A 230,686-nucleotide genomic window follows, 5' to 3' on the forward strand; every position below is an offset into this window, starting at 1 on the left:
TGGTCTGGGCGGGGGGTGACGAGCCGGCGACCGGCCGGCGAGCGGCACGTGGCGCGCTGCCGGGGCGGTCGGCTGCGGCGCGCGGCGGCCCACTCTACCGGCCGCCGCCCGGCACGGGTCGGCGCGAGTCACCGCAGAGCCCCGCGAGTCAGCGCACGTCCCACGAGTCAGCGCACGTCCCCGCGAGTCAGCGCAGGAGTGCGCGAGTCAGCGCACTCATGCCTCGGCCCCCGTGGTGAGCAGCTCCAGCAGACGGTCCACGAACGCCGCCTGGGCGGGGACGACCAGGCGCCGCGCCTCGTCGGGGTCGAGCCAGGCGTACCGGTCGATCTCCGGCACCTCGACCGTGCGGCCGGAGCGGGGCGGCCACGCGACCTCGACGGTGTTGCTCCGTGCGGCGGCCAGGTCCGGCCAGGGCGGCGGCCAGACCCGCGCCCAGGCGAGCACCCTCTTGCCCGACCGCTGCCGGACCTCGCCCAGGTCGACGTCGTCGGACGACGGCGGCAGCGGGAGCCCGAGCTCCTCGGAGGCCTCCCGCACGGCGGCGGCGTGGGGGTCCTCGCCGTCCTCGACCTCGCCCTTGAGCACCGTCCACGCGCCCGCGTCCTTGCGCGCCCAGAAGGGTCCACCCATGTGCCCGAGCAGCACCTCGACGCCGGTCCCGGGGTCGCGGTGGAGCAGCAGCCCCGCGCTGGTCCTCGCCATTGCCCCAGTGTGCGACCTGCCGACGGGGCGCGCAGAGGCGCCGCGCCCCCGCCCGTGCGCGGCTACCGCCGTCCGCGGAGCCGGTCGATGTCGCGTCGCTCGCGCTTCGTCGGCCGGCCGGCGCCACGGTCCCGCAGCCCGACCTCGGCCCGCTCCTCGCGGGTGGGTACGGGCGGGCTCTGGTCGTCGTAGGCCTTGACGGCGAGGGGTGCGCCGACCCGCTTGGGGATCAGCTCGCGGACGACGACGACCCGGTCGCGCAGGGGGTCGCGCCAGGTCACGCGGTCGCCGACCTGGACGGACGTGGCGGGTTTCGCCACGGTGCCGTTGACCCGGACCCGGCCGGAGCGCAGCGTCGTCGCCGCGACGGAACGGCTCTTGAAGAGCCGGACGGCCCAGAGCCAGATGTCGATCCGCATCCACCCACTCTGCCATGCGCCCTCGGGCACCCGGTCGGTCCCCTCCCCCGCGATTCAGCGCCGAGCGACGCGACCCAGCGCTGACTCGCGGGAGCCTGCGCTGACTCGCGTGGACGTGCGCTGACTCGCGGGAGCCTGCGCTGACTCGCGTGGACGTGCGCTGACTCGCGGGAGCCTGCGCTGACTCGCGGGAAACCGCGCTGACTCGCCGACGCCCACGCTGAGTCGCGGGAACGGGTCGGCCCGCCGGGTCGGTGCGTGAGGCACGGACCCGGCGGGCCGGACCTCCCGCCCGGGGCACGGGCGGGAGGTGCTGGGGTCAGTCGTGGGTGACGGTGACCCCGACGAGGCGCGGCTCGTCGCCGGTGAGCGCGTGGACGTCGCCGGTGAGGCGGACGACGGCACGCTCGGTGGCGCTGCCGGGCAGCTCGCGCTTGGCGGCGGCCTTGGCGTTGGAGATGGCGCCGCCGGTGGCGTCGTCGTGCTCCTGGGCGTCGCCGGCGACGGCGGCGACGTGGGAGCCGACCCACACCTCGAGGTCGCCGGGCTCGACGACGCGGACGCCGCGACGGTCGGTGAAGGCGAGGCGGGTGGCGGGGACGTCGAACGTGACGACGGCGGACTCGCCGGCGGCCAGCGGGACGCGCCGGTAGCCGAGGAGCTGCACGAGGGGTCGGGCCACGGACCCGACGACGTCGCGGCCGTAGAGCTGGACGGTGTCGGCGCCGTCGACGTCGCCGGTGTTGGTGACGCGGACGGACACGGTGATCCCGGCGTCGGTGCCCGCGGTGGGGGCGACGGCGAGGTCGGTGTACGCGTACTCGGTGTACGACAGGCCGAACCCGAAGGGGCGCAGCGGCGTGGAGTCGGCGGAGGTGACGTCGCTGGGTCCGCCGAGGGCGGGGTGCAGGTAGGAGTAGGGCTGCGCGCCGGCGGAGCGGGGCAGGGAGACGGGGAGCCGGCCGGAGGGGTTGACGGCACCGGTGAGGACGCCGGCGATCGCGGTGCCGCCCTCCTCGCCGGGGAAGAAGGCCTGCACGACGGCGCCGGGGCGCCGGTCGCCGTCGAGCGCCCAGTCGATGGCGTAGGGGCGTCCGGAGACGACGACCATGACGACGGGGGTGCCGGTGGCGACGATCTCCTCGACGAGCTGGCGCTGCACGCCGGGCAGGTCGAGGGTCTCGGTGTCGTTGCCCTCGCCGACGGAGCCGCGGCCGAAGAGGCCGGCCTGGTCGCCGACGACGACGACGGCGACGTCGGAGGACGTCGCGGCGGCGACGGCCTCGGCGAACCCGGAGGTGTCCTCGCCCTCGACCTCGCAGCCGCGGGCGTGCACGAGGGCGGGTCGGGCGGTGCCGGCGTCGGCGAACGCGCCGCCGAGGGCGTCGAGGACGGTGGGGATCTCGAAGCCGAGCTCGTGCTCGGGGTGGTGGGCGAGCACGTGGTTGGCGAACGAGTAGCAGCCCATCAGGGCGTCGGCGCGGTGGGCGTTGGGTCCGACGACGGCGACGCGCTGGGGGGTGGTGGGGCGTCCGGCGAGCGGCAGGATGCCGTCGTTGGACAGCAGGACGACGGACTCGGCGGCGAGGCGGCGCGCGATGGCCCGGTGCCGGGGGGTGTCGAGGTCGATCTGGGTGGGCGCGGGGCCGGCGAAGGCGTCGGCGTCGAGGAGGCCGAGCTCTTCCTTCTGCGCGAGGGCGCGCAGGACGGCGCGGTCGACGAGGGCTTCGTCGACGCGGCCGTCGCGGACGGCGGCGGCGAGGGGCGCGAGGAACGCGTCACCGGTGGGGAGCTCGATGTCGAGCCCGGCGGCGAGCGCTTGCCCGGCGGCGTCGGCGCGGTCGGCGGCGACGTGGTGCATCACCTCGAGGAACGCGACGCCGAAGTAGTCGGCGACGACGGTCCCGTCGAAGCCCCACTGCTCGCGCAGCAGGTCGGTGAGGTACTCGGACGACGCGTGCAGGGGGACGCCGTCGACGTCGACGTACGACGCCATGACGGAGCGCACGTGACCGTCCTTGACCGCCATCTCGAAGGGCGGCAGGTAGACGTCGGCGATCTCGCGGCGTCCGGCGGGCACGGGGGCGTGGTTGCGGCCGGCGCGGGAGCCGGAGTAGCCCACGAAGTGCTTGAGGGTGGCGTGCACGCCGGCGGACTGGAGGCCCTGCACGTACGCGGTGCCGACGGTGCCGACGAGGTAGGGGTCCTCGCCGATGCACTCGTCGACGCGGCCCCAGCGGGGGTCGCGCACGACGTCGAGCACGGGGGCGAGGCCCTGGTGGATGCCGAGCTCGCGCATGGACTCGCCGATGGCGGCGCCCATCTCGGCGACGAGCTCGGGGTCGAACGCGGCGCCCCAGGCCAGCGGGGTGGGGAACGTGGCGGCCTTCCACGCGGCGAGGCCGGTGAGGCACTCCTCGTGGACGAGCGCGGGGATGCCGAGGCGGGTCTCGGCCTTGAGCCGCTGCTGCTCGGTCCACAGCCAGGAGGCGCGCTCGGCGGGGTCGACGGGGCGGGTGCCGTACACGCGGGTGTAGTGGCCGATGCCGTGGCGGGTGATCTCGCCGAGCTTGTCGGAGCCGGCCTGCCCGGCGGCCATCTCGCCCTGCATGGGGGCGACGACCTCGCCGCCCTGGTCGAGCCAGTAGCCGACGATCTGCGCGAGCTTCTCCTCGAGGGTCATCTCGGCGTGGAGGGCGGCGACGCGGTCGGAGACCCGCGGCATCGCGGCGGGGTGCGTGGTGGGCATCAGGTTCTCTTTCTGCACGGTCATCCCTTGACCGCACCCTGGAGTCCGTTGACGATGCGCTTCTGCATGGCCAGGAAGAAGACGAGCGCGGGGATCATCGCGAGCGTGGTGAAGGCGAACACGCCGGCCGTGTCGGCGGAGTGCTCGGAGGAGAAGTCGGCGACGCCGAGGGGCAGCGTCTTCATGTCGCCCTGCAGCAGGAGCAGCGGCAGCAGGTAGGCGTTCCAGGAGCCGACGAACGCGAGGACGCCGACGGTGACCATGCCGGGTCCGGACAGCGGCAGGAGGATCCGCCAGAAGAACCCGATGCGGCTGGTGCCGTCGAGCTGGGCGGCCTCCTCGAGCTCCTTGGGCAGGGCCTGCAGGAACGGGCGCAGGATGACGACGGTCATGGGCAGCGCGAACGCGGCCTGCGGCAGCGCGACGCCCCACCAGCTGTTCCCCAGGCCGAAGTTCTGCGTGAGGAGGATGAACAGCGGGATGACGGCGACGGTGGCCGGGAAGAGCAGCCCGGCGACGAACACCATGAACAGCGCCTCGCGGCCCTTGAAGGTGTAGCGCGCCAGCGGGTACGCGGCCATGACGCCGAAGATCACGACGATCGCGGTGGTGATGACCGCGATGACCACCGAGTTGAGGGTGTACTGCCAGAAGGACGGGTTGGTGATGACGCCCGTGTAGTTGGTGAACACCCAGGGGTCCGGCAGCGCGGCGGGCGACTCGGTGAGCTGCCCGTTGGTGCGGAAGCCGCTGAGCACGCCGTACAGGACGGGACCGAGGGTCGCGCAGACGACGACGAAGGCCACGGCGTAGACGAGGGGGCTGCCGCCCTGGAAGCGGCGGGCGCCGCCGCGGCGGCGCGAGGTCGGCTGCGGCTCCGGCGCCGTGGTGGCGGGCGGTCGGGTCGTCGTGGCCATCACGCCACCCCCTTGTCACGGTTGAGGATGAGTCGCTGGTAGAGCACCGCCATGACGAGCGCGATCCCGAACAGGACCACGGAGGCGGCGCCGGCGATGCCGAAGTTGTTGCTCCGGGTGCCCTCGTTGACGAGGAAGATCGCCATGGTGCTGGTGGCGTTCGCGGGTCCGCCCTTGGTGAGGATCCAGACCATGTCGAACAGCTGGAGCGAACCGATCATGGACAGGAAGCCCCAGGTGCGGATGGTGGGGCCGAGCAGCGGGATGGTGATGCGCCGCTGGACCTGCCACCAGGAGGCGCCGTCGAGCTGCGCGGCCTCGTACAGCTCGTCGGGCACGCCCTGGAGGCCGGCGAGGAAGAGGATGACGGCGAGGCCGAGGTACTTCCAGGTGAGGATGACCAGGACGGTCCACAGCGCGAGGTCGGGGTCGCCGAGCCAGCCCTGGGGCGGCGGTTCGAGCCCGACGGCCTGCAAGAGGGTGTCGAGGACGCCGTAGTACGGCTGGAGGAGCTGGAACCAGATGACGCCGGCGACGACCTCCGCCAGGACGTACGGCACGAAGATGATCGTGCGCAGCATGCCCTGGCCCCACATCTTGCGGTTGAGGAGCAGCGCGATGGCGAGGCCGAGCGGGAGCTGGATCGCGATCGACGCGACGACGATCACGAGGTTGTTGACGAGGGAGCCGACGAACACGTCGTCGGTGAGGACCGACACGTAGTTCGCGAGCCCGACGAAGTCCACCATGGGACCTCGCCCGTTCCAGCGGTAGACGGACATCTGGACGGCCGTGATGACCGGCCAGACGACGAAGAGGACGAGCATCGCGAGGGCCGGGGTCACGAAGAACGCGATCTCCAGGCGCTTGCGGAGGTTCTTGTCGTTCGTCTGCCGACCTCCCGCCGGTCGCCCGGCCGCCGGACGACCCGTGCGGGTCGTGCCGGCGGCCGGGCGGGAGGAGGTGGCAGACGACTCGGAGGCCGTCGTGACGGCTGCGTCGTCTGCCATCTCGATCACCCCTGCGCCGCTGCGGCTTCTTCGATGGCGTCGACGACGTCCTGCGGGCCCGCCTCGCCGGCGAACATCAGGGCGATCGCGTCGTTCATCGCGCTGCCGACGGACTGCCCGAGCCGGGTGTCCAGGTAGAGCTGGGTCTCGCCGCCGCCGTCGCGGACGGGGATGAGCTGGGCGAGCGTCTCGTTGGACAGGGAGCCGGTCGCGGCCGGGTTGGTGGGCAGGCCCATGTCGAGCTCGGCGAATCCGGTCTGCACCTCGTCGCTCAGCAGGTACGCGGCGAAGTCGACCGCGGCGTCGGGGGCGTCCTGGGACACGGCCCAGGCGTCACCGCCACCCATCTGGTCGGACGGGTTGCCGGCCTGGCCGTCGAACGTCGGGAAGGCGAACCAGCCCAGCCAGTCGGGGACCTTCTGGTCCTCGCGCAGGCCGCCGACGACGCCGGGCTCCCAGTGGCCGGCGAGCTCCATGCCGACGCGCTCGGAGGCGAGCAGGCCGGAGGCGGACGTCGGGCCGGACTGCGCGGCGGTGCCGAGGAAGCCGGGGTTGAACGGCTCGGCGGCGATGATGTTCTCGACGTCCTCGCCGGCCTTGATGAAGCACTCGTCGGAGTAGTCGCCGGACTCGATGGCGGCCTCGACGGTGTCGAAGGCGCACTCGCGGACGACGCCGTAGTACCAGTAGTGGGCGGCGGGCCACTTGTCGCCGGCGCCGACGGAGATCGGGTCGATGCCCGCGGCCTCGAGCTTGTCGAGGTAGCCGTCGAACTCCTCGACGGTGGGGCTCTGCGAGACGTCGGAGATGCCGGCCTGCTCGAAGAGGTCCTTGTTGTACCAGAAGCCGACGATGCCCATGGAGAACGGCAGGGCGTAGACCTTGTCGTCGACCGTGTACTGCCCGGCGAACGACGAGATCTTCTCGATGGTGTCGGAGGCGTCGGTGGTGAGGTCGCGCAGGAGACCGGCGTCGACGTCGTTCTGCAGCTCGCCGCCGCCGCGGCTCATGAAGACGTCGGGGACGTCGGTTCCGGCCTGCATGGCGGCCTGCAGCTTGGTGACCATGTCCTCGTGCTGCATGGCCTCGACCTGGACGGTGACGCCCGGGTTGTCGGCCTCGAAGTCGGCGGCCACCTGGTCGTAGTACTCCTTGCCCTCACCGGTGTTGGAGTTGTGCCACCACTCGATGGTGACGTCGCCGCCGGCGCTGGCGGTCTCCTCGGTGTCCTGGTCAGCGGTGCCCTGGCCGGCGCATGCCGTGGCCAGGAGGGCGATGGTGGCGCCCATCGCGACCGCGCCTGCGCGTCGCATTGTCCTCGTCATCGTGAACCCCTTGGTCGTCGTCGACTCGTCGTACGAGATCTGCTGGTGCGGGGGTCCTCGTCCATGAGAGTTCCCGCGCAGAACTACCGTGGCAAACCCGCGCGACTCTTGTCAAACGTTTTCGATAACGGTTTCACAACACGCGGGCGCCCTCGTACGCCCCGACCCGGACAGGACTACGCTCCAGGGGTGAGCACAGCCGCCGAGCCATCCGCCCCGAGCACGGCCGCCCCCTCGTTCGCGGGCCGCGTGACCATCTCCGACGTCGCGCGCGTCGCCGGGGTGTCCGTCGCCACCGTGTCCAAGGTCGTCAACAACCGCTACGGCGTCGCCCCCGCGACCGCCGAGCGGGTGCTCGGCGTCGTCGCCGAGCTCGGCTACGAGTCCTCCCTCGTCGCCCGCAGCCTGCGGCGGCAGTCCACCAACGTCGTCGGCGTGCTCGTCGCCGAGTTCGAGCCGTACTCGACCGAGCTGCTCAAGGGGATCTCGTCCGCCGTCAGCGGCACCGGCTACGAGCTGCTCGCCTACTCCGGCGGGTCCGACGGCGGCACCGTCGCCGGATGGGAACGGCGCTCCCTGTCCCGGCTCGCCGGCACCCTCATCGACGCCGCGATCGTCGTCACGCCCACGATGGTGCTGTCCGAGGCCAACGGCATCCCCGTCGTCGCCATCGACCCGCACACCGGGCCCGAGGGCACCCACACCGTCGACTCCGACAACACCACCGGCGCCCGCGAGGCCGTCGAGCACCTCATCGCGCTCGGCCACCGCCGCATCGCCCACCTGGGGGGCCGCACCGACCTCGAGTCCGCCCGCCTGCGCGAGCTCGGCTACCGGCAGGCGCTGGACAACGCCGGGATCGGCGTCGACCCCACCCTCGTGCGGGTCGGCGGCTACCGGCCCGACACCGCCGACACCCCCGCCCGCGAGCTGCTCAGCCGCCGCGACGGCGAACGCCCCACGGCCGTGTTCGCGGCCAACGACCAGTCGGCCATCCACGTCATGGAGGTCGCCGCCGAGCTGGGCCTGCGCGTCCCCGAGGACCTGTCCGTCGTCGGCTTCGACAACGTGCCCGAGTCCGCGACCGTCACGCCCCCGCTCACCACCGTCGCCCAGCCGCTGCACCGCATGGGCGCCGAGGCGCTGCGCATGCTGCTCGACGTCCTCGAGGGCGCCCCGCGCGAGCAGCACCTGCGGCTCCCGACGTCGCTCGTCGTGCGCTCCAGCACGGGACCCGCGCCCGCCTGACGCCCCGCGGTCCGCCCACGGCGCCGGTCAGGCCGGGATGCCGGCGAACCAGCGCTCCACGGCGTCCAGCCGCAGCGACGTCTGCGCCGGCCAGTCGGCCTCCTGCACCCGGTGCGGGCCCGTCGCCAGCGACAGCAGGACGCCCGCCACCCGCGCGGTCAGCTCGGCCGGGTCGACGACGCCCGCGAAGCCGTGCGCGTACCCCACCGCCAGCGCGTGCAGCCGGTCGGTGTCCCAGCCGCGCAGCAGCGACAGGGTCTCGACGTGCGCGACGAGGCACGCCAGGTCGTCGGCGCGGCGGCCCGGCCCGGCCGAGTCGACGTCCAGCAGCCCGGTGATCCGGCCCTCGGTGAGCATGACCTGGGCCTCGTAGAGGTCGCCGTGGGTGGGGTCGTCGGCGGGCAGCCCGGCGATGCGCTGCTCGACGGCGGTCGCGAGCTGCGCGGCCCGGTCGGCCTCGGCGGGCAGGGCGGCGCCGATGACGGAGGCGTAGTGGGAGGCGTTCTCGCTCCACGACGTGCGCCGGGGCAGGTCGACGACGTCGCGCGGCAGCCGGTCGAGGAGCTCGACGACCTCGTCCGGTCCGGGGACGGGGCCGCCGTCGCGCACGGCACGTCGCATGGACTCCCCCGGCAGCGGCGCGATGACGAGCAGGCCGTCGTTGTTGCGGCCCAGCGGCTTGGGGACGGGCAGCCCGGCCCCCGCGAGCAGCGCGTGGCGGGCGTGCAGGTCGTCCACCTTGTCGGGGCGCACGACCTTGAGGAACACCCGCGCCCCGGGGGTGCTGGCCTCGATGACGGCGCGGCGGGTGGGCCGGTAGGCCCGCACCTTGAGGGTGACGGGGCCGCGTGCGACCTCGGGCACGCCGAGGTCCCCGAGCAGCGTCGCGACGGCGTGGGCGTCGAACGCGGTGGCGAGCGCCGGCAGCGCCGGGTCGCCGGGGAACCGCCAGATCGCGACGGAGTGCTCGCCGTCGTCGAGGGTGAGGACGCCGGGGACCTGCTGGTCGCCGGGCCGCCCGAGGGACGCGCCCAGGGTCTCGGTCCGCACCTGCGAGCCGTCGCCGGTGCTCGCCCAGCGCACGCGCGCCCGGTAGGCGACGGTCGTCGACCGGCCGGGCCGGTGGTCCACCTGGCGCACGGACCAGTCGACGAGCTCGCCCCCCGCCGTCGCCACGGCCGTCGCGAGGAGCTCGGTCGCGTCCTCGCCGGTCAGGAGGTCCAGGTCGTTCTGCGCCACGGAGTCATCCTCACCAGTTCCGGCCGGGTGCGCTCGTTCACCACGCCGACCCGCGCCGGCGCCCGGGCTCGCGGGGCGTCGGCGCCGGTCGTCGGTGCGCGGTCAGGCGCCGAACATCTCGCGGAGCTCGCGGGTCTCCGCGTCGGACATGTTGGAGCTGACGAGGGTCGCCTTGATCCCGTGCAGCCGCTCCCGGAACCGGTCGGGGTCGCCCTGCTCGGTGATGAGGAACAGGCCGGACGTGCCGGGCACGATCTCGGCCTTGATCCGCTCGAGGTCGTCCTTGGTGATCCCGACGTCGGAGAGCACGCGGCTGAGGCCGCCGATGGCGGCGCCCGCGACGGCCCCGATGACGGGGATGAAGAACAGCGCGCCGATGAGGAGGCCCCAGAGGGCTCCCCAGCCGCCGGACTTCGCGGCGTCGTCGTTGATCCCGTGGGTGGTGGGGTGGTCGTCGCCCTCGGGCCACTCGACGACGGCGTGGTCGACGAGGGTGATCAGGCCCTCCGACGCCGCGTCCTTGACGATGGCGACGGTGCGGGCGGCGCCCTCGGGGTCGTCGAACTTCCAGACGGTGAACATGGCCATGCGTGCGTCCTCCTCGAACGTCGACGTCCGGTGCGACGGCCCGTCCCGGACCGCCCGCCTCGATCCTGGCACCCGGCCCGGGAGGGCGCCACAGCAGCGGGAAAGCGCTCGCCCGCTGGGCGGACGACCGCGCGCCCGCTCCCGGGGGTCACTACCGTAGGCACCATGACGACCACCCCTGTCGACGCCACCACCACGCCGTCCTGGGCGGACCTCCAGCGCCACCACCGCGAGTTCCGCGGCGACCTGCGCGGCTGGTTCGCCACCGACCCGGGCCGCGCGGAGCGCCTCACCCGCACGGCGGGCGACCTGCTGGTCGACCTGTCCAAGAACCTCGTCACCGACGAGACGCTCGACCTGCTCGTGCGCCTCGCCCACGACGTCGACCTCCCGGCCCGCACCGAGGCGATGTTCACCGGCGAGCACATCAACGTCACCGAGGACCGCGCCGTCCTGCACACGGCCCTGCGCCGCGCACCCGGCACGCAGCCGCCGCTGGTCGTGGACGGCCAGGACGTCGACGCCGACGTCGCCCGCGAGCTCGACAAGCTCTCCGCGTTCGCCGACCAGGTGCGCTCGGGCGCGTGGACGGGGGTCACCGGCAAGCCGGTGCGGACCGTGGTCAACATCGGCATCGGCGGCTCCGACCTCGGGCCGGTCATGGTCTACGAGGCCCTCGCGCCGTACGGCGAGGGTGGCCCTGCGGCCCGGTTCGTCTCGAACATCGACCCCACCGACGTCGCGCAGAAGACCGCCGACCTCGACCCGGAGACCACGCTGTTCATCGTGGCCTCCAAGACGTTCGGCACCCTGGAGACGCTGACCAACGCGCGTCTGGCGCGGGCGTGGCTCTGGGAGCGCCTGGTGGCCGCCGGCGCCATCGAGGACACCGCCGAGGCCCGCCAGGCCGCCGTCGGCAAGCACTTCGTCGCCGTGTCCACCGCCCTGGACAAGGTCGCCGCGTTCGGCATCGACCCGGCCAACGCGTTCGGCTTCTGGGACTGGGTGGGCGGCCGCTACTCGGTGGACTCCGCCATCGGCACCTCGCTGGCGATCGCGTTCGGTCCCGACGTGTTCCGCGAGCTCCTCGCGGGGTTCCGCACGATGGACGAGCACTTCCGCACCACGCCGCTGGAGCGGAACGTCCCCGCGCTGATGGGCCTGCTCAACGTCTGGTACGTCAACTTCCTCGACGCCCACACGCACGCCGTGCTGCCCTACGCCCAGCAGCTCCACCGCTTCCCGGCCTACCTCCAGCAGCTCACCATGGAGTCGAACGGCAAGTCGGTGCGCGCCGACGGCTCCCCCGTCACGTCGCAGACCGGCGAGGTCTTCTGGGGCGAGCCCGGCACCAACGGCCAGCACGCCTTCTACCAGCTCATCCACCAGGGCACCCGGACGATCCCCGCGGACTTCATCGCGTTCGCGACGCCCGCCTACCCGCTCTCCGATGCCGAGGGTGACGGGGGTGCGGTGCAGCCGGGCGCCGACGTGCACGAGCTGTTCCTCGCGAACTTCTTCGCGCAGACCAAGGCGCTGGCGTTCGGCAAGACGGCCGACGAGGTCCGCGCGGAGGGCACGGCCGAGCACCTGGTGAGCGCTCGCACGTTCTCCGGGAACCGCCCGACGACGTCGATCATGGCACCCGCGCTCACCCCGTCGGTGCTCGGCCAGCTCGTCGCGCTCTACGAGCACGTCACGTTCGTGCAGGGTGTGGTGTGGGGCATCGACTCGTTCGACCAGTGGGGCGTGGAGCTCGGCAAGAAGCTCGCCCTGGAGGTCGCGCCCGCCGTGGCCGGCGACGACGCCGCGCTCGCCGCGCAGGACGCCTCGACGAAGGCGCTGGTCGAGTACTACCGGGCGCACCGTTCCTGAGGGTCCGCACGCCGCGCAGGGGTCCGCCGGGTCGTCCCGGCGGGCCCCTGCGGCGTGCCGGGCGACCCTCGCGGACCGGTGTCGCGGGACGCGACGGGGCGACGGGAGCGGCGGGCCCGCGACGGATGCGCACCGATGGTTGACCGCGTGCTGACCGTGCGCCGACCGTGCCCTGACGTTCATGTCCGTCCGCACCCGGCACCGCCGCACGTCACAGCCCCCACTTCCCGTCCAAGCGCTCCCGGCCCCTAGAATCGGCCCCGCGGCCGTTCAACCCCCCACCGGCCGGCGACCTCGAAGGAGCCCGTATGCCCGGCACCCCGCTGCACCAGATCCTCGCCGACCACGCCGACGCGGTCCGGGCCGCCTGGCTCGGCGCCGCCGCGGACGAGCTGCGAGGCCGCACGTCCCGCGGGGAGCTCGAGCGCGAGCAGTCCGACATCTTCGCCGCCCTGCTGGACGGGCTCGGGCAGGGGGCCGCGACGGTCGACGACCCGGCCTTCGACCAGCTCCGCGGCATCCTCTCCGACGTCTCCTCCGCCCGCGCCCGCCTCGGGTTCACCCCCCGGGAGACCGCGGTCGCCGTCCTCGCCCTCAAGGAGGGCCTGTACGTGCTGGACGCGGCGGTGCGCGACGACGTCACCCCGCTGTTCCGTCTCGTGGACGACCTCGGCCTGTTCACGTTCGAGGCGTTCGCCGCGGCCCGCGAGTCGATCATCGCCGAGCAGGCGGAGCAGCTCCTCGAGCTGTCGACGCCGGTGGTCAAGCTGTGGGACGGCGTCGTGGCCGTGCCGCTGGTGGGCACGCTGGACTCGGCCCGCACGCAGGTCGTCATGGAGAAGCTCCTCAACACGCTCGTCGAGACGGGCAGCGAGCACGCGATCATCGACATCACCGGCGTGCCGGCCGTCGACACGCAGGTCGCGCAGCACCTGCTCAAGACGGTCGTCGCGGCCCGCCTCATGGGCGCCGAGTGCACCATCAGCGGCATCCGCCCGCAGATCGCCCAGACGATCGTCGCGCTCGGGATCGAGTTCGGCGACATCCGCACCCGCGCCTCCCTCGCCGACGCCCTGGTCGACGCCCTGCGCAGCATGGGCCGCAACGACGCCGCGGTGTCCGCGTGAACGACGGCGTCCCGATTCTCAAGATCGGCTCCACCCTGCTGGTCTCCATCCAGGTCGACCTGCAGGACGACACCGCGCTGCGGCTCCAGGAGGACCTCGCCGACCGCATCACGCGCACGGGCGCCCGCGGCGTGATCATCGACATCTCCGGCCTGGAGATCGTCGACAGCTTCATCGGCCGGATGCTCGCCTCCGTGGCCGCGATCTCGCGGGTCCTCGACGCGAGCACGGTCGTCGTGGGGATGCGTCCCGCGGTCGCCATCACGATGGTGGAGCTCGGGCTGTCCCTCGGCGGCGTGAGGACCGCGCTCGACGTCGACCGCGGCCTCGCGCTGCTCGCCCCCGCCGGCGACACCGCCGCCGACGTGCTTCTCGCCGCCGCGGAACGCAGGTCTCGATGACGACCCTGCCCTCCACCGCCCAGCTCCCGACCGCCACCCGGCTGCCGGTCGGGACGGACTCGGACGTCGTGCGGGTCCGGCAGCTGGTGCGCACCGTGGCGCAGCAGGCGAGGCTGTCCCTCGTGGACCAGACCAAGCTCGTCACCGCGGCGAGCGAGCTCGCGCGCAACACCCTCATCCACGGTGGTGGGGGCGAGGCGGAGATCGAGCTCGTGTCCGACGGGCGCCGCGACGGGGTCCGCGCCGTGTTCAGCGACTCCGGCCCCGGCATCCCCGACCTCGACCTGGCCCTCACCGACGGCTGGACCAGCGGCAGCGGCCTCGGGCTCGGGCTGTCCGGCTCCCGTCGCCTCGTCGAGCACTTCGAGATCGACACCACCCCCGGTGTCGGCACGCGCGTGGTGATCACGGCCTGGTCCCGATGACGGGCGTCGTCGACCCCGAGTCCCCCCTCAGCGTCCTCGACAACGGCGCCTGGTACACGATCGACCACCCGTCGGCGGTGGGCGGCGTGCGCCGGGCCGCCGCGACGACGGCGCTCCACCTGGGGATGCCGGACTCCCGCGCCGCGGAGGTCGGCCTGGTCGTGTCCGAGCTGGCGACGAACCAGGTGCGGCACGCCGGCTCGGGGTCGGTGCTGCTGCGGGTGCGCCGCACCGGCATGGAGGCCGCGCTGGAGGTGCTCGCGATCGACGCGGGCCCGGGCATGCGGGACCTCGCCGGGGCGATGCTCGACGGCGTGTCGTCCCGCGGCACCCTCGGCATCGGGCTCGGCACCCTGGTGCGGCTCACCACCGCGTGGGACGCCTGGTCGGCGCCCGGCGCGGGCACGGTCGTCGCCGCGGTCTTCGCCACGTCCGGGGAGGCGCCCGCCGCGTCCGCCCCGACCGGCATCACCCGGGCGATGACGGGCCAGACGGTGTGCGGCGACGCGTGGGCGTCGCGCGAGGACGACGGCACGACGACGCTCCTCGTCGCCGACGGCCTCGGGCACGGTCCCCTCGCCGCCGTGGCGTCGCGCGCCGCGGTGCGCGCCTTCCACGACGCCCCCCTCGCCCGCCCGCGCGAGCTCGTCGACCAGGTGCACCGTGCGCTGCGCGGCACGCGCGGCGCCGCCGTGGCGATCGTCCAGCGCCGTGGCGACACGCTGCTCCACGCCGGCGTCGGGAACGTCGTCGGGAACCTGCACGGCGCGCGCTCGCGGTCCCTGCTCAGCAACCCCGGCATCGCCGGGTCGCACGTGTCGGCGCTCCAGGAGACGTCGTACCCGCTCGGGCCCGACGACGTCGTCACCCTGGCGAGCGACGGCCTGACCGACCGGATCGGCATGGCCCCCTACCCCGGCCTGGCCGGGCGCTCGCCCCTGGTGGTGGCAGGCGTGCTGCTGCGCGACTTCGGGGTCCGCCGCGACGACGCCTGCGTCGCCGTCCTGCCGCCGCGGGGCACCCCGTGACGACGGTCCTGCTCACGACACGGCTCCACGGGGACGGCGACCTGATCGCGCTGCGACGGTCCGGCCGGGAGGCGGCCCGCGCTCTCGGCCTGGACACGCACGCGCAGGTCCGGCTCGCCACCGCGCTGTCGGAGGTGGGTCGGGCCGCCCTGCCCGACGGCCCGGTCGACGTGCAGGTCGTGGTGGCCGCCCAGGGGACCGCGGCGTGGCTCCGGTCCGAGCTCGTGGCGTCCGCCCCGCTGACGACGGACGGCCCGGCCGCGACCGGCGGCGTCCCCGCCGCGCGGCGCCTGGTCGACCTGCTCGACGTCGAGGACGGCGGCCGTGCGGTCACGCTCGGCATGGAGCTGCCGGCGCGGTTCCACGCCGAGGACCTGGCCGACCTGGGGCGCTCCCTCGGGTTCGGGCACGACGAGAGCGCGATCGACGAGCTGCGGGCCCAGCACGCCGAGCTGCTGCGTGCGCACGACGAGCTGCGGGCGCAGCGCGAGGACCTGCGCCGCCGCAACGCCGCGCTGGCCCGGTCGCAGGCCGACGTGCAGGCGATGTACGCGCAGCTGTCGGCCGAGCTGGAGGAGACCAACTCGGGCGTCGTGGCCCTGTACGGCGAGCTGGACGAGCGCGGCCGGGAGCTCGCTGCCGCGAACGAGGCGAAGTCGCGGTTCCTGCGCAACGTCAGCCACGAGCTGCGCACGCCCGTGAACTCCATCCTCGGGCTGACGTCGCTGCTCGCCGAGTCACGCCTCGACCCGGTCCAGGCGGAGCAGGTCGGGTTCCTCAGCGACAGCGCCGGGACCCTGCTGACCCTCGTCGACGAGCTGCTGGAGCTCGCCCGGGCGGAGGCGGGCCACCTCGACGTGCAGCCCACCGTCATCGACCTCGCGGAGCTCTTCGAGGAGCTGCGCGGGACCACCGCCCCGCTGGTCCGCGACGGCGTGGCCCTCGTCGTCGACGACCCCACCGGGACCACGCTGGTGTCCGACCGGCGGCTCGTGGCACGGATCGTGCGGAACCTGCTGACCAACGCCGTGAAGTTCACCGAGCAGGGCTCGGTGCGGCTCACCGCGGCCGCCGCCGGCGACGACGTCGTGGTGACGGTCCGCGACTCCGGCGTGGGCATCCCGACGGAGCACCTGGAGAGCGTGTTCGAGGAGTTCGTGCAGGTGCCGAACCACCTCCAGCCGGGGGTGCGGGGCACCGGCCTCGGCCTGCCGTACGCGCGCCGGACGGCGGAGGCGCTCGGCGGCACGCTCGTCGCGACGTCGGAGCCCGGCCGGGGCAGCACGTTCACGCTCACGCTCCCCACGGGACCCGCGGGCCCCTCGACGGCGTCGGGGTCGGTGCCCGTCCTCGCACCGGGCGTGACGCTCGGCAACGTGCTCGTCGTCGACGACGACCGGGCGTTCGGTGCCGTCGTCGCCGGCCTGCTGCGCGACGTCGCGACCCAGGTCAGCCTGGCCCACGACGCGGACCACGCGCTCGCCCTGCTGCGCGACGACCACGCGGACGCCGTCGTGCTGGACGTCCGCATGCCGGGGATCGACGGCGTGACCCTGCTGACCCGGCTACGGGCCGAGGTCCCGCGGCTGCCCGCGGTCCTGATGTCGAGCGGACCGGCCCCGGACCTGCCGCCCGAGCTCGCCGGCACGCCCTTCGTGCCGAAGTCCGGTCTGGACCGGGCAGCACTGCTGGCGGTGCTCACCGAGAGGTCCGCCCGATGACGCCGACCGAGCCGACCCGACGCGTCGTCGTGGTCGACGACACCCCCGCCCACCGGTACGTCATGGCGACGTGGCTGCGCGGCGCCGGTTTCGACGTCGTCGAGGCGGGGACCGGTGCCGCGGCCCTGGAGCTCGTGACGGCCGAGACCGACGCCGTCGTCCTCGACGTCAACCTGCCCGACCTGTCCGGGGGCGAGGTGTGCCGCCGGATCAAGGCCTCGGAGGTCACCGAGCAGGTCCCCGTGCTGCACGTGTCGGCCACCGCGATCGACGCGGCCGCCCGCACCGCGGGCCTCCAGGGCGGTGCGGACGCCTACCTGCCGGAACCGCTGGACCGCGACGAGTTCCTCGCGACGGTCGACACGCTGTGCCGCGGCCACGACCAGGTGCGCGGCATCGGCCGCTCGGCCCGCCGCCTGGAGCTGCTCGGCGAGTCCCTCGTGCGCGTGCACCGCGCGGGAACGTACGCCGAGGCCGTGGACCGGCTCGCGACCGGTGCGGCGACGGTGCTCGACCGCGCCGTCCTCGCGATGGTCGTGGTCGACCCGACGACGGTCCTGCGCACCCTGTGCCGCGCGCCGGGCGCCGTGCTGGTGCGCGGCACCGGCACGTCACCGGTGCTTCCCCCCGGACCCGCCGGACCCACCCTGTTCCCCGCGGACGCGGTCCCGGACCCGTGGCACCGGCTCGCCGTGCAGGCGCGGCTCGACCCCGCCGCCTGGTGGACGATGTGGCTGTACGACGACGAGGACGTGCTCGTCGGCGGTCTCGCCCTGCGCGTCGACGACGAGTCCGACCTCACCGACGACGACCGCTCCGCCGTCGAACGGTTCGTCGGCGCGGCGTCGGTCGCGCTCGCGAACCTGCGCACGTACACCGAGGAGCACGGCATCGCGATGGCGCTCCAGCGCACGATGCTGCCGTCCCGCCTCGGCGAGCACCCCGGGCTCGACGTCGCGGCCTGCTACGAGGCGTCCGACGCCCGCCTCGACGTCGGCGGCGACTTCTACGACGTCTACGACCTGCCCGACGGCCGGGTGGCCGTCGTCATCGGCGACGTGCAGGGCCACTCGCTGCGCGCCGCCGCGGTCATGGCGGAGGTCCGCCTCACGCTGCGCGCCTACCTGCGCGAGGGGCACACCGCCGAGCGCGCCCTCGACCTGCTCAACGAGTCCCTCCGGGCCGACCACCCGGAGATGGCGACCATGTGCGTGTGCGTCGTGGACCCGGCCACCGGTTCCGCGGAGGTCACCGACGCCGGCCACCTCCCCGCGCTCCTCGTCCGGACCGACGGCACCGTGGAGACCGTCAAGCGGTCCTCCCGCCTGCTGGGCCTGCCCAGCCCCGACGGGCGGCCGCCCGCCCCCGTGACCCTGGGGCCGGGCGACCACCTGCTGCTCGTCACCGACGGGCTCGTCGAGCGCCGCGACAGCACGCTGCGCGAGGGCATCGCACGGCTCACCGACGCGGCGGCCGCCACCGCCGGGCGGGAGCCGGACGACGTCTGCCAGGACCTGCTCGGCCACTTCGACGACGCCCGCGACGACGACGTCGCCATCGTCGTGGTGCGCCGCTCCCCGACCGCTCAGGCGCCCGACGGCACCTCCGCGGCGACGTCCTCGTAGGGCCGCTCGTCCGGGGCCGTGGCCGTGCGGTAGATCAGCCGCACCGCACCCTTCGGCAGGGCGGTCGCGGACACGAGCTCGAACGCGCGCGACACGTCGTCGTCGGCGAACAGCCGCAGGCGCGACCCGCCGCCGGTGGCCGGGTGCAGGAACAGCCGCAGCTCGTCGAGCAGGCCGGCCGCCAGGAGCTGACGGACCACGCTGATCGATCCCGGGATCAGCACCTTGGACACCTCGCCCGCGTCCTTGAGCGCGCGGACCGTGGCCACGACGTCGTCCGTCGCCTCGACGTTGCGCCAGCCGAGGTCGCCGTCGTCGTGGGTGGCGACGATCTTGCGCAGGTCGCCCAGCGTCGCGGCGAACGGCGCGTCGTCGCCGCCCGCGGCCTCCCGGTCGGGCCACGCCCCGGCGAAGCTGTCGTAGGTGACCCGGCCGAGCAGGAGCACGTCGGTGCCGGCGTAGTCGTCGCCGACGGCGGCGCCCATCCGGTCGTCGAAGTACGGGAAGTGCCACACCTCGTCCGGCTCGACGACACCGTCGAGCGCGACGAACAGGGTGGAGACGACATCGGTCATGGTGGTTCCTCCTCAGGTCCTCGTTGCTCCTGGTGACCCTGCCGCGCCGACGAACTCATCGCACCTCGGCCGGCGCGCGCCGACGCCCCGTCGCCGCGGGCGGTCCCGCACCCCCGCCCCGCCGGTCGATAGGGTCGACGGCGTGCCGCCCCTCGATCCCCGCGCCGTGCTCGCCGGCCGACCCACGGCGCGCCCGTCGGTCGGCGTCGTCGTGACGGTCGCGCTGTCGTCGGTGTGCCTCGCCGTCGCGCTCGTCCTCCTGCTGCACGACGGGGCGTCCGGTGTCGCGGCGTCCGTCGTCCTCGCGCTGGCGCCGCTGCCCCTGCTGCTGGCCGGGGTGCTCGCGCTCGACCGGCTGGAGCCGGAGCCGCCCGACGCGCTCGTCACCGCCTTCGCGTGGGGCGCCGGGGTGTCGGTCCTGCTCGCCCTCCTCGTCAACACCGCGGGGCTCGAGCTGTGGACGCCGCTGCTCGGGGTGGAGGGCGGCACCTACGCCACCGTCTCCCTCGTCGCGCCCGTCGTGGAGGAGCTCGTCAAGGGCGCCGTCCTCGTGGGGCTGCTGTGGTTCCGCCGCAGCGAGCTCAACGGCCCGACCGACGGCATCATCTACGGCTCCATGGTGGGGCTCGGCTTCGCCACCGTGGAGAACATCAGCTACTACGCGTTCGCCGAGCCCGGCACCCTGGTGTGGACGTTCGTCGTGCGCGGCGTCGTGTCCCCGCTCCTGCACCCCCTGTGCACGTCCCTCATCGGCGTGGGGGTCGCGTCCGCCGCGCTGCGCGCCACCGGTCGGGTCCGTCCCGTCGTGGCCGGGTTCGCGGGCGCCATCGGGCTGCACGGCCTGTGGAACGCGTCGACCGGGTTCGGTCTCGGCGGTCTCGCCGTCGCCTACGCCGCGGGCGCCGCGGTGCTCGTCGTCCTCGGCGTCGTGCTGCACCGCGACCGGCTGCGCATCGTCGGCCTCGTGCGCACCTACCTCCCGCTGTACGAGCCCACCGGCGTCGTCACCCCGCACGACGTCCAGATGCTGTCGACGCTGCGCGCCCGCCGGTTCGCCCGCGAGCGCGTGCGGCAGCGCCTCGGCCGCGGGCCCGCGCGCGCCCTCGCCGACTACCAGCAGGCGGCGACCGAGCTCGCGATGCTGCACCGCCGTCACGCCCTCGGCCTGGTCGACCTGCCCGCGTTCACGGCCCGCCGCGACCCGCTGCTGACGCTCATGGCGCACGCGCGGGCCGTCTTCGCCCGCTGAGGGCCGCCACCCGCTCCCCGTCGAGCGTCTCTGGAAGTCCGCCGTGCGGCGTCGATGACGGACTTTCAGAGACGCTCGACGACGCGAGGCGGGCGGGTCAGACCCCGAGGAACTCCGCGACACGCTCCGACGACGGCGCGGACGTCAGCTCGTCCCGGGTTCCCACCTGGAGCAGCCGGCCGCCGTCCATGACGGCCACCCGGTCCGCGACCGTGAACGCCTCGTCGTGGTCGTGGGTGACGAACAGCGCGGTGGTGCCGGTGTCCTGCAGGGTGGCCCGCACGTCCAGCGCGAGCCGTTCGCGCAGCTGTCGGTCCAGCGCGGACAACGGCTCGTCGAGCAGCAGCAGCCGCGGCCGTGGCGCGAGCGACCGTGCCAGGGCGACGCGCTGCCGCTGCCCGCCCGACAGGGTCGTCACCGCGCGTCGCGCGTACCCCGCGAGCCCGACGGCGTCGAGCAGCTCGGAGACCCGCCCTTCCCGCTCGTCGCGGGCGAGGCCCTGGATCTCGAGCCCGTAGGCCACGTTCCGCCCGACGTCGCGGTGCGGGAACAGCTGCCCCTCCTGGAACAGCAGCCCGAACCCGCGGCGGTGCACCGGCACCCCGGCGAGGTCCTCGCCGTCGAACGCGACCGACCCCGCGGCGAGCGGCTCGAGCCCGGCCACCGCCCGCAGCAGGGACGACTTGCCGCAGCCGCTCGGCCCCAGCAGCGCGACCACCTCGCCGGCGTCGACCGCCAGCGAGACGCCGTCCACCGCCGTCGTGCCGCCACCGCGCCGGGACCCGGCGTACCGCACGACGACATCGCGCACCGTCAGGCCGCCCGTCGTGCCCGCCATCAGAACTCCCCTCCGCCGGCGTCCCCACGCAGACGCTCGGCCACCATCATGACGCCCGCGGTGAGCACGGCCAGCACCACGGACGCCGCGAGCGCCATCCCGTAGTTCTCCGCCCCCGGCAGGCCGATCAGCCGGTAGATGACGACGGGCAGCGTGGCGGTGTCCGGGCGGGCCAGGAACGACGTCGCCCCGAACTCGCCGAGGGACACCGCGAACGCGAACCCGACGGCCAGGCCCAGCGAGCGGGCGGCGAGCGGCACGTCGACGGTGCCGAGCACCCGGCCGGGAGGCGCCCCCAGGGTCGCGGCTGCCTCGCGCAGGCGCGGGTCGATCGCGCGCAGCACGGGCAGGACGGTCCGGACGACCAGCGGGACCGCCACGACGGCCTGCGCGATCGGGACCAGCAGCCCGGAGGTGCGCAGGTCGACGTCCAGCCCCAGCGGGCGGTCGAGCGTCAGCAGGAACCCGAACCCGACCGTCACCGCGGACACCCCCAGCGGCAGCATGAAGAGCGCGTCGAGCCCGCCGACGGCGCGCCGCAGCCCGGGCGACCGCGGCCGCCGGGACACGACCAGCGCCACCAGCCCGCCCACCACCACGGCGATCGCCGCGGCCAGCAGGGCGGTGCGCAGCGAGTGGCCGAGCGCCTCCCACACCGTCACCGACAGCGCGTTGCGACCCCCCGTGGTGCCGAGGGCGACGTAGTTGTCCACACCCCAGGACCCGTCGGGCCCGCGGAACGACCGTGCGACCAGCCCGGCCAGGGGCAGCACGATCAGGCCCGCGACGACCACCACCGTGACGAGCGTCGGGACGACGTCCGCGGCGGTGGCCCGCCAGCGGTGCGCCGCCGAGCGGTCGCTCGTCAGGTGCAGGGCCGCCTCCCGGCGGGCCCGCAGCCGCGAGCTCACCAGCAGCGCAGCCGACACGACGACCAGCTGCAGCACGCTGAGCACGGCCGCGGACCGCAGGTCGAGGAACTGGGTGGTGCGGATCCAGATCTCCGTCTCGATCGTCCCGTACCGCATCCCGCCCAGCACCAGCACGACGCCGAACGCCGTCGCGCAGAACAGGAACACCACGGCCGCGGCGGAGGCGACCGCGGGGCCCAGCGCCGGCAGCGTCACCGTGCGGAACGCCCGCCACGGCGTCGCGCCCAGCGCCCGCGCGGCCTCCTCGGCCCGCGGGTCCAGCCGCTCCCAGAGCCCGCCGACCGTCCGCACCACCACCGAGTAGTTGAAGAACACCAGCGCCGCCACGATCGCGACGAAGCTCTCCTCGAGCCCCAGGAACCCCAGCGGGCCCGTCGGGGCGAGCACCGCCCGGAAGGCGACGCCCACGACCACCGTGGGCAGCACGAACGGGACCGTCACCAGCCCCCGCACCAGCGCCCGCCCCGGGAACCGGCACCGGTACAGCACGTACGCGCCCGGCAGTCCCAGCAGGACGCTCAGCACGGTGCCCGCCGCCGCCTGCGCCAGCGTCTGCCCGACGACCCGCCAGGTGCGCTCCTGGGACAGCACCTCCGCGAAGCCCGACAGGTCCGGCGTCCGCCCGCCCGCGCCGTCGTCGACCAGGAAGCCCTGCCCCACCAGCGTCACCACCGGCCACGCGAAGAACACCCCGAGGAACAGCAACGGCAGGCCCGCCGCCAGGGCCCAGCCCAGCCACGCGCCCGCCCCCGGGCGGGGCAACCGCCCCGCCCGGGGGCTCCGGCTCAGACGGACCTCCATCGGACGACCCTGCGACTCAGCCGATGACCGCGGTCGTCCACTGCTGGATCCACTCGTCACGGTGCGCCGCGACGTCCGCCGGGGCGACGTCGAACGGCTCGTCCGCCTGCGGGGCGAACTGCGCCCACTCGGCCGGGAGCTCCACCGTCGCGTCCGCCGGGTACATGTACATGTTCGCCGGGACGTCCGCCTGGACGTCGGCGGACGCGAGGAAGTCCACCAGGGCCTTCGCGCCCTCCGGGTTGTCCGTCCCCGCGAGGACGCCCGCGAACTCGACCTGGCGGAAGCACGTGCCCAGCAGGGCGGCCGTCGTCGTCGCGTCCCCGTCCTCGGTCACCGTGAACGCCGGCGACGTCGCGTACGACAGCACGACCGGACGCTGCCCGCCCTCGCCCGCACCCGAGAAGTCGACGTAGTAGGCGTCCGACCAGCCTTCGGTCACCTTCAGGCCGTTGGCCCCCAGGTCCGTCCAGTACTGCTCGAAGCCGTCCTCCCCGAACGCCGCGACGGTCGCCAGGAGCATCGCGAAGCCGGGCGACGACGTCGCCGGGTTCGCCACGACCGTCAGGTCGCGGTAGGCCGGGTCGAGCAGGTCCTCGAACGTCGACGGCGGTTCCACGCCCTCCGCGTCGAACCACGCGGTGTCCACGTTGAGGCACACGTCGCCCTGGTCGATCGGCGTCAGCCCCTCCAGCCCCTCGCCGACCAGCGCCGTCACCGACGGGTCGAGGTCGGCCGGCGTGTACGGCTCGAACACGCCCGCCTCGACCGCACGGGACGCGAACGTGTTGTCGACGCCGAACACGACGTCGCCGAGCGGCGAGTCCGCGGTCAGCACGAGCTGGTTGACGAGCGTGCCCGCATCGCCGGCCGCCACCTGCTCGACCTCCAGGCCCGTCTCCTGCTCGAACGACTCCAGCAGGCCGTCGCTGAGCGCGAACGAGTCGTGCGTGACCAGCGTGACCGTGCCGGAGAGCGGCGCGTCCCCCGTCGGGCTCGACGACGTCGTCCCGGCCGGGGCGTCGTCCCCCGAGCAGGCGGCGAGCAGCGGCAGCAGCCCCACGGCGGCGGCGGCCGTGACGGCGCGGCGGTGACGGATGTTCATGTGTCCTCCTCAGACGTGCGGGAGGGGGTCCGTCGCCCGCCGGTCCGACGGACGACGGGTTCGAGAAGCCCGACTTCCTCCACCGGTGCTAACCGGATCAGGTTCGAGGGTCTGCGGTGGTCCGCACTCTCAGCGCCGCACGGCGCTCCCCTGTCGTTCCCTGAGAGCCTACCGCCCGCGCACGCTACGGTGGACCGGTCCGGCGGGACCGCCGCCGGACGACGTCGACCGAAGGAGAACCGTGGACCTCGATCACAACGAACCGTCCCTCGCGCTCAAGGTCGGGACGGTCGCGGCGACGTTCGCCGCCGGCTGGGTCGCGCAGAAGCTGATCAAGTTCGTGTGGGAGAAGGCCACGGGCAACGACGCGCCCATCGACCTCGACGCGGACGACATCCCCGTCGTCCAGGCGATCACGTTCGCCGCCGTCACCGGTGGCGTCGCCGTCCTCGCGCGCCGCCTCGCCCGCCAGGGCGTCGCCAAGGCCGTCGACCGTCGGGCGCAGAAGGTCTCGGTCGTCTGACCGCCGACGGGCCGGGGCCCGATGGTCAGGCGTCGTGCAGGCGACGCCGGGCCAGCTGGGCCTCGTGCCCCCGGGGTCGGTCGACCGCGTGCACCGTCGCCAGGGCGCTCTCGAGGCGCTCGGCCGGGTCCCCGGACGAGTGCTGCAGCGCCACCACCACCTGGGACGCCGCGACCTGCAACGGAACCCCGGCGCGTGCCGCGGCCTCGCCGAGCAGGTCGGCGGCGTCGGCCTCCGCCAGCCCGCGCGTCACCATGATCGCGCCCTTGACCTGCTCGACCGCCGCGGCCGAGACCAGGGCGCGGCCCACGGCCCGCTGCGCCTCCCGGTCGAGTGCCTCCCGTGTCACCGGGCTGACGTCCAGCACGTAGCCCACGACCTGCACGATCGTGCCGTCGTCCTCGTGCCTTCCCTGCCCGGTGACGACGACGGACCGGGACCTGCCGTGCGGGTCCACGATGCGGTGCGCGCTCGCGAAGGGGCGCCCGGCGTGCAGTGCGACCGCGGCGGTGCGGGACAGGCGGGACCTGTCGTCCGGGTGGGTGCGGGCGAGGATCACGTCGATGCTGGGTTCGATCTCCCCGGGTTCGTGACCGTGCAGCCGGTACGTCTCGTCCGACCACCACGTGTGCCCCGTGGCGACGTCGACGTGGTAGCGCCCGACGACGAGCTGTGTCCCCGTCGCCAGCGCCTCGGCGATGTCGCTCGTGCCGTTGCGGGACGTCCTGCGGGACGGCGGAGCGCCCATGGTCACCCACCCCCTGCTTCCCGCGGCCGCCCCTGGCCGCAGCCGGTTGCGGCCCACCGTACTCCGGTGCGCCCGGAGCGCCACCGGAGAGCCGGGGACCGCCCTGTCGGCGGTCCCCGGCTCGTCCCGGCCCGTTGCTGTCAGTGACGGGCGGCACCCGTGGCGGCCGGCGTGGTCGGCTCGGCCGGTCCCTCGACGACGGCCGCCTCCGCGGCGGCCTCCCGGCGCTGCACCAGGTGGGCGTTGATCGACCAGGCGACGGCCGCGGCCCAGACCGCCGCGATCGCCCAGAGCGCCGTCGACACCCAGACGTCGGCGACGTCGAACGCGAGCAGCAGGGTGCGGGTGTTCGTCAGGACGATGAGGCCGCCCACGGCCGACCCGAGGACGCGCGGCGGGACGATGCGCACCAGGTAGGCGGCGATCGGTGCGGCGATGAGACCACCCAGGAGCAGCGCCACGACCCACTGCGTGTCGATGCCGGCGGTGCCCAGCCCCACGAAGAAGCCGAGGCTCGCCGCGACCGCGACGAAGAACTCGCTGGTGTCGATCGAGCCGATGACCTTGCGGGGCTCCATGCGGCCGCTCGCGAGGATCGCCGGGGTGCCGACCGGCCCCCAGCCACCGCCGCCGGTGGCGTCGACGAAGCCGGCCACGAGGCCCAGCGGGGCCAGGAACCGCTTGCGCAGCGGGGTCCCGATCCGGTCGGTGCGCAGCCCGCGGAACGTGAAGCGCAGCAGCACGTACAGGCCGAGGGCGAGCAGGATGATCGAGATGAGGGGCTTGGCCAGGTCGACGGCGAGCCAGGACAGGAAGGTGGCGCCGATGAACGCGCCGACCGCGCCGGGGACGCCGATGCGGGCGACGACCTTCCAGTCGACGTTGCCGAACTTCCAGTGGGACAGGCCCGAGGCGAGCGTGGTGCCCACCTCGGCGAGGTGCACGGTGGCCGACGCCGCCGCGGGGTTGGTGCCGATGGCCAGGAGGAGCGTCGTCGACGTCACCCCGTACGCCATGCCGAGGCTCCCGTCGACGAGCTGTGCGCCCAGGCCGACGAGGGCGATCAGGATGAGAGTCTTCATCACTGCTCCATGTGAGTATTCCGATCGGACGTATAGGAATAGTAGGAGCAGCGGAGGGCGGTGTCCAGCACCGACGGACAACTGTCCGTCAGGCGGACATCAGGGGTTCTCCCACGCGCCCGAGTCGTCGAGCAGCGCCCGGATCTCCACCGGGATCGTGCCGTCGACGACGTCCGCGACCGTCACCTGCTCGAGCACCGCCCGGACGTTCGCCCGCAACGCCACCCACACGTGCAGCAGCGACAGCGCCGCACCGGTGTACTCCAGGTCCGACGGACGCTCGTCCCGCACGTAGACCAGCGGCCCGTCCACCGCACGCACCACGTCCGCGATCGTCACCTCTGCCGCAGGGCGAGCCATCACGTACCCGCCGCGCGACCCCCGCCGGCTCACCACGATCCCGTCCCGCCGCAGATCCCGCAGGATCGCCTCGAGGAAGCGGTGAGGAATCTGCTGCGCCGCCGCCAACGCCTCCGCCGACACCGGGTCCGAGCTGTCATGAGCGGCCAGCTCCACCGTCGCGCGCACCGCATAGTCGGCCTTCGCCGAGACCCTCACCGGACGTCCTTCCGTCGTACGTCGCCGGCTCCGGACCGGAGCAGCGTGCCGTCCCCCGCGTCAGCGGATCACCACCCGGCCATCCTAGGCGGCCGACGCCCTGACCTCCCGGAGGGCCGCCGGCCCCCTCCGCGGCCACCCGCACGAGACCGCAATCCCTCGTCGCGACTCAGCGCGGACCCACGCGACTCAGCGCGGACCCACGCGACTCAGCGCGGACCCATGCGACTCAGCGCAATGCCACGCGACTCAGCGCGGACCCATGCGACTCAGCGCAATGCCACGCGACTCAGCGCAATGCCACGCGACTCAGCGCGATCGTGGCCGCGTCAGCGCATACAGATACCACTCGGCGCCGGCGATGCCGGGCCTCCGCCTGGTCGTCCGGGTCGCCGCCAATGGCACGGCAGGCCGCCGACCGCTGTTGGGCACCGCGCTGCGGCCGCGGGGGCATGGCGTGGATCGTCGGCGAGCCCGATCTCTCCCGAGCGGTCCTCGCGCCACCCGATGGCGTGCAGTGCGTCCGAGCGTCGGTGCGCGGGTAGGTGCAGTGCGCCCGTGGACGTGATCGTCAGCCAGCCGGCCAGCCGGCCCAGACTCTTGCCTGGCGCCGTGGCGGGCTGGAACGGGCCTGTCCCGACCTGATCCCGGTCGGGTGACACCCGTCCGGGGCGACGATCGGTGGGACAAATGCAGCAGGCCCCCCAACCGGTGGTTGGGGGGGCTGCTGTGAAGGGTGTCCGGCGGCGTCCTACTCTCCCACCCCGTCTCCAGGGCAGTACCATCGGCGCTGTAGGGCTGAGCTTCCGGGTTCGGGATGGGACCGGGCGTTTCCCCTACGCTATGACCGCCGTAACGTTATCGAGTTGTCAGGGTCCCCCCAGTGTTGGCACCCGTGGTCGTGGGGTGTGGGGGGGTGGTGCCCGTTTCTCGGGAACCGCACAGTGGACGCGTGCATGCAAGTGAATGTGTGTGAAGTTGTCGGCTGATTAGTACCGGTCAGCTGCGACAGTCTTTGGTCCTGTCTTCCACTTCCGGCCTATCTACCCAGTGGTCTAGCTGGGTGCCTTCACAGAAACAAGTTCTGTTGGAAACCTCATCTTGAAGCAGGCTTCCCGCTTAGATGCTTTCAGCGGTTATCCCTTCCGAACGTAGCGAACCAGCGGTGCTCCTGGCGGAACAACTGGCATACCAGAGGTTCGTCCGTCCCGGTCCTCTCGTACTAGGGACAGCCCTTCTCAAGTTTCCTGCGCGCGCAGCGGATAGGGACCGAACTGTCTCACGACGTTCTAAACCCAGCTCGCGTGCCGCTTTAATGGGCGAACAGCCCAACCCTTGGGACCTACTCCAGCCCCAGGATGCGACGAGCCGACATCGAGGTGCCAAACCATCCCGTCGATATGGACTCTTGGGGAAGATCAGCCTGTTATCCCCGGGGTACCTTTTATCCGTTGAGCGACGGCGCTTCCACAAGCCACCGCCGGATCACTAGTTCCGACTTTCGTCCCTGCTCGACCTGTCGGTCTCACAGTCAAGCTCCCTTGTGCACTTGCACTCGACACCTGATTGCCAACCAGGCTGAGGGAACCTTTGAGCGCCTCCGTTACATTTTGGGAGGCAACCGCCCCAGTTAAACTACCCACCAGGCACTGTCCCTGGTCCGGATCACGGACCGAGGTTAGATGGTCGATGCGGTCAGAGTGGTATTTCAACGGCGACTCCACTCGCGCTGGCGCGCGGGTTTCATAGTCTCCCACCTATCCTACACAAACCGCACCGAACACCAATACCAAGCTATAGTAAAGGTCCCGGGGTCTTTCCGTCCTGCTGCGCGTAACGAGCATCTTTACTCGTAGTGCAATTTCGCCGAGTTCGCGGTTGAGACAGCGGAGAAGTCGTTACGCCATTCGTGCAGGTCGGAACTTACCCGACAAGGAATTTCGCTACCTTAGGATGGTTATAGTTACCACCGCCGTTTACTGGGGCTTAAATTCTGGGCTTCGCCGAAGCTGACCCGTCCTCTTAACCTTCCAGCACCGGGCAGGCGTCAGTCCGTATACATCGTCTTGCGACTTAGCACGGACCTGTGTTTTTAGTAAACAGTCGCTTCTCCCTGGTCTCTGCGGCCCTCACCGCGTCCCACCGCTAGGGTGTTGACGGATCAGGCCCCCCTTCTCCCGAAGTTACGGGGGCATTTTGCCGAGTTCCTTAACCACGATTATCTCGATCGCCTTAGTATTCTCTACCTGACCACCTGAGTCGGTTTGGGGTACGGGCGGCTAGAACCTCGCGTCGAGGCTTTTCTTGGCAGCATAGGATCACCCGTTTCCCGCATACGCGGTCACTGTCAGCTCTCACCCTGGTGCTTCGCGGATTTGCCTACGAAGCGGGCTACGGCCTTGGACGTGGTCTACCATCGCCACGCCGGGCTACCTTCCTGCGTCACCCCTGTTAATACGCTTACCTACTACCGGTTCGGGTCCCACGCCGCCGGCAGCGGTGTGGTCCGAAGACCACGGTGCTGCCCTTGGGGCGGTTAGCATCACCGGATTCGGTATGGGCGGTTCTTCGCCGGTAGGAGAATATCAACTCCTTGTCCATCGACTACGCCTGTCGGCCTCGCCTTAGGTCCCGACTTACCCAGGGCGGATTAACCTGGCCCTGGAACCCTTGGTCATTCGGCGGACGGGTTTCTCACCCGTCATTCGCTACTCATGCCTGCATTCTCACTCGTGTGGCCTCCACCGCTGGATCACTCCGCGGCTTCACTGCCCACACGACGCTCCCCTACCCACCCACACGCCTGAACACCGATCAAGTCGGTGCTGGGCAAAGTGTGAGTGCCACGGCTTCGGCGGTGTACTTGAGCCCCGCTACATTGTCGGCGCGGAATCACTTGACCAGTGAGCTATTACGCACTCTTTCAAGGGTGGCTGCTTCTAAGCCAACCTCCTGGTTGTCTGTGCAACTCCACATCCTTTCCCACTGAGCACACGCTTAGGGGCCTTAGCCGGTGGTCTGGGCTGTTTCCCTCTCGACTACGAAGCTTATCCCCCGCAGTCTCACTGCCACGCTCTGGCTTACCGGCATTCGGAGTTTGGCTGACGTCAGTAACCTGGTGGGGCCCATCGGCCATCCAGTAGCTCTACCTCCGGTAAGGAACGCGTGACGCTGCACCTAAATGCATTTCGGGGAGAACCAGCTATCACGAAGTTTGATTGGCCTTTCACCCCTAACCACAGGTCATCCCCTCAGTTTTCAACCTAAGTGGGTTCGGTCCTCCACGCCGTCTTACCGGCGCTTCAACCTGCCCATGGCTAGATCACTTCGCTTCGGGTCTAGACCCGGCGACTGAATCGCCCTATTCGGACTCGCTTTCGCTACGGCTTCCCCACACGGGTTAACCTCGCCACCGAGCACTAACTCGCAGGCTCATTCTTCAAAAGGCACGCCGTCACCCCTGCTAAGGAGGCTCCGACGGATTGTAGGCACACGGTTTCAGGTACTATTTCACTCCCCTCCCGGGGTACTTTTCACCTTTCCCTCACGGTACTGGTCCGCTATCGGTCACTAGGTAGTATTTAGGCTTAGCAAGTGGTCTTGCCAGATTCACACGAGATTTCTCGGGCCCCGTGCTACTTGGGATCCCCTCCACCAGGCCGCACCATTTCGTCTACGGGACTCACACCCTCTACGGTCCGCCTTTCAATGCGGTTCGACTATGACACGGCTTTCTTACTGGCTGAAGAACTGTCAGATTCTTCCAGAAGGTCCCACAACCCCGTACGCGCAACGCCTGACAGCTTGACACGCGCACGGTTTGGCCTCATCCGCTTTCGCTCGCCACTACTCACGGAATATCTCTTCCTGCCGGTACTGAGATGTTTCACTTCCCGGCGTTCCCTCCACTCGCCCTATATATTCAGGCGAGGGTGACCGCACATGACTGCGGCCGGGTTCCCCCATTCGGACACCCTCGGATCACAGTTCGTTTGCCAACTCCCCGAGGCTTATCGCAGGCTACCACGTCCTTCTTCGGCTCCTAGTGCCAAGGCATCCACCGTGTGCCCTTAAAAACTTCGACACACACTACAAATATGCTACAGAAATCCAAGAAAACACATCACCACCCCGCAAGGGGAAGATGATGAGCTTGAACATCTGGGATGCTCGCGTCCACTGTGCAGTTCTCAAGCAACGGACGAACCCGCCGGCACCGATGCCACCAACCCCACCCCCCGGCAGCGGACCCACACCCTAGAGCGTGCGCACCCCCACCAGGCAGCCAGGCGGTATGACACCCACCGACGACCCGCGTCATGAAACCCCCGACCCATGGCCGGTTGCCTCAGGACCCAACAGTGTGCTCACCGACCCCCCCACGACCGACCAGCGCGTTCCAGCCCCGCGAACGAGGCGTACTAGCACCAGCCACCCGCAGGCGACCGTAGTCAATGTTCCACCCAGAGCAGCCACCAGACGCACTGTCGGCGTCTCAAGCGGCCTGCATGGACCCCAGCTACGCGACCCGCCACCGACACCCACCCGAACGGGCGAGCCTTGCCGGCCACGAGCCACCAGGGCCACGTGCTCCTTAGAAAGGAGGTGATCCAGCCGCACCTTCCGGTACGGCTACCTTGTTACGACTTAGTCCCAATCGCCGGTCCCACCTTCGACCACTCCCCCCACAAGGGTTGGGCCATGGGCTTCGGGTGTTACCAACTTTCGTGACTTGACGGGCGGTGTGTACAAGGCCCGGGAACGTATTCACCGCAGCGTTGCTGATCTGCGATTACTAGCGACTCCGACTTCATGGGGTCGAGTTGCAGACCCCAATCCGAACTGAGACCGGCTTTTTGGGATTCGCTCCACCTTGCGGTATCGCAGCCCTCTGTACCGGCCATTGTAGCATGCGTGAAGCCCAAGACATAAGGGGCATGATGATTTGACGTCATCCCCGCCTTCCTCCGAGTTGACCCCGGCAGTCTCCTATGAGTCCCCGGCATAACCCGCTGGCAACATAGGACGAGGGTTGCGCTCGTTGCGGGACTTAACCCAACATCTCACGACACGAGCTGACGACAACCATGCACCACCTGTGCACCGACCTTACGGGGCACCCATCTCTGAGTGTTTCCGGTGCATGTCAAGCCTTGGTAAGGTTCTTCGCGTTGCATCGAATTAATCCGCATGCTCCGCCGCTTGTGCGGGCCCCCGTCAATTCCTTTGAGTTTTAGCCTTGCGGCCGTACTCCCCAGGCGGGGCACTTAATGCGTTAGCTGCGGCACGGAACTCGTGGAATGAGCCCCACACCTAGTGCCCAACGTTTACGGCATGGACTACCAGGGTATCTAATCCTGTTCGCTCCCCATGCTTTCGCTCCTCAGCGTCAGTTGCGGCCCAGAGACCTGCCTTCGCCATCGGTGTTCCTCCTGATATCTGCGCATTCCACCGCTACACCAGGAATTCCAGTCTCCCCTACCGCACTCTAGTCTGCCCGTACCCGATGCACGCCCCAGGTTGAGCCTGAGGTTTTCACACCAGACGCGACAAACCGCCTACGAGCTCTTTACGCCCAATAATTCCGGACAACGCTTGCGCCCTACGTATTACCGCGGCTGCTGGCACGTAGTTAGCCGGCGCTTCTTCTGCAGGTACCGTCACTTGCGCTTCTTCCCTGCTGAAAGAGGTTTACAACCCGAAGGCCGTCATCCCTCACGCGGCGTCGCTGCATCAGGCTTTCGCCCATTGTGCAATATTCCCCACTGCTGCCTCCCGTAGGAGTCTGGGCCGTGTCTCAGTCCCAGTGTGGCCGGTCGCCCTCTCAGGCCGGCTACCCGTCGACGCCTTGGTAGGCCATTACCCCACCAACAAGCTGATAGGCCGCGAGCCCATCCCCCACCGAAAAACTTTCCAACACCCGCCATGCAGCAGGCGCTCATATCCGGTATTAGACCCCGTTTCCAAGGCTTATCCCGAAGTGGAGGGCAGGTTGCTCACGTGTTACTCACCCGTTCGCCACTGATCCACCCAGCAAGCTGGGCTTCACCGTTCGACTTGCATGTGTTAAGCACGCCGCCAGCGTTCGTCCTGAGCCAGGATCAAACTCTCCGTGAAAGAGAGAAAAACACCACACACCCCAAGGGCGTGCGATGCCAATCGATACTGGCCAGACAGCTAGCAAAAATCTAGATGTCCGATCCAAAGGAACCAATGAAGGTTCAATAAATTTGGCATTGACTATCAAGCACACTGTTGAGTTCTCAAACAACCGACGCACACCATCCGAAGCCCGAACCCTCGTCCGAACCCCGCCCGGGGCAACCCCTCTAACTTAGCGCCCCCGCCATTCCCGCGCAAATCCGCCCCGCTCCGAAGAACGCCACGAAAAAACACACGAAAAACAACAGAAGACACCCCACCCAGAACCAGAGCGCACAAAACACCCCGACCCAGAAGGAAGATGGTTCCCAACCCCGGCCCGGCCACCGGTACCCAACCCTCAGGTTGTCTCCTCGGTGTCCGCCTCGCCCGGCGGGCTGAACTCCGAGAACATTACCCACCGGACCGCCCCACGTCAACGCGCCCCCACGTGGCCTGCACCACTCCGCGGTCGGCGTCCCTGGTCCCGCCGGCCCCGGTTGCCGCCGGGCGGAGCACCGCGGGGTGCTCGGAGCCGGTTCCCATCCTCCTGGCTCGTCCCACCGCCGGAGCCGGCCCCACCACACGGCCAGGTCACCCCCGACACCCGTGTCAGCCTCGCTCCGCACGATCACCGGCGCCGTCAGGGAGGTCGACCGAGTCTGGGCGGTTCGCCGACAGGTGCGCGGAGCGCCTCACCATGGGCGGAGGGCTCCCTGTGGCCGGCAGCGGCATCCTCGACGTCCCGCAACAGTCCCCTGGGCGACGTCCGCCCGATCTCCCGGCGACTGCTCCCCGCGCCTGTGCGACGTCCTGAGGCCGGCCGGCGGCACTCGCGGCGTCCGCGCCTCCGACGGTGCGCGCCTCCGACGCCCCTTCCTCCCGGAAGGCGCCACGACGGCCCGGCGGGCTCCCCGATGATCACCCGCCTCGCGTTCCCCGGAGCCGTCACGGTCGGTGAGGACGTGTTCGGTCACGCGAGTGCTGGACCGCACTCCGAGCTGAGCACCCGAGCACCCGAGCATCACCCACCTCGCGTTCCAGAGCCGTCACGGTCGGTGGGGACGTGTTCGGTCACGCAAGTGCTGGACCGCACTCCGAGCTGAGCACCCGAGCACCCGAGCACGTGAGACGGGGCGATTCACGTGTCGTCCGGCCGTCACGGGTCATGTCGGACGAACCCCGGGTCCTGCGAGCGTGGTCGTCCGGTGTGCCGCATGGCCGACGGAGGGCGGCGGCCCGGGCCGCGCCTCCCACACCGATCTCCCGGCGCATCCCACGCCGACCTCCCGGCGCGGCCCTCAGGGACGGACGCCTGCAGCAGCGCGGGCCGAACACCGTCCGACACCGCCGGATGCTCCGGTCTGAGTGCACGGAGCCGACACGGGACGCCGACCCGGCAGCCCGCGGGCGCGCACCGCCCATCGTTCGGCGGGATCGGCCCGTGCGCCGGCCCCGGTTCCCCGGGCGCCCCTTCCCCCACGCGCTCGGGCCGCGCGTGCCGTCGCGACAGCGGAGCTGGGCCGTCCGGGCGCACGCGATGCGACGACCGGGAGACGCGAAAAGAGCGGCGGCCCGATCCGTGAGGATCGGGCCGCCGCTCTGTCTGTGCGCCCGGAGGGATTCGAACCCCCAACCTTCTGATCCGTAGTCAGATGCTCTATCCGTTGAGCTACGGGCGCAGTCTGTCCGGCACTTCCGTGACCGGCCGTCGAGAACATTACCGCGCTCGGGCCGGATCCCCAAACCGGATCCGGCGATCGTGACCGAGGCCACGATCCGCCGCGTTCTCGACCGACAGAAAAGGCCCCGGGCGACGAGCACCGGAGCCTTCCTGGCGGAGACGGCGGGATTTGAACCCGCGAACGGGTTGCCCCGTTACCACCTTAGCAGGGTGGCGCACTAGACCAGACTATGCGACGTCTCCATGCGGCGAACCACAGAACGGGTCTGCCGCGGCGCCCAGACTAACCGCCAACAGCGGTCAGGGGCAAAGCGCGACGTCGGTGACGCCGCACGGTGCGGAGGGCGGGGGATTCGAACCCCCGGTGCGGGGTCACCGCACAACGGTTTTCAAGACCGTCACATTCGGCCGCTCTGTCAGCCCTCCCAGGCCCGGGCAGTCTAGCCGGGGCACGAGCACGGCCGCCGACGGCGCGACCGACCGAGGTCGGTGCGTGCCGTCGACGGCCGGGAGATCAGTTCGCGGTGCTGCCGGAGCGGAGCTGACGCATCGCGAGCTGGACCAGCGAGATGAGCGTCTGCTTGGTCGCGGCGCGGGAGCGGGCGTCGGTGTAGAGCATCGGCACGTGCGCGGGGATCTGGAGCGCCTCGCGGACGTCCTCGAGGCGGTGCTTGGCGACGCCGTCGAAGCAGTTCACGCCGACGACGAACGGCACGCCGCGCGACTCGAAGTAGTCGATGGCGGGGAAGCACTGCTCGAGGCGGTCGGTGTCGACGAGGACGACCGCGCCGATGGCGCCGCGCACCAGGTCGTCCCACATGAACAGGAAGCGGTCCTGGCCGGGGGTGCCGAACAGGTACAGCCACAGGTTCCCGGGCAGGGACACCCGACCGAAGTCCATCGCCACCGTGGTGGTGGTCTTGCGGTCGGTGACGCCACCGGCGTCGTCGACGCCCACCGAGTGCTCCGTCATCGCGGCCTCGGTGTTGAGGGGCTCGACGTCGGAGATCGACCCGATGAACGTCGTCTTGCCGACGGCGAACCCGCCGGCGACGACGATCTTCGTGACGGTCGGTGCGGCACCCTGACCGCCCCCGGTCGCCGCCGCAGGCGACGCGGGGCGTGCGCCGGGCTCCGGTGCGGCCGCGGCGGGCGCCTGGGCCGCCGGCGCCTGCACGGCGGGTGCCGGTGCCTGCGGGGCCGGCGACTCCTGCGTCGGGCCGGCCGGGGCGCCACCGAGCACGCTCTGCCGGACGGGCGTGGCCGGGGCCTCGTTCACCGGGGCAGGCTGGGCGGCCCACATGCCCGCGCCCGAGGGCTGCGAGACGGGGGCCCAGCTCGGCGAGAACCCACCGGCCGACGCGGACGCGCTGTCAGAGGGCGGAAATGCCATTGAGAACACTCTCCAAGACGCTCAGGGAAAGCCCCGAGTGGTTGCTGCCGTGACCCGTGTGGACGTTGACCGGGGCCGAGGTGTGCACGGTGATGTGACCCTCTTCCTGCATGTCCGCGACCAGGATGCGGACGACTCCCAGGGGGAGCTTGAGCAGGGCGGAGAGCTCGGCCACCGACACGTAGGTGTGCGCCGCGTGCTGCAGGATCGCGCGCTTCTCCGGGGTGAGGCCGAAGCTGCTCACCGCGCCCGGCATCACCTCGACCAGTGCTTCCAGGGGAAGGTCGGACATGGACGACCGGACGCGGCCACCGGTGACCGCGTAGGGACGCACCGTGGACGCCTCGTAGCTGTCCGCGGTGTGCGCGCCCAGTGAACCGAACGGTGCGTGCGACATGGCCTACCTCATCCCACCCGGGCGGAGCGCGTGGCGCCGTCGACCGGGAGGTTGCCGCGCATCTCGGAGATGAGCTGCGGGGTGAGGGTCGCCTCGGTCCGCGAGACCAGCAGCGCCATCTCGTAGCCGATGAGGCCGATGTCGCAGCTGGCGTCCGCCACGACGGCGAGCACGGAGCCGTTCGAGACGTTCATCAGGAAGAGGTAGCCGTTGTCCATCTCGATGACGGCCTGGCGGACGTTGCCGCCGTTGAGCTGCCGTGAGGCGCCGCGGGTGAGGCTCGACATGCCGGAGACGATCGCGGCGAGCTGGTCGCCGCTCGTGCGGTCGAGCTGGTCCGACATCGCCATGAGCAGACCGTCGGCCGAGACAACCAGGGTGTGGCGGCTGCCGGGGACGGTCCGGACGAAGTTGTCGAGAAGCCACCCGAAGTTGGTCGCTTCAGTACTGAGGGTCACGCTTCCTCCTCATCAGGTGCGCTGAGTGTGCGCAGGTCACCGCTGTGCGGGGATGATTCATGGACATCATTCACGGTCGAGCCCCATCCGTCGAGACCCCACCGGGGGTCGTCTCGGAACGACCACGGGCCGTCGCCGACTGGAAGGCCGACAATCGGGCCCGCAGCTGCTCCGGGTCACGTTCGATCTGCGCCGTGAACCGGTCGGTCCGGGCGGGCTGCTCGGTCGTACGGCTCCGCCGGACCAGGCCCGGTCCGGGGGCCGGCATCGACTGCGGCTGGTAGGACGGCTCCTGGTCGGTGGTCGTCACGTTCCCTTCCTGGAAGACACCCCGCTGGAGCAGGGTCGACATCTCCTCGTAGAGGACGGCCGAGGCCATCCACTCCGAGCGCGCCTCGACGGTGTCGGGCACGTAGTGGGGGTCGAGCGGGTCCTCGGCGCCGTGGCCCGTCGAACGCAGGGGCAGGACCGACTCGCCGTAGGCGGTCGGGGTCGGCCGTGCGTCGTCGCCCGCGGCGGGGCGGGGCTCGACGGGCGCGGCAGGTGCCGGCTGGTAGGGGACGTGGTCGACCTCGGGAGCACGGTAGGCCGCGGGCTGGGCCGGGGCCGGCGTGGACCGCTCCGTGGGTCCGGTCCACGGCGACGGTGCGACGGGTCCGGTGCGGAACGCGTCGGGCACGGAGGCCGTGGGCGCGGGCTCGTCGGACCGGGTCGCCGCCGGGGCGGGCTCGGCGACGAGGCGACCGGTCAGCGGGTCGGACGCCGGGGCGACCGACCGTTCCGGGGCCTCCGCGGGCTCGTCCGCGGCCGGCTTGCGGCCGAACAGACCGCGCTTGCGGTTGGCGGCGGCGTCCCCACGTCGGGTCGGGAGGTCGGACATGAGGTCCTCGAACGCGGGCAGCGCGGCGTAGTCCTGCTCCGCCTCGGCGCTCTCGGCGGAGGTCGCCGACGACGGGGTGACCTCGTCGGTCGCCCAGGGCGACCGGGACACGGGAGCGGCGGGCCTCTCGACGGCGGCCGGCGCGGTGGGGGCCGCGGCGGGCGCCGGCGCGGGAGTGTCGGCGCCGAAGCCGAGCGGCAGGTCCGCCGGGTCCTCGTTGATCGCGTCGAGCTGGAGGGCGGTGTCCTCCGGGCCGTCCCCCAGGCGGTCCATCGACCGGAAGTTGGAGAACAGGCCCGTGCGCTGCTCCACCTCGAGGGGGGCGGTCAGGCGCTCGGGCTCGGGCAGCGGCAGCGCCCCCGACACCGGGCCGGGCTCGGCCGGGTGCGTGGCACCGCGGTGTCGGCTGGGGAGCGAGCGCTCCGACGGGGCGACCTGCTGCGGGGGCGTCCACTGGGCGTCCTCGGCCTCGGGCGCCGACTCGTCGAGCGTGGGCGTGACGAGCGGCGGGAGCACGATGGCCTCGGTCGGGGCGTCACCCTCGGCGCGGCGACGTCGCGGCATGCCCGCGCGCGTCGTGCCGTCCGTCAGCGCGTCGATGTCGACGGGCTCGGCGACGGGGGCCTCGGGCTCGACGAGCCCCTGCCCGAACGATGCCGTCGGCACCGGGGCGGGCGCGGGAGCCGGGGCGGGCGCCGGCGCGGCGGGGGCCGGTGCCGGGGCGGGCTCGGCGGCGGGTGCCGACAGCGCGTGGTCCTCCCGGACGGGCACGGAGAGCTGCGCGGCGGACCGCTGCGTGGCGGCCTCCAGCGGGTCGGTCGGCTGCGGCAGCGGCAGCGCCTCGTCCGCGAGGAAGAGCTCGGCCGGCAGGACGACGGTGACCAGGGTGCCGCGCCCCTCGATGCCCGTGCCGAACACGACCTGGGCGCCGAGACGGTTCGCGAGCCGGCCGACGACGAAGAGGCCGAGGCGCTGGGCGCCGACGGCGTCGGTCGCGGCGGCGGAGGCCACCTTGACGTTGGCCTCGGCGATCTCGTCGGCCGACATGCCCAGACCGTGGTCGCGCACGGCGACGACGACGCCGCGGGCGTCGCGCGTCGTGGTGACCTCGACGGGGGTGTGCGGCTCGGAGAACATCGTCGCGTTCTCGAGGAGCTCGGCGAGGAGGTGCGCGGCCGTGAGCGCGTTGTGCCCGAGCATGTGCGGGTCGGACTGCAGGTTCAGCCGGACGCGGTCGTACAGCTCGATCTCGGAGGACGCGGTGCGGATGACGTCGGAGACGGGCATCGGCTGGCGGACTCGACGGCCGGAGTCGATGCCCGCGAGGACGAGCAGGGACTCGGCGTTGCGGCGCATACGGGTCGCGAGGTGGTCGAGCCGGAACAGGTTCGACAGCGTCGTCGGGTCCTCCTCGGACCGCTCGAGCTCGTCGAGGAACGCGAGCTGGCGGTTGAGGAGCACCTGGTCGCGGCGGGCGACGTTGACGAACATCTCGGCGATGGAGCCACGCAGGGCGGCCTGCTGCCGGGCGACGACCATCGTCGTCTCGTTGACCTCGTTGAACGCGTTCGCGAGGCGGCCGATCTCGTCGGAGGACTCGACGGGGACCTGCACGAGGTCGATGCCGGGGTTCTGACCCGGGACCGCCATCTGCTCGACCATCTGCGGGAGGCGGTCGCGCACGTCGGCGGTGGCCGCGGTGAGGCGGCGCAGCGGGTTCACGATGCGGCGCGCGATGACGACGGCGATGACGACCGAGAGCAGCACGATGCCGAAGGTCGCGAGCATGGTGCCGATGGCCTGGTTGCGGGCGTTGCCGGAGAGCTCGGACGCGTAGGTGACGGTCTCCTCGCGGACCTGGTCGCGCACGGGCTGGGTGGCGTCGACCCACTGCTGCGAGAGCTCGGCGGAGCGGGCGGCGACCTCGGGGTCGACACCGGACGGGTTGAGGTACTCGAGGTTGGTGCGGAGGGTGGTCAGACCCTCGTCCATCTCGGGGACCGTGAGGCCGAGGCCGAGGCGGTCCAGGGTGTCCTGGGCGCCGGAGCGGAGGTCGTCGGACTCGCTGATGGCGGCGGACATCTGCTGGGCGAGCTGCGCGAGCTCGGTGGTGTCGCGGGCGCTCAGGTCGTCCTGGCCGCGGGCGAGGCCCTGCTTGTACAGGCCGACGGAGATCAGGCCGCGCTCGTACGTGTTGGCCAGCATCGCCTCGTCCATCGCGATGTAGCCGTTGAGCCGCTGCACCAGACCCTCGTCGGTGGAGACGGCGGAGAGGGAGCGCGGCACGTCGAGGGCGCGCTCGATGACCTCGGTGTAGCGCTGGAGCGCCTGGGCGGCCGTGATCTGCTTCGAGGTGACGTCGCTCTGGAGGTCGTCGAGCACGATGCGGTCGTCGATGGTCTGCTGGACGGCGTCCTGCACGTTCACGCTGAGGGAGTCGAGGTCGAGGTCGCGGAGCGCGGCGTCGCGCAGGTCCAGCGTCTCGTCGGTCTGCTCCTGGGCGTCGACGAGCCTCTCCATCGCACCCGGGACCTCGTTGAGCGCGGCGAACGCGAGACCGCGCTCCGCCGCGACGGCACTGCCGGCGTCGTCCTGCACCTCGAGACTGTCGACCAGGGCGGAGGTCTGTCGCGCCTCGGCCGCCTGGTCCAGCGCGCCCCACGAGATGTACCCGGCGGCGAGGACGAGGACGAAGATCGGCACGGCGAGTGTCGCAAGGATCTTCCCGCGAACGCCCAACCTGCGGAGCATGAGGACCTCTCTCCATCACTGGTGGTGCGGCGGCAGGGGGTAGTCCGACCCCCGTGCCCCCGGTGAATCGCGACACCGTCGGGGACTCCCGACGCGCGGCGACACGCGCGGGTAGTGTGCATCGGTGTGCGAGCGGTCACGATAACGGTCCAGGGCGGGTCAGGGAAACTCACCACGAGCGTGACGAACCTCCCCGATCCGGACACGGGCGAGATCGTGGTCGATGTCGCAGCAAGCGGTGTGAACCGCGCTGACCTGCTGCAACGTGCCGGCGCGTACCCTCCGCCGCCCGACGCTCCCGAGTGGCCGGGACTCGAGGTGTCCGGTATTGTCCGCGCGCTCGGCCCTGGCGTGTCCTCCCGGCGTGTCGGTGATCGCGTGGTCGCGCTGCTCGGCGGCGGAGGCTACGCCGACCGGGTGGTGGTGCCCGCCGCGCAGACCTTGCCCGTCCCGGCGGGCGTCGACCTGGTGGACGCCGCGGGGCTCCCGGAGGCCGTGTGCACCGCGTGGACGAACCTCGTCGACACGGGCCGCCTCACCCGCGGGGAGACCCTGCTGGTGCACGGCGGGTCCGGCGGCGTGGGGAGCGTCGCGGTGCAGCTCGGCGTGGCACTCGGCGCGCGCGTCGTGACGACGGCGGGTGGTCCCGAGCGGGTCGCGCGCTGCCGGGAGCTCGGTGCGGACGTCGTCGTCGACCATCGGCGCGACGACGTCGTGGCCGCGGTGCGGGACGCGACCGACGGCCGCGGTGCCGACGTCGTGCTGGACGTGCTGGGCGGCGGGGCCCTGCCCGACAACGTGCGCGTCCTCGCGCCCGGCGGGCGCCTGGTCGTGATCGGCCTGCAGCAGGGGCGGCGCGGCGAGCTGGACCTCGCGGCGCTCATGGCGAAGCGGGCGACCGTGACGGGCACGACCCTGCGGTCGCGCAGCCCGCGCGAGAAGGCCGCGATCGTCGCCGCGGTGGGCGAGCACGTGTGGCCGATGGTGGCCGACGGCCGGCTTCGTCCCGTCGTGCACGAGCGGGTCCCCCTGGCCGACGCCGAGCGCGCACTGGCGATGCTCGAGGGCGGCGAGGCGTTCGGCAAGGTGCTGCTGGTGCCGTGAGGCGCCCCGGCCTGCTCAGCGGCGTCCGGTCGCCGTCATCGCGATCGCCCCGGTGACGAGCGCGAGCCCGACGACCTCCGGCCACGTGGGCAGCTGGCGCAGCACGACGGCGCCGACCACCGTCGCCGTGGCGGGCAGCATGGCGAGCAGCACGGAGAACGTGGCCGTGCCGACGCGCCGCAGCACCACCTGGTCGAGGACGTACGGCACCACGGACGAGCAGACCGCGACGACCAGCAGGAAGCCGAGCAGCGCCGGGTCGGCGACGACGTCCGGCACGGAGGCGCCGTAGAGCGGGGCGAACAGCAGCGCACCGGCCAGCATGCCGACGGCGAGCCCGTCGACGCCGGACCCGGCCCCGGCGACGCGCTTGCCGAGCACGATGTACCCGGCCCAGCACGCGGCGGCGGCGAGGACGGCGACCAGGCCGACGACGACGTCCTCGCGCGGCAGATCGCCGTCGAGGGTCACGCCGGCGAGCAGGACGACCCCTCCGGCGGCGACGACGATGGCGCCACGCTCGCGCCAGCCCCGCCCGGTGACGGCGGCCACCGCGATGGGTCCGGTGAACTCGATGGCGACGGCGACGCCGAGGGGCAGGTGGTCGATGCCGACGTAGAACACGATGTTCATCGCGGCCAGGGCGGCGCCGAACGCGGCGGCGACCAGGAGGTCGCGGCGTGTCCAGCGACGACGCCAGGGCCGACGCCAGGCGAGGAGGACGACGGCGGCCAGGACGATGCGCCACCAGCTCACCGTGGGCGCGCCGAGGGTGTCGAACAGACCGACGGCGACGGCGGCGCCGAGGTAGAGCGTCAGCCCGGACACGACGAACAGCGCGGGTGCGGGCACCCGCGCGAGCGGCCCGCCGGGGGCGGACGGCTGCGGTCCGTCGGGGGCGGGCGAGGTGGCGTCGGGCACCTGCGGAGCCTACGTCGCGACCCGGTCGGGGTCCTGGACGACATGTCTGGTTGTGAAGGAAACATGGGGAAATTCTGGACGCGGGACGCTCTCATCCCCTAGGTTCGCCGCGGTCGGTGCGAACGGTGCCGACGTCATCCGGGAGGAAAAACATGGGTTTCGGCGACGCCGTCAAGTCCGTCTTCGGCAACTACGCCACGTTCTCGGGCCGTGCCCGCCGCTCCGAGTTCTGGTTCTGGTACCTGTTCATGGCCATCGTCGGGGCCGTCGGCGGCACCGTGCTGGGCATCACGGCCGGCACGACCCTCGACATCGAGACCGGCACGGTCTCGGGCGGCTTCTGGGCCGTCTACGCGGTCTTCATGCTGGTCATGCTCGCCCTCGTGCTGCCGTCGATCGCCGTCTCCGTGCGTCGTCTCCACGACACCGACCGCTCCGGCTTCTGGTACTTCCTCGGCTTCGTGCCGTTCGGCGGCATCGTCCTGCTGGTCTTCTGGGCCGGCGAGGGCACGCCCGGCGACAACCGCTTCGGTGCCAGCCCGAAGGCCGTGGCCGCTCCGGTGCCCGCCGCCGTCTGACCTTCGCGGTCCGTCACCGCGGGCACGGGATCGTCCGGCTCGCACCGGGCGAGAGGTGCCGTCGGTCGTCGCGCCACGGTGACGACAGGCCCCCGGCGACGTCGCCCACCTCGAGGTGGGCGACGTCGGCGGGGGCCTTCATGCACCGCGAGGTCCTGGGAGGAGGTCAGCCCTTGACCGCCCCCGCCAGCATGCCGCGCACGAAGTACCGCTGGAGCGCGATGAACACGATGAGCGGGACGATCATCGCGACGAACGCGCCCGCGGTGAGCAGGTGCCAGTCGCCGCCGCGCGACCCCGCCAGCTCCGCGACCGCGACCGTCATCGGCCGGTAGGCGGGGCTGGTGAACGTCAGGCCGACGAGCAGGTCGTTCCAGACCCACAGGAACTGGAAGATGCCGAACGACGCGATGGCGGGCACGAGCAGCGGGAACAGGACGCGGAAGAAGATCTTCACGTGCCCGGCCCCGTCGACGCGGGCCGCCTCCACGAGGGAGGGCGGGATGTCCTTCATGAAGTTGTGCAGCAGGAAGATCGCGAGCGGCAGCGCGAAGATCGAGTGCGACAGCCACACGGTCCAGAACGAGCCGTTGATCCCCCAGTCGACGTAGTCGGACAGCAGCGGGACCAGCGCGACCTGGAGCGGCACCACCTGGAGCGCGAACACGGCGACGAACAGGAACTCCCGGCCCCTGAACTGGATCCACGCGAACGCGTACGCGGCGAGCAGGGCGAGCGTGATCGGGATGATGACGGCCGGGATCGTGATGACGAACGAGTTGACGAACGTCGCCGACAGGTTCGAGCTGTTGCCGTAGAGGACCTCGTTGTAGTTGTCGGCGGTGAACTCGGCCTCGCCGCTGAAGATGCCGCCGAAGACGGTCCACCAGCCGCTGTTGCGGATGTCGAGCTCCGGCCGGAAAGAGGTCACCAGCAGGCCGACCGACGGGATCGTCCAGAGGATCGCGATGATGATCGCGATGCCGGATGCCCAGGGCGAGCTGAGCCGACCCTTGGTGGCGATGGCCCGCTTCTCGAGGCGGGTCAGCTTGCGGGGCTCGGCCGGGACGTCGTCGTCGACCAGCGGGCCGGCGGCCTGCCCCGGCGTCGGTGTCGTCGTCATCGGATGTCCTCCGCCTTCCGCATCTGACCCACGTTGTAGACGATGATCGGGATCACGAGGATGAACAGCACGACGGCGAGGGCGGCCGCGAGGCCCTGGTTGTTCTGCCGGAACGCCTGCGTGTAGAACTCGTTCGCCACGACCTGGGTGCCGAACTGCCCGCCCGTCATCGTGCGGACGATGTCGAACGCCTTGAGCGTCGCCATCGCGATCGTCGTCAGGACGACGACGAGGGCGGGGCGGATGCTCGGCACCGTGATGAACCGGAACATCTGCATGCCGTGCAGCCCGTCGAGACGGGCGGCCTCGACGATGTCGTCCGGGATCGCCTTGATCGCCGCGGACAGCACCGTCATCGCGAAACCGGTCTGGATCCAGATCATGACGACGATGAGGAACCCGGTGTTCCACGGCTGCCCGATGAGGAACTGCTGCGGTGGGAAGCCGAGCCAGACGAGGAGCTGGTTGAGCAGACCGATCTGCTGGATGCCCGCCTGGTCGGGTCGGAACTCGTAGACGAACCCCCAGATGATGGACGCGCCCACCATGGAGATCGCCATCGGGATGAACACGAGCGCCTTGGCGAGCTTCTCGAACCGGGTGCGGTCCACGAGCACGGCGTAGACGAGCCCGATGACGGTGCTCAGCAAAGGCGCGAGGATGACCCAGGCCGCGGTGACCAGCAGGACCTTCTGGAACTGCGGCTGGGTGAACGCGGTGACGTAGTTGTCGACGCCGACGAACTCCGTGCTGTTGCGGTTGAAGAACGAGTTCCACAACGTGATGAGCGCCGGTCGCACCAGCCCGTAGAGCAGGAACGCGAGCGGCAGCCCCACGAAGCCGAGCGCGACGACCCAGTTCGGGATGCGCTTCGGCCGGTCGACGACGAACAGGATGAGACTCATGACGGCGACGAACAACAGGATCGCCACGAACATGACGAGGAACTTCTCGCCGACTCCGGACGGTTCGAGCAGCCAGGACACGGGTGACCTCCTTCAGGGACGGCGTGGCCGGTCCGGGGCGGCGCCCCGGACCGGCCACGGATGGATCACATCGGCCAGCTGTTCTCGATGCGGTCGACGACCTCCTGCGTGCTGGCGCCGGTCAGCCAGTCGACGACGCCGGTCCAGAACGTGCCCGCACCGACCTCGCCGGGCATGAGGTCCGAGCCGTCGAACGCGATGACGGCGTTCTCGTCGGCCAGGGTCTCCCAGGCGAGCTGGTCGAACTCCGTCTGGAGGTTCTCCGGGTCGAGGCCCGTGTTGGCGCTGACCCAGCCGCCCTCGGGCGTGGACAGGGCCTTCTGGTTGGCCCAGTCCGCGCTGGACAGGTACGTCTGGAACGCCTGCACCTCGGGGCGGTCCGCGAACGACGCCACGAACTCGCCGCCGCCGAGGACCGGCTTGATGTCGGTCTGGTCGGTCGGCAGGTAGAACGCGAAGACGTCGCCGTCGGAGGCGACCGTCGTCCCGGACGGCCACTGCGTCTGGTAGAAGTTCGCCGCGCGGTGCAGCCAGCAGTTGCCGTCGAGGATCGGGAACCCGGCGTCGGTCCACGGGGAGGTGGCGATCGAGTCGACACCGCCGAGACCGGCGTTCACGTACTCCGGGTTCTTGAGGATCTCGCCGGTGGTGTCCCACGCCTCGACGATCTGCGGGTCGTTGAACGGGATCTCGTGGGTGTACCACTGGGTGTAGACGTCCGGCCCGGCGGTGCGCAGGACGACGTCCTCGATCCAGTCGGTGCCCGGCCAGCCGGTCGCGTCACCGGACTCCACACCGGCGCACCAGGGCAGGGTCTCCTGCTCGTCGGCGATGGTCTGGGTGAGCTCCATCATCTCGGTCCACGTCTCGGGGACCTCGTACCCGGCGTCGGCGAACATCGACGGCGAGTACCAGACGAACGACTTCGCGTTGGCACCGAGCGGGGCGGCGTAGAACGTGCCGTCGACCGTGCCGTAGCCCTTCCACGTCTCCGAGAAGAACTCGTCCACGTTGGCGACGGTGGCGTCCGGCGCCGGCTGGATGGCGTCCGGGTAGTCGTTGACGATCGTGTTGAGCAGGCCGGGCTGCGGCAGGAACGCGATGTCGGGCGCGTTGCCCGCCTGGATGCGGACCAGGAGCTGCGCCTCGAACTCGCGCGAGCCCTCGTAGGCGATCGTCACGCCGGTGCACTCCTCGAACGCGTCGTAGGAGGCCTCCTGCGTCGCCTGCTCCGGCTCGACGATCGACGTGTAGATGTTGACCGTGGTGCCGTCGAGGTCACCGAACTCGTCGTAGGCGGAGCAGTCGATCGACGTCGACGACATCGCGTCGCCGCTGCTCTCGCTCTCGCTGGGTGCGTCGCCGTCCGGGTCGCTGCAGGCCGCCAGCAGCAGAGCGAGGCTCGCTCCGCCGGCGAGCACCGCCAGCCCGCGTCGGCGTGCTGTCGTCGTGGTTCTGGTCATGCCAACCCCTCCACTGCGTCGTGCGGTCGTCGTGCGGGTCGCCGACGGCGGGTCGTCGTCGACGCGGTCGATGCTCGGGTCCACTTTGTCCCGGACAGGTCGCCCTCGCACCCTTTGTAAAGCAGACCGCAACGTTGCAGGTCGCGCAACTGGTCACGGCCCCCGACGACGTCACGATGTGATGACGATCTGCCCGGGAGCGACGGGCTCGCCGCCCCCTGATCCGTGACACCCTGTACCCAGCACCGTCACCGCACCCGGAAGGACCACCATGATCGAGCTGAGGAGCCCGCGCGAGATCGAGGAGATGCGCCCGGCCGGCCAGTTCGTCGCCGAGACGCTCACCGCCGTGCGCGAAGCCGCCAAGCCCGGCGTCAACCTGCTCGAGCTCGACGAGCTGGCCCACCGCATGATTAAGCAGCGTGGCGCCGAGTCCTGCTACATCGACTACCACCCGTCGTTCGGCGCCAGCCCCTTCGGCAAGGTCATCTGCACCTCCGTCAACGACGCCGTGCTGCACGGCCTCCCCCACGACTACACCCTCGTCGACGGCGACCTCCTCAGCATCGACTTCGCCGTCGCCGTCGACGGCTGGGTCTCCGACTCCGCGCTGTCGTTCGTCGTCGGGCAGCCCACCACCCCCGAGCGCGGCGAGGCCGACGCGCAGCTCATCCGCACCACCGAGCTCGCCCTCGACGCCGGCATCGCCGCCGCGCAGCCCGGCGGCAAGATCGGCGACATCTCCGCCGCCATCGCCGCCGTCGCCCGCGACGCCGGCTACCGCATCAACACCGACTTCGGCGGCCACGGCGTCGGGCGCACCATGCACGGCGACCCCCACGTCCCCAACGACGGCCGCGCCGGCCGCGGCTACCCCCTGCGCCCCGGCCTCGTCATCGCCATCGAGCCGTGGTTCCTCGAGACCACCGACGAGATCTACACCGACGACGACGGCTGGACCCTCCGCTCCGCCGACGGCTCCCGCGGCGCCCACTCCGAGCACACCGTCGCCATCACCGCCGACGGCCCGCTGGTCCTCACCGCCCGCGACTGACCCCGACCCGACGCCGGCCCGCCCGAGACACACCTCGCACGGGCCGGCGTCGTCGTCCCCGCACACCCGGCGCGACTCAGCGCAGGTTCCCGCGAGTCAGCGCAGAGCCCCGCGAGTCAGCGCGCATCCCCCCGACTCAGCGTTGTCTTCCGCGAGTCAGCGCAGAGCCCCGCGAGTCAGCGCAGATCCCCCCGACTCAGCGCTCGTTGGCGCGAGTCAGCGCAGATCTCGCTGAGTCAGCGCGACATTCCGCCAGTCAGCGCAGGACGACGCCCGCCGGCTCCACATGTCCTCGACGCACACGTCCGAGACCGCGGCCACCGAGCGGGCCCCGCGGAAGAACACCGGCACGGCCGCAGCTCGAAGGACGGTCAAGGTGGCCGCGCGGCGTCGTCCATCCCGAAGTGGAGGGCGCCCCGCGCCCGTGAACGCGACGACGCGCGGCCACCTCCACCGTCCGGAACCGGACGTGCGCACTGACTCGGCGACATCTGCGCTGACTCGCGCCGATGAGCGCTGAGTCGCGGGAACCTGCGCTGAGTCGTGTCAGAGGAGCGGGCGCAGGGCGTCGACGGCGCCGTGCTCGTCGATCGAGCCGGTCACCTCGTCCGCCGCCGCCTTCACCGCGTCGTCCGCGTGGCCCATCGCGACGCCGCGGGCCGCCCAGCGCAGCATGTCGAGGTCGTTGTGCCCGTCGCCGAGCGCCATCGTGCGGACCGGGGGCACGCCGACGGCGGCGCGCACCTTCTCCAGGGCGGTCGCCTTGGTGACGCCGTGCGGCGCGATGTCCATCCAGGCGGTCCAGCCGACGGCGTAGGTGACGTCGTCGTAGCCGAGGCGGGACACGAGGGCGTGGAAGGCGTCGCTGGTCGACTCGGGGCTGCGCACGATGACGCGCGTGACCTCCTGGGACCACAGCTCCTCGAAGTCGACGACGGCGAACGTGCCGTCGAGCTCACCCTCGGGGAAGAGCTCGTTCATGCGGAAGCCGACGCCGAGGTCCTCGACGGCGTAGCGGGCGTCGGGGAGCTCCTCGCGCAGGAGGCGCAGGGCGGGCTCGGGGTCGAACGTGACCATCTCGGCGACGCGCCATCCGCGCGGTTCGGTGGGGTCGAGCTCGACGGTGACGGCGCCGTTGGAGCAGACCATCCAGCCGGTCTCGATGCCGAGGGCCTCGGCGACGGGCAGCATCGCGACGAGCGACCGCCCGGAGGCGAGGACGACCTCGTGCCCGGCGGCCCGGACCGCGACGACGGCGTCGCGCACCTCGTCGGCGAGCGCGCCGTCGTAGGTGAGGAGCGTGCCGTCGATGTCGAGCGCGACGAGCGCCCTGCCCGCGGGTGCCGGCACGTCAGCGCACCGGCTCGAGGACCTCGAGGCCGCCGAGGTAGGGCCGCAGCCCTTCGGGGACGCGGACGGACCCGTCGGGCTGCTGGTGGTTCTCGAGGATGGCGACGATCCAGCGGGTCGTGCCGAGGGTGCCGTTGAGGGTCGCGACGGTGCGGGTGCCGTCCTCGGTGCGTTCGCGCACGTTCATGCGGCGGGCCTGGAACGTCGTGCAGTTCGACGTCGACGTGAGCTCGAGGTAGCGCTCCTGGGTGGGCAGCCACGCCTCGCAGTCGAACTTGCGGGCGGCGGACGTGCCGAGGTCGCCCGCGGCGGTGTCGATGACGCGGTACGGCAGCTCGACCTTCGCCATCATCGCCTCCTCCCAGGCGAGGAGACGCTCGTGCTCCGCGGCGGCGTCCTCGACGGCGCAGTAGGAGAACATCTCGACCTTCTGGAACTGGTGCACGCGGATGATGCCGCGCACGTCCTTGCCGTGCGAGCCCGCCTCGCGGCGGTAGCAGGCGCTCCAGCCGGCGTACCGCTTGGGGCCGGCGGACAGGTCGAGGATCTCGTCGCCGTGGTAGCCGGCGAGCGCGACCTCGGAGGTGCCGACGAGGTACAGGTCGTCACGCTCGAGCCGGTAGATCTCGTCGGCGTGGGCGCCGAGGAACCCGGTGCCGCGCATCGTGTCCGGGGTGACGAGCGTGGGCGTGATCATCGGGGTGAACCCGGCCTGGACGGCCTGGTCCATGGCCGCGTTGAGGATCGCGAGCTCGAGGCGCGCGCCGACACCGGTGAGGAAGTAGAAGCGCGAGCCCGACACCTTCGCGCCGCGGGTCGTGTCGATCGCGCCCAGGCCCTCGCCGATCGCGAGGTGGTCGCGCGGCTCGAAACCCTCGGCCGCGAAGTCGCGCGGCGTGCCGACGTGCTTGAGCGTCACGAAGTCCGCCTCGCCGCCGGCGGGGGCGCCCTCGACGACGTTCGGGATGCGGTACAGCAGCTCGTCGAGCTCCGCCTCGGCGTCGTTGGCGGCCGCCTGGTGCGCCTTGACCTCGTCGGCGAGCGCCTTGGTGCGGGTCAGCAGCGCCGTCTTCTCGTCGCCGGACGCCTGCGCGACCTGCTTGCCCATCGACTTCTGCTCCGCGCGCAGCGACTCGAACTGCGACAGGGAGGACCGCCGTCGGGCGTCCGCGGACAGCGCCGCGTCCACCAGGGTCGGGTCCTCGCCGCGGGCCTGCTGGCTCGCGCGGACGACGTCGGGGTTGTCGCGCAGGAGTCGGATGTCGATCACGCCCGCAAGCCTAACGGCCGGGCGTCGCGCTGACCCCCGCCGTCCGGTGCCGGCTCGCTGGGATCTACGCTGACTCGCGGGCACCTGCGCTGACTCGCGGGGATCCGCGCTGAGTCGCCGGAACCTGCGCTGACTCGCGGGGATCCGCGCTGAGTCGCCGGAACCTGCGCTGACTCGCGGGGATCCGCACTGACTGACGGCGTCCTGCGCTGACTCACGGCGGGGTGCTCCGACCCGCGGGAGGGCGAAGGTGGGCCGTCTCACGTGGTGGCCGGTCGCGGGTTCGGGCGAACAGTCCTAGATTTCCGTCATGCCGTGGGAGCTCATCGTCGGGATCGTCGCGCTCGTCATCGGCCTCACCGCGCTCGTGGTCGCGCTGGTGGTGCTGCGTCGCAGCCGCGCGCAGCACGCCGCGCCTGCGGCCGACTCGTCGACGCGTGCCGTCGCCGGACCGCAGGTCGCCGTCATCGTCAACCCCTCCAAGGAGCACACCCGCCAGGTCGCGGAGACCGTGCGGCGCCTGGCCGCGGAGGCCGCGCTGCCCGAGCCCCGCTTCTACGACACCACGGTCGAGGACCCCGGCACCGGGCAGGCCCGGCAGGCCCTCGACGACGGCGCGGACGTCGTGGTCGCCGCCGGCGGGGACGGCACGGTCCGGGCGGTGGCCGACGGGCTGGTCGGCTCCGGCCGACCGATGGGCATCATCCCGGCGGGGACGGGCAACCTCCTCGCCCGCAACCTCGACCTGCCGCTCGCCGACGTCGAGGAGGCGTTCGCCGTGGTCCTCGGTGGCGTCGACCGCACCATCGACGTCGGCCGCCTCAAGATCGTGCGCACCGCCGACGACGACGGCGACGGTGCGGAGGAGGGCAGCGCGCACCTGTTCCTCGTCATCGCCGGCCTCGGGTTCGACGCCGCCATGGTCGCCGACGCCGACGACGCCCTCAAGGCGCGCGTCGGCTGGGTCGCGTACTTCCTCGCCGGGGTGCGCCACCTGCACGGGCGGCGCCTGCGCGCCACCATCGGGGTCGACGACCGGCCCGTCGTCGAGGCACGCCTGCGCACCGTCATGGTGGGCAACTGCGGGCGTCTGCCCGGCGGGATCACGCTCCTGCCCGACGCCGTCATCGACGACGGCGAGCTCGACGTCGCCGCCATCGACACGCGCGGCGGGCTGGCCGGGTGGGCGCAGCTCCTCGGCGAGGTCGTCGCCCAGGGCATGGGGATGCAGAACGACCTCAAGGTGAAGATCGGCCGCATCGACCACGTGCGCGCCAAGCGCGCGACGATCGTCGTCGAGGGCGGCGAGCAGGCGCAGGTCGACGGCGAGGTCCTCGGCAAGGCGCTCGAGCTGGAGACGTGGGTGGAGCCGGGCGCCCTGGTGGTGCGCACCCCGGCCTGAGGACGTCCGATCTGCGCGGAGTCGGCACACGGTGTCCCGTATCCGCCCACGTCGGCGGGACGTCGCCGCATAGGCTGACCCGGTGCGTCCGTCCGTCCGTCCTGCTGCCCTCGTGCTCGGCCTGCTGTGCACCGTCCTGCTCGCCCTCCTGCCGACGACCGCGCAGGCGGACGACGCGACCCCGGCCGACACGCCGCTCGTGCTGGCGGGCGTGGCCGGGCTGCGGTGGAGCGACGTCGACGCCGCGCGCACGCCCCACCTGTGGCGGCTCGTGGGCGGCGGGTCGGTCGCGTCGTCGTCGGTGCGCACCCTGACGCCGACGTGCGCGCAGGACGCGTGGCTGTCGCTGTCGGCGGGCAGCCGGGTCGTCACGACCACCGAGGAGACGGAACCCGCCGAGGAGGGCGGCGCGGGCGGGGACGACGAGCAGGACGTCACCACGTGCCCGCCGCTGCCCACGGTGGCCGCGCCGCACGCTGCGGACGCCCCGCAGCCCGCCCGGGTGCCCGGCTGGGACGCCCTCGTGGCGCCGGACGGCGAGGCGTCCGACCCGGTGACGGCCGCGCCGGGGGCGCTGGCGACCCTCGCGGACGCCGTCGGGGGCTGCACCACCGCGGTGGGACCGGGCGGCGCGCTCGCGCTGGCCGACCCCGGCGGTGACGTCGCGCGGTACGTGGGCGACGAGGAGGACCTCACCGCCGACGACGTCGCCACGTGCGCCGTGACCGTCGTGGACCTCGGGGAGCTCCCCGACGCGGCGGTCGAGCGCAGCGCCGCCGTCGGGGAGGTGGACGCGGCCGTCGGGCGCCTGGCGGACCTGCTGCCCGCCGGTGGGCGCCTGGTCGTCGCGGGCCTCGCCGACACCCCCCTCGGCCCGGTCGACCTGCAGGTCGTCGTCGACTGGACCTCCCCCGGCGGCGGCGCGACGTGGCTGACGTCGACGTCGTCCCGCTGGCCCGGCGTCGTGGTCACGGGCGACCTGTCGGCGACGCTCGCCGACGCGCTGCTGGAGGGCTCCGACCCGGAGGACCCCGCCGTCGCCGAGGCGGCGGCCGCGTTCACCGGCTCGCCGCTGGAGCACGGCGAGGACCGTCGGCTCAGCGTGGCGCGCACGGTCGAGAACCGGCAGTACCTGTCCGTGCTGACCGAGACGCTCCCGCGCATGACGCCGGTGCTCGTGGGGGCCGCCGCGCTCGGCGTCGTCGCCGCGGTGGGCTGGCTGCTGGTGTCCCGGCGTCGCCGGGCGGCCGACACCGAGGACGCCCCTGGGGGCACCGTCGAGCCGGGTGCGCGGCCGGGGCACGGGACGCGTCTCGCCCTGGCCGTGCTGGCGCTCGCCGCGAGCGTGCCCGGCGCCGCCACCCTGGCCACGCTGTCCCGCTGGTGGGTGTGGGACACCCCCGTGACCGTGCTGTCCCTCGCGGTGCCCGCGGCCGCCCTCGCGCTCGCCCTGGCCGCCTGGTGGGCGCGCCGGCTGCTGCCGCGCTCCCCCTGGCGGCTGCCGACGACGCTCGCCGCCGCGACGTGGCTCGTGCTGACCGTGGACGGCCTCACCGGGACCACGCTCCAGCAGGGGTCCCTGCTCGGGCCGGCTCCGTCGCTGGGCGCCCGGTTCTACGGGTTCTCCAACTCGGTGTTCGCCGTCTACTCGGTGGTGGGGATCGTCCTGGCCGCGGGCGCCGTCGCGGTGCTGCGGAACGCCGGGGCGGGCCGGCGCGCGCAGGTGCTCACGGCCTCCGCCGTCGCGGTCGTCACCGTCGCGGTCGACGGCCTGCCGCCCTTCGGCGCCGATTTCGGCGGCATCCTCGCCCTCGTGCCGGCGTTCGCGGTGCTCGTCCTCGGCGTCGCCGGGACCCGGCTGACGTGGCGGCTCGTCGCGCTCGTCGCCGGGGCGACCGTCCTGCTGGTCGCCGTCGTCGCCGTCGCGGACTGGGCGAGCCCGCCGTCGACGCACCTCGGCGGGTTCGTGCAGGCCGTCCTCGACGGCAGCGCGCTGACCGTGGTCGGCGGCAAGGCCGCCGGCGCGTGGGCGACCGTCGCCAACCCCGTCGGCGCAGCCGCCGCGGTCGTCTGCGCGGCGGTCGGCTGGGCCGTGCTCGACCCGCGTCGCGCCCGCCTGCACGGTCTCGCCGCCGCCTACGACCGGGACCCCCTGCTGCGGCGCACCGTCGTCGCCCTCGTGACGGTAGCGGTCGTGGGCACGCTGCTCAACGACTCCGGGATCGTCGTGGCGGGGTACGTGGTGCTGTTCGCCACGGCCGTGCTGCTGGTCGGCCCCTTGGACGTCCGGCTCGGCGCCCTGCCCGGCGGGGAGCGCGGGACCGCCTGGCACCTGGCCGGGGCGACGGCCGGGCTCGCGCTGCTGCTCCAGCTCGGTGGCGCGGCCCTGCCCGCGACGGGCCACGCCGGTGACGTCTCCGCGGGCGGCGAGCCCGTCGTCGAGGCCGACGCCCCCGTGGTCCTCGTCGGCACCGACGGGGTGCGCTGGCAGGACGTCTCCCCCACCGCGACGCCCACCCTGTGGCGGATGCTGCGCGACGGCGCGAGCGCGGGCGGAGTGACCACCGGGTCGACGGGCGCGTCCGGCGACTGCGTCGCCGCGGGCTGGCTCGGGCTGTCGGCGGGTCGCAGCCCGGTGACGGGCAGCACGCAGGACGACGTGTGGCGCTGCGCGGACTGGACGGTCGAGCCCGGCGACGACGGCGCGGCCGCGGTCGACGGCTGGGACGACCTGACGGCGCTGCAGTCGGCGTCGGAGTTCAACCCCCACCCGGGCGTGCTCGGCGACACGTTCGCCGCCGGCGACGTGTGCACCACCGCCGTCGGGCCGGGGGCCGCGCTGGCCCTCGCGACGACCGACGGCACCGTGGCGCGCTACCGCGACCTCGACGCGGCGCTGGCCGACCCGGACGACACGTTCTCGTGCCCGGTGACCGTGGTCGACGCGGGCGCCGCGCCGTACCACCCGACCGGTACCACGACGAGCACCACCCGGCCCGTGCCCGACGACGCGACGACGCCCGGTGACGCGCGGGACGCGGCGCTGCGGGCCGTCGACGCCCGCGTGCGGGGCGTCGTGGAGGCCGCGCCCGCGGACGCCACGGTGCTGGTGCTGGACGTCGGCAACCCCGCGCCGACCCGCCCGGCGCTCGGCATGGGCGTGGCCCGCACCGACACCGAGTCCGCGCCGTCCTACCTGACGTCCACGGCGACCCGCTGGCTGGGCGTGGTGCGCCTCCTGGACGTGCCGCCGACGCTCGTGGAGAGCTTCGACCTGCCGCGACCCGCCGACTTCTCGGGGGCGCCGCTGGCGCTGGGCGACCACCGGCCCGCGAGCACGGAGACGACGGTCGAGGACCTCGCGGCCCTCACCGACCGCGACCACTCGTTGCGGGTCGTCACCGGCACCGTGACGGGGGTGCCCACGTACGTGGCGCTGGCCGCGTTCCTGCTGGTGGTGCTGGCCCTGCCGGGCGTCCGCCGGCGCCGGTCCGCGCGCACGGTGGCGGTGTGGGAGCGGACGCTGGAGGCGGTGCTGCTGGTGTGCGCGGCCGTGCCCGCCGCGACGTTCCTCATGACGACGTGGTCGTGGTGGCGGCTGCCCGACCCGGTGGCGGGCCTGTGGACGGCCCTGCTGGGCTGCACGGCCCTGGTCGCGGCCGTGGGCACGCTGGCGCCGCGCCGGCCGGCGTGGGCCGGGCCGGTGCTGGTGTCCTGGGTGACGTTCGTCGAGCTGTCGGTGGACGCCGTGCTCGGCACGCCGCTGCACCGGGGCAGCCCCCTGGGCGCCGCCCCCACGCTGGGCGGCCGGTTCTACGGGTTCGGCAATCCCACCTACTCCGTGTACGCGGTCGTGGCGGTGCTTGCCGCAGCCGGTCTGGCCACCGTCGTGACGCGGCGCTGGAACCGGGTGGCGGGGGCCGTCGCGGCCTCGCTGGTGGGCCTCGTGGCGCTCGTGGTGACGGTGTGGCCGACGTTCGGCGTGGACGTCGGCGGCGGCCTGGTGCTGGTCCCGGTGTTCGTCGTGGTGGTGCTGGCCGTGCTCGGAGCCCGGCTCACGTGGCAGCGCATGCTGCTGGCCGGGGGCGCCGGCGTCCTGCTGGTGGCCGTCATCGGCGTGCTCGACTGGCTGCGCCCCGCCGCCGAGCGCTCCCACCTGGGCGCGTTCGTGCAGTCGGTCGTGGACGGCACGGCGTTCGAGACGGTGTGGCGCAAGGCCGGGTACGCGCTGCGGTCCCTCGACAGCGGCCCGCCCGCGTGGCTGTCGCTGGCGGTGCTGGTGGCGGTCGTCCTGCTGCTGTGGGGCGGTCCGCGGTTCCGTGCGCGCTGGCTGGAGCGCACGCAGGAGGCGTGGCCGCTGCTGCGGGCCGTGCTCGTCGCGCTCCTCCTCGCGGGCGTGGGCGGAGCGCTGGTCAACGACTACGGCATCCGCGTGGTGACGATCATGCTGTTCCCGGCCGTGCCGCTGCTGGGGCTGCTGGTGCTCCGGGTGGCGTCCCCGATAGCCTCCGCCGCGAAGGGACCTGAGCAGAGCGTGTGACACGCCGACGCGGCGGGAATCATCTCGGCGTGTCGCACGTTATGTCAGGCGGTCACCCATCCCACCCGAACGAGGAGCATCGTGCGACGCATCCCCCGGAAGGTCGAGGTCGAGGACGATTCCGGCCACGTCACCCGCTACGTCCGCCACGACAACGGCGAGGGCTACGCCTCGCCGCGCGCGTCGGTCCACGTCGACGCCGTCGTCGAGCCCGGCGCCTACGTCGAGGAGGGCGCCCACGTGGCCGCCCGCGCGCGCGTCGGCCGGTACAGCTGGATCGACGTCGACGCCGTCGTCGGCACGGGCGCCAGCATCGGCGCCGGGGTCCACGTCGGCCGCCGCGGCCACGTCGGCGCCGGAGCCCGGATCGGTGCGCACGCCCGGCTCGGGCACGACGTCCACGTCGCCCCCGGGGCCGTCGTCGAGCCCGACGAGATCGTCCCGTCCGGCACCGAGGTGCTGCCCGCCGCGCGCCGCACCGCCGACGCCGCCGCCTGACGCACCACCCGTCCCCCGCTGACGCGCACCGTCGGCGGTGACACCCCCGCACCCGACACCCGCACGCCGTCGACCTGCGCCCTCACGTTGCAGGCCGACGGCACGGCGGCGACCCTGAAGGCTGGACATCCGGCGGACGGGACGAGGAGCGGACGATGGCGGGAACCGAGTCAGGGCCGACACGACCGGACACGGACGACGGCGTCCCCCTGGAGGCGATCGCCCCCGAGGACCCCGTCACCGAAGGACACGACCGGGCCCGGCCCGCCTACGGCCAGGCGCTGAAGAGCACCCTGCGGGAGTTCTCCGAGGACGGCTGCACCGACCTCGCCGCCGCCCTCACCTACTACTCGGTGATGGCGTCCGCGCCCGCGATCCTCGCACTCGTCTCCCTGCTCGGATTCGTCGGGGACGCCGAGGCCGCCCTCGACTCGATCACCACCGCGCTCGAGGAGTTCCTCCCGCAGGAGACCCTCGACATCATCACGCCCCTCATCGACAACGCCCTCACCTCCACCGGTGCGGGCTTCGCCCTCATCGCCGGCCTCGTGCTGGCGCTGTGGTCGGCCTCCGGGTACGTCGGCGCGTTCGGGCGCGCCATGAACGTCGTCTACGAGGTCGCCGAGGGCCGCCCCGTGTGGAAGCTCCGGCCCGTCATGTACGCGATCACCCTCGCCGTCGTGCTGCTCGCCGTCGTCATCGTCGCCAGCCTCGTGCTCTCCGGGCCGATCGTCTCCGCCGTCGGGGACGCCGTCGGGCTCTCGGCCGCCGCGCTCACCGTGTGGAACATCGCCAAGTGGCCCGTCGCGCTCCTGCTGGTCGTGTTCGTCGTCGCGCTGCTCTACCACTTCACCCCGAACGTCAAGCACCCCCGGTTCCGGTGGACCAGTCTCGGCTCGGCCGTCGCCATCGGCATCTGGATCCTCGCCTCGGCCGGCTTCGCGTTCTACGTGACGAGTTTCAGCTACGGGTCGACCTACGGCACCCTCGGCACCGTCATCGTGTTCCTGCTGTGGCTGTGGATCACCAACCTCGCCCTGCTGCTCGGCGCCGAGCTCGACTCCGAGATCGAGCGCAGCCGCGAGCTGCGCGACGGCTACGAGGCCGAGGTCACGCTGCAGCTGCCGCCCCGCGACACCCGCGCGTCGGACAAAAAGGCCGCCAAGAAGGCCGAGTCCGTCGCCGAGGCGCGCGAGGTGCGCCAGGCGGCCACCGCCGACCAGGACGTCGCCGCCACGCGGACGGACTCCGCGTCGTCGACATCGTCCCCGACGGCCGACTGACGCCGGACCGTGCGCTGACTCGCGGGACCCTGCGCTGACTCGCCGGGCCGCGCGCTGACTCGCCGGGCCGCGCGCTGAGTCGCCGGGCCCTGCGCTGAGTCGCGGGCCCGGGACGGGGCCGTCCGGGGTGACGGTCCCGCCCCGGACGGTCAGTCGGTGCCCAGACGGCGGCGCACGAACACCAGCAGGCCGCCGACGGCGCCGAGGAGCAGGGCGACGCCCAGCAGGGGGAGCACGAACGCACCGGTGCGCGGCAGCGGCGGCGGCACGGCCGGGAACATGTTCGTCACGGTGACCTGTGCGGGATCGCCCGCGGCGACGACAACCGCGCCGGGCGCGCCGCCGTCCACGGCGGAGACCTCGGTCGCGGTCGCGCCGCCCGTGTCGGTCTCGGTGACGACGCACTCGGCGCCGACGGGCAGCGGGGACCACGTGACCGTCTGCCCGGCGGTGACGTCCCGGGTCGCGCCGCCGGGCACGTCGAGGTCGCGGCCCTCGAAGGTGCAGGCGAGCGACACCTCGAACGTGCCGGTGTCGTACGCGGCGCCGACGAACCCGACCTCCTTGGTGACCTGCACGGCGCCGGCGGCGTAGTCGTTGGTCACGGTCACGACCGCCGGGTCGGCGTCGGTGCCGGGCACGACGACCTCGCCCGGTGCGCCGCCGTCCACGGTGGTCGAGACGGTGGACGACGTCGCGCCGCCCGCGTCGGTCTCGGTGACGACGCACTCCGCGCCGACGGGCAGCTCGTCGTAGGTGACGGTCTCCCCCGGGCCGAACGTGCGGACGGCCCCGCCGGGGACGTCGACCGGCTCACCCTGGAACGTGCAGACGGCGTCGACCTCGTACGGCCCGGCGCCGAACTCGGCGGCGCCTCCGGTGAGCGTCTTGGTGACGTCGAACGCGCCGAGGTCGAACGTGTTGGTCACGGTGACCTCGGCGGGGTCGGCGTCGACACCGGGCACCACGGCCTCGCCGGGAGCGCCGCCGTCGACCGTGGTCGACACGGTCGAGGACGTCGCCCCGGCTGCGTCCGTCTCCGTCACCAGGCACTCCGCACCGACGGGCAGGCCGTCATAGGTGACCGATTCGCCGCCCTGGAGCTCGCGCACCGCGCCACCGGGGACGTCGACGGGCTCGCCCTCGAACGTGCAGGCCACCGACACCTCGAACGGGCCGGTGCCGTAGGCGGCGCCCGCTCCGTCCACCACCTTCGTGACGGTGAGGGCGCCGAGGTCGAACGTGTTCGTCACGACGATCTCCAGGGGGTCCGCGTCGGCCCCGGTCTCCCGCACCAGCACGGCGGGCGGCTCGATGGTGACGGACGTGGCGCCGCCCTGACCGGTCTCGGACAGGGTGCAGACGGAGCCGTCCTCCAGCCCGAAGTACACGGCCACCCCGGTGCCGTCGGTGACGTCGATCTCCCGCACGGGGCCGCCCGGGATCGGGATCGGCTCACCCCGGAACGTGCAGCGCAGCGTGACCTCGAACGGTCCGGTGCCGTAGGCCGCGCCGTCGCCGTCCACGACCTTGCGCACCAGCAGCGGGCTGGTGCTGAACAGGTTGTCGAACGTCACGGTCACGGTCGTGGGCTCGCCGTCCTCGGTCGGCGGCACGGTGACGGTCGTCGACCGGCCGGGCTGCGCCTCGCCGTCGTCCACCGTGACGGTCGTGGAGGTGGCGCCGAAGTCGTCCGTCTCGGTGACGACGCACTCCGCGCCCACCGGCAGGCCCCCGAACACGGCCGGGTCGCCGACGTCGAAGACCCGCACGGCGCCGCCCGGCACCTCGATGGGCTCGCCCTCGAACGTGCACGCCAGGGTGACCTCGAACGGCCCCACCGGGTAGAGGATCGCGCCGAGCCCGGAGGTCTCCTTGTCCACCTCGATCGTGCCGACGTCGTACGTGTTCGTCACGGTGATCGTCACCGGGTCGGCGTCGTCCGCGGGGACGACGACCTCGCCGGGTGCGCCGCCGTCGATGGACGTGGAGATCTCGACGTCGGTGGCGCCGAAGTCGTCGGTCTCGGTGACGGTGCACTCCGCACCCACGGGCAGGCCGTCGTACGTGACCGAGCCGCCGGGGGTGAGGATCTGCGTCGCGCCGCCCGGGACGGCGACGTCCGCGCCCTCGAACGTGCACGCCACCGACACCTCGAACGGGCCGGTGCCGAACGCGGCACCGTCACCCTCGACGACCTTCTCCACGGTGAAGGAGCCCAGGTCGTACGTGTTGGTCACGGTCACCTCGACGACGTCGGTGGTGCCGTCCGCGCCTCCGACGACGAGCGTGTCGGGGTCGATCACGACGGACGTGGCCTGGCCCGGGTCGGACTCGGTGACGGTGCACTCCGCCCCGATCGGCAGACCGTCCCAGGTGACGGTGCCGCCGTCGGTGACCGTCCGGGTCGCGCCGCCGGGCACGTCGATCGGCTCGCCCTCGAAGGTGCACTCCAGCGTCAGCTCGTAGGGGCCCTGCGCGAACTCCGCGCCGTCCCCGTCGACCGTCTTCGTGGCCTCGACGGCGCCCGCGTCGAACGTGTTGGTCGCGACGACCTCGACCGTGCCGCCGCCGTCCGTGCCGGGCGGCACGACGACGTCGACGGTGGTGCCGTCCACGGGCGCGCCGTCGTCGACGGTGAGCGTGGACGAGGTGGCGCCGCCGGTGCCGGTCTCGGTCACGGTGCACTCCGCGCCGACGGGCAGACCGTCGAACGTCACGGTCTCCCCGCCCACGAACGTCTGCGACGCGGGGTCCACCGTGACCGGCTGCCCCTGGAACGTGCACTCCACGGTCACCTCGAACGGTCCGACGCCGAACTCCGCGGCGTCGCCGTCCACGACCTTCGACACCTCGATCGCGCCGAGGTCGAACGTGTTGGTCGCCGTCACGGTGACCGTCTCGTCCGCGACGATCGTCACCGGGCTGGGCGACACGTCCACCGTGGTGGCGCCGCCGTCGTCGGACTCGATGACGGTGCAGGACGCTCCCGCCGCCAGGTCGTCGATCGTCACGGACTCGCCGCCGGTGAGCGTGATCGTGTCGGCGTACACCACGGTCTCGCCCTGGCCGGTGTCCAGGGTGCACTCGACGTCGAGCGTGAACGGACCCGCGCCGAACCCCGCGCCGTCGCCGTCCACGACCTTCGCGACCTCCAGCGACCCGACGTCGTAGGCGTTGGTGATCTCCGCGGCGTTCGTGGCCCGGCTCGTCGACTGCGTGTCCGGCTCCAGCACGACGGTGGTGGACGTGCCGTCCGTCGTCACGACGCCGCCGTCGTCCTGCGTGACCGTGATCGACGTCGACGGCGCGCCCGCCGTCCCCGTCTCCGTGATCGTGCACTCCGCGCCCGCCGGCAGGCCGGTGAGCTCGACGGGATCCGCACCGTCCTGGAGCTCCACCACCATCGGGGCGTCGGGCCCGTACCCGTCGGCGTACACCGCGTCGCCGAGGAACGTGCACTCCACGGTGGCCTCGAACGGGCCGTAGGCGATCGGGTTCCCGTCCGCGTCGACCGCGTCGCTCTCCACCTTCTTCGACAGCTCCAGGCCGGCGAGCCGGTAGATGTTCGCCACGAAGATGTCGACGACGTCGGGGTCCTGCTCGATCGTGACCGACGACGGGATGACGACCACGTCGGTCTGGCCGTTGCCGGCGGCCTCGGAGATCGTGCACTCCGCGCCGTACGGCAGGTTCGGGACGACGAGCGGTTCGCCGGGGGTCACGGTGACCGGGATCGGGTCGAGCTCGGTCTCCACCCACGACCCGACCGCGGACGTGCACAGCACCTCCAGGTCCATCGTGTCCGGCGCGTACGCCGCCCCGTCGCCCAGCACCAGCTTGTTGACCTCCAGCGGGCCGGCCGCCGTGGCGATACCGACCTGCGGGCCCTCCACGGGCAGCAGGTTGCGCAGGTCCCCGTCCTCGCGCTGGTACACGGCGTTCACCGCCGCGGAGTTGAACGCGTACGCCAGGTTGCCGTCGTCCGGCACCTCCGGCGGGGTCGTCGACACCGCCTCCAGCGCGACGAACTCACCCGGCTCGAGCGCCTCGCCGTCGGGGAAGGTGATGACGAACTTGATCGCCGTGACCTGGCTGAGGAGGCTCTCGGGCTCGTCACCGGTGAACGGCACCCACCCGGTCGTCGGGTCGTCGGTGGGGCAGACCGGGTCGTTCAGCGGGTCCTCGATGTCGTCCAGGCAGTAGTCGTCCACCGTCGTGTAGGAGAACCTCGCCGTGGTGCCCGCCGGGGCGTTGACGAGCTGCGGCGGCGGGTCGCCCCGCAGGATCGGCTCGAACTGCGAACCGCGCGAGGTGTCCGCGTACGACCCCGTGTCGCCCGGCGTGGGGAAGCGGTCGTAGCCGACCAGCTTGAGCACGGGGTCGTTGCCGACGTTGCGGATGTTGACCCGCCAGGTCTCGTCGTGGCCCGGCGGGACGACCGGGGTGCAGGGGTAGGCGTAGAAGCCGTCCAGGTCCGGCGTGCACACGGTGTCCGGGTCCGCGCCCGGCGCGAGGATCACGTCCAGCTCGTCGTCCTCGGTCGCCTTCACCAGCTTGTTCTGGCTGATCACCGCCGACTCGGTGGGGCGGACGTCCGCGTCGGCCTCGCACGCGCCCGTGGCGTCGTCCAGCCGCGTCACGCACTCGTCCCACGGCCGGTCGCCCGTCACTCCCGCCGTGTTCTCGACGGTCGTCTGCGACGACAGGCCGACCCGGAACCGCACCAGCACCGTGATGGTGTACGTCTGCCCCACCCCGAGCGCGGCGCCCTCGGGGAACGAGAACTCCAGCGCCTCCAGGTTCCCGGTCTGGTCGATCGTGACGCCGTCCGCGCCGCCGACGGTCGTGGGCAGCGGCGTCCCGTCGGCCGGGTCCGGGTCCGGGCCCGACAGCGTGAACGAGTACGGGTCCGGGACGTCCGCCAGCGTCAGCTGCGGGCCGTCGCCGTCCACCGGCATCGGGTCGGACACCACGAGGTCCTGGATCGCCCGGTCGCCCGTGTTCGTCACCGTGATCGACATCGGGAACGTCGCCGACGGCGTCTGCGTCCCGCCCGTCACGATGCCGTCGAAGTCCTTGACGATCTCGACACCGTTCGTGGCGTGCACGTACAGCAGGTCCGCCTCGGCCTCGTCCGTGCCGGTCACCGGCCCGCCGTCGACCTGCTCCACACCCGTGGCCGTGCCCTGCACCGAGTTGTTCGCCACGCCCGGGTCGGACTCCCCCGGACTCGGCGGGTTCGACGCGAGGTCCGGCAGCACCGGGCCGCCCGAGCGCATCTCGTCGCGCCGCTCGATCGTGATCGGGACCCTCTGGACCGGCAGGGCCGGGTTCTCCCAGATCGACCCGTCCACCCGCGAGAACGTGAACCGCAGACCCTGCACGTCGCCGGGTGCGACGCCCGCCGGCAGCTGGAAGACGTCCGTCGGCGTCCCCTCGACCCACGCGCCGCCCGTCACCGTCACCGGGGTCGCCGACCCCGGCGCCCCCGTGAACGTGCCGCCCACGTAGGCGTCCACCTGCACCTGCTCGATGGGCGCGGTGAGCGTGGCCGCCGCGTCGAACCCGACGAAGTCGTACTGGTTCCAGAACTGCGGGTCGTCGTCCACGAGCACCATCTCGGCGGTCCGCGACGGCCCCAGCGGCTGCCCCGTCAACGTCATCGTCACCGGGCCGGTCGACGGCTCCACGATCTGGTCCGGCACGAACTCCTTGTCGACCCGCAGCTCCAGCAACGGGTTCTGCAGCACCATCTCGGCGTCGTCGTACGCGTTCCGCACGTCGCCGGACGTGCCGCCCGGGTCGTCGATGGTGGCCACCGCACCGTTCGGCACCGGTGAGTACTCCCCCACCGACACCGGGTCGTTGTCGTACCGGTCCAGCACCCGCAGCTTCAGCTCCAGGTCCATCGACCCCGACGCGCCCGGTGGCACCAGCCCGTCGAACGCCACCTCCACGCCGACGACGTCCACCAGCTCCGCCGCGGTCAGGGCCTCGGCGCCCGCCTCGTCGAACGTCGCCGTCGAGTCGTCGTCGTACGTGACGGTCACCGTCGTCGTCGCGTCCGGCGCCATGCCCGGCGGCGGCGTGATCGTGATGCCCGTCAGGGTGAACGCGTCGAACGGCGACGTGCCGTCCGCCGTCTGCGGGCCCGTCTGCCCCGGTGCGCCCGGCTCCACCAGGCGCAGCTGGTCCACCTTCGCGTTCGAGGCGTTGGTGCCCGTGATCCGGGCGACCGTCGTCGGGTACGCGTCGAGCGGTGTCCCCAGGGGCGGCACCGAGATCGGCCCGTCGTCCCAGTCCTTGCTCACCGCCACGTTCAGCGGCTGGTCGATGATGAGGACGTCGTCGCCGCCGACGTCCGTGTAGTCCTGGCCGTCGTACGTGCCGACCTCCTCCACGGTGTCGTTCACCAGGCCCGGTTCACCCGTGTTGTAGAGCGTGCCGTTCGTCGACCCCAGCGCCGGCGACCCGTCGCTGCGCTTGGTGTCCCGCACCTCGAACGTCAGGTCCACGTACCGGCCGTCGGCCAGCGTCGACCGCGCCACGCCGTCGCCCGGCTGCGGCGCCAACAGGCTCGACGACGTGCGGTCCGGGCTCTCGGTGATCGTCAACCGCACCGACGTGGCCTGCTCCCGCTCGTCCGCCGTCAACGTGTACCCCGGGAACGACCCGGCGCACGGGCACGGGTCGCCCGCCGCCGGCACCCACGCACCCCCGACGTACAGCTCCACCGACTCCACCTGGTCGTACTCGATCAACGGGTCGGCCGCCGTGCTGATCGGCTCGACGCGCACCAGGTCGAACGCGTCGTAGAACGAGTCCGCCAGGGCCGTGCCCTCGGGGTCCGCGATGTCGGACAGGACGACGGGGTCCACGCCGGAGAACCCGCCCGTCGACCACCCGATCCGCGCCGTCACCTGGTCGCCCGACCGCGCGAGCACGCTCGCCGGGTCCCCGCCCAGGAAGTCCTTCTGGACCAGGTTCACGCCGCCGTCCGGGTCCACCGGGAACGGGTCCACGGTCGAGCACCCCTCGGCGGGCGGCGTCGGGTCCACCGCGTCCGACGACGCGCTCGACGCGCCGCAGTTCTCCAGCACGGCGTCCCAGCCGTCCGGACCCGTGAACTCCGCGACGAAGTTCGGCTGGAACTGCGTGCCCGGCGGGAACCCGTCACCCGTGGAGTCGTAGACGAACTGCACGCCGCCGGCGCCGTCCGGCAGGTCGCAGCTCACCGTCGCCGGCCCCGTGTACGGGCCGCAGCCCGGCGCCGGGACCCACGCGCTGCCGTCCCAGTAGTTGACCGTCAACGTCGAGCCCGCCGGCACGTCCGTCGTGCGCACCGACCCCGCGGTGAAGTGGTCCCAGAACGGGCCCGGGTCGGTCGGGTCGCTCGGGTCCGAGATCACCACCTGGTCCGCGTTCGTCGTCGACCCGTCCGGGCCGAACGGCAGCAGCTGGCTCGGGAGCTGCACGATGACGTTCTGCCCCGGCACCGACGGGATCCGGGACGGCGAGATCACCTTGCCCGTCCCCGTCGCGAGCCGGTCGTTCAACGTCACCAGGGTGTCGTCCGCCGACCCGTCCGCGTTCGGCACCTCCACCGCGATCTCGTTCGGGTGCGACACGTCCGGGTCCGTCTGGTCGGGGTCGGTGTCGACCGTGAACGGGATCGTCGCCTCCCCGCCCGTCACGATGTCGCCCGTGAACTCGACGGAGAACCCCACCACCACGCAGCCCCCCGGCGGGTTCGGCAGCGTGCCCACCGTCGTCGTGCTGTCGCTCGGCGTCGTCCCGTCCGCGCAGGTGAACGTGACCGTCGCCTCCGTCGCGTCCGCCGGCCACGTCACGCCCGACCCGTCACCCGTCGGGCCGAACCCCGTTAACGTCAGCGCGTCGTCGCCCTCGAACGGGCTCGGCGTGCCCGGCGCCGGCTCGGTCAACGTCATCGAGCCGACCTCGGTGCCCGTGTTCTCCGCCCCGATCGTCACCGTCGCCGGCTGCCCGGCGCTCACCGGGTTCGGGCTGAAGCTCTTCGACCCCGACACCTCGTTGTTCGGCGGCGTGATGACGTACGTGTCCTCGTCCGTCGTCGGGTCCGACGCCCCGTCGTCACCGTGCGTCACGAACGACGACACGTCGTTGACCACCGTCGTGGGGTCGGTGAGGTCCTCCACCGCGTCGTTCTGCACGACCTCCACCGGGACGCCCGCCGTCGCGCCCGGCTGGATGTCGCCGCTGAACGTGTACCGCACGCCCTGCACCGCGGCGGGGTCCACCGAGTCGTCCAGCGGCTCCCACGAGTCGCCGTCCCAGTACTCCGCCACCACCGTGTCCGCGTTCGGCGGGTACGTGATCGTCCCCGTGCCCGCGTAGTCCAGGTACTCGAACGGGTTCGGGTCCGCCGTCGGGTCCACCGGGTCCTGGATGACGAGGGTGTCCACCGGGTCGTTCGAGGTGTTGGTCGCCCCCAGCGAGATCGTCGCCGTCGCACCCGGTTCCGCGAGCGCCCCCTCCGGACTGATCGACTTCGTCGTGTCGGAGTCCAGCTCCAGGTCCACCGCGGGCACCACGTCGTCCGAGGCCGTCTGCTCGCCCGCGTTGTCCGCGACAACCGACGCCGTGTTGGTGATCGGCACACCGTCCGCGGCGTACGGGAGGTCGGGATCGACCTGCACGACCACGGTGATGACGGCCTGGGAGCCGTTGGGGAACGTGTCCCAGCCGGCGGTGACGGTGTCGCCGTCGGTGTCGGCGTCGATCGTGCCACCCGCCGGCCCGCTCGCGATGGTCGCGCCGACCAGGCTCAGCCCGTCCGGCAGCGCGTCGGTCAGCACCGTGCCGGAGCATGCCTCCACCGGGTCCGAGCAGGCGATCGTGATGTCGAACGACACCTGCTCGCCCGGTGCGAACGGACCGTCGCCCTGCACCTGCTTGGAGATGCCGAGGGTGGCGGCCGACGCCGTCGTCGCCGGCACGGCGACCATCGGCAGGGCGAGGGCGAGCACGCCGAGCACCGACCAGCCGCGCGCGAACCGCCGTCCGTCGCGGCGACCTCGTCGTCGCCGGTCCACCCCGCTCCCACCAACCGCCATCGGTGCCCTCCACGACTCGGTGACGGCCTGTGCGTCCTGCACAGTTGCCTCCCCCGACAGTGACAGAGGGTGTGACGTTCGTCTCGGGGTACTCGGACATGCCGCGCTCTTCCGTCACGGCCGTCTGAACGGCACGGAACCGAGCGAAAACGTGCGCAATCGTCGAAGCCGCCCGCTCCGGTCGCGACCCCGCGCCCGGTGCGGCATCGTGCGAGGCGTGCCCACCAGGCCCACGCCGCGCGACCTAGTCTCCGGGTTCGTCACCGGCCTGTTCTCCATCCCGGAGGGCATGGCCTACGCCACCGTGGGCGGGTTCTCCGCACCCCTGGGCCTGTGGTCCGGCGCGGTGCCGACCATCGTCGGGTCGGTCTTCTCCCGCACCGTCCTCATGGTGACGACCCTGACCAGCGCCATCGCGCTCTCCGCGCAGAGCATCCTCACCGACGCCGGCCTCGACCCCGGCGACCTGGGCGCCGTCGCGGCGCTCACGCTCGTCGTCGGGCTGTGGATGGTGCTGCTCGGGGTGCTCCGCCTCGGCTCGGTGATGTCGTTCGTGTCCACCGCCGTCATGACCGGCTTCACCGCCGGCATCGCCGTGCAGATCGTCGCGGGCGTCGTCGAGGACGCCACCGGGTACGACCCGCAGTCGCACAACACCGTCGGCAAGCTCGTCGAGGCCGTCGCGCACGTCGGCGACTGGGACGCGCCCACCGTCGTCGTCGCGGCCGCGACCGTCGCCGTCTGGGCGGGCCTCTCCCTCGTGCCGCGGCTGCGCAAGACGGCGACACTGGTCTCGCTCGTCGTCGTCACCGCCGTCGTGGCGGTCGCCGGCATCGACGTCGAGACGGTCGGCGACATCGCCGCCATCCCCCGCTCGCTGCCGCCGCTGAGCCTGCCCGACCTCGCCGCGCTGCCTCACCTCGCGTGGGGCGGACTCGCCATCGCGCTCATCGCGCTCGCCCAGGCCGCCGGGATCAGCGCCGCCGTCTCCAACCCCGACGGGACCCGCGCCGACGCCTCGAAGGACTTCACCGCGCAGGGCCTCGCGAACGTCGCGGGCGGGTTCTTCGGCGCCCTGCCGACCGGTGGTTCGCTGTCCCGCACCGGCGTCGCCACCAGCGGCGGCGCGCAGACCCGGTGGGCCGGGATCTTCGCCGGCGTCTGGCTCGTGCTCCTCGTCCTCGCGCTCGGGCCGTTCGCCGGGACCATCCCGATGGCCGTCATCGGCGGGCTCCTGCTCGTCATCGGCGGGGAGCTCGTCATGGGCCGCCGCCGGGACGTCGTGCTCGTCGCCCGCACGTCACCGCTGTCCACCGCGGCCATGGTCGTGACGTTCGCCGCCACCACCCAGCTCCCCCTCCAGCAGGCGATCTTCCTCGGTGCCGCGCTGTCGATCGTGCTGTTCGCCGTCCAGGCGGCGAAGCGTGGCCGCGTCGTCGAGCTCGTGCCCGACGGCGCCGGCGACTTCGGCATCGCCGACGCCCCCGCCGACCTGCCCAGCGGCCGCACCACCGTGCTCCACTACGTCGGCAGCGGGTTCTTCGCCGAGGTCAACCGGGTCGAGCAGGAGTGGCCGCACACGGCCGGCGCCCACGACGCCGCCCTCGTGGTCTCCCTGCGCGGGTCCGCCGGCATCCCCTCGACCACGTTCCTCAAGTCCCTCGACCGGCTGCTGGACCGCTGGCACGAGCACGGTGTGGAGGTCGTCCTCTGCGGCGTACCCGACGAGCTCCGTGAGCGGTTCGCCGTCGGCGGTGTCTCCGACCGGGTGCGCGACGCCGTCCTCGGTGACGCCGGGGGGATCCTCGCCACCCTGCGCGAGGCGTACGACCTCGCGGAGCGACGGCGCCGCGCCGCGAGCGCGGCGACGCTCGACCACCACGCCGCCGACCCGGACGGCGCTGCTCCCGGGGACCCACCCCGTGCTGTACCCACCGACCCGCTCGGCGACCCGGGCTCCACCGGCCAGGAGGCCCCATGACCGACGTGCTCACCGCGATCGCCCAGGTGTCGATCCTCGTCTTCGTGCTCACGTCGATGATCGGCCTCGGCCTCTCCCTCACCGTGCGGCAGGTCCTCACGCCGCTGAAGGACGCGCGGCTCGTCGTGCTCGGACTCGTGACCAGCTTCGTCGTCGCCCCCGCCGCGGCCTGGGGTCTCGCGGCGCTGTTCGGGCTCGACGACTCCGCGTCGCTCGGCCTCCTGCTCCTCGGCGTCGCCGCCGGCGCCCCGTTCCTGCCCAAGCTCGCGCAGATGGCCCACGGGCAGGTGCCCTACTCCGTCGGGCTCATGGTGCTGCTCATGGTCGTCACCGTCGGGTACGTGCCGCTCGTGCTGCCGCTGCTCGTCGACGGCGTGGCCGTGAGCGCCTGGGACATCGCCCGGCCCCTGCTGGTGCTGATGCTGCTCCCCCTGGCCGTCGCCCTCGCCGTCCGCGCCCGCTACCCCCGGTCGGCCGCCCTCGCCCCGCGCCTCAACCAGATCTCCACCACGGCGCTCGCGCTCGGCATCGGCGCCGCCGTCGTCGTCGCGCTGCCCGAGATCGGGGACCAGGTCGGCACCGGTGTCGTGGTGGCCACCCTGCTGCTCGTGGTCGTGCTGCTCGCCGTCGGGTACCTGCTCGGCGGGACGGGCCGGGCCCAGCGCGTCACCACCGCCCTCGGCACGGCCCAGCGCAACCTGTCCGCCGCGCTCCTCGTCGCCGGGACCAGCTTCGTCGGCACCCCGGAGGTGCTGGTCACCGTCATGGTCGCCAGCCTCGTGCTCACCGCCGCGCTGCTCCTGGCCGCCGCCGAGGTGGGACGCCGGGCACCCGGTGACGCCTGAGCAGTCAGAGCACCAGGATCGCGACGAGGCCCGCCAGACCCAGCAGCGCCGTCCCGCCGCACATCACGGCGACCCGGCGGCCGTGCCGCAGCCGCGGCTCGTCGTGCGACAGGTGGTGGTGGGTGTGGCGTGCGTGCCGCTTCGCGAACCACCACAGCGGCGGGGTGAGGATCATCGCCACGGCCGCCGCCCACACCAGCGACGCCGGCCCGTCCACCCCGGGCAGCGTCTGCCACGCCACCGCGGTGGCCGCCGTGAACGACAGGAGCGTGCGCCGCCACGCCAGCGCCGTCCGCTCCGCCTGAAGGCCTCGGTCACGCTCCGGGCCGACGACGGGCGGGTGCCGACGGTCGGCGGCGCCCATCCGTCAGCCCTCGCCGTGCAGTACGAGCGCGAGGAGCGCGAGCAGCCCGACCACGGTGACGGTGACGACCAGCACGAAGCCGGTGAGCGCGCCCGGGAGCTCGCCCTCCTCCCGCATGGCACGTTCGGTACGTGCCCACTCGATCCAGGCCACGACGGGGACGGTGAACCCCGCCACCAGCAGGACGACGGCCGCGGACAACCGCAGGTGGGGCTCCATCGGCAGGTCGAGCGCCTCCAGCGCCGTCCCGCCCGCGATGAGCCCGAGGGCCGTGCGCAACCACGCGAGGATGGTGCGCTCGTTGGCCAGGGAGAACCGCGGGTCCGGCTCCGTGCCGCGCGAGTACACCCAGCGCGGGAAGCGTTCGTGCGGCGACGGTCCACCGCCGTCCCGACCTGGTCTGCTGGCCACACGCGTCTCCTCGATCGCCTGGCAGCACGGTAGCGGTGGCAGGAACGAACGGCATCAGGGCCTCGCCGCGCGAGAGCGACGGCTCCTTGCGACGATCGGGTCATGTCGACCGCACCGAAGCCAGCCACGCCCACCGTCGCGCGCCAGCAGCAGGAGGTCCGCGCGACGCTGCCCTTCAACGACACCCAGGACTTCGACGACGCCACGCGGGGCCTGATCGCCCGCCGTGAACCGGGAAAGGTGACCGACGGCTCCGGCCGGGTCGTCTGGGACAACGACACCTACGCGTTCCTCGACGGCGACTCACCCGACACCGTCAACCCGAGCCTGTGGCGCCAGTCCACGCTGGTCGCGACCGACGGCCTCTTCGAGGTCGTCCCCGGCATCTACCAGGTGCGTGGCCTCGACCTGTCGACAGTCTCCTTCGTCGAGGGTGACGAGGGCGTGATCGTGATCGACCCGCTGATCTCGGTGGAGACGGCCGCCGCGGCGCTCGCCCTCTACCGGGAGCACCGCGGCGAGCGCCGCGTCACCGCGGTGATCTACTCCCACTCGCACGTCGACCACTTCGGCGGCGTCCGCGGTGTCGTGGACGAGGCGGAGGTCGATGCCGGACGGGTGCAGGTCATCGCCCCGGAGGGCTTCGTCGAGCACGCGGTCTCCGAGAACGTGTACGCCGGTACCGCCATGGGACGCCGGGCCGGATACATGTACGGTGCCGCGCTGGCCCGCGGCCCGCAGGGGCAGGTCGGGGCCGGCCTCGGGCAGACGACGTCCACGGGCACGGTCACGCTCATCCCCCCGACCCTGACCATCTCCACGACCGGCGAGGAACAGGTGGTCGACGGGGTGCGGATCGTCTTCCAGATGGCACCCGACAGCGAGGCGCCGTCCGAGATGCTGTTCTACTTCCCGGACCACCGTGCCCTCTGCGCCGCGGAGGACGCCACCCACACGCACCACAACCTGCTCACGCTGCGCGGTGCCGTGGTCCGGGACCCGAACTCCTGGGCGAAGTACCTCACGGAGACCATCGACCTGTTCGGCGACGACCTCGAGGTCGTGTTCGCCTCCCACCACTGGCCCACCTGGGGTCGCGAGCGCGTCGTCCGATACCTGGAGAACCAGCGCGACCTGTACGCGTACCTGCACGACCAGACTCTGCGGATGCTCAACAAGGGCCTCACCGGTGCGGAGATCGCCGAGGAGATCCAGCTGCCGCCAGTGCTGGAGAACGCCTGGAACACGCGGGGCTACTACGGGTCCGTGAGCCACAACGTCAAGGCGATCTACCAGCGCTACATGGGCTGGTTCGACGGGAACCCGGCGCACCTGTGGGAGCATCCGCCGGTGGAGCGCGCGCGACGCTACGTCGACTTCATGGGTGGCGCGGACGCTGTCCTCGCCCGGGCCCGGGAGTCGTTCGCCGAGGGCGACCTGCGCTGGGCGGCCGAGGTGGTCAACCACGTCGTGTTCGCCGACCCGACGAACTCCGAGGCGCGCACCCTGCTGGCCGACACGTACGAGCAGCTCGGCTACGGATCCGAGAACGGCACGTGGCGCAACTTCTACCTGTCCGGCGCCACCGAGCTGCGCGACGGGACGTTCGGGACCCCCACGACGACCGCAGCGGCCGACATCGTCGCGAACCTCTCTCCCGGCATGCTGTTCGACGCGCTCGCCGTCCAGGTGGACGGCCCGCGCGCCTGGGACGAGCGGGTCACGCTCGACGTGGTCCTGACGGACTCCGGCGAGCGCTACCGCGTCCGCCTCGCAAACGGCGTGCTGACGTACTGCACCACCCTCCGCGGCGGCGACCCGGACGTCACCCTCACCACCACGCGGTCCCGCCTCCCGGCGCTGGCCGGCGGGGCGCTGTCTCCGCGCCAGCTCGTGGACGCCGGGATCCAGGTCACCGGGGACGCTGCGGCGCTCGACCGGCTCGTTTCGGTGCTCGACGGCGGTGACCCGGACTTCGACATCGTCACCCCCTGATCAGCGACGAGGCCCGGACTCCCCAGAAGTCCGGGCCTCGCCGCGTCCACGGCTCGCCGACGCGAGGTCAGGCGGCGCCGCGGCGTCCGTCCCCCTGCAGCGCGTTCCTCAGCATGACGGCGGGCAGCAGGAAGGTGGCGAACATCGTCACCAGCCAGACGATGACAGGCCCGAGGACCCAGCCCTGCCAGCCCTCGATGGTGAGCCCGTCCGGTGCGACGAGGACGGCGAGGAGCAGCGCCACGTAGGTGGTCACCAGGCCCACGACGCCGAGCAGCGCCGGAGCGTTGCGTTGCGCGACCTGGGCGAAGAGCGGGGACAGCACGGCCTGCCCGATCGCGAAGATGACGACGGCCAGCACGAACGTCAACGGGTTGGCCCAGACGACGTCGAACGTCTGCCAGTCGAACAGGCCGAAGAGCAGGTCGGTGAGCACGATGCCGATCGCCGCGGCGAGCAGGAAGACCGCGGTCCGGGCCAACAGCTTGATCATGTGGTGCGCTCCTCAGGGGTGGGGATACCGGGGACGTCGTCGTCCACGGCCAGATCTGTGTCGCCAGGACGGCCGTCCGCCTCCTGCGCAGCGCTCGTCCCCTCCGTCGTCGGGCCGACGACCATGGACTGCGAGTCCTTCGCGCGGGAGGTGGCGGCATGGAGCTCACCACCCTCGCCGCGTGACGTCTCGACGGCAGGTCCGGTCGCCGGTCGTTCGAAGCGCGGCCCTTGAGCGTGTGCCGGCGCGGCGGCGGGGTTGGCGGCTCCGAGAACCGATCCGCCGCTGATCCGGATGCCCGCCTTCTCCGCCTGCTCGCGCAGGTCCCGGAGCTCCCGGGCCACCGACCTGACGGCGAAGCCGGACACCAGATGGATCGAGCCCGCCACGAACGCGAACAGCGCGAAGACGATGGTGACGAGCCGCAGGACGTCGACGGTGTCGAGCGGCTGGATGACGAGCAGCATGCCGAACAGGCCCGCGGTCAGGCCGAACGTGACCAGCCACGCCCAGCCGAGGTCGCGGTTGCGGGCGAGCGCCACCCCACCGACGACGGCGACGATCCCGAGGACGATCGTCCAGCTCGCCAGGACGTAGTAGAGGACGGTCGGCGAGACGTCCGGCCAGAACGCGACGGCGACGCCGAACAGCGCGTTGACACCCGCCTGGGCGAGCCACCACGTCGCGCCGACCTGCCTCCGGTGGGCGGACCACTGGACGAGGACCAGCAGCGCGTCGAGGACGAGGAACGCCCCGACCACCATCCGCATGACGTCGAGCTCGTGCAGCGGCTCGATGAGGAGCAGCAGCCCCAGCACGATGAACGCGATCCCACGGACGACGGGCAACCACCACACCCGCCGGAAGGGGTTGTGCACCGCGTCCACCTGGTCGTCGCTCTCCAGCACGTCTCCTGCCATCGGAACCTCCGGTCGTGGGACATCGAGGGGCGCAGCCGCCGGTGCCGGACCCTTTCGGGGTCCGCACCGGCAGTGCGATGGGCTCACCCGTGCTGCTGGCGGCGCCGTACGCCGTACAGGAGGCTGCCGCCGACGATCAGCAGCAGGGCTATCGACGTGAGACCGACCCAGCCGGCGCCGGTCCGCGGCAGCAGCCCCGGCCCGGGGGCGGGCGGGGCGGGCGGTGCGGGAGTGACGGGCGGGGTGATCTGGAACGACACCTCGTCGCAGGGCAGCCCGTTCTCGTCGGCTCCGTCGGTGCACTCGCCCGGCGGCGGGGTCGTGATGTCCCCGCAGTCCGGCAGCGTGGTGCAGCCCGGACCCGCGGGCTGGAACGCCACGTTGAGGACCTCGCCGTCACCGTCGCCGGTCAGCGTGACCGAGTAGGTGATGGTCACGGTGTCGCCGGCTGCCAGCGGGCCGGACCAGAACAGCCGCGGCGCGGCGTAGGCGAGGTCGCCGGTGTCGGGGTCGACCGCGGCGTCGTCGTTGTACGTCGCGTCGTCCAGCACGCCGGTGAGGTCGTCCACGACCGTCGCGGGCGACTCGGCCGTGTAGTCGCCCTGGCCGGTGTTGGTCACCTCGACGGTGTACTGCACGACGTCGCCGACCTGGGCGCCCTGCGTGCCGGTGGCCGACTTGTCGATCTCCAGCGCGCGGTCGAGCACCGGCACCTCGGTCGAGCAGTCGGGGTTGTCCACCGCGAGCAGCATGGGCAGGGTGATCGCCGTGCCGGCCGACGCCCCGCCCGGGCTCATGGACGGGTCGGTGGCGCAGGTGGACTCCGGGGGGCCGGTGACCACGTTCTCGAGCACCATGTCACCGGTGTCGGGGTCGTCCACCGTCACCGAGTAGGTGATGGTGACCGTCTCCCCCGGGTCCAGCGGGCCCGACCAGCTGAGCTCGGGTTCCGCGTACGCGAGTTCGCCGACGTCGGGGTCCACGGCCGCGTCGTCGTTGAACGTCGCGTCGTCGAGCACGGCGGACAGGTCGTCCGTGACCTCGGCCGGATCGGCGTCGGAGTAGGCGAAGGTGCCGGTGTTGGTCACCTCGACCGTGTAGCCGACCACCTGGCCGGGTGTGACGCCCTCTCCGCCGTCGGAGGTCTTGACGATCTCCAGCGCCCGGATCGGGGTCGTGGTGGTGCAGCCCTCCTCGGTACCGTCCACGCAGTTCGACTCGGGCGGGCCGGTGACCACGTTGACGAGGTCGCCGTCTCCGGTCACGGTGTCGTTCACCGTGACGGTGTAGGTGATCGTCACGGACTCGTCCACCGCGAGCGGGCCGCTCCACGTGAGGTCCGGGGCGTCGAACGTCACCGTGCCCTGGTCAGGTTCCACGCTGATCGACCCCTCGTCGAGGGTGGCGTCGTCCAGCACGTCCGACAGGTCGTCCGTGACGACGGCCGGATCGTCCACCGTGTAGTCGAGCCCGCCGGTGTTGGTCACCGTGACCGCGTAGGTGACGTCCTGGGTGGGGCCCACCCAGTCCTCACCGCTGGAGGTGTCGACGACCTCCTTCGCCACCTCGAGCTCCTTGACCGGCGTCACCGTGCCCACGCACGGCAGGCCCGTGGCGGGGTCGACGCCGTCCTCGCACTCCGGTGTCGGGGGCAGCGTCGGCCCGCACACCCCGTTCTCGCAGGGCGGCGGCGCGGGCGGCTCGAACACGACGTTCGCGAGCTCGCCGTCCCCGGTGAGCGGGTCGTCGACCGTCACGGAGTACGTGATCTCCACCGACTCGCCGCCCGCGAGGGGACCCACCCAGACGAGTCGGGGCTCGGCATACGTCAGCTCACCCTGGTCCGGGTTCACCGCCGCGTCGTCGTTGTACGTCGCATCGTCGAGCACCTCGGTGAGGTCGTCGACGACGGACGCCGGGAACTCCTCGGTGTAAGGCACCTGCGACAGGTTGGTGACCGTGACCGTGTAGGTGACCGTCTCGCCCGCCACGACGGGCTCGTCGGGATCGGCCGTCTTGGTGATGTCGAGCTGCCGCTCCGGCAGGACGACGAAGCAGCCCGGGGCGAGCGGGTCCACACAGGTGGACTCCGGCGGGCCGGTCACCACGTTGCCGAGGATCCCGTCACCGCTGAGCGGGTCGTTCACCGTCACCGAGTACGTCACCGTCACCGTCTCGCCGACGGCCAGCGGGCCGGACCAGCTCAGCGTCGGATCGGTGAACGACACCGTGCCCTGGTCGGGCGCGGCCGTCGCGTCGCCGTTGTAGGTCGCGTCGTCGAGCACCTGCGACAGGTCGTCGTCCCAGCTCGCCGGGTCGGCGTCCGTGTAGGCGAACCCGCCGGTGTTGGTGACCGTCACCGAGTAGGTCACGACCTCGCCCGGCTGGATCAGCACCTCCTCCGGCGACACCTTCTCCTTGACGATGTCGAGCTGCCGCACGGGGTCCGTCACGGAGCACCCCGGATCCTCGGGGTCCACGCAGTTCGACTCCGGTGGTCCGGTCACCGCGTTGGTCAGCACGCCGTCACCGTCCTCCGGCAGCGGGTCGCCCACCGTCACCGAGTACGTGATCGTCACCGTCTCACCCGCGGCGAGCGGACCGGTCCACGTCAGCGTCGGGTCGGTGAATTCCACGGTCCCCTGCTCCGGGACCACCGTCGCGTCGTCGTTGTAGGTCGCGTCGTCCAGCACCTCCGCGAGGTCGTCCGCGACGACGGCCGGCTCCTGCGCCGTGTAGTCCGCGCCACCGGTGTTGGTCACCACCACCGTGTAGGTCACCGTCTCCCCGGGGAGCACCTCGCCGGCGCCGTCCGAGGTCTTGGCGATCTCCAGCGCGCGCACGGGCAGCGTGACGGTGCAGTCCGGGTCGGCCGGGTCCTGTGCCGGGTCACAGCCGGACTCGGGCGGCCCGACGACGGTGTTGTCGAGCACACCGTCTCCCGTCGGGGGGTCGTCCACCGTCACCGCGTAGGTGATCGTCACCGTCTCGCCGGCGGCGAGCGGCCCGGACCAGCTGATCGAGTCGCCGTCGAACACCGCGTCGGGCGGCGTCGGATCGGTGACCAGCGAGCCGTCGACGAACGTCGCGTCGTCGAGGACGTCGGTGAGGTCGTCGAACACCACCGCCGGGTCGAGGAGCGTGTAGTCCGCGCCGCCGGTGTTGGTCACCTCGATCGTGTACTCCACGGTGTCGCCGGGCAGCACCTCGTCCACGGCGTCGGAGCTCTTGACGACCTCCAGCGAGCGGACGGGCGTCGTGGTGGTGCAGCCCGGGTCCTCCGGGTCCACGCAGGTGGACTCCGGCGGGCCGGTCACCGCGTTGGTGAGCACCCCGTCCCCGCCGTCCAACGGGTCGTCCACCGTCACCGAGTAGGTGAGGGTCACCGTCTCGTCCACGGCCAGCGGGCCCTCCCACGACAGCGTGGGATCGGCGAAGCTGAAGGCGCCCTGGTCAGGCACCGCGGTCGCGTCGCCGTTGTAGGTCGCGTCGTCCAGCACCTCGGACAGGTCGTCCGACACCGTCAGCAGGGTGTCCGGGTCGGCGTAGTCGACACCGCCGGTGTTCGTCACCTCGACCGTGTAGGTCACCGTCGCGCCGGGGAGCACCTCGGCGGGCGCATCGGAGGTCTTGACGATCTCCACCGACCGGACGGGTGTCGTCGTCGAGCAGTCCGGGTCCGCAGGGTCGGCGTCGTCCGCACAGGTCGATTCCGGCGGGCCCGTCACGGTGTTGGTGAGCACCCCGTCACCGTCCTCGGGCAGCGGGTCGTTCACCGTCACCGAGTAGGTGATGGTCACCGACTCGCCCGCGGCCAGCGGTCCCGTCCAGGTGAGGATCGGGTCGGTGAACGAGACCGCGCCCTGGTCGGGCTCGACGGTCGCGTCGTCGTTGTACGTCGCGTCGTCCAGCACCTCGGACAGGTCGTCCGACACCGTCAGCAACGAGTCCGGGTCGGCGTAGTCCACGCCACCGGTGTTCGTCACCTCGACCGTGTAGGTCACCGCGTCACCCGGCAGCACCTCGGCGGGAGCGTCGGAGGCCTTGACGATCTCCACGGAACGCACGGGCGTCGTCACCGTGCAGTCCGGATCCTCGGTGCCCGGCACGCAGTTGGAGCCCGGCGCGGAGACCGCGTTCGTGAGCACCCCGTCGGCCAGCAGACCGGGCGGGTCGTCCACCGTGACCGAGTAGGTCAGGGTGACGGTGGCACCCACGTCCAGCGGCCCGGTCCACGTCAGGTTCGGGTCGGCGAAGGCGAACGCACCGGAGTCCGGCGTCGCCGTCGCGTCGTCGTTGTACGTGGCGTCGTCCAGCACGCCGGTCAGGTCGTCCGTGACGGTCAGCGGGTCGTCGTCGGTGTACGCCACCGCGCCGGTGTTGGTCACCTCGACGGTGTACGTCACCGTGTCACCCGGGACGACCTCACCCGCAGCGTCGGACGTCTTGACCACCTCGACCGCTGGCGTCGGCGTCGTGGTGGAGCAGTTCGGGTCCTCCGGCACCTGGTCCGGGTCGCAGTTCGACTCGGGCGGCCCGACGACGGCGTTGGTGACGATCGAGTCGCCCGTGGGCGGGTCGTCGAGGGTGACCGAGTACGTCACCGTCACCGTCTCGCCCACGGCGAGGGGTCCCGTCCACGTCAGCTCCGGGTCGGCGAACGACGCCGAGCCCTGGTCGGGCGTGACCACGATCGACCCGTCGTCGAACGTCGCGTCGTCGAGCACCTCGGTCAGGTCGTCGGTGAAGGACGCCGGGTCGTCCGGGACGGTGTAGTCCACCTGACCGGTGTTGGTGATCTCGACCGAGTACGTGATGGTGTCGCCGGGGGCCACGTCCTCCGCGGCGTCGGAGGTCTTGACGATCTCCAGCGCCTTGATCGGCTCGGTCACGGTGCAGTCGGGGTCCTCGGAGCCCTCGGGGCAGGTGGACTCCGGCGGCCCGACCACGGTGTTGTCGAGCACCCCGTCGCCGTCCGCGAGCGGGTCGTCCACCGTCACCGCATAGGTGATCGTCACGGTCGCGCCGACGGCGAGCGGTCCCGACCAGCTCAGCGTCGGGTCGGTGAAGTCCACCGTGCCGACGTCCGGGGTGACGACGATCGAGTCATCGTCGAGGGTGGCGTCGTCGAGGACGTCGCTCAGGTCGTCGGAGACCTCGGCGGGGTTCAGGAGGGTGTAGTCGACCTCGCCGGTGTTCTCCACGGTGACGGTGTAGACCACCGTGTCACCGGCGAGGACCTCGCCGCCGGCGTCCGACGTCTTGGTGACGTCGAGACCCGGTTCCAGCACCGGCACCTCGGTCGAGCAGTCCGGGTCGAACGCCGGGTCGTCGGGATCGGTCACCGCCGGGTCGGGGCAGTCCCCACCCACCACCGCGTTGGTGAGCACGCCGTCGCCCGTCACCGGGTCGTTCACCGTGAGGGTGTAGGTGATCGTCACCGTCTCCCCGACGTCGAGGGGGCCGGTCCACGTGAGGGTCGGGTCGACGAACTCGGCGGTGCCCTGATCGGGCTCGATCGTCACGGCGTCGTCCCACGTGGCGTCGTCGAGCACCGCGGAGAGGTCGTCCGAGACGGTGGCCGGGTCGGCGTCCGTGTAGGCGAAGCCTCCGGTGTTGGTCACCTCGACCGTGTAGGTGATCTGGTCGCCCGCCACCACGCCGTCCGGCGAGTCGGACGTCTTGACGACGTCGAGGGACGCCACCGGCGTGGTGACCGTGCAGCCCTCCTCGGTGCCCTCGACGCAGGTGGACTCCGGCGGGCCGGTCACCGCGTTGGTGAGCACCCCGTCCCCGCCGTCCAACGGGTCGTCCACCGTCACCGAGTAGGTGAGGGTCACCGTCTCGTCCACGGCCAGCGGGCCCTCCCACGACAGCGTGGGATCGGCGAAGCTGAAGGCGCCCTGGTCGGGCACCGCGGTCGCGTCGCCGTTGTAGGTCGCGTCGTCCAGCACCTCGGACAGGTCGTCCGACACCGTCAGCAACGAGTCCGGGTCGGCGTAGTCCACGCCACCGGTGTTCGTCACCTCGACCGTGTAGGTCACCGTGTCACCGGGGGCCACCTCGCCCGCCGGCTCGGCCGTCTTGACGATCTCCACCGAGCGCACCGGCGTGGTCGTCGAGCAGTCCGGATCCTCCGGCACCTGGTCCGGGTCACAGCTCGACTCCGGCGGGCCGACGATCGTGTTGGTGAGCACGCCGTCACCCGTCACCGGGTCGTCCACGGTCACCGAGTACGTGATCGTCACGGTCTCCCCGACGGCCAGCGGGCCCTCCCACGACAACGTGGGGTCGGTGAAGCTGAAGGCGCCCTGGTCAGGCACCGCGGTCGCGTCGCCGTTGTAGGTCGCGTCGTCCAGCACCTCGGACAGGTCGTCCGACACCGTCAGCAGGGTGTCCGGGTCGGCGTAGTCCACGCCACCGGTGTTCGTCACCTCGACCGTGTAGGTCACCGTGTCACCGGGGGCCACCTCGGCAGGAGCGTCCGACGTCTTGACGATCTCCACCGAGCGCACCGGCGTGGTGGTCGAGCAGTCCGGGTCCGCAGGGTCGGCGTCCACGTCACAGTTCGACTCCGGCGGCCCGGTCACGGCGTTCGTCAGCACACCGTCGCCCGTCGCCGGGTCGTTCACCGTCACCGTGTAGGAGATCGTCACCGTCTCGCCCGCGGCGAGCGGGCCGGACCAGCTCAGCGTGGTCGGCGCGTACGTGGGCAGCGGCGGCGTGCCGCCGGCGTCCGACGTCGCTGTGAACGACCCCTCGTCGAGCGTGGCGTCGTCGACGACGTCCGCCAGGTCGTCCTCGAACGACGCCGGGTCGTCGACCGTGTAGTCGACGGTGCTCGGGTTCGTCACCTCGACCGTGTAGGTCACCGTGTCGCCCGGCAGCACCTCGGCGGGAGCGTCGGAGGTCTTCGCGATCTCCAGGGTCCGCACCGGGGTGGTCGTGGTGCAGTCGGGGTCCTCGGAGTCCGGCGGGCAGTTGGACTCCGGCGGCCCGACGACGGCGTTCGTCAGCAGGCCGTCGCCCGTCGCCGGGTCGTTCACCGTCACCGAGTACGTGATCGTCACTGTCTCGCCGGCCGGGATCGGGCCGAACCAGCCGATCTCCGGGAGCGTGCCGTCGACGGTCGTCCCGACCGGCGTACCTCCGCCGTCGAGGGCGGCCAGGTCGCCGTTGTACGTGGCATCGTCCAGCACGTCGGTCAGGTCGTCCACCACGGCGGCGGGCGCCGCGTCCGTGTAGTCCGTCGACCCCGTGTTGGTCAGCTCCACCGTGTAGGTCACCGTGCCGCCGGGCAGCAGCGGGTCGGACGACGGCTCGGCCGTCTTCACGACGTCCAGCCCCGGGGCGGGCAGCACGACCGTGCAGTCCGGGTCGGCCGGATCGGCGTCCGGGTCGCAGTTCGACTCGGGTGGCCCTTCGACCACGTTGAGGAGCTCGCCGTCACCCGTGAGCGGGTCGTTCACCGTCACCGAGTAGGTGATGGTCACGGACTCCCCCGCGGCGAGCGGACCGGACCACGAGAGCACGGGCTCGGTATAGCTGAGTGAGCCCTGGTCCGGTACGACGACGGCGTCGCCGTTGTAGACCGCGTCGTCCAGCACGGCGGACAGGTCGTCGTCCGCGGTCGCCGGGTCGTCCACGGTGTAGTCGTAGCCGCCCGTGTTCGTCACGGTGAACGAGTACTCGATGGTCTGGCCCGGTGCGAGGGTGGTCACCGGCTCCGACGTCTTCTCGATCTCGAGCGAGCGCACAGGGGTCGTGACCGTGCAGTCCGGGTCGGCGGGGTCGACGTCCGGGTCGCAGGTCGAGTCCGGCGCGACCACGGTGTTGCTGAGGATCCCGTCGCCGCCGGGCGGGTCGTCCACCGTGACCGAGTAGGTGATCGTCACCGACTCGCCCACGGCCAGGGGTCCCTCCCAGCCCAGCACCGGGTCGACGAACACGACGTCGCCCTGGTCCGGGGTGGCGACGGCGTCGCCGTTGTACGTCGCGTCGTCGAGCACGTCGCTCAGGTCGTCCTCGAAGGACGCCGGGTTGTCCGGCTGGGTGTAGTCGACCGTTCCGGTGTTCTCCACCGTGACCGTGTAAGTCACCACGTCACCCGGCGAGACGGTCTCGCCCGCGTCGGACGACTTGGTCACCGTCAGCTCCGGCTCGACGACGGTGACGACGTAGTCCTCCACCTCGCCGCCCGTCCAGGAGCCCGTGGGCTGCGGGTCGTCGTTGGCGCCGTCGAACAACCGCACGCGCAGGTACGAGTCGCCGACCACGCTCGCCGCGGGCAGGCTCACCGGGTAGGTCGCCGACCCGCTCCCGGCCGGGACGGTGACCGCGGTGCTCGCCTCGCCCGGGTCGAACGTGCCGTTCTGGTCGCCGTCCATCCACGCGACCAGCGTGGCGTCAGTCTCCGTGTCGTTGGTCGCGAGCACGTCCAGGGTCACGTCCTCGCCGAGCTCGGCCGTGACCGGCTCGGTGATCGAGGACTCGTCGTCCACCCCCGCGAGGTCGTCACCGTCGGCGCCCGGGGTCGGCACGCCGTCGGCCTCGGTGTCGACGGTGTTCTCGTCGCCCAGCATGAGCGGCGCGGTGTTGGTGGTCTCGTCATAGTCGACGACGGCGTGGCTCGCCCCGCCGGACGCCGCGAGCGTCCCGTACGAGTCGGGTGCGTCGCCGTAGTCCACGGGCAGCTCGACCAGCGTGATCGGCCAGTCCTCGACCTCACCCGAGTCGATGCCGGGGCCGACCTCGCTCGGGTCGGTCGGGAGCTCGCCCGGTGGAACGAGTCCGGCCCGCAGGCGCAGGTAGGAGTCGCCCCCCACTGCGTCGGCGGGAACCGTCCAGGTGAGCAGGTCGTTGCCGCTGCCGGTCCCGGTGTCAACCTCGGAGCGCTCGTCCTCCTCGAACGTGCCGCTCAGGTCGAAGTCGATCCAGCCGACCAAGGCCGCCGTCTCGTCGGAGTCGTTGGTGATCGGGATGCTCAGGCTCGTCTCCGCCGCGTCGATCGAGACCGTCGGATCCTCGGTGAAGGCGTCGTCCTCGTCGAGGCCGGCGGAGGCGTCGGGCTGGCCGTCGGGCTCGATCGTGACGGTGTCACCGATCGTCAGCAGCGGGTTCTCGGGGTCGACGGTCACGCCGTGGAATGGGCCGTTGGAGACCAGGAGCGTCTGGTAGCTGTCTGGAGCGTCGCCGAAGTCGATGGGCAGCGGGCCGGGGCAACGTGAGCCGTCGTTCCCGCCTGAGGCCGGACCGTACGAGAAGAACGCCGCGGGCTCCGTCGGGGCGTCCATGTTGAAGCGCCAGATCTGGCCCGTGCCGTTGTTCGAGGCGTAGAGGAAGCCTGCGTCATCGGTGTAGGTGGCGCCCCATGCCCTGTTCGACGAGGCCGGACCGGACGGGTTGACCCCGTCAGGGCCGCTGATCACACCGTAGTTGTTCTCGTTCACCAGGCTCGAGTTGTCCACAGAAGGGTCGAGCGAGAAGAGGATCGTCGTGTTGTTGTTCGCGTTGAACCCGATCGACCACAGCTTGCCGTCGTAGTACGACCAGTCGTCACCAGGTTGGAGCTGGCTGGCCCCGGTGCCGTACGAGGTGTCACCGTCGAGCACGCGCATGAACGTCGGCGAGGACGGGTCGACGTCGACGGAGAGCCACGCTGCACCGGTGTTCTCCGGGGTCGATGCGTACCAGATCCCGTCCGGTGAGACGTCACCGATGTTCAGGCCTGTGGAGAAGGGTCCCGTTCCGAAGGGCACGTCGTCGAAGTTCGGGGTGCCGTACAGCACCTGCCCCGTGTAGTCCGGCGAGGTCGCGACGATCTCGGGCGGGGTCGTCGACTCGGTGTTGCTGCGCGCCCCCCAGAACCAGCCGTCGATCGCGCTGTAGCCGACCCCGTTGATCGACGCCTCGGGCACCTCGCCCTGGTCGACGAAGCTGCCGTCGATGAGGTTGACGTCGAAGACGGTCGTGGGCGGGCTGTCCTCGCTCGCCTGCCAGAGCTGGGCGCTGACGGAGCACGGCACGGGGTCGGTGTCCGCGAACGAGATCTCGGTCGATCCCGGGGGGTTGAGGCCGACGAGCTCCATGTCGTCCGGGCCGTTCGTGTACGTGCCCGCGGCGTCCGAGGTCACGCCGACGGTCACGGTGCAGGTGACGAGGTTCGGGTCCACGAGGTCGCCGCCGTCCAGCGTGACCGTCCCCGCCCCGGCGTCGACCGTGACCGTCCCGTCGCCGCACGTCGTCTCCGAGGTCCCCGTCAGTTCGAGGGCGGGGTCGTTGATCGTGTCGGTGAACCCGAAGTCCTCCTTGGGCCCCGACGGCACGTCAGGCTCGCCGGGTGCGTGTGTGTTGGTGATCGTGAACGTCAGGGTCCCTTCGTCTCCCGTCGGGTAGGAGCCGCCGCTGCCCGGACCGGGGTAGGCGCTGAACTGCTTGTCGATCTTGGGCGTCGTGTCGAGAATGATGATGTTGTCGAACGCGGTGTCGTTGCCTGCGACGGCACCGTCCTCGTTGTCGATGCGAAGCCCGATCGAGTCACCCGTGGAGCGCAGCGCCGTGTCGCCAAGCCAGGTACCGGTCCTGGTGGTCCGCTGCCGACCCAACGCCGAGACGTTCTGTCCGCCGCCGGGTCCTTGCTGGACGAACGCGACCGCGTTCGTGCCGGAGCACGTGTCAGGGGGCGTGGAGAACGCGGTGGACTCCGAGCCGTCGGACTGGGTGATGTAGAACTGCGGGTTGGCACCGTTCCCGCTCGTGACGCAGCTCTGGGTCACGATGTCCACGGAGAACTGGTAGTAGCGCCCGGGGTCGACCGGGAGCGGTTCCGTGAACTCGAGCATGGTGCCCGGCGCCTGCGCCTGTGCGTTCTGGGTGAAGGACGTCACGACGTGGTTGTCCGCGGGGTCCGCCGGCACAGGGATCTGGCCGGTGTACGGATAGGGCACGTTCGTCCCGCCGACGATGTAGTTGCCCATCGCGGCAGCACTGAGCCGGTTCGAGTTGAACCAGCGACCGGCCCCGTTCTGCGGCGCACCGTTGCAGTCCGCCACGACGGGTGTGCTCGGCAGCGGCACGTCGTTCTGCCCGTTCGAGTAGTTGACCGGACCGTGCGCAGCCATGACGAGGCCGTTGCAGTTGTACCCCGCCGCCCAGACCTCGTCAGCCGTGTACGCGGTGCCTGAGGTATTCACGTATCCGGGCTGGAAGCCCGGCTCCGCTCCGGTCGCCGCGAACGGATAGTCGGTCAACGTCTGGACGAAGTCGTCGGCGTCCCACGCGGCCTCGTTCGACCCGCCCCCCGGCTCGTCCGGCTCCTGCCAGGTGACGTTCTCGAAGTCCTCGAAGAAGAACTCGGCAGGTGCCTCCATGACGCCCGGCTGCCCGGGCACGGCCGCGGCCGGCGACAGCGCCTCCTCAGCCAGGGTGTCCGACACCACCGGCAGGGCGGTGAGGCCCACCGCCAGGAGGAAGGATCCAGCCGTCAACGACGCGACGCTGCGCCGTCGGGTCATCCGGTTGGTACGAAGGCCGTACTTCGTTCGCATCGAGGTCTCCCGAGGTGGATGCATGCCCTGGAGCAATTACCTCGGCCAACTGTGACACGCGTCACGGCGATCCGCGCACCTCGTACGGAAAGTGGGGTGAATTGAACCGGAATGACCGGCAGAAATATGCAAAGTAGTACACCGAATAAAGCTTCTAACGATGGAACAGCGCTATCGCTATACCCCTATTCACCTTCTCGCGAACTATGCGCGGGTAGTTCACTCTGTTCGGTTGGTCACGCGACCGACGGCCGACACCGCCCGGCGCACCCGGCGCGCGTTGACCGCGAACAAGACGTCGCGGTACTGGGACGCGCGGTGGATCTGGCCCTTGAGGTCGTTGGACGACGGCCGGTGCCGCAGGTCGCAGGGGACCTCGACGGCGGTGTAGCCGGCGCGCAGCAGGTCGATCGTCATGCCGGTCTCGACGCCCCAGCCGCGGGCCAGGGGCGTCGCGGCCTCGAACGCCTCGCGGGTGAGGCAGCGCATGCCGGACAGCGGCTGCGTGGGGCTCCACCCGGTGAGGTTGTGGATGGCGCGCCGGGACGCCCCGACGACGATCCCGCGGCCGCCGGCGCCCTTCTGGGCGGGCAGCAGCGCGATGGCGACGTCCGCCAGGCCCTCGCGCACCGGCCCGACGAGCGGGGCGGTGTTGACGGCGGTGTCACCGAGGTCGCCGTCGATGAACAGCAGGAGGCGGGGGGCGCGGCCGTCGGCGTCGCGCATGGCGACGACGGCGGCACCGGTCTCCATCGCGGCGGCCTTGCCGCGGTTGTGCGAGTGCCGGACCACGACGGCGCCGGCCTCGCGGGCGACGTGCTGCGTGTCGTCGTCGGAGCCGTCGTCCACCACGAGCACGAGGTCGACGTGCGGGATGGCGCGGGCGGAGCGGACGGTCGCGGCGATGCGCTCCGACTCGTCCTTGGCGGGGATGACGACGGCGACGCGCTGGGTGCTGCGCCCGTCACGCCCGGTCGGCGGGCGCGGGGTGAGGGCCTTCGGCATGCCGTTGCGTCGGGCGGTGGGGCCAGCGGCCTCCACCGTCGTGTCCTCACCCGTACGGGCGGCACCCTGGTGCGCGTTCACAGCTCCCTGCCTCAACGGTCGACGAATGTCCTCGGTCCCACACCGGGATCGGAAGTGCAAAGAACTTCCCTGTAAAGCCTACTCCCCCGGTACGGACGATCGTCGCAGGCCGACGCGGGGCACACGCGACGACCGCGTGAAGATGTGGGGACGATCAGCGCAGGGTCACCTGACGGGACACGATGCCGGCCCGGGCACGACGCTGCGCCGCGTCCAGGGGCTCCGTGACGGCGATCGCCTCGTCGAGGCGGGCGCCGAGGTCCCGCACGGGGTCGGCCAGCTCGTCGGCCTCCGTGCCGCGGGGCAGCTCCCACACCGGCACGACCAGCCCGCAGGCGCGGAACATGCCGAGGAACTTGCCGCCGGCCAGGCCGGACTCGCGGCGCGCCTGGAGGCGGGCGATCCCGTCGACCACGCGGTCCTCGTCCTCCGTGCGCGCCCAGCGGACGAACTCGCGGCTCATGCGGCACCAGTACGCGGCGTCCACGCCGTCGATCTTCACCGTCGGGACGGCGGCCGCGGCCGCCTCCTCCAGGCCCGCGCGGACCTCCTCGGTGATCTCGGCGTTCGAGTCCATCCAGTAGTCGTAGCCGTCGTGGACGGTCACCTCGAACGGCACCGACGTGTCCAGCACGTCCTGCAGGCGCGGGGAGTCCGCCGTCACCTCGAGCTGCTCCGGGTAGACGCCCGTGCCCGGCTCCGCGTCGATCGCGGCCAGCAGCGCCACCGCGAGGTCGCGGCTCAGGTCGTCCGACGACAGCACGCCCTGGACACCCAGCAGCACGGTGCCGTCCTCGCGGTGCAGCGACGACCAGCCGCCCGGCAGCACGGTCGCGACGACGACGTCGCGGCTCCCGTGCGCCTCGACGGTCCGGGCGGTCGCCGTCGCGGACGGCACGATCTCCCGCATCGAGACCCAGTCGGCCTCCCCGGGGAGACCTTCGAACGGACGCAGCACGAACTCAGCGGACTTGGCCATGCGCCGATCCTATCGGCCGTGACCCTAGGCTCAGGGTCATGGCGGTGTGGCTGGAGGTCTTCGGCTGGGTCGGCTCGATCCTCGTGGTCTGGTCGCTCACCCAGGCGCGCGTGCTGCGGTTCCGGTGGATGAACCTCGCGGGCGCGGTCGTCGCGACGGCGTACAACGCGGTGGTCGGGGTGTGGCCGTTCGCGGCGATGAACGCCGCGATCGCCGTCATCGACGTGTACTGGCTGGTGCGGCTGTACCGGGAGGCGCACGACGCGGCCGTCTACCAGGTGGTCGAGGTCGACCCGGACGACGCCTACCTGCGGCACGTGCTGCGCGTGCACGCCGAGGACGTCGCCCGGTCCTACCCGTCCTTCCACCCGGACGACGGCCCGCAGGGGCGGGCGGCGTTCCTCGTGGTGCGCGGCGACGAGACCGTCGGCGTCGTCGTCCTGCACGAGGGCGACGACGGCGAGGCGCGGGTCGAGCTGGACTGGGTCACGCCCCGCTTCCGCGACTTCACGCCGGGCGAGTTCGTGCACCGCAGCCAGGACCTGTTCGCGGCCCACGGGTTCCGGCGCGTGGTCGTGGTCGGGGCCACCGAGCGGCAGCACGAGTACCTGGGTCGCGTCGGGTTCCGGCCCGAGGGCGACCGGTGGGTGCGGGAGGTCGGGGCCCTGCCCCGCTAGGTGGGCCGTCCGCTACGCCGACGTCGCCTCCTCGAAGAGCCGGGCTCCCTCGCCGTCCATGAAGCCGATGACGTTGCCCGCCGGGTCGGCGAACCAGGCGCCGTCCCCGCCCTCCATGAAACCGCGGACCACGCCCTTGTCGTCGTGGTCGAACGCGTCGTAGCGCAGCGGCTCCACGCCCTGGGCCGCGAGCTCGTCCACGACGGCGTCGACGTCGTCCACCGCGAGGTGGAACACGGTGAACGTCGCGGCGGTGTGGTCCTCCTTGGGGTAGACGAAGACGGTGGTGCCGCCGGGCAGGTGGAGGATCAGCGAGTCGGCGGCGTCGGTGACGCGCAGGCCGAGGACGTCGCTGTAGAACTGTCGGGCGGCCCCGACGTCGTCGACCGAGAAGCTGGCGAACCCTCGCCGGACGGAGACCATGACGCACTCCCTCGTGCCGTGGCGGTCCCCGGGGGCGGGTCGTCCGTGCGATGAGGGGGCCGCCTCCCCTCAGGATCCCCCCGCTGCGGTGGCCCGGCCGGGTGAAAAGGGCGGCCGGCGCCCGCGGGCGTACGGTCGTGGCGTGGACCGGCTCGCCGCGACGCTGCCCGTCGCCGACCTCGCCCGCACCGCTCTCGACGCGCTGCGCGCCGCTGCCCGCCGCGCCGGCGCGAGCGGGCCGCTCGTGGACGCCCCGCTCGACCCGGCGCGGGTGGCCGCCGCGTTCGGCTCCGACCGGCTGCTGCGCCTCGACGGCGAGCGATGGGCACCGTTCGCCCCGCACTCGGGGTTCTTCCCCGCCGCGGACGGCTGGGTCCGCACGCACGCGAACTACCCGCACCACCGGGTCCGCCTGCTGGGCGTGCTCGGCCTGCCCGACGATGCCGGGCGCGACGCGCTGGCGGCCGCCCTCGCGGCGATCCCCGCCCAGCAGGTGGAGGACGCCGCCGCGGACGCCGGGGCGATCGCCGTCCGGGTCCGCACCGAGGCGGAGTGGAGGGCGAGCGAGCCGGGCCGGGCCGCGGCCGTCGGGCCGCTCGTCGGGACGGCCGAGCGCTCCGACCGCGCCGCCGACCACCGCGATCTGCCCGGCGGACCAAGCCCCCTGGCCGGGGTGCGCGTCCTCGACCTCACGCGGGTCATCGCGGGCCCCGTGGCCACGCGCACGCTGGCCCTGCTCGGCGCGGACGTGCTGCGCGTCGACCCGCCGGACCCCGCCGAGCTCCCCGCGCAGCACCTCGACACCGGCCAGGGCAAGCGCACCGCACTGCTCGACCTGCGCGACGCCCACGACCGGGCCCGCGCCCAGGCGCTCCTCGACGCGGCCGACGTCCTCGTCACCGGCTACCGGCCCGGCGCCGTCGAGACGTTCGGGCTGCGCCCGCCGCCCGGCGCCGTCCACGCCCGCGTGTCCGCGTGGGGCACGTCCGGCCCCTGGGCGGGGCGCCGCGGGTTCGACTCCGTGGTGCAGGCCGCGTGCGGGATCGCGCTGGTCGAGTCGCCCGACGGCATCGCGCCCGGTGCGCTGCCCGTGCAGGCGCTCGACCACGCCACGGGCTACCTGCTCGCCGCGGCCGTCACCGACGCCTGGACCCGGCGCACCCGCGACGGCACGGGCCGGGACGTCACCGCCTCGCTCGCACGCACCGCCGCCTGGCTGCTCGACGCGCCCGGCCGCGACCCCGACCACACCCCGCCCGCCCCCGCACCGGAGCCGCCGTCGGCGGAGACCGTCACCCACGGCACCGTGACGAGCGCACGGCCCGCGCTGCCCGTGGACGACTACCCCGCCCCGGCCCACCCCTGGGGGAGCGACCCCGCCGCCTGGACCTGAGCCGGCCGTGCGGAGCCGCGTGCCGAGGAGCTCGTCGTGCGGACTACCGTTCTGGTGGTGACCACGGAACGCAGGCAGCCCATGACGGACGAGGCACGGGACTCACGGGCGCCCCGGTGGACGTTCCTGACGCACCACGGTCACGTGCTGGTCGCGGTGGCGGCCGACGGCGACGCGACCGTGGCGCAGATCGCCGAGCGGGTCGGGGTGACGGCGCGCACCGCCGTCACGATCCTCAACGACCTCGCGCAGGGCGGCTACATCCACCGGGAGCGGCGGGGCCGGCGCAACCACTACACGATCGACCCGGACCGCCCGCTGCGGCACCCGTCGAACTCGGCGCACTCGGTGGGCGACCTCATCGACGCGCTCGCCGACCTCGCCTGACGAGCGGTTCGACCTGCGCGAGCTCCTCCGGCGTCGCGACGCGGAACGAGCTCCCGGTGGTGACCTGCACCGTCCGGCGCCCCTGGCCCCGGGTGGAGGCGAGGCTCGCCGCGATCGCGACGCCGATGATCAGGGCGACCACGCCGAGGCTGACCGGCGTGGGGATCTTGACGACGTCGAGGAGGAGCATCTTCACACCCACCCATACCAGCACGGCCGCCAGCCCGACCTTGAGGTAGACGAAGCGGTGCATCATGTCGGCGAGCAGGAAGTACATGGCCCGCAGCCCGAGGATGGCGAACGCGTTCGCCGAGAACACGAGGAACGGCTCGGAAGTGACGGCGAAGATGGCGGGGATCGAGTCGACGGCGAAGACGACGTCGGTGACCTCGACCAGCACCAGCACGGCCAGCAACGGGGTCGCGACCAGCACGCCGGCCCGCCGCACGAGGAACCGCTGGCCGAGGTAGGCGTCCGTCATCGGGACGATCCGGCGGAACAGCGCGAGGGTCCGCGAGCGGCCGGGGTCCACGTGTTCGTCGCGGCTGCGGAACATCCGGATCCCGGTCACGACGAGGAAGACCGCGAACACGTACAGCACCCAGGAGAAGTTCTCGATGAGGGCGGCTCCCGCGGCGATGAACGCGCCCCGGAACACCAGCGCCCCCAGCACGCCGAGGAACAGCACGCGGTGCTGCAGCTCGCGAGGGACCCCGAACGCGGCGAAGACGATCGCCCACACGAACACGTTGTCCACGGCGAGCGACTTCTCGATGAGGTAGCCGGCGAAGTACTGCTGCCCGTGCTCGGCACCCCACACCTGCCAGACCACCACACCGAAGCCGACGCCGAGGGCGACCCACACGGCCGACCAGGCCGCGGCCTCGCGGACCTCGATCACGTGGGCACGCCGGTGCGCGAGGAGATCGAGGGCGAGCATCGCCAGGATGACTCCCAGCACGGCGAACCACGCCCAGAGGGGAACGGACATCGACGGACCTCCACGTCATCGTGAAGGTCTCATCGGCCGGGACGCCCACCGCACCGAGTCCCGGGCGGGACCGTGCTGACGATGCGGTGCGAGGATTACTCCCCTTCCCGGACGAGTGAAGCAGGCTTCACCTGTCCGGTCAAGCGCCGACACCGCTCCGGAGCCGGTCGAGCCGCTGCAGGACCGCGCCCTCGCGCAGCGCCCACGGGCAGATCTCGACCTCCTCGACCCCCAGCGCCCGCATCGCCTCCTGCGCCACCACCGCACCCGCCACGATCTGCAGCGCCCGGTTCACCCCGATGCCGGGCAGCACCGTGCGGTCCGTCGAGGCGAGCCGCGCCAGCCGCGGCTGCCAGTCCGCCAGGTGGTCCTGACGCATCCGCCACCGCTCCCCCGTGCCCAGCACCTGGCGGGGCAGCCCCGCCAGCCGCGCCAGCGACCGGAACGTCTTCGACGTCGCCACGACGTGGTCCGGCGTCGGCGCGTCCAGGACCGGCCCGACCGCGTCCGCCAGCACCGCACGCACGTGCCGGCGCAGCCGCTCGACGTCCTCGGGCCGCGGCGGGTCCTCCGGCAGCAGGAACTCCTTGGTCGTCCGCCCCGCGCCCAGCGGCACCGACAGCGCCACGTCCGGCGTCTCGTCCAGCCCTGTCGCGATCTCCAGCGACCCGCCGCCGATGTCGAGCAGCAGCAGCCGCCCCGCACCCCAGCCGTACCAGCGACGCGCCGCGAGGAACGTCAGCTCCGCCTCCTCCGACCCGCCGAGCACCTCGATCGGCACCCCCGCGCGCCGCTCCAGCTCCGCGAGCACCTCCGCGCCGTTGCGGGCCTCGCGCACCGCCGACGTCGCCAGCGCCATGGTGTCGTCCACGCCGTGCTCACGGCCCACGCCCGCGGCGTCCTCGACGGCCTGGCACAGCGCGGCGACGCCCTCGTCCGAGATCGCGCCGTCCTCCTGGAGGAACCGCATCAGCCGCACCGTCGTCTTGTGGCTCGCCTGCGGGACCGGGCGGGCGCCGGGACGCGCGTCCATCACCAGCAGGTGCACGGTGTTCGAGCCGATGTCGATCACGCCGAGTCGCATGCGCGCAACGTACCGCCCGGGCGTGCCACGCGACACGTCGGGGACCGTCGGGCACGACGACGGGGGGTGTCCGACGTTCCCCGCGCGGCCGCGCTCACGGGCGCTGCGCGCCCTCCGCTTCCGGTCTGACGACCACGCGGGGAACATCGGACACCCCCCGTCGACAGGGCACCGCACCCTCCGCGGCGTGCACCGGCGTGCACGCCCGTCGAGCAGGCCCGGTCAGGAGTGCCCGGTCAGGAGGACCGGTCCGGACGGGACGCGGTCAGGACAGGGCCTTCGCCTTGAGGTGGGCGAACTCCTCCGGGGTGATGGCGCCCTCGTCGAGGAGCTTCTTGGCGGAGGCGATCTGGTCGGCCGGCGAGACCGTGGCCACCGACTTGATGTAGTCGTCCGTGGCGGTCTTGGCGTCCCGCGCGGCGTGCAGGTTGCGCTCGGCCATCCCGCGACCGCGGGCGATGAGGTAGATGAGCGCCGTGATCATGGGGACGAAGATGAGGAAGACGACCCAGACGGCCTTCCACCAGCCGGAGAGCTCACGGTCGCGGAACAGGTCGGTGAGGACCTGGAACAGGACGATGAGGTACGCCATGAACAGGAAGATCCACAGGAGGAACCAGATGTAGTCCCAGAAGCCGTCCATCAGCGGGTCCTTTCGCAAGAATCGGTCCGACCGGACGGCAGGCGGTCCTGCCGCGTCACCGGCCCACGCACCCGTGCACGTCCCTCGAACCTACTCGCGAATGCCCGCATTCGCCCGGCATAGCGGGCTATGCCCGAGATACCTCCGCGGCACCGACGCTGCGCAGGGACTCCTCCGCGCCGCCGACGACGGCAGCCTCCGCGGCGCGCGCGGCGGCCAGCGCCTCGCGACGGGCCTCCACGATGCGGTCGTGCAGCCCGGCGTGGACGCGGCGGCGGGCACCGCGGGCCACCGCCTCGAGGTCCTCCTCGGTGGGCGCCTCGGGTGCGAGCTCGACGGCCAGGCGCTCGGCGGCCTCGGCGACCTGCCGCGCCACCTCCGCCTCCGCCTCGTCCAGGAGGGCGACCACCGCGGCGTCCGCGGCGCGGCCCAGCCGGTTCTCCTCGAAGCGGTCCGCCGCCCGGTCCACCAGGTCCCGGGCCTGCTCCACCGTGGCGACGTCCGTCGCCGGGGCGTTCGCCTTGAGGGTCGACAGGTCGTACAGCAGCACGCCCTCGACGTCCGCCGCCTGCGGGTCGACGTCGCGGTGCAGCGCCAGGTCGAGGATGACCAGCGCGTCCGGCTCGGGCTCGTCCACGACCCGGGCCGCGGCCCGCTCCCGGGCGCGGGCCACCGCGGCGGCGTCCAGGACGTACTCGATGGAGACCTCGGCGCCGGCCTCCGCGTGCCGGCGCTGGCGTGCGCCCGAGCAGGACACGACCAGGTCGGCGTCCGCCAGCGCCTCCACCAGGGCCTCCGACCCCGTGCCGAGCGCGACCACGTCGTGCGAGGCCGCGAAGTCCGCGGCGCGTCCCGAGCCCGAGTAGACGCGCACGTCGGTGCAGCCCCGGGCGCGCAGCGCCGCCACCGACGCCCCGGCGTACGCGCCGGTGCCGATGATGACGGCGCGGGCGGCCGGGTAGGGCCGCAGCGTCTCGCCGGCGAGGTCCAGCCCGAGCGCGACCAGCGACCGGCCGGCCCCGCCGAGCGTCGTGTGGTGGCCGACCAGCTTGGACGTGCGCGACGCCGTCTGGAACAGCAGCTCCAGCGTCTTGGACGTCGTCTCGTCCTCGCGCGCCTCCGCGAGGGCCCGCTTCACCTGCCCGGCGATCTCGCGCTCCCCCACGACCATCGAGTCCAGCCCCGAGGCCACCGAGAACAGGTGACCCGGCACCTGGGAGCCGGTGCGCACCGTGAACGACCTCGCGGCGACCTCGGGCGTCACGCCGGAGGAGTCCGCGACGATGTCCGCGACGTGGCGGGTGGCGTGCCGCACCGAGTCGCCGTCCAGGGGGGCCTCGACGTCGAGGTACAGCTCGAACCGGTTGCACGTGGAGATGACGACGGCGCCCTGCACGGGGCGGCACGACCGCACGACCGCGCGTCCCACGGACGTCGAGCCGGAGGAGAGGCGTTCGAGCGCGTCCAGGTCCAGCTCGCGGTGGGACGCGGTGAGGGAGATCAGAACCACAGTGCGCCCCACTTTAGTTTCCGCGTGCGCACGGGGCAGAATCGTGGACCGTGACATCCCCCACGCAGAACGTCAGCATCCTGCCCGGCACGCACCCCCTGGTCGACGGCCGCACCGGCGCGTCCGCGCTGGTCAGCGCGCTGCGCGGGGAACAGACGGGCCGGGTGCCGGTCTGGTTCATGCGGCAGGCCGGGCGGTCGCTGCCCGAGTACCGCGAGGCCCGGCAGGGCGTCGGGATGATCGAGTCCTGCCTCATGCCCGAGCTGGCCGCGGAGATCACGCTGCAGCCCGTGCGGCGGCACCGGGTGGACGCCGCGATCTTCTTCTCCGACATCGTGGTCCCCCTGCGCCTGGCCGGGGTCGCCGTCGACATCGTCTCCGGGGTGGGCCCCGTCATGGACCGCCCGTACCGCACCGCCGCGGACGTCGACGAGCTCGTCTCGCGCGACCTCGACGACGCCGCGCTCGCCCCGATCACCGAGGCCGTCGCGCGGACCGTCGCGGGCCTCGCCGAGCTGCCGCACGCCCAGGACACGCCCCTCATCGGGTTCGGCGGCGCGCCGTTCACCCTCGCCGCGTACCTCGTCGAGGGCCGCCCCTCGCGCGACCACCTCGCCGCCCGCACCCTCATGCACGCCGACCCCGAGACCTGGCAGCGGCTCACCACCTGGACCGCCGACCTCACCGGCCGGTTCCTGCGCGCCCAGGTCCTCGCCGGCGCCAGCGCCGTCCAGCTCTTCGACTCCTGGGCCGGGTCGCTGTCGCTCGCCGACTACCAGGCGCACGTCGCACCATCGTCGACCCGCGCGCTGCGGCACGTCGCCGACCTGCGCACGCCCGACGGCGCGGGCGTCCCCGGCATCCACTTCGGCACCGGCACCGGGCACCTCCTGGAGGCGCTGCGCGACGTCCTCGTCGACGCCGGGATCACGCACCGCACCGTCGGCGTCGACTACCGCACGCCGCTCGACGAGGCGACCGGCCTGCTCGGCCGCGACGTGTCCGTCCAGGGCAACATCGACCCCGCCCTGCTCGGCGCCCCCTGGGAGGTGCTGGAGGCGCACGTGCGCGACGTCGTCGCCCGCGGCACCGCCGCCCCCGGTCACGTCGTCAACCTCGGGCACGGCGTCCCCCCGGACACCGACCCCACCGTCCTGACCCGCGTCGTCGAGCTCGTCCACTCGCTGTGAGCCAGCAGGTCGACGCCGTCGTCGTCGGAGGGGGGATCGGCGGCCTCGTCGCCGCCCTCACCCTCGTCGAGCGCGGGCTGCGCACCGTCGTGCTGGAGTCGTCGACCCGCCTGGGCGGCCCCGTGCGCGGCGGCGCGTTCGAGTCGCTGCCGCGCGTGCCCGTCGACCTCGGCGCCGAGTCGTTCGCCGCCCGTGGCGGCGCCGTCGCCGACCTCGCCGCACGGCTCGACCTGGACGTCGTCGAACCCTCCGGGCTGACCGCGTGGGGCTGGGCCGCCGGACGGGCGTTCCCCCTGCCCGCCGCCGGTGTGCTCGGCATCCCGTCGGTGCCGTGGGCCGCGGACGTGCGCCGCGCCGTCGGCTGGCCCGGCGTCGTGCGCGGCTCCCTCGACCGGGTGCTGCCCCGGTTCGTCGGCGCAGGCGCCGAGGACCTGGGCTCCCTGGCCCGCGCCCGCCTCGGCGCGCGCGTCACCGACCGGCTCGTCGCGCCCGTCGCGGCCGGCGTCCACTCCGCCCCGCTCGACCGCCTCTCCGTCGCGGCCGTCGCCCCCGGGCTGCGCGACCGGTTCGGCGTCGAGGGCTCCCTCACCCGCGCCGTCTCCGCGCTGCGCGCCTCCGCGCCCGCCGGGGCCGCCGTGCGCGGCGTCGCGGGCGGCATGCACGCCATCGTCGAGGCCCTCGCCGGGCAGATCGCCGCGAGCGCCGAGGACTGGTCGGACTCCCCCCTCACCGACGCGACGGGCCCCATCCACACCGCGCTGCGGCTCGGGCACGAGGTCGTCGCGGTCGAGGCGCACGACGGCGGCGGCTGGGTCGTGCGCACGCGCGCGACGTCGGCGGGGGTGCGCGGGGGCCGCGGGTCCCTGCACACCGTGGTCACGCCCCGCCTGGTCGTGACGACGCCCACCGTGGCACCGCTCCTCGAGCCGTGGACGGGGGTCGTGCCGACACCGGAGGCGGGCGCCGACGTCCACCTGGTGACGCTGCTGCTGGACGCCCCCGAGCTGGACGCGGCCCCGCGGGGCACGGGCATGCTCGTGGCGCCCGACGACGGCCCGGTGCGGGCGAAGGCGCTCACGCACTCGACGGCGAAGTGGCCGTGGCTCGCCGAGCGGGTGCGCCGGGCGGCCGGTCCGGGCGTGCACGTGGTGCGGCTGTCGTACGGGCGGATCGGGGAGCCGACGGTGCCGCCGGACGCGGACGAGGCCGCGCGGGACGCGTCCGTGCTGCTGGGCGTGCCCCTGGAGGATCGCGTGCTGGACCACCTCACGCAACGGTGGGACGGCGCGCTGCCGCCGCCGACGCCCGCCTACCGGGCCACCGTCACCGCGCTGAGCGGCGCGGTGGGGCGGACGCCCGGCCTGGCCGTCACGGGCGGCTGGGTGGCGGGCGCGGGCCTGGCCTCGATCGTCACGCACGCGCAGGCGGCCGTGGCCGGTCTCTGACCTGCCACGGGCGACCGCGCACCGCGCGGCCGGGCCACACCCCCGTGGCGAACGAGCGTGCAGGATTCGTACGTCAAACGTCGGAGTGGGGTGCCGTTCCAGCACGCTCGTTCGCCACCCCCGACGGCCGCGGGTGCTGACACCGCGACAGCACGAGTGTGACGTCGGCCCGGCGACGCCGCCGGGTTGCGGCCTGGCGCGGGGTTCGCGAGAGACTGGTCGGGTGAGCACCCCCACCGCACCCCTGCGCCTCGGCACCCGGGCCAGCGCGCTCGCCACCACGCAGTCGTCGATGATCGCGCGGCGGCTGACCGAGCTGCTCGGGCACCCGGTCGAGCTGGTGCACATCCGGTCCGAGGGCGACATCGACCGCACGAGCTCGCTCGCGTCGCTGGGCGGGACCGGCGTGTTCGTCACCGCGCTGCGCGAGGCGCTCGTGGACGGCCGCTGCGACGTCGCCGTGCACTCCCTCAAGGACCTCCCCACCGGGCAGCCGGAGGGCCTGACCGTCGTCACGCCCGAGCGGGAGGACCCGCGCGACGCGCTGTGCGCGCGCGACGGGATGACGCTCGACGACCTGCCGCGCGGCGGCCGCGTCGGCACCGGCTCCCCGCGTCGCGCGGCGCAGCTCCGCGCCGCCCGCCCGGACCTGGACGTCGTCGACATCCGCGGCAACGTGGAGACGCGGCTCGCCCGCGCGCTCGGCCCCGAGGCGGACCTCGACGCGGTCGTGCTCGCCTACGCCGGGCTGAGCCGCCTCGGCCGCACCGAGGTGGTGTCGCAGGTGCTCGACCCCACCGTCGTCGCGCCCGCGCCGGGGCAGGGCGCGCTCGCCGTGGAGGCCCGCACCGCCGACCTCGACGCCACGGACCTCGCGGCGGCGTTCGCGGCGCTCGACCACCGCGCCACCCGCCTGTCGGTGCTGGCCGAACGGTCGGTGCTGGCCCGGCTCGAGGCCGGGTGCGCGGCCCCGATCGGCGCGTACGCCCGCGTCGAGGAGGACGAGCTCACCCTGTCCGCCGTCGTGGCGAAGGTCGACGGGTCCGAGCAGATCGTGCACACGGCGCGCCTCGACCTCGGGCACGAGCTCGCCGCCGCCGCCGCGGACGAGGCGGCGCTCGCCCTCGGCGTCCGCGTCGCGGAGGCCCTGCTCACCGACGGCGCGGCCCGTCTCGCGCCCCTGTCCGACGCGGCCCCCGCCCCGGCCTCGTCCGAGCCCGAGCGGACACCCACCGGGACGGACGACCCGGAGGTCCCGTGACCGGACCCCTGACCGGGCGGGCCGTCCTGCTCCCCCGCAGCCCGCGCCGTGGCGCCGCGCTCGCCGCCCTCCTGCGCGACGCCGGGGCCGACGTCACCGTCGCCCCCGTCATCGAGCGCGCCCCCGCCCTGGACGGCGACGCCCTCGCCACCGCGGTCCGCGACGTCGCGGCCGGCCGGTACGCGTGGACCGTCATCACCAGCGTCAACGCCGTCGACGCCCTCGCCGCGGCCGCCACCGACCTCGACGTCACGCTCGCCGCCGCCCCCACCCGCTGGGCCGCCGTCGGCCCCGCCACGCTCCGCGCGCTGCGCGCGATCGGCATCGAGCCCGAGCTGGTGCCCGACGACGCGTCGGCCGCCGGGATGGTCGCGGTGTTCCCGCCGCCCGCCGCGACGACGGAGGTCGGGGGTGGGGTGTCCCGCGCGTCGTCGTCAGACCCGGAGTGGAGGTCGCGCAGCGACCGTGAACGCGACGTCGCGCGGGACACCCCACACCCGACCGGCACCGACTCCGGCGTGACAGCCGCAACCGACGTGCTGCTCCCGCTCGGCGACCTCGCCACGCCCGTGCTGCGCGACGGCCTGGTGGCGCTCGGCTGGACGCCGCACGTCGTCACCGCCTACCGCACGGTCCGCTCCGACCTGCCGCGCGACGTCGTCGCCCGCCGCTTCGACGTGGCCGTCGTGACGTCCGGGTCGGTCGCCCGGGAGATCGCGGACCAGCTCGGCACGTCCACGCCCGTCGTCGCGATCGGTCGCCCGTCGGCCGAGGTCGCCCGCGAGGTCGGGCTCACCGTCGCGGTCGTCGCCGACCGCCCCACCGACGCCGCGCTGGCCGCGGCGGTCACCACCGCCCTGGAGAGGAACCCATGAGCACCTCCGGCATCGTCTACCGTCCGCGCCGTCTGCGGACGACGCCGCGCATGCGCCGCCTGGTCGCCGAGCACCGCCTGCACGCGGCGGACCTCGTGCTGCCGCTGTTCGTCAAGGAGGGGCTGACCGAGCCGGCGCCGATCTCGTCGATGCCCGGTCAGGTGCAGCACACCACGGAGACCCTCGCCGAGGCGGTCGCGGAGGCCGCGCGGGCGGGCGTCGGCGGCGTCATGCTGTTCGGCATCCCGGCGCAGCGGGACGCCCGCGGCACCGCCGGCGACGCCGAGGACGGCATCCTGCAGCGCGGCATCGCGATCGCCCGCGCGGCCGTCGCCGCCGTCGAGGCCGAGACAGGGCGGCCGGGGCCGGTCGTCATGGCGGACACCTGCCTCGACGAGTTCACCGACCACGGGCACTGCGGGGTGCTCGCCGCCGACGGCACCGTCGACAACGACGCCACCCTCGACCGGTACGCGGCCATGGCCGTCGCGCAGGCGAAGGCCGGCGCGGAGGTCGTGGCGCCGTCCGGGATGATGGACGGCCAGGTCGCCGTCCTGCGGGACGCGCTCGACGACGCCGGGTTCGAGAACGTCGGCATCCTCGCCTACTCCGCGAAGTACGCCAGCGCGTTCTACGGACCGTTCCGCGAGGCCGTCGACTCCGCCCTCCAGGGCGACCGCCGCACCTACCAGATGGACCCCGCGAACGCCCGCGAGGGCCTGCGGGAGGCCGACCTCGACCTCGCCGAGGGCGCCGACATGGTCATGGTGAAGCCCGCCGGGACGTCGCTCGACGTGCTGCGCGCCGTCGCCGACCGCACCGACGTGCCCGTGGCCGCCTACCAGGTGTCCGGCGAGTACGCGATGATCGAGGCCGCCGCCGCGAACGGCTGGATCGACCGGCGCGGGGCCGTGCTGGAGTCGGTGCTCGCCATCAGGCGGGCCGGCGCCGACCTGATCCTCACCTACTGGGCGACCGAGATCGCCGACTGGCTCGACTGACGCCCCCCGGGCGCCCCACCGACTGCACACGCACTGACGTCCGGCCCGAGGCCGGACGCGACGGAAGGACGACGATGACGGACACGGCAGGCTTCGGCCAGGTCGAGGCGGCGCTCGTGGACACGACGCCCCCGGCGGACAACCACGCGGCGTTCGTGCGCGCGCAGGCCTCCATCCCCGGCGGCGTGAACTCGCCCGTGCGGGCCTACGGCTCCGTGGGCGGCGACCCGCGGTTCCTCGCCTCGGCGCGCGGCGCGTACGTCACCGACGTCGCCGGACGCGAGTACGTGGACCTCGTCGCGTCCTGGGGTCCGGCGCTCCTCGGGCACGCGCACGCCGACGTCGTCGCGGCCGTGCAGGACGCCGCCGCGCGCGGCCTGTCGTTCGGTGCGCCCACCCTCGCCGAGGTCGAGCTCGCGGAGGAGGTGCGCCGCCGCGTGCCCGCCGCCGAACGGGTCCGCCTCGTGTCGACGGGCACCGAGGCGACGATGACGGCCGTGCGTCTCGCCCGCGGCGTCACCGGGCGACCCCTGATCGTGAAGTTCGCGGGCTGCTACCACGGGCACGTCGACGCCCTCCTGGCCGAGGCAGGCTCCGGCGTCGCCACCCTCGCCATGCCCGGCACCGCGGGCGTCACCGCGGCGTCCGCCGCCGAGACCCTCGTCCTGCCGTACAACGACCTCGCCGCCGTCGAGGCCGCGTTCGCCGAGCACGGCGACCGCATCGCCGCCGTCATCACCGAGGCCGCCCCCGCCAACATGGGCGTCGTCCCGCCCGCCGCCGGGTTCAACGCCGGCCTGCGCCGTATCACCGCCGCGCACGGCGCCCTGCTGATCCTCGACGAGGTCCTCACCGGGTTCCGCCTCAGCGCCGCCGGCTACTGGGGCCTCGCCCGCGCCGACGGCGAGGACTGGACGCCCGACCTGTTCACCTTCGGCAAGGTCGTCGGCGGCGGCATGCCCGTCGCCGCCCTCGGCGGCCCCGCCGCCCTCATGGACCAGCTCGCGCCGCTCGGCCCCGTCTACCAGGCCGGCACCCTGTCCGGGAACCCCGTCGCCGTCGCCGCCGGGCTCACCACCCTCCGCCTCGCCGACGACGCCGTCTACGCCCGCGTCGACCACGTCGCCGGCGTCCTGTCCGCCGCCCTCGGCGACGCCCTCGACGCCGAAGGCGTCCCCCACCGCGTCCAGCGCGTCGGCTCCCTGTTCTCCGTCTTCTTCGGCGAGGCCGCCGCCCGCGACGGCGTCCGCGACTACGCCGCCGCCCAGGCGCAGGACGTCCACCGCCACAAGCCGTTCTTCCACGCCATGCTCGACGCCGGCGTCAACCTCCCGCCGTCCGTCTTCGAGGCGTGGTTCTGCACCGCCGCGCACGACGACGACGCCGTCGGCCGCATCCTCGACGCCCTGCCCGCCGGGGCGCGCGCCGCAGCCGCCGCCGTCGCGCCCTGACCCGTCACGACCCTCCGGACCGGGGGGGCCGGCGCCTCGTGGTCGACGCGGCTCCGGCCGGGCGATGACGCCGGCACGGCCGTGTCCTCCGGCGGGTCCGGGCAGCGGGTCGCTACGGTCGGGAACCACTCGACGCAGCACGTCCGGCACGACGGAAGGCGGCAGGCATGAACAGGTCCCAGCTCGCGGCGGCGGTCGCCGAACGCACCGGCGCCGGCCCGACGGAGGCCCGCAAGCAGGTGGACGCGGTGCTCGACTCGATCACGACGGCCGTGGCGTCCGGGGAGCGGGTGTCGCTGCTCGGGTTCGGCACGTTCGACAGCGCCACCCGTGCGGCCCGGACGGCCCGCAACCCACGCACGGGTGCGACGATCGCCGTGCCGGCCGCCGTGGTCCCCCGGTTCCGGGTCGGGGCGGCGTTCCGGGCGCGCGTCGCGGACGGCTCGACGGTGCCGGTCGTCACCGGGACCGCGGACGCCGAGCCCGCCCCGCGCCAGGGGGCGGACCCCAGCTCGAAGAAGGCGAAGAAGGCCAAGAAGGCCAAGGCCGCGAAGGACGCGGCGCCGACGAAGAAGTCGGGCAAGAAGTCGGGCAAGAAGTCGGGCAAGAAGTCGGGCAAGAAGGCTGCGGTGACCAGCGGCAAGAAGTCCTCGACGAAGCGCACCTCGAAGTAACCCTGACCCGCTATCCTGCGGCCCGACCCGGGCGAACGCCCTGGTCACGGCGGCGAGGTGGGGGCGACGATGGCGTTCGGCACGGTGAGGTCCTGGAGGTCCGCGACGGTGGTCGCGCTGAGCGCGGCGCTGCTGTGCACGGGCGCGGTGCCCGCGGGGGCGACGACCACGGCGACGATGGCGACGACCGCGGTGGCCGCGGCCTCGGACAGCCCGCCGACCGTCCGGTGGGTCGAGACGCCGAAGCGGCACCTCGCCCGGAAGGTCGCGACCGGGAACCAGACGGAGCACGAGACGTTCCGCCGTCCGACGTTCCGGTGGGCGGGTACCGACGACCACGGCGTGCTGCGGTACGAGGTGCGGTCGCGGGAGTTCATGGGGACGCGCTACAGCTCCAGCTATGCGGCGGGCTGGTCCCGGGGCCAGTACCCGAGCCGCACCTCGCCGCAGCTCCGCCCGCGGGTGTACGCGGGCCGGACCGTCTGCCTGCAGGTCCGCGCGGTCGACACGGCGCGCCAGTACGGCGCGTGGTCGCGCGAGCGGTGCACGACGGTGCCGGTGCAGGGTTCCGACCTCCTGGGTTCCCAGACGATGTCGGCGTACCGCCACGCGCGGACCTCGGTCTTCGAGGGTGACCGGGCCGAGACGGCGTGGTCGAAGGCGAAGGGTGGCGCGGTGCGGCTCGGCGTGGTCGCCGAGCCGTCGGCCGGCGAGCTCGACGTGTACATCGGCAAGCGCAGGATCGGGCACGTGGACGCACGGGCGAGGACGAAGCGCGTCAAGTACGTGACGGTGCGGCCGAGGACGGAGTTCGGGTGGGGCAGGCTCCGGCTGGTGGGCACGGAGGGGCAGGTGGACGTCCACTCGTACGTGGTGCTGCCGTGATCCGCACCTCTTGACTTCATACCCCAGGGGGGTATAGTCGGCGGTATGACCGAGACCGCCACGCCCGTCGAGCCCGAGGTCCACGACCACGACGCCCCGCACGGCTACGCCTCCGACAAGGTCGCGTACCTCAAGCGGATGCGCCGCATCGAGGGGCAGGTCCGCGGCATCGCCCGCATGATCGACGAGGACGTCTACTGCATCGACATCCTCACGCAGGTGTCCGCCGTGACGAAGGCCCTGCAGTCGGTGAGCCTCGCGCTCGTCGAGGACCACCTCAGCCACTGCGTCGTCGACGCCGCCCGCGCGTCGGACGAGGACGCAGCGGTCAAGATCAAGGAAGCCACGGCCGCGATCGGCCGGCTCGTCCGCTGAGCGATCAGCACCGCCACCCCACCGCACCCGAGGAGAACCATGAGCACCGTCACCACCCTGGGCGTCACCGGCATGACCTGTGCGAACTGCGTCGCCCACGTCACGAACGACCTCAAGGAGGTCGCGGGCGTGGAGGACGTGAGCATCGAGCTGCGCGTCGGCTCCGCCTCCGAGGTCTCCGTCTTCTCCGACGCGCCGCTCGACGAGGCGGCCCTGCGGGACGCCGTCGACGAGGCCGGGTACGCCGTCGCCTCGGTCGAGGTGCAGACCGACGCCCTGGCCGCCCAGCAGGCCGCCCAGGCGCCCGCCCGCCAGGCCGCGCACGACTGCGCCTGCGGCTGCGGCCCGTCCGACGCCGCGGCGCAGCCCGCGACGAAGACGTACGACCTCTCCGTCCCGCCCCGCGCGTGACCACCGGCGGCACCAGGCCGCCACCCACCCGCGGACCGCCTGCCCGTCCCGCGGCCGACGCCCGGCGTCGAGCCCGCGCAGGCCCTCCGCCCGTGCCGACCGGCACCCGACCTCCGACGTCCGACACCCCGGAACGTCGCCGGTGACCTCCGCACGTTCGACCCTGGAGTCACCTCATGAACGACCAGACCACCCACCAGTCCCCCGGTACCCCGGACGCGCCCCCCGTGCGCGAGGTCGACCTCGCCGTGCAGGGCATGACGTGCGCGTCGTGCGTGGCCCGGGTCGAGAAGCGCCTCGCCCGGCTCCCCGGCGTCGAGGCGACCGTCAACCTCCCCCTGGAGTCGGCGCACGTCGTGCTGTCCGAGGACCACGACGACGCCGCGCTGCTCGCCGCGGTCTCGGCCGCCGGGTACAGCGCGACCGTCACCCGCAGCCGCTCCACCGCCCCGCGGGCCGCGGCCCCCGAGCACGCCGGGCACGACGCGGCCGACCAGGCCGCGAACCGGCCCGACGGGTCCGCCCACGGCGGGCACGACGGCGGTCACGCCCCGAGCACCGACGGCGGGGCCGACCGGCACGCCGGTCACGGCTCCACCGGCGACGGCGGCGAGCACGGCGGCCACGACATGGCGGCCGACGAGCACGCCGGCCACGGCGGCGGCCACGTCCACACGGAGTACCGCGGCGCGGACCTGCGCCGACGCCTGCGGGCGTCGGCCGTCCTCACCGTGCCCGTGGTGGCGCTGTCGATGATCCCCGCCTGGCAGTTCCCGGGCTGGCAGTGGGTCGTCGCGGCGCTCGCGCTGCCCGTCGTGACGTGGGGCGCGTGGCCGTTCCACGCCGCGGCGGCCAAGGCGGCCCGGCACGGCGCGTCCACCATGGACACGCTGGTGTCGATCGGCGTGGTCGCGGCCACCGCGTGGTCGCTGTGGGCCCTGCTGCTGGGCGGCGCGGGACGCATCGGCATGACGATGGACGTGTCGCTGCTGCCGTCGCGCGAGCACGGGAGCATGCCGGAGCTGTACTTCGAGGTCGCGGCCGTCGTGACGACGTTCCTCCTGGCCGGCCGGTACGCGGAGCACCGCTCCAAGCGGCGGGCCGGGGACGCGCTGCGGTCCCTGCTGGAGCTCGGCGCGAAGGAGGTCGACCGGGTGACGGTGGGCCCGGACGGCACCCCCGTCCTGCACCACGGCCGGCACGTCACCGAGCGGGTCGCGATCTCGGCGCTGGCCGTCGGGGACCTGTTCACGGTGCGCCCCGGCGAGAAGGTCGCCACCGACGGCGAGGTCGTCGAGGGCACGTCGGCCCTCGACACGTCGCTGCTGACCGGCGAGCCCGTCCCGGTGGACGTCTCCCCCGGCGACGCCGTCACCGGCGCGACCGTCAACACCTCGGGCCACCTGCTCGTGCGGGCGACCCGCGTGGGCGAGGAGACGACGCTGGCGCAGATCGGCCGGCTCGTCTCCCAGGCGCAGACCGGCAAGGCCCCGGTCGCGCGGCTCGCGGACCGCATCTCGGCCGTGTTCGTGCCGGTGGTGCTGGTCCTCGCGGTCGCGACGTTCGTCGGCTGGATCGCGGCGGGCGCCGGGCTGCAGTTCGCCTTCACGGCCGCCGTCGCGGTGCTCATCATCGCCTGCCCCTGCGCCCTCGGCCTGGCCACCCCGACCGCGCTGCTGGTCGGCACCGGCCGGGCCGCCCAGCTCGGGATCGTGGTGAAGGGCCCGGAGATCCTGGAGTCCACGCGTCGCGTCGACACGGTCGTGCTCGACAAGACCGGCACGGTCACGCAGGGCGCGATGGCGCTGGAGTCGGTCGAGCCCGCCCCGGGCGTCGACGCCGACGAGGCGCTGCGGTACGCCGCCGCCGTCGAGGCGCGCAGCGAGCACCCCGTCGCCCGGGCGATCGCCGACGCGGCCACCGTGCCCGGCGGCTCGCGGTCGGGGACCGGCGCCGACGGCGTCGAGATCGGCTCGCTCCAGGTGTTCGACTTCCGCTCCACCGCGGGCGGCGGCGTCGAGGCCGTGGTGCGGACCGCGCACTCGGGCCTCGGTGACGGCCCCGCGGCGGGCGGCGGCCTCGGCAGCCGCCGTGTGGCGGTCGGCCGCCTCACCTGGCTCGACGAGGTCGGCGTGACCGTCCCCGACGAGGTGCGGGACGCCGTCGGGCAGGCCGAGGACGCCGGCGCGACCGCCGTCGTCGTCGCCTGGGACGGCACGGCCCGGGCCTCGCTCGTGCTGCGCGACCCGGTGAAGCCGACGTCCGCCCAGGCGGTGCGGGAGCTGCGCGGGCTCGGGCTGGAGCCGGTGCTCCTCACCGGCGACTCCGAGGGCGCCGCGCGCGCCGCGGCCGCCGAGGTCGGCATCGACCAGGTGATCGCCCGCGTCCTGCCGCAGGACAAGGCCGCCACGATCGAGCGGCTGCAGGGCGAGGGTCGTGTCGTGGCGATGGTCGGCGACGGCGTGAACGACGCCGCCGCGCTCGCCACCGCCGACCTCGGCCTGGCGATGGGCACCGGCACGGACGTGGCGATCGAGGCCAGCGACCTCACGCTGGTCCGAGGGGATCTCCGGGCCGCCGCCACGGCGGTGCGGATCTCCCGGCGGACCCTGCGCATCATCAAGCAGAACCTGTTCTGGGCCTTCGCGTACAACGTCGCGGCGATCCCGCTCGCGGCGGCGGGGCTGCTCAACCCGATGATCGCGGGGGCCGCGATGGCCCTGTCGTCCGTCATCGTCGTGACGAACTCGCTGCGGCTGCGCCGGGCGGGCTGACCCCGACGGCCGATGCGGCGCCGACCATGCCCGCCCGACGGTCGACCATGCGACGGCGGCCCGTCCGAGAGATCGGACGGGCCGCCGTCGCATGGTCGGCGCGGGAGCAGCAGCGGTCAGCGGAAGCGACGCCCCTCGTCGCGGCGGTACGCCCACGCCGCCAGCGCCGCGAACACCGCCGTCCAGCCGATGAGCACCAGCCACGCCCCGGGGTACGCGGGCGCACCGGTGAGCGCGTCGACCAGCAGGTCGCGGCCCGCCCGGGTCGGCACGAACCGCGAGACGCCCTCCAGCCAGTCGGGGAACAGCATCGGCGGCAGGAACAGGCCGCCCGCGAACGCCAGCGGGAACAGCACCACCTGCACCACCGGCAGCGCCGCCTTTGCCGACAACGAGTACCCCACCGCCATGCCGAGCAGCACGAACGGCACGGACGCCGCGAGGATGACGCCCACCCCCGCGAGGAGCTGCGGCAGCGTCACCGCAGCCGCGGTGAACAGCCACGCGATGAGGATGAGCGGCACCAGCCCGAACAGGGCGAAGATCGCGCCGTTGAGGACGCGCGCCGCCATCCGCGGCCCCGGCCCCGCGGGCAGGGAGCGCACGAACGGGTCGAACGGGAGCTGACGGTCCTCCGCCACGCCCAGCCCGTACGTGAACAGGCTCGCCGAGCAGACCGCGAAGAACGCCAGCCCCGCCACGGCGCTCGTCGCGAACAGCGGGTTCTGGGACACCTCCGTCTGCGGGACGACGAAAAAGAACATCGCCAGCGCCGGGAAGATCATGTTCCCGAGCACCGCGATGGGGATGCGGACGGTCTCCAGGAACTGGAACCGCAGGTGCAGCCAGGTCAGCCGCAGCGGGTGGACGGTGCCGGCCGACCGCGTGACGGGGGCGGCGGACGCCGTGTGCTGAGTGGTCATCGTCGTGCTCCTTCCGGGGTCGCCGGCGTCGCGACCATCTCCGCGAACGCCTCCTCCAGGCCCGCGCCGCGGATGCGCAGGTCGTCGAACGCCACGCCCGACGTCACCAGGGCGCGCACGAACGCGTCGGCGTCGGCCGTGTACAGCTCGTGGGAGCCGTCGTCCTGGCGCGTCCCGCGCACGACGCCGTCCCAGCCGGTCAGGTCGGCGGCGGAGCGCACCTCGACGTGCCGCAGCCCGACGCGCCGCAGGATCGCCGCGAGGGAGTCGTCGGCGCGCACCACGCCGTGGTCGATGACGACGACGCGCTCGGCGAGCGCCTGCACCTCCTCCAGGTAGTGGCTGGTGAGCAGCACCGTCCCGCCGGCCGCGTGGTAGGCGCGGATCGCCTCCCACAGGGTCTGCCGGGCGCCGACGTCGAGCCCGGTGGTGGGCTCGTCGAGCAGCAGCACGCGGGGGCGGCCCACGAGCGCGAGCGCCACGGCGAGCCGCCGCTTCTGCCCGCCGGACAGGGCGCCGGTCTGTTTGCGCGTCTGCTCGGTGAGGCCGAACTGCTCGATGAGCTCGGCGGTGGGCACCGGGTCGGGGAAGTGCCCGGCGACGAAGTCCACGACCTCGCCGACGCGCAGCGTCGCGGGCAGCCCGGTCTCCTGCGGCGTGACGCCCAGCCCGAGCCGCGCGGCGGCGTCGCGCGGGTTCCCGCCGAGCAGCCGCACCGTCCCGGAGTCGGGGCGGCGCTGGCCGCTGAGCAGGGACAGCAGCGTGGACTTCCCGGCGCCGTTCGGGCCCAGCAGCCCGACCAGCTCACCCGGTCCGACGGCGAGCGAGACGTCGTCCAGTGCGACGACGTCCCCGAACCGTCGGGTGACGCGGTCGACGTCGATGACGGTCATGCGCCTGCTCCCTTCAGCAGGTCGTCCAGCGCCGCCGTGTAGTCCTCGAAGGCACGGCGTCCGGCGACGGACAACGACAGGTAGGTGACGGGCTTGCGGCCCGCGTGGGTCTTGACGACGACGACGTAGCCGGCGTCCTCGAGCTTGCGGACGTGGGTGGACAGGTTGCCCGCGGTCATCCCCAGGAGCTGCTGCACCTTGGGGAAGGAGATCTCCTCGCCGCGGCGCAGCGCCGCGAGGGTGGCGACGAGCCGGAGCCGCGCCGGGGCGTGGATGACGGGGTCGAGGTCACCCACGACGACCACCCGCGACGGAGCGTCGCCGCGCCCGCAGCAGCGTCTCGACGAGCCCCATGAGGAGGAACCCGCCGCCCCCTGCACCGGCGAGGACGAGGTAGGTGCCCGGGATCCCCGCGAGGGTGGCGGCGCCGCCCACGAGCAGGATCCACACGCCGAGCAGGTAGAGCCGCAGGTCGGCGAAGCAGGCGCCGCCGGCGAGGTACATCATGCCGACGACGAGGCAGGCGAGGGCGTTGGCCAGCAGCGCGATGATCTCCGGGGAGGCGCCGGCGTCGGCGATGCCCGCGACGATCAGCGGGTAGGACACGAACCCGAGGGTCCACGCCCAGCCGTACATCGCACCGACCCGCGCGCTGCGGCCCCGGGTCCCGGCGGCACGGGTGACGCTGTGGACGATGGTGAAGGCGACGGCCGCGGCGATGCACACGAAGAAGACGGCGAACGCCGGCCCGGTGGGCGGGGACCCGGTGGTCCGCGAGCTCGTCCACAGGACGGAGTACCCGATGCCCCAGGCGAGCCCCCACACGAGGTACAGCAGCCGCCCGTCGGGCAGCGTGCCGGTGCGGGCGCGGCGCTGGGACTCGGCGATGAGCCGCAGGGACTCGGCGGCGTCGAGGGCCTCGGCGTCGTCGGCGGGCGGGTCGGTGGGGGTGCTCATGATGCTCCTCGTTTGAGGTTTGCGTTGCAAACTACTTTGTAGGGTGCCACCAGTTGGTCCTGCGCACAACCCCCTGGACCGCATCCGTCCCTCGGCGGGTGCGACGAGCCCGCGACCGACCATGCCGAGAGCGCCGGTCCGTCGACCGTCACGGGCGCCCACGGCATGCTCGGCGGAACGCTCCCAGGGCACGTCCGGGCGGGCGCCCTACGCTGGGCGCGTGGCCGAACCTGCCGAGGCACCCGCCGTCCCCGCCCCCGACGTCGCGTGGGCGCCGCCCCCGCCGGCCGCACCGGCGACGACCCGCCACGAGCGACGTCGCACGGGCGCGGAGGTGTGGATCGTCCTGGGGCTGAGCCTGGGGCAGAGCGCGGTGTACGCGCTGGTGGCGCTCGGCGTGCGGCTGTACGACGCGATCGCGGCGGCGACGGGCCTGGACGCGCAGACGGCGACGCTCAACGCGTCCCGCTCGGACCGCCCGTACCTCGACCTGGTGTACCAGGTGCTGGCCGTCGGGTTCGCGCTCGTGCCGGTGGCGCTGGCCCTGTACCTCCTGAGCGCGCGCGGGCCCGGCACCCTGCGGCGCATCGGGTTCGACGTCGCCCGCCCGGGCCGGGACACCGCGTGGGGCTTCGCGCTGGCGGCAGGCATCGGCGTCCCCGGGCTGGCGTTCTACGCGCTGGGGCGCGCGCTCGGCATCACCGTGACCGTGCAGGCGAGCGCCCTGGACCCGTACTGGTGGACGGTGCCGGTGCTCATCCTGTCGGCGCTGAAGAACGGCCTCCTCGAAGAGGTCATCGCGGTCGCCTACCTGCGCGAGCGCACCGCGGACCTCGGCTGGGGCCGGTGGAAGTTCGTCGTGGCGAGCTCGCTGCTGCGCGGCTCGTACCACCTGTACCAGGGGTTCGGCCCGTTCCTCGGCAACGTCGTCATGGGCGTCGTCTTCTCGTGGTTCTACACGTCCCGCTGGGGACGGCACCGCGTCATGCCGCTCGTGATCGCGCACACGATCCTCGACGTCGTCGCGTTCGTCGGCTACGCCTACGTCCCCGACGCGTGGCTCCGCGCCCTCGGCGTCCTGTAGCGGCTACCCCGGAGGTCCGAGCGTCGGGGCCGCGAAGGCCCTGACGCAAGGGCGACCCGACGACGAGGGTGGGGTGCGGGGGTTCCGGGCGCGGTCGTCAGACCGGAAGCGGAGGTCGCGCAGCGACCGTGAGCGCGACCGCGCCCGGAGCTCCGCACCCCGCCCGGGCACGACCAGGACGCGACCGCGACGCCGCCCCTGGCCGCGCCGGGCACTCAGACGAGCGCGGCCCGCCGACGCGCCTGCTCGACGGGGTCGGGCACGGGCAGGGACGCGAGCAGCCGGCGCGTGTAGTCCTCCCGGGGCGCTCCCAGCACCTCCTCGCCGGTGCCCTCCTCGACGAGGTGCCCGCGGTAGAGCACGGCGATGCGGTCGGCGACGAGGTCGACGACGGCGAGGTCGTGGGACACGAACAGGCAGGCGAAGCCGAGCTCGGCCTGGAGCTGGGCGAACAGCTCCAGGACGCGCGCCTGGACGGACACGTCGAGGGCAGAGGTGGGTTCGTCGGCGACGAGCAGCTCGGGGTCGAGGGCGAGCGCCCGGGCGAGGGAGGCGCGCTGGCGCTGTCCGCCGGACAGCTCGTGGGGGTAGCGGTCGCCGTAGGAGCGCGGGAGCTGGACGGCTTCGAGGAGCTCGTCGACGCGTCCGCGGGCGGCGTCGGGGGTCTTGGCCCGGCCGTGGACGACCAGCGGCTCGGCGACGCACTCGGCGACGGTGAGCAGCGGGTTGAACGACGTCGCCGGGTCCTGGAAGACGAAGCCGATCCGGGGCCGCATGCCCGCGAGGTCCCGGCCCCGCGCGCCACGCATCGACACCCCGAGCACGTCGAGGGTGCCGCCGGTGACGGGGGTGAGCCCGGCGACGGCGCGCGCGATGGTGGTCTTGCCGGAGCCGGACTCCCCGACGAGGCCGAGGACCTCGCCGGGGCGGATGGCGAGGGTGACGTCGTCGACGGCGGTGAAGCCGGGCTTCCGGAACCTCCCCGGGTAGGTGATGGTGAGGTGCTCGGCGCGCACGACGGGTGTGGCGTCGGCCCAGTCGTCGGGGCGGGCGGCGGCGCGTTCCCGGGCGCGGGCGGTGCCTTCGCCGAGGCGGGGCACGGCGCCGAGCAGGGCCTTGGTGTACTCGGCCTGCGGGTTGGTGAACAGCTCGCCCACGGGTGCGGACTCGACGACCTCGCCCTGGTACATGACGGCGACGCGGTCGGCGAGGTCGGCGACGACGCCCATGTTGTGGGTGATGAGGACGACGGCGGTGCCGGTGTCGTCGCGCAGGCGGCGCAGGAGGTCGAGGATCTCGGCCTGCACGGTGACGTCGAGCGCGGTGGTGGGTTCGTCGGCGACGATGAGCCGGGGTCCGAGGACGAGGGCCATGGCGATGACGATGCGCTGCTTCTGCCCGCCGGAGAACTGGTGCGGGTAGTGGTCGACGCGCTGGGCGGGGTCGGGGATGCCGACGGTGCCGAGCACCTCGATGGCGCGGCGGCGGGCTTCCTTGGCGGTGACCTTGCCGTGGGCGCGCAGGCCCTCGGCGATCTGCCAGCCGACGGTCTGCACGGGGTTGAGGGCGGTGGAGGGTTCCTGGAACACCATGGCGACGTCGCGTCCGCGCACCTCGCGCAGCCGCTTGCCGCTGACGTGCACGACGTCGGTGTCGCCGTCGTGCCCGGTGAGGACGACGGCGCCGGCGGCGGTCGCGGTCTCGGGCAGCAGCCCGAGGATGGTCTTGGCGGTGACGGTCTTGCCGGAGCCGGACTCCCCGACGATGGCGAGGACCTCGCCGGGTGCGACGTCGAGGGTGACGCCGTCGACGGCGCGGACGGGGCCGGCGTCGGTGGCGAACGAGACCGCGAGGTCCTCGATGCGCACCACGGGCTGCGTGGTCATGCGTCCTCCTTCGGGGACTGCGCGGACTCCACGGAGGTGGCGGCCACGGCGCCGGAGACGACGCCGGAGCGGGCGCGGGTGCGCAGGCGCGGGTCGGCGAGGTCGTTGAGGGACTCCCCGACGAGCGTCATGCCGATCGCGGCGAGCACGATGGCGAGGCCGGGGAACAGGGCGGTCCACCAGATGCCGCTGGTGACGTCGGCGACGGCGCGCTGGAGGTCGTAGCCCCACTCGGCGGCCGCGGTCGGTTCGATGCCGAACCCGAGGAACCCGAGCCCGGCGAGGGTGAGGATCGCCTCGGACGCGTTGAGCGTGACGATGAGCGGCAGGGTGCGCACGGAGTTGCGCAGCACGTGGCGGGTCATGATGCGCCGGTGCGGGGTGCCGAGCACGCGGGCGGCGTCGACGAACGCCTCCGCCTTGACGCGGACCACCTCGGCGCGGACGACCCGGAAGTACTGGGGCACGAACACCACCGTGATGGACAGCGCGGCGGCGAGGATGCCGCCCCACATGCTGGACTGCCCGCCGGAGATGACGATGGCGAGCAGGATGGCGAGCAGCAGCGACGGGAACGCGTAGATCGCGTCCGCGACGAGGACGAGGACGCGGTCGAGCCAGCCACCGAAGTACCCGGACACGAGGCCGAGCAGCACGCCCACGACGAGGGACGCGGCGACGGCGACGATGACGACGAGCAGCGCGGTCCGGGCGCCCCAGATCACGCGGGACAGCACGTCGTAGCCGCCGACGGTGGTGCCGAACCAGTGCTCGGCCGACGGCGGCTGCTGGGCGCCGAACGCGGTCTCGGAGTCCCGCAGCTGGGACCAGCCGTAGGGCGCGAGGAGGTCGGCGCCGAGCGCGACGAGCACGAACACGGCGCACAGGACGAGCCCGGCCACGAGCATGCCGCGCTGCAGGCCGACGCTCTGGCGCACCTGGTGGACGACGGGCAGCCGCTTGAACCAGGCGGCGCGCCCGCGCACGTGCTCGGGGCGGGCGCCGTCGGTCCCGACGGACACGATCTCGGGGACGCTCATCAGTACCTCACCCTCGGGTCGACGAGCGCGGCGATCATGTCGACGAGGAAGTTCGTCACCGCGACCACGACGGCCATGACCACGACGATGCCCTGCACGGCCACGAAGTCGCGGGCCTGCAGGTACTCGGACAGCTGGAAGCCGAGGCCGCGCCACTCGAACGTGGTCTCGGTGAGGACCGCCCCGACGAGCAGCATGGCGATCTGCATGCCGGCGACGGTGACGATCGGGATGAGGGCGGGCCGCCACGCGTGGGCGGTGACGAGCCGTCGTTCGCGCACGCCGCGGGAGCGGGCGGCGTCGACGTACTCGGTGCCGAGGGTGCCGATCATGTTGGTGCGCACGAGCCGCAGGAACACGCCGGCGGTGAGCAGGCCGAGCGCCATGGCGGGCAGGAACGCGTGCTGGAGCACGTCGAGGACGACGGCGGGGTCGCCGGTGCGGAACGCGTCGACGAGCATGAACCCGGAGTCGGCGCCGGCCTTGCGCATCTCGATCTCCCCGGCGGTGGACACGCGGCCCGCGACGGGGAACCAGCCGAGCCACACGGAGAAGACGAGCTTGAGCAGCAGGCCCGCGAAGAACACGGGTGTCGCGTAGGCGAGGATCGCGGAGAGCCGCAGGACGGCGTCGGGCCAGCGGTCGCGGCGGTAGGCGGCGATCATGCCGAACGGGACGCCCAGGACGACGGCGACGAGGACGGCGTACACGCTGAGCTCGAGCGTCGCGGCGCCGTACGTGCCGAGCACCTCGGTGACGGGCCGGTTGTCGCTGATGGTGGTGCCGAAGTCGCCGGTGAGGATCCCGCCGAGGTACTCGAGGTACTGCTCGAGGATCGGCCGGTCGTACCCGGCGGCGTGGATGCGCTCGGCGAGCTGGTCGGGCGTGAGACGACCGCCGAGGGCGGCCGTGATCGGGTCACCGGTGGCGCGCATGAGCACGAACACGGTGGTGACCAGGATGAGGACGGTGGGGATGATCAGCAGGAAGCGCACCAGGACGTAGCGTCCCAGTGCGCTCCCTGCTGCCGGTGCGGCAGACACTGCGAGAGGCTCCCGATCAGCCCTTGCTCAGCGCCGCGTAGCGGAACTTGAAGGACGCGTCGAGCGTGTCCTCGGCCCCGGAGACGTCGGCCCCGACGACGGCGACCTGCGCGCCCTGGAGGTACGGCACGGTCGACAGGTCGGCCGCGACGGTGTCCTGGATCTCCTCGATGACGGCGGTGCGCTCGGCCGGGTCGGCGGTCGTGCCCTGCTTCGTGATGAGCTCGTCCACGGCCGGGTTCGCGTAGTGGTTCCCGAGGAAGTTCTCCGTGAGGAAGAACGGCGTCAGGTAGTTGTCGGCGTCGGAGTAGTCCGGGAACCAGCCGAGCTGGTAGGCCGGGTAGACGTCGGCGGTGCGGTCCTCGGAGTACTGCACCCACTCCGTGGTCTGCAGGTCCACGGTGAACAGGCCCGACGACTCGAGCTGGTCCTTGATGAGCGCGTACTCGTCGCCCGACGACGGGCCGTAGTGGTCGTTCGAGTACTGCAGGCTCAGCGCGACCGGCGTCTCGACGCCCGCGTCCGCGAGCGCCTGCTCGGCCGCGGCGGCGTCGGGGCCGCCGGCGCCGTCGCCGTACATCTCCTTGAGGGACTCCGTCGCGCCGGTCAGGCCCGCGGGCACGTAGGAGTACAGGGGCGTGTAGGTGCCCTTGTAGACCTGCTCGGAGATGGCCTCGCGGTCGATGAGGTCGGCGACGGCCTGGCGGACGGCGAGCGCCTTGTCCTCGTCGGCGTCGGGCTGCGCGGCACCGTAGGGCTGCGTGTCGAAGTTGAAGACGACGTAGCGGATCTCGCCGCCGGGGCCCTCGACGACCTTGACGGCGTCGTCGCCCTTGAGGTCCTCGACGTCGGTCGCGGACAGGGAGCGGAACGCGACGTCGACGGAGCCCTGCTGGACCTCGAGCTTGAGGTTCGAGGCGTCGGCGAAGTAGGAGACGTTGATCTCGGGGGTCTTCGCCGCGCCGAGCAGGCCCTGGTAGCCGTCGTACGCCTCGTAGGTGACGAGCTCGTTGAGGGTGTAGCTGGTGATCGTGTACTGCCCGGCGAACGCCTGGCCGTCGACGATCTCCGTGTCGGGGGTCAGCGCGTCGGCGGCGAAGACGTCCTCGTCGACGATGGGGCCGACGGGCGACGACAGGATCTGCGGGAACACCTGGTCGTCGGGCTGCTTGAGGTGGAACACGACGGTGGTGTCGTCGACGACCTCGGTGGAGTCCAGGTTGTACAGCAGCGACGACGGGCCGTTCGGGTCCGCGATGGCGAGCTGGCGGTCGAACGTGAACTTCACGTCGGACGCGGTGAGGTCGTTGCCGTTGGCCCACTTCAGGCCCGGCTTGAGCTTGACCGTGTACTCGGTGGGGGCGGTGAACTCGGCGGACTCGGCGATGTCGGGCTCGACGTCGGGGCTGCCGTAGGGGGTGTTGAGCAGGAACGGGTACACCTGGTTCATCACCGCGAACGAGCCGTTGTCGTACGAGCCGGCCGGGTCGATGGTGGTGATCTTGTCGGTGGTGCCGACGGTGAGCGCCGTCGCGGCGCCGCCCTCGCCCTCGGTGGCGGTGTCGTCGGTCCCGCCGCCGCCGCACGCGGTGAGCGCGAGCACCAGCACCGATGCCCCCGCCGCCGTCGCGACGGTGCGTCGCGTGCCTCGGATCGTCCTCATGGGTGTTCCCCTCCTCGATGTGGCCCGCGGGATCACCGTGGGCCAGGTCACATAAGCGACGGTTATACCAGGCAACTGTGTCCGCCAGGTCACGTTCGCGTTCCTCGTCCGGGTGATCCCCGGCCGGACCGGGCGTTTTCCCGGGGCCGTGGGCGGCCCCGCGACCTAGACTCGCCAGCATGTCCCGACCCACCGGAGAGCCCCCCGCGGGCGGCGGAGCGTCGGGCACCGTCCACGAGGTCGGGTCGTTCGGCGGCGACGCCCCCCGGCCCCCGACCGGCGCCCTGCGCGCCCTGTTCCTCGGCAGCACCGCGAACGACGACCACGCCGGGCTTGTGCGCGTCGTCGACACCCCCGAGCACCGGCTGCGCAAGCCGTCCGCCCTGCTCGGGATCGTGATCAGCGTGCTCGGGGTCGCGCTCGTGCTCGCGCTGTCCGTGGTCGCGCACGGCACCACCGAGGGCGTCACCGCGGACGTGCGGGAGTTCAACACGCTCGTCGGCCAGCTGCTCGTCATCCCGGTCGCGCTGCTCGAGGGTCTCGTCACGCTGTTCGTGCCCGTGGTCGTCCTCGTGGAGCTCGGCATCCGCCGCCTCGGCCGGCAGGTCGTGGAGTCGATCCTCGCGGCGGCCCTCGGGCTCGTCCTCGCCGTCGTCGCCGTCCTCCTGCTGGACTGGCTGGGCAGCGAGGACCTCGTACGCACCCTGTCCGTGCTGCGCGACGGCGTGTGGACGATCACGATCCCGGGATACGTCGCGGCCATCGCCGGGCTCCTCATCACCGCGGGCCCCCGCACCCGGCGCCGCAGCGTCCGCTGGTCCTGGAACGTCCTCTACCTCGCGCTCGTCGTCGCGCTCATCACGGGGCAGGCCTCCCTGCCCGGCGTGCTCGTGGCGCTGCTGCTGGGCCGCCTCGCCGGGCAGACCGTCCAGTACGTGTCCGGCGTCCGCTCCGAGCGCGCCTACGGCGGGGAGCTCGTCACCGCGGTCCGCCGCGCGGGTTTCCGCCCCACCGCGCTGGTGCGCGTCCGCGGCGTCGCCGCCGACGCCGACCCCGGGACCGGGACCGGGACTCCCGCCGACGGCACCCCCGCGGCCGAGGAGAGCACCTCGACGCCCGGCAGCGCCCCGCACGGGCTCGACGACGAGATCGTCACCCACGTCGACGCCGCCGGCGAGGTCACCGGCCGCACCACGCTGCGCGCCCTGCTGCGCCAGCGTCCCCGGATCGGCCGCGAGCGCGAGCCGGACCTCCCGACGCCCGAGACCCTCGTCGACCCCGCCACCGTCGCCCTCACCCGCGCGGGCGACACCCGCGTCTACGCCATGTTCACCGGCGACGGCACCCGCCGTGACGTCGTCGTCCTCGACGGCGACCGGCACGTCGTCGGCCTCGTCACCCGCCTGTGGCGCTCCCTGCGGCTGCGCGGCCTCGAGGGCCGCGCCCAGGTCTCCCTCAAGGCCGTCGCCGAGCGCAACGCCCTGCTCACGTACGCCGCGAGCGCCGCCGGGGTGCACACGCCCCGCCTCCTCGGCGTCGGCGAGGCCGCCGACTCCATCGTGCTCGTCACCGAGCACGCCAACGACTCCGTGTCGTGGCGCGACGTGCCCGACGACGTCCTCGCGGGCGACCACGGCGACCGCGTCCTCGCCGCCGCCTGGGAGCAGCTCCGCCGTGCGCACGCCGCCGGCCTCACCCACCACGCCCTCACGCCCGACGTGCTGCTCGTCGAGCACGCCGAGGGCGCCACTCCCACCGTCTGGCTCACCGGCTGGGAGCAGGGCGAGATCGCGTCCACGGCGCTCGGCCGCCGCCTCGACCTCACCCAGATGCTGGCCCTGCTCGCCCTGCGCGTCGGCGCCGAACGGGCCGTCACGTCCGCCGTGCGCGCCCTGCCCGACGAGGACGTCGTCGCCGTCGGACCGCTCCTGCAGCCCGTCGCGCTGCCCGCCGCGACCCGCGTCGCCGTCCGCGAGCGCAAGGGCCTCATCGACGCGCTGCGCGAGGCCCTCGTGGCCCGCATGCCCGAGGTCGACGTCCAGCCGCAGAACATCACCCGGTTCGGCGCCCGCACCGTCATCACCCTGACCCTGTCGATCGTCGTCGTGACGGCGCTGGTCACCACGATGAACCTCGACGAGATCTCCGCCGCCGTCGCCGCCGCCAACCCCTGGTGGGTCGTCGCGTCGTTCCTGCTGGGCGCCATCACCTGGTTCGGGGCCGCCCTCACCTTCGTCGCGTTCTCCCCCGAACGCCTCCCCCTCGGCCGCGCGACCCTCACCCAGATGGCCGGGTCGTTCGTGTCGCTGGCCGCACCCGCCGGCATCGGCCCCGCCGCCCTCAACCTGCGCATGCTCACCCGCCGCGGCGTGTCCACCCCGATGGCCGTCGCCACCGTCGCGCTCGTCCAGGTGTCCCAGTTCGTCGTCACCGTCGTGCTGCTCGTCGTGCTCTCGATCTTCACCGGCTCCGGCGGCCTCATCGAGCTGCCGTCCATCACCGTCCTGCTCACCATCGCGGGCGTCGCCGTCGCGGTCGTCGCGACCCTGCTCGTCCCCGCGATCCGGCGCTGGGTGTGGGAGAAGACCCGCCCCACCCTCGAGCAGGTGTGGCCCCGCCTCTCCCAGATGCTCGGCCAGCCCGCCCGTCTCGCCCTCGGGCTCGGCGGCAACGTCGTCATGTCCCTCGGGTACGTCCTGGCGTTCGACGCCGCGCTCGCCGCGTTCGGGCAGTCCCTCAACCTCATCGACGTCGCCGTCGTCTACCTCGTCGGCAACGCCCTCGGCGCCCTCGTGCCCACACCCGGCGGCCTCGGCGGCGTCGAGGCGGCCCTCACCGCCGGCCTCACCGCCGCCGGCGTCCCCGCCTCCATCGCGCTGTCCACCACCATCCTGTTCCGCCTGGTCACCTACTGGGGCCGCGTCCCCTTCGGTTGGGCGGCGATGCGCTACCTGGAGCGCAAGGGCGACCTGTAGGCGGGATGCGCCGCCGTCCGTCCGGGGGTGCGGGGCGACGGCTCGTCGTCCACCCGACCCTGCGCCGAGCGACGCCGACCCCAGCCGGTCGGGACCTGGCCGCGGTCGGGGGTGTGCCGGGCACGGTCGTCAGACCGGAAGCGGAGGTCGCGCAGCGACCGTGAGCGCGACCGTGCCCGGCACACCGCCGACCGCGGCCGCACACGCACCACTACCCCGGCGGGGAGACGCGAGGGCCCGCCGTCCACCGGGGTGGACGACGGGCCCTCGTGGGTTCGCGCGAGGCGTCAGGCCGAGACGGCCTTCTTCAGCAGCGAGCCGGCGCTGATCTTCACGCCGTAGCCGGCCGGGATCTGGATCTCCTCGCCGGTGCGCGGGTTGCGGCCGGTGCGGGCGGCGCGCTCGACGCGCTCCACCGAGAGCAGGCCCGTGATCTTCACGGCCTCGCCCTTGCCCAGCGACTCGACGAGCACCTCCTGCAGGGCGTTGAGCGCAGCCTCGGAGTCCGACTTGGTCAGACCGGCCTTGGCGGCGATGGCCGAGGCGAGCTCGGACTTGTTGAGCGACATGAGCTTCCCTTCTCCGGATCACGACGTGCGGTCGCGCACGCCGTCACGTTCACGGTCGGTACCGGACGAACCGGTGGACCGGGAACACACTATGGAACATCCGCGGGTTTCTGCGACTTCTCGGCGCGTCGGCGCGCCTCCGCGGACGTCGGTTCAGTCGTGGGGCGAGCGCCCCGGGTCCGTGCCGTGCTGGTCGTGCAGGCGGCGGCGGGACCGCACGAGCAGCACGAGGGCCACACCGATGATCGCGACGAGCGCGGCGCCGTACAGCAGCGGGATGGAGCCGGAGGCGTCGTCGGTCGTGGCGGGGCTCGGCGACGTCGCGGGCGCGGCGGCGAGGTCGTCGGTCGCGACGACGCTCGCGGACGGCGACGGGGCGGGCGTGGGCTGCTCGGACGCGGCCTCGGACGGCTCGGGCGACGGCGTCGGCTCGGGCTGCTCCGCGACCGTCCAGCCGAGCTCGCCCTCGATGGGGTGCCCGTCGGACGACACGACCCGCCAGGCGAGCGTGTACGCGCCACCGGCGGTCTGCTCGCCCAGGTCGACGACGACCTCGCGGCCGTCGATCGCGATCCCCGCGTCGGTCTTCCCGTCGGGGGTGGTGGCGCGCACCTGGGTGCCGTCGGCGATGATCTCGTCGCTGAACTCCAGGGTGACCGACGTCACCGGCTCGTCGAGCGTCGCGCCGTCCTTCGGGTCGGAGCCGACGAGCTGGTCGTGGGCGCTGGCGGCACCCGCGGCGAGCACGCTCACGACGGTGCCGCCGACGAGCGCGAGCACCATCGACAGCACGACGACCAGCGCGACCGCGCGCCGCCGCCCGGTGCGGACGACGGGCGTCCACTCCTCGTCCGAGGGACGGGAGGCCTGCCGGGGGCGGGGGTCGGGACCTGCGGGGTTCTGCGCCACGGTGGCGACCCTAGCGCCGCGGTACGACGTCCGGCGAACGCGCCACCGCCGTCGTCGGGCAGACTCGGGGTGTGGACTTCCGCAACGCCTACGCCCACGGGTTCGCCCGCGTCGCCGCCTGCACCGTGCCGGTGGCCGCCGCCGACCCCGCGTCGAACGCCGCGACGATCCTCGCCGAGGCGCGCGCGTGCCACGACGACGGCGTCGCCGTGGCCGTGTTCCCCGAGCTGTCGGTGTCGGGGTACGCGCTGGACGACCTGCACCTCGCGGACACCCTGCTGGAGGCCGTGTCGGACGCCCTGGCGGCGATCGTGGCGGCCAGCGCGGACCTGCGGCCCCTGCTGGTGGTGGGTGCCCCGCTGGAGGTCGACGGCCGGGTCCACAACTGCGCCGTCGTGGTGCAGGGCGGGCAAGTGCTGGGCGTCGCCCCGAAGTCGTACCTGCCGAACTACCGGGAGTTCTACGAGAGGCGCTGGTTCGCGGCGGGCGCGGAGTCCCGCGGCGGGACGGTGCGGCTGCCGTTCTCGGGCGAGGAGGTGCCGTTCGGGCCGGACCTGCTGTTCCGGGCCTCGGACGTCGCGGGCCTCGTGGTGCACGTCGAGGTGTGCGAGGACATGTGGGTGCCCGTCCCGCCGTCGGCCGAGGCGGCGCTCGCGGGCGCGACGGTGCTGCTCAACCCGTCGGCGAGCCCCATCACGGTGGCGCGCGCGGAGGACCGCCGCCTCCTGGTGCGGTCGTCGTCGTCGCGCTGCCTCGCGGCCTACGCGTACGCGGCGGCGTCCCAGGGCGAGTCGTCGACGGACCTGTCGTGGGACGGCCAGACGATGGTCTACGAGGCGGGCGACCTGCTCGGCGAGACCGAACGCTTCCCGCAGGGCCCCCGCCGCACGGTGGCCGACGTCGACCTCGACCGGCTGCGTCAGGAGCGGCTGCGGCAGGGCTCGTTCGACGACAACCGCCGCGCGCTCGGCGAGCGGACGCGCGCGTTCCGCACCGTCGAGTGGGAGGTGCGGCCGCCGTCGGGCGACGTGGGGCTGCGCCGCAAGGTGGACCGCTTCCCGTTCGTGCCCGACGACGCGGCGCGGCTCGCCCAGGACTGCTACGAGGCGTACAACATCCAGGTCACCGGCCTGGAGCAGCGGCTCGCCTCGATCGGCGGCCCGAAGGTCGTCGTCGGCGTGTCCGGCGGCCTGGACTCGACCCACGCCCTGCTCGTGGCCGCGCACGCGATGGACCGGCTCGGGCGGCCCCGCAGCGACGTGCACGCCGTCACGATGCCCGGCTTCGCGACGTCCGCGGAGACGAAGGACCGCGCCACCCGTCTCGCGAAGGCGCTCGGGGTGCGGTTCGAGGAGCTCGACATCCGGCCCGCCGCCACGCAGATGCTGCGCGACCTCGGGCACCCGTTCGGCGACGGCGAGCCCGTCTACGACGTCACGTTCGAGAACGTGCAGGCCGGGCTGCGCACCGACTACCTGTTCCGGATCGCGAACCACCGCGGCGGCATCGTGCTCGGCACGGGCGACCTGTCCGAGCTGGCGCTCGGCTGGTGCACGTACGGGGTGGGCGACCAGATGTCGCACTACGCCGTGAACACGGGCGTGCCGAAGACGCTCGTCCAGCACCTCATCCGCTGGGTGGCGGACTCCGGCGACTTCCCCGACGACGTCGCGGACGTGCTGCGGGAGGTCGTCACCGCGGAGATCTCCCCCGAGCTGGTGCCCGTCGGCGCGGGCGAGACCCCGCAGTCCACGCAGGCCGTCGTCGGCCCGTACGCCCTGCAGGACTTCACCCTGTTCTGGACGCTGCGGCACGGCCTGCGACCCTCGAAGATCGCGTTCCTCGCGTGGCACGCGTGGCGCGACGCCGAGGCCGGCGGGTGGCCGCCGAACTACCCGCACGACGAGCGGTCCGCCTACGACCTGCCCGAGATCCGCCGCTGGCTGGTCGTGTTTGTGCGCCGGTTCTTCTCGTCGCAGTTCAAGCGGTCCGCCCTGCCGAACGGCCCCAAGGTCTCCCCCGGCGGCACGATGTCGCCCCGCGGCGACTGGCGGATGCCGTCCGACGCCTCCCCGGCGGCGTGGCTGGCCGAGATCGAGGCGAACGTCCCCGACGCCTGAGCCCTGCCGGTCAGGCCGCCGACCGCCCGGCGGGCCGACGACGGTCCCGGCGGACCGCCACCACGGCGGCCGCCGTCAGCGCCGCGACGGACACCCCGCACACGACGCCCCCGGCGACGGCGAGGCGGTCGAGGTGATCGTCGTCCAGGGCGTCGAGCACGTCGACCCGGGCCATCACGAGGTCGCCGTCGACCAGGACCTCGAAGGTCCCGCTGTAGGGCCCTCGCACGACCGGCCGCTCCGCCGCGCCGAGCTCCTGACCGAACGAGGCGTCGGCGAGGTCTGCGGTGGACACCGGCGCACCCTCCAGGGTCCGGCGCAGCGACCCGTCCGGCAGGTCGACGACGGCGCTCACCTGCGCGCCACGGGCCGACGTCCCGCGCGCGTCGTGGGCGGTGGCGACCGTGCCGTGCTCCGCGAGCCGCTGGGCGTGCCCCACCTGGGTGCCGAACGACCACGCCGCCAGTCCGCCGAGCACGGCGAGGACCACGCCGAGGACGACCGGCACCAGCACGCGCGCCGGGACCTCCGGCGTCACCGGTGCCGGCACCGCCGCGGCGGGCGGGACGGGGGTGCGGCGGTCGCGCCGGCGACGGCGCGTGGACGGGGCGGGCACACCGTGCATCCTGTCGGACGGCCGGCCCCGGCGTCGACCAGGCAGGGCGGGACGGCCCCCGGGTGCAGGATGGAGGCCATGACCTCCACCACGCCCCGCACCCCGGGCACCACCCTGTCCTCCGTCGCCGTCACCGGCGGGTACGTCGTCCCCGTCGCCGGGGAACCGATCGAGCACGGCACCGTGCTGGTCGTCGACGGCGTCATCACCGCCGTCGGCGCGGACGTCGAGATCCCCGACGGTGTGCGCGTCGTCGACGCGGGCGGCCGCTGGGTGCTGCCGGGGTTCGTGGAGTCGCACGGGCACGTCGGCATCCACGAGGAGGCCGAGGGCTGGGCGGGCGACGACACCAACGAGATGACGAACCCGAACGGCGCGGCGCTGCGCGCGATCGACGCGATCAACGTCGAGGACGAGGGGTTCCGGGACGCGCTCGCGGGCGGCGTGACGTCGGTCGTGGTGAAGCCGGGCTCCGGCAACCCGATCGGCGGGCAGACCGTCGCGATCAAGACGTGGGGCGGACGCACCGTCGACGAGCAGGTCATCGCCGAGGCGGTGTCCGTGAAGTCGGCGCTCGGCGAGAACCCGAAGCGCGTGTACGGCGACAAGAAGCAGACCCCGTCGACGCGGCTCGGCGTCGCCAAGGTGATCCGTGAGGCGTTCGTCGCCGCGCAGGACTACGCCGCCGCCCGGGCGCACGCCGAGGCGGAGGGCAAGCCGTTCACGCGCGACCTCGCCAAGGAGACCCTCGCCCGCGTGCTCGACGGCGAGCTCGCGTGGGACCAGCACACGCACCGCGCCGACGACATCGCCACGGCGCTGCGCCTCGCCGACGAGTTCGGCTACCGGCTGGTCATCAACCACGGCACCGACGGCGCGGCGGTGGCCGACGTCCTGGCGGAGCGCGACGTCCCGGTGATCTTCGGGCCGCTGTTCACCGCCCGGTCCAAGGTGGAGCTGCGCAACCGGTCGATCGCGGCACTGGGCCGGCTCGCGGCGGCCGGGGTGCGGGTCGCGATCACGACCGACCACCCCGTGGTGCCGATCAACTTCCTCGTGCACCAGGCGTCCCTCGCCGTCAAGGAGGGCCTGGACCCGCGGGTCGCGCTGGAGGCCCTGACCGTGAACCCGGCGGCGTTCCTCGGCCTGGACGACCGGATCGGTGCGCTGGAGCCGGGTCGCGACGGCGACGTCGTCGTCTGGTCGGGCGACCCGCTGGACGTGACCTCCCGCGCGGAGCACGTGTTCGTCACCGGCACCGAGGTGTACACGTGGGACGCGCAGGCCGACGGCGGCCTCGGCGCGGGCCGTGTCGCGGAGCGGTCCGCCCGGTTCGCCTGACGGGTGCTGTGAGACGCCGCACAAACGCCGTCCCAGGTTTGCCTACCTGCGGCGACGCGTTGTCGAATCGTTCCATGCGTACCCTCGTCGCCGCCACCGCGGCACTCTCTGCCGCCTTCCTGCTCGCCGCCTGTGCCGGACCGGACACCGTCGAGCCGGCAGCGGAGACCTCGGCCACCCCGGAGGCCTCCACGCAGAGCGAGGGCACCGTCGACGCACTGACCACGTGCCGCGGCTACTACGACGGCGAGGACCTGTCGATCCACGCCCGCGTGACCCGGTGGACCCCCGCCGTCGCCGAACCGGCGACCGAGGAGAACGGTGCGGAGCTCGCGATCATCCGGGACCGGATCGACGCGCAGCTGCGCTGGGCCGACGACGAGCCCGCAGCGATCCTGCGGACCGTCCAGGCGCCGTTCGTCACCGCGATCGAGGGCGGCTCGGCCGAGCCCGCCGACGTCGAGAGCGCCGCGACCGCGCTGGCAGTGCTGTGCGGGGAGACCGGGTACACCGTCCCGGAGTGACCCCCACCGGCCTCGGCCGGTGACGGCGGTCCGGTCGGTGGCGCACCGCCACCGGCCGGACCGCACCGCACCCCGCCACCCGGCGGGACCCGGAGGACCGAGCCGGTCAGCTCCCGGCGAGGAACCGCCCCATCAGCGGGCCCGCCGTCGTCGACCCGTACTCGCCGTCCTCCACGAACACCGCCACCGCGAGGTCGTCCGCCACGGCGAGCATCCACACGTGCTGACGCGACCCGTCCCCGTACTGGGCCGTGCCCGTCTTCGCCCCGACCACGCCGGGGACGTCCGCGAGCGCCGACGCGCTGCCCTCCGAGACGACCCCGCTCATGAGGTCCAGCAGCGTCGCCGCCTCCTTCGCCGTCAGCCCCGCGGGCGTGCCCTGCGGCGTCGTGTCCTCGGCCTCCGCCTCGGCCGACGCGGACGGGCTCCCCGACGGGCTCGCCGACGGCGCCGCGGCGGCGTCGGGCGCACCGCCCACGACCTCCCGCACGAGTCGCGGCTCCACGCGCTCCCCCGCGGCGACGCTCGCCGCCACGGTCGCCATCCCCAGCGGTGACGCCAGGACGGTGCCCTGGCCGATCGCGGCCTCGGCGCGGGCCGTCTTCCCGTCGAGGTCGGTCGGCACGTCGCCGCCGAACGACGCCACGCCGGTGTCGGGGCCCGGCACGAGCCCGAGGTCCGCGGCGGCCGATGCGACGTCCTGCGGGTCGACGTCCGCCATCGCGCCGATGAACGCCGTGTTGCAGGAGTGCGCGAACGCCGTCGCCAGCGGCACCTTCCCCGTCGCGGACGACGGGTAGCCCGGCACGTTCTCGTAGGTGCGGCCGTCCACCGTGAGCGTCTCGGGGCACTGCACGGTGTCCTGCGGCGTGGTGCCCGACCGCAGGAGCGCCAAGGCGTCCACCACCTTGAACGTCGAACCCGGCGCGTACTGGCCGAGCGTCGCCGTCGACCAGCCCTCGCTGCCGGGGCCGCTCGCCGCCGCCAGGACGTCACCGGTGGAGGGCCGGATCGCGACGATCGCGCTCGCCGGCTCCACGTCGGCCAGCACCTTCTCCGCGCGCTCCTGCAGCTCCGGGTCGAACGACGTCGCGATGTCGGCACCGTCCACCGGCTCGACGCGGAACAGCTCGGTGGGCTCCTCGCCGGCGTCGGCGTCCTGCTCCGACGGCACCCGCTGCACCACGAGGCCGGGGGCGCCGCGCAGGGCCTCGTCGTAGGCGGCCTGCAGGCCGGACAGCCCGACGACGTCCCCCGTGGCCACCGCGCCGTCGGAGGCCTCGATGATCTCGGCGGTCGCCGGTCCGGACCGGCCCAGGACCTCACGGGCGAACGTCGACGTCGGGGCGAGCTCCAGGGTGTCCGCGACGACGTTGACCCCGTCCAGCGACCGGGCGTCCTCCGCGGTGAAGTTCACGCCCGGGTTCTTCTGCCGGATGGTGATCGCCTCGACGAACGCCTTGTCACCCGCCGCCTCGACGCGGGCCGCGTAGTCGTCCAGGTCGAGACCCACCACCATCGCGAGCCGGCGCGCCTGCGCGTCCCACGTGTCGGCCGTGCCGAACGTCTTGTCGATGCCGATGCGCCACACGTCGCGCTCGGTGACGAGGGGCTCGTCGTGGACGTCGAGGACGTCACCGCGGTCGGGGGCGACCGTGTCCACGTCGAGGCGCTCGCCCGCACGCAGGTCCGGCGCGACGAGCTCCGGCTCCCAGCGGACCTCCCACGACGGGCCCGCGTCCGACCCGTCCGGCGGCTCGACCTGCTCGAGCGACGTCGTCGTGGAGTACTCCCAGGCGTCCTGCGCGGTGAGCGGCCACGACCAGGCCAGGGAGACCTCCGCGGTGCGGGGCTCGGCGTCCTCGTCGACCGTCACCTGCGACACCGCGACGGTCGGCGCCCGGCCCGCCCGCTCGGCGGCCGCGCGCAGCGGCTCGGTGACCTCGGTGAGGTGGGTCTGCGGGTCCGCGCCGGTGTCGGTGACCAGCACGACGCCGCCCAGGTCGCCGGACGCCAGCCCGGCCGCGAGGTCGTCCGCGGCGTCCTGGGCCGTCGGCCCGTCGGGCCCCGTGCACGCCGAGGCGGCGAGCACGACAGGCAGGAGAAGGGTGGTCACGGTCACTGCTGTCCGTCGGCGCACCTGGCGAGGCTAGCGCTTCCTCTGGCACGCTGAAAGGGTGCCACTCCCCCGCCGCGCCACGTCGAGGTCGCGCACCGCCGGCACGTCCGCGCTGCTCGCGGTCCTCCTCGTCGCGCCCGTGGCGAGCCTCGTGACGGCCCCGGGCAGCGGCCGCGCCGACCCCGTCAGCACGGTGACGCCCCTGCCGTCCTCGTCGCCGGCGGCCCTGTCGTCGTCGGCCCCGACACCCCCTCCGGCACCGCGCGGCAGCACCCTCGTCGGCTGGGACCCCGCCCGCGAGGGCGTCGTCGGGGAGCCGCTGACCGACCTGGTCGTCGTCGCCCCCGCCCGCGGCCGCACCGCCGAGGTGCAGCAGCAGGTCGACGGCGCCTGGGTCACCCGCGCCACGGCCACGCTCGACGACGCCCCGGTCGACCTCGTCCGCGTCACCCTCCCCGAACGGTGGTCCGACGCGGCGACCACGGTGTGGCGGCTCCACCTGCCCGCGACGCCCGACGCCGCCGCCGTCACGAGCGACGAGCAGCACGTCACGGCCCGCTGGCCCCTGCGCACCGACCCGGCCGACCCGACGGTGCTCGTCAACAAGGAGCACCCCGTCGAGCCCGCACGGTGGCGACCGCACCGCCTCGTCGTCCCGCGCAACGCCGGGGCGGCGCAGCGCGTGGGTCTGCAACCGGAGGCCGCGGCCGCCATGGAGGAGCTCGCGGCCGCCGCCCGGCGCGCCACGGGCCACCGGCTCGTCATGGTGTCCGCCTACCGCTCGGCCGCCTACCAGGAGCGGCTGTTCGACCGGTACGCACGCCAGCACGGCCGCGGGGCCGCCGAGCGGTTCTCCGCCCACGCCGGCGAGTCCGAGCACCAGACCGGCTGGGCCGCCGACGTCACCGAGGACCGGACCACCTTCACGCGGTTCGGGGGCACCGCGACCTCCGACTGGGTCGCGGCGAACGCCTGGCGGCACGGCTGGGTGGTCCGCTACACCCCCGGCGCCGAGGACGTCACCGGCTACGAGCCGGAACCCTGGCACCTGCGCTACGTCGGCCCCGACCTCGCGGCCTGGCTGCACGCCACCGGCCTCACCCTGGAGGAGGCCGTGGGCGTCGCCGGCTGACCCCCTCGCCACCCGCCCGGGGCGTCAGAGCATGCCGCGCTCGCGCGCCGCCGCCGCGGCCTCGGTGCGGGACCGCGTGCCCAGCTTGGTGTTGACGTGCGCCAGGTGGGACTTCACGGTGGCCACCGACACGAACAGCTCGCGGGCGATGGCCTCGTTCGACCGGCCCGCCACGACGAGCCGCAGCACCTCCAGCTCCCGGGCCGTCGGTTGCTCGGCGGGGGTGCGCATGCGGCCCACGAGCCGGCGCTGCACCGCCTCGCCCAGGGCGACCTCGCCCGCCGCGGCCGACCGGACGGCGCGCGCCAGCTCGTCGGTCGACGCGTCCTTGAGGAGGTAGCCGGTCGCCCCCGCCTCGATCGCGGCGAGGATGTCGGCGTCCGTGCCGTAGGTCGTGACGACCAGCACCGGGACGCCGTGCCGTGCCGTGACGGTGCCCGTCGCGGCCGCGCCGCCGAGCCGCCCCTCGCCGAACTGCAGGTCGAGGAGCACCACGTCGCCACGCCCGCCGGCGTCGAGCCAGCGCAGCAGCTCCTCCGCGGTCGCGGCCTCGTGGACGACCCGCATGTCCGGCTGGCCGTCGACCACCGCGCGCAGCCCCGCACGGACCACCGGGTGGTCGTCGGCCAGCACCACGTCGATCATCGGTCCTCCTGACCGTCCCCGGCCGGCAGGGTCACCGCGACCGCGGTCCCGCCGCCGGGTCTGCTCTCCAGCGCGAGCGTCCCCCCGAGCTCGGCTGCCCGCGCACGGATCGCGGGCAGCCCGAACCCGCGCCCGGGACGGTCCTCGACGTGCGCCGGGTCGAACCCCACGCCGTCGTCCACCACGTCCAGCGTGACCGTGCCGGGGTCGTAGGTGACGGTCACGCGGGCGCGGGACGCGGCGGCGTGCTCGACGACGTTCGCGAGCGCCGACTGGGCGACGCGGAGCAGCGCCGTCTCCACCGGCACGGGCAGGGCGCGCACCGGTCCGGACGTCACGACCGACACGTCCGGGGGGTCGCCCGCGGCCGAGCGGGCCGCCGTCTCGGCCGCACGCCGCAGCGCCGCGGGCAGGGTGGTGCGTTCCAGGTCGCCCGGCGTGAGGTCCTGCACCACCCGGCGGGCCTCGGCGAGCCCGTCGCGCGCGGCGTGCCGCGCCTGGTCGACCAGGGTCCGCGCGCGGTCGTCGCCGGTGCCGACGGCGTCGTCGGCGGCCCGCAGCAGCAGCTCGATCGCGGACAGCGACTGCGCGAGCGTGTCGTGGATGTCGCGGGCCAGGCGGGCCCGCTCGTCGGTGACGGCCCGCTCACGCTCCGCCTGCGCGAGGTGGCGGCGCGCCCGGGTCAGCTCGTCCACGGTCCGCTGCCGGGACCGGGACTCGCGCACGAACGCCTCGATGCCGAGCACGACGCCGATCGCGACCGCGCCGCCGAGCACCGGCCCCAGGACGAAGCCCGTCCACGGGTCGCCCGGCCCGGCCTGCGCCGTCAGGCCGTCGACGACCGCGAGCACCGTCGTGACGGCCACCGCGACGACGCCGCGGTGCGGCCCCAGCACGTGCATCTGGAGGAGCATCAGCGGGAACGCGAGCCACAGCGCCGCCGGGGACACGACCAGCAGCACCAGCCAGGCCGCGACCAGCGCGGCGACCCAGGCGACGTCCGGCCACCACGCGCCCCGCCGCCGTTCCCCCGGCAGGCCGTGCACGTCCAGGGCGACACGCCCCCACCCGTAGAGCGCCGCCAGCGCCACCGCCGTCGGCACCGCGACCGCCCCGGCACCCGCGGGCGCCTGGACCACCGCGACCACGAGCAGCGCGGTCAGGAGCACGTCGAGCCCCAGGGCCAGGCCGCGCGCGGCCGAGAGCTCGGGATGGCGGATCACCCGTCCACCGTAGCCAGCGGGCGGCCGGCCGCATCGTCCGAAAGGTGGAGCGCGGCGGCCGTCCTTCGGCCGCACCGGATCACCCGGGGACGTGATGACCGCGAACGCCCCGCCGCGGAGGCTGGAGGACGTCATCGACCACCCCCACCGGAGGTACCCCGTGTTCGTCGCGCTCCGCGACCTGCGCCACGCCCGAGGACGCTTCGCCCTCATGGCCGTGGTCCTCGTCCTCGTCACGTTCCTCGTGACCTTCCTGGCCTCGCTCACCGCGGGCCTGGCCCGCGAGTCCACCTCGGCCGTGACCGAGCTGCCCGCCGACCACCTCGCGTTCTCCCTGCCCGCCCCGGGCGACCGGCCCGACTTCACCGCCTCCCGTGTCACCCCGGACCAGGTGGACGGCTGGGCACGGGTCGCCGGGGTCCGGGACGCGTCTCCCCTGGGCGTCGCCACGACCCGCGCCACCGGCGGTACCACCGCGGCCGTCACGGTGCTCGGCGTCCCGCCCGGCAGCGGGCTCCTGCCCGCCGGCACCGCCGACCCCGCACCCGGCGAGGTCGTCCTCACCGCCGCGGCCGCCGACGCCCTCGCCGCGCACCCCGGCGACACGATCACCCTCGGCGGGACCGCCATGACGGTCGCGGCCGGCACCGCCCCGGACGCGTCGTTCTCCCACACGCCGGTCGTGTGGACCTCCCTGGACGACTGGCAGGCCGCCGGCGCCCGCGGCACCCCCGGCGACGCCCCGGTCGCGACCGTCGTCGCGCTCACCACCGACGGCCCCGACCCCGCCACGCTCGACGCCGCCGACCACGACCTCGGCACCACCACGGTCACGACGTCCGCCGCGCGCGGCGCCGTCCCGTCGTTCGCCGGGGAGAACACGTCGCTCACCACCATGCAGGGCTTCCTGCTCGTCATCTCCGCGCTCGTCGTCGGCGCGTTCTTCTCCGTGTGGACCGTCTCGCGCGCCGGCGACGTCGCCGTGCTCAAGGCCCTCGGCGCGTCCACCGGGTACCTGCTGCGCGACGCCCTCGGCCAGGCCGCCGTCCTGCTGGCCGGCGGGGTCACGCTCGGCACCGTCCTCGCCGCGGCCGCCGCCACCGTGCTGCCCGCCGCCGTGCCCGTCGTCGTCACACCCGCCACCACCCTGGTGCCCGCCGCGGCCCTCGTCCTGCTCGGCCTCGCCGGCGCGGCCGTCTCCGTCGCGCGCATCACCCGCATCGACCCGCACGCGGCCCTCGCCGCCCGCTGAGCACACCCCCGAAGGAGACCCATGGACCTGCACCTGCGCGGCATCACCCTCGTCTACCCCGACGGGGAGGGCACGCTCACCGCCGTCGACGACGTCCACCTCACCGTCCCCGCGGGGACCACCACCGCCCTGCTGGGCCCGTCCGGCGCCGGGAAGTCCAGCCTGCTCGCCGTGGCCGCCGGGCTGACGCGACCCACCCGCGGCTGCGTCGAGATCGGCGACGACACCGTGCTCACGCCCACCACGACGGTCGCGCGGGCCACGCGCGTGCGGCTCGACCGGATCGGTGTCGTGTTCCAGTCGCCGCAGCTGCTCGCGTCGCTCACCGCGGTGGAACAGCTGGAGCTGCACGCCCACCTGCGCGGTGGCCGACCGGCCGCCGCGCGGGCGCGCGCGCTGGAGCTGCTGGACGCCGTCGGCGTCGCCGGGCAGGCCGGCAAGCGGCCCGCCCAGCTCTCCGGCGGCCAGCGTCAGCGCGTCGCCATCGCGCGGGCCCTCATGGGCGCCCCCGAGGTCCTGCTGGTCGACGAGCCGACGTCCGCCCTCGACCACGAGCGCGGCAGCCGGGTCGTCGAGCTCGTCACGCGGCTGACCCGCGAGACGTCGGCGGCGACCCTCCTCGTCTCGCACGACGCCTCGACGCTCGGGTCCGTCGACGCCCGCGTCCGGCTGGTCGACGGACGGCTCGCCGCGGACCCGGCGGCCGCCGCGGTCAGGACAGCGCCCGTCCCAGCCGGTCGACCGCCGCGGTGAGGATCTCCGCCGAGGTCGCGAGGTTTAGCCGCAGCCGGCCGCGGCCGCCCGTGCCGAAGTGGGAGCCGTCGCCCAGCGCGACCTTCGCCGTCCCGAGCACGTGCCGGTGCGGGTCGACGCCCTCGGGGACGGCGTCGCGGACGTCGAGCCAGGCGAGGTAGGTGCCGCGCCCGGGGTGCACGCGCACGGCCGGCGCGACCTCGGCGAGCCGCTCGGTGAGGAGCTGCCGGTTGCGCACGATCCCGCCGCGCAGCGCGTCGAGCCAGGCGTCCCCGCCCGTGTACGCGGCGGCGTGCGCGATGACGGCGAGGTGGTTGACGGCGTGGCCCGCCACCTCGGGGATGCGGCGCAGGTCGGCGGCGGCGTCCGGCCCGGCGACCGCGGTGGCGGCGCGCAGCCCGGCGAGGTTGAACGCCTTGGACGCCGAGTGCACGGCGATCGCGTCCTCCGCGCCCGCCACGGACAGCAGGGGCGTGAACGGCTCGGCGCCGTCCACCAGGTCGTCGAACGCGAACGGGGCGTGGATCTCGTCGGCGACCACCCGCACCCCGTAGCGCCGCGCGAGGGCGAGGGTGTCCTCCAGCTCGGCCCGGGTGTGGACGGTGCCCGTGGGGTTGTGGGGGTTGCACAGCAGGAGCACGGCGCGCCGCCCCGACCCCGGCCCGGTGCCGTGCGCGGCGACGCCGGTCGCCTGCGCGAACGCAGCCTCCAGGGTCACCGGGTCGAGGCGGCCGTCCGCGTCGAGGGGTGCCTCGACCACGTGCCGCGCCTCGGTGCGGGCGTACGCGGCGAACGGCGGGTAGACGGGCGGGGTGACGACGACGGCGTCACCGGGCGAGGTGAGGACGCGCAGCACCTCCACGATCGCCACCATGACGTCGGGCAGGGTGCGGCTCGTGGCGACGTCGGGCGTCCAACCCCAGCGGCGCTGCGCGAACGGGGCGAGCGCGGCCGCGTAGCCCGTGCCGAGGTCGTAGCCCGTGTCCCCGATCGCGAGCGCCCGCGTCACCGCGTCGACCACGACCGGCGGCTGCGGCACGTCCATCTCCGCGACGAACAGCGGCAGCACGTCGTCGGGGTAGGCGCGCCACTTCACGGAGGTGCGGCGGCGCAGGTCGTCGAGGGAGAGCTGGTCCAGCGGGCACAGGGTCGTGTCGGTCACCCCTGAGGTCTACCAGACACGGCCCCCTCGGACCTCAGGCGCGGCTGCCCGCGGGGCGGACGACCTCCGCCCACTGCTCCTCGCGCAGCGCCCCGGCGGGGACGTCCAGCCCGGACCAGCGTCGCGCGTCGGCGATGGTGTCCGTCAGCAGGTCGCGCAGCCGGTCGTCCGTGTCGGGGACGTACGCCTCGCTGATGCCCTGCACGGCCGTCGACACGACCGAGGGCGCGGCGTCGCGCACGAACCGCTTGGGACGGACGTGGGTGCCGGCGCAGAACCGGCGCGCCCACTCGGCGGTCTTGGGCGCCGTCGCCAGCGCCTCCACGCTCTCCGGCGCCAGCGTGCCGTCGGGTCGCCCGTCCAGGACGTCGAGCATCCGCTCGCCGCCGTAGATCGCCACGGCGAGCGTCTGCTGCCGGTCCGCGGGGGCGACGGGCAGCGCCGCCCGGGCGGCCCGCAGCGCGATCTGGACGTCCCAGTGCGGGTCGTCGCTGTTCAGCCCGATGACGGACGGGATCATGGGTGCCAGCCTCGGCCGCGCGTCGTCCGACGTCAGGTCGTTGACGGCGCGTGCGAGCATCGCCAGCAGCGGGTGCGTGCACTGCGGATGGTCGCTCCAGCGTTCGCCCGCGAGGAACGACGCGAGCTCCATGAAGCACGCCCCCTTCTTCGGGCTGCGGTGCTTGCCACGCCCCAGCATGGGCAGGGCGTCGAACGTTCCTGCGGTTCCTCCCACGGTGCCACCCCCGTCTCGGTCCTCGCTCCAGTGTGCGCGCGGTGTGACCCACGTCGCAACGGGTGGGGACCGGTCCGTGGTCCGGATCGCGCCCGACAGCGCCTTCTTGCTGGGAATTCGGCCCTCGGGCGGCATACTGGGGTCGTGCCCGAGACGCAGGTCCTGGGTCCGTCGACCCCCGGCCCGACGGCGGAGTTCTCCGCGGACGAGGTGTTCGACCGCATCGTGCGGCTCGTGCACCGCAACCTCGGCGTGCCCGCAGCCGTCTTCGTGGTGCTCACCCAGGACGGTCAGCTGCTGCCCGGCGCGTACGGCCTGCCGGAGGACGTCCAGGCGGCGCGCCGCATCTTCTTCGACCACCCGGCGACCGAGATCGTCGCGCGCGAGCGCGCCGCCGTCGTCGTCGAGGACACGGAGGCCGACCCGCGCGTCGTCGACCGCTGGGTCGTGCGCGAGATGGGTGCCCGCGCCCTGGCCGGCTACCCCGTGCAGGACGGGCGCGGCGAGGTCGTCGGCGCGCTGTGGGCGATCGACATGGTCCCGCGGTCGTGGGCCGCCGAGGACCTCGACACCCTCGCCGACCTCGCGGCGGCCTGCTCCGGCGAGCTGCGCCTGCGGGCCGAGCGGGAACGCGCCCGCCGTGCCGAGCAGGTCGCGTTCCGCGCCCACCAGCGCGCCCAGTTCCTCCTGGGACTGTCCGAGCGGTTCGCCGGCGTCACCACGATCGAGGAGGTCGAGGAGACGATCGCGGAGGTCGTCGGCACCGGCATGGGGGCGCGCTGGTGCTCCCTCGCGCTCGTCGACGCAGACCGCCGCCACCTGCGCTACGTGACCGTCGGCCACCAGGAGCCCGGGTTCCCCGACGGGATGCGCAGCATCCGGCTCGACGCGCCCCGCCCCGACACCGCCGTCGTCCGCGACCGGCGCACCCTGTTCTACCGCGACCAGGACGAGATGATCGAGGCCTACCCCGCCATGGCGGGCATCGGCCTGATGTCGACGGGCGCCCGCTCGTTCCTGCCCGTCGTCGTCGAGGACGACGTCATCGGGGTCGTCATCTGCGTGTGGGGCGAGAAACGGGACCACGACAGCGGCACCGCCGCCCTGGAGACGACGGTCGCGCGCTACGTCGCGATGGCGCTGGAGCGTGTCGCGCTGCTGGAGGCCCGCCGCCGCGTCGCCACCACCCTCCAGGAGTCGCTCCTGAGCGACGCCCCCACCGTCGCGCACCTCGACATCGCGACGACGTACGCCCCGGCGGCCCGGACCGACCAGGTGGGCGGCGACTGGTACGACGCCGTCGTGCGCGACGACGGCACCGCGATCCTCACCATCGGCGACGTCACCGGCCACGACGTGAGCGCCGCCGCGCAGATGGGTCAGCTCCGCTCCATGCTGCGCGCCCTGGCGTGGAGCCACGACGAGTCCCCCGCCGCGCTGCTGACCCGCCTGGACCGGGCGAACGCCGAGCTGGGCCCGGGCGCGCTGGCGACGGCCGTCGTCGTCCGCCTCGACCACGACTCCTGCCCCCAGGGCGACACCGGACCCGACGGCGAGCCGGAGCGCGGGTACACCCTCACCTGGTCGGACGCGGGGCACCCGCTGCCGCTCGTGCTGCGGCGCGACGGCACCGTCCAGACCCTCGAGGCCCGTCCCGACATGCTGCTCGGCATCGACCCCGCGGCCCAGCGGCGCGACCACACCGCCCGGCTGCTCCCGGGCGACACCCTCGTGCTCTACACGGACGGCCTGGTGGAGCAGCGGGGCGTGCCGATCACCGAGCGCACCGAGGACCTCGTCCAGGTGCTGGCCGACGTCCACGGCGAGGCCACCGCCGGGCTGCCGCGCGCCCTCGTGCGGCGGCTCGTCGGACGCGCCCAGCGGGACGACGTCGCCGTGCTGGTGGTGCGGGCCCGCGTCCCCGCCCCGTCGGGCCCGCCGTCCGACGACGGCCCGGCCCTCGCGGAACGGAAGGTCGCCGACAGCCTGTCCGACCTCGGGCCCGCCCGCCGCTGGGTCGACGACGTCCTGGAGTCCTGCGACGTCGGCGTCGAGGTGCGGCGCACCGCGATGCTGCTGTCCAGCGAGATCCTCACCAACGCGCTCGAGCACGGACGCGGCCCCATCACCGCGACCGTCGAGGTCGACGAACGGCGGCTGCGCGTCGCCGTGCGCGACGGCTGCACCAAGGAACCAGTCCTCCAGGACCCCGACCCGCGCGACCTGTCAGGACGCGGCGTGCAGTTCCTCGACCGGCTCGCCTCCCGCTGGGGCGTGGAGCAGCACGAGGCCACCGTGGTGGGCCGGCACGCCGACCTGGGCGACGGCAAGACGGTCTGGTTCGAGATCGACCTCGGCGCCGCACCCCTGACCGGCGCGGTCCCCGTGACGCGCCGGCAGTCGTCCGCCACGTCGTCGATCCCCCTCGTCGAACGGGTGCTGCCCTGGACCCGCGACGAGGCGCGCCGCCGCCGCACCTGACGCCTCTCGCGTCTGTCGGTGGCCGGTCGTACGGTGTGAGACATGACACAGACGGTCGGGTCGGACGTCGGCGTGCTCCTGGAGCAGCACCGCCGCGAGCTCACGGGCTACTGCTACCGGCTGCTCGGCGGCGCCGCCGACGCCGACGACGCCGTGCAGGAGACCATGCTGCGGGCCTGGCGCGCCTACGACCGCTTCGAGGGCCGGTCGTCGCTGCGCTCCTGGCTGTACCGGATCGCGACCAACGTGTGCTTCGACCACCTCGGGTCGTCCAAGCGGCGCGAGCGCCCCATGGGGCTGGGCGGCCCGCAGCCCGCCGAGATCGAGAACTTCGGGGAGACCCTCCCGGAGGAGCGCTGGGTCGAACCCGTCGCCGACGACGCCGTCCTGCCCCGCGAGGGCGACCCCGCCGACATGGCGGTGGGCCGTGAGTCGGTGCGCCTCGCGTTCGTCGCGGCCCTGCAGCACCTCCCGCCCCGCCAGCGGGCCGTGCTCGTCCTGCGCGAGGTGCTGCGCTGGTCCGCCGCGGAGACCGCGACCCTGCTCGACACGTCCGTCGCGTCCGTCAACAGCGCCCTCCAGCGGGCCCGCGCCACGCTCGGCGCCAAGGCCCTCGACCGCGACGAGGAACGCTGGGGCACCGTCGACGACGAGCTGCTCGCCCGCTACGTCGACGCGTTCGAACGCTACGACATGGACGCCCTCGTCCGGCTCCTGCACCAGGACGCCGTCCTCAACATGCCGCCCTACACCCTGTGGGTGTCGGGACCCGAGGAGATCGCCCGCTGGATGCTCGGCCCCGGGCACGGCTGCCGCGGCTCCCGTTGCCTCCCCGTGCGCGCCAACGGCTCCCTCGCGTTCGGCCAGTACCGCTGCGACCCCGCCGGCGGCTGGCGACCGTGGGGGCTCGTCGTGCTCGAGGACGACGGTGCCGGGCGGGTCACCGGCATCACCACGTTCCTCGACACGTCGACCTGGTTCCCGCGGTTCGGCCTCCCCGACCACCTGCCCGCCGAGCAGACCGTCTGACGCGCACTCCGGTTTCGGAGGGTGGTGGGGGCCGCGCGACGTCGCGTTCACGGGCCCCAGGGGGCCCTCCACTTCGGGTCTGACGACGTCGCGCGGCCCCCACCCCCCTCCTTCGACGTTCCGGTCCGCGTCGCATCAGTCAGCGCAGGTCCACGCGAGTCAGCGCACATCCACGCGAGTCAGCACGGCGTCACGCGAGTCAGCGCACACCCACGCGAGTCAGCGCGGCGTCACGCGAGTCAGCGCACACCCACGCGAGTCAGCGCGGCGTCACGCGAGTCAGCGCAAGTTCCGGCGAGTCAGCGCAGGTCCGACGACGAGTGGCGCCGTCGCCTCCGGGCGCACCAGGATGGGGACCGTGCCCGACGCCCGCCCCCCGCACCGCGACCCGCGGCTCCTCGCGCTCGTCGCCGCCGGCGGGGCCCTCGGCTCGGTGCTGCGGTACGCCGTCGCCCTGGCGCTCCCCCACGCGTCCGCGGGCTGGCCGTGGCCGACGTTCACCGTGAACTTCGTCGGCGCGTTCGTGCTGGGCTGGCTCCTGGAGACCCTCGCCCGGCGCGGCCCCGAGTCGCCGCGCCTGCGAGCCGTCCGCCTGTTCGCCGGGACCGGCGTGCTCGGCGGCTTCACCACGTACTCCGCGCTCGGTCTCGAGCTGACGCGCCTCGCGCAGGACGGCGCGTGGGGCGTCGCGGTCGCGTACGCCGCGGCCACGCTCGCCGTCGGGACGACGGCGGCACTGGCGGGCGTGCTGCTCGGCTCACGGACCCCGCCGGGCACGCTGGGACGGCTGCTCCGCGCCGGCGGGCCGTCGTGACCGGGGTGCTGGCGTTCGTCGCGGTCGGGGTCGGCGGCGGGCTCGGCGCCGCGGTGCGGTTCTGGGTGGCCGACACCGTCAAGGCCCGACGCCCGAGCGGGTTCCCGTGGGGCACGTGGGTCGTGAACACCGTCGGCTCGTTCGTCATCGGGGTCACGGCCGGCTGGATCGCCCTCGCCGGAGCCGCCGAGGTCTGGCACCTGCTCCTCGTCGTCGGGTTCTGCGGCGGCCTGACGACGTTCTCCACGTCCGTCGTCGAGACGGTGACGATCCTGCACGGCGGCCGACGACGAGTGGCGGTGCGGCACGCGCTGAGCACGCTCGGCGCGTCGGTCGTCGCCGTCACGGCAGGGCTGCTGCTCGCCGGGGCCGTCGCCACCTGACACGCCGCCCGGCCGGTGTGGAACCCTGACCGCATGACGAGCCATCGTGCCCTCACCGCCGTCCTCCTCACCGTCGGCGTGGCGGCGCTCGGCGGCTGCGGCACCGCCGAGGTCTCCTCCGCCTGCGTCGACTGGGCCGACTACGACACCCCGGCCGACGCCGCCCTGGATGCCGACGCGGTGGCACACGGCAGGGTGACCGGGCAGACCGGGACGACCTACCTCTTCGGCGAGACCGCCCACGTGTGGGAGGTGGCGGTCGACGCGTGGCTCCAGGGCTCGGGCGCCCGGACGATCGAGGTCGTCTCCGCACCCCGGACCTGCGAGAACGGCTCGCCCTACCCCGACGGCGACCCGCTCGACGGGACGGACGACGTCATCCTCCTGCTCACCGCTGACGGCGCCCGCTGGCAGACCCTCACGGGGTTCCAGGGTGTGATCCCGGCGCCACCGGCCGGAGAGCTGCCGTCCGAGTGGCCGTCGCCGTCCACCGGGTGAACCGGCTCGCGGTCGGTCGCACCGAGACCGACCACAGGACGGGTGGAGCGCGCTGACAGGGTCAGGTGGGAGGCTGTCACCATGCGCCTGATGCTGCTCGACACGGCCTCGCTGTACTTCCGCGCCTACTTCGGTCTCCCGGGCTCCCTGCGCTCCCCCGCGGGCGAGCCGGTCAACGCGGTGCGCGGCCTGCTCGACATGATCGCGTTCCTCGTGACCGAGCACCGCCCTGAACGTCTGGTGGCCTGCTGGGACGACGACTGGCGCCCCGCGTTCCGGGTCGACGCCATCAGCTCGTACAAGCAGCACCGGGTCCTGGAGGAACGCGCCGACGGCCCCGACGTCGAGGAGATGCCCGACGACCTGCGCGCCCAGGTGCCCGTCATCGTCGACGTCCTCGCCGCGCTCGGCGTCGCACGCGTCGGCGCGCCCGGGTACGAGGCGGACGACGTCATCGGCACGCTCGTGGCGCGCGAGGTGGCGGCGCACCCTGCCGCGCCGGTCGTCGCGGCACCGACGGAGGGGGCGCCCGGAGCCGGGTCGTCAGCCGCGCTCCAGGTCGCCGTCGTGACCGGCGACCGCGACCTGTTCCAGCTCGTCGACGACGCGGCGGGCGTCGGCGTCCTGTACCCGGCGCGCGGCGTGCGCGACCCGGACGTCGTGGACCAGGCGCGGCTCGCGGAGAAGTACGGCGTCCCGACGGGCAGCGCGTACGCCGAGATGGCCGTGCTGCGCGGAGACCCGTCGGACGGCCTGCCGGGCGTGGCCGGCATCGGCGAGAAGACCGCCGCGCGACTGCTGGCGACGTTCGGCACCCTGGACCGGATCCTCGCCGCCGCAGCCGCCGGCGAGTCCGGCGTGACCGCGTCGCAGCGCACCCGGCTCGCCGCGGCCACGGACTACCTGGCGGTCGCCCCGGGGGTCGTGCAGGTCGCCGCCGACGCCCCCGTGGGCGACGTGGACGACACCCTCCCCGCGACCCCGCGCGACCCCGACGCCCTCGCGGCGCTGGTCGAGCGCTGGGGCATCGGGTCCAGCGTCGACCGCGTGGTCCGGGCCCTCGCCGGGCTCTGACACCTCCGGCGGGCGACCGTCGGTGGCGCGTGCTGGACTGGACGCGCCCACGACGGCCACGAAGCTCGAGGAGGAACCATGCCCGCACGCGGTGACACCCCGGACGGCGCTCCGATCTGGATCGACCTGGGGACGGACGACCTGCCGGCCGCCGTCGCGTTCTACACGGCCCTGTTCGGCTGGGAGCACGTGGACTTCGGCGAGGAGTTCGGCCATTACGGCCAGTTCCTCCTGCGCGGCGAGCCCGTGGCGGGCGTCGGCCCGCACCAGGTGACGGGGCAGCCCAGCGAGTGGGGCGTGTACCTCGCCGCGTCGGACGCGGACGCCGCCGTCACGGCCGTCATCGAGAACGGCGGGACGGTCGTCATGGGGCCGGACGACGTCCCCGGCCAGGGCCGCTGGGCCATGACGACCGACCCCACCGGCATCGGGCTGGCGTTCTGGCAGCCGCAGGAGCATCGCGGATTCGCCCGTGTCATGGAGGCGGGCGCACCCTGCTGGTTCGAGGTGTGGACCACCACCTACGACACGACCTGCGCGTTCTACCGCGACGCCGTCGGCTGGGACCTGCACGACGTGCCGGGCGACGACGGGTTCCGGTACGCGACGAACGGGCCTCAGGAGTCCGCGACCGCCGGCATCTACGGCGTCGCCGACGACGAAGGGCCGAGCCGGTGGCTGGTCTACCTCGGCGCCGACGACGTCGACGCCGCGGCCTCCCGCGCCACCGAGCTGGGCGCCACCGTGCACGGCGAGCCGGTGGACACCCCGTACGGCCGACAGGTCGACGTCACCGACCCGACCGGTGCCCCGTTCCGGCTCCTCGCCGCCCCGGCCTGAGCCCTGGGCGGCACCCAAACGTCGCGAGTCGGCGCGAGTTCCGCCGAGTGGGCGAACGGACGGTTCGCTCAGCGCACCACTGAGCGCTCCGACGATGACTCGCGGAGATGTGCGCCGACTGAGCGTGATCCACGCTGACTGGACGAATCGTGCGCTGACTCGCGATCGCCCGCGCTGACTCGCCGAGCCTTGCGCTGACTGGACGAATCCTGCGCTGACTGGGCGGATCGTGCGCTGACTGGGCGGATCGTGCGCTGACTCGCGGAGATGTGCGCTGACTCGACGCGACCCCGACACGTGACGCAACGGGGCACAAAGGTTCCGGGGTCGGTGGGGTGGCGCGTCGTCGTCAGACCCGAAGTGGAGGGCGCGCAGCGCCCGTGAACGCGACGGCGCGCCACCCCACCGACGCCGGAACCGACCCACCGACCCCGGAACCGACCCACCGACCCCGGAGCCGACCTGCCGACCGACACCGCGCGCAGCGATCAGCCCGGCAACCCCAGCGCGGCAGCCGCCGCGGCGGCGACGTCGGGGTCGGTGATCTCGTAGCCGGAGTCCCCTCCACCACCGGGGCCGCCGTCGTCCGACACGACGCGCTTGGCGGACAGGTGGACGGCGTCGACGCCGCTGGCCCGCAGGGCGGGGACGTCCTCGACGCGGACGCCGCCGCCGGCCATGATCTGCACGGCAGCGGCGAGCGGGCCGTGGGCGTGGTCGGCGCAGGCGCGGAGCCGGTCGAGACCGTCGACGCTGCGGGCGGCGCCTCCGGAGGTGAGCACGCGGGTCACGCCGGCGGCGGCGAGCGCGTCGAGGGCGGCCAGCGGGTCGGCGAGCTGGTCGAACGCGCGGTGGAAGGTCACCTCGAGGTTGGCGGCGGCTGCGACGAGCGCGCGCACGGCGGGCTCGTCGACGGTGCCGTCGGGGCGCAGGGCTCCGACGACGACGCCGTGCGCGCCGGCGGCGACGGCAGCGGCGACCTCCCGGACCTGGACGTCGAGCTCGCCGTCGACGAGCACGAACCCGCCGGTGCGGGGCCGGACGAGGACGTGCACCTCGACGGGGTTGCCGGCGGTGGGGGCGGCGGCCTGGGCGACGGCCGCGGCGAGGAGGCCGGGTCCGGGCGTCATCCCGCCGGTAGCGCCGAGGGCCGCGCAGAGCTCGACCCGGCGTGCCCCGACGCGCGCCGCGACGTCGACACCGGCGACGTCCTGCACCGCCAGCTCGAGGACGGGCGCGGCGACGCCCGCCGGTGCGGGGGCACCGGCGGGCGTGGTGAGGTCGCGCATCAGCCCGTGTTCTGCAGGCCGGCGGACACACCGTTGACGGTGAGGAGCAGCAGGTGCTGCCAGCGGTCCTTGTACCCGCCGTCGACCCACTCGCCGTCGGCCACGGTGAGGCCTTCGCTGACGCCCTGGGTGCGCAGGGCGCGCAGCGCCCGGACCTGGAGCAGCGAGAGGGCGTCCACGTAGGGCGAGCGGAGCTGGACGGCGCGGCCGAGCACGCGGCGGCTGGCCAAGGGCCATCCGTTGCCGGTGATCTTGAGGACCCACTCGCGGGTGAGGCGGAGCTCGTCGAGCACCATCTGCGCGAGGTCGTCCCGGTCGCCGAGCGCGAGGTACTGCTCCGCGATCCGCTCGTCCGTCTTGGCGAGGGACATCTCGATGTTGTCGAGGAGCGTGGCGAACAGCGGCCACTCGGTGTACGCGGCGCGCAGCACGTCGAGGTCGCCGAACTCGCGCAGCGCCGTGCCGAGGCCGAACCAGCCGGCGAGGTTGATGCGGGCCTGCGACCAGGAGAACACCCAGGGGATGGCCCGCAGGTCGTCGAGCGAGTTCACCGAGAGGCCGCGCTTGGCGGGGCGCGACCCGATCGGGAGCAGGCCGACCTCCTCCAGGGGCGTCACCTGTGCGAACCACTGCGGGAAGCCCTCGGACTTCACCAGGGCGTGGAACCGGGCGCGCGACGTCGCGTCGAGCGACGCGGCGAGGGGCGCGAACCGCTCCGCCGTGGTCGCGTTGCGCTTCTCCGTGGACGGCGCGGACGCGAGGAGCGTCGCCGCGGCGACCTGCTCGATGTGCCGGGCCGCGATCGTCGGGTCGCCGTAGCGGGCGAGGATGACCTCGCCCTGCTCGGTGAGCTTGAACCGGCCGTCCACCGAGTGCGGGGGCTGCGCGAGGACCGCACGGTTCGCGGGGCCGCCGCCGCGCCCGAGGGCGCCGCCGCGTCCGTGGAACTGCGTGAGCGTGATGTCGTGGCGGGCCGCCCACTGCGCGATGCGGGACTGCGCGGAGTGCAGGGCGAGCGTCGCGGCGACGGGGCCGACGTCCTTGGAGGAGTCGGAGTAGCCGAGCATGACCTCGACGCGGCGGCCGTTCTCCGCGAGGCGGCGCTGCACCTGCGGCATCTCGAGCATCGCCTCGAGGATCTCCACCGAGTTCTCGAGGTCCGCGAAGGTCTCGAACAGCGGGACGGCGTCCACGACGGGGACGTCGTCGCTGCCCTCGAACGCGAGCTCGGCGAGCTGGTAGACCGCCGCCAGGTGCTCGGGCGCCTGCGTGAACGACACGATGTAGCGGCGGGCCGCGCGGACGCCGAACCGCTTCTGCACGGCGCCGAGCGCGCGGTACGTGTCCAGCACCTCGCGGGTGCGGTCGGACAGGTCGCCGTGGACGCCCTTCTCCTCGATCTCGGCGAGGGCGGCGGCGTGCACCTGCGAGTGCTGGCGCACCTCGATCTCGGCCAGGTGGAACCCGAAGGTCTCCACCTGCCACACGAGTCGCTGCAGGTCGCCGTACGCGGCACGGGGCGCGCCCGCGTCGATGAGGGAGCGCTGCACGACGCGCAGGTCGGCCTCGAGCTCCTCGGGGTTCGTGTACGCGAGGTCGGCGTCGCGGGTGCGGGTCGCGCGGACGCGGCCGGCGATCGCGAGGACGGCGGCGCGGTGCGGCTCGTTCGGGGACTCGGAGGCGGCCTGCGCCGCGAGCTCGTCGGAGAGCTGGCGCATCTTCTGCCACAGCGCCCGCAGCTCGCCGGACGCCGGGGTGCTCGCCTCCTCGAGGGTGAGCTTGCGGCCGGTGGCGCGCGTCGCGTTCTCGAGCGCGGTGAGCGCGTGCTCCGCGGCCAGCGTCGCGGCCTGCCGCGTCACCTCCGCCGTGACGTTCGGGTTGCCGTCGCGGTCGCCGCCGATCCACGACCCGAGGAAGACGAACGGCTTCGCGAGCGGTGCCCGGCGTCCGGCCTCGTCGTCCAGCAGCCAGTCGTCCAGGCGGCGGTACACCTCGGGGAACGTCTCGAACAGCGTCGCGTCGAACACGCCCATCGCCGTCTTGACCTCGTCGAGGACCGTCGGCTTGTTGGCGCGGATCGGGGACGTGCGCCACATCGTGTCGATCTCCGCCAGGAGGCGGCGCTCGTTCTCCGTGCGGGACGTCCCGCCCAGGTGCATCGTGTCGCGCTCCGCGAGGAGCGACGAGACGCGCCGCACCGCGCCGGACACGGCACGACGCCGCGCCTCCGTCGGGTGCGCCGTCAGCACGGGACGGAACTCCAGCTCGCCGAGACGGCGCAGGGCCTCGTCCCGGCCGACCTCCTCCGCGAGCTGCGTGAACGCCGCCGGCAGGGACTCCTCGATCGCGGCGCCCGCCTCCGACTCCCGCTGCCGCAGGACCCGCACGCGGTGGTACTCCTCCGCGAGGTTCGCGAGGTGGAAGTAGCAGGTGAACGCGCGCGCGACCTGCTCGGCCCGCTCCAGGGAGAAGCCCGCGACGACGTCCGCGGCCTCCGCCAGCGCGACGCCGCCGTCCTCCACGCCGTACGCGCGGATCGTCAGCTCACGCAGGTGCTCGACGTCGTCGAGCAGGTCCTGGCCGCCGGACTCCCGCAGGACGCTGCCCAGGAGACCGCCGAGGAGGCGGATGTCCTCGCGCAACGGGTCGGGCATCTCGTGACGGGCGACCACACGCTCGATCGCGCCCGTGCTCGGGCTGTGCTGTCCGTTGTTGTCGGTCACGCACCCGAGGGTAAGCCGAACCGCCCTGGAGAAGAAGTTTGCGTCCGGGGTACGGTCACCTGACCATCCCCTGACAGGTCACGCGGGGTACGCGCCCTGCCACACGGTGTCGAACGGGGTACGGGCAACGACCCGCGCCTCGATGCCCGTCGTGACGACGTCCTTCGCGGTCCGCACGGCGTCCGGGACGTCCGCGCCCTTCGCGAGCTCCGCCGTGATCGCGGCCGCGAACGTGCAGCCCGCGCCCGACACCCGCTCCTCGCCGATCTTCGGCGCCGACAGCACCGTGACGTCCGTCCCGTCGAACACGACGTCGACGGCGTCCGGCCCCGGCAGCTCCGCGCCGCCCTTCGCGACGACGTACCGCGGACCCGCGGTCGAGTCGAGCTGCGCGTGGATGCGGCGGGCCGCCTCGATCAGGTCCTCGACCGACAGGATGCGGTCCATCCCGGCGAGGGTGCGCGCCTCGAACAGGTTCGGCGTCACCACGGTCGCCAGCGGCAGCACCTGCTCGCGCAGCGCCGTGTCCGTGTCCAGCGCGGCGCCCGGCTCCTGCCCCTTGCAGATCAGCACCGGGTCGAGCACGACGTGCCGCCACGGCTGAGCCGCGAGGGACCGCGCCACGACGTCCACCGTCGCGGGCGTGCCCAGCATCCCGATCTTCACGACGTCGAGGTCGTGGGTGGCCGTCGCCGCCTCGATCTGGTCGGCGATCACCTGCGGGTCCACCGGGACGAACCGGTGCCCCCAGTCGTTCTTCGGGTCGAACGACACGATGCAGGTCAGCGTCCCGACGCCGTACGCGCCGAGCTGCTGGAACGTCTTCAGGTCGGCCTGGATGCCGGCGCCACCGGTCGCCTCGGAACCGGCGACGACGTACGCGAGCGGAGGAGTGCTGGGCATGGGGAAAGCCTACGCGCGCGGCGCGGTGCTCCCGTTCCCCGTCCGACGGCGGCGGGCCCGTTCGCGCCGTGCGGTCGGTGAGCGTGCGTCGCCGCACGACGCCGGTCCGGCGTCCGGGCCGGTCAGATCGTCCCGAGGACCCGCGCGCGGGCGGCGTCGCGCTCCACCGTCGTGATGGTGCCCGCCTCGTACAGGCGGTCCACCTCGGCGAGCCGGTCCTCCACGGACCGTGGCGGCGTCGACGCGGGACCCGCCGCGGGGGCGGGCGGACCGGCGATCGGCGGTCCACCGGTCCCGGGTTCGGCCGTCATGCCGGTGCGCTGCATGTACCTGATCTGCAGGTCCGTCGTCGGGTCGAGCGGATCGATCCCCGCGTCGCGCAGCTTGCGGGCCCGCCTCAGCGACATGACGACGCCGAAGACCGCGAAGGCCACGACCAGCACCACGACGATGCCGAAGAACGAGCCGAAGGCGCCGAACGTCGGCTCCGCGAACATCGGGTCGTCGAAGACGACCTCGCCACCCGGGCCGCCGCCCGAGAGGTACTCGTCCAGGAGGTCCGAGGGTTCCACGGCAGCCCCCTCAGACCGTGCCGAGCAGGCGGGCCCGGGCCGCGCCGCGCTCGTCGTCGGTGATCCGCCCGGCGGCGTGCAGCCAGTCCAGGTGCTCCAGCCGCTGCTCCAGCAGACCCGGACGGTCCGTCGGCTCGGCCGGCGCCGTGGGGCGCGCGCCCCGGGACAACGTCGCGGCGATCACCACGACGGCGACCGCCGTCACCACCGGCACCAAAGCCTCCAGGACGACGGCGAGCATCATCCCGGAACCAGCCCACGCCATCATGTACGACCTCCACCCGTCGAGAGCCGCAAAGTAGCAGGCCACGTCCCCTCCGGGCACGCCCCTTGAGGTTCCTCGGAGCAACCCGTCGGGACGCGACCCGCGGGCGTGGGTGGCGCCACCTAGGCTGGCGGCATGAGCGTGCAGATCGGTGCCCACGTGTCCCTGGACGACGCCGTCGCCGACGCCGGCCGGCTCGGGGCCGACGTCGTCCAGGTGTTCGTCTCCGACCCGCAGTCGTGGAAGGTGCCGCCCCTGGAGTACCCGGGCGGCGCGGACGCGTTCCGGGCGGACGTCGCCGCGGCGGGGATCGACGTGTACGTGCACGCCCCGTACGTCATCAACGTGGCGTCCCCCAACAACCGCATCCGCATCCCCAGCCGCAAGCTGCTGCAGCAGGTCATGACGCGGGCGGGCGAGATCGGCGCGAAGGGCGTCGTGGTGCACGGCGGTCACGTCACCGCGAAGGACGACCCCGCGACCGGGTTCGACAACTGGCGCAAGGCGATCGACGCCCTCGAGACGGACGTGCCCGTGCTGGTGGAGAACACCGCGGGCGGCGACTTCTCCATGGCGCGCCGCCTGGACCGCATCGAGCAGCTCTGGGCCGCGATCCAGCAGGCCGACGGCGGCTCCGACGTCGGCTTCACCCTGGACACGTGCCACGCGTGGGCCGGCGGCATCGACCTCGCCACCGCCGTCGCGGACGTCCGCGCCATCACAGGCCGCATCGACCTGGTGCACGCCAACGACTCCCGCGACGCCGCGGGGTCGGGCGCCGACCGCCACACCAACTTCGGCGTCGGCGAGATCCCGGACGACCTGCTCGTCGGCGTCGTCCGTGACGCCGGCGCGCCCGTCATCTGCGAGACCAAGGGCGACGTCGCCACGGACATCACCTGGCTGCGCGACCGTCTCTGAGCAGACCAGGCACCACCGCGACTCAGCGCAACTTCCCGCGACTCAGCGCATACCTGCGCGACTCAGCGCACGCCGGCGCGACTCAGCACAGGATCCCGGACGCCTGCCGTGAAGACGCGACAACCTCCACGACTGTGCGAGTCGGCGCCCTCTGCGGGAGCCGGCGCGACGAGCGCCGACGCGGCGCGCGGCTCGAGGACCCGGCGCGACCGGGACACGGCGCGGCGCCGCTCCACGCGAACCGGATCGGCGCGCCCACCGTCCCGCGACACCATCCGACGCCGAGGCCTGGCACTCCGAGGTCCGCACCTCGGATCCCGACGACGAAGGACGCCGGAGGTCGCCGCGCGTCGTCGTCCGACCCGAAGTGGAGGGCGCCCTGCGCCCGTGAACGCGACGACGCGCGGCGTCCTCCGACGTCCGGCACCTGAAAGCGCGCTGACTCGCGCCGCCTTGCGCTGACTCGCCGGAAGTCGCGCTGACTCGCGGGACGCCGCGCCGGGTCGCGGCGGCGGGCGCTACGCGCTCAGCCCGGCGTCGTGGACCGTGATGGCGGCCTGGACGCGGTTGGCGGCGCCCAGCTTGTCGAGGATGCGGGACAGGTGCGTCTTCACGGTGGGGACGCTCATGTAGAGCTCGGCGGCGATCTCCGCGTTGGACAGCCCGCGCGACAGGACGACGGCGACCTCTCGTTCCCGGTCGGTCAGCGAGGCGACGCGCCGCGCGGCGGAGCCGGGACGCCGCGCCGGGTCGGGGACCTCGACGGACACGCGGGCGATGAGCTGGGTCATGACGGACGGGGAGAGGGTGGGTTCGCCGGCGGCGGCGGCGAGGACGGCGGCGACGAGGCGTTCGGGCGGGGTGTCCTTGAGCAGGAACCCGGCGGCGCCGGCGCGGAGCGCCTGCAGGACCATGTCGTCGGTGTCGAACGTCGTCAGGACGATGACGCGGGGCGCGTCGGGGAGCGCGACGACGTGGCGGGTCGCCTCCAGCCCGTCGAGGCGGGGCATGCGGATGTCCATGAGGACGACGTCGGGGCGGTGCCGGCGGACGACGTCGACGGCGTCGGCCCCGTCGGCGGCGTCCGCGACGACGTCGATGTCGGGGGAGCCGCCGAGGATGAGCCGCAGCCCGGCCCGGACGAGCGCGTCGTCGTCGACGACCACGACCTTCACCACGTTCATGCGGTCCACGGTAGCCATGCCTGCACGACGAAGCGGCCGTCCGCGTCGCGGGCGGTGAGGGTACCGCCGCCGAGCTCGGCGCGCTCCATGAGGCCGAGGAGACCGAGGCCGGAGGACGGGGGGCGGGTGGTGTCGTCGGCGGGTTCCCGGGCGGGGGTGGCGTTGGAGACGGTGATCCACAGCCCCTGGCCGGGTGCGCCGCGCAGCACGACGGAGGCGGTGACGCCGGGGGCGTGCTTGCGCACGTTGGTCAGGGCTTCCTGGACGATGCGGTAGGCGCTGCGGGAGATGGCGACGGGCAGCGCCTCGACGCCGGGCACCCGGTCGGTGACGCGGACCGGGGTCCCGGCGGCGGTGGTCGCGGCGACGAGCTCGTCGAGGTCCGCGAGGGTGGGCTGGGGCCGTTCGGGCCGCGGGTCGTCGGTGGTGCCGCCCGCCGTGGGGCCGTCGAGCCCGCGCAGCACCCCGAGGACCTCCCGGAGCTCCCCGAGGGCCTCGTGGGCGGAGTCGCGGACGAGGGCGGCGGTCTCGGCGACCTGTGCGGGCGGCAGGTCGGTGCGGTAGGCGAGGGCGCCGGCGTGCATGGCGACGAGCGACATGCGGTGCGCGAGGACGTCGTGCATCTCGCGGGCGATGCGGGCGCGTTCGTTGGCGCGGGCCTGCGCGACGCGGCCGGCCTGCTCGCGCTCGGCGGTCGCGATCCGCTCGTACAGGGAGGCGATGTGCTCCCGGCGGAGCCCGATGTAGGCGCCGATCCAGACGAGGAGCGCGAAGAACGCGACGCCGAGGAGGGTCTCGGTGACCGGTGCGGGGTCGGTCGTGGGGTACAGCTGCCCGTACGTCCAGCCCGCGACGGTGAACACGGCGGCGACGGCGAGGATCCGCCACCAGCGACGGTGGGTGGCCAGCGACACGATCGCCAGCGTGATCGGCCCGACCGCGAACGCGGAGACGGCGCCCGCAGCGGACACGACGAGCGCCACCGTCGTCGGGAAGCGGTGCCGCAGCAGTACGGCGCCGAAGCACAGCACCCCGAGCGCGATGTCGAGCGCGAGCTGCCCGCCCGTCATCGCCATGCGTCCTTCGTCGATCTCCACGAGGACGAAGCCGGTGGCCGTCAGGCTGAAGAGCAGCGCGAGCCCGAGCCGCCACGTCTCCGCCCAGGCCCTCCTGAGCCTCGTCCGACGTCCATCCGGACGCGGCCCGGGCACGGCGGCGAGGTCCGGGTGGGGCACGTCGGTCGGGTCGGTCACGCCGCGAGCGTAGGACGGACGCCGCGGCCCGGCATCCGCCGTCGGGCTCGCCGCACCGGACGCCATCCTCCGAAAGGATGACGCGGCTCCATCCGACCGACGGACCAGGACCCGCCGTCCGGGCGATCCGCCAGAACCCCCGCCACCGGCAGGGTGGAGCCATGATCACCGTGGAGCACCTGACCAAGAGGTACGGGCCGGTCCTGGCCGTGGACGACGTGTCGTTCACCGCCGAGCCGGGACTCGTCACCGGCTTCCTCGGCCCGAACGGGGCCGGCAAGTCGACGACCATGCGCATGATGTGCGGCCTCACCCCGGCCTCGTCGGGCTCGACGCGCATCCTCGGGCTGCCGTACGCGGCGCTCACCAACCCGGGCCGCCGGGTCGGCGTCCTGCTGGACGCCTCCGCGCAGCACGCGGGACGCACCGGCCGGGAGGTCCTCTCCCTGGCCGCGCTGCTCACCGGGGTGGGCCGCTCCCGCGTGGACGAGGTCCTGGACGTCGTGGGCCTGACGACGGCGGAGGCGTCGCGGCGCGTCGGCACGTTCTCGCTCGGCATGCGGCAGCGCCTCGGCATCGCGGGCGCCCTGCTCGGCGACCCGGAGGTCCTGATCCTCGACGAGCCCGCCAACGGCCTCGACCCGGCGGGCATCCGCTGGATGCGCGACCTGCTGCGCGGCTTCGCGGCCGACGGCGGGACCGTCCTGCTGTCGTCGCACCTGCTGGGCGAGATCGAGCAGGTCGCGGACCGCATCGTCGTCATCGGCCGTGGACGGATCGTCGCGGACGGCACGAAGGACGAGCTGCTGCGCGCCGCCGGCACCTACGTCCGCTCCACCGACGACGCCGCCCTGGCCGCCGCGCTGCGCGCCGCCGGGACCGACGTCGAGCACCGCACGGGCGGCGGGCTCGTCGCCACCGCCGACACCGAGCACGTCGCCCGCACCGCAGCCGCCGCCGGCGTCGTCGTCGTCGAGCTCCGGGAGGCGTCGTCGCGCGGCCTGGAGGAGCTGTTCCTCGAGCTCACCGCGGACCACGCCCGTGAGGAGGTGTCGGCATGACCGCCCTCGACCCGACCCTGGCCCGCCCCACCCTCACCAGCCGCAGCGACGTCCCGGCCGTCACGTTCGGACGCCTCGTCGTCGTCGAGTGGCGCAAGCAGCTCGACACGCGTGCCGGCCGCTGGCTGCTCGTCGTCATCGCCGCCGTCACCGCGACCGTCATGATCATCATGGGCGCCGTCGGCGACGGCGACGTCCCCTTCGAGGCGTTCGTCATCGGCAGCTCCACACCGCTCGCGATGCTGCTGCCCATCGTCGCGATCCTCGCCGCGACGTCCGAGTGGTCGCAGCGCACCGCCCTGACCACGTTCACCCTGGAGCCCCGGCGGCTGCGCGTCGTCGGCGCGAAGGCCGTGTCCGCCGTCGGCTCCGGCGTCGCGTTCTACGCCGTCGCCGTCGGCATCGCCGCCCTCGCCCACCTGTGGGTCGTGACGTTCCGTGACGCCACCCCCGACTGGAGCGTCGGCACCGTCACCTGGGGCACGCTGCTCATGGTCGTCCTGTGGATGCTCGGCGGCATCGCGTTCGGTCTCGCGTTCCTCAGCACCCCGGCCGCGATCGTCACCTACCTCGTGCTGCCCGTCGTGGTGAGCACGATCGCGGTGTTCGTCACCGCGTGGGCGGACGTGTGGCCGTGGATCGACCTGTCGACCGCGAGCGCCCCCCTCCTGACCGACCCGGCGGTCGCGGCACAGGCCGGCATGTCGACCGGTGGGGAGATGTGGGCGCAGATCGCCACGTCGGCCCTCATCTGGGTGGGCGTGCCCCTGGCCGTGGGCGTGACCCGCGTGCTGCGCGGGGAGATCAAGACGGCCTGACGCCCGCCGGGCCGCCCGACGAGCGTGCCGGCGCCTTCCTCTTCCGCCCGGGACGGGAAGAGCGCCGGCACGCTCGTCGCGTTCCACCGGGCGACACCCGGCGGGTCGACGACGACGGCACCCGACCGCCGGGTCGTCCGGTGTCGCACCAGGATCAGGGCGACTCGCCGCGCATCTCGACCGCGATCTGCTCCGCGTCCAGCAGGTCCAACGCCCGCGACAGCAGCGCCGAGTCGAACGTGCCGTCCGCCCGCGCCCGCAGCAGCGCCGCCCGCTGCGCCTCGATCACCCGCACCCGCAGCTCGAAGAACTGCGCCGACAGCCCCGCCGACCGCGCCGCGTCCTCGTCCCGCTCCGACTCCTCCCGCACCACCGCACCCCGCACCGTCGCCACCACGTCCGGGTCGTACGGCGACCCGTCCACCCGCACCGGCCCCCCGTCCAACAGGTCCGCCGCCGCGTCGTGCACCACCACCCGCAGGCCCGCCGCGTGCTCCGCCGCCGTCGGCGGCTCCACCCCCGCCAGACCCAGGCGCCGCACCACCCACGGCAGCGTGCCGCCCTGCACCAGCAACGTGCCCGCCGCCACCCCGAACGCCACCAGCACCAGCAGCGACCGCTGCGGGAAGTCCGCCGGGAGAGTCTGCGCCGCCGCCAACGTCACCACCCCACGCATCCCCGCCCACACCAGCACCACACCCTCCCGCGGACCCAACGGCGCCGCCGCCAGATAGTCGATGTCCGCCACCCGGCGTGTGATGCGCCGGCTGAACCGCTCGATGCGCGCCAGCAGCCGCTCCCCACCGCCGTCCTCGCCCACCCCCGGGCGACGGCGCGGCCGGTCCTGGTCCTCCCCCCGCTGCAGCCGCTCCTCCTCGTGGGCCCGACGCCGCGACTCCGTGTCCTGCGGCCACGCCGACCGCAGCACCTCCAACGCCTCGTCCGACGTCATCGACCGCGACGGGTCGTGCGCCGACAGCTTCGCGTCCAGCCGGTCCTGCATCGTCGCCAACGTGCCCCGCAGCTGTTCGCCCCGCCGACGCCGCAGCGCCAGCCAGCGCAGCAGCGGCAGCACGAACGCCGCCCGCACCAGCACCACGCCGAACGCCGCCACCACCGCCACACCCAACGCCCGCCACAACGACCCGTGCTCCTCCTGCACGTCCGTCACCAGCGCGAAGAACTGCAGACCCATCACCAGGAACAGGGCACCCTCCAGCAGCCCCTCCACCGTGCGCCAGTTCACCTTCTCCGCCGACCGCACCTGCGGCGTCAGGTACCGCGCCGACAGGGTGCCCGTCACCAGCCCCGCCGTCACCGACGCCACGATCCCCGACGCCTCCAACGCCTCCGCCGGCCAGTACGCCGCGAACGGCACCAGGAACGACACACCGGTGGACAACGCCGGCGTCGGCAGCCGACGCCGCACCCGCAGACCCAGCAGCCCCACCACCACGCCGCTCACCACCGCCACCGCGACCGCCCACACGAAGTCCCCCACCACCGACCAGAACGACACGCTCGCCGCCGTCGCCGCCACCGCCGACCGCAGCAGCACCAGCGACGTCGCGTCGTTCAGCAGCCCCTCGCCGTCCAGCACCGTCACCACCCGCGCCGGCGCACCCAGCCGCTTGATGATCGACGTCGCCACCGCGTCCGTCGGGCTCACGATCGCCCCCAGCGCGATCCCCGCCGCCAGGTCCAGGCCCGGGATCATCCACGCGAACACGAAGCCCAGACCCACCGCCGACACCACCACCAGCAGCACGCTCAACCCCGAGATCGCCCCGAAGTCACGCCGGAAGTCCATCGACGGGAACGACGCCGCCGCCGCGTACAGCAGGGCGGGCAGCACCCCCGCGAGGATGATCTCCGGCTCCACCTCCCACGCCGGCACCGCCGGGAGGAAGCTCACCCCCAACCCGATCAGCACCAGCACCAACGGCGCACCCACCCCCGCGCGGGGGGCGAGGGCTGACACGGCGATGATCACGGCGACGGACGCGACCGCCACCAGCATGACGTCCATGCACCTCACCGTAGGTGGGCGCTACCTGTGGTGCGGGCCGGCGCCGCCGCGAGTCAGCGCGGATTCCCGCGAGTCAGCGCTGGCTCCCGCGAGTCAGCGTGGATCCCCGCGAGTCAGCGTGGATCCCCGCGAGTCAGCGCGGATCCCCGCGAGTCAGCGCTCGGTCGCGCGAGTCAGCGTGGCGCGGTCGGGTTCCGGACGTGCGAGGGGGCCGCGCGCCGTCGCGTTCACGGGCGCAGGGCGCCCTCCACTTCGGGTCTGACGACGACGCGCGGCCCCCTCCCACGTCCTTTCAGCGTCGCGTCCGATGTCGGTCCCGCAACCAGCACTGACCGGTTGCACTTTGCGCAGACTCGCGCGCAACTGCGCTGAGTCGCGTCGGCGAGCGCTGAGTCGCGGGAGCCTGCGCTGAGTCGTGGGGCGGGGCGCTGAGTCGGGCGGCCGTGCGCTGAGTCGCGTCGGTGAGCGCTGACTCGCGGGAGCCTGCACTGACTCGCGGGGATCAACGCTGACTCGCGGGAGCCCGTGCTGAGTCGCGGAAATCCGTGCTGACTCGCGGGACCGCGCGCTGAGTCGTGGGGCGGGGCGTCAGCAGCTCAGGGGGTCAGGGTGAGGTCGGTGGGCGTGGCGACGGGCGACCAGCCGGTCGGGACGGTGCCGACGGCCAGAGGGGCGGCGGGGCGGTCCTCGTCGGGGAGCGGGGCGAGGACGTCGGCCGCCACGAGCGGGCCGAGGTCCAGACCCGTCAGCGACTCGACGTCCGCGACCGGGACCTGGAACGTGCGGAACGGGCCGAGGGGCGGGACCTCCCCGACGGCGAGGGCGCGGGCTGTCGCGGCACGCAGGTCGGCGGTGTCGAGCTGTGGGGACTGGTCGAGGACGAACGCCGCCGCGCGCAGGACGGGCACTGCCGTGCCCCCGGTGTCACCATCGACGTCGACACCGGCAGCAGCGTCCGCACCACCACCACCAGCACCGGCACCGCCACTGGCGCCGGCACCGGCACCGGCGTCGAGGGTGGCCCACGCGGCGACCTTCCAGAAGCGGCGGGGCAGGGCGACGCCGCGGTACACGGGGTCGGTGGGGTCGAACGCACAGCCGGTGTGGACGACGACGCGGTGCCGGTGGGCGTCCGCGTAGGCGAGGACGTGGTCCTCGAGGCCGTTCCACAGCTCCTTGGACTGGTTGAACCGGTCGACCTGGGGGGCGGCGTTGGAGTAGACGAACGTGGCCTGCCCGGCGGCGCGGGCCTCGGCGGGCGTGCCCCACATGGGGTCGAGGCGGCGGACGAGGTGGCCGCGGTCGAGGGGGTTGCGGGCGTAGAGCTCGGGTCCGGCCTGCTCGGCGGCGGGCGCCTGGGGGTCGAGGCGCCAGGTGCCGCTGCGGGGCAGCGGCCGGAGGCGGGCGCCGTCGATCGTGCAGGCGGTGGCGGCGGCGAGGCGGCGGACCGGGTCGAGCAGCACGGTGAAGTGGGGGTGGTCGAGGTGCCGCAGCTCCCGGGGTCCGGGGGCACCGGGGCCGTCGGGGGTCGGGCGTGGCGCGGGCAGCGGGACGGCGAGGTCGTCGGGGCCGAGGAACGAGGCGTCGTAGCCGGTCACGGGTGCGAGCCAACCACCTTCCTCCGACACGCGCCCCCGTCGTGCCGGGCGAGTGCCGACCCGCGCGACGCGCGGGACACACCTCTCCGCGGGCGGCCGGAGCGTCGCGTGACGCCACCGACGCTTGCTAGCGATATATCGTTGATGTATCTTCGATACGTCGACGGAGCATCCCGCCCGTCGACCCGTACCGAGAGGAACCACGCCATGCGCACCCCGAACAACGACCCCTTCATCGACCCCTTCGACCTGCCCCGCGAGCGTCGCCGCGGCGACCACCCGCGCGGAGGCCGAGGCCGCCGCGGCGGCTTCGACGCCGGATGGGAGACCGGTCCGCGCGGACCGCGCCCCGGGTTCGGCCCCGGCGGACCCGGCGGCCGCGGACCCCGCCGCGGACGCGGCCAGATGCGCGCCGCGATCCTGCTCCTGCTGGACGAGGGCCCCCGCCACGGGTACCAGATCATCACCGAGCTCGCCGAGCGTTCCGAGGGTGCGTGGCGGCCCAGCCCCGGCGCCGTCTACCCCGCGATCTCGCAGCTCCAGGACGAGGGCCTGGTCACGCTGTCCGACGACGAGGGCCGCCGCCTCGCCACCCTCACCGACGCCGGCCGCGAGCACGTGGCCGCGCACCGCGACGAGCTCGGCACCCCCTGGGAGGGCGGCCCCCGGCACGGCGGGCACGAGGTGCACCGCGCCCTGCGCGACCTGCACGGCGCCGTCGAGCAGGTCGTCCGCACCGGTACGCCGGAGCAGGGCCAGGCCGCCGTCGACATCCTCGACAAGGCCCGCCGCGAGGTCTACCTGCTGCTCGCCGGATGACCCCCGCTCACGGGGACAGACCCGCCAGCCCGGTCGGCCACCAGCGCAGCAGGTGGCCGTCCACGGCGAGGTCCACGCCCCAGCCGTCCTGGCGGAGGTCGACCGACCACAGGTCCTCCCCCGTCGACACGTCGAGCGCCCGCCACACCGACACGACCGCTGCGTCGGTGTAGGCCGGGGCGACCGTCGCCACGACGGTCCCGTCGGTGAACACCGACTGGATCTCCCCCGTGCGCTGGTCCTCCCCGCCCGACGTGGCCGGCTCCGTCGCCACGTCGTCCCGCACCCACAGGACGCTGCCGTCCGCGAGGTCGAGACCGAGCACCCGGTCCCGGTCGTCCAGCACCACCGCCACCCCCGACGTGCGCGCCAGCAGCTCGCGCGCGCCGACCCGGGTCCGCCACACCTCTGCCCCCGTGGCGTCGAGGGCGACCGTCACGCCGTCCTGACCCACCAGCCACCGGTCGGCCGCGACGCCCGACGTCGCCCACGGGTCGAGCAGCCGCCCCACCACCACGAACCGCAGCCGACCCTGGCCGTCCAGCACGTGGTGCCGCCACCCGCTCTGCCCCCAGCCGCCGGTCGACACAGCGTAGCCGCCGTCCGCGAGCGGCCGCACCTGCCGCACGCTCTCCGTGTCGGCGTCCGCCAGGACGCTCAGGTCGAGCGGGTCCCCGTCCGGCGTGAAGTAGGCGAGGATCCCGCAGCCCGACACCCCCACGAGCCGCTCGCTCACGGCGTGCTCCACCGCGCCGCGCCGCTCCAGCTCCGCGGTCCGGCCGCCCGTCGACCACCGCACGCACTGCTCCTCGTCCAGCACCTCCCCGAACGGCACCGTCCGCGTCCAACGCACCTCCCCCGTCACCGCGTCCTCCAGCCGTACCTGCAGGTCGTATCCGTCGTCGATGTCGCCCACCACCGCGAGGTCCGTCATCGGGTCGCCCTGGAGCTGCACGTCCACGTCGTCCGGCGACCCCACCCAGCGGGCCGTCATGACCGACGCCCCCGGCCCCGGCACCGCGAGGTCCACCGGCTCCGACAGCTCGCGGCGGGCCAGGACCGTGCCGTCCTCCTCGACCACCAGCACCGTCGTCGCACCCGCGCGGTCCTGCCCCAGGCAGACCACGCGCGAGGACCGGGTGACCTCGGCGGTGTCGGACCAGAACGTCAGCCCCGGACCGCAGGTGCCCGGCCGGTCCACCAGTGCGACCGACCACCGGGTCTCCCCCGTCTCGAGGTCCACCCCGAGCAGCTCGGCCGCCCGCTGCACCGCCACGACGTCACCCGTGACCGCCGCCAGACCTCCCGGCACGGCCCGCTCGTCCGCGACCCCGTCGACCCGCCACACCTCGCGCGGGGGGAGCGACAGGTCGACCACGCCGCCCGCCGCCTCGCGCAGGGCCGCCTCCCGGCCCCGGTCCATCGCGGCGTCCACCACGACGCCCGTCCCCGCCAGGGCGACCACCGCCACGAGCACCCCCCAGCGGGTGTGCCGGTGGGTGCCGCGCCACGCCCGGCCGACCCGGCCCCGCCGCGTCCCGGCGTCGTCGTCGAGGGTCGCACCCGCGGGCGCGTCGGGGGTGGCGACCTCGCCCTCGTCAGGCACGAGATCGAACGTGAACGCCCCCTCGGGGCGGCGCCTGCGCCCCACTCCCCGACGGTAACCCCGCCCGGGAGTCCTCACCGGGTCGGCGGCGTCACCGCCCGCGGTCCCGTCAGTCCGTGCCGAGCGTCCGCACGGCGCGGACCTCGTACCCGCCCCGCCCGGTGAACGACAGGTCGAGGAGCACCGGCTCCCCGTCGACGGCGACGAGCCACGGCAGGCCCCACCCGCTCTGCTCGTCCCGCTCCGGCACGACGTCCGGGCCGAGCACGTCCAGGGTGGGCTCGCCGGTGGCGAGGTCCACGGTGAGCAGGGCGTACTGGCTGGCGCCGCCGAACGCCCGGTAGCCCTCCACGAGCATGGTGACCCGCACGCCGTCGGTCACCGCCGCGAGCGGGTTCCACTCGGACGCCGCGCGGTCCGGCGCGCCCAGCCCCGCCGCCGTGAGGGGCAGGCGCCACCGCTCGGCCCCGTCGGACGCGTCGTACGCCACCGCCTCGCCCCAGCTCACCGCGACGACCGTGCCCGCGGTCTGCGTCACCATCGACGTGCTGTCGCCGTCCTCGTCGACCCGCCACAGCTGCTCACCCTGTGCGTCGAGGGCGACGGTGACGCCCCTGCCCTCGACGGCGATCGTCGGCAGCCCGCCGGAGCCGTCGGCCGCGACGGGCGCGAGGAGCTGCTCGGTCCGCCGGTCCGGCGTGCCGTCGGCGCGCACGACCCGGGTGCCGGTGCCCGCCGCGACGAAGAACGTGCCGTCCCCCGCGACCTGGACGCCGTCGCCGCCGTGGTACCAGACCTCGGCCCCCAGGTACTCCCCGTCGGGTGCGGGCAGCTCCGTCCCGTCGGCGCCCGCCCGCGCGGCGGCCCCGCAGAACAGGTACGAGACCAGGTGGGGCGTCGCGACGACCGTCGGCGCCCGCAGGGTCGCCTCCGGCGCGTCGGGGTCGTCGGACACGAAGAAGTCGTAGCAGCCCGACGTCGTCCCGAACTCGCCCGTGTCGGCGAGCGGCACGTCGAACCGGAGGTCACCGGTCAGGGCGTCCTCCACGCGGACGGTCCCCGTGGCCGTCGGCCGTTCCAGGGCGTCGATCTCGGCCCACGGGTCGGCGTCGGAGCCCTCGAGCTCGAGGTCGACGCTCTCGGGCACGCCCGGGTCGTGCCGGACGACGACGAGGCCGCCGTCACGGGCGGGGGCAACGATCTGGTGGTCCAGGCCGTAGGTGGCGGCGGGCAGGTCGCGGCTGCCGGTCACGTCGCCGTCGGCGGTCAGGACGGTGACGCGCGCGCCGTCGTCGTGCACGCACGTGACGACGTCCATGGGGGTCGCCCAGTCGACGGCGCCGGCGACCTGGGGGCGGGGCCCGCACCACGGATCCGCGCCGACGGAGGTCCGCCACGTCTCGGTGCCGGACACGACGTCCCAGCCGACGACGTCGTCGCCGTCGACCAGCGCCAGCGTCCCGTCCGGCAGCACGGCCGCGAGGTCGTCGGACTCGGCCTCCGCCGTCACGGCCAGCGGCCCGGCCAGGGAGAGCACGCCGCCGGGCGCCTCCCGCAGGCGCTGCGCCTCGGCGGACGCGGACACGGCCGACGTCGTCGCCCAGCCGCCCGCGACCACGACGACCAGCGCGCCCGCCGCGAGACCGGTCAGTCGGCGCTGCCGCGGGGGCGTCGCACGCCACCGGTCGCCCGCGCGACGCGGCCACGACGGCGGGGCGGGCGCGACGGGTGCGTCGTCGTCCGCCGGGGCGTCGCCCGCGTCGTACGAGACGTCGAAGGAGACCGTGCCGGTGTCGCGCCGTCGTGCCACAGGCGCAACCTAACGCGTGACCGCGGCTCGCGCGCGGACCGCCCGGCGTGCCGCGGGCCGCGCGGCCCCGACCGGCGGCACCGGCACCCGCGCCTCAGAGGTACGCGACCTGCGGGGCACGCCGGCCGCGCAGGAGCCGCCACACGGACCCCTGGACGACGGCCACCAGGACGACGGCCGCGAGGACGGGCCAGGTGAGGCCCGCGAGCACCTGCCCGGGCGCGGCGGCCGCGACCACCCCGGGGCCTGCGACGGCGGCCGTCACCACGACGGGCAGGGCGGCGGTCAGGAGCCCCGCCGACCGGACGGTGGCGGAACCGGCCGCCCCCCGGTCGAGGTCGAACAGCGCGGCGAGCGCGACGACGGCACCGAGGAGGAGGGCGAGGGCGGCGCCGACGGCGGCCCCGGCACCACCCCCGAACGCGCCGAGGGCGGCGAACGCGGTGAGCGCGGCCACCACCGAGTACAGGCCGAGCGCCGCGCCGACCTGACGCCGGGCACGGTCCGCGACACCCGGGACGTCGCGCAGGCGCGCGGCCAGCAGCAGTCCGCCGTGGACGCGCACGCCGAGCACGCACAGGGCGGCGAGCAGCACGGGGACGGCACGGAACGGGACGACGCCCGGGCCGGTGACGTCGTGGCCGGCGGGCAGGGCGAACAGCAGCCAGGCCGTGCCGAGCAGGGCGCCCGCGGCGGCGGGCAGGGCGACGCCCGCGACCTGCGCGGCGACGTCCCAGGCGGCGCGCCCCCGCGCCCCCGGGAGGCGGCTGCGCAGCCACACGGCCGCGTCCCGCACCACCCAGGCGACGAGCAGCGCCACGACCAGCGGGTAGCCGCGCGCCCACAGGGCGGACTCGACCTCCCAGAACGCCCCGACGAGCACCCCCGCGGCGGCCACGAGCCACACCTCGCCGAGCAGGAGCAGCGGTCCGACCGTCCCGAGCACGGTGCGGCGGTACCGGTCGCGCGTCGTCGGGTCCGGCGCACCCCCCGTCACGGTGCGGGACAGCTGGAGCGCGCCCTGCGCGGCGCCGTCGACCAGCACCCAGCCGGTCAGCAGCCCGGCCAGCAGCAGGCCCCACCCGGCGGCGTTCACCGGGTGCTCCCGAAGGCGAGGACGTCGGGCGTCGGGTCGGGGCCGAGCAGGTCGGCCGGTGGTGCGCCGAGCGCGAGCTGCTGGTCGCCGCGGCGTGCGAGGCGGGTGAGCACGGTCCAGTCCGTGACGGCGAGCGTGCCCATGACACCCACCAGCAGCACGAGGGAGACGAGGACGGCCGTCAGGGAGGCGTCGGACACCGCGTCCTGCGTGCGCAGCACGCCCACGACCGCCCACGGCTGGCGACCCACCTCGCGGGCCACCCAGCCGAGCAGCGCCGTCGCGAAGGGGACCACCAGGAGCGCCGTCAGCACCCGGTACAGCCCGTGCCGCAGCGGCCGCCAGAGCCGGAACAGCGCACCGCGCACGAGCAGCAGGAGCAGGACGACGCCGCTGAGGAAGGTCATGAAGGCAACGAGGTCCATGACCCCGTAGGCGATACCGACGACGGGGACCCGGGCCGCCTCGCCGTCCTGGAAGTACGTGAACTGGGCGAAACCGGACGCGATCGCGACGAACGAGCCGGCCGTCCCCGTGACGAGGCCGGCGCGCACCGACCGGCGCCACAGGTCGTCGTCGGCGCCCGGCGCGACCCGCCGCAGGTGCCGGACGCTCACCCCGACGAGCAGGAAGCCGCCCGCCATGAGGCACGCGCCGAGGGCGTGGAACGACGAGACCAGCGCGGCCGGGTTCGTCACCAGCGCGCCCGCGTCCGCGATCCGCGCCTCGCCGTCGACCATCACGTACCCGACGGGGTGGCGCAGGAACCCGTTCGCGACCATCACGGTGAACGCCGACAGGTAGCCCGTCGCGACGACGCCCCACAGCGCCGCCGTGTGCACCGCGCGCGGCAGCAGGTGCCAGCCGAACACCCAGACGCCCAGGAAGGTCGACTCCAGGAAGAACGCCAGCATCGTCTCCACCACCAGCGGGGCGCCGACCACCCCGCCCGCGACCTCCAGCAGGCCCGGGAAGTGCAGCCCGAGCTGGAGCTCCATGACGATGCCCGCGGCGACGCCGAGCGCGTAGTTCACCAGGTAGAGCTGCCCCCAGAACCGGGTCGCCCGCTCGAACACCTCGCGGCCCGTGAGCGCCCACCGCGTCTGGAACACCGCGACCACCGGTCCGAGCCCCAGCGTCACGAGGACGAAGAGGAAGTGGATGCCCGCCAGCAGCGCGAACTGCAGGCGGGCGGCGTCGACGGCGGTCATGCGGGAGACGCTAGGCCGCACGACCGCCGTCGTGACCCCTTCTCAGGGTTGTTGGGGGGTTGTCCCGGACAAGGTCCGGGGGCTACCCCTACCTCCCGGCGCCGTCAGGCCTGGGCGCGCAGCGCCTGCTTCCACGAGAGCCGGCCGCCGGTCTGCAGCAGCGCACCCCGGAACGCGCGCTCGCACACCAGCAGCGCCGCGACCGCGAACGCGACCAGGCCGAGCATCGACAGCACCGGCTCCCACCAGGCGGCGTCCCCGGCCAGGACGCGGGTCGGCATGGCGACCACGTTGGCGAGCGGCACGTACGACAGCACCGTCTGGAAGGTCCCCGACGCGCTGAACGTCAGGAAGTACACCGCCATGATGACCATCGTCAGCGGCGTCGTCGTGTGCTGGAGGTCCTCCGACCGGCTCGCGAGCGCCCCGGCGACGGCGAACAGGGCCGCGAGCGCCAGGAACCCGACGGCGAAGAACAGCACGAACCACACCAGCGACGTCGAGAGGGCGGGCAGGGCGAGCGAGATCGGCGAGACGGTCACCGCGACGAGCCCCACGCCGGCGAACAGGAGGGTCTGCCCCACCGCGATGACGGAGTTCCCGAGGATCTTGCCCGCGAGGAGCTGGCGCAGCGGCACGGCCGTCGCGATGATCTCCACCAGGCGGGACTGCTTCTCCTCCACGACGGACCCGGCGATCATCGTGCCCGACGTCAGCGCGCCGGTGAAGAACAGCAGGGACAGGGCGAACGACGCGAAGAACAGCGTCTGGGCGTCCGTCGCGGCCGGGTCGAGCTGCTCGGTGGTGAGGGTCGACCCCGCGCTGAGCTCCTCGACGGACGTGCCCGCCGCGGCGGCGTTCGCGCCGACGACCTGCGCCTCGACGCCCGCGGTGACGAGGCGGGTGAGCGTGCCGTCGGGGGTGCTCTCGGCCGTGAGGACCCAGCCGTCGTCGCCCGGGTGCAGCCACGCGTCCGCGTCGCCGGCGGTGAGGGCCGTGCGGGCGGCGGCGTCGTCCGCCGTCTCCAGGACGACGATCTCGTCGCCGGTGCCCTGGTCGTCCGCGAGCTCGGCGGCGGTCGCCACGGCGGCGGCGCCCGTGGTGTCGGCGCTCGACACGGCGACCGTCGTCGTCTCGACGCGGGAGCCCTGCCAGGCGAAGAACCCGGCGAGCGCCGCGAGGACGCCGACCGAGACGACCAGCCCGAAGACGAACGACTTGTTGAGGGCGCGCACGACGATCTCGCGCTGCATCACCAGCAGCCACGCGCCGCGCGCGCCGTCCGGGTCGACGGCCGCGGTGTCGCGCTGCGGGGTCGGGGTCGGGGTCAGCGTGGTCATGCCGTCACCTCACGGTAGATCTGGGCCAGGGAGGGCCGCACGGGGCTGAGCTCGTGGACGGGACCGCGCTCCAGCGCGGTCGCGAGGAGGCGCTGCACGGCCGCGTCGTCCGCAGCCTCGACGAGCGCGACGGGGCCGTCGACGTCGACCGTGTGGACGCCCGGCACGCCGCGCACCCAGCCGGCGTCGTCGGCGACGACGAGCCGGTGCCGCACCGCGCCCGTGTCCTGCAGGGCGGCGGGGGTGCCGTCCGCGACGACCTGCCCCGAGCGGAGGATCACCAGCCGCTCGCACAGCCGCTCCACGAGGTCGAGCTGGTGGGAGCTGAACAGCACGGGCACGCCGCGGGCCGTGTGCTCGCGCAGCAGGTCGACCATGCCGTCCACCGCCGTCGGGTCCAGGCCCGAGAACGGCTCGTCCAGCACGAGGGCGCGGGGTCGGCCCATGAGCGCCGCCGCGATCTGCACGCGCTGCTGGTTGCCGAGGCTGAGCTTCTCCACGTGGTCCTTCGCCCGCTCCCCCAGGCCGAGGCGCTCCAGCAGGTCCCGCGCCTCCGAGCGGGCGGACCGCTCCGCGACGCCGCGCAGCCGCGCCAGGTAGACGAGCTGGTCGAGCGCGGGCTGCTTCGGGTACAGGCCGCGCTCCTCCGGCATGTACCCGAACGTGCGGCGGTCGGCCCGCGTGATCGGCGCGCCGTCGAGCAGCACCTCCCCCGCCGTCACGGCGAGGACGCCCATGATCATGCGCATCGTCGTCGTCTTCCCGGCACCGTTGGAGCCGACGAACCCCGTCAGCAGGCCACCGGCCGCCGTGAAGGAGACGCCGTCCACGGCGCGGCGGTCGCCGAACGTCCTGGTCAGGTCACGGACCTCGAGACTGGTCATGGGACTCACGCTACGCAGCGGGCGTCCGCGGCGGATCCGTCGCGGGACGGACCTGGTCGTGTCCGCCTCGGGGCGGAGCCGACGTCGTGGCGATGATTCCTCACGGATGGACCGCTGATCAGGGAGGAAGCACCGCGACGGCTACCCGGCGAGCCCGTGCCGGTGCACGTACACGACCGCCTGGACGCGGTCGCGCAGGTGGAGCTTCGCCAGGACGTTCGACACGTGCGTCTTCACGGTCGCCTCCCCGAGGAACAGCACGCCCGCGATCTCCGCGTTCGACAGGCCCCGGCCCACCTGCTCCAGCACCTGGCGTTCCCGCGCCGTCAGCCGGTCCAGCCCCGGCGCCGGCCCCCCGGCAGGTTCCGGGGCCGCTGCGACGGGGCCGGCCGCAACGGCGGGAGCGTCCGTCGTGCGGGGTGCCGCCCCGCCCGCGACCATCCGCTCGACGACGCGACGCGTCACCTCCGGGGACAGCAGCGCGTGCCCGGAGGCGACCGTGCGGACCGCGTCGACGAGGTGGTCCGGGTCCGCGTTCTTCAGCAGGAACCCGGACGCCCCGGCGGCGAGCGCGTCGAACACGTACGCGTCGTCGTCGAACGTGGTGAGCACCAGCACGCGGGACGTGCCCTCGGCGACGACCCGGCGGGTCGCCTCGATGCCGTCCACGACGGGCATCTGCACGTCCATCAGGACGACGTCGGGGCGCAGCGCACGGGCCGCCTCGACCCCGGCGGCGCCGTCGGCGGCCTCCCCCACGACGGTGAGGTCGTCCTCCAGCTCGAGGATGAGGCGGAACCCGGAGCGGACGAGCTGCTGGTCGTCGACGAGCAGGACGGAGGTCACGACGCCTCCTCCGGCAGCGGCAGGCGGACCCGCACCCGGTAGCCGCCCGTGGCGCGGGGGCCGATCTCCGCGGTGCCGTGGTGCACGGCGACGCGCTCCCGCAGCCCCATGAGCCCGAGCCCCGTGCCGGCGGAACCCGGCCGGGCGCGACCGTCGTCCAGCACCTCGGCCTCGACGAACCCGTGGGCGAACCGGTCACCGGGGGCGGGCCGCCGGTCGACGCGCACCGTGACGCGCGCCGACCGGGCCGTGGAGTGCTTGCGCACGTTCGCCAGCGCCTCCTGGACGGTGCGGTACAGGCTGAGGCCGAGGGGCGCGGGGACGGCCGCGTCGACGCCCGGCGGCTCCGCGACCAGGAGGAACGTCACGTCGAGGCCGTCGTCGGCGTCGGCGAGGGACGCGACGTCCGCCAGGCCGGGCTCGGGGGCGCGCCCGGCGGGCGCCCCGGCGTCGTCGGCACCCCGCAGCGTGCCGACGAGGCCGCGCATCTGCTCGACCGCGTCGCGGGACGCCGCCTCGATGGTGGCGAGCGGCGCCTCCGCGTCCTGCGGGGAGCCACCCTTGGCCAGCACGCGTCGCGCTCCCGCCGCGTGGATGCCGATGACGGACACGTGGTGCGCGACGACGTCGTGCAGCTCGCGGGCGATCCGCAGCCGGTCCGTCACCACGGCCTGCTGCTGCAGCGCGTCCGCCTGCCGCGCGATCGTGCGTGCCTGCTCCGCGAGCTGGGTACGGCGCCGGGCCGCGTTCCACGAGAACTGCCCGGCGGCGATCGCGCCGAAGAAGTAGGCGATGTTCGTCAGCCAGTTCTGCACCAGCAGCGCGGTCAGGGGCGGCAGGAGTCCGGGCGGGTCGTCGAGCAGGCCCGCGTCGGCCAGGTACTCCTGCAGCGCCGTGCTCACCGCCAGCTGCCAGAACAGCCACCCGAACATCGCCAGCAGGCTGGCCGACACCACGAGCAGCATCGCCCGCCGGTCCCGCGCCCACGCCACCGCCGTGTACAGCGTCATGAAGTACACGACCTGCAGCACCGGCGTCATCGGGACCGCCGGGACGGTGAGGCCGACGATCAGGAAGTGGCCGTACTCGACCGCGAGCACCACGAGCGGGTACCGGCGGCGCACCACCAGCGGGAGCGTGCCCGCCACCGTCAGCAGGTACAGCAGCCAGGTCGGCCGGGACTCGTCGTCCCACAGGATCCCGCCCGAGCGAGCGACCTCCGTGCCGAGCACCGCCAGGACCGTCAGGGCGAGGCCGAGCCACACGTCGCGCCGGTACGCGGTCCGGGGGTCGGCGGGCAGCCGCTCGAAGTCGTCGTCGAGCGCGAACCACGTGCGCAGCGCCGTCAGGGGTGGGGCCATCCGCCCAGCGTAGGGACCGCGGGGGCGGCGTGGATCCCCCGTGAGGCGGAGCCGGGCGTCGGGCGCCTCCGTGGCGACGTGCGTGCCGACGTGGCCCCTCGGACGTCGGTCCCGGGTCCCACGTCGGCACGCACGTCGCCGTCAGGGGGTGGTGCGGGGGTCAGTGGTCGTGGTCGGCGTGCTCGTCGGCACCCTCGTCGGCGTGGTCGTGGTCCTCGGCGGGCAGGCCGTCGACGCCGTTGATCTCGTTCGGGACGACGTCGAGGTCGGCGCTGGCCCAGACGCGGCCCTCGACGAGGTCGACGGCGTGCACCTGGCGGTTCGCGGGGTCGGTGACGTACACCGAGCCGTCCAGCGTGAGGAGGGCGGGGCGCGGCTCCTGCCAGTCGGTGGGCTCCTCCCAGGCGTCGACGACGGGCACGGACGCGGTGATCCTCCCGGTGGCGGGGTCGATGACCTGCAGGTCGCCGTCGGTGGTGAGCACCAGCGCCTCGCCGTCGTCGCCGCGCGCGAGGGAGCGGAACGAGTAGGCCGCGGGCAGCTCGACGAGCCGCAGGCTCGCGTCCCGCGTGTCGACGAGGCTGACGGTGGTGGGGCGCTCGAGCTCGGCGTCGGGGTCGGTCTTGTAGTCGCCGAGGACGATCGGGGACTCCGCGGTGCCGGCCTGGTTGCCGATGCGGGAGTACTCGTCCGGGGTGTCGACCTTGGTGATCGTCCCGTCGGCGACGACGACCGCGCCGTCGGTGCAGCCGACGACGACGGCCTCGTCGGCGGCCATGGCCTCGCCGTGCACGCCCGGGCAGTCGTCGGTGGCGGCGAGCTCGCTGCCGTCGGCGGCGAGGAGGCGCACGCCGCTGCGCTCCTCCTCGGTGCCGTCGGTGACGAGCAGCGTGCCGTCGGCGAGCGGCACGGCGACGCCGTGGTGCGCGGCGGGGAGCTCGACGGTCTCGACGTCGGCGGCCGGGTCGGCGGCGTCGGCCGCCTCGACGAGCTGCACGGTGCCGGTGCCGTCGTCGAAGAACGCGGTGACGCCGTCGTGCACGACGACGTGGCCGGGGGTGGTGGCGGCGTAGGTGACGTCGGTGAGGGCGGGGTCGGCGGTGAACCAGTGGAAGTGGTCGTCGTGGCCCTGCCCCCAGGTGCCGAGGTCGAGGACGTCGAAGCCGCCGGTGGTGGAGACGGCGAGGTGGCGGCCGTCGCCGAGCGGGTTGAGGCGGTGGAAGCCGGGCAGGTCGACGTCGGCGACCTTCTCCAGCGTCTGGGCGTCGAGGACGACGATGCCGCCGTCGTGGGTGAGGGCGAGGCGGGGCGTCTGCGACGCGACCTCGCTCGCGACGGGCTCGTCGGCGGCCGCGGTGGGCTCGGTGGTCCCGGTGTCGTCGGGGGCGGCGGCCGGCGTGGTGCCGTCGACGCAGGCGGTGAGCAGGGCGAGCGGCAGGGTGAGCGCGAGGGCGCCGGCAGCGCGGGTGCGGGGTGTCATGGGTGTCTTTCCGTGTCGGGGCGCGACGACGTCACGCAGCGAATGAGAATCAGTCGCAGAAGCGGTCCTGAGCCTGCCACGGATGAGAACCATTTTCAAACAGGGTCGCCTGCCGGTGTCGGCGCCCTGTGCCACGCTGTCCGCATGACCGGTACGGAGCAGTTCTGGATCTGCCTCACCTGCGGCGTCGAGCACGCCGACCGCCCTGCGACCTGCGCGATCTGCGCCGACGAACGCCAGTGGGTGCCCGCCACCGGCACGGCCTGGGCCGGCCTCGACGAGCTCGCCGACGGCCGACGCATCGAGATCACGGAGCTCGAGCCCGACCTGCACGCCCTCACCACCCGGCCGGGCGTCGGCATCGGCCAGCAGGCCAAGCTCCTGCGCACCGACGCCGGGTCGCTGCTGTGGGACCCCCTCGGCTACGTCGACGACGACGCCGTCGCCACCGTCCGCGAGATCGCCGGCCCGCCCGGCGTCGTCGCCGTCGTGGCCAGCCACCCCCACATGTACGGCGTGCAGGTCGAGTGGAGCACCCGCCTCGGGACCCCCGGCGCCCCCGTGCCCGTGCTGGTCAGCGCCGCCGACGCCGGCTGGGTCGCCCGGACCGGCCCGCAGGTCGAGGAGTGGACCGGCGAGCGCGAGATCCTGCCCGGCGTCACCCTCAGCCAGCCCGGCGGGCACTTCCCCGGGTCGGTGGTCGTGCACTGGGCGGGCGGCGCCGACGGCCGCGGCGTCCTGCTCAGCGGCGACACGATCATGGCCAACCCGGACCGCACCTCGGTGAGCTTCATGCGCAGCTACCCGAACCGCCTGCCGCTGTCGGGGGCCGTCGCCGTCCGCGTCGCCGAGCACGTGGCCCGGCGGCCCTTCGACCGGCTCTACAACAACTTCGACGGCGTGATCCCCGCGGACGCGCGGGGCGTCGTGCTGCGCTCGGCGGAGCGCCACGCCGCGTGGGTGCGCGGCGACTTCGACCACCTCACCTGACGGCCGGCACCGCCCGCGCGTCGCCGACGCCGACCCCCGCGGGCGGGCCGGCACCCTCGCCGTCGTCGTCCTCGCGGTCGGTGCCACCGTCGTGCCCGCCGTGCCCGTCGGGCCCGCTCAGCTCGCCGGGCACGACGACGGCCGCGATCGCCGTGGTGAGGGGGATGGCCAGCACGAGGCCGATCGAGCCGACGAGGGTCCGCACGACCTCCTCCGCGATCTCCCCCGACGTGAGGGACATCAACGGGGTCTGGTCGAGCAGCCACACGGTGAGCAGCAGCGGCAGCGCCGCCCCGACGTACGCGAACGCGATCGTGTAGACCGTCGAGGCGATGTGGTCGCGCCCGATCCGCATGGCCCGCGCGAACAGCACCCGGCGCGGGGCGTGCGGCGCCATCGCGCGCAGCTCCCACACCGCCGAGGCCTGCGTGATCGTCACGTCGTTGAGCACGCCCATGCCCGCGAGCACCAGCCCGCACAGCGCGATCCCCCGCAGGTCCACCCCCGGCGCGAGGTAGGGGAGGTTCTGCGCCATCTCGTCCGACGCACCGGTGATGCGGGCCGCGCCGGTGGCCCACGCGCCGATCCCCGCCGTCAGCGCCAGGCCCGCCAGCGTGCCGAGCAGCGCCACCGTGGTGCGCGCCGTCAGCCCATGCGCCAGGTAGAGCACCACCAGCATGACGGCCGACGACGTCACCAGCGCCACGCCCATCGCGTCCTGCCCGGCCAGCAGCGCCGGGAACGTGAACCCCACGAACACCGCGAACGCCGCCGCCAGCCCGACCAGCGCCGCGAGGCCCCGCCAGCGCGCCACCAGCAGCACGACCAGCACGTACGCCCCGGCGAGCAGCCCGAACGGCACGTCCCGCTGGTGGTCCATGAACACGTACGGCGTCACCGTCTCGGCGAAGTCCCCGATGAACAGCGCCGTCACCCGGTCCCCCGGTTCCAGCACGAACCGGGCGTCCGCCTGCATGCCCGCCGTCGACCCGTCCGCCAGGCGGATCTCCACGTCGCCGGCCGTGGCGTCCTCGGTCGTCGGCCACGTGTCGCCGTTCGACTCCGCGAGCGGCCCCACCACGGTGGCGACCACCAGCTCGCTGCCCTCCACCACCACCGGCACCCGCTCCGGGACGTCGGCGGCCGCCGGCCACAGCGCCCACAGCCCCAGCGCGGTCGCGACGACGGCGGGCACCACCAGCAGCGCCAGCACCACGCGGGTGCGCCACGGCGCCGGCGGCACCGGACCGCCGTGGGAGTGGCCGTGCCCCGACCCGTGGGCGCCGTCGTGGTGGCCCGACGACGGTCGGGTGGCCCGGGCGTGGCGGTCGGCGCGCGTCTCGGAGGTCACGCCCCGCATGCTGCCACCGGCACGGCGGGACACGTCGGCACCAGGCGGGCGGGTCGGCACGGCGGCGCGGCCGGCCCGCGTGCCTACACTCCGTCGGTGAGCAACGCAGCCCCCTCGACCGTCGTCGGCGTCGCGGCTGCCGTCGTGGCCGGGCTGGGCGCCGCGGCCCAGACCCGGGTCAACGGGTCGCTGGCGGTGCACGTCGGGTCCGGGTTCGGGGCGGCGGTGATCTCGTTCGGGTCGGGCCTGGTGGTCCTGACCGTGGCGCTCGCCTGCTGGTCGGCGGCGCGCCGGGCGGTGCGCCAGGTCGCGGGCGCGCTGCGCGCCGGGCGGCTGCGCTGGTGGGAGGCGCTCGGCGGTGCGGCCGGGGGCTGCTACGTCGCGGCGCAGGGGCTCACCGTGGCCACGCTGGGCGTGGCGCTGTTCATGGTGGCGGTGGTCGCGGGCCAGTCGACCAGCTCGCTGCTGGTCGACCGGGCCGGTCTCGCTCCGGGCGGGGTCCGGCTGGTCACGCTGGGTCGGGCGCTCGGCCCGGCCCTGGCGGTCGTCGCGGTCGCCGTCGCCGTGTCGGGGTCGCTCGGGCGCGTCGAGGGCCTGTGGCTCGCCGTCGTCCCCGCGGTGGCGGGCGCCCTGCAGGCATGGCAGCAGGCCGTGAACGGCCGGGTCCGCGCCGCCGCCGGGCACGCCCCCGCGACGGGTCCCGGCCGCGCGCCGTCCGACGCACCCGCCGGCGCGTCGACGGCGTTCGCCGGGGTCGCTGCGGCCACGTTCGGCAACTTCCTCGTCGGCACGGTGGTGCTGGTCGTGGCGTTCGGGGTGTCGGTCGCGGTGGCGGGCCGGCCGCCGGGCAGCCTGCCGACCGACCTGCCCGCCGACCTCGTGCTGTGGTCCGGCGGGATCCTCGGGATCGTGTTCATCGCGATCCAGGCGGCGGTGGTGCACCGCATCGGTGTGCTGCTGCTGGGGCTCGGGATGATCGCGGGCCAGATCTCGGGCGCGCTCGCCCTGGACCTGCTCACCCCGGGCGTCCCGCCGCCCGGCCCGGCCACCTACGCGGGGGCGGCGCTCACGCTCGTGGCCGTGGCGATCCCCGTGGTGGAGACCCGCCTGCGGCGTCGCCCCTGATCGCGGGCGCCGCCGAGCGCCTGGCGGCCGGTCAGGGCCGTGCCTCACCGCCCGGCGGCAGGGCCGGCGCGCCGAGCCAGTCGAGCAGCGGACCGGTGACGGCGGCCGCGAGCAGCGCGTACCCGCCGGCGCCGGGGTGCGCACCGTCGCCCGCCTCGACCTCGCGGTGCCAGACGGTGGCGGCGACGGTCGCGGCGTGCGCGTCGACGAACGGCACGCCGAGCTCGCCGCAGGTGCTGCGCAGCGCCGCGGTGAGGTGCCGCACCCGGGCGTCCTGGGCGGGGTCGACGACGGCGGGCGGTCCCACGAGCAGCACGGGGACGGGCGCCACGGCCCGCACGGCGGCGTGCAGCGCCTCGACGGTGACGCCCGGGTCGACCCGTGGCACGCCGTCGACCGCGGTGGTGTCGTTGACGCCGAACGAGAGGACGACGCGCGGGTCGGCGGCCTCGACGAGTCGGGGCGCGACCTCGGCGGGCAGCCGTGCGGCGACCTCGACGGACGTCTGGCGCCGCACCCCGAGGTTGTACGCCGTGAGCGGCAGGCCGCGGGCCGCGGAGGCCGCGACGACGCGGCCCACCCAGCCGAGCGCCGTCGGGTCCCCGACACCGGCCACGAACGAGTCCCCGACGAAGCACACCCGCACGTCCCGCGTCCCGGAGGTCATGGGGGCAGCGTAGGAGCGTGCGGGCCGACGTGCCGCGAGCGTCCGGAGCCGGACGCGACGGCGGCCCGCCCTGCGTCGCAGGACGGGCCGCCGCTCAGCGGTGCCGGGGCACCGGGGTCGGGTCAGCCGTGGAAGCGGACCTGGCCCTGCGGGTTGAGCTCCCGGTAGGTGTTCGGCTTCTGCTTGCCGACACCCGCGGAGTCGTCGATCGACAGGACGTCGAAGCCCTGCTGGATGTCGTTCGAGAAGACGTACCCGTTGTAGTAGTACGCCGACCACGAACCACCGAGGACGAGCCGCTCCGAGGAGAGGGGGCCGCGGTCGAACCAGGCGATCTCCTTCGGGTTGGCCGAGTCCGTGAAGTCGTACACGGAGATGCCGCCCTGGTACCAGGCCTGGACCATGATGTCCTTGTCCTTGACCGGGATGAGCGACCCGTTGTGCGCGACGCAGTTCTCGGTGTTGGTGTTCGTGCGCGGGATCTTGTAGTAGCTCTGGAACTCGAGCTCGCCGTCCACGATGTCGTAGATGCCGTTGGCGCCCCGCTTCTCACCCACGGTCTCGTTGCAGGTCGCGGCACCGCCGCCGCCGAGCTCGTCGGTGAAGACGACCTTGGTGCCGTCGTTGTTGAACGTCGCCGAGTGCCAGAACGCGAAGTTCTCCGTGTCACGCACGTTGGAGATCACCACGGGGTTCTCGCGGTCGGAGATGTCCATGAGGATGCCGTCACCCATGCACGCACCGGCCGCGAGGTCGAGCTTCACGTAGGTGGTGATGTCGTGGCAGCCGGACGTGTTGGTGTACCCGCCGTCGGGGAACAGGACGGGCGTCGCGACGACCGAGGCCGTCTCGGGCGCCTTGACCGGGATCTTGACGATCGAGATGAGGTCGTGCGGCGTCAGGCAGTCGGGGTACGTCGAGCGCGGGCTGTACGACGACACGTACGCGTACAGGGTCCGGCCGTCCTTGGTCGGAGCCAGCGAGTGCGTGTGCGAGCCGCAGAGCGTCTCGACGGCCGCGACGTACGTCGGCGACGTCGGGTCGGAGATGTCGAAGATCTTCAGGCCTTCCCACGACTCCTTGATCGTGGCGGACTGCGCGACGCTGGAGCACGAGTCGTCGCTGCGCGACGAGTCGGTGGACAGCACGAGGATGTCGCCGTAGACGGAGATGTCGTTCTGGGAACCCGGGCAGACGACCTGGGCGACCTGCTCGGGCGCCGCCGGCTCGCTGATGTCGTAGACGGTGAACCCGTTGTAGTTGCCGGCGAAGGCGTAGTCGCCCTGGAAGGCCAGGTCCGAGCTGTACGCGGTCTCGGCGGCGAACTCCCCGTTCTTGGGGATGTTGGCGAGGAGATCCATCTTGAAGCTGTCGGACGTGCCCGGCTGGGTCAGGTCCTGGGGGGTCGCCGAGTCGTCCAGAGCGACGATGCTCTGGGCGGGCAGCGTGGCACCGTCGCCGGGTTCGGCGAATCCGGGTGCGGCGACGGCGAGGGAGCCGGCGGCGATCGCCGTGACGAGCGCTCCGGCGCCGAGCGCCCGGCGAATCGGGGGCGTAAACGTTTGACGCACTGGCGTCACACCTCCTTGGTAGGGTGCGCCCACTCTCACCTACTGTGACCTCGATCACCAGTAGGCACGCAGGAAATTAACAGGGTGGTGACAATGCAGGTCAAGGAATCTCCCAGCCCGCTCAGGACTCCCGGGAGCCATCGCGGCACCCGGACCGTGCGACGCCTCGGTGCGCTCGCCGCGGCGCTGGCGCTCACGGCCACGACCGTCGCCTGCACCGGGCCCGACGACGAGCCGGACACCGAGGCCGCGCCGCCGTCCAGCGTCGTGCTCCAGCCGGGCCGCCCCGGCGAGGACAGCACCACGATCGCGCCCGAGGACTACGAGCCCACCGTCACCGGGTCCACGCACAACCAGGCCGACGTCGACTTCTTCGCCGACATGATCCACCACCACCTCCAGGCGCTGGAGATGTCGGAGCTCGCCCCCGACCGCGCCCAGGACCCCGCCGTGCTGGCGCTCGCGGACCGCATCCACGACGTCCAGGCCGCCGAGATCCACGGGCTCGCCGCGTGGCTCCAGGAGCGCGACCTGCCGGTGCCCGTGGAGTTCGAGCAGGGCGACGGCTCCGGGCCACGGGTCCCGGACGGTGCCACGGACCACGACCACCACGCCGAGACGATGCCGGGCATGCTCACCGACGCCCAGATGGCGGAGCTGGCCGCGGCGTCGGGAGCCGAGTTCGACCGGCTCTACCTGGAGGGGATGATCCAGCACCACGAGGGCGCCGTCGACATGTCGGTCACCGTCATCGACGAGGGCACGGACGAGCGGGCGAACGAGCTCGCCACGGACATCGGCGCCGGTCAGCAGGCCGAGATCGGCCGCATGCAGGACCTCCTCGCGGACCTCTGACGGCCGACCGTGCGCCGCGCCCCCGGGGCGCGGCGCACGGCACCGCCCACGCCGCGGCGGCGCTCAGGGCGCGGTGACGAAGACGTCGAGCAGCTCGGGGCGGTGGCCGTGCACCAGAACGGCGAACACGACGGCGTCGAACAGCAGGTGCACCGCCACGACGTACGGCAGCGACTTGTACCGCGCGAAGATCCAGCCCTGCACGAGCGCGAACGGGATCGTCAGCGCCGGCCCCCACTCGCGGTAGCCGAGCTCCCACAGGAACGACACGAACACCACGGCCTGGAGCACGTTGGCGACCTGGAGCCCGAGGTGCCGGCGCAGCAGCGCGAACACGGTGCAGATGAAGAACAGCTCGTCCCAGATGCCGACGGCGTTGACGCCCACGAACAGGCGGGCGATGTCGCCGTCGTCCTCCAGGGTCGGCCAGTTGAGGTACGCCCCGGACGACAGGAAGTACCAGGGCAGCAGCAGGTACCCGACGAGCACCACGACACCCAGGTAGAGCCACTGCCCGCGCGTCCAGGGCACGCCCGTCGCCACCGGGAACCGCACCGCCCCGGCGCCGTCGTCGTCCTTGAACACGTACTTCGACAGCGCCCACGGCACGAGGACCGCGAGCGACAGGGCGACGGTGAACCGCAGCATCCCGGCGTCCGACAGGTCGGCCTTCAGCGGGATGGCGGACACGATCGCCATGCCGAGCGCGATGAGGCCGAGGTCGCGGCCGAGCCGTCGGTCGAGGACCAGCCCCAGCAGCACCCCCGCCACGAGCGGCACGTAGCCGAGCGGGCGCACGTGCACCGCGAAGAGCAGGATCGCCGCGCCGCAGGTCAGCGCGGCGGCGGTCAGCCGTCCGGTCGCCAGCATGAGGCGCACCCTACCGACGGCGGCCTCGGGGTGACGGTGCTCCGGCGGCGCGGCGGACATCGGGTGGCCGCGGCCGTCAGACGCCCGGGTGCCGCTCCCCCAGCTCGACGAACATCGCCCGGTTGAGACGGAACGCCTCCTGCGCCTCCGCGACCGCCACGTCGACCTCCGCCGGCGTCAGCGCGAGACCGTCCAGGCGCTCGCGGTACAGGTCCTTGAACGGCTTGGCCTTGGGGATCTCGGGGAAGTCGTAGAACTCCAGCCCGGCGGCGCCCATGCCGTAGTGGCGCTGCATCATCCGCTGGATGATCTGGCCGCCGGAGAGGTCGCCGAGGTAGCGGGTGTAGGCGTGCGCGGCGTACTGCGGCAGGAGCCCGCCGACCTCGCGCAGGCGCGCGACGTAGGCGTGCGTCGCCGGGAGGACCTCGATCTCGGTCGCCCAGGACGCGCCGACCAGGTGCGCGAGGTCCCGCTGGATCGCGGGCACGCGGGTGAGCTCGTCGAACACGAGGGTCGCACCGCGCGCGTCGCCCCGGACGGCGGCGCTCGCCTCCTCCAGCGCGGTGTAGACGGCGAGCTGCTGGGCGGCGAGGTCGGCGTAGGCGGCGACGTCGAGCCCGCCGGACAGCAGGCGGGACACGAAGCCCTCGTTCTCGGCCTGCTGGTGCTCGGAGCGGGTGCCCTCGCGCAGCAGGTGGGAGAGGGTGGCCTCGGTGGCGAGCGCGGACATGGGCGACCTCCCGGGGTGCGGCACGACGAGCCGTCCTGACAAGTTGTCAGGACCTGGCGCAACGGTAGCACTTGTTAGGCATGCCTACCCTGGTCTCGGCGAGCCTCACGCCGGTCCCACGGACCCCTCGACATCCGCCGGGCGCCCCGCCCGGACGCTCTCCCGCAACCGCGCGGCCTGCACCGTCAGGTGGTCCCGCTCCGGCACCGACGTCGCCGCGGCCGCCGCCCGCGCGTACCGCCGCGCCGCGCCGGGGAGGTCACCCGCCCGCTCCGTCAGGTATGCCGCCACGGCGTCGAACCGCGGCAGGCCCGCGTCCAGCCCGTCCAGCACCGCGAGCCCCGCCCCCGGGCCCTCCACCTCCCCCACCGCCACCGCCCGGTTCAGCGCCACCACCGGCGACGGCGTCAGGCGCAGCAGCTCGTCGTACCACTCGAGGACCTGCGGCCAGTCGGTCTCCGCGGCGCTCGCCGCGTCGTCGTGCAGGGCCGCGATCGCCGCCTGCGCCTGGTACTCGCCCAGCCGGTCGCGGGCCAGCGCCCCCCGCAGCAGCGCGACCCCCTCGGCCACCAGGTCCGTGTCCCACCGCGACCGGTCCTGGTCCGCCAGCGCCACCAGCGCGCCGTCCGCGGTCCACCGGGCCGCCCGCCGGGCGTGGGTGAGCAGCATGAGGGCGAGCAGCCCGTCGACCTCGGGGTCGTCGGTGGCGGCGGCGAGCTGCCGGGTCAGGCGGACGGCCTCGTCGGCGAGGTCGACCTCCCCGGCGTGCCCCTCGGAGAACATCAGGTACAGCACCTTGAGCACGGAGCCGACGTCCCCCGGCCGGTCGAACGACGCGCCCCGCAGCGTCCGCTTGGCACGGCTGATGCGCTGCGCCATCGTCGCCTCGGGCACGAGGTGGGCGCGGGCGATCTGCGCGGTGGTCAGCCCGGCGACGGCGCGCAGCGTCAGCGCGACGGCCGCGGCCGCGCCGAGGTCGGGGTGGCAGCAGCGGCTGAGCAGCAGCAGGGTGTCGTCGGCCTGCTCGGTCGGTCCGGGCGGGACGAGCCGGTCGTGCCGCTCCTCGCGCCGCTGCCGGGACTCGGCCGCGCGTCGCGCGTCGAGGAACCGGCGCCACGACACCGTGACGAGCCAGGCGACCGGGTCCCGGGGCACGCCGTCGGACGGCCAGCGGGCCGCGGCCTCCAGGAGCGCCTCCTGGACGGCGTCCTCGGCGTCGGCGAACCCTGCGCCGCGCCGTACGAGCGCCGCGAGCGCCCGGGGGCCGGCCGCGCGCAGGACGTCCGGCAGCGCGTCCGGCTCCCCGGGCGGACCGTCGGGGACGGCGCCGCGCCCGCCGTGGTCCGCGGTCACTCCGGGCCCGACGGGGTCTCGCTGAGGAACGGCCGGACCTCGATCCACTCCTCCAGCGGCTTCCCGCCGGGGCCGGGTGCCGACGACAGGTGGGCCGCGGCCGCGTGGGCGTCGGCGAGGGAGTCGACGTCGATGATCATCCACCCGGCGACGACGTCCTTGGTCTCGGCGAACGGACCGTCGGTGACGGGCGGACGGCCCTCGCCGTCGTAGCGGACGAACGTTCCGTCGGGGGACAGTGCCTGGCCGTCCACCCACTCGCCGCGCTCGGCGAGGTCGGCCGCCATGCGGTCCATGAACGCGAGGTGGTCGGCCACCTCCTGCGGCGTCCACTCGTCCATGGGCAGCTCGGCGTTCGGTCGCTTCGCCGGGCCGCCGCGGTAGTGCTTGAGCAACAGGTACTTCGCCATGTCGGTTCCTCTCGTCCCGTGGTTCCCACTGTGCCTGCACCCGGGGGACGGAGCCAGGGGCGCGTCCTCGACACGCCCCTGGTCACGGGGTACCTCAGGCCGCCGGCGGGATGTCTGAGGTACCCCGGCGACGCAGGACTGGGCGACCGGACGATCCGCCGGGTGCCGCCTCAGCGCCATCGTGGAAGCAGGACACCACGAAGGAGGCAGCACCATGTCGCAGCTGATGTTCGGCCCGGCGCTCGAGGCGGAGCTCGCCTACCACCGCGAGCTGCTCGACGCGGCGTACGGCCGGGCCCCGTTCTGGCAGCGGGTGCGGGCTCGCACGACCGCGCTGCGGTCCGCCGTGCCGCACCGGCACCGCCGGACGGAGCGGCCGCTCGTGCACCGGCACGCCTGACGGCGACGGTGCGCCCCACGATCTCCCGTGACGGTGTCACCGGCGGGTGGGACGATGCACGAGTGCGACGTTCGTCCCAGATACCGCTCGTCGCCAGGACCCAGGAGGTCGCCCGGTTCCGTCGTGCGTTCGACGACGCGGCCGCCGGCGAACCGGGCGTCCTCCTGCTGGGCGGTGACGCCGGAGTCGGCAAGACCCGGCTCGTGAACCACCTCGCGGCCCTCACCCAGGAGGCCGGGGGGCGGGCCGTCGTCGCGCACTGCCTGGACCTGGGCGACGTCGGCATCCCGTACCTGCCGTTCACGGAGGCGCTGGGCCTCCTGCGCGACGGTGGTGGCGTCGCGCAGACCGTCGCCGAACGTCCGGCGCTGGCGCGTCTGCTGGACCCGGCCCGGACGCCCGGCACGGGCCGGGACGACCACGCCGAGCGCCTCCCCCTGCTCGACGGCATCGCCGGGGCCCTGGCGTCGGCCGGGAGACCGGGGGCACCGCTGGTGCTGTTCGTGGAGGACCTGCACTGGGCCGACCCGTCCACCCGGGACGTCCTGCGGTTCCTCGCCGCCCGGCTGCGTTCGGAGCACCTGCTGGTCGTGGGCACGTACCGCAGCGACGACGTCGACCGCCGCCACCCGCTGCGCCCTCTCGTCGCCGAACTGCACCGCCTGGAGCGGGTGGAGCACGACGAGCTCGCCACGTTCACGCCCGCCGAGCTGCGGGAGTTCACCACGGCGATCAACGACGCGCCCCTGCCGGACGCGGAGTTCGCCGCGGTGCTGCGCCGGTCCGAGGGCAACGCGTTCTTCGCGGAGGAGCTGGTGGCGGCCGGGCCCGCCGGCACCCTGCCGTGGACGCTGGCCGACATCCTCCACGCCCGCCTCGCACGGCTCCCCGACACCGTGCAGGACCTGGTCCGCCTCGCGTCCGTGGGGGGCCGGCAGGTCCGGGAGGACCTGCTGCTCGCCGCGGCGGCGCGCACGCCCGGGCTGGAGGGCGGCACGGCCGTGGAGGCCTTGCGCGACGCCGTGGAGCAGCAGGTGCTCGGCGTCGAGCAGGCCAACCTCGCGTTCCGGCACGCCCTGCTCGCCGAGGCGCTCTACCTCGACCTGCTGCCGGGTGAGCGCGCGTCGACGCACCGCGCCTACCTCGCGGCGCTCCAGGACGACCCGTCGCTCGGCTCCCCCGCCGAGCGGGCGCACCACGCCCTGCAGGGCCACGACCTGCCCACCGCGCTGGAGGCGTCGTGGGACGCCGCCGCGTCGGCGCACGACCTCCTCGCCCCCGCTGAGCAGCTCCGCCACCTGGAGCAGGTGCTGTCCCTGTGGGAGTCGGTGCCGGACGCCGCCGAACGGGTGGGGACCGACCGGGTGGACGTCGCCCTCGCCGCGGCCGGGGCCGCCTCCCGGCACGGGCGTGCGGCCCGCGCCGCGCAGCTCGCGCGCCGCGCGGCGGCCGCCCTCGACGCGTCGCCACGGCGGCAGGCGTCGGTCCGGGTCACCCTCGCCCGCTACCTCATGGAGCTCGACGAGTCGGACGACGCGGCCGCGGAGTGCGACCGGGCGCTGGCGGTGCTGGACGCCCCGGACGGGCCCGGCCCGTCGGCGGACCTCGCCGTCGCGCTCGCCGTGCGGGGCCGGGTGGAGCTCAACCGCGACGAGGACGAGGTGGCGCGCGGCTACCTGGAGCGGGCGGTCGCGGTCGCGCACGACGTCGACGCCCCGGAGGCCGAGACGGACGCCCTGGCGTCCCTGGCGATCATCGAGGTGGACGACCCGGACACCGCCGCCCGCCTGGTCCTCACCGCGCTGGAGCGCGCCCGCGAGGTGGGCGACCTCAGCACGGAGATCCGCTGCTGGTCGAACCTCGCGATGACGCACTTCTACGCGGGCCGGCTCGACGAGGCGTGCGACGTGCTGGGCCGCGGCCTGGAGCGCGCCCGCGAGACGGCGACGATCCGCAGCATGCACGGCATCTGGATGCAGCAGGTCGACGCGATCCTGCGGTACACGACCGGTGACCTGCGGCCCACCGAGCTGCCCGCGGGGGTGCCGGCCGCGGAGGCCACGATGATCACGGCGGCCCAGCAGTACGCGGCGGTCGCCCGCGGGGACGCCGACGTCCTGGACCGCACGGCCGCGCTGCGCGAGGTGTGGGAGGTCGACGGGTTCGTCGCGCTGGTCGCGGGGGGCTGCCGGGTGGACGCCCTGACGTGGGCGGGTCGCCACGACGAGGCCGTGGAGGTCGCGGCGGCGGTCGTGGACCACCTGGGCGCCATCTGGAGCACGTACTTCCTGGGCCGCATCTGGATCTCGGCGCTCGCCCTGGCGGCGCTGGCGGGCGGCGCGGAGGAGTCCGCGGCGGCCGACGACGCCCCCGTGCAGACGGAGCGGCGGCGGCGCGCCGACGCGCTGCTGGAGGTCGCGCGCGCCACCGCGGAGCGGGGCCGCCCGCGTGGCGGGTCGCTCGGGCCGGAGGGGCAGGCGTGGCTGTGCCGGGCCGAGGCGGAGCACGCGCGGGTCGTCGCCGCGACCGGCGGGAAGCAGGCCGACCCCGTCCTGTGGGAGACCACCGTGTCGGCGTTCGGCTACGGCTACCGCTACGAGGTCGCGCGGGCCCGGCTGCGGTGGGCGCAGGCCCTGCACGCCGCCGGCGACGTCGAGGCGGGCGCCCGCGAGACGCTGGAGGCGCTGGCGGAGGCCGAGCGGATGGGTGCCCGGCCGCTGGCCGCGGCCGCGCAGGCGTGGGCCCGCCGGGCGCGGGTCGCGCTCCCGGGGGCCCGGCGCACGTCGTCCGCGCTCACCGAGCGGGAGGAGGAGGTGCTCGCCCTGGTCGCGAAGGGTCTGTCGAACCGGCAGATCGGCGAGCGGCTGTTCATCTCGACGAAGACGGCGAGCGTGCACGTCTCCAACATCCTCGCGAAGCTCGCGGTGTCCGGGCGGGCCGAGGCGGTCGCGGTGGCGACCCGCCGGGGGCTGCTCGGCGTCTGACGTCAGGGGACGACGAACGTCACCGTCCGCACGGGGTTGTCGAACTCGGTGGTGCGCAGGGACACCTGCACGTCCCACTCCCCCGTCGTGGGGACGACGACCTCCCCGGAGTAGACGCCGGGACCGAGGGAGACGACCGGGACCTCGCCCAGGTCGACGTCACCCGACGACAGCGCGAGCCGCGGCGCCTCGTACCCCTCGGCGGGCGCCCCGGCGTCGTCGGTCATCGTGATCGTCACGGTGGCGGGCCCGACGCCGAGCGGCGTCAGCGTGACCTCCCCGGTGATCGTGTCGAGCCGGACCTCCTCGCCGTCGGCGGCGGCCGTCGGCGCGGCGGACGCCTCGGGGTCCGGGCTGCGGTCCACGAGGAACCCGGTGACGAGCAGCACCGCGACCAGCAGGCCGGCCTCGACCCGGGTGGTGCGGACCAGGAGGTCGGACGGCGGACGTCCGGTCCGTGCGTCCCGGCCGGGGGCCGCGCCGCGCAGCCGCGGCACGAGCACGAGCCGGTTCCACGCGGCGACACCGACGGCGACCGCCACGACGGCCACCTTGACCAGCAGGAGCCTCCCGTAGGACGTCGTGGCGAGCGCGTCCCAGCTCCCCGCGACCCGCCAGGCGAGCACGGTGCCCGCGACCACCAGCACGGCGAGCACCCCTGCGGCGAGCGTCGAGAAGCGCGACACGACGACGGCCCCGGCGTCGCCCCGGGCGAGGTCGCCCAGCACGAGGGCGAGCGCGAGGACGCCGCCGAACCAGGTCGCGCCCGCCGCGACGTGCAGGACGTCCACGGCCACGGCCAGCGCCTGCGGCGACGCCGCGCGCGTGTGCCCCGTGAGCGCGGGGGCGGCGGCCGCGAGGGCACAGCCCGCCAGGACGACGGCGGCGCGCGCCGGCCCGGGTGGGGTGGAGCGCGGCAGGGCGCCCGCCGCCAGGGCGAGGCCCACGAGCACGACGGCGGGCACGACCAGCTCGGCGGGCGCCAGGGCCGACCAGGTGGCCGGGTCGCCGACGGCGGAGGGCGGCAGGCCCAGCTGGTAGAGCGCGACGAGCGGCACCGCCGCCACCCAGCCCAGCGCCCCGACGCCTGCCGCCACCCGGGCGACGACCCGCAGCCGGGCGCGCGCCCGGTCCGCGACGGCGTCCGGCGGCAGCAGCAGCACGACGAACGCCGCGACGCCGACGCCCGCGAGGAGTCCCGCGTACCCGACGCCGCGGACGACACCCAGCAGCACCGGTGCCTCGGTCGCGGGCGCCTCGTCGGCCGCGGGGACGTCCACCACCGCGCTGGGCGCGCCGACCGCGAAGCTGAGGGATCCGCCGATCGGGTGCCCGTCGGAGGACACGAGCCGCCACAGCACGACGAGGGTGCCGTCCGGGACCTCCCCGTCGAGGTCGACGACGAGCCGGGAGCCCTCGACCTCGGCCGAGGACGGCACCTCCGCGCCGGTGGCGTCGAACACCCGGATCCCCGCGGGGACGCCGATGACGGCCTCGTCGAACGTGAACGTGACCTGCTCGGGCGCGACGTCGAGCACGGCGCCCGGGGCCGGGTCGCTGTCCCGGAGCGTGGCGTGCGCGGACGCGCCGCCCGCCGACGCGACGACCAGCCCCAGCGCGGCGACGAGCAGCAGCAGGACCGCCCGGGCGCGGCGCACGACGTCGTGCCGGGCGGCGCGCCTCGCACGGCCGCCGCGGCCGACGGAGCCGACGGCACCCGGCGTGCTCACGGCGCCGACGAGGAGCGACGCTGCCGGACCACCCGGGCCACGACGACGCCCCCGACGAGGACGCCGACCGCGCCGACGACCACCCAGGCACCGATCGCACCGCCCCCGGTCGTCGCGGCGGCGGCCTCGGCACCGGCGTCGGAGGTCACGTCACCGGCACCGTCAGCAGCCTGCGCACCGTCAGCACCCTCGGCGTCGTCGCCCGCACCGGCCGCGCCCTCCTGCCCGGCGGACCCGGCACCCTCCGCACCGGCACCGGCCTCCGCGCCGTCGCCGCCGTCGGTGGCGCCCTCGGCACCGGCCCCCACGGCGCCGGTCACGACGATCACGGGGGCGGGGTGGTCGAGCTCCTCCGGGTCCTGGCCGTCCTCGGCGACCTCGGTCCACGCGGTCTCGCCGTCCTCGCAGGTCTGCACGACGGGCAGCACGAGGGTCGCGCCGACGGTGTCGGGGAGGTTGGCGTTGAGCTCGACGACGGCGGTCTCGCCGTCGGGCAGGGGGTCGTCGGTGGTGAAGGTGACGGCGTCGGCGGTGGTCTCGACGCTCCAGCGGGCGGTGCCGGCGGCGTTGACGTCGGTGAGGTCGGCGGGGAGGCGGACGGCGACGGCGGTGGTCGCGGAGCCGTCGCAGCCGTGGGGGACCTCGACGCGCAGCACGGTGGTGGCGCCGGCGTCGGTGGTGGACGGCGTGACGGTCACGTGGGCGAGAGCCGGGGTGGCGGCCAGGGCGAGGAGCCCGGTGGCGGCGAGGCCGGCGAGGGTCGCGCGACGGGTGGTGCTCTTCATCGAGTCTCCCGAGGGGTCGTGGCGTGCGCCCACCGAACCAGGCGGCACGCCATCGTGTCAAGGATGTGAACTGGGGTCGAGAACATGGACGTGGGCGTCGGATGAGCGTACCGTGGTTCAGGTCAATGAACCACGGTCGGTCCCGTGAACATCGGAGTCGCGGGCGGCCACCACCGGAGGACAGACATGCCCAACATCACCGTCGAGCTGCTGCGCGGTCGGACCCTCGAGCAGCGCCGCGAGTTCGCCCAGGCCGTCGCCGACAGCGCCGTCGAGATCCTGGGCGCCCGCCGCCAGGACGTCCGCATGGTCTTCAGCGAGATCACCCCCGACATCGTGGCCAACGGCGGCGTCCTGGCCAGCGAGGACTCCAGCCGCGCCGGCGTCGTCGCGGCGCTCGCCGACGACTGACCCGCACGCCCGGCCGGTCGCACACGCGACCGGCCGGGAGCACGACGAACGGCGTGGGCCCGCAGGATCGCTCCTGCGGGCCCACGCCGTCGTTCACTGCACCCGGACGGTCACCCGGGCCTGCGACGCCAGGACGGTGTCGCTGCCCCGGTAGGTCGCCGTCAGGGTGAGGTCCTTGCCGTCCCTGGGCACCTCGAACGAGGCCCGGCCGTCCGTCACCGTGCCGACGAGGGTCGGCCCGCCGTCGACGACGACCCGCACCTCCCCGGTGACCGGCACGTCGTACGGCGCGGTGAGCACCACGTCGACGACGGCCGTCTTCTTCACCCTCGTGGCCGAGACCTCGAGGGTCGGCAGCACCTTCTCCACGACGACCCGCACCGTGGACGACGACGACCGGTGGTCGGCGTCACCCCCGTAGCGGACCACGAGGTCGTGGGTGCCCGGCGGCAGGGAGCCCGCCGCCAGGACGAGCGTGCCCCGCCCGTCCGCGACCGCGGCCTGCACGAGCGTCGTCGAGCCGTCCCGCAGCTCCACCACGCCCGTCGCCGTCGCCGGCGACACCGCCACGGACACGCTGCCCGCCGTGCCGTAGGTGATCGGCAGGGCGACCCCGGCGACGGCCGTGACCGCCGGCGACTTCACCGTGATCGTCACCGTCGCCGGTGCCGACCGGTCCTGGCCGTCGTCGGCCCGGTAGGTGAAGACGTCCTTGCCGGAGAACCCGTCGTCGGACGTGTAGGTGAACGAGCCGTCCGCCTCCAGCGTCACCGTGCCGTTGGCGGGCTGCGTGACGGCCGCGGCCGTCAGCACGTTGCCGTCGGCGTCCGTGTCGTTGGCGAGCACGCCCGGCGCCGGCAGCGTCAGCGGCTGACCGCCGACGGCGTCGTACGCGTCGCCGGACGCCTCCGGCACGGTGTTGACCGGCGGCTGCTCGCCCTCCTCCACGGTGATCGTCACGGTCGTCGCGGCCGACGTCGCCGTGCCGTCCGACGCGGTGTAGGTGAACGTGTCCGTCCCCCAGTACCCGTCGTCCGGCGTGTACGTGAACGACCCGTCCGCCGCCAGCACGACCGTGCCGTGCGCCGGCTGCGTGAGCCCCGTCGCCGTCAGGTCGTCCCCGTCGACGTCGGTGTCGTTCGCCAGCACTCCGGGCGCGTCCACCGTCAACGGCTCGTCCTGGACGGTCCCCCAGGCGTCGGCGGCCCCCACGGGCGCCGCGTTCACCGGCGGGCCGGCGGTGAGCTCGGCCACCTGCTCGGCGGTCAGCTCGTAGCCGAACATCCGGAAGTCGTCCACGAGACCGTCCCAGCGTCCGTCGGGCCAGCTCGTGCCGCCGATGAGGTTCATCGTCGTCCGGCCGCCGACGCCGACGTCACCGACGTCGAGGGTGAAGTCGGTGCGGGTCCCCTGGAGCACGCCGTCGAAGTAGATCTTCCCGACGGACCCGCTCTGGGTGAACACCACGTGCGTCCACTGGTTCAGCGGCAGGTCCTTGCCCTGCCCGAGGACCAGACGCTCCTGGGCCGCGCCCGGGGTGCCCGGCGCCTTGAACGTCGCCGCGAAGCCCGTGGCGCCGTTCGCCTGCGTGTTGGACTGCAGCAGGAAGAACGTGTCCGTGCTGCTGCCGATCTGCAGGAGCGGCACCCACGTGGGCAGCGCGTCCGGACGTGCCCACAGCGAGACGCTGAACTGGTCGTCCATGCCCGCCTCGATGTCGTCCGGCAGCCGGACCTGGTTGCCCGTGCCGGACGCGCCACCGGGCAGGTTCAGCGCGGAGCCGAACTTCCCGGCCGGCGTCCAGCCGGCCGCCCCGGTGAGCGTCGCCGCCCCGACCGAGGAGTCCAGGCCCGTGTTGGCGGCCGTCGACCCCTGCCCCTCGTCGAACGTGTAGCGGATCGGCGTGCCCTCACCGGGCGGCGGCCGCTCCACCGTGTGCTCCACGGTGTGCGCGGAGTCCCGCCAGCCGTCGTCGGCGAGGAACCGGACCTCCACCTGGTGGTCGCCGGGCGAGAGCGCCACGTCGGTGAACAGCACCGCGCCGTCGCTCACGTCGACCTGACCGCCGACGCGGGAGCCGTCCGTCCACAGCTCGGCCACGCCCGTGGGGGCGGGACCGGATGCCGCGGAGATCTCGGCCGAGACGTCGACCGGCTCGCCGAACGGCGACGGGGACCCCGGCTCCACGGTGACCGCGGTGGTCGTGGCGAGCGCCGAGCCCTCCGCGTGGATCGCCGCGACGTCGGCGTCCGACAGCGCGGTGGTGTACACCCGCACGTCGTCCATCAGGCCGTCGAGGGCCGGGTCCGGGTAGCCGTTGCGACCCAGCCAGTTGTTCGTCGTCGGACCGACGTCCGTCATGTCGATCGTGAGGTCGGAACGCGACGCGATGCGCTGCCCGTTCAGGTACAGCGTGCCGGTGGCACCCTGCCGCGTGAACGCGACGTGGTTCCACGCCCCCGCCGCGACGTCCTTCGTCGGCGTGGCGTAGACGCGCTCCTGGAGCGCGGCGCCCTTCGCCTTGAACGTCGCCGCGAGCCCGGTGCCGCCCGCGGCCTGCGTCTGCATCTGGATCTGGAAGAAGCTCCCGGCGTCCCCCAGACCGTCACCGAGGTGGAAAAGCCCGATCCAGTTCGCCTTCGTGTCCGGCTTCACCCAGAACGACGTGGTGAAGGCGTCCTCGCCGCGGAGCAGGTCGTCCGGCAGGTCGACGGCGTTGGCGTTGCCGCCGCCGGCGAGGTTCACCGCGCCGCCGTGCACGCCGTCCTCGCTCCAGCCGGTCGTGCCGGTGAGCGTCGCGGCGCCCACCGTGGCGTCCGTGCCGGTGTTGGCCGCGGACGTGCCCGCGCCCTCCTCGAACTCCCAGCGCACCGGGACGTCGGAGGCGCCGGGGTCGACGCCGACGACGACCAGGTCGTCGACCATGACGCCCGCACCGGACTCACCGGCGGCGATCGTCAGGTCCTGCGAGCGTCCGTCGGCGACGAACGTCCCCACGTACGAGGCGAAGCGCGTCTGCGAGGACACGTCCGTCCCCGCGGTGAGGGTCGCGGCGAGGTCCCCGACGGTGAGCGTCGCCGTGCCCGCCTGCGTGCCGGCGGACCGGCTGTCCCGGGCGTAGCGCAGCGACACCCGGTACTCGCGGCCCGGGTCGAGGCCCTTGACCGTGCGGGTCAGCGACCCGTCGGCCCCCACCGCCAGGTGGTAGCCGGTCAGCCCGAGGCCGCCCTGGCTGGGCGCGGCGGCGCGGACCAGCTGGACCGCGTCGTCGACCTCCCACGGCGACATGCGGCCGTTGCCCGGCGCGACGTCGACGACGGCCGGCGGGTTCGCCGACCGCCACTCGGCGGGCAGGCGCGGGTACTCGAACTGGTCGACCAGGTGCGCGGGGCGCACGTCCATCGCGACCTCGGGGTCGATCTGGACGATGTCCGCGACCGACGGGGTGCCGTCGGCGTCGAACACGAACAGCATGTACGCACCGGGCGGGGCGTACGTGCCGTCGACCGGCGTCTCGATCGTCACCGTGTCGCCGTCCTGCGCGAACGCGAGGTCCTGGAAGTTCTGGTCGTTGTTGAACCCGTGCGTGACGGACCCGTTGCGGACCAGGGTGACGCGGGAGACGTCGACGTCGGCCTGCACGTCGAACACGCCGTCGTAGCCGAGGCGGGCGGGCACGTCGGACACCTGCGGGCGCACCGCCGGCTCGTCGCCGTCGAACAGGTACGCCGGGGAGTAGAACTCGACGTCCGTGTAGTTGCGGGGGCCGGGGGTGCCGCCGCCGCCGACCATGACGCGGCCGTCGGGCAGGAGCAGCGCGGTGGAGTGGTAGAGGCGGGCGTGCTGGTACGGCACGTCCACGACGGTCCACTCGCCGGTCTCGGGGTCCCAGATCTCGGCGTTGGTGACGTAGCCGCCGTTGCCGTTGTTGTCCCGCGAGCCGCCGGTGACGATGACGTCGCCGTCGGGCAGCACGGTGGACGTGGCCCAGTGGCGGGCGTACGTCATGGGCTGGGTGGCCTCGACCACCGGGGCGTCGGTGCCCCCGGTGATGTCGACGGTGAAGCCGGCGCGGGCGCCGGCGGGGCCGCCGCCGTTGGCCCACCAGCCGCCACCGACCTGGAGGATCTTGCCGGGCCGGTACATCGTCGCGGTGGAGGTGGCGCCCACGGGGTTGCCGAGGCCGCCCTGGCTGGCGACCGCCGCCGGCAGGGTGCCCCGCAGGATCACCTCGCCGTCGCCGGACGGGTCGAGCTCGTACATCTGGGTGCCGGTGATGTTGAAGACGTTGCCGTTGCCGGGCGCGACGAACGCGCGCGGGTACCACCAGCGGTTCTCGTCGGGACCGTTGCCGTTCCCGCCGTCGCCGTACGCCGCCGCGCTGGTGGCGCCGGTGAGGAGCTGCCACGAGCTGCCCTCGTCCGGGGTGTAGATCTCCGGGGTGAGGACGCCCGGACCACCCGGGCCGCCCTTGAGGCTGCCGCCCTGCACGACGACGGAGCCGTCGGGCAGCGTGGTCCCCGTGGGGTACCAGCGCGGGTAGTGCATCGGGGCCTCGTCGCGCAGGCCCTGGTTGGTGGTCCAGCTGGTCACGCCGATCGCCGCGTCGTTCGGGGCGTTGCCGCCGAGGCCGTCGTCACCGCCCACGGTCAGGGTGGCGCGCCGGTGCGGGAGCTGCACCTGCATCGAGCAGAACAGGTCGGTGTACGTGTGGTTCGGTACGACGCCGTCGGCGACGTTGTCGAGCGTGCGCTGCTCGGCCGGGTCCCAGACGTCGATCTCCATCTGGCCGCCCTGCGTGACGCACGAGTTGCCGCCGAAGTCGTACGGCGTGGTGTCGGTGCAGCCCGACGACACGCTGCCGAAGGACTGCACGCGGCCGTCGGACGTCAGCGCCGCGTTGATCGGGACCAGCGGCCACGGGGTGACCCCGCTCCACGAGCCCTCGACGTCCTTGGCGGGCGGCGAGCAGTCCGCGGTGACCAGGCCCGCGGAGAACGCGAGGCCGTTCTTCATCTGCGCGAGCATCGGCGCCTCGGAGTACGCCGTGCCCTCGTGACCCATGCCCGTGTACCAGGACCGGCCCTCGTCGATCTCCTGGCACCACGTCACCGGGTGGCTCGTGCCCAGGTTGCCCATGCCGTAGGAGGTCTCGTCGACCTCCAGCAGCACCCGCACGTCCTGGGCCGGGTTGACCAGCCAGTCGTACCACTCGTCGCTGCGCGTGAACGTCGCGGGGACGCCCTGCGTCAGCGGGTGGTCGGCGTCCTTGACGAGCACCCGGCCGGAGCGCACGGCCGGGTTCTCCGGGTGCCCCTCGGACACCGCACCGACCAGCTTCGCGTAGAACGGGTTGACGTCGTGCTCGCTCTGGCCGACGGACCAGCCGGCGTAGTGCAGGCCCATGTAGCCGCCACCGCCGCGGATGTACGCCTCCAGGGCGGCCCGCTGCTCGACGTTGAACAGCACGCCGCCGGTCTGGGCGAACACCACCGCGTCCTTGGTGGCGAGGTTCGCCGGGGTGAAGGCCGCGGGGTCGTCCGTCTCCTGGACGTCGACCTGCTGGCCGTGCTCCGTGCCGAGCTGCGTCGCGAGGTCGCGCACGGCCTGGCGGGCCTGCACGTTCGACGCGTGGAAGTTGGGCTTGTAGAACAGCAGGACGCGCAGCACGCCGTCGTCGACGGAGCCGGGCGCCGCCGCGGCGGGGGCGGCGGTGGCGACGCCACCGCTCAGGGGTGCCAGCACGGCGACGGCGGCCACCATGGCCGCCAGGCGGGCCGGCGCCCGGAGTCTGCGGCGCGCACCACGCGGCCGGTCGGATCTGCGGAACAGGTTCATCGTCGAATCCCTTTCGCATGCGTTTCTCGGGCACGACGACGGACCGGGCGGCCGGCCCCGGGTCGGGGCCGGCCGTCCAGGCCGTGTCGGGTTCTTCCGTGGGTGCGCACCCGCGTCGTCGCGGGTGCGCGGGCTCACCGGAGCTCGGCGATCACCGTCTTGAGCTCGGTGTAGTCGTCGAGGCCGAACGAGCCGAGCTCGCGGCCCCAGCCGGACTGCTTGTAGCCACCCCGCGGGAGGGTGACGTCGTCGGCGTGCCAGGTGTTGAGCCACACCGTGCCGGCGCGCAGGCGCCCGCCGACGCGGTGGGCCGTGCCGAGGTCCTTCGACCACACGCCCGCGGCCAGGCCGTAGACGGTGTTGTTCGCCGCGGCCACGACCTCGTCCTCCGTGTCGAACGGGATCGCGGTGACGACCGGGCCGAAGATCTCGTCCGTCTGGACGGCCATCTGCTCGGTGACGTCGGTGATGAGCGTGGGCCTGAAGAAGTACCCGCGGTCGGCGGCCGGGTCGGGGCTGCCCGCGACGACGCTCGCGCCGTCGGACACCGCGCCGCGCACGTAGCCCATGACCTTCTCGTGCTGCTCGGCGGACACGAGCGGCCCCATCGTGGTGGCCGGGTCGAACGCGTCGCCGACCGTGATGGCGCGCGCCGCCGCGGCGACGCCCTCGACGACCTCGTCGAACACGGAGCGCTGCACGTACAGGCGCGACCCGTTGACGCAGCACTGGCCCTCGTTGAAGTAGCCCGCGAGCGCCGCGCCGGCGATGGCGGCGTCGAGGTCGGCGTCGGCGAACACGATGTTGGGGGCCTTGCCGCCGAGCTCGAGGGAGACCTTCTTGAGGTTCTTCGACGCGCCGGCGGCGATCTTCTTGCCGACCTCGGTGGAGCCGGTGAACGCGACCTTGTCGACGCCGGCGTGGTCCACGAGCGCGGCGCCCGCGTCGCCGAACCCGGGCAGGACGTTGACGACGCCCGCGGGGACGCCGGCCTCCAGCAGGAGCTCGCCGAGCCGCAGCGCGGTCAGGGGGGTCTGCTCGGCGGGCTTGAGCACGACCGTGTTCCCGGCGGTGATCGCGGGGACCACCTTGAACGCGGCCATGGTGAGCGGGAAGTTCCAGGGCACGATGCCGGCGACGACGCCGATCGCCTCGCGGCGCGTGTAGGCGTGGAACTGCTTGCCGGGCACGGACATGGGGATGGAGGTGCCCTCCATCTTGGTGGCCCAGCCCGCGAAGTAGCGGAACAGCTCGGCGGCGACGCCGACGTCGCCGCGGGCGGACGCCAGGGACTTGCCGTTGTCGAGCGACTCGAGCTGCGCGAACTCCTCGGCGCGGTCCTCGATCATGTCGCCGATGCGCCACAGCAGGTGGGAACGCTCGCGGGGGGTCATGCGGGACCACGGCGAGCCGTGCTCGAACGCGGTGCGGGCCGCGACGACGGCACGGTCGGCGTCCACGGCGGACGCCTGCGCGACCTGGACGAGGACGTCCTCGGTGGCGGGGTTGACGGTCGCGAAGGTCTGGCCGTCCTTGGCGTCGACCCACTCGCCGTCGATGAGCAGCTGCTTGGGGGAGGACAGGAACGACGAGACGGCGGGCAGGAGGGGGGAGCTCGCGGACATGAGGGGCCTTCCGGGGTTCGGGATGGTCAGGGTCTCGGGTCGGTGCGCGGGACGGCTACTTGATGATCTGCAGCTTCGACCGGTCCAGGGTGAGGGCGACGGCCGCGACGATGATCGCGCCGTAGAGGATCTGCTCCCAGGCGGACGGGACGCCCACGATGGGCAGCCCCACGCGGAGCAGGGTGACGACGAGCGCCCCGGCGAGGCTGCGCCACACCGAGCCGTGCCCGCCGGTGATGGCGGTGCCGCCGACGACGATGGCGGCGACGGCGGGGAGCAGCAGGTTGTCCGCCATGGTGGGGCTGCCGCTGAAGTTGCGGGACACGAGCATGACGGCGGCGAGGCCGGCGCACGCGCCGGAGACGGTGAACGCGGCGACCTTGACCCGGTCCACCGGGGAGCCGGCGAGCCGGGCCGCGGACTCGGAGTAGCCGATGGCCCGCACCCAGCTGTCCAGCGGGGTGAGCCGCAGGACGACGGAGATCGCGGCCACCACGACGAGCGCGACGACGAACGCCATCGGGACGACGCCCGCGAGGTAGAGGTCGAGCCACGCGGTGGTGTCCCGGTCGACGACCCGGATCGGGCCGGCGTCGGAGATCACCAGGGCGACCGCCGCGAAGATGCTCATGCCGCCCAGGGTGACGATGAACGACGGGATGCGCAGCAGGACGTGCGCGAGGCCCTGCACGGCGCCGAGGACCGCGGTGGCGGCGACCACCGCGAGGATGGTCGCACCGCCGAGGTCGGGCAGCCACATCGCGAACAGCACGGTGGCGAGCGAGCACAGGGCGGCGATCGACAGGTCGATGCCGCCGCACAGGACGACGACGGTGGCCCCGGCGGCGAGCACGACCAGCGGGGCGGCGGTGCGCACCACGGCCGTGAGGCTGGACTGCGACAGGAACCCGGGGTCGGCGACGGCGAGGGCGCCCAGCAGGGCGACCAGCGCTATGACCGGCATGAACGAGGTCACGCGCTGGCCCACGGTGGGGCGGGCGACGACGGTCGCCGGTGCGGCCGCCGGGGTGAGGACGGACGTGGACACGGTCAGACCATCTCCTTGACGAGGTCGAGCGGGGTCGGCTTGGCGCCCGCGGGGGCGGCGACCTCCGCGGTCGCGCGGCCGTCGCTCATGACGACGATCCGGTCGGACATGCCGATCGCCTCCTCGAGGCTGTCGGCGAGCAGCACGGTGGCGACGCCGCCGGCCGCGAGCTCGCGCATGAGGCGGTACACCTCGGAGCGTGCGCCGACGTCGAGGCCGCGCGTGGGGTGGTCGAGCAGGAGGAGCCGCACGTCGCCGGCGACGAGCCAGCGGGCGAGGACGACCTTCTGCTGGTTGCCGCCGGACAGCCGCCCGATGGCGGTGGAGCGGTGCGGGGTGCGGATCGACAGCCGTTCGATCCAGGTGTCGACGAGCCGGGCCTGCTTGCGGGGCCGCACGATCGGGCCCGCGCACCGCGCGTCCTGCTTGGTGAGCAGCATGTTGTCGGAGACCGACATCGGCCCGACCATGCCCTCCGTCTTGCGCTCGGCGGGGACGTACCCGATGCCGGCGGCGCACGCGGCGCGGGTGCCGGACAGGTCGAGCGCCTCGCCGTCGAGCGTGGCCTGCCCGGCGGTGGTGGGCTCGGCGCCGAACAGCGCCCGGCAGACGTCCTCGCGGCCCGAGCCGTGCACGCCCACGATGCCGACGATCTCCCCGGCGTGGACGTCGAGGTCGACGTCGCGGAACGTCGCGCCGGTCAGGCCGCGCACCACCAGGCGGGGGGTGCGGGGCTCGTCGGAGGTCGCGGCGGCGGCGCCGTGGTAGTGGTCGTCGGAGCTGGTGGCGCCGATCATGAGGCGGTGCAGCTCGGCGGGCTCGGCACCGTCGGCGGCGACCTCCCCCACGGACCGGCCGCCGCGCAGCACGGCCACCCGGTCGCACACGTCCAGCACCTCGTCGAGCCGGTGCGAGACGAACACGACGGACGCGAACTCGCGCAGCCGCCGCACCTGCGTGAACAGGGCGTCGATCTCCTGGGGCTCCAGCACGGACGTCGGCTCGTCGAGGATGATCACCGGCGGGTGGCTGGTGCGCTCCTCGATGCGCAGCACCTTCGCGATCTCGACCATCTGCCGGTCGGCGAAGGAGAGCGAGTCGGTGCGGGCGAGGGGGTCGACGGGCGACCCGATCTTGTCGAGCTGCTCCTGGGCCAGCGCGCGCATCGTGTCCCAGCGGTAGATCCCGCGGCGCACGCCCGGCCCCTCGCTGCCGAGCACGATGTTCTCGGCCACGGTGAGGTTGGGGACGAGCGACTGCTCCTGGAACACCATGCCGATGCCGTGGTCGGCGGCGTCGACGATGCTGCGCAGCCGCACCTCCTGGCCGCGCACGAGGATCTGCCCGGCGTCGGGCCGCACCAGACCCACGAGGGCCTTGAGCAGCGTGGACTTGCCGGCGCCGTTCTCCCCCGCGAGCCCCAGCACCTCGTGCCGGTGCACCACCAGGTCGACGCCGTCGAGCGCCTTGACGCCCGGGAAGTGCTTGACCAGCCCGCGGACCTCCAGGGCGGGGGCGACGGCCGGGACGTGCGCGTCGGGCTCGATCTGCAGGTTCATGGTCACTTCGTCACCTGGTTCCTACGACGCTGGGGGATGACCGCGGCCGCGACGGCCGCGACGACGATGAGGCCCTGGACGCCGCCCTGCCAGTACGGGCTCACGCCGACCTGCACGAGGCCGTTGGTGAGCACCGTGACGAGCAGGACGCCGACGGTGGAGTGCAGGACGCCGCCCCGGCCGCCGGAGAGCAGGGTGCCACCGACCACGGCCGCCGTGATGGCGGAGAAGTCGTAGCCCTTGCCCGCCTGGACGAGCCCGGCGCCGAGCTGGCTGGTCACCATCACGCCGGCGAGCCCGTAGAACGCGCCCGCCATCGTGAACACCGCGACCTTGTACGGGGCGACCCGCACCCCGGAGAGCGCGAGCACCTCCTCCGCGCCGCCGATGGCGTACGCGTACCGGCCGAGCCGGGTCCAGCGCTGCACCGACCAGCCCACGAGCACGCAGGCGACGGCGATCCAGGTGAGGTGGGACAGGCCGAGGGTCCGGTCGACCGCCCAGCCCTCGAGCATGCCGTCGGTGATGTTGGGCTGCACGCCCGCGAACATCAGGGTGGCCACGCCCAGGCCCACGGCGGAGACGCCGAGCGTGGTCATGAAGGACGGCACCTTGAGCGCCACCAGCGCGAGGCCGCTCAGACAGCCGAGGGCCGCCGCCAGCAGCACCGCCACGACGACACCGAGCAGCCCGAGGTCGAGGTCGTTGCGGTTGTTCGCCACCAGCAGCGCCACCGCGATCGCGGAGGCGCCCATGATGCCGGGGGCCGACAGGTCGATCGACCCCGTCATGAGCACGAACGTCACGCCGCACGTGACGACCGCGAGCACCGCGGCGGCGTCCATGACGTTCTGCACGTTGGACAGCGTCCGGAAGCCCGGGCTGAGGGCCGCGAAGACGACGACCACGACGACCAGCGCGATCGACGGGCCGGTGTCACGGAGCGACACCCCCCGCCGGGCGCGGGGGCGTCGCGAGGCCACGACCTCGGCGTCGGCGGGGGATGTCACGGTCACGAGATCGGACCCTGCGAGCGGCTGAACACGCCTGAGCACTCGAAGTCGGCGGCGGAGGTCTCCGGCGACGTGAAGTCCGCGACGTTGTCGCTCGTGATGAGGAACTGCTCGGCGAACCAGGCACGGTCGTCGTCGGCGATGTCCTCCACGGCGAGCTCGCCGGTGGCGACGCAGTAGCCGATGGCGAGGCCGATGCCGCCCTGCCACGGGCCGTCGCTGGAGACGGTGGCGGTCATCGTGCCGTCCTCGATCGCGGTGAGCGCGTCCGGCACGGCGTCGATGCCGACCACGGCGACGTCGGTACGGCCCGCCTGCTGGAGGGCCTCCAGCGCGCCGAGCGCCATGTCGTCGTTGGCGGCCCAGATGCCCTTGACGTCGTCACCGTGCTTGGTGAGCAGCGTCTTGGTGACCTCCAGCGCCTCCGCGCGGGAGAAGTTGGCGGTCTGGTCGTCGAGCAGCTCGACGTCCGGGTTCGCCGCCAGCGACTCCTCCAGGCCCGCGAACCGGTCCTTGGCGGCGCCGGTGTCGAGGATGCCCTGGAGGGCGACGATCCCGCCCGAGCCGCCGATGGCCTCCGCGAGCGCGTCGCCGATCTGCTTGCCCGACGCGACGCCGTCGTACGTGATGTGGCTCAGCCACTGGTCGTAGTCGGTGACGGCGAGGTCGGCCGGCTTGTTCCACTGGGTGACGAGGAACGCGCCGGCGGCCTCGGCCCCCTCCACGATCGGCGGGGTGTCGGAGTCGCCGTTGGGCAGGACGTTCATGACGAGGCAGTCGGTGTCGCCCGCGAGGAGCTGGCTGATCTGCTCCTGCTGGCGGGTCGAGTCGCCGTCGTAGGTGAGCCGCTCCTGGGTGAGGCCGACCTGCTCGGCGAACGCGTCGCCGCCGTCCAGCCACGCGGCCTCGTAGGGGTTGGACTCGTTGCGGACCTGGCCGACGAGCGTGACGTCCGCGGGGTCGCAGGCGCCGGCCGCCTCGGTGGGGCCGGCGGAGCCGACGGCCTCCTCGGTGCAGCCCGTCAGGGCGGTGGCCGCCAGGGTGACGCCGATGACGGCGGCGGCGGGTCGAGAAGTGAACCTCATTGTCTTCCTCGATTTCTTCAGGTGCCGGGGTGCGGCGGTGGGACCGACGTGGTGGGCACCGCGACGGTGCGGTGCTCGTCGACTCGGGTGGGACGGTCGGGGGTGTGCGGGGTGGGTGGGACGGTCGGGGAGGTGGTCAGCGGGCCATCCAGCCGCCGTCGACGACCAGCACGTGGCCGTTGACGTAGTCGGCGGCCGGCGAGGCGAGGAACACGGCCGCGCCCGCGACGTCCTCGGGCGTGCCCCAGCGGCCGGCGGGGATGCGCTCGAGGATGGACCGCGAGCGGTCCGCGTCCTCGCGGAGCGCCGTGGTGTTGTCGGTGACCATGTAGCCGGGGGCGATCGCGTTGACCTGGACGCCGTGCGGCCCCCACTCGTTGGCGAGCGCCTTGGTCAGGCCCGCGACGCCGTGCTTGCTCGCCGCGTACGACGCGACCCGCAGGCCGCCCTGGAACGACAGCAGGCTGGCGATGCTGACGACCTTGCCGTGGCCGCGTGCGACCATCGGCGCGCCGAGCTGCTGGGTGAGGAAGAACAGCCCGGAGAGGTTGACGTCGAGGACCCGCTGCCAGGCGTCGCGGTCGACGTCGACGGAGTCGGCGCGGTCGATGATCCCGGCGTTGTTGACGAGGACGTCGACCTGGCGGGTGCGGTGCAGGTCCGCGGCGACCTCCTCGACGGCGTCGAGGTCGGCGACGTCCAGGTCGACGACGTCGACCTTGGCGCCGGCCGCGGCGACCTCGTCACGGGTGGCCTCCTGGCGGCCGGGGCGGCCGAGCAGGACGAGGTCCGCGCCGGCGCGGGCGAGGCCGACGGCGACCGCCCGGCCGAGGCCGCGACCGGCCCCGGTGACGACCGCGCAGCGGCCCGTGAGGTCGAAGGGCGAGGTCACAGCTCCTCCACCGCGACGGGGCTGAGGTCGGTGTACGTGTTGTTCTCGCCGGCCATCGCCCAGATGAAGGCGTACGAGCCGGTGCCCGCCCCGGAGTGGATGGACCAGGGCGGGGAGATGACGGCCTCGCGGTCGCGGACCACGAGGTGGCGGGTCTCGCCGGGGCGCCCCATGAGGTGGAACACGCGGTCCTGCTCGTCGAGGTCGACGTAGCAGTAGACCTCGGTGCGCCGCTCGTGCAGGTGCGGGGGGAACGTGTTCCACACGGACCCGCGGGCGATGACGGTGACGCCGAACTGGAGGACGGACGTCTCGACCTCCTGGCCCCAGACGTAGCGGAACAGGTGGCGCTCGTTCGCCGCGTCGGCGGAACCCAGCGCGACGGGCTCGACCTCCCCGTGGCCGAGGAAGCGCGTCGGGTAGGTCGCGTGCGCGGGGGCGGACACGAGGTAGAAGGCGGCGTCGGCGCCGGTGAAGGACACCTCGCTCCCCCGGCCGACGTAGAGGCCGTCGAGGTGGTCGAGCTCGAACTTCTCGCCGTCGACGACGACGTGGCCCGCGGCGCCGACGTTGACGACGCCGAGCTCGCGTCGTTCGAGGTGGGAGCCGACCCCGAGGACCTCGGTCCAGGCGGGCAGGTCGAGCTGCCCGGTCCCGGGGACGGCGCCGCCGACCAGGAGGCGCTCGTCGTGCGTGTAGGTCCCGCGGACCTCGCCGGGGACGAAGAGCTCCTCGATGAGGTACGCCTCCCGCAGCTCTGCGGTGGTGGCGGTCTCAGCCGTGGACGGCGAGCTGGAGTATCGAACATGAATCACAAAGCAACCTCGATTCGTGAACTGCGTTCGTCTATGTGAACTGGTCTGACGATAGGGCGAGACCGCTCCGGGAGTCAAGGGGTGGAAACCTGTCCATGTATGCGAACTCGCGGTACGGTGGATCCACCCTCCGGGCCGGACCCGGACGACCCGGGGACGCGTGACCGAAGGAGAACGCCCATGTCGCTGCAGCAGGAGCTCACCAAGGAGCAGACCGGCGCCGCCGGCGCCGGACCCGTGAAGTCCGCCGCGCGCGCCCTCGACCTCCTCGACGAGATCGCCGCCCACGGCCCCGGCACGCAGCTCCAGCTCTCCACGCGGCTCGGCATCCCCAAGAGCAGCCTCCACGCGCTCCTGCGCACCATGGTCGACCGCGGCTGGCTTCAGACCGACCCCACCGGGAGCATCTTCCAGCTCGGCATCCACTCGCTCGTCGTCAGCTCCGCCTACCTCGACGGCGACCCCGTGCTCGCCCGTGCCGCCGCCGTGCTCGACGAGGTCGCCGGCGCCACCGGCGAGACCGTCCACCTCGGCCGCCTCGACGGCTCCGACGTCATCTACACGGCCAAGCGCGAGTCCGTGCACCCCCTGCGCATGCACTCCGCCGTCGGACGCCGCCTGCCCGCCTACGCGACGTCGCTCGGGCGGGCCCTGCTCGCCGAGCTGCCCGCCGAGGAGCGCGCCGACCACGTGCCGACCTCCATCACCGCGATCACGTCGCGGACCACCACCGACAAGGACGCGGTGCTCGACATCATCGACCGCGCGGCCGAGCAGGGGTACGCCACCGAGAGCGAGGAGTCGTGCCTGGGCGTGCGCTGCTTCGGCGTCGCCCTCCCCTTCAGCCAGCACTCGGTCGACGCCCTCAGCGTCGCCGTCCCCATCAGCCGGCTCGGCGACGGCCGCGAGGACCTCATCATCGAGACCCTGCTCAGCGTGAAGGCGCGGCTCACCGCCGTGCAGGGGCACAGCATGGTGCGCTGAGCGCCCGCCTGATCGCCCGTCCCGGGTGGCCCGGGCCGGGCCCCGAGGGCGCCGGGGAAACATCCCGGAAACACTTCTGACTGTTGCCTGCATCACAGATGCTCTACGTTTCCTTCAGACGTCCGTCGCCGGGCACCGTCACAACGCCGTGGCATCCCTGACGCGGAGGTCTTGTCATGACCGACACGAAGGGAGCGCACCGTGCGCTTACGGAGACACCCGTCCCTGATCCGGCTCGCCGCCACCACCTCGGGCGCCGCGCTGGTGATCACCTCGTTCGCCGCCACCGGGGCGAGCGCGGCCGTCGACCCGGACGACCTGGAGCTCGCCGCCGAGCAGCCCGTCGTCACGTCGCACGAGAAGAACGCCCCCAAGGCGCCCTCGAGCGCCCTGGTCGAGACCGACCCGGCGCTGCTCGAGCTGACGTCGTCCAAGAAGGTCCCCGTCATGGTCAAGTACGACCTCGACGCCGTGGCCTCCTACGACGGCTCGCTGCCGAAGTACGACGCGACCAGCCCCGCCGTCACGGGGAAGTCGCTCGCCGGCTCCAGCGCCGCCGAGCGCCGGTACCGCGGGTACGTGGCCGACCAGACCGCGGAGATCTCCGCCGACGTCAAGGACGCCGTCCCCGGCACCAAGATCGTCCAGGAGTTCGACACCGTCTACGGCGGCGTCGCCGCGATGGTCCCGGGCGACCAGATCGCCGCCCTCCTCGAGGTCCCCGGCGTCGTCGCCGTCCAGGAGAACACCCTGGAGAAGCCGCTGACGGACTCCAGCCCCGCGTTCATCAACGCGGACGCCGCCTACGACCTGTTCGGCACCACCGCCGAGGCGGGCGACGGCCTGGTCCTCGGCAACATCGACACCGGCCTGTGGCCCGAGCACGAGTCGTTCGAGGACCAGGGCAACCTGACCCCCTACGACGGCCCCGAGCTCGAGTGCAACTACGGCGACAACCCGCTCACGGACGAGGTCGACCCGTTCGAGTGCAACGACAAGCTCGTCGGCGGCTACTCATTCACCGAGTTCTACGACGCCAACAACCCGTCGTACCTGCACCAGGGCACCGCCCGTGACGCGGAGGGCCACGGCTCGCACACGTCCGGCACGACCGCCGGCAACGTCGTCACCGACCCGATGATCGACGCCGACATCGACAAGGTCCAGGGCATCGCCCCGGGCGTGAAGATCGTCGAGTACAAGGCGCTCGGCCCGGGCGGCGGCTACACGTCCGACCTGGTCGCCGCCGTGCAGCAGGCCATCGAGGACGAGGTCGACGCCATCAACTACTCGATCTCCGGCGGCAGCAACGTCACCGACCCGATCGAGCTGGCGTTCCTCAACGCGACCGACGCGGGCGTGTTCGTCGCGGCGTCGGCCGGCAACTCCGGCCCGACCGCCGGCACGTCGAACCACGTCAGCCCCTGGGTGACCACGGTCGCCGCGTCCACGCAGGACCGCGCGTTCACCACCACCCTCACGCTGAACGCCGCCGACGGCTCCTCGTTCGTCGTCGAGGGCGCGTCCCTCACCGCGGGCGTCACCGAGCCGCTCCCCGTCGTGCGCGCCGCCGAGGCCCCGTACTCCGACCCGCTGTGCCTCACCGAGGCCCCCGCGGGTCTGTTCGAGGGCAAGATCGTCGTGTGCGAGCGCGGCGAGAACGCCCGCGTGGCGAAGGGCTACAACGTCCTCGCCGGTGACGCGGCCGGCATGGTCCTGTACAACCCGGCCCTCGCCGACGTCGCCACCGACAACCACTACCTCCCGGCCGTGCACGTCGCCGACGGCACCGAGCTCAAGGCCTACCTGGAGTCCCACACCGGCATCACGGGCTCGTTCCCGGCCGGCTCGAAGGGCGTGGGCGAGGGCGACGTCATGGCGGCGTTCTCCTCGCGCGGCCCCGCCGGTCCGTTCCTCAAGCCGGACGTCACCGCGCCGGGCGTGTCCATCCTCGCCGCGATGACCCCGACCCCCGAGTCCACGGACTCCGGCCCCGCCGGGAAGTACTACCAGGCGATCTCCGGCACCTCGATGTCGTCCCCGCACATCGCGGGCGTCGGCCTCCTGCTCAAGGCCGCCTACCCCGACTGGACGCCCGGCCAGATCAAGTCGGCCATCATGACCCAGTCGCTCACCGAGGTCCTCAAGGAGGACCTGGTGACGCCCGCCGACCCGTTCGACTTCGGCGCCGGTCGCGTCGACGTCGGCGAGTCCCTCGAGGCGCCGTTCACGATCTCCGAGACCACGGAGAACTACGTCGCGCTGACCACCGACCCGGTGCACGCGATCGACCTCAACATCCCGTCGATCAACGCCCCGACCATGCCGGGCCGCATCACGACCACCCGCACCCTGGAGAACACCTCCGGCAAGACGATGGTGGTCCGCCCGAAGGCCGACGCCCCCGAGGGCTCGACCATCACGTTCTCCCCGAAGCAGGCGACCGTCCGCCCCGGCGCGTCGGTGTCGTTCGACGTCACCATCACCGACACGTCGGCGAGCGGTGAGCAGAAGTTCGGCTCGATCACCTTCGCCACGAACCGGGGCGACGGCCACATCCCCGTCGCTTTCGTCCCCGAGCAGGGCAACGTCGTCGCGTCGCAGTCCTGCGACAAGACCACGATGACCACCGACGAGACGGTCACGTGCACCGTGACGGCGACCAACGAGTCGTTCAACGAGCAGACCGTCACCGCCACCACGCAGGGCACCGGCGTGCTCAAGGGCCTCGAGGCCGAGACCGCCACCCTGACCGGCGCCATCCCGGGCGTCCCGTCGGTGGACGACGTCCCGCAGGGCTCTCCCGCGGGCGGCTACCTCGACCTCGCGGGCTTCGGATTCTCGCCGAACGCCGTCGGTGACGAGGACATGCTCAACGCGGACGTCCCGGCGTTCGTCTTCAACGGCCGCACCTACACGTCCATCGGCATCGACTCCAACGGCTACCTCGTGGCCGGCGGCGGCACCTCCGAGGACAACAACTGCTGCGACCTGCCCACCGGTGCGGACCCTGCCCGCCCGAACTCGGTGCTCGCACCGTTCTGGACGGACCTCAACGGGGAGGGCGCCGAGGGCGTCCGCCTCGGCACGCTGCGCGGCGGCGACGACCGCTGGCTCGTCGTCCAGTGGGACGTCAACGTGTGGGGCACCACCGACGCCCGCTCGTTCCAGGTCTGGATCGGCCTGAACGGCACGCAGGACGTCTCCTTCACCTACGCCGGTGCGATGGCCGACCCGAACGGCCAGTCGTTCCTCGTCGGCGCGGAGAACCACGTCGGCCAGGGCGACATGGTCGCCGAGCTGCCGGACGGCACCGACAAGGTCGTCACCTCGACCGCGCCGGAGCCGGGCGGTTCGCTCACCTACGAGGTCACCCTCAGCGCGAAGAAGGCCGGCGAGGGCGTCGTCCGCACCGAGATCGTCGCGGACGAGGTCCCGGGGACGACCGTCCTCGAGACCCCGGTCACGGTGACGAAGTCGGTCAAGGACAACGTCAAGCCGACCGTCACCGTCAAGGACGGCGCCGAGTTCACCGTCGGGTCGGACGGCACCTACTCCAAGGTGTCGTACAAGCTCTACGACGCGGGCAAGGTCGACAAGGTCGTCCTCAACGGCGTGGAGAAGGACCTGACCGACAACGTCTGGTCGGACCTGAACTTCGTCCGTCCGGGCGTGTTCGGCGCCAAGGCGGGCCAGAACACCCTCCAGGTCCACGACGTGGCGGGCAACGTCACGACCGTCCGCTTCACGCTGACGAAGTGAACCCCTGACCGGTCGTCGACCGGTCACCCGTGACCGCGGGGCACCAGGATCCTGGTCGGGTGCCGTCCTCCCGGACGGCACCCCGCCGGGGACCCGGTGCCCCGCGGTTCGTCGTCCTGCCGGGTGGGTGTCGGCGGCCCGGCCTAGCCTCGTCGGAGCAGGGGCGCACCGACGCGAGGAGAGACCCGAGTGAACACGCTGCCCGACACCCAGCAGATGCTGCTGCACTACCTGCGTGACGTCCGCACCGCGCTGCTGTGGAAGTGCGAGGGACTGTCCGAGCGGGAGCTGCGGATGCCGCGCACCGGCACCGGCACGAACCTCGTCGGCCTGGTCAAGCACGCGCTGAGCATCGAGATCGGGTACTTCGGCGAGGTGTTCGGCCGCGAGTGGCCCACCCCGGACGAGGTGCCGTGGCTCGACGCCTTCGACGAGGACCCGAACGCCGACTTCTACCTCACCGCCTACGAGTCCGCGGCCGACACCCTGGACCTGTACCGCCGGGTCGCCGAGTGGGCGGACGCGATCATCACCGAGCTGCCGCTCGACACCCCTGGACGTGTGCCCTGGTGGGGTGACCGCGGCGACGTCAGCCTCCAGCGGATCCTCGTGCACGTCATCGAGGACCTGTCCCGGCACGCCGGGCACGCCGACATCCTGCGCGAGCAGATCGACGGCGCCGTCGGGCTGGTCCCCCGCGCCACCAACATCCCCGACATCGACCAGCACGCGTACGTCACCAAGGTGCGGGCCATCGCCGAGTCGTTCCCGGAGCAGCCGTGACGACGCCCGACGACGGCACCCTGTCCGCCGACCGGTACGACGCCACCGCCGGCACGGGCCCGACCTATCCGCGCATCCGGCAGGTCGTGCTCGACACGACCGACGCGCGGCGGCTCGCCGAGTTCTACCGCGAGCTGTTCGGCCTCACCTACCGGCCCGGCGACGAGCCGCCCGGGACGGGAGAGCCGGACCCGCGCGGCAGCGACTGGCTCGTGCTGCGCGGGCCCGGCATCGGCCTCGCGTTCCAGCAGGTCGAGGCGCTGCCGCCGTCCACGTGGCCCGACGACGGCGTCCCCCAGCAGCTCCACCTCGACACGACCGTGCCCGACGTCGCCGAGCTCGCCCGCCAGCACGAGCGCGCCCTCGCGCTCGGCGCCACCCTGCTGCTCGACCGCACCGACGACCCCGACGAACCGCTGTACGTCTACGCCGACCCGTCGGGCCACCCGTTCTGCGTGTTCGTCGGCTGAGGACCGACGGCGACGCGCACCAGCGTGCTGCTACGAGTAGTTGTGCACCGTCTTGCGGAGGTGCTCCGCAAACCCGTAGATCTCATCGATCGCGTCAATGGGGTGCCGCGTCTCGCTCTTGTCCTCGTCGAAGAGCCCCAGGTACTTCTGACCGGTGTTGAAGTGCAGGCGAGCGATCGGCTTCCTGTTGTTGTCGTCCAGCAAGATGCCCATGTAGCTCTTGGTGTCGCGGTGGACGATCCTGCTCGGCGAGACCTCGCTGCAGACGATGGCTCGCACGATCTGGTACCCCTCGACCTCTTCGAGCGTCGTCTCGATGCCCCGAGAGTCCGGCGCCTCGACGTCCGTCACGCTCTCCTCAGCAGCCTCGACTCCCGTCATCGCGGTCGCCGGCACCTCGCTGTAGGTCTGGCTGCCCAACGCGGCCTTGAGCCGGTCGTTGACCTGGTCCGCGAGGAACTGCTTGGTCGCCTTGCCCACGAGCCCCCGGAACTGCTCCTTGACTCGCTGAGTGAACGAACCTTCGTAGACGCGGTTCGTCAGCGCCTTGACCCAGTCGTCGTCCGGCTCACGGAACTGCGCCGCAAGCGCTCGCTTCAGCGCACCGATGTACTTGAGCTCCTCGGCGGCGCTCACCACTGAATCGAGATCGAACGAGTCCTTGGTGAGCTTCTGGACCTCCGGGACGAGAGTTTCGTCCAGATCGAGAAGGTCGAGCTGGAGAAACGGCTTCTCGTCCATCCGGTTGGGCTTCTCAAGGTCGGTGAAGAAGTGGTAGTGCTGCCCATTGGTCAGGACGGCGATGCGAGCATTGGTGGTCGCGAAGTAGCGGAACAGCTGTGATGCGTGGTTCAGGCTCAGGGGAGCCCCGATCGCCTTGGCCTCGACCAACATCTGGACCTCGCCGTCCTTCACGATGGCGTAGTCGACCTTCTCGCCTCGCTTCGTGCCGACGTCGGCCGTGAACTCAGGGACAACTTCGGTGGGATCGAAGACGTCGTAGCCGAGAACCAACGAGATGAAGGGCATGACGAAGGCATTCTTCGTCGCCTCCTCGGTTTCGATGGTCGCTTTCTGCTGCTCGATCTTCGTCGCCAATGACGCGAGACGCTCGCCGATCTCCACCTGAAACTCCTTGCCTGAACACACCATTACCGCCGCCAGAGTAACTTTGTGGAACATCCGGGAGAACCCTCAGGCCCTCCCATGAGCGGGTGAAGATTCCGCGCAGCGATGCCGCCCCGACGCCGCTCGACCCCGAGCAGGGCAACGCCTTCCCGATGGCCGCAAGATCGTCGAGGCCCGTCAGCATGCGGGTGTCGGGCGACAATGGGCCGGTGCAGTGCCACCACTTCGACGCCGGCCGGTGCCGTTCGTGCACCCTCCTCGACCTGACGCACCCGGAGCAGGTGCGGGGCAAGGAGGCGCAGGTGCGCGACCTGCTGGGGCTGCCGGACGAGGTGTGGCTGCCGCCGGTGGTGGGCGCCGAGGCGGGGTTCCGCAACAAGGCGAAGATGGTGGTGACGGGCACGGCGGCGGCGCCGGTGCTGGGGATCCTGGGGCCGCCCGGGGAGTACGAGGGGCAGGGCGTCGACCTGACGGACTGCCCGCTGTACCCGGCGGAGCTGCAGGCCGCGTTCGGGCCGCTGGCGGAGCTGGTGACCCGCGCCCGGCTCACGCCCTACGACCTCACGCCCGCGGTGGGGCCGGGCGGGCGGCGCCGGAAGGTGACGCCGAAGGACGCGGCGGGGCGGGGCGAGCTCAAGCACGTCATCGTCACGCTGTCCCCGGCGGGCGAGCTGATGGTGCGTCTCGTGCTGCGGTCCACGGAGCCGGTGGCGCGCCTGCGCAAGCACCTGCCGTGGCTCGCGGAGGCCCTGCCGGCGCTGGCGGTGCTGAGCGTCAACGTGCAGCCCGCGCACGCGGCCGTGCTGGAGGGCGCCGAGGAGATCGTCCTCACCGAGCGGCAGACCCTGGGGATGGAGATCGACGGGATCACGCTGCACCTGCGCCCGCAGAGCTTCTTCCAGACGAACACGGAGGTGGCGGCCGCCCTGTACCGGCAGGCGCGCGCCTGGGTGGACGAGGTCTCCCCCGCCACCCTGTGGGACCTGTACTGCGGCGTGGGCGGGTTCGCGCTGCACTGCGCGGCCCCCGGCCGGGCGGTCACCGGCATCGAGATCTCCGCGGAGGCCGTGGCCTCGGCGACGACGACGGCGCGCGAGCTCGCGACGCTGCCGCCGGACGCCGTCGTCGGCGGGCACGACGACGCGTGGTGGCGCGAGGCGACGGCGGACGTGCGGTTCGCCGCCGGGGACGCGGCGGCGTTCGCGCTCGGCACGGCGGACGACCCGGAGATGGTGATCGTCAACCCGCCGCGGCGCGGCATCGGCGCGGACCTCGCCGGGCGGCTGGAGGCGTCCGGGGTGCGGCACGTCCTGTACTCGTCGTGCCACGCCGCCACCCTGGCGCGCGACCTCGGCGACATGCCGTCGCTGCGGCCCGTGCGGGCGCGGCTGCTCGACATGTTCCCCCACACGGGCCACTACGAGGTGCTCGTCCTGCTGGAACGCGCCTGAACGGCGTGTCGGAGTGACCTAGATCACTCCTGCGGCCCTAGTGTCTGCCGCAATCGCACCCGCAGCCCGCGTCAGTGCGCGGTTGGCAGGGGGCCGACGGAGCCCCGGGGTGCTCGACCTGGAGGTTGACACGTGCGCAGCAAGCTCCTCCCGTCCACCATCGCGTCGACAGCCCTGACCGGGCTGCTCGCCGCGACCTTCCTGGCACCGACCGCCACCGCGGCGCCGCCACAGATCCCCGGCCGTGACCTCGCCCAGAAGGTCACCGGCGAACGCGTCTTCGACCACCTCGAGGAGCTCCAGGAGATCGCCGACGAGAACGGCGGCAACCGTGCGATGGGCACCCCGGGCTACGAGGCGTCCGGCGCCTACGTCGAGAAGGTCCTGAAGAAGGCCGGCTACCGCACCGAGCGGCAGTACTTCGACGTCGAGCAGTTCAGCGTCCTCGACCTCGACGTCGAGGTCCCGGGCGTCACCCTGACCCCCGTGCCGATGACGTACTCGACCTCCACCCCCGACGCGGGCGTCACCGCGCCGCTGGCCGCCCCCACCGTCGTCACCGGCTGCGAGGCCTCCGACTGGGCGGGCGTCGACGCGACGGGCGACGTCGCCCTCGTGTCCCGCGGCGGCTGCGCGTTCGCGATCAAGTCCGTCAACGCCGCCGCGGCCGGCGCCGCGGCCGTCATCATCTACAACAACGCGCCCGGCACCCTCAACGGCACGCTGGGCGCCCCCGGCGACGAGTACGCCCCCACGGTCGGCGTCACGCAGGCCGAGGGCGCCGCCGTCCTCGCCGCCTGGGCCGCCGACCCGGACCTCCAGGTGACGTTCGACCTCCAGACCGCGCTGGAGACGAAGCAGACGTTCAACGTGCTCGCCGAGACCCGCACCGGCAGCGACGACAACGTCGTCATGGTGGGCGCGCACCTCGACAGCGTCGAGGACGGCCCCGGCATCAACGACAACGGCTCCGGCTCCGCCGCGATCCTGGAGACCGCCGTGCAGCTCGCCAAGGGCGGCCCGCTGAACAACAAGGTGCGGTTCGCGTGGTGGGGCGCCGAGGAGCTCGGCCTGCTGGGCTCCTGGCACTACATCGAGGACCTGGCCGCCAACGACCCCGAGGCCCTCGACGACATCGCCGCCTACCTGAACTTCGACATGGTCGGCTCGCCGAACTACACGATCGGCGTGTACGACGCGAACGAGTCGACGTTCGACGCCCCCGTGACCGTGCCGGACGGCTCCGCCGCCGTCGAGTCGATCTTCACCGACTACTTCGACGGCATCGAGCAGCCGTGGGTCGACTCCCCGTTCTCGGGCCGCTCCGACTACCAGGCGTTCATCGAGGTCGGCATCCCGGCGTCGGGCCTGTTCACGGGCGCCGACGGCGTGAAGACGGACGCCGAGGTCGAGATGTTCGGCGGCACCGCCGGCATCCTCCTCGACCCGAACTACCACACGCCCGCCGACGACCTGTCGAACGTGTCGATGGAGGCGCTCGACATCATGTCCCGCGCCGTCGGGCACGCGACGCAGCAGCTCGCGTGGAGCACGGAGCTCGTCAACGGCGAGGTCGGCGGGGGTCCGGGCAACGCCCCGCACCCGCCCGGCCACGGCAAGACCCGCTGAGCGGGACGACGCACCCGGACGCCCGGCGTCGCAGGTCTCCCCTGCGGCGCCGGGCGTCGTCGTGCCGGGTCAGTCCTCCAGGCCGTACCAGGACAGCCACGCGCCGGGCTCGGACCCGGCGGGCCCGCTGACGACCACGGTCACCTCGCGGTCGCGGCCGCCCTCGGCGCGCACCCACCAGCGGCCGTCGCGGTCCTGGGTGACCTCGGTACGCCGACCGCCGACGACGTCGACGACCTGCGCGCCGCCCGTCGGCACGACCCGGAACCAGCCGAATCCCCCGACCCGCAGCGTGACGCTCACGCTGACGGGCGCGGTCGCCTCGGGCGTGGGGGTCGGCTCGACCGGACGCGGGGTGGCCGACGGCGTGGCGGTGGGCGTGGGGGTCTGCTCGGAGCCGCCGGGGCGGGTCGTCGGCGACGGGTCGGGCGTCGGTTCGACGTCGTCGGTGCGGGGCGGGTCCGTCGCGGCGGGCTCGTCGCCCGGGCCGGCCGTGTCCTCGGGGGCGGGTTCGACCGTCTCGACCGTGTCGACGGTCTGCTCCCGCGTCCCGGCGTCGAGGTCGATGCCGGTGTCCGCGGACGGCTCCGGGTCGGGCGAGGCGCTGGGCGAGGCCTCGGGCGACGCCGAGGTCGGGGCGGACGGCGTCGGGGCCGCCGACGTCGGCGTGGTGGCGGTGGGCGACGCGGACGCCGAGGGCGCCGCCACGGGGTCGACGGTGACGGGCGCGGCCCCCGGGGCGAGGCTCATCGCCACGGCCGCCACGGCCACCAGCGCGGCCGCCGCACCCGCGACGACGCCCACGGGCCGACCCACCACCTGCTTGGCGGCACGCACGACGCCCTCCCACGCGCCGGCGAGCGCCGCGCCGAGCGCCGCGAACCAGCCGGCGACACCCGTGGACCCGCTCGCGCCGAGCGCGCCGACCACGACGGGCACGGTGACACCGCTGCCGGCGAGCGGGGCGAGCAGCAGCGGAGCGGCGTCGCGCAGCGCCCAGGACGCCTCCCGCACGTCCACGAAGGCCCGCATGCAGCCCGCGCAGCCGAACAGGTGGTCCTCGAGGGCCGCGCGGCGGCCGCCGCCCAGGCGGTGGCCGACGTACGCGTGCAGGTCGCCGCGGGTCTCGACGCACAGCCGGGCGGGGACGCCGCGGGCGTGCGCGGCGGACAGCGCGCGGGCGAGCTGCTCCTCCGCGCGGTGCAGGCGGCGGCGGGCGGCACGGACGTGCAGCCCGAGCGCCCCGGCGATGCCGTCGAGACCCCGACCCAGCACGTGGCTGTCCCACAGCAGGCGCTGCTCCTGGTACGGCAGGGTGGCGAGCGCCGTGCGCAGCACGTCCGCGTCGGCGCTCCCGGCCTCGCCCGGCCCCGCGTCGCCGGACTCCGCCGCGACGGCGCGCATCCGCGCGATGGCCGCGTCGACGGCGGCGCCGCCCGTCGGCGCCGCGTCCTCACCGGTGGTCATGCTGCCCCCTGCCGATCGGTGCGATCCGGGGGAAGTCTGGCAGGTCCGCGGGCCGCCGTGGAAATCGCTGCCGCCCTGGTGGGCGCACCGCTGCCCCGGGTCGCCGTCGGGGGAGGTCGGCGACCCGGGGCGGGCAGGTCAGGACACCGTCGGCGCGAGCGCGGGCACCGCGACGAGCGACCAGAGGTCCTTGGGGTCGGCGGGCTCGGCGACGAGGTCGACGCGCTGCAGGAGGTCCGCGGCCCACGGGTCGCGCCGGACGGCGTCGTGGACGTACCGCAGGGCGGACCAGTCCTCGACGGCGAACCCGACGGAGTCGAACACGGTGACCTGGTCGGGGGACGTCCGGCCGGCGGCGTCGCCGACGAGGATCTCCCACAGCTCGGTCACCGGGAAGTCCGGGGCGAGCTGCTGGATCTCGCCCTCGATGCGGGTCTGCGGGGTGTACTCGACGACGACGGCGGTGCCGGGGGCGGTGAGGATCGCGGCGTCGAGCTCGGTCTTGCCGGGGCAGTCCCCGCCGATGGCGTTGACGTGCACGCCCGGCGCGGCGGCGGCCAGCATGTCGGCGGTGAGCACGGTGGCGTTGCGCTTGTCCGCGGTGCAGGTCGTCACGACGTCGGCGCCCGCGACGGCGTCGGCGGCGCTGGTGGCCTCGTGCACCTCGAACCCGAGGGCGCGGGCGTTGCGCAGGAACTTCTCCCGGGCGGCCGGGTCGACGTCCCACGCCCGCAGGTGCGTGACGCCCAGCGCGGCCCGCATGCCGAGCGCCTGGAACTCCGCCTGCGAGCCGGTGCCGACGAGCGCGAGGGTGCGCGCGTCGGGCCGAGCGAGCGCACGGGCGGCGAGGCCCGACGTCGCGGCGGTCCGCAGCGCGGTGAGCAGCGTCATCTCGGCCAGGAACGTCGGGTAGCCGTTGTGGACGTCCGCGAGGACGCCGAACGCGGTGACGGTCTGGAAGCCGCGTGCCGGGTTCGTCGGGTGCCCGTTGACGTACTTGAAGCCGTACGTGGCGCCGTCGGAGGCGGGCATGAGCTCGATGACGCCGTCGCGCGAGTGGGAGGCGACGCGCTCGCGCTTGTCGAGGTCGGGCCAGCGGCGGAAGTCGACGGCGAGGGCGTCGATCAGCTCGCCGATGATGCGCTCGGCGCCGCGGGCGTGGATCCAGCGGGCGGCGGCGGCGACGTCGAGGAGGTCGACGGTGGTCATGCGGTCACCTCCACCGTGGGTGCCGAGGCGGCGGGGCGCAGCTCGAGCGTGCAGCACTTGACCGAGCCGCCCCCCTTGAACAGCTCGGACAGGTCGATGCCGACGGGCTCGTACCCGCGCTCGCGCAGGGCCGCGTGCATGCCGGTGGCGCGCTCGGTGAGGAACACGTGGCGGCCGTCGCTGACGGCGTTGAGGCCCAGCACGGCGGCGTCGCCCTCCGTGGCCTCGATGGCGTCCGGGTAGCGCTCGCGCAGCACGGCGAGCGACTCCGGGGTGAACGCGCCGGGGAAGTACGCGACCTCGGGCCGGACGCCGTCGGCGGCGGTGGTGAGCACGGCCAGCGCCGTGTCGAGATGGTAGAAGCGGGGGTCGACGAGCTCGAGCGTGACCACGTCGACGTCGAGCAGGGCCGCGACCTCGGCGTGCGCCTCACGGGTGGTGCGGAACCCGGTGCCGGCGAGCATCACCTCGCCGTCCCACAGCAGGTCGCCCTCGCCCTCGTTGCGCTCGGCCGCCTGGCCCAGGCTGACGACGCCGTGCTGCGCGCCGGACGTGCGCAGCCACGCCTCGTAGGCGGCGCCCTCGGGCTGCCGCTCCGGGAACGTGAACCGCGCGGCCAGGGCCCTGCCGCCCACGACGACCCCGCCGTTGGCCGCGTAGACCATGTCCGGCAGGCCGGGCTCGGGACGGATGACGTCGACGGTGTGCCCGCGCGCCTCGTACGCGGCCTTGAGCGCCTGCCACTGCACGACGGCGAGGCCCGCGTCCACCGGCACGCTGACGTCCATCCAGGGGTTGATCGCGTAGACGACGTCGAAGTGGACGGGCGGGCACATGAGGTAGTGGCGCGGGGTCGCGGTGCGCTCGGTCGAGACGCGCGCGGGGTCCGTCCCGAGGACGGTGCCGGCGTCGGCGAGCGGTGTGGTGATCAGCGTCATAGCGGGAGGCTAGGGGCGGTAGCGTTGCCCGCAAGGTGCCGGAACGTGCGCGTTCTGACGCCGTGACGCAAGATTCTTGATGTCCCGCACAACGAATCGCCGCCCGGAGGTGACCCGTGGACGAGACCAACCGTCGCATCGTCGCGCAGCTGCTGCGCGACGGGCGCGCCTCCTACGCCGACGTCGGGGAAGCCGTCGGGCTGTCCGCGCCCGCCGTGAAGCGCCGCGTCGACCGCATGCTCGCCCGCGGCGAGATCTCCGGCTTCACCGTCCAGGTCTCCCCCGAGCAGCTCGGGTGGAAGATCGTCGCCTACGTCGAGATCTTCTGCCGCGGCAACATCTCCCCCGCCGCGCTCGAACGCGACTTCGGCCCCATCCCCGAGGTCGTCCGCGTCGACACCGTCACCGGCGAGGCCGACGCGCTCGTGCAGATCATGGCCGACTCCATGGCCGACGTGGAACGCATCGTCGAGACGTTCCGCGTCTCCGCCCGCGTCGACAAGACCCGCACCGCGATCGTCATGTCCCGCGTCATCGACCGCCCCGTCCGCGCGGGCACCGGGCCCGCGCCCGCCGAGGGCTGACGTGCGCCCCGCCCTGCCGCAGGGGGGACGACGACGACGCCGCGCGTCAGGCTCCACGGCTCGGCGCCGTGCCGCGCGGTGACAGACCGCTCCGTGGCGGTCCGCGTGGCTGCGCTCTGCGCGGCGGGGCTCGTGCTCGCCGCCTGTACGCCACCCGCGTCCACCCCGACGCCGACGCTGCCGGCCGACGTCGCCGCCGCCCTGACCGCCGAGCTGCGTCAGGACCGCACCCAGTACGCCGACCGCACCGGCGCGCTGCGCGTCGTCAACGGCTCCGACCACGACCTCGTGCTGCTCGGGGGCACCGTCACCGCGCCGGGCTTCTCGCCCACCACCCCCGACGGCGTCACCGACCGGCCCCTGCCCGCCGGGTCCGGCCGTGACGTCCGGCTCCGGCTCGGGGACGTCGACTGCGCCACCGCACCCGACGAGGCCGCCGTGCACGCCGTCGTCCGGGTCGCCCTCCCGCCCGACGGGGAGACCGGGACCGAGGCCGCCGGCCGAGCCGCGGACGCCCACGTCGCCGGGACGGGCGCGACCGCGCCCACGGCGGGAGTCGAGGTCGAGGTGCCCGTCGTCGACCCGCTGGGCCGGCTCGCCGCCGTGCACGCCGAGGTGTGCGCCGAACGGCTCGTCGCCACCGGGGCGCGCCTGGAGGTGACCGACGTCGTCGCGGCCGAGGTCGAGGGCCGCGACGGCGGACCCGCCCCGGGCCTGCGGCTGACGGTCGCCGTGACGCCCGTGGACGGCGGTCCCGCCGTCAGGGTCGACGAGGTCACCGGCACCACCCTCCTCTCCCCCGCGGGCGGAGCGACCACCTGGACGGGCGACGCCGTCGAGCCGACCGACGACGTCGTCGTCCTCGACGCGCTGCCCGCCCGCTGCGACCCGCACGCCGTCGGCGAGGACAAGCGCGGCACGTTCCTGCCCGTCGTCGCCTCCGTGGACGGTGTCCAGCAGGCCGTGACCTACCTCCCGATGACGGACGCCCAGCGGGCCGCCGTGTACACCGCAATCCACGACGCCTGCGGCTGGGACTGACCCTCTTCACGCAACGAGCGCGCTGACTCGGTACCTCAAGCAAGAGTTTGAGGTACCGAGTCAGCGCGCTCGTCGCGTGAGGAGGGGGGACGGCGACGGCCCGGCCGGACGCCGTGGAGGCATCGGACCGGGCCGTCGAACCCGCCGGTCAGCGCGCGCGCCGCGCCAGCAGGGTGATCGCCGCGACCGCCCCGAGCAGGCCGAGGATCAGCAGGACGCTGCCGAGCAGCGACGCGGGACCGGCCGGGCTGTTCGTCACCTCGGTCCGCATCGTGCCGGTGCCGTCCGCGAGCTGCGTCGTGCCGGCCGCGAGCTCCGCCGCACCGTCGGACAGCACCGTGGTGCCGTCGGACAGCTCGCCCGCGCCAGTGGACAGGCGCCCGGCGCCGTCCGCCAGGTCACCCGCCCCGGCAGCCAGGTCGCCGGCCCCGGCGTCGAGGTCCTGGGCGCCGAGGTGGATCTTGCGGATGCCGACCGCCGCGTCGTCCGCGCCGTCCGCGAGCCGGCCGAGGCCGGCCTCGAGCTCCCCGGCACCGGCCTCCGCCTCACCGAGCTTGCCGGCGAGGCGGCTCGCCCCGGCGGAGAGCTGCGACGCGCCGTCGGACAGCTCCGGCAGCCCGGACGCGAGCCGGTCGGCGCCGTCCGCGGCCCGCACGGTGCCCGCCGCGACCTGGATCGCGCCGTCCGCCAGCGTCGGCAGCTTGCCCGCCAGCTCCGACGCGCCGTCGGAGGCCCGCACCGTGCCCGCCGCGACCTGGTCGGCACCGTCCACGAGGGTCGGCAGGCCGTCGGCGAGCCGCGTCGCACCGTCGGAGGCGCGGACCGTGCCCGCGGCCACCTGGTCGGCACCGTCCACGAGGGTCGGCAGCCTGCCCGCCAGGTCGGACGCGCCGCCCGCCACCTGCCGGGCACCGGCGTCGAGGTCCGACGTGCCCTGGGCGAGCGCCGCCGCGCCGTCCCGCGCCGACCACGCTCCGGCCTGGAGCTGGGTGCCGCCCGCGAGCAGCGCACCGACGCCGTCGCGGACCTGGGCGGCCCCGGCACGGAGGTTCTCGGCACCGGCGTCCAGGCGGCCGGCCGCGTCGACGACCTGTCCGGTGCCGTTCGCCACGCCCTTCGCCCCGTCGGCGACGGCGCCCGCCCCGGCCTTCAGGTTCTTCGACCCGGCCACGAGCCCGGCGTCGCCCTCGAACCCGTCGGCGAGCTGCCGGGCACCCTGCCGGGCGGACTCGGTGCCGCGCGCGACGTCGGCCGCCCCGGCCGACAGCCCCTGCGCCTGGGCGGTGAGCTGCTGCAGCGCCTCGGCGAGCTGCGGGTCGTCGGTGGACGCCGCGAGGTCGGCGAGCGCGCCCGCCAGGCCCGAACTCCCGGCCGCCACCGCGTCGGCGCCGCCGTCGACGGACCCGAGACCGTCGGCGAGCGAGCGGCTCGCGCCCGCCGCCTGGGAGATGCCCTGGGCCAGCGCCCCGGCGCCGTCGCGGACGCCGACCGCACCGGCCGCGGTGCGGTCCGCACCGTCGTCCAGCGTCGTCGCCGCGTCCACGAGCGACGAGGTGCCCTGCTCGAGCGTCTCCGCACCGCCGGCTACCTGCTGCGTGCCGTCGACCAGCGCGCCGCCCTTCGTCACGAGCTGGTCGATCCCGGCCGAGAGCTGCCCGACGCCGGTGGACAGCCCGGAGGCTCCGGCGGCGACCTCGCTCGACCCCGCGGCGAGAGAACCGGCCCCGGCGGCGATCCTGCTCGCACCGTCCGAGGCCGCGGACGCGCCGTCGGCGACCTGGCTCGCGCCGTCGACGAGCTCGGGGAGCTTGCCCGCCAGCTCGGTGGCGCCCGACGCCACCTGCTTCGTCCCGTCGTGGACACGGAAGGCGCCGTCGACGAGGTCCGGGAGCTTGCCCGCGAGCTCGGAGGCGCCGTCGGTGGCCTTCTCGGCGCCGGCGGCGACCTTGTCCGCGCCGTCGACGAGGTCGGGGAGCTTGCCCGCGAGCTCGGAGGCACCGGCGGCGGCGGTGGCGCTGCCGTCGGCGAGGCGGGTGGCGCCCGCACTGAGCTCGACGCCGCCCGCGTGCAGCAGGACGGTGCCGTCGTGGAGCGACGTCATGCCGTCGCGGGCCTCGACGGTGCCGGGCTGGAGCCGGTTCACGAGCCCGTCCTGGAGCTCGCCGGTGCCGTCGGCGAGGCGGTCGGTGCCGTCGGTGAGGTCACCGGTGCCCGCCAGCAGGCGGGTGGTGCCGTCGGCGAGCTCGCCCGCGCCGTCGGCGAGGGTGGTGGCGCCGTCGGAGAGCTGGACGCTGCCGTCCGCGAGGCGGGTCGCGCCGTCCTGCACCTCCCCCGCGCCGGCGTCGAGGCGGGTCGCACCGTCGGCGACGCTGCTGTTGAGCAGCACGAGCACGACGAGGGCGACGAGGGCCGCGAGCGCGAGCGCCGCGACGGCGAAGGCCGTGGTGATGGTCGGGCCGCGCGATCCGCGCACTGTTCTGGTCGAGGTCATGGAGCGTCACTCCCACCCGCGTCGCCGGTGACGCGGAACGGTCCGGCACGGCACGTCGGCCGTGGCCCGTCGTCTTTGGCGGGTCACAGGGAGTATTACTGATGCAGCCTCAATAGTGAATAGCTGAGGCCGCCTCAATACGTCACGAGGTGGTCACGGACCGCAGCCCTACCGCTGCAGACGCAGACGAGCGTGCCGACCGTCCCGTCATCCGTCGTCGATGAGGGGACGGCCGGCACGCTCGTCGGCAGGACGGACCGCGAGGGCCCGGCGGGGGGCGGCCCGGGACGTCAGACCCCGGGCCGCCCCCCGGCGATCAGGAGGTCCGCTCCCACGGACCCCACTTCGACGCGCCCGGCTCCTGGTTCCGCGTCCACCACTTGGCCGTGTAGGTCACGCCCTCGTGCTCGACGACGTCACCCGCGACGAACACGCGCGACGGCGTCCACACGGCGGTGCCGTCGGCGGTCGTGGCGATCTCCTGCCACGAGCCCCACACCGACTTGCCGGGCACCTCCTTGGTCCACCACATCGCCTCGAACAGACGGCCCTGGTACATGACCTGGTCACCCTCGGTGTAGACGGTGCCGCGCTGCCACTCCGGGACCACGACCTCGACCGGGACGGTGACCTCGGTGCCCGTCGACGCACCCGCGAGGGTGAGCTCGGCGGTGCCCGCCGCGACGTCCGCGGGGAGCTTCACCGACACCGACGCGGTGCCGATCAGGTCGTCGACCGTGCTGCCCGGCGTGGTCGTCACCGGGAACGTGCCGAGGACCTCGCCGTCGAGCGACACCGTCAGCGCGGCGTCCTTGACATCGGCCGGGGTGGACATCGACCACGACGACACGTCGAACGCGACCGTGTCGCCCGCGACGTACGACGCCGGGGCGCCGGCCGGGAACGAGACGCCGACGGCGCGCTGCGAGTAGTCGACGGGCAGCGGCGCGTCGGCCGCGAACTCCGCCAGGTAGTCGACCATGGCGGCGAGGTCGATCTTGCCGGTGTCGCGCTTGTCCGTGCCCTCGGCCAGGGTGAAGAAGTTGTCACCACCCGTGGACAGGAACGAGTTGACCGTCACCGAGTAGGTGGCGTCGGCGGTGATCGGCGCGCCGTCCAGCGTCATCGAGGTGATGCGGTCGCCCGCGGCGCCGGCCGGGTCGAACGTGTACTCGAAGCCCTCGGACACGCCGAGGCGCAGGAACGGCCGGGAGGCGCCGGCGGGCTGCCACTGCTCCTCCAGGACGGACTCGATCTGCGCGCCGGTGAGCCGCATGTTGACCAGCGTGTTCGCGAACGGCTGGACGACGGCGGCCTGCTTGTAGGTGAGGGTGCGCGGCGACCCGGTCCCGGTGCCGGTCATGTCGGCCCGCAGGCCGCCCGGGTTCATGAACGCGATCTGCGCGGCGCCCGACTCGGCGCCGGACGTCGCCCAGCGCTGCACCTCGGCGACGAGGTTGCCGAGCGTGGACTCGCCACCGCGGTTCTCGCTGCCCGACGCGAGCTTGGCCCGGTTGAACGCGCCCTCGATCTGGCCGAGCGGCTGCGCGCCGAGGACCTCGGCGTCCGCGACGGCCTTGCTGACGATCCCCGCGACCTCGGTGTCCGCGGGGTAGTTGCCCGCGAGCGGCAGGATGGCGGTGTCCAGCCCGACGACGTCACCCGAGTCGGGGTCGACGGAGAACACGAGCTGGTTGAGGTTGTAGCCGTACTGGCCGGCCGACACCACGGGACGCTCCGTCACCGCACGCCCGGCCCACTCGTCCACGGGGAACGCGCAGTCGTAGGCCAGGTGGGTGTGCCCGGACACGATGGCGTCCACCTCGGGGCTGAGCTCGTTGACGACCTGCGCGAACGCGTTGTCGGCCGTCGGCATCGACGCGCACTGGGTGGTCTCCGCACCGTCGTGCACGAGCAGGACGACGACGTCCGCGCCCTCGGCGACCAGGGCGTCCGCCTCGGCGTTCGCCGTGTCGACGATGCTCGCGACCTCGAGCTCCGCGATGCCGCCCGGGCTGACCAGCGACGGCAGCTCCTCGGTGACGGCGCCGACGAACCCGACCTGGACGTCGCCGAAGTCCTTCAGCCAGGAGGCGGGGACGGCGTCCTCGCCGGTGGCGCGCATCTTGAGGTTCGCCGCGACGTACTGCCACTCGGCGCCGCCGTACGGGTTGGTCTGCGCGTCGTAGGGCGCCATGACGCGCTCGACCAGGTCGGTGTAGCCCTGGTCGAGCTCGTGGTTGCCCACCGCCGACACGTCGAGGCCCGCCTCGTTGAGGGCGGCGATCGTGGGGCGGTCGTGCTGGATGAACGACTCGAACGTGGAGGCACCGATGAGGTCGCCCGCCGCCGCGAACACCGTGTTCGGGTTCGCGGCGCGGAGCTGCTCGACGGCCCCGGCGAGCACGGCGGCGCCGGCCTCGGAGCCGTTGGCCTGGATACGACCGTGGAAGTCGTTCGTGGCGAGGATCTGGATGTCGACCGGGTCGGCGGCCTGCGCGGGCAGCGCTCCGACGGCGGTGACACCGGCGAACGCGAGGCCGAGGATCGTGCCCCCGGCCACCCGCTGACGCATGGTGTGCATGTGTGACTCTCCCGCTGTTGAGGTGGTGTCAGTCACAGTAGCCAGCGGGTCCGGCCCGGGAGAACAGATCCGGTAACGATCGGGAAAACTCCGGGCGTCGCGCGGACGACCAGGTCAGGCCGCCACGGGCTCCCGGACCTCGGCCGGGGCGTCGCTCAGGTGACCGGTGCGGCGCAGCCACCACTCGGCCGGGAGGGTCGCCAGCGGCGGCACGGCGGCCGCGAGCGCCACGAGCGTGCGCCACCAGCCCCAGCGGTGCTGGACGGCGACGATCAGCGCGACCACGACGTACGCGACGAACGCCCCGCCGTGCAGGCGGCCGAACAGCCACACGCCCGCCTCGGTGGTCTCGGTGACGTACTTGAGGAACATCCCCACCAGCAGTCCGGCCCAGGTGAACGCCTCCACCCAGGCGACGACGGCGAACACGCGTCCCCAGCGGGACAGGGCGGGCTTCGGGCGGGCGGGGGCGGGCATGGCTGGTCCTTCTTCCGTGGTCGGGATCGCCTGGGGCAACGCCCGACGGCGGCGAGGAGTTCCGCGCTCGCCGTCGCCGGACGTCGGCCCTGTCCCGGCCGCGCGAGGGAGGACTACGCGGACAGCTTGCGGACGGCCTCGATGATCAGGTCGGCGACCGCCTCGGGCTGGGACACCATGACCGAGTGGGACGCACCGGCGATCTCCTGGATCGCGACGGCACCGGCACGCTCGGCCATGAAACGCAGGCCCTCGACCGGGATGTTCTTGTCGGCGTCGCCGAAGACGAACCACGACGGGAGCGTCTTCCACGCCGGGACCGGCGCAGGCTGGGCCTCGCCGAGCGCGAAGTCACGGATCGGGCGCTGCGTGCGCGCCTGGATCGCGGCGTCCGCGGCGGGGACGTCGGCGGCGAACTGGCCGTGGAACAGGTCCCGGTCCACGACGAGGTCGTGGGTGCCGTCGCCCAGCGGGTACGGGCGCACCGTCTCGCCGAGGGTGCTGCCGGGGAACCTGCCGGTCAGCTCGAGGGCGTTCTCGCCGTGGTCGGGCGCGAACGCGGCGACGTAGACGAGGCCGACGACGGCCGGGTCGTCCACGGCCGCCTCGGTGATGACGGCGCCGCCGTAGGAGTGGCCGACGAGGACGACCGGTCCGCCGATCCCCTCGACGGCCCGGCGGACGTTCTCCGCGTCGCCGGACACGCTGCGCAGCGGGTTCGGGGTGGCGACAGCGGCCACCCCGGCCTCGGTGAGCAGGGCGATCACCCCGGACCAGCTGGACGACTCGGCGAACGCGCCGTGGACCAGGACGACGGTGACGGGTGCTGACATGGTGGGCTCCTTCGGTGGAGGTGGGAGGGACGTGCTGGCGAGGTGGGGGTCAGCCGGCCAGGAACTCGAGGATGTCGGCGCCGAGCGCCGTCCGGAAGTCGCCGTGGATGCCGTGCGGCGCGCCCGGGTAGACCTTCAGCGTGCCGTCCTTGACGAGCTCGGCGGAGCGGAGCGCGGAGGCGCCGATCGGCACGATCTGGTCGTCGTCGCCGTGCGCGATGAGGATCGGCACGTCGAGGGCCTCGAGGTCCTCGGTGAAGTCCGTCTCGGAGAAGGCCTGCACGCAGTCGTAGGCGGCCGCCAGGTTCACCAGCATGCCCTGCCGCCAGAAGTCGTCCTTCGCACCCTGGGACACCGTCGCGCCCTCACGGTTGGCGCCGAAGAACGTCTCCGCGAGGTCCTGGTAGAACTGCGAGGCGTCGTTCAGCACGCCGGCGCGGATGCCGTCGAACACCTCGATCGGCAGCCCGTCCGGGTTCTGCTCGGTCCGGACCATGAGGGGCGGCACGGCGCCCACCGTGACGACGCGGGAGACCCGCCCGGCACCGTGCTGCGCCGCGTAGCGCACCACCTCGCCACCGCCGGTCGAATGACCGATCACGACGAGGTCGCGCAGGTCCAGGGCCTCGACGAGCTCCGCGAGGTCGCGAGCGTAGGTGTCCATGTCGTTGCCCGTGGACGTCTTCGAGGAACGGCCGTGACCGCGCCGGTCGTGGGCGATGGCCTGGTAGCCCGCGTCCGCGAGCAGCTTGAGCTCGACCTGCCAGGCGTCCGAGCTCAGCGGCCACCCGTGGCTGAACAGGACCGGCCGACCCGAGCCCTGCGTCGTGAAGTAGATCTCCGTACCGTCCGACGTCGTGATGTAGGGCATGAAATATCCTCTGCTGCAGTTGGTGTCGACCCGGCAGGTGTGCCGGAGGACGGGCCCGCCCGGTCGGTGGACCGTCGGCGAACCCTTGCCTCCCACCTCACCGCCTCGCCTGCCGCGTCACCAGGCAGAAAGCAGGCAGAAGTGCGAAGTCACCTCCGGTGAACCGGCCCTCCACGCTCGGCGAGCAGCTCCGTCGGCTGCGGCTGGCGGCCGACCTCACTCTCGAAGCCCTCGCCGAACGCTCGGGGGTGAGCGTCCGGACGATCGGAGACGTGGAGCGGGGCGTGAGCGTCGCGCCACACCGCCGGACCGTCGACGCCCTCGCCCGCGGCCTCCGCCTCGGCACCGCGGACCGGGAGTCGCTCCTGCGCGAGGTGCGCGCCCGACGAGCCGTGCCCGCGCAGGGGTCACGAGCCTCGGCTGTCGCCCCTCACCGGGTCGGGGACTTCAGCGGTCGCGAGCGGGAGCTCGCCGAGGTCGCGGCATTCCTGGACGCCTCCCGGACGGGCCGCACCCCTCCGGTCGTGATCTCCGGGCTCGCCGGGATCGGCAAGACCACGACCGCTCTCGAGGCGATCCACCGCCTCGACAGCCCGCGCCCCATCCTGTTCCTCGACCTCGACGGTCTGAGCCCGGCCCCGCTGACGCCTCTGCAGGTCGTCAGCGGCCTCCTGCGTCAGGTCCCCGGCGTCGGTGACGCAGCGCCCCGGACCCTCGACGACGCGGTGCGGCGCTGGTCCGCGGTCACGGCGGGGACACCGGTGACGGTGCTGCTCGACAACGCCGACGCGGAGGCCCAGGTCCGTCCCGTGCTCACCCTGGACCCCCGCAGCGCGGTCGTGGTCACCTCGCGCCGGGCCCTGACCGGGCTGGAGGGGGTGCGACGCGTCACGCTGGGTCCCCTGCGACCCGACGAGAGCGTCGAGCTGCTCGGCCGCATCATCCCCGCGGACCAGCGCGACGCCGGGGACCTGCGCGAGCTCGCCGAGCTCTCCAGCCACGTCCCGCTCGCGATGCGGATCGCGGGCAACCGGATCGCCGCCGCGCCGGCGGTCCGGGCGGGCGACTTCTCGACCCGCATCCGGTCGGCGGAGAACCGACTGCGGATGCTGGTGGCCGGCGACCTGGCGGTGGAGGCTGCCTTCACCCTGTCGTACGACGACCTCGACCCCGCGGTCGCGGCGCTGTTCCGCGCGATCTCCGTGATCGACACCGGCACGTTCGACGCCCGGCTCGCCACCGCCACCGTCGGGCCCGCCGTCAGCGTCGTCGACGTCGAGACGGGCCTGGACGAGCTGACCGACCTCGGGCTGGTCGAGGCCCGCGGCGGCAACCGCTACCGCCTCCACGACCTCGTGCGCGTGTTCGCCGGCTCTCGCCTGGCGGACGCCGACTCCGCCGCGGAGTCGGAGGCCCGGCGCGCCCGGCTGCGGCACTGGCTGCTCGGCAGCCTGGAGCGCGCGGGGGCGTGGTTCGAGCCGGATCGCTCGCCGACGGACGCCGGGCCGGCCGGTGTGGCCTTCTCCGACGCGGAGGCGGCCGACGCGTGGATCCGCCTCGAGGAGCAGCACTGGTGGCCGGCGATGCAGGCCGCGGCCCGGGCCGGCGAGCACGAACTGGTGGTCGAGGTGGCCGACGCGCTGCACTGGTTCTCGGAGCTGTGGGCCGACTGGGGTCACTGGGTGGAGCTCTTCGGGCTCGCCGTGGACGCGGCGCGCGCCCTGCAGGACGACCGCCTGGAGGCGATGCACCTGGGCTATCTCGTGTGGGCCACCGTCGTCGAGTCGCGGGACCGCGTCGAGGGGCTCCGCCTCGCCCGGCTCGCGGTCGCGGCCGCCGCGCGGTCCGGGGACCATCAACAGCTCGGCTGGACGCACTACTACCTCGGCTGGATGCTGCAGCAGAACGGGCTCGACGGCGGCCCTGCGGCCAGCCGTGCCGCGCTGCTCCACTTCGGCCTCGCCGGCGACTCCGTGGGCACGACCAGTGCCGCGGCAGCGCTCGGGAACCACGCCCAGGCGAACGGTGACCATCAGCTCGCGCTCGACGAGCACCGTGCCGCGTACGACCGCGTGCAGGCCGAGGCGCCGTTCACCACGCACGCCATGACCTACGTCGTCGGCACGCTGCACTACTTCATGGCCATGGCCCTCGTCGGGCTCGACCGGCCCGCCGAGGCGATCGAGGAGGTCGACCGCGCCCTCGCGATCGCCGAGGACGTGGGAGCGGTCAACCTCGTCCGCTTGTCCCTGCGGGTCCGGGCGACGGCACACCTGGCGACCGGCGACGGACCACGGGCCCGGGCGGACGTCGAACGGGCGCTCGACGGGCTCGACCTGATGTCGTCCACGGAGATGAACACGGCGCTGCGCGACTCGCTGCTGCCGCTGCTGGAGGAGGCGAACCGCCTGACCTGAGGCGTGCGACCCCGATCGCGGACCTCACCGGACGAGCGCGGCCGAGAGCTCCTCGGGCGTGGTGACGGGCCGGTCGCAGACGAACCCACGGCACACGTACGCCGCCGGGCCGCCGTCGACGAGGGGCCGGTCGGCCAGCAGGGGCACGCCGTCGGCGTCCGGAGCGCCGTGGACGACCACGGTCCCGGGCGAGGTGGCCCGGCGTGCGGTCGCGAGCAGCGCGTCCGCCACGGTGCCGGTGCCGACGACGGCGACCTGCAGCGGTCCGGCGGCGAGCGCCTCCGCGGTGGCCAGCAACTGCCCGGCGAACCGCGGCGCGCGGCGGGCGAGCGCGGCCGACGCCCGCACCGCGGCCTCGGCGGCCGCCCGGTGGCGGGTCGACCCGGTGAGGGCCGCGTACGTGGTGAGCGCCCCCGCGAGGGCGGACGCCCCGGACGGCTCCGCGCCGTCGCTCGGGTCGCGAGGCCGCACGACGAGCCGTTCGGCGTCGTCCGCGACGTCGAAGAACCCGCCGTCGTCCGCGGCGAACCGGGCGAGCGCGGTGTCGAGGAGGTCCCCCGCGGCGGCGAGCCAGCGCGCCTCCCCCGTGGCCTGGTGCAGGGCGAGCAGCCCCTCGGCGAGGTCGCCGTGGTCCGCGGCGACGCCCGGAGCGGCGCCCACGACCCCGTGCCGCGACGCCCGTCGCAGGCGTCCGTCGACGACGTGCACCCGCAGCAGCAGGTCCGCGCACTCCCGCGCGGCGTCCACCCAGGCGGGGACGTCGAGCAGGGCGCCCGCCTCGGCGAGCGCGGCCACGGCGAGCCCGTTCCAGGCCGTGACGACCTTGTCGTCGCGGGCGGGCTGGGGACGGGTCCGGCGGGCGGCGAGCAGGACGGGGCGCACGCGGGCCCACCACGCCGGGTCGGGGTCGTGCCGGAGCTGCAGCGTGGACGCACCGTGCTCGAACGTGCCCTCGTCGGTCACGCCGAGCACCGTGGCGGCGGTCGCGCCGTCGTCGTCGCCGAGGACGGCGCGGAGCTCGGCCGGCGTCCACACGTACGTCAGGCCCTCCACGCCGTGCGCCCGGCGTGCGGTCGTCCGCGCGCCCTCGGTGCCGCCCGCGCCGTCCACAGGCCTGTGGACCGGCGCGTCCGCAGCACCGTCCACGGTGTCGTCGACGGTGTCGTCGACAGGGGTGTCGGCGTCGAGCGCGGACGCGAACCCGCCCTCGGCGGTGCGCAGGTCGCGCAGCAGGAACCCGGCGGTCTCGTGCACCACCCGCTCCGCGAGCGGCGAGGCGCCCGTCCGCCACCGGTGCGCGTACACGCGCAGGAGCAGGGCGTTGTCGGAGAGCATCTTCTCGAAGTGCGGCACCACCCAACCGGCGTCCACCGCGTAGCGGGCGAACCCGCCGCCGAGCTGGTCGTACAGGCCGCCGCGCGCCATCGCCTCGCACGTGCGGTCCACCATCGCGATCGCGTTCGCGTCACCCGTGCGGGCGTGGTGCCGCAGCAGGTGCTCGAGCGTCATCGACGGCGGGAACTTCGGCGCGCCGCCGAACCCGCCCCGCACCACGTCGGCCTCCCGGCGCAGGGTCGCGACGGCGTCCGCGAGCGCCGCGTCGTCCAGCGGCAGGCCCGGCAGCGGCCCCGTGGCCTGTGCGATCGCGGCCGTCACGGCGCCCGCGCGCTGCACGACGGCGTCCCGCGCGTCCGCCCAGGCGTCCCGCACCGCGCCGAGCACGCCGAGGAACTGCTCGCGCGGGAAGTAGGTGCCGCAGTGGAACGCGTCGCCGTCCGGGGTGAGGAACGCCGTCATCGGCCAGCCGCCCTGCCCCGTCATCGCGGTGGTCGCCGCCATGTAGACCGCGTCGACGTCGGGCCGCTCCTCCCGGTCCACCTTGACGGGCACGAACGACGCGTTGATCACCGCCGCGACGTCGGCGTCCTCGAACGACTCGTGCGCCATGACGTGGCACCAGTGGCAGGCCGCGTAACCGACGGAGAGCAGCACCGGCACGTCCCGGCGACGCGCCTCGGCGAACGCGTCGTCGCCCCACTCCCACCAGTCGACCGGGTTGTCGGCGTGCTGGAGCAGGTACGGCGAGGTCGCGCCGCGCAGTCGGTCGGCCATGCGGTCACGCTAGCCGCGCCGGACCGACGTCGGCGGTCCGCGCCTGGAACAGGGCCGCGCCTCCGGCCGGCCGGAACCCCATCGCGACGTTGATCGCGAGCATGTGGGGGTTGTCCTCGTTGTTCCACGTCCACAGCCGCTCGGCGCCGGGCCACACGGCCTGGTGGGCGCGCAGGTTCACGACCTTGACCAGCAGGCCGAGGCGACGCCCGCGGTGGTCCGGCATGACGACGGTGGTGTCCTGCTCGCTGAACGCCGGGGCGTCCATGCCGTGCTCCAGCCACGTCGCCGCGACCAGCCGGCCCGACGGCGCGTGCTCCGCCGCCGTCACGACGAACCCCTTGCGCTGCCGCAGCAGCCGCGCGAGCATCACCCGCACCCGCTCGGCGTCCCACCGCTCCGGCTCCAGGTCGAGGCCCGGGTTCGGCTCGTCCACCGTGAGCTGGTGCTCCAGGTCGGCGTAGCCGGCGTGCCAGCGCCGCGGCAGGTCGTCGCGCCAGGTGTGCAGGCGGTAGTCGTCGCCCGCCACCACGCGGGCGTCCGCCTCCCACCGGTCGAGCACGGCGTCGTCCACCGGCAGCCGCAGGCACGACCGCCGTGCCAGGAGCGCCAGCTCGAACCCGGCCGCGAGGGCGAACCGCACACCGGGCACGTCGGACCGCACCCGGCCGTTGCCCGTCGGCGCGGTCAGGACGCCCGGCCCGTCGGACCCGGGCTCGTCGGCCACGTCGACCTCCGCCTGGAGCACCGCGCGGCCCTCGTCGCGCGCCGCCGCGACCAGCCAGGCCAGCAGCGCCGTGCCGATCCCCCGCCGCCGGTAGGCGGGCAGCACCGCCACCTGCACGAACGCCGAGTCCGGGTTGTCCCGCAGGTCCACCACGAGCAGACCGGACCCGACGACGTGCCGTCCGTCACCGTCGTCGGCCACCGCCACCACCCGACGCCGCCGCTGGTAGCCGATCTCGTTCATCGTCACCACGACGTCCAGCGCCGACGGCACCCCGTCCGCGTCACCCAGGTCGGCCAGCGCCACCTGCCGCTCCACCTCCGCGCAGCCCCGGTACGCCCACGCCGCCGCGTCGTCCGGCGACGTGGCACGTGGTGCCTCCCGCAGCTCCCAGGCCATGACCCAGCGTCGCCCCGCCCCCACCGCCCGCGCCACCTGTTTCCGGCGTCACACCCGTTCGTCCGCGCCGACGTCACCGACTCGGGCTAGGGTGCCTTCCCGTGACCGAGGTGACCCCGCTGCGCGCTCCCCTGCCCGTCAGGACGAGCCGGCTCGTGCTGCGCACGTACGCCGAGAGCGACCTCGACGCGCTCCTTGCCTACTACTCCGACCCCGACGTCGCCCGGTTCCTCCTCGAGGAACCCTGGACCGCCGAGGACGCCGAGACGCAGCTCGCCCGCCGCATGACCCGCACCGGGGTGGACGAGCCCGGCTCCGCGCTGGCGCTCGTCGTCGAGCACGAGGGCACCGTCGTGGGCGACGTCTCCCTGTGGACGACCGGGGACACCGTGTCCCGCGGCGAGGTCGGCTGGGTGTTCAACCCCGCCTACACGGGCCGCGGGTTCGCCACCGAGGCGCTGCGCTCCCTGCTCGGCATCGCGTTCGACCACTACCGGATGCACCGCGTCGTCGCGCAGCTCGACGCCCGCAACGACCGCTCCGCCAAGCTGTGCGAGCGCGTCGGCCTCAAGCGGGAGGGGCACCTGCGCGCCGACTGGTGGTCGAAGGGCGAGTGGACCGACACCCTCGTCTACGGGATGCTCGCCCGCGAGTGGCAGCGCCCCTGAGCCACGCGCTCAGGCCGAGTCGCGCACCACGAGCGACGTCGGCAGGGTGACCGCCGCCGGTTCCGCCCCCTCCACGACGTCGACCAGCAGCCGCACCATCTCCGAGCTGATCCGCTCGTACGGCTGACGCATCGTCGTCAGCGCCGGGTGCAGCTGCTCCGCCACCCCGTTGTCGTCGAAACCCGCCACCGCGACGTCGTCCGGCACCACCCGGCCCGCGGCCTGCGCCGCCACCAGTGCACCGGCCGCCATGAGGTCGCTGTGGACGAACACCGCGTCGACGTCCGAGTGCTCCGCCAGGAGACGCGCCATCCCCAGCCGGCCGCTCTCGCGCGAGTAGTCGCCGTGCACCACCAGCGCCGGGTCGAACGCGTCCCCCAGCGCCTCCCGGTAGCCCCGCAGACGCAGCACGCCGCCCGGGGTGTCCATCGGCCCCGTGATCGTCGCGATCCGGCGACGGCCCGCGTCCAGCAGGTGCTGCGTCATCGTGCGGCCGCCCGACAGGTCGTCCGCCGCGACGTACGCGACCTTGTCCTCGTAGCCGAGCGGCACACCGCACGCCACCGTCGGCACGCCCAGGCGCAGCAGCTCCGCGATCATCGGGTTGCCCTCGTGCGAGCTGATGAGCAGCACCCCGTCGACGTGCCCCGCCTCCACGTAGCCCGCCACCCGCCGACGCTCCTCCGCGGTGCCCGCCACCAGCAGCACCATCGGCATTTCGCGCGACGCCGCCGCCTCCGTCGCGCCCCGCAGCAGGCGCGGGAAGTTCGGGTCCTCGAACAGCAGGTGCTGCGGCTCCGTCAGCAGGAACGCCACCGAGTTGGACCGGCCCGTGACCAGCGACCGGGCGTGCTCGTTCGCGCGGTACCCCGTCCGGCGGATCGCGTCCTCGACGGCCGCGCGCGCCTCCGGCGACACCCAGTGCCCGCCGTTGATCACCCGCGACACTGTGCCGCGCGACACGCCCGACTCCGCCGCGACGTCCCGGATCGTCGGACGCCGCGTCGACTTGGTCGGCTTCCGCGCACGCGCGGTACGGGACGCCGTCGTGGTCGCACCGCGGGCTGCGGGGGCGCCGTCCGTCGCGCCGTCCGTCACCGTGGTGCGGGTGGGAGCGGGACCGTCGGCGTCGTCGGGCGCGAGGGTGCCCACCGACGTGTCCGCCGACGTCGGACGTGTGTCGTCCGGGGGCGCGACGTCGACGTCGCCGTTCGTGGTGCCGCTCATGGCGGCGAGTCTAGCGTGCGCGCTGTGAACGCTCCCAGCCGTCGCTCGGGGCAGCCGACCGCACCGCCGCGGCCGGCCGCGACTCAGCGCACCTCCCCGCGACTCAGCGCAGGACGCCGCGAGTCAGCGCACGTCGGCGCGACTCAGCGCAGGATCCCGCCAGTCAGCGCACGTCGGGACGTGTCGCCGCGCGTCGACGGCGAGGCTCGGCGAAGATCACGGAAGTCGGCGCGCGAATCGGCCCGACGCGCCTGCCTCGCCCTCGTAGAATCGATTCGATGACCACCCAGCAGCCCACCTTCGACCCCCGTCGCGCCTCGATCATCCTGGCCGCGATGGCCACCTCGACGTTCCTGTTCGTGACCGTCGAGTCCCTGCCGTCCGGGCTGCTCACCCTCATGGCACCCGACCTCGGCCGCAGTACCTCCGAGATCGGGCTCCTCGTCACCGCGTACGCGCTCGTCGTCCTCGTGTCGTCGGTGCCGCTGGCGTGGGCGACCAGCCGCATCCCGCGTCGCTGGGTGCTGTCCGCGTGCTGCGGCGTCGCCGCCGTCGCCACCCTGTGGGCGGCCCTCACGCCGTCGTACGAGCAGCTCATGGCCGCGCGGCTCGTCACCGGGCTCGCCCAGGCGCTGTTCTGGGTCGCGGTCGTCCCCGCCACCCTCGGCCTGTTCCCGCCGCTCGTCCGCGGCCGCGCCATGTCCCGGCTGGCGGTCGGCAACTCCCTCGCGCCGCTGCTCGGCGTCCCGCTGGGCACGTGGCTCGGCGAGCAGACCAGCTGGCGCGTCACCTTCGCCGCCGTCGCCGCGCTCTCCGCCGTCGTCATGGTCATCGTGCTCGTCCTGTTCCCCACCGTCGCACCCCGGGCCGGCGGCGCCGCCCAAGCCCCCCACCCCAGCGGCCGGCGCTTCGGGTTCCAGCTCGTCACCACCGTCCTCGTCGTCACCGGCGCGTTCGGCGTCATCACGTTCGGCACCCAGTACCTCCAGGACGTCACCGGGTTCACCCAGTCCGACATCCCCGCCCTGCTGCTCGTCCAGGGCGGGGCCGGGGTCGTCGGCGCGCTCGTCGTCGGCCGCTACCTCGACCGCTACCCCGCGGCGGCCCTCGTCGTCGCCGTCACCACGTACGCCGTGGGAGTCCTGGGCCTGTGGGCCCTCGGCGAGAACAAGGTCGCCGCCGTCGCCTTCCTCGTCGTGTGCGGCCTGTCGTTCTCGACCGTCCCGCCCGCGCTGTCCCACCGGGTCATGCTCGTCGCCCCACGTGGCACGACGATGGCGCAGGCCGTCGCGTCGTCCACGTTCAACCTCGGCATCG

At 73.7% G+C, this 230,686-nt stretch carries 172 protein-coding genes, 3 tRNA genes, 3 rRNA genes, 1 pseudogene and 1 riboswitch (1 of these 180 running past the window's edge); of the genes and pseudogenes, 70 read left to right on the forward strand and 109 right to left on the reverse strand.

Annotated elements, in window-relative coordinates:
* Window positions 1-216: 216 nt before the first annotated feature.
* The 6 genes from ATJ88_RS16635 to ATJ88_RS16660 all read right to left on the reverse strand — a co-directional run bounded on the left by ATJ88_RS16635 (window position 217) and on the right by ATJ88_RS16660 (window position 7,125).
* Window positions 217-705 carry an NUDIX hydrolase gene (locus ATJ88_RS16635; protein ID WP_098464796.1) on the reverse strand — a complete coding sequence of 163 codons (489 nt, stop codon included), beginning with the start codon at window positions 703-705 and terminating at the stop codon, window positions 217-219.
* Between the two features lie 62 nt (window positions 706-767).
* Entirely contained in the window at window positions 768-1,124 is a 357-nt protein-coding gene (locus ATJ88_RS16640; RefSeq protein ID WP_098464797.1) for an RNA-binding S4 domain-containing protein, read from the reverse strand.
* A 319-nt stretch (window positions 1,125-1,443) separates the two neighbouring features.
* A complete protein-coding gene (locus ATJ88_RS16645; protein WP_211287534.1) occupies window positions 1,444-3,873 on the reverse strand; it encodes a beta-xylosidase/alpha-l-arabinosidase in 2,430 nt (809 codons plus the stop codon).
* Window positions 3,874-3,893: 20 nt separating this feature from the next.
* Window positions 3,894-4,790 carry a carbohydrate ABC transporter permease gene (locus ATJ88_RS16650; RefSeq protein WP_098464798.1) on the reverse strand — a complete coding sequence of 299 codons (897 nt, stop codon included), beginning with the start codon at window positions 4,788-4,790 and terminating at the stop codon, window positions 3,894-3,896.
* Window positions 4,790-5,800, reverse strand: coding sequence for a carbohydrate ABC transporter permease (locus ATJ88_RS16655; RefSeq protein ID WP_098465432.1), 1,011 nt, complete (start codon window positions 5,798-5,800; stop codon window positions 4,790-4,792). Before ATJ88_RS16655 ends, ATJ88_RS16650 begins: the two co-directional genes overlap by 1 nt.
* Before the next feature lie 5 nt (window positions 5,801-5,805).
* Window positions 5,806-7,125 (reverse strand): extracellular solute-binding protein, encoded by a 1,320-nt coding sequence (locus tag ATJ88_RS16660; RefSeq protein WP_098464799.1) that lies wholly within the window; start codon window positions 7,123-7,125, stop codon window positions 5,806-5,808.
* Between the two features lie 189 nt (window positions 7,126-7,314).
* On the opposite strand from ATJ88_RS16660, the gene ATJ88_RS16665 reads away from it, so the two are divergent.
* Window positions 7,315-8,373 (forward strand): LacI family DNA-binding transcriptional regulator, encoded by a 1,059-nt coding sequence (locus tag ATJ88_RS16665; protein WP_425432692.1) that lies wholly within the window; start codon window positions 7,315-7,317, stop codon window positions 8,371-8,373.
* Between the two features lie 27 nt (window positions 8,374-8,400).
* Here ATJ88_RS16665 and ATJ88_RS16670 read toward each other — a convergent pair whose 3' ends face one another.
* Both ATJ88_RS16670 and ATJ88_RS16675 read right to left on the reverse strand, forming a co-directional pair.
* Window positions 8,401-9,612, reverse strand: a complete 1,212-nt coding sequence (locus ATJ88_RS16670; protein WP_098464800.1) for a phosphotransferase — start codon at window positions 9,610-9,612, stop codon at window positions 8,401-8,403.
* Window positions 9,613-9,714: 102 nt separating this feature from the next.
* Window positions 9,715-10,200: a DUF1269 domain-containing protein gene (locus tag ATJ88_RS16675; RefSeq protein WP_098464801.1), complete on the reverse strand. Its 486-nt coding sequence runs from the start codon at window positions 10,198-10,200 to the stop codon at window positions 9,715-9,717.
* Between the two features lie 165 nt (window positions 10,201-10,365).
* On the opposite strand from ATJ88_RS16675, the gene pgi reads away from it, so the two are divergent.
* The 7 genes from pgi (at window position 10,366) to ATJ88_RS16710 (ending at window position 18,402) form a co-directional block, all read left to right on the forward strand.
* On the forward strand, window positions 10,366-12,075 hold the full coding sequence (pgi, locus tag ATJ88_RS16680) for a glucose-6-phosphate isomerase (RefSeq protein ID WP_098464802.1): 1,710 nt from the start codon (window positions 10,366-10,368) through the stop codon (window positions 12,073-12,075).
* Window positions 12,076-12,383: 308 nt separating this feature from the next.
* A complete protein-coding gene (locus ATJ88_RS16685; RefSeq protein WP_098464803.1) occupies window positions 12,384-13,202 on the forward strand; it encodes an STAS domain-containing protein in 819 nt (272 codons plus the stop codon).
* Window positions 13,199-13,603, forward strand: coding sequence for an STAS domain-containing protein (locus ATJ88_RS16690; RefSeq protein WP_098464804.1), 405 nt, complete (start codon window positions 13,199-13,201; stop codon window positions 13,601-13,603). Before ATJ88_RS16685 ends, ATJ88_RS16690 begins: the two co-directional genes overlap by 4 nt.
* The gene (locus tag ATJ88_RS16695; RefSeq protein ID WP_098464805.1) at window positions 13,600-14,028 is read left to right on the forward strand and encodes an ATP-binding protein; all 429 of its coding nucleotides are present in this window, start codon (window positions 13,600-13,602) and stop codon (window positions 14,026-14,028) included. The genes ATJ88_RS16690 and ATJ88_RS16695 overlap by 4 nt, the downstream gene beginning before the upstream one ends.
* Window positions 14,025-15,056 (forward strand): ATP-binding protein, encoded by a 1,032-nt coding sequence (locus tag ATJ88_RS16700; protein WP_098464806.1) that lies wholly within the window; start codon window positions 14,025-14,027, stop codon window positions 15,054-15,056. The genes ATJ88_RS16695 and ATJ88_RS16700 overlap by 4 nt, the downstream gene beginning before the upstream one ends.
* Window positions 15,053-16,777: an ATP-binding protein gene (locus ATJ88_RS16705; RefSeq protein ID WP_170023684.1), complete on the forward strand. Its 1,725-nt coding sequence runs from the start codon at window positions 15,053-15,055 to the stop codon at window positions 16,775-16,777. The genes ATJ88_RS16700 and ATJ88_RS16705 overlap by 4 nt, the downstream gene beginning before the upstream one ends.
* The gene (locus ATJ88_RS16710; RefSeq protein ID WP_098464807.1) at window positions 16,774-18,402 is read left to right on the forward strand and encodes a fused response regulator/phosphatase; all 1,629 of its coding nucleotides are present in this window, start codon (window positions 16,774-16,776) and stop codon (window positions 18,400-18,402) included. The genes ATJ88_RS16705 and ATJ88_RS16710 overlap by 4 nt, the downstream gene beginning before the upstream one ends.
* Here ATJ88_RS16710 and ATJ88_RS16715 read toward each other — a convergent pair.
* Window positions 18,363-18,977 carry a dihydrofolate reductase family protein gene (locus tag ATJ88_RS16715; RefSeq protein ID WP_098464808.1) on the reverse strand — a complete coding sequence of 205 codons (615 nt, stop codon included), beginning with the start codon at window positions 18,975-18,977 and terminating at the stop codon, window positions 18,363-18,365. The two genes, ATJ88_RS16710 and ATJ88_RS16715, sit on opposite strands and share 40 nt — an antisense overlap.
* A 142-nt stretch (window positions 18,978-19,119) precedes the next feature.
* Between ATJ88_RS16715 and ATJ88_RS16720 the strand changes: the two genes are divergently transcribed.
* Window positions 19,120-20,226, forward strand: coding sequence for a PrsW family intramembrane metalloprotease (locus tag ATJ88_RS16720; RefSeq protein ID WP_098464809.1), 1,107 nt, complete (start codon window positions 19,120-19,122; stop codon window positions 20,224-20,226).
* A gap of 97 nt (window positions 20,227-20,323) precedes the next feature.
* On the opposite strand, the gene ATJ88_RS16725 is transcribed toward ATJ88_RS16720, so the two are convergent.
* From ATJ88_RS16725 to ATJ88_RS16735, 3 genes are read right to left on the reverse strand one after another with little or no spacing between them, the layout of a single operon-like run.
* The gene (locus ATJ88_RS16725) at window positions 20,324-21,064 is read right to left on the reverse strand and encodes an ABC transporter ATP-binding protein (protein WP_098464810.1); all 741 of its coding nucleotides are present in this window, start codon (window positions 21,062-21,064) and stop codon (window positions 20,324-20,326) included.
* Window positions 21,064-22,797 (reverse strand): ABC transporter permease, encoded by a 1,734-nt coding sequence (locus ATJ88_RS16730; RefSeq protein WP_098464811.1) that lies wholly within the window; start codon window positions 22,795-22,797, stop codon window positions 21,064-21,066. Before ATJ88_RS16730 ends, ATJ88_RS16725 begins: the two co-directional genes overlap by 1 nt.
* 16 nt (window positions 22,798-22,813) lie before the next feature.
* Complete coding sequence (locus tag ATJ88_RS16735; protein ID WP_098464812.1) at window positions 22,814-23,902, reverse strand: thiamine ABC transporter substrate-binding protein; 1,089 nt, start codon at window positions 23,900-23,902, stop codon at window positions 22,814-22,816.
* Window positions 23,903-23,959: 57 nt separating this feature from the next.
* A riboswitch (TPP riboswitch) is annotated at window positions 23,960-24,064 on the reverse strand.
* Between the two features lie 79 nt (window positions 24,065-24,143).
* Here ATJ88_RS16735 and ATJ88_RS16740 point away from each other — a divergent pair.
* Window positions 24,144-24,425: a DUF4235 domain-containing protein gene (locus ATJ88_RS16740; RefSeq protein ID WP_098464813.1), complete on the forward strand. Its 282-nt coding sequence runs from the start codon at window positions 24,144-24,146 to the stop codon at window positions 24,423-24,425.
* 25 nt (window positions 24,426-24,450) lie between these two features.
* Here the strand turns inward: ATJ88_RS16740 and ATJ88_RS16745 are convergent, their stop codons facing one another.
* The 13 genes from ATJ88_RS16745 to ATJ88_RS16805 form a co-directional block, all read right to left on the reverse strand.
* On the reverse strand, window positions 24,451-25,173 hold the full coding sequence (locus ATJ88_RS16745) for a PAS domain-containing protein (protein WP_098464814.1): 723 nt from the start codon (window positions 25,171-25,173) through the stop codon (window positions 24,451-24,453).
* Between the two features lie 140 nt (window positions 25,174-25,313).
* Window positions 25,314-26,255 carry a sulfite exporter TauE/SafE family protein gene (locus tag ATJ88_RS16750; protein ID WP_098464815.1) on the reverse strand — a complete coding sequence of 314 codons (942 nt, stop codon included), beginning with the start codon at window positions 26,253-26,255 and terminating at the stop codon, window positions 25,314-25,316.
* A gap of 99 nt (window positions 26,256-26,354) precedes the next feature.
* Window positions 26,355-26,813 carry an RrF2 family transcriptional regulator gene (locus ATJ88_RS16755; RefSeq protein ID WP_098464816.1) on the reverse strand — a complete coding sequence of 153 codons (459 nt, stop codon included), beginning with the start codon at window positions 26,811-26,813 and terminating at the stop codon, window positions 26,355-26,357.
* Between the two features lie 738 nt (window positions 26,814-27,551).
* A 5S ribosomal RNA gene (rrf, locus tag ATJ88_RS16760) occupies window positions 27,552-27,668 on the reverse strand.
* Between the two features lie 114 nt (window positions 27,669-27,782).
* Window positions 27,783-30,898 (reverse strand): 23S ribosomal RNA (locus ATJ88_RS16765).
* Window positions 30,899-31,411: 513 nt separating this feature from the next.
* A 16S ribosomal RNA gene (locus ATJ88_RS16770) occupies window positions 31,412-32,930 on the reverse strand.
* Together the 16S, 23S and 5S rRNA genes form the textbook arrangement of a ribosomal RNA operon.
* Window positions 32,931-34,563: 1,633 nt before the next feature.
* Window positions 34,564-34,636, reverse strand: a tRNA-Arg gene (locus ATJ88_RS16775).
* A 153-nt stretch (window positions 34,637-34,789) separates the two neighbouring features.
* Window positions 34,790-34,881 (reverse strand) — tRNA-Ser (locus ATJ88_RS16780).
* Between the two features lie 95 nt (window positions 34,882-34,976).
* Window positions 34,977-35,064 (reverse strand) — tRNA-Ser (locus ATJ88_RS16785).
* 88 nt (window positions 35,065-35,152) lie between these two features.
* Complete coding sequence (locus ATJ88_RS16790) at window positions 35,153-35,698, reverse strand: GTP-binding protein (protein WP_425432706.1); 546 nt, start codon at window positions 35,696-35,698, stop codon at window positions 35,153-35,155.
* A 313-nt stretch (window positions 35,699-36,011) separates the two neighbouring features.
* The gene (locus ATJ88_RS16795; RefSeq protein WP_098464818.1) at window positions 36,012-36,428 is read right to left on the reverse strand and encodes a DUF742 domain-containing protein; all 417 of its coding nucleotides are present in this window, start codon (window positions 36,426-36,428) and stop codon (window positions 36,012-36,014) included.
* Between the two features lie 8 nt (window positions 36,429-36,436).
* Window positions 36,437-36,886: a roadblock/LC7 domain-containing protein gene (locus ATJ88_RS16800; RefSeq protein WP_098464819.1), complete on the reverse strand. Its 450-nt coding sequence runs from the start codon at window positions 36,884-36,886 to the stop codon at window positions 36,437-36,439.
* A 70-nt stretch (window positions 36,887-36,956) separates the two neighbouring features.
* Window positions 36,957-40,469: an ATP-binding protein gene (locus tag ATJ88_RS16805; protein WP_170023686.1), complete on the reverse strand. Its 3,513-nt coding sequence runs from the start codon at window positions 40,467-40,469 to the stop codon at window positions 36,957-36,959.
* A gap of 174 nt (window positions 40,470-40,643) precedes the next feature.
* On the opposite strand from ATJ88_RS16805, the gene ATJ88_RS16810 reads away from it, so the two are divergent.
* Window positions 40,644-41,621, forward strand: a complete 978-nt coding sequence (locus ATJ88_RS16810; protein ID WP_098465434.1) for an NAD(P)H-quinone oxidoreductase — start codon at window positions 40,644-40,646, stop codon at window positions 41,619-41,621.
* Window positions 41,622-41,636: 15 nt separating this feature from the next.
* Here the strand turns inward: ATJ88_RS16810 and ATJ88_RS16815 are convergent, their stop codons facing one another.
* On the reverse strand, window positions 41,637-42,473 hold the full coding sequence (locus ATJ88_RS16815) for an EamA family transporter (protein WP_098465435.1): 837 nt from the start codon (window positions 42,471-42,473) through the stop codon (window positions 41,637-41,639).
* Between the two features lie 221 nt (window positions 42,474-42,694).
* Between ATJ88_RS16815 and ATJ88_RS16820 the strand changes: the two genes are divergently transcribed.
* Window positions 42,695-43,120 (forward strand): DUF805 domain-containing protein, encoded by a 426-nt coding sequence (locus ATJ88_RS16820; RefSeq protein ID WP_098464821.1) that lies wholly within the window; start codon window positions 42,695-42,697, stop codon window positions 43,118-43,120.
* A gap of 166 nt (window positions 43,121-43,286) precedes the next feature.
* On the opposite strand, the gene ATJ88_RS16825 is transcribed toward ATJ88_RS16820, so the two are convergent.
* The 3 genes from ATJ88_RS16825 to ATJ88_RS16835 all read right to left on the reverse strand — a co-directional run bounded on the left by ATJ88_RS16825 (window position 43,287) and on the right by ATJ88_RS16835 (window position 46,692).
* Complete coding sequence (locus ATJ88_RS16825) at window positions 43,287-44,243, reverse strand: carbohydrate ABC transporter permease (RefSeq protein WP_098464822.1); 957 nt, start codon at window positions 44,241-44,243, stop codon at window positions 43,287-43,289.
* Window positions 44,240-45,229, reverse strand: a complete 990-nt coding sequence (locus ATJ88_RS16830) for a carbohydrate ABC transporter permease (protein WP_425432693.1) — start codon at window positions 45,227-45,229, stop codon at window positions 44,240-44,242. Before ATJ88_RS16830 ends, ATJ88_RS16825 begins: the two co-directional genes overlap by 4 nt.
* 65 nt (window positions 45,230-45,294) lie before the next feature.
* Window positions 45,295-46,692 carry an ABC transporter substrate-binding protein gene (locus ATJ88_RS16835; RefSeq protein WP_098464823.1) on the reverse strand — a complete coding sequence of 466 codons (1,398 nt, stop codon included), beginning with the start codon at window positions 46,690-46,692 and terminating at the stop codon, window positions 45,295-45,297.
* 271 nt (window positions 46,693-46,963) lie between these two features.
* On the opposite strand from ATJ88_RS16835, the gene map reads away from it, so the two are divergent.
* On the forward strand, window positions 46,964-47,746 hold the full coding sequence (gene map, locus ATJ88_RS16840; protein ID WP_098464824.1) for a type I methionyl aminopeptidase: 783 nt from the start codon (window positions 46,964-46,966) through the stop codon (window positions 47,744-47,746).
* 546 nt (window positions 47,747-48,292) lie between these two features.
* Here map and ATJ88_RS16845 read toward each other — a convergent pair.
* Both ATJ88_RS16845 and serS read right to left on the reverse strand, forming a co-directional pair.
* Window positions 48,293-49,096 (reverse strand): HAD family hydrolase, encoded by an 804-nt coding sequence (locus tag ATJ88_RS16845; RefSeq protein ID WP_098464825.1) that lies wholly within the window; start codon window positions 49,094-49,096, stop codon window positions 48,293-48,295.
* 1 nt (window position 49,097) lies between these two features.
* Complete coding sequence (gene serS / locus ATJ88_RS16850; RefSeq protein WP_098464826.1) at window positions 49,098-50,366, reverse strand: serine--tRNA ligase; 1,269 nt, start codon at window positions 50,364-50,366, stop codon at window positions 49,098-49,100.
* A 310-nt stretch (window positions 50,367-50,676) separates the two neighbouring features.
* Here serS and ATJ88_RS16855 point away from each other — a divergent pair, with 310 nt between their 5' ends.
* The 4 genes from ATJ88_RS16855 (at window position 50,677) to ATJ88_RS16870 (ending at window position 58,089) form a co-directional block, all read left to right on the forward strand.
* Window positions 50,677-51,768 carry a diacylglycerol/lipid kinase family protein gene (locus ATJ88_RS16855; RefSeq protein ID WP_098464827.1) on the forward strand — a complete coding sequence of 364 codons (1,092 nt, stop codon included), beginning with the start codon at window positions 50,677-50,679 and terminating at the stop codon, window positions 51,766-51,768.
* 82 nt (window positions 51,769-51,850) lie between these two features.
* Window positions 51,851-56,308, forward strand: coding sequence for a hypothetical protein (locus tag ATJ88_RS19070; protein ID WP_098464828.1), 4,458 nt, complete (start codon window positions 51,851-51,853; stop codon window positions 56,306-56,308).
* Between the two features lie 81 nt (window positions 56,309-56,389).
* Window positions 56,390-56,806, forward strand: a complete 417-nt coding sequence (locus ATJ88_RS16865; protein ID WP_245852514.1) for a transferase — start codon at window positions 56,390-56,392, stop codon at window positions 56,804-56,806.
* Window positions 56,807-56,961: 155 nt separating this feature from the next.
* The gene (locus tag ATJ88_RS16870) at window positions 56,962-58,089 is read left to right on the forward strand and encodes a YihY/virulence factor BrkB family protein (RefSeq protein ID WP_098464830.1); all 1,128 of its coding nucleotides are present in this window, start codon (window positions 56,962-56,964) and stop codon (window positions 58,087-58,089) included.
* A gap of 149 nt (window positions 58,090-58,238) precedes the next feature.
* Here ATJ88_RS16870 and ATJ88_RS16875 read toward each other — a convergent pair whose 3' ends face one another.
* Entirely contained in the window at window positions 58,239-67,187 is an 8,949-nt protein-coding gene (locus ATJ88_RS16875) for a DUF5979 domain-containing protein (RefSeq protein WP_211287535.1), read from the reverse strand.
* Between the two features lie 217 nt (window positions 67,188-67,404).
* Between ATJ88_RS16875 and ATJ88_RS16880 the strand changes: the two genes are divergently transcribed.
* Window positions 67,405-69,168, forward strand: coding sequence for a SulP family inorganic anion transporter (locus tag ATJ88_RS16880; protein WP_211287536.1), 1,764 nt, complete (start codon window positions 67,405-67,407; stop codon window positions 69,166-69,168).
* Window positions 69,165-70,013 (forward strand): transporter, encoded by an 849-nt coding sequence (locus ATJ88_RS16885; RefSeq protein WP_098464833.1) that lies wholly within the window; start codon window positions 69,165-69,167, stop codon window positions 70,011-70,013. The genes ATJ88_RS16880 and ATJ88_RS16885 overlap by 4 nt, the downstream gene beginning before the upstream one ends.
* A 4-nt stretch (window positions 70,014-70,017) precedes the next feature.
* Here ATJ88_RS16885 and ATJ88_RS16890 read toward each other — a convergent pair whose 3' ends face one another.
* Both ATJ88_RS16890 and ATJ88_RS16895 read right to left on the reverse strand, forming a co-directional pair.
* Window positions 70,018-70,377, reverse strand: a complete 360-nt coding sequence (locus ATJ88_RS16890) for a DUF202 domain-containing protein (RefSeq protein WP_098464834.1) — start codon at window positions 70,375-70,377, stop codon at window positions 70,018-70,020.
* Between the two features lie 3 nt (window positions 70,378-70,380).
* Complete coding sequence (locus ATJ88_RS16895) at window positions 70,381-70,788, reverse strand: YidH family protein (RefSeq protein ID WP_098464835.1); 408 nt, start codon at window positions 70,786-70,788, stop codon at window positions 70,381-70,383.
* Window positions 70,789-70,890: 102 nt separating this feature from the next.
* On the opposite strand from ATJ88_RS16895, the gene ATJ88_RS16900 reads away from it, so the two are divergent.
* Complete coding sequence (locus ATJ88_RS16900; protein WP_098464836.1) at window positions 70,891-72,783, forward strand: alkyl/aryl-sulfatase; 1,893 nt, start codon at window positions 70,891-70,893, stop codon at window positions 72,781-72,783.
* Between the two features lie 67 nt (window positions 72,784-72,850).
* On the opposite strand, the gene ATJ88_RS16905 is transcribed toward ATJ88_RS16900, so the two are convergent.
* From ATJ88_RS16905 to ATJ88_RS16925, 5 genes are all read right to left on the reverse strand, one after another.
* Complete coding sequence (locus ATJ88_RS16905; RefSeq protein WP_098464837.1) at window positions 72,851-73,276, reverse strand: hypothetical protein; 426 nt, start codon at window positions 73,274-73,276, stop codon at window positions 72,851-72,853.
* Window positions 73,273-74,196 carry an HdeD family acid-resistance protein gene (locus tag ATJ88_RS16910; RefSeq protein WP_098464838.1) on the reverse strand — a complete coding sequence of 308 codons (924 nt, stop codon included), beginning with the start codon at window positions 74,194-74,196 and terminating at the stop codon, window positions 73,273-73,275. The genes ATJ88_RS16905 and ATJ88_RS16910 overlap by 4 nt, the downstream gene beginning before the upstream one ends.
* 83 nt (window positions 74,197-74,279) lie before the next feature.
* Window positions 74,280-85,682, reverse strand: coding sequence for a DUF7927 domain-containing protein (locus ATJ88_RS16915; RefSeq protein ID WP_141538718.1), 11,403 nt, complete (start codon window positions 85,680-85,682; stop codon window positions 74,280-74,282).
* Window positions 85,683-85,961: 279 nt separating this feature from the next.
* The gene (locus ATJ88_RS16920; protein WP_098465437.1) at window positions 85,962-86,747 is read right to left on the reverse strand and encodes a glycosyltransferase family 2 protein; all 786 of its coding nucleotides are present in this window, start codon (window positions 86,745-86,747) and stop codon (window positions 85,962-85,964) included.
* A 235-nt stretch (window positions 86,748-86,982) separates the two neighbouring features.
* A complete protein-coding gene (locus ATJ88_RS16925) occupies window positions 86,983-87,807 on the reverse strand; it encodes a DUF5926 family protein (RefSeq protein ID WP_098464840.1) in 825 nt (274 codons plus the stop codon).
* 38 nt (window positions 87,808-87,845) lie between these two features.
* Here ATJ88_RS16925 and ATJ88_RS16930 point away from each other — a divergent pair, with 38 nt between their 5' ends.
* Complete coding sequence (locus tag ATJ88_RS16930; protein ID WP_098464841.1) at window positions 87,846-88,484, forward strand: YgjV family protein; 639 nt, start codon at window positions 87,846-87,848, stop codon at window positions 88,482-88,484.
* Window positions 88,485-88,496: 12 nt separating this feature from the next.
* Here ATJ88_RS16930 and ATJ88_RS16935 read toward each other — a convergent pair whose 3' ends face one another.
* Window positions 88,497-88,907, reverse strand: a complete 411-nt coding sequence (locus tag ATJ88_RS16935; protein ID WP_098464842.1) for a VOC family protein — start codon at window positions 88,905-88,907, stop codon at window positions 88,497-88,499.
* A gap of 142 nt (window positions 88,908-89,049) precedes the next feature.
* Between ATJ88_RS16935 and ATJ88_RS16940 the strand changes: the two genes are divergently transcribed.
* Window positions 89,050-90,300 (forward strand): CoA transferase, encoded by a 1,251-nt coding sequence (locus tag ATJ88_RS16940; RefSeq protein WP_245852515.1) that lies wholly within the window; start codon window positions 89,050-89,052, stop codon window positions 90,298-90,300.
* 81 nt (window positions 90,301-90,381) lie between these two features.
* Complete coding sequence (locus ATJ88_RS16945; RefSeq protein ID WP_098464844.1) at window positions 90,382-90,687, forward strand: helix-turn-helix transcriptional regulator; 306 nt, start codon at window positions 90,382-90,384, stop codon at window positions 90,685-90,687.
* Here ATJ88_RS16945 and ATJ88_RS16950 read toward each other — a convergent pair.
* The 4 genes from ATJ88_RS16950 to ATJ88_RS16965 form a co-directional block, all read right to left on the reverse strand.
* Window positions 90,659-91,678, reverse strand: coding sequence for a TerC family protein (locus ATJ88_RS16950; RefSeq protein WP_098464845.1), 1,020 nt, complete (start codon window positions 91,676-91,678; stop codon window positions 90,659-90,661). The two genes, ATJ88_RS16945 and ATJ88_RS16950, sit on opposite strands and share 29 nt — an antisense overlap.
* 139 nt (window positions 91,679-91,817) lie before the next feature.
* Entirely contained in the window at window positions 91,818-92,762 is a 945-nt protein-coding gene (locus ATJ88_RS16955; RefSeq protein ID WP_098464846.1) for a Ppx/GppA phosphatase family protein, read from the reverse strand.
* A 265-nt stretch (window positions 92,763-93,027) separates the two neighbouring features.
* Window positions 93,028-93,405 (reverse strand): SHOCT domain-containing protein, encoded by a 378-nt coding sequence (locus ATJ88_RS16960; protein WP_098464847.1) that lies wholly within the window; start codon window positions 93,403-93,405, stop codon window positions 93,028-93,030.
* 127 nt (window positions 93,406-93,532) lie between these two features.
* Window positions 93,533-94,915 (reverse strand): glutamyl-tRNA reductase, encoded by a 1,383-nt coding sequence (locus ATJ88_RS16965; protein ID WP_098464848.1) that lies wholly within the window; start codon window positions 94,913-94,915, stop codon window positions 93,533-93,535.
* A gap of 50 nt (window positions 94,916-94,965) precedes the next feature.
* Between ATJ88_RS16965 and hemE the strand changes: the two genes are divergently transcribed.
* The 7 genes from hemE (at window position 94,966) to ATJ88_RS17000 (ending at window position 102,812) form a co-directional block, all read left to right on the forward strand.
* Window positions 94,966-96,105 (forward strand): uroporphyrinogen decarboxylase, encoded by a 1,140-nt coding sequence (gene hemE, locus ATJ88_RS16970; RefSeq protein ID WP_245852516.1) that lies wholly within the window; start codon window positions 94,966-94,968, stop codon window positions 96,103-96,105.
* A complete protein-coding gene (locus ATJ88_RS16975; protein WP_098464849.1) occupies window positions 96,102-97,550 on the forward strand; it encodes a protoporphyrinogen/coproporphyrinogen oxidase in 1,449 nt (482 codons plus the stop codon). The genes hemE and ATJ88_RS16975 overlap by 4 nt, the downstream gene beginning before the upstream one ends.
* Before the next feature lie 223 nt (window positions 97,551-97,773).
* Window positions 97,774-98,811, forward strand: a complete 1,038-nt coding sequence (gene hemC / locus ATJ88_RS16980; RefSeq protein ID WP_098464850.1) for a hydroxymethylbilane synthase — start codon at window positions 97,774-97,776, stop codon at window positions 98,809-98,811.
* Window positions 98,808-99,686: a uroporphyrinogen-III synthase gene (locus tag ATJ88_RS16985; RefSeq protein WP_098464851.1), complete on the forward strand. Its 879-nt coding sequence runs from the start codon at window positions 98,808-98,810 to the stop codon at window positions 99,684-99,686. Before hemC ends, ATJ88_RS16985 begins: the two co-directional genes overlap by 4 nt.
* Window positions 99,683-100,687 (forward strand): porphobilinogen synthase, encoded by a 1,005-nt coding sequence (hemB, locus tag ATJ88_RS16990; RefSeq protein ID WP_098464852.1) that lies wholly within the window; start codon window positions 99,683-99,685, stop codon window positions 100,685-100,687. The genes ATJ88_RS16985 and hemB overlap by 4 nt, the downstream gene beginning before the upstream one ends.
* 74 nt (window positions 100,688-100,761) lie before the next feature.
* Complete coding sequence (hemL, locus tag ATJ88_RS16995; protein ID WP_098464853.1) at window positions 100,762-102,138, forward strand: glutamate-1-semialdehyde 2,1-aminomutase; 1,377 nt, start codon at window positions 100,762-100,764, stop codon at window positions 102,136-102,138.
* A 167-nt stretch (window positions 102,139-102,305) separates the two neighbouring features.
* The gene (locus ATJ88_RS17000) at window positions 102,306-102,812 is read left to right on the forward strand and encodes an HU family DNA-binding protein (protein ID WP_098464854.1); all 507 of its coding nucleotides are present in this window, start codon (window positions 102,306-102,308) and stop codon (window positions 102,810-102,812) included.
* A 44-nt stretch (window positions 102,813-102,856) separates the two neighbouring features.
* Here ATJ88_RS17000 and ATJ88_RS19075 read toward each other — a convergent pair whose 3' ends face one another.
* Window positions 102,857-102,982: a hypothetical protein gene (locus ATJ88_RS19075; protein ID WP_281255260.1), complete on the reverse strand. Its 126-nt coding sequence runs from the start codon at window positions 102,980-102,982 to the stop codon at window positions 102,857-102,859.
* Window positions 102,983-102,989: 7 nt separating this feature from the next.
* Here ATJ88_RS19075 and ATJ88_RS17005 point away from each other — a divergent pair, with 7 nt between their 5' ends.
* From ATJ88_RS17005 to ATJ88_RS17020, 4 genes are all read left to right on the forward strand, one after another.
* Complete coding sequence (locus tag ATJ88_RS17005; protein WP_141538719.1) at window positions 102,990-103,697, forward strand: hypothetical protein; 708 nt, start codon at window positions 102,990-102,992, stop codon at window positions 103,695-103,697.
* A gap of 45 nt (window positions 103,698-103,742) precedes the next feature.
* On the forward strand, window positions 103,743-104,072 hold the full coding sequence (locus tag ATJ88_RS17010; protein ID WP_098464856.1) for a metal-sensitive transcriptional regulator: 330 nt from the start codon (window positions 103,743-103,745) through the stop codon (window positions 104,070-104,072).
* A gap of 39 nt (window positions 104,073-104,111) precedes the next feature.
* Entirely contained in the window at window positions 104,112-104,483 is a 372-nt protein-coding gene (locus ATJ88_RS17015; protein WP_098464857.1) for a heavy-metal-associated domain-containing protein, read from the forward strand.
* Between the two features lie 176 nt (window positions 104,484-104,659).
* Entirely contained in the window at window positions 104,660-107,257 is a 2,598-nt protein-coding gene (locus tag ATJ88_RS17020) for a heavy metal translocating P-type ATPase (RefSeq protein ID WP_098464858.1), read from the forward strand.
* 116 nt (window positions 107,258-107,373) lie between these two features.
* Here ATJ88_RS17020 and ATJ88_RS17025 read toward each other — a convergent pair whose 3' ends face one another.
* From ATJ88_RS17025 to ATJ88_RS17040, 5 genes and pseudogenes are all read right to left on the reverse strand, one after another.
* Window positions 107,374-108,180 carry an ABC transporter permease gene (locus tag ATJ88_RS17025; protein ID WP_098464859.1) on the reverse strand — a complete coding sequence of 269 codons (807 nt, stop codon included), beginning with the start codon at window positions 108,178-108,180 and terminating at the stop codon, window positions 107,374-107,376.
* Window positions 108,177-108,662 carry an AAA family ATPase gene (locus ATJ88_RS19155; protein ID WP_425432707.1) on the reverse strand — a complete coding sequence of 162 codons (486 nt, stop codon included), beginning with the start codon at window positions 108,660-108,662 and terminating at the stop codon, window positions 108,177-108,179. Before ATJ88_RS19155 ends, ATJ88_RS17025 begins: the two co-directional genes overlap by 4 nt.
* A gap of 3 nt (window positions 108,663-108,665) precedes the next feature.
* A pseudogene (locus ATJ88_RS19160) lies at window positions 108,666-109,007 on the reverse strand (ATP-binding cassette domain-containing protein); the annotation flags it as partial.
* Window positions 109,008-109,069: 62 nt separating this feature from the next.
* Window positions 109,070-109,369: a transcriptional regulator gene (locus ATJ88_RS17035; RefSeq protein ID WP_098465439.1), complete on the reverse strand. Its 300-nt coding sequence runs from the start codon at window positions 109,367-109,369 to the stop codon at window positions 109,070-109,072.
* Window positions 109,362-110,030: a hypothetical protein gene (locus ATJ88_RS17040; protein WP_098464861.1), complete on the reverse strand. Its 669-nt coding sequence runs from the start codon at window positions 110,028-110,030 to the stop codon at window positions 109,362-109,364. Before ATJ88_RS17040 ends, ATJ88_RS17035 begins: the two co-directional genes overlap by 8 nt.
* A gap of 220 nt (window positions 110,031-110,250) precedes the next feature.
* On the opposite strand from ATJ88_RS17040, the gene ATJ88_RS17045 reads away from it, so the two are divergent.
* Window positions 110,251-111,114, forward strand: coding sequence for a CPBP family intramembrane glutamic endopeptidase (locus ATJ88_RS17045; protein ID WP_425432694.1), 864 nt, complete (start codon window positions 110,251-110,253; stop codon window positions 111,112-111,114).
* 215 nt (window positions 111,115-111,329) lie between these two features.
* Here ATJ88_RS17045 and ATJ88_RS17050 read toward each other — a convergent pair whose 3' ends face one another.
* The 4 genes from ATJ88_RS17050 to ATJ88_RS17065 are packed head-to-tail and all read right to left on the reverse strand — an operon-like array spanning window position 111,330 to window position 116,746.
* Window positions 111,330-113,000 carry a dipeptide ABC transporter ATP-binding protein gene (locus tag ATJ88_RS17050; protein ID WP_098464863.1) on the reverse strand — a complete coding sequence of 557 codons (1,671 nt, stop codon included), beginning with the start codon at window positions 112,998-113,000 and terminating at the stop codon, window positions 111,330-111,332.
* Window positions 112,997-114,040 (reverse strand): ABC transporter permease, encoded by a 1,044-nt coding sequence (locus tag ATJ88_RS17055; RefSeq protein WP_098464864.1) that lies wholly within the window; start codon window positions 114,038-114,040, stop codon window positions 112,997-112,999. The genes ATJ88_RS17050 and ATJ88_RS17055 overlap by 4 nt, the downstream gene beginning before the upstream one ends.
* Complete coding sequence (locus ATJ88_RS17060) at window positions 114,040-115,083, reverse strand: ABC transporter permease (RefSeq protein WP_098464865.1); 1,044 nt, start codon at window positions 115,081-115,083, stop codon at window positions 114,040-114,042. Before ATJ88_RS17060 ends, ATJ88_RS17055 begins: the two co-directional genes overlap by 1 nt.
* Window positions 115,084-115,099: 16 nt before the next feature.
* Complete coding sequence (locus tag ATJ88_RS17065) at window positions 115,100-116,746, reverse strand: ABC transporter substrate-binding protein (protein WP_098464866.1); 1,647 nt, start codon at window positions 116,744-116,746, stop codon at window positions 115,100-115,102.
* Window positions 116,747-116,925: 179 nt separating this feature from the next.
* Between ATJ88_RS17065 and ATJ88_RS17070 the strand changes: the two genes are divergently transcribed.
* Window positions 116,926-119,721, forward strand: coding sequence for a lysylphosphatidylglycerol synthase transmembrane domain-containing protein (locus ATJ88_RS17070; protein ID WP_098464867.1), 2,796 nt, complete (start codon window positions 116,926-116,928; stop codon window positions 119,719-119,721).
* A gap of 287 nt (window positions 119,722-120,008) precedes the next feature.
* Here ATJ88_RS17070 and ATJ88_RS17075 read toward each other — a convergent pair whose 3' ends face one another.
* Both ATJ88_RS17075 and ATJ88_RS17080 read right to left on the reverse strand, forming a co-directional pair.
* Window positions 120,009-120,290 (reverse strand): HU family DNA-binding protein, encoded by a 282-nt coding sequence (locus ATJ88_RS17075; RefSeq protein WP_068205295.1) that lies wholly within the window; start codon window positions 120,288-120,290, stop codon window positions 120,009-120,011.
* A gap of 153 nt (window positions 120,291-120,443) precedes the next feature.
* Window positions 120,444-121,199, reverse strand: coding sequence for a copper resistance CopC family protein (locus ATJ88_RS17080; protein WP_098464868.1), 756 nt, complete (start codon window positions 121,197-121,199; stop codon window positions 120,444-120,446).
* Window positions 121,200-121,270: 71 nt separating this feature from the next.
* Between ATJ88_RS17080 and ATJ88_RS17085 the strand changes: the two genes are divergently transcribed.
* Window positions 121,271-123,319, forward strand: coding sequence for an NAD(+) synthase (locus ATJ88_RS17085; protein WP_098464869.1), 2,049 nt, complete (start codon window positions 121,271-121,273; stop codon window positions 123,317-123,319).
* A gap of 10 nt (window positions 123,320-123,329) precedes the next feature.
* Here ATJ88_RS17085 and ATJ88_RS17090 read toward each other — a convergent pair whose 3' ends face one another.
* Window positions 123,330-123,935: a hypothetical protein gene (locus tag ATJ88_RS17090; protein WP_141538720.1), complete on the reverse strand. Its 606-nt coding sequence runs from the start codon at window positions 123,933-123,935 to the stop codon at window positions 123,330-123,332.
* A gap of 78 nt (window positions 123,936-124,013) precedes the next feature.
* Here ATJ88_RS17090 and ATJ88_RS17095 point away from each other — a divergent pair, with 78 nt between their 5' ends.
* Window positions 124,014-125,276, forward strand: a complete 1,263-nt coding sequence (locus tag ATJ88_RS17095) for an amidohydrolase (RefSeq protein ID WP_098465440.1) — start codon at window positions 124,014-124,016, stop codon at window positions 125,274-125,276.
* 74 nt (window positions 125,277-125,350) lie between these two features.
* A complete protein-coding gene (locus ATJ88_RS17100) occupies window positions 125,351-125,800 on the forward strand; it encodes a hypothetical protein (RefSeq protein WP_098464871.1) in 450 nt (149 codons plus the stop codon).
* Between the two features lie 106 nt (window positions 125,801-125,906).
* Here the strand turns inward: ATJ88_RS17100 and ATJ88_RS17105 are convergent, their stop codons facing one another.
* The gene (locus tag ATJ88_RS17105; protein WP_098465441.1) at window positions 125,907-127,916 is read right to left on the reverse strand and encodes a penicillin-binding transpeptidase domain-containing protein; all 2,010 of its coding nucleotides are present in this window, start codon (window positions 127,914-127,916) and stop codon (window positions 125,907-125,909) included.
* A gap of 61 nt (window positions 127,917-127,977) precedes the next feature.
* On the opposite strand from ATJ88_RS17105, the gene ATJ88_RS17110 reads away from it, so the two are divergent.
* Window positions 127,978-129,051: a M15 family metallopeptidase gene (locus ATJ88_RS17110; protein WP_098464872.1), complete on the forward strand. Its 1,074-nt coding sequence runs from the start codon at window positions 127,978-127,980 to the stop codon at window positions 129,049-129,051.
* A gap of 24 nt (window positions 129,052-129,075) precedes the next feature.
* Here ATJ88_RS17110 and ATJ88_RS17115 read toward each other — a convergent pair whose 3' ends face one another.
* On the reverse strand, window positions 129,076-129,696 hold the full coding sequence (locus ATJ88_RS17115; protein ID WP_098464873.1) for a response regulator: 621 nt from the start codon (window positions 129,694-129,696) through the stop codon (window positions 129,076-129,078).
* Window positions 129,693-130,919 (reverse strand): sensor histidine kinase, encoded by a 1,227-nt coding sequence (locus tag ATJ88_RS17120; protein WP_245852517.1) that lies wholly within the window; start codon window positions 130,917-130,919, stop codon window positions 129,693-129,695. Before ATJ88_RS17120 ends, ATJ88_RS17115 begins: the two co-directional genes overlap by 4 nt.
* A 94-nt stretch (window positions 130,920-131,013) precedes the next feature.
* Here ATJ88_RS17120 and ATJ88_RS17125 point away from each other — a divergent pair, with 94 nt between their 5' ends.
* A complete protein-coding gene (locus tag ATJ88_RS17125) occupies window positions 131,014-132,171 on the forward strand; it encodes an ABC transporter permease (RefSeq protein WP_245852518.1) in 1,158 nt (385 codons plus the stop codon).
* Window positions 132,172-132,192: 21 nt separating this feature from the next.
* Window positions 132,193-132,924, forward strand: coding sequence for an ABC transporter ATP-binding protein (locus ATJ88_RS17130; RefSeq protein ID WP_098464875.1), 732 nt, complete (start codon window positions 132,193-132,195; stop codon window positions 132,922-132,924).
* On the opposite strand, the gene ATJ88_RS17135 is transcribed toward ATJ88_RS17130, so the two are convergent.
* Window positions 132,884-134,086, reverse strand: coding sequence for a MalY/PatB family protein (locus tag ATJ88_RS17135; RefSeq protein WP_098464876.1), 1,203 nt, complete (start codon window positions 134,084-134,086; stop codon window positions 132,884-132,886). The genes ATJ88_RS17130 and ATJ88_RS17135 overlap by 41 nt on opposite strands.
* A gap of 34 nt (window positions 134,087-134,120) precedes the next feature.
* Complete coding sequence (locus ATJ88_RS17140; protein WP_245852519.1) at window positions 134,121-134,822, reverse strand: hypothetical protein; 702 nt, start codon at window positions 134,820-134,822, stop codon at window positions 134,121-134,123.
* Window positions 134,823-134,966: 144 nt separating this feature from the next.
* Between ATJ88_RS17140 and ATJ88_RS17145 the strand changes: the two genes are divergently transcribed.
* The 7 genes from ATJ88_RS17145 (at window position 134,967) to ATJ88_RS17175 (ending at window position 141,941) form a co-directional block, all read left to right on the forward strand.
* Window positions 134,967-137,303: a SpoIIE family protein phosphatase gene (locus ATJ88_RS17145; RefSeq protein WP_245852520.1), complete on the forward strand. Its 2,337-nt coding sequence runs from the start codon at window positions 134,967-134,969 to the stop codon at window positions 137,301-137,303.
* Window positions 137,304-137,345: 42 nt separating this feature from the next.
* Window positions 137,346-138,332 (forward strand): sigma-70 family RNA polymerase sigma factor, encoded by a 987-nt coding sequence (locus ATJ88_RS17150; protein ID WP_098464877.1) that lies wholly within the window; start codon window positions 137,346-137,348, stop codon window positions 138,330-138,332.
* Window positions 138,333-138,681: 349 nt separating this feature from the next.
* Window positions 138,682-139,146, forward strand: a complete 465-nt coding sequence (locus ATJ88_RS17155; protein WP_098464878.1) for a fluoride efflux transporter FluC — start codon at window positions 138,682-138,684, stop codon at window positions 139,144-139,146.
* On the forward strand, window positions 139,143-139,529 hold the full coding sequence (gene crcB / locus ATJ88_RS17160; protein ID WP_098464879.1) for a fluoride efflux transporter CrcB: 387 nt from the start codon (window positions 139,143-139,145) through the stop codon (window positions 139,527-139,529). Before ATJ88_RS17155 ends, crcB begins: the two co-directional genes overlap by 4 nt.
* A gap of 33 nt (window positions 139,530-139,562) precedes the next feature.
* The gene (locus ATJ88_RS17165) at window positions 139,563-140,027 is read left to right on the forward strand and encodes a hypothetical protein (RefSeq protein WP_098464880.1); all 465 of its coding nucleotides are present in this window, start codon (window positions 139,563-139,565) and stop codon (window positions 140,025-140,027) included.
* 81 nt (window positions 140,028-140,108) lie between these two features.
* On the forward strand, window positions 140,109-141,101 hold the full coding sequence (locus ATJ88_RS17170; RefSeq protein WP_098464881.1) for a 5'-3' exonuclease: 993 nt from the start codon (window positions 140,109-140,111) through the stop codon (window positions 141,099-141,101).
* 78 nt (window positions 141,102-141,179) lie between these two features.
* Entirely contained in the window at window positions 141,180-141,941 is a 762-nt protein-coding gene (locus ATJ88_RS17175) for a VOC family protein (RefSeq protein WP_098464882.1), read from the forward strand.
* 488 nt (window positions 141,942-142,429) lie between these two features.
* Here the strand turns inward: ATJ88_RS17175 and ATJ88_RS17180 are convergent, their stop codons facing one another.
* The 5 genes from ATJ88_RS17180 to ATJ88_RS17200 all read right to left on the reverse strand — a co-directional run bounded on the left by ATJ88_RS17180 (window position 142,430) and on the right by ATJ88_RS17200 (window position 147,693).
* Window positions 142,430-143,230 (reverse strand): copper homeostasis protein CutC, encoded by an 801-nt coding sequence (locus ATJ88_RS17180; RefSeq protein WP_098464883.1) that lies wholly within the window; start codon window positions 143,228-143,230, stop codon window positions 142,430-142,432.
* Window positions 143,230-145,884 (reverse strand): phosphoenolpyruvate carboxylase, encoded by a 2,655-nt coding sequence (locus ATJ88_RS17185; RefSeq protein WP_098465445.1) that lies wholly within the window; start codon window positions 145,882-145,884, stop codon window positions 143,230-143,232. Before ATJ88_RS17185 ends, ATJ88_RS17180 begins: the two co-directional genes overlap by 1 nt.
* 147 nt (window positions 145,885-146,031) lie before the next feature.
* Window positions 146,032-146,856, reverse strand: coding sequence for a hydroxymethylpyrimidine/phosphomethylpyrimidine kinase (locus tag ATJ88_RS17190; RefSeq protein WP_098464884.1), 825 nt, complete (start codon window positions 146,854-146,856; stop codon window positions 146,032-146,034).
* Window positions 146,857-146,978: 122 nt separating this feature from the next.
* On the reverse strand, window positions 146,979-147,428 hold the full coding sequence (locus tag ATJ88_RS17195; RefSeq protein ID WP_098464885.1) for a hypothetical protein: 450 nt from the start codon (window positions 147,426-147,428) through the stop codon (window positions 146,979-146,981).
* Between the two features lie 10 nt (window positions 147,429-147,438).
* A complete protein-coding gene (locus tag ATJ88_RS17200) occupies window positions 147,439-147,693 on the reverse strand; it encodes a hypothetical protein (protein WP_141538721.1) in 255 nt (84 codons plus the stop codon).
* Window positions 147,694-147,828: 135 nt separating this feature from the next.
* On the opposite strand from ATJ88_RS17200, the gene ATJ88_RS17205 reads away from it, so the two are divergent.
* Complete coding sequence (locus ATJ88_RS17205; RefSeq protein WP_098464887.1) at window positions 147,829-148,614, forward strand: deoxyribonuclease IV; 786 nt, start codon at window positions 147,829-147,831, stop codon at window positions 148,612-148,614.
* Window positions 148,615-149,132: 518 nt separating this feature from the next.
* On the opposite strand, the gene ATJ88_RS17210 is transcribed toward ATJ88_RS17205, so the two are convergent.
* Window positions 149,133-149,798 carry a response regulator gene (locus ATJ88_RS17210; RefSeq protein ID WP_245852522.1) on the reverse strand — a complete coding sequence of 222 codons (666 nt, stop codon included), beginning with the start codon at window positions 149,796-149,798 and terminating at the stop codon, window positions 149,133-149,135.
* Window positions 149,795-151,051: a sensor histidine kinase gene (locus ATJ88_RS17215; protein WP_245852523.1), complete on the reverse strand. Its 1,257-nt coding sequence runs from the start codon at window positions 151,049-151,051 to the stop codon at window positions 149,795-149,797. Before ATJ88_RS17215 ends, ATJ88_RS17210 begins: the two co-directional genes overlap by 4 nt.
* 161 nt (window positions 151,052-151,212) lie before the next feature.
* On the opposite strand from ATJ88_RS17215, the gene ATJ88_RS17220 reads away from it, so the two are divergent.
* Both ATJ88_RS17220 and ATJ88_RS17225 read left to right on the forward strand, forming a co-directional pair.
* On the forward strand, window positions 151,213-152,112 hold the full coding sequence (locus ATJ88_RS17220; RefSeq protein WP_098464890.1) for an ABC transporter ATP-binding protein: 900 nt from the start codon (window positions 151,213-151,215) through the stop codon (window positions 152,110-152,112).
* Window positions 152,109-152,930: an ABC transporter permease gene (locus ATJ88_RS17225; protein WP_098464891.1), complete on the forward strand. Its 822-nt coding sequence runs from the start codon at window positions 152,109-152,111 to the stop codon at window positions 152,928-152,930. The genes ATJ88_RS17220 and ATJ88_RS17225 overlap by 4 nt, the downstream gene beginning before the upstream one ends.
* A gap of 154 nt (window positions 152,931-153,084) precedes the next feature.
* On the opposite strand, the gene ATJ88_RS17230 is transcribed toward ATJ88_RS17225, so the two are convergent.
* Together ATJ88_RS17230 and ATJ88_RS17235 are read right to left on the reverse strand one after the other, a co-directional pair.
* On the reverse strand, window positions 153,085-154,959 hold the full coding sequence (locus ATJ88_RS17230; RefSeq protein WP_098464892.1) for a cation:proton antiporter: 1,875 nt from the start codon (window positions 154,957-154,959) through the stop codon (window positions 153,085-153,087).
* Between the two features lie 596 nt (window positions 154,960-155,555).
* The gene (locus ATJ88_RS17235) at window positions 155,556-156,557 is read right to left on the reverse strand and encodes a DNA/RNA non-specific endonuclease (RefSeq protein ID WP_098464893.1); all 1,002 of its coding nucleotides are present in this window, start codon (window positions 156,555-156,557) and stop codon (window positions 155,556-155,558) included.
* 207 nt (window positions 156,558-156,764) lie between these two features.
* Between ATJ88_RS17235 and ATJ88_RS17240 the strand changes: the two genes are divergently transcribed.
* Window positions 156,765-157,376, forward strand: a complete 612-nt coding sequence (locus tag ATJ88_RS17240; protein ID WP_245852525.1) for a PadR family transcriptional regulator — start codon at window positions 156,765-156,767, stop codon at window positions 157,374-157,376.
* A gap of 7 nt (window positions 157,377-157,383) precedes the next feature.
* On the opposite strand, the gene ATJ88_RS17245 is transcribed toward ATJ88_RS17240, so the two are convergent.
* The 9 genes from ATJ88_RS17245 to aztD all read right to left on the reverse strand — a co-directional run bounded on the left by ATJ88_RS17245 (window position 157,384) and on the right by aztD (window position 169,010).
* Window positions 157,384-159,027 (reverse strand): outer membrane protein assembly factor BamB family protein, encoded by a 1,644-nt coding sequence (locus tag ATJ88_RS17245; protein WP_098464895.1) that lies wholly within the window; start codon window positions 159,025-159,027, stop codon window positions 157,384-157,386.
* Window positions 159,028-159,091: 64 nt separating this feature from the next.
* Complete coding sequence (locus ATJ88_RS17250) at window positions 159,092-160,792, reverse strand: outer membrane protein assembly factor BamB family protein (RefSeq protein WP_098464896.1); 1,701 nt, start codon at window positions 160,790-160,792, stop codon at window positions 159,092-159,094.
* A 94-nt stretch (window positions 160,793-160,886) separates the two neighbouring features.
* Complete coding sequence (locus tag ATJ88_RS17255; RefSeq protein ID WP_170023692.1) at window positions 160,887-161,888, reverse strand: cytochrome d ubiquinol oxidase subunit II; 1,002 nt, start codon at window positions 161,886-161,888, stop codon at window positions 160,887-160,889.
* Window positions 161,885-163,099: a cytochrome ubiquinol oxidase subunit I gene (locus tag ATJ88_RS17260; RefSeq protein ID WP_098464898.1), complete on the reverse strand. Its 1,215-nt coding sequence runs from the start codon at window positions 163,097-163,099 to the stop codon at window positions 161,885-161,887. Before ATJ88_RS17260 ends, ATJ88_RS17255 begins: the two co-directional genes overlap by 4 nt.
* Window positions 163,100-163,203: 104 nt before the next feature.
* Window positions 163,204-164,439: an ABC transporter permease gene (locus tag ATJ88_RS17265; protein WP_098464899.1), complete on the reverse strand. Its 1,236-nt coding sequence runs from the start codon at window positions 164,437-164,439 to the stop codon at window positions 163,204-163,206.
* Complete coding sequence (locus tag ATJ88_RS17270; RefSeq protein WP_098464900.1) at window positions 164,436-165,323, reverse strand: ABC transporter ATP-binding protein; 888 nt, start codon at window positions 165,321-165,323, stop codon at window positions 164,436-164,438. The genes ATJ88_RS17265 and ATJ88_RS17270 overlap by 4 nt, the downstream gene beginning before the upstream one ends.
* A 141-nt stretch (window positions 165,324-165,464) precedes the next feature.
* A complete protein-coding gene (locus ATJ88_RS17275; protein WP_098464901.1) occupies window positions 165,465-166,169 on the reverse strand; it encodes a response regulator in 705 nt (234 codons plus the stop codon).
* Entirely contained in the window at window positions 166,166-167,530 is a 1,365-nt protein-coding gene (locus tag ATJ88_RS17280; protein ID WP_098464902.1) for a sensor histidine kinase, read from the reverse strand. The genes ATJ88_RS17275 and ATJ88_RS17280 overlap by 4 nt, the downstream gene beginning before the upstream one ends.
* 160 nt (window positions 167,531-167,690) lie before the next feature.
* The gene (gene aztD / locus ATJ88_RS17285; protein ID WP_098464903.1) at window positions 167,691-169,010 is read right to left on the reverse strand and encodes a zinc metallochaperone AztD; all 1,320 of its coding nucleotides are present in this window, start codon (window positions 169,008-169,010) and stop codon (window positions 167,691-167,693) included.
* Between the two features lie 144 nt (window positions 169,011-169,154).
* On the opposite strand from aztD, the gene ATJ88_RS17290 reads away from it, so the two are divergent.
* On the forward strand, window positions 169,155-170,000 hold the full coding sequence (locus tag ATJ88_RS17290; protein ID WP_098464904.1) for an MBL fold metallo-hydrolase: 846 nt from the start codon (window positions 169,155-169,157) through the stop codon (window positions 169,998-170,000).
* On the opposite strand, the gene ATJ88_RS17295 is transcribed toward ATJ88_RS17290, so the two are convergent.
* A complete protein-coding gene (locus ATJ88_RS17295; RefSeq protein ID WP_245852527.1) occupies window positions 169,993-171,351 on the reverse strand; it encodes a YibE/F family protein in 1,359 nt (452 codons plus the stop codon). The genes ATJ88_RS17290 and ATJ88_RS17295 overlap by 8 nt on opposite strands.
* Before the next feature lie 96 nt (window positions 171,352-171,447).
* Between ATJ88_RS17295 and ATJ88_RS17300 the strand changes: the two genes are divergently transcribed.
* Window positions 171,448-172,476 (forward strand): DMT family transporter, encoded by a 1,029-nt coding sequence (locus tag ATJ88_RS17300; RefSeq protein ID WP_098465446.1) that lies wholly within the window; start codon window positions 171,448-171,450, stop codon window positions 172,474-172,476.
* A gap of 31 nt (window positions 172,477-172,507) precedes the next feature.
* On the opposite strand, the gene ATJ88_RS17305 is transcribed toward ATJ88_RS17300, so the two are convergent.
* On the reverse strand, window positions 172,508-173,143 hold the full coding sequence (locus tag ATJ88_RS17305) for a GDSL-type esterase/lipase family protein (protein ID WP_098464906.1): 636 nt from the start codon (window positions 173,141-173,143) through the stop codon (window positions 172,508-172,510).
* Window positions 173,144-173,265: 122 nt separating this feature from the next.
* Complete coding sequence (locus tag ATJ88_RS17310; protein WP_245852529.1) at window positions 173,266-174,714, reverse strand: LVIVD repeat-containing protein; 1,449 nt, start codon at window positions 174,712-174,714, stop codon at window positions 173,266-173,268.
* A gap of 156 nt (window positions 174,715-174,870) precedes the next feature.
* Between ATJ88_RS17310 and ATJ88_RS17315 the strand changes: the two genes are divergently transcribed.
* Complete coding sequence (locus ATJ88_RS17315) at window positions 174,871-175,569, forward strand: DUF305 domain-containing protein (RefSeq protein WP_170023693.1); 699 nt, start codon at window positions 174,871-174,873, stop codon at window positions 175,567-175,569.
* Between the two features lie 63 nt (window positions 175,570-175,632).
* Here ATJ88_RS17315 and ATJ88_RS17320 read toward each other — a convergent pair whose 3' ends face one another.
* The 4 genes from ATJ88_RS17320 to ATJ88_RS17335 all read right to left on the reverse strand — a co-directional run bounded on the left by ATJ88_RS17320 (window position 175,633) and on the right by ATJ88_RS17335 (window position 178,932).
* Window positions 175,633-176,439, reverse strand: coding sequence for a CPBP family intramembrane glutamic endopeptidase (locus ATJ88_RS17320; RefSeq protein WP_098465448.1), 807 nt, complete (start codon window positions 176,437-176,439; stop codon window positions 175,633-175,635).
* Window positions 176,440-176,515: 76 nt separating this feature from the next.
* Window positions 176,516-177,169 (reverse strand): biliverdin-producing heme oxygenase, encoded by a 654-nt coding sequence (locus ATJ88_RS17325; RefSeq protein ID WP_098464908.1) that lies wholly within the window; start codon window positions 177,167-177,169, stop codon window positions 176,516-176,518.
* Window positions 177,170-177,274: 105 nt separating this feature from the next.
* Complete coding sequence (locus ATJ88_RS17330; protein ID WP_098465449.1) at window positions 177,275-178,459, reverse strand: RNA polymerase sigma factor; 1,185 nt, start codon at window positions 178,457-178,459, stop codon at window positions 177,275-177,277.
* Window positions 178,460-178,518: 59 nt separating this feature from the next.
* Window positions 178,519-178,932: a YciI family protein gene (locus ATJ88_RS17335; protein WP_098464909.1), complete on the reverse strand. Its 414-nt coding sequence runs from the start codon at window positions 178,930-178,932 to the stop codon at window positions 178,519-178,521.
* A gap of 214 nt (window positions 178,933-179,146) precedes the next feature.
* Here ATJ88_RS17335 and ATJ88_RS18455 point away from each other — a divergent pair, with 214 nt between their 5' ends.
* Together ATJ88_RS18455 and ATJ88_RS19080 are read left to right on the forward strand one after the other, a co-directional pair.
* Window positions 179,147-179,332 (forward strand): hypothetical protein, encoded by a 186-nt coding sequence (locus ATJ88_RS18455; RefSeq protein ID WP_170023695.1) that lies wholly within the window; start codon window positions 179,147-179,149, stop codon window positions 179,330-179,332.
* A 62-nt stretch (window positions 179,333-179,394) separates the two neighbouring features.
* Window positions 179,395-182,316, forward strand: a complete 2,922-nt coding sequence (locus tag ATJ88_RS19080; protein ID WP_281255261.1) for a helix-turn-helix transcriptional regulator — start codon at window positions 179,395-179,397, stop codon at window positions 182,314-182,316.
* A 2-nt stretch (window positions 182,317-182,318) separates the two neighbouring features.
* Here the strand turns inward: ATJ88_RS19080 and ATJ88_RS17345 are convergent, their stop codons facing one another.
* Window positions 182,319-184,046: a copper resistance CopC/CopD family protein gene (locus tag ATJ88_RS17345; RefSeq protein ID WP_211287538.1), complete on the reverse strand. Its 1,728-nt coding sequence runs from the start codon at window positions 184,044-184,046 to the stop codon at window positions 182,319-182,321.
* Window positions 184,043-184,831, reverse strand: a complete 789-nt coding sequence (locus tag ATJ88_RS17350) for a YcnI family protein (RefSeq protein WP_098464910.1) — start codon at window positions 184,829-184,831, stop codon at window positions 184,043-184,045. The genes ATJ88_RS17345 and ATJ88_RS17350 overlap by 4 nt, the downstream gene beginning before the upstream one ends.
* 186 nt (window positions 184,832-185,017) lie before the next feature.
* On the opposite strand from ATJ88_RS17350, the gene ATJ88_RS17355 reads away from it, so the two are divergent.
* Window positions 185,018-185,242, forward strand: a complete 225-nt coding sequence (locus tag ATJ88_RS17355; protein WP_098464911.1) for a tautomerase family protein — start codon at window positions 185,018-185,020, stop codon at window positions 185,240-185,242.
* A 93-nt stretch (window positions 185,243-185,335) separates the two neighbouring features.
* On the opposite strand, the gene ATJ88_RS17360 is transcribed toward ATJ88_RS17355, so the two are convergent.
* From ATJ88_RS17360 to kduI, 8 genes are all read right to left on the reverse strand, one after another.
* On the reverse strand, window positions 185,336-191,080 hold the full coding sequence (locus tag ATJ88_RS17360) for a LamG-like jellyroll fold domain-containing protein (RefSeq protein ID WP_245852531.1): 5,745 nt from the start codon (window positions 191,078-191,080) through the stop codon (window positions 185,336-185,338).
* 134 nt (window positions 191,081-191,214) lie between these two features.
* Window positions 191,215-192,705: an aldehyde dehydrogenase family protein gene (locus tag ATJ88_RS17365; protein WP_098464912.1), complete on the reverse strand. Its 1,491-nt coding sequence runs from the start codon at window positions 192,703-192,705 to the stop codon at window positions 191,215-191,217.
* A gap of 55 nt (window positions 192,706-192,760) precedes the next feature.
* Entirely contained in the window at window positions 192,761-193,753 is a 993-nt protein-coding gene (locus ATJ88_RS17370) for an ABC transporter permease (RefSeq protein ID WP_098464913.1), read from the reverse strand.
* 2 nt (window positions 193,754-193,755) lie between these two features.
* Window positions 193,756-195,312, reverse strand: coding sequence for a sugar ABC transporter ATP-binding protein (locus tag ATJ88_RS17375; protein WP_211287539.1), 1,557 nt, complete (start codon window positions 195,310-195,312; stop codon window positions 193,756-193,758).
* 2 nt (window positions 195,313-195,314) lie between these two features.
* Window positions 195,315-196,328 (reverse strand): ABC transporter permease, encoded by a 1,014-nt coding sequence (locus tag ATJ88_RS17380; RefSeq protein ID WP_245852553.1) that lies wholly within the window; start codon window positions 196,326-196,328, stop codon window positions 195,315-195,317.
* Window positions 196,325-197,410, reverse strand: coding sequence for a sugar ABC transporter substrate-binding protein (locus ATJ88_RS17385; RefSeq protein WP_098464916.1), 1,086 nt, complete (start codon window positions 197,408-197,410; stop codon window positions 196,325-196,327). Before ATJ88_RS17385 ends, ATJ88_RS17380 begins: the two co-directional genes overlap by 4 nt.
* Before the next feature lie 136 nt (window positions 197,411-197,546).
* Entirely contained in the window at window positions 197,547-198,302 is a 756-nt protein-coding gene (gene kduD, locus ATJ88_RS17390; RefSeq protein ID WP_098464917.1) for a 2-dehydro-3-deoxy-D-gluconate 5-dehydrogenase KduD, read from the reverse strand.
* Window positions 198,299-199,117, reverse strand: coding sequence for a 5-dehydro-4-deoxy-D-glucuronate isomerase (gene kduI / locus ATJ88_RS17395; protein ID WP_098464918.1), 819 nt, complete (start codon window positions 199,115-199,117; stop codon window positions 198,299-198,301). The genes kduD and kduI overlap by 4 nt, the downstream gene beginning before the upstream one ends.
* A 180-nt stretch (window positions 199,118-199,297) precedes the next feature.
* Between kduI and ATJ88_RS17400 the strand changes: the two genes are divergently transcribed.
* The 4 genes from ATJ88_RS17400 (at window position 199,298) to ATJ88_RS17415 (ending at window position 205,116) form a co-directional block, all read left to right on the forward strand.
* Window positions 199,298-200,101 carry an IclR family transcriptional regulator gene (locus ATJ88_RS17400; protein WP_098464919.1) on the forward strand — a complete coding sequence of 268 codons (804 nt, stop codon included), beginning with the start codon at window positions 199,298-199,300 and terminating at the stop codon, window positions 200,099-200,101.
* 201 nt (window positions 200,102-200,302) lie between these two features.
* Complete coding sequence (locus ATJ88_RS17405) at window positions 200,303-203,863, forward strand: S8 family serine peptidase (RefSeq protein ID WP_245852554.1); 3,561 nt, start codon at window positions 200,303-200,305, stop codon at window positions 203,861-203,863.
* Between the two features lie 189 nt (window positions 203,864-204,052).
* Window positions 204,053-204,646 (forward strand): DinB family protein, encoded by a 594-nt coding sequence (locus ATJ88_RS17410; protein ID WP_245852555.1) that lies wholly within the window; start codon window positions 204,053-204,055, stop codon window positions 204,644-204,646.
* A gap of 74 nt (window positions 204,647-204,720) precedes the next feature.
* Entirely contained in the window at window positions 204,721-205,116 is a 396-nt protein-coding gene (locus ATJ88_RS17415) for a VOC family protein (RefSeq protein WP_098465455.1), read from the forward strand.
* Window positions 205,117-205,146: 30 nt separating this feature from the next.
* Here the strand turns inward: ATJ88_RS17415 and ATJ88_RS17420 are convergent, their stop codons facing one another.
* Window positions 205,147-206,241 (reverse strand): type I restriction endonuclease, encoded by a 1,095-nt coding sequence (locus tag ATJ88_RS17420; protein WP_098464920.1) that lies wholly within the window; start codon window positions 206,239-206,241, stop codon window positions 205,147-205,149.
* A 212-nt stretch (window positions 206,242-206,453) separates the two neighbouring features.
* Here ATJ88_RS17420 and rlmC point away from each other — a divergent pair, with 212 nt between their 5' ends.
* Window positions 206,454-207,695 (forward strand): 23S rRNA (uracil(747)-C(5))-methyltransferase RlmC, encoded by a 1,242-nt coding sequence (gene rlmC, locus ATJ88_RS17425; RefSeq protein WP_098464921.1) that lies wholly within the window; start codon window positions 206,454-206,456, stop codon window positions 207,693-207,695.
* A 132-nt stretch (window positions 207,696-207,827) separates the two neighbouring features.
* Window positions 207,828-209,324, forward strand: coding sequence for a M20/M25/M40 family metallo-hydrolase (locus tag ATJ88_RS17430; RefSeq protein ID WP_098464922.1), 1,497 nt, complete (start codon window positions 207,828-207,830; stop codon window positions 209,322-209,324).
* Between the two features lie 69 nt (window positions 209,325-209,393).
* Here ATJ88_RS17430 and ATJ88_RS17435 read toward each other — a convergent pair whose 3' ends face one another.
* From ATJ88_RS17435 to ddaH, 3 genes are all read right to left on the reverse strand, one after another.
* Complete coding sequence (locus ATJ88_RS17435) at window positions 209,394-210,791, reverse strand: zf-HC2 domain-containing protein (RefSeq protein ID WP_098464923.1); 1,398 nt, start codon at window positions 210,789-210,791, stop codon at window positions 209,394-209,396.
* Between the two features lie 138 nt (window positions 210,792-210,929).
* Window positions 210,930-212,000, reverse strand: a complete 1,071-nt coding sequence (locus ATJ88_RS17440; protein ID WP_098464924.1) for an ornithine cyclodeaminase — start codon at window positions 211,998-212,000, stop codon at window positions 210,930-210,932.
* Window positions 211,997-212,938, reverse strand: coding sequence for a dimethylargininase (gene ddaH, locus ATJ88_RS17445; protein WP_098464925.1), 942 nt, complete (start codon window positions 212,936-212,938; stop codon window positions 211,997-211,999). Before ddaH ends, ATJ88_RS17440 begins: the two co-directional genes overlap by 4 nt.
* Before the next feature lie 116 nt (window positions 212,939-213,054).
* On the opposite strand from ddaH, the gene ATJ88_RS17450 reads away from it, so the two are divergent.
* Window positions 213,055-213,522, forward strand: coding sequence for an Lrp/AsnC family transcriptional regulator (locus tag ATJ88_RS17450; protein WP_098464926.1), 468 nt, complete (start codon window positions 213,055-213,057; stop codon window positions 213,520-213,522).
* 78 nt (window positions 213,523-213,600) lie between these two features.
* Window positions 213,601-214,563, forward strand: a complete 963-nt coding sequence (locus tag ATJ88_RS17455) for a hypothetical protein (RefSeq protein ID WP_141538722.1) — start codon at window positions 213,601-213,603, stop codon at window positions 214,561-214,563.
* A 148-nt stretch (window positions 214,564-214,711) separates the two neighbouring features.
* Here the strand turns inward: ATJ88_RS17455 and ATJ88_RS17460 are convergent, their stop codons facing one another.
* The 5 genes from ATJ88_RS17460 to ATJ88_RS17480 form a co-directional block, all read right to left on the reverse strand.
* Window positions 214,712-217,054, reverse strand: coding sequence for a YhgE/Pip domain-containing protein (locus ATJ88_RS17460; RefSeq protein ID WP_098464928.1), 2,343 nt, complete (start codon window positions 217,052-217,054; stop codon window positions 214,712-214,714).
* 316 nt (window positions 217,055-217,370) lie between these two features.
* The gene (locus ATJ88_RS17465) at window positions 217,371-219,638 is read right to left on the reverse strand and encodes a 5'-nucleotidase C-terminal domain-containing protein (RefSeq protein ID WP_098464929.1); all 2,268 of its coding nucleotides are present in this window, start codon (window positions 219,636-219,638) and stop codon (window positions 217,371-217,373) included.
* Window positions 219,639-219,752: 114 nt separating this feature from the next.
* A complete protein-coding gene (locus tag ATJ88_RS17470; RefSeq protein ID WP_098464930.1) occupies window positions 219,753-220,115 on the reverse strand; it encodes a DUF3817 domain-containing protein in 363 nt (120 codons plus the stop codon).
* A 113-nt stretch (window positions 220,116-220,228) separates the two neighbouring features.
* Window positions 220,229-220,948, reverse strand: a complete 720-nt coding sequence (locus ATJ88_RS17475; protein ID WP_098464931.1) for an alpha/beta fold hydrolase — start codon at window positions 220,946-220,948, stop codon at window positions 220,229-220,231.
* 49 nt (window positions 220,949-220,997) lie between these two features.
* Window positions 220,998-221,819, reverse strand: coding sequence for an alpha/beta fold hydrolase (locus ATJ88_RS17480; RefSeq protein ID WP_098464932.1), 822 nt, complete (start codon window positions 221,817-221,819; stop codon window positions 220,998-221,000).
* Between the two features lie 158 nt (window positions 221,820-221,977).
* Here ATJ88_RS17480 and ATJ88_RS17485 point away from each other — a divergent pair, with 158 nt between their 5' ends.
* Window positions 221,978-224,236 carry a helix-turn-helix domain-containing protein gene (locus ATJ88_RS17485; RefSeq protein WP_098464933.1) on the forward strand — a complete coding sequence of 753 codons (2,259 nt, stop codon included), beginning with the start codon at window positions 221,978-221,980 and terminating at the stop codon, window positions 224,234-224,236.
* Between the two features lie 24 nt (window positions 224,237-224,260).
* Here ATJ88_RS17485 and ATJ88_RS17490 read toward each other — a convergent pair whose 3' ends face one another.
* Together ATJ88_RS17490 and ATJ88_RS17495 are read right to left on the reverse strand one after the other, a co-directional pair.
* Window positions 224,261-226,348: a thioredoxin domain-containing protein gene (locus ATJ88_RS17490; protein ID WP_098464934.1), complete on the reverse strand. Its 2,088-nt coding sequence runs from the start codon at window positions 226,346-226,348 to the stop codon at window positions 224,261-224,263.
* Between the two features lie 4 nt (window positions 226,349-226,352).
* Window positions 226,353-227,474 (reverse strand): GNAT family N-acetyltransferase, encoded by a 1,122-nt coding sequence (locus ATJ88_RS17495; protein ID WP_098464935.1) that lies wholly within the window; start codon window positions 227,472-227,474, stop codon window positions 226,353-226,355.
* 101 nt (window positions 227,475-227,575) lie between these two features.
* On the opposite strand from ATJ88_RS17495, the gene ATJ88_RS17500 reads away from it, so the two are divergent.
* Window positions 227,576-228,142 (forward strand): GNAT family N-acetyltransferase, encoded by a 567-nt coding sequence (locus tag ATJ88_RS17500; protein WP_245852556.1) that lies wholly within the window; start codon window positions 227,576-227,578, stop codon window positions 228,140-228,142.
* Between the two features lie 9 nt (window positions 228,143-228,151).
* Here the strand turns inward: ATJ88_RS17500 and ATJ88_RS17505 are convergent, their stop codons facing one another.
* Window positions 228,152-229,369, reverse strand: coding sequence for a LacI family DNA-binding transcriptional regulator (locus tag ATJ88_RS17505; protein ID WP_098464936.1), 1,218 nt, complete (start codon window positions 229,367-229,369; stop codon window positions 228,152-228,154).
* 278 nt (window positions 229,370-229,647) lie between these two features.
* On the opposite strand from ATJ88_RS17505, the gene ATJ88_RS17510 reads away from it, so the two are divergent.
* Window positions 229,648-230,686, forward strand: partial view of an MFS transporter gene (locus ATJ88_RS17510; protein WP_098464937.1) — the 5' portion only. The gene runs 179 nt beyond the window's last position; the window shows 1,039 of its 1,218 coding nt (coding positions 1-1,039); it begins with the start codon at window positions 229,648-229,650; its stop codon lies off the right edge, out of view.

Source organism: Isoptericola jiangsuensis (genome assembly GCF_002563715.1).
Classification (GTDB): Bacteria; Actinomycetota; Actinomycetes; order Actinomycetales; family Cellulomonadaceae; genus Isoptericola; species Isoptericola jiangsuensis.

What these genes read in the sequence shown, in the direction of transcription:
- ATJ88_RS16870 (WP_098464830.1), top strand. Translation starts at nt 56,962, where the DNA reads ATGGCGGGAACCGAGTCAGGGCCGACACGACCGGACACGGACGACGGC.
- ATJ88_RS17075 (WP_068205295.1), bottom strand. Translation starts at nt 120,290, where the DNA reads ATGTCGCTCAACAAGTCCGAGCTCGCCTCGGCCATCGCCGCCAAGGCC.
- ATJ88_RS17040 (WP_098464861.1), bottom strand. Translation starts at nt 110,030, where the DNA reads ATGAGCACCCCCACCGACCCGCCCGCCGACGACGCCGAGGCCCTCGAC.
- ATJ88_RS17460 (WP_098464928.1), bottom strand. Translation starts at nt 217,054, where the DNA reads ATGACCTCGACCAGAACAGTGCGCGGATCGCGCGGCCCGACCATCACC.
- ATJ88_RS16635 (WP_098464796.1), bottom strand. Translation starts at nt 705, where the DNA reads ATGGCGAGGACCAGCGCGGGGCTGCTGCTCCACCGCGACCCCGGGACC.
- ATJ88_RS17155 (WP_098464878.1), top strand. Translation starts at nt 138,682, where the DNA reads ATGGGGACCGTGCCCGACGCCCGCCCCCCGCACCGCGACCCGCGGCTC.
- ATJ88_RS17150 (WP_098464877.1), top strand. Translation starts at nt 137,346, where the DNA reads ATGACACAGACGGTCGGGTCGGACGTCGGCGTGCTCCTGGAGCAGCAC.
- ATJ88_RS17190 (WP_098464884.1), bottom strand. Translation starts at nt 146,856, where the DNA reads ATGCCCAGCACTCCTCCGCTCGCGTACGTCGTCGCCGGTTCCGAGGCG.
- ATJ88_RS17125 (WP_245852518.1), top strand. Translation starts at nt 131,014, where the DNA reads ATGACCGCGAACGCCCCGCCGCGGAGGCTGGAGGACGTCATCGACCAC.
- ATJ88_RS16900 (WP_098464836.1), top strand. Translation starts at nt 70,891, where the DNA reads ATGTCGACCGCACCGAAGCCAGCCACGCCCACCGTCGCGCGCCAGCAG.
- ATJ88_RS16930 (WP_098464841.1), top strand. Translation starts at nt 87,846, where the DNA reads ATGGCGGTGTGGCTGGAGGTCTTCGGCTGGGTCGGCTCGATCCTCGTG.
- aztD (WP_098464903.1), bottom strand. Translation starts at nt 169,010, where the DNA reads ATGACACCCCGCACCCGCGCTGCCGGCGCCCTCGCGCTCACCCTGCCG.
- ATJ88_RS17100 (WP_098464871.1), top strand. Translation starts at nt 125,351, where the DNA reads ATGCGTACCCTCGTCGCCGCCACCGCGGCACTCTCTGCCGCCTTCCTG.
- ATJ88_RS16710 (WP_098464807.1), top strand. Translation starts at nt 16,774, where the DNA reads ATGACGCCGACCGAGCCGACCCGACGCGTCGTCGTGGTCGACGACACC.
- ATJ88_RS16730 (WP_098464811.1), bottom strand. Translation starts at nt 22,797, where the DNA reads ATGGAGGTCCGTCTGAGCCGGAGCCCCCGGGCGGGGCGGTTGCCCCGC.
- ATJ88_RS17360 (WP_245852531.1), bottom strand. Translation starts at nt 191,080, where the DNA reads ATGAACCTGTTCCGCAGATCCGACCGGCCGCGTGGTGCGCGCCGCAGA.
- hemB (WP_098464852.1), top strand. Translation starts at nt 99,683, where the DNA reads ATGAGCACCTCCGGCATCGTCTACCGTCCGCGCCGTCTGCGGACGACG.
- ddaH (WP_098464925.1), bottom strand. Translation starts at nt 212,938, where the DNA reads ATGACGCTGATCACCACACCGCTCGCCGACGCCGGCACCGTCCTCGGG.
- ATJ88_RS16950 (WP_098464845.1), bottom strand. Translation starts at nt 91,678, where the DNA reads ATGTCCGTTCCCCTCTGGGCGTGGTTCGCCGTGCTGGGAGTCATCCTG.
- ATJ88_RS17020 (WP_098464858.1), top strand. Translation starts at nt 104,660, where the DNA reads ATGAACGACCAGACCACCCACCAGTCCCCCGGTACCCCGGACGCGCCC.
- ATJ88_RS17270 (WP_098464900.1), bottom strand. Translation starts at nt 165,323, where the DNA reads ATGACCAGTCTCGAGGTCCGTGACCTGACCAGGACGTTCGGCGACCGC.
- ATJ88_RS16855 (WP_098464827.1), top strand. Translation starts at nt 50,677, where the DNA reads ATGCCGTGGGAGCTCATCGTCGGGATCGTCGCGCTCGTCATCGGCCTC.
- ATJ88_RS17065 (WP_098464866.1), bottom strand. Translation starts at nt 116,746, where the DNA reads ATGAGGACGATCCGAGGCACGCGACGCACCGTCGCGACGGCGGCGGGG.
- ATJ88_RS16645 (WP_211287534.1), bottom strand. Translation starts at nt 3,873, where the DNA reads ATGCCCACCACGCACCCCGCCGCGATGCCGCGGGTCTCCGACCGCGTC.
- ATJ88_RS17385 (WP_098464916.1), bottom strand. Translation starts at nt 197,410, where the DNA reads ATGAGGTTCACTTCTCGACCCGCCGCCGCCGTCATCGGCGTCACCCTG.
- ATJ88_RS17435 (WP_098464923.1), bottom strand. Translation starts at nt 210,791, where the DNA reads ATGACCACCGGTGAGGACGCGGCGCCGACGGGCGGCGCCGCCGTCGAC.
- ATJ88_RS17115 (WP_098464873.1), bottom strand. Translation starts at nt 129,696, where the DNA reads ATGATCGACGTGGTGCTGGCCGACGACCACCCGGTGGTCCGTGCGGGG.
- ATJ88_RS17175 (WP_098464882.1), top strand. Translation starts at nt 141,180, where the DNA reads ATGCCCGCACGCGGTGACACCCCGGACGGCGCTCCGATCTGGATCGAC.
- ATJ88_RS16955 (WP_098464846.1), bottom strand. Translation starts at nt 92,762, where the DNA reads ATGCGACTCGGCGTGATCGACATCGGCTCGAACACCGTGCACCTGCTG.
- ATJ88_RS17210 (WP_245852522.1), bottom strand. Translation starts at nt 149,798, where the DNA reads ATGAACGTGGTGAAGGTCGTGGTCGTCGACGACGACGCGCTCGTCCGG.
- ATJ88_RS16885 (WP_098464833.1), top strand. Translation starts at nt 69,165, where the DNA reads ATGACCGACGTGCTCACCGCGATCGCCCAGGTGTCGATCCTCGTCTTC.
- ATJ88_RS16960 (WP_098464847.1), bottom strand. Translation starts at nt 93,405, where the DNA reads ATGGACGGCTTCTGGGACTACATCTGGTTCCTCCTGTGGATCTTCCTG.
- ATJ88_RS16650 (WP_098464798.1), bottom strand. Translation starts at nt 4,790, where the DNA reads ATGGCCACGACGACCCGACCGCCCGCCACCACGGCGCCGGAGCCGCAG.
- ATJ88_RS17375 (WP_211287539.1), bottom strand. Translation starts at nt 195,312, where the DNA reads ATGAACCTGCAGATCGAGCCCGACGCGCACGTCCCGGCCGTCGCCCCC.
- ATJ88_RS16715 (WP_098464808.1), bottom strand. Translation starts at nt 18,977, where the DNA reads ATGACCGATGTCGTCTCCACCCTGTTCGTCGCGCTCGACGGTGTCGTC.
- ATJ88_RS17350 (WP_098464910.1), bottom strand. Translation starts at nt 184,831, where the DNA reads ATGAAGAGCACCACCCGTCGCGCGACCCTCGCCGGCCTCGCCGCCACC.
- ATJ88_RS17260 (WP_098464898.1), bottom strand. Translation starts at nt 163,099, where the DNA reads ATGACCGCCGTCGACGCCGCCCGCCTGCAGTTCGCGCTGCTGGCGGGC.
- ATJ88_RS17055 (WP_098464864.1), bottom strand. Translation starts at nt 114,040, where the DNA reads ATGAGCGTCCCCGAGATCGTGTCCGTCGGGACCGACGGCGCCCGCCCC.
- ATJ88_RS17095 (WP_098465440.1), top strand. Translation starts at nt 124,014, where the DNA reads ATGACCTCCACCACGCCCCGCACCCCGGGCACCACCCTGTCCTCCGTC.
- pgi (WP_098464802.1), top strand. Translation starts at nt 10,366, where the DNA reads ATGACGACCACCCCTGTCGACGCCACCACCACGCCGTCCTGGGCGGAC.
- ATJ88_RS17000 (WP_098464854.1), top strand. Translation starts at nt 102,306, where the DNA reads ATGAACAGGTCCCAGCTCGCGGCGGCGGTCGCCGAACGCACCGGCGCC.
- ATJ88_RS17400 (WP_098464919.1), top strand. Translation starts at nt 199,298, where the DNA reads ATGTCGCTGCAGCAGGAGCTCACCAAGGAGCAGACCGGCGCCGCCGGC.
- ATJ88_RS16825 (WP_098464822.1), bottom strand. Translation starts at nt 44,243, where the DNA reads ATGACGACGACACCGACGCCGGGGCAGGCCGCCGGCCCGCTGGTCGAC.
- ATJ88_RS17165 (WP_098464880.1), top strand. Translation starts at nt 139,563, where the DNA reads ATGACGAGCCATCGTGCCCTCACCGCCGTCCTCCTCACCGTCGGCGTG.
- ATJ88_RS16875 (WP_211287535.1), bottom strand. Translation starts at nt 67,187, where the DNA reads ATGGCGGTTGGTGGGAGCGGGGTGGACCGGCGACGACGAGGTCGCCGC.
- ATJ88_RS18455 (WP_170023695.1), top strand. Translation starts at nt 179,147, where the DNA reads ATGTCGCAGCTGATGTTCGGCCCGGCGCTCGAGGCGGAGCTCGCCTAC.
- ATJ88_RS17365 (WP_098464912.1), bottom strand. Translation starts at nt 192,705, where the DNA reads ATGTCCGCGAGCTCCCCCCTCCTGCCCGCCGTCTCGTCGTTCCTGTCC.
- ATJ88_RS16640 (WP_098464797.1), bottom strand. Translation starts at nt 1,124, where the DNA reads ATGCGGATCGACATCTGGCTCTGGGCCGTCCGGCTCTTCAAGAGCCGT.
- ATJ88_RS17320 (WP_098465448.1), bottom strand. Translation starts at nt 176,439, where the DNA reads ATGCTGGCGACCGGACGGCTGACCGCCGCCGCGCTGACCTGCGGCGCG.
- ATJ88_RS17475 (WP_098464931.1), bottom strand. Translation starts at nt 220,948, where the DNA reads ATGTCAGCACCCGTCACCGTCGTCCTGGTCCACGGCGCGTTCGCCGAG.
- ATJ88_RS17440 (WP_098464924.1), bottom strand. Translation starts at nt 212,000, where the DNA reads ATGACCACCGTCGACCTCCTCGACGTCGCCGCCGCCGCCCGCTGGATC.
- ATJ88_RS17335 (WP_098464909.1), bottom strand. Translation starts at nt 178,932, where the DNA reads ATGGCGAAGTACCTGTTGCTCAAGCACTACCGCGGCGGCCCGGCGAAG.
- ATJ88_RS16735 (WP_098464812.1), bottom strand. Translation starts at nt 23,902, where the DNA reads ATGAACATCCGTCACCGCCGCGCCGTCACGGCCGCCGCCGCCGTGGGG.
- ATJ88_RS17355 (WP_098464911.1), top strand. Translation starts at nt 185,018, where the DNA reads ATGCCCAACATCACCGTCGAGCTGCTGCGCGGTCGGACCCTCGAGCAG.
- ATJ88_RS17225 (WP_098464891.1), top strand. Translation starts at nt 152,109, where the DNA reads ATGACCGCCCTCGACCCGACCCTGGCCCGCCCCACCCTCACCAGCCGC.
- ATJ88_RS17495 (WP_098464935.1), bottom strand. Translation starts at nt 227,474, where the DNA reads ATGGCCTGGGAGCTGCGGGAGGCACCACGTGCCACGTCGCCGGACGAC.
- ATJ88_RS17230 (WP_098464892.1), bottom strand. Translation starts at nt 154,959, where the DNA reads ATGGACGTCATGCTGGTGGCGGTCGCGTCCGTCGCCGTGATCATCGCC.
- ATJ88_RS17005 (WP_141538719.1), top strand. Translation starts at nt 102,990, where the DNA reads ATGGCGACGACCGCGGTGGCCGCGGCCTCGGACAGCCCGCCGACCGTC.
- ATJ88_RS16920 (WP_098465437.1), bottom strand. Translation starts at nt 86,747, where the DNA reads ATGCCGAAGGCCCTCACCCCGCGCCCGCCGACCGGGCGTGACGGGCGC.
- ATJ88_RS16725 (WP_098464810.1), bottom strand. Translation starts at nt 21,064, where the DNA reads ATGGCGGGCACGACGGGCGGCCTGACGGTGCGCGATGTCGTCGTGCGG.
- ATJ88_RS17280 (WP_098464902.1), bottom strand. Translation starts at nt 167,530, where the DNA reads ATGGCCCCACCCCTGACGGCGCTGCGCACGTGGTTCGCGCTCGACGAC.
- ATJ88_RS17025 (WP_098464859.1), bottom strand. Translation starts at nt 108,180, where the DNA reads ATGACCACTCAGCACACGGCGTCCGCCGCCCCCGTCACGCGGTCGGCC.
- ATJ88_RS17010 (WP_098464856.1), top strand. Translation starts at nt 103,743, where the DNA reads ATGACCGAGACCGCCACGCCCGTCGAGCCCGAGGTCCACGACCACGAC.
- ATJ88_RS17205 (WP_098464887.1), top strand. Translation starts at nt 147,829, where the DNA reads ATGAGCGTGCAGATCGGTGCCCACGTGTCCCTGGACGACGCCGTCGCC.
- ATJ88_RS17185 (WP_098465445.1), bottom strand. Translation starts at nt 145,884, where the DNA reads ATGCCCGACCCGTTGCGCGAGGACATCCGCCTCCTCGGCGGTCTCCTG.
- ATJ88_RS16750 (WP_098464815.1), bottom strand. Translation starts at nt 26,255, where the DNA reads ATGAAGACTCTCATCCTGATCGCCCTCGTCGGCCTGGGCGCACAGCTC.
- ATJ88_RS16660 (WP_098464799.1), bottom strand. Translation starts at nt 7,125, where the DNA reads ATGACGAGGACAATGCGACGCGCAGGCGCGGTCGCGATGGGCGCCACC.
- ATJ88_RS17015 (WP_098464857.1), top strand. Translation starts at nt 104,112, where the DNA reads ATGAGCACCGTCACCACCCTGGGCGTCACCGGCATGACCTGTGCGAAC.
- ATJ88_RS17470 (WP_098464930.1), bottom strand. Translation starts at nt 220,115, where the DNA reads ATGCCCGCCCCCGCCCGCCCGAAGCCCGCCCTGTCCCGCTGGGGACGC.
- ATJ88_RS16685 (WP_098464803.1), top strand. Translation starts at nt 12,384, where the DNA reads ATGCCCGGCACCCCGCTGCACCAGATCCTCGCCGACCACGCCGACGCG.
- ATJ88_RS17050 (WP_098464863.1), bottom strand. Translation starts at nt 113,000, where the DNA reads ATGACCACGCAGCCCGTGGTGCGCATCGAGGACCTCGCGGTCTCGTTC.
- ATJ88_RS16655 (WP_098465432.1), bottom strand. Translation starts at nt 5,800, where the DNA reads ATGGCAGACGACGCAGCCGTCACGACGGCCTCCGAGTCGTCTGCCACC.
- ATJ88_RS16935 (WP_098464842.1), bottom strand. Translation starts at nt 88,907, where the DNA reads ATGGTCTCCGTCCGGCGAGGGTTCGCCAGCTTCTCGGTCGACGACGTC.
- ATJ88_RS17465 (WP_098464929.1), bottom strand. Translation starts at nt 219,638, where the DNA reads ATGCACACCATGCGTCAGCGGGTGGCCGGGGGCACGATCCTCGGCCTC.
- ATJ88_RS17180 (WP_098464883.1), bottom strand. Translation starts at nt 143,230, where the DNA reads ATGCGCGACCTCACCACGCCCGCCGGTGCCCCCGCACCGGCGGGCGTC.
- ATJ88_RS17200 (WP_141538721.1), bottom strand. Translation starts at nt 147,693, where the DNA reads ATGGCGTGGGCTGGTTCCGGGATGATGCTCGCCGTCGTCCTGGAGGCT.
- ATJ88_RS16745 (WP_098464814.1), bottom strand. Translation starts at nt 25,173, where the DNA reads ATGGGCGCTCCGCCGTCCCGCAGGACGTCCCGCAACGGCACGAGCGAC.
- ATJ88_RS16835 (WP_098464823.1), bottom strand. Translation starts at nt 46,692, where the DNA reads ATGACCAGAACCACGACGACAGCACGCCGACGCGGGCTGGCGGTGCTC.
- ATJ88_RS16695 (WP_098464805.1), top strand. Translation starts at nt 13,600, where the DNA reads ATGACGACCCTGCCCTCCACCGCCCAGCTCCCGACCGCCACCCGGCTG.
- ATJ88_RS17305 (WP_098464906.1), bottom strand. Translation starts at nt 173,143, where the DNA reads ATGACCTCCGGGACGCGGGACGTGCGGGTGTGCTTCGTCGGGGACTCG.
- ATJ88_RS16700 (WP_098464806.1), top strand. Translation starts at nt 14,025, where the DNA reads ATGACGGGCGTCGTCGACCCCGAGTCCCCCCTCAGCGTCCTCGACAAC.
- ATJ88_RS17480 (WP_098464932.1), bottom strand. Translation starts at nt 221,819, where the DNA reads ATGCCCTACATCACGACGTCGGACGGTACGGAGATCTACTTCACGACG.
- ATJ88_RS17240 (WP_245852525.1), top strand. Translation starts at nt 156,765, where the DNA reads ATGCGCACCCCGAACAACGACCCCTTCATCGACCCCTTCGACCTGCCC.
- ATJ88_RS17325 (WP_098464908.1), bottom strand. Translation starts at nt 177,169, where the DNA reads ATGTCCGCGCTCGCCACCGAGGCCACCCTCTCCCACCTGCTGCGCGAG.
- ATJ88_RS16820 (WP_098464821.1), top strand. Translation starts at nt 42,695, where the DNA reads ATGGGTTTCGGCGACGCCGTCAAGTCCGTCTTCGGCAACTACGCCACG.
- ATJ88_RS17490 (WP_098464934.1), bottom strand. Translation starts at nt 226,348, where the DNA reads ATGGCCGACCGACTGCGCGGCGCGACCTCGCCGTACCTGCTCCAGCAC.
- ATJ88_RS16910 (WP_098464838.1), bottom strand. Translation starts at nt 74,196, where the DNA reads ATGGCAGGAGACGTGCTGGAGAGCGACGACCAGGTGGACGCGGTGCAC.
- hemL (WP_098464853.1), top strand. Translation starts at nt 100,762, where the DNA reads ATGACGGACACGGCAGGCTTCGGCCAGGTCGAGGCGGCGCTCGTGGAC.
- ATJ88_RS16675 (WP_098464801.1), bottom strand. Translation starts at nt 10,200, where the DNA reads ATGGCCATGTTCACCGTCTGGAAGTTCGACGACCCCGAGGGCGCCGCC.
- ATJ88_RS17070 (WP_098464867.1), top strand. Translation starts at nt 116,926, where the DNA reads ATGTCCCGACCCACCGGAGAGCCCCCCGCGGGCGGCGGAGCGTCGGGC.
- ATJ88_RS16905 (WP_098464837.1), bottom strand. Translation starts at nt 73,276, where the DNA reads ATGATCAAGCTGTTGGCCCGGACCGCGGTCTTCCTGCTCGCCGCGGCG.
- ATJ88_RS17170 (WP_098464881.1), top strand. Translation starts at nt 140,109, where the DNA reads ATGCGCCTGATGCTGCTCGACACGGCCTCGCTGTACTTCCGCGCCTAC.
- ATJ88_RS16925 (WP_098464840.1), bottom strand. Translation starts at nt 87,807, where the DNA reads ATGGCCAAGTCCGCTGAGTTCGTGCTGCGTCCGTTCGAAGGTCTCCCC.
- map (WP_098464824.1), top strand. Translation starts at nt 46,964, where the DNA reads ATGATCGAGCTGAGGAGCCCGCGCGAGATCGAGGAGATGCGCCCGGCC.
- ATJ88_RS17265 (WP_098464899.1), bottom strand. Translation starts at nt 164,439, where the DNA reads ATGACCACGCTGACCCCGACCCCGACCCCGCAGCGCGACACCGCGGCC.
- ATJ88_RS16890 (WP_098464834.1), bottom strand. Translation starts at nt 70,377, where the DNA reads ATGGGCGCCGCCGACCGTCGGCACCCGCCCGTCGTCGGCCCGGAGCGT.
- ATJ88_RS17220 (WP_098464890.1), top strand. Translation starts at nt 151,213, where the DNA reads ATGATCACCGTGGAGCACCTGACCAAGAGGTACGGGCCGGTCCTGGCC.
- ATJ88_RS17290 (WP_098464904.1), top strand. Translation starts at nt 169,155, where the DNA reads ATGACCGGTACGGAGCAGTTCTGGATCTGCCTCACCTGCGGCGTCGAG.
- ATJ88_RS16795 (WP_098464818.1), bottom strand. Translation starts at nt 36,428, where the DNA reads ATGTCGCACGCACCGTTCGGTTCACTGGGCGCGCACACCGCGGACAGC.
- ATJ88_RS17505 (WP_098464936.1), bottom strand. Translation starts at nt 229,369, where the DNA reads ATGAGCGGCACCACGAACGGCGACGTCGACGTCGCGCCCCCGGACGAC.
- ATJ88_RS16945 (WP_098464844.1), top strand. Translation starts at nt 90,382, where the DNA reads ATGACGGACGAGGCACGGGACTCACGGGCGCCCCGGTGGACGTTCCTG.
- ATJ88_RS17130 (WP_098464875.1), top strand. Translation starts at nt 132,193, where the DNA reads ATGGACCTGCACCTGCGCGGCATCACCCTCGTCTACCCCGACGGGGAG.